We start from the raw sequence: 230,686 nt of genomic DNA, 5'->3' as shown, positions 1-230,686 counted from the left end.
TTCGAAGCCAGACGGCTGGTAAACTCGGCGGCGAAAGCCAGCGGCAGACGGGCGATGATACCGACCAGGATGATAAACGAAATACCGTTACCGATACCTTTGTCGGTGATCCGTTCGCCCAGCCACATGATAAACATACTACCGGCAGCAAGCACGATTGTAGAAGAAACTATAAACAACCAACCGGAGGGGAATAAGGCCGAACCCATCTGTACTTTCAGGTTCACCAAGTAGGCGGGACCTTGCAGGAGCAGAATGATAACGGTCAAATAGCGGGTGTATTGGTTAAGTTTCGTACGACCGCTCTCGCCTTCGCGTTGCAGCTTCTGGAACGAGGGCATCACCATACCCAGCAATTGAATCACAATCGAGGCGGTGATATAAGGCATAATTCCCAAGGCAAAAATCGAAGCGTTGGAGAATGCACCTCCCGAAAACATATCGAGCAACTGCATCAGACCCTTGCTCGTCTGGTTGCGCAAGGCATCCAGATTGGCAGGATCGATACCCGGAAGCACGACGTATGACCCCACGCGGTATACCAGCACCAGCAGGATAGTGGTGATGATACGTTTGCGGAGGTCTTCGATTTTCCAAATGTTTTTTATAGTTTCTATTGCTCTCATTGTATTAGAGTTTGACTACTGTTCCACCTGCGGCAACGATAGCAGCTTCGGCAGTTTTGGAGAATGCGTGAGCGCAAACTTCCAATTTGGCCGTAAGAGCACCTTTACCAAGAATTTTCACTAACTGATTCGAAGAAATAAATCCGGCAGCCACAAGTGTTTCGATGTCGATCTTCTCCAATTTCTGGCTATCGGCCAGCGATTGCAGAGCCTCGAGGTTGATGCCTTTGTATTCTACACGATTTATATTCTTGAAGCCAAATTTCGGAACACGGCGTTGGAGAGGCATCTGACCACCCTCGAAACCGATTTTGCGTTTGTAACCCGAACGCGACTTTGCTCCTTTATGACCTCTGGTAGAAGTTCCACCCAAACCCGAACCCGGTCCGCGACCGATTCTCTTTCTTGTTTTGGTTGACCCTTCGGCGGGTTTTAAATTACTCAAGTCCATATTGTTACTTTTTTTTAATCGATGGATAAAATTACTCAACTACTTTCACCAGGTGTTTTACCTTCTCTACCATACCCAGGATTTGGGGGGTAGCGTCGTGTTCTACGACATGGTTGAGTTTTCTCAAGCCCAGTGCATCAAGTGTCTTCTTCTGTACAGCGGGGCAGTTGATGCGGCTCTTTACTTGTTTGATCTTTATCTTTTCCATTGCTTCTCCTCCGTATTAACCTTTAAAGACTTTTTCTACAGAGATACCTCTGTTTTGAGCTACGGTAGCCGCATCTCTCAGTTCGCACAAGGCAGCAATCGTGGCTTTCACCAGGTTGTGGGGGTTGGACGAACCTTTCGATTTGGCCAGCACGTCGGTAATACCTACGCTCTCAAGCACGGCACGCATGGCACCACCGGCCTTTACTCCGGTACCCGGAGAAGCAGGTTTGATATATACGAGGGCACCGCCGAATTTGGCCAGCTGATCGTGGGGGATGGTACCTTTGAGAACCGGTACTTTCACCAGGTTCTTCTTGGCAGCTTCCACACCTTTGGCGATTGCGGTAGTTACCTCGCTCGCTTTACCCAGGCCCCAGCCTACGATACCGGCTTCGTTGCCCACTACGACAATAGCCGAGAAGCTGAACGTACGGCCACCTTTGGTTACTTTCGTTACACGGTTGATGGCAACCAGACGGTCTTTCAACTCGATGTCGTTTGTCGATTTTACTCTATTTATTTTTCCTGTCATGACGATTAAAATTTAAGGCCACCGTTGCGGGCAGCATCAGCTAATTCTTTTACTCTCCCATGATACAGGTAACCGTTGCGGTCAAATACAACCGTGGTAATACCGGCTTCCTGTGCTTTCTTGGCGATAGCTTCACCTACCTTGGCTGCCATCTCTTTTTTGGGAGCGGCTTCCATGCCTCTGGACGAGGCGGCGGCAAGAGTTCTGCCGGTGAGGTCATCGACCAATTGCACATATATTTGCTTATTGCTTCTAAACACCGTCATACGGGGACGCTCGGCCGTGCCGGAAACTTTACCGCGTATGCGGGTTTTGATTTTGAGTCTTCTTTCTATCTTCGTTGTCATGATAATACCTGTTTAATGATTATTTGGCACCTGCCGATTTACCCGATTTTCTACGGATTACCTCGCCAACGAACTTGATACCTTTACCCTTGTAAGGTTCGGGCTTGCGCAGCGAACGAATCTTGGCACATACCTGGCCGATCAGTTGCTTGTCGCACGATTCGAGAATAATCAACGGGTTTTTGTTTCTCTCCGATTTGGCTTCTACCTTGATTTCGGCAGGAAGTCTCAAGAAGATGGCGTGCGAGTAGCCCAGCGAGAGCTCGAGCACCTGGCCTTGGCTTTGGGCACGGTAGCCTACGCCCACCAGTTCCATCTCTTTCTTATACCCTTCGGAAACACCTACCACCATGTTGTGGATAAGAGCACGGTAGAGACCGTGGAGGGCACGGGTTTGTTTCTCATCATTAGGCCGGGTCACGTGGATAGCCCCGTCTACCATTTCAACTTTAATTTCGGGCGATACGGTCTGCGACAGCTCCCCTTTGGGTCCTTTTACCTTTACCTCATTTCCGGAGATAGTAACGGTAACTCCGGCGGGTACTACTATGGGCAATTTTCCTATTCTTGACATAATATATACCTCCTTTTAATTAGTAAATGTAACATAATACCTCACCGCCGATCTTCAGGTCGCTGGCCTCTTTGTTGGTCATCACGCCTTTCGAGGTGGAGAGAATTGCAATACCCAAACCGTTCAATACACGCGGCATGTCTTTGTAGCCGGTATAACGGCGCAAACCCGGACTCGATACACGAATCAGCTTTTGGATTGCGCTCACTTTGTTTACGGGGTCGTACTTCAAGGCAATCTTGATGGTGCCTCGGGGACCGTCTTCTACAAACTTGTAATTGAGAATGTAGCCTTTTTCAAAAAGGATTTTCGTGATTTCTTTTTTCAATCTCGAGGAAGGCACTTCAACTACTCTGTGATGAGCTTTGATGGCGTTTCTCAATCTTGTCAGATAATCTGCTATTGGATCTGTCATATAAAAATTTGTTTAAATTGATCCGGAGTCTCCGGACAATATTTAACACTAAAAATAATTACCAGCTTGCTTTCTTTACACCCGGGATAAGACCTGCCGAAGCCATTTCGCGGAATTGTATACGGGAAATTCCAAACTGACGGATGTATCCTTTGGGACGACCGGTGATCTTGCAACGGTTGTGCAGACGTACACGCGATGCGTTTTTCGGCAGCAGTTGAAGGGCCTCGTAATTGCCTTCTGCCTTGAGTTGTTTTTTCTTTTCGGCATATTTGGCAACCAGCTTGGCTCTCTTCACTTCACGAGCTTTCATCGATTCTTTTGCCATATCTTAGTCTTTTTTTGCGTTTTTAAAAGGTAAGCCAAATGCTTTGAGAAGAGCATACCCTTCCTCGTCGGTTTTGGCTGAGGTTACAAAGGTAATATTCATTCCCATAATTTTGGTAATACTATCGATATTTATTTCAGGGAAAATGATTTGCTCCTGAATTCCGAGGGTGTAGTTGCCTCGTCCATCGAGTTTGCTTTCGATACCTTTGAAGTCGCGGATACGGGGAAGAGACACGCGTACCAGACGCTCCAGGAACTCGTACATGCGCTCGTGACGGAGGGTTACCATCACACCGATGGGCATCTTCTTACGCAGCTTGAAATTCGAGATATCCTTGCGCGAGAGGGTTGCCACTGCTTTCTGACCGGTGATGGCCGTCAACTCGTTGATGGCGGTTTCGATGATTTTCTTGTCGGCCGTTGCTTCGCCAAGACCTTGATTGATCACGATCTTTTTCAAAACAGGCACCTGCATGATCGACGAGTAGTTGAACTCCTTCTGCAAGGCGGGCACGATTCTTTCAAGATATTCTTTCTTCAGATTTGCGGTGTTGTTCATTACTTAATCTCCTCTCCTGATTTTTTGGAATAACGTACTGAAACGCCTGCTTCATTTTTCTTCCGGCCGATACGGGTAGCTTTTCCGCTCTTCGGATCCAGAGGATTCAAGTTCGAAATATGAATAGGAGCTTCTTTCTTCACTATACCTCCCTGGGGGTTTTTGGCATTGGGTTTGGTACTCTTCGATACCATGTTGATACCTTCTACGATGGCACGTTGCTCTTTTACCAACACGCTCAGTACACGACCGGTCTTGCCTTTGTCTTCACCGGCGTTTACATAGACTGTATCTCCCTTTTTGATATGTAACTTGCTCATTTAATCTTTCGCTTTATTCGATTAAAGTACTTCGGGTGCCAACGACACGATTTTCATATTTACGGCACGCAGCTCACGGGCTACCGGGCCAAAGATACGGCTACCGCGCAACTCACCCGCATTGTTCAACAATACACAGGCATTGTCGTCGAAGCGGATATACGAGCCGTCTTGACGACGGATTTCCTTTTTCGTGCGCACGATAATGGCTTTCGATACGGCGCCTTTTTTCACATCGCTCGAGGGGATAGCGCTTTTGATCGCTACGACAATCACGTCGCCTACCGACGCATAGCGACGGCCGGTACCACCCAACACGCGAATACAAAGAGCTTCCTTAGCTCCGCTGTTATCAGCTACTGTAAGTCTTGATTCTTGTTGTATCATAATTACTTAGCTCTTTCGATGATTTCTACTACTCTCCATCTCTTTGTTTTGCTCAAAGGACGAGTCTCCATCAGCCGCACGGTATCACCGATGTTGCATTCGTTCTTCTCGTCATGAGCATGGTATTTCTTCGTCTTGTTCACGAATTTACCATAGATCGGGTGTTTCTCTTTCCATTTCACGGTCACGGTAACCGTCTTTTCCATCTTGTTGCTGGAAACCACACCGACTCTCTCTTTTCTTAAATTTCTACTTTCCATCTTAGATATGTGGCTGATTATTTTTTATTAAGTTCACGTTTGCGCAACTCGGTTTTCATGCGCGCAATCATCCTGCGTTCGTGAGTTATTTTAGCAGGACTGTCCAACGGCGAGATGCTGTGGTTGATCTCCATCTGGTTGAGTGCGGCTACGGCTGCATCCAATCTCTCTTGCAATTCCTTGGAGCCTAATTCTTTTACTTCTGCTTTTTTCATAACTTACACATTTTGACTGGCGTCGTAGTCACGACGAACAACGAACTTAGTAGTAATCGGGAGTTTCTGGGCACCCAGGCGCAGAGCCTCCTTGGCAATCTCATAAGGTACACCCTCTACCTCGATAATAACACGACCCGGCGTGATGGGGAATACGAATCCCTCGGGATTACCTTTACCTTTACCCATACGTACATCGGCCGGCTTCTTAGTAATAGGTTTATCGGGAAATATACGGATCCAAATCTGACCTTGACGTTGCATGTAACGTGTTACAGCAACACGAGCGGCCTCGATTTGACGACCTGTAATCCATTTCGTATCTAACGACTTGATGCCGAAAGAGCCGAAAGCCAGCTGGTTGCCTCTTTGGGCATTGCCCTTTTGGCGACCTTTTTGCTGTCTTCTGAATTTAGTTTTTTTCGGTTGTAACATAGTTCAATTTTCGTTTAGCGGTTAGTTTTGGGTTTTCTGAAGCCCTTTTTCGGTCCTCCGTTTCCACCACGTGCCTCTTTGGCGTTGTTGGTGAACGCGGGAGCCAGGTCTTTCTTTCCGTAGATTTCGCCACGGCAGATCCAAACCTTGATACCGATGATGCCTACTTTCGTAAGAGCTTCTACCAAGGCATAGTCAATATCGGCACGCAATGTGTGCAGGGGGGTTCTTCCCTCTTTGTACATTTCGGAACGAGCCATTTCGGCACCGTTCAAACGACCCGACACTTGTACTTTGATACCCTCGGCGCCCATGCGCATCGTCGAAGCGATGGCCATCTTCACGGCACGACGGTAAGCGATTTTGCCTTCGATCTGGCGAGCGATGTTGCTGGCCACGATTTCGGCGTCGAGTTCGGGGCGTTTTACCTCGTAGATATTGATCTGTACGTCCTTGTCGGTAATCTTCTTCAACTCTTCCTTGAGCTTGTCTACCTCTTGACCGCCTTTACCGATGATCAGACCCGGACGAGCCGTGCACACGGTAATAGTGATCAACTTCAACGTACGTTCTATAACTATGCGTGAAACGCTGGCTTTTGCAAGACGGGCATTCAAATACTTCCGGATCTTGCTGTCTTCCAACAACCTGTCACCATAGTTTTTACCGCCATACCAATTGGAATCCCAACCTCTGATGATTCCCAAACGGTTACTTATCGGATTTACTTTCTGTCCCATCCAGCAATTAGTTTTTGTTATTGTTTTTATTTATTGTATCGACAAACAATGTTACGTGATTCGAACGTTTGCGAATCCGGTAACCTCGTCCTTGCGGAGCCGGACGAAGACGCTTCAACATTGCTGCGCAATCTACATAGATTGTCGAGATGTACAGTTCTCCGCTTTCGGCCTTGCGCTCGTTCTTTTGCTCCCAGTTGGCAATGGCCGAACGCAACAGTTTTTCCAGTCTTTGCGAAGCTTCCTTGTTCGAGAACTTCAATACGCCCAAGGCTTTGAATACCTCCATACCTCTTACCATATCGGCTACCAAGCGCATTTTACGGGGAGAGGTAGGAACATTGTTCAACTTGGCGAAATATTGAGTTTTCAGAGCTTCCTTCCTTCTATTGGCTGATTCTCTTTTTCTTGCACCCATTTTTCAATTCTTTAATTGTATTAAAACTCGCATTCCCTCAGGCCTTATTTTTTCTTGTTACCTGCATGGCCGCGGAATGTACGCGTAGGAGCAAACTCGCCGAGCTTGTGGCCTACCATGTTTTCGGTAACGTATACGGGAATAAATTTATTACCATTGTGTACTGCAAAAGTATGCCCTACGAATTCGGGTGAAATCATAGATGCACGCGACCATGTTTTGATCACAGACTTTTTGCCTGATGCCTCCATGGCGGCAACTTTTTTATCCAGCTTCACACTGATATATGGGCCTTTTTTTAATGAACGACTCATGTTGTTGTCAATTTATCAGATTACTTTTTCCTTCTTTCAATTATATACTTCGAAGAGTGTTTCTTCGGAGCTCTGGTCTTCAAACCTTTTGCATACAAGCCTTTTCTCGATCTGGGGTGTCCACCTGATGCACGACCTTCACCACCACCCATCGGGTGATCTACAGGGTTCATCACGACACCACGGTTGCGAGGACGACGGCCCAACCAGCGCGAGCGTCCGGCTTTACCCGAGCGTTCGAGGGCGTGATCCGAGTTTCCTACGCTGCCGATCGTGGCTTTACAGGTTGCGAGGATTTTTCTGGTTTCTCCAGAAGGTAATTTGATAATTGCATAATCGCCTTCTCTCGAAGTCAACTGAGCAAACGTGCCGGCTGAGCGAACCAGGAAGGCTCCTTGACCCGGACGCAACTCGATGTTGTGAATAACAGTACCGATAGGTATGTTTTTCAAGGGCAACGCATTTCCTACCTCAGGAGCTGCATTTTCGCCAGACATCAAGGTTGCTCCAACTTCCAAGCCGTTGGGTGCAATAATGTAACGTTTTTCACCGTCTGCATAGAACAAGAGAGCGATACGGGCCGAACGGTTCGGGTCGTATTCGATCGTCTTTACAGTAGCGGGTACACCGTCTTTGTTTCTCTTGAAGTCGATCAATCTGTATTTTCTCTTGTGACCGCCGCCAATGTAGCGCATCGTCAGATGCCCTTCATTGTTACGACCACCCGATTTTCTGACACCTCTTACAAGAGATTTTTCTGGCGCGCTAGCAGTGATATTATCAAATGCACCAATAACTTTGTGTCTTTGCCCCGGTGTTGTGGGCTTTAATTTTCTTACTGCCATTGTTTAATTAGATATTGCTATAAAAATCAATAGTTTCTCCTTCTTTCAATGTAACCAAGGCTTTCTTATAAGCGGCCGTCTTACCCGAGATGAGACCGGTCTTGGTGTAGCGGCTTTTGTTTTTGCCACGATAGTTCATCGTGTTTACCGATACGACCGTCACGTTGTACATCGCTTCTACGGCTTTCTTGATTTGCAACTTGTCGGCCTTCGGGTCCACACGGAAACCATAGCGATTGTATTTCTCGCCCATGGCCGTCATTTTCTCTGTTACGATAGGTTTAATAATAATTCCCATATTTAAGCCTCCTTACATCAAAAGTTATTGATAGCGGCTACCGTGCTCTCCGTCAAAATCAAAGCCTTGTTGTCCAATACTTTGTAGGTGTTGAGCTCCGAAACCGTTACCACATTTGTTCCCGTAAGATTACGGGCCGACAAATATACGTTTTTATTTTGTTCCGATAAAACCAAAAGTGACTTTTTATCAGCAACTTGCAAATTTTTCAGCAAGTTTACGAATTCCTTGGTCTTGGGGGCATCGAAAGAGAAGTCCTCTACCACTACGATGGCATTCTCCTGAGCCTTGTAAGTCAATGCCGACTTGCGGGCGAGTTCTTTCACTTTCTTGTTCAGTTTGAAACGGTAGTCACGGGGTTTGGGACCGAATACACGACCACCACCGATCATAACCGGCGAGTTGATATCACCGCTACGAGCGCCGCCCGTTCCTTTTTGTCTTTTCAGTTTGCGGGTACTACCCGATACTTCGCTTCTTTCTTTGGATTTGTGAGTTCCTTGACGCAGGTTGGCCAAGTATTGTTTCACATCGAGATATACGGCGTGATCGTTGGGCTTGATTCCGAATACGGAGTCGTCCAGAACAACCTTCTTACCGGTGTCCTCACCTTTAATGTTATATACGCTCAGTTCCATTATTTCTCAATTATTACGATTGAACCTTTACTGCCCGGTACCGATCCTTTGATGAGCAAAAGATTGTGCTCGGGTATTACTTTTAACACTTGAAGGTTTTGCACGGTTACACGGCTGTTACCCATCTGGCCGGCCATACGAGTACCCTTGAACACACGGGCAGGATACGAACATGCACCGATAGAACCGGGGGCACGCAAGCGGTTGTGCTGACCGTGAGTGGTCTGGCCTACACCGCCGAAACCATGACGCTTAACTACACCTTGGAAACCTTTACCTTTTGATACGCCGATTACATCTACGTAATCCGCACCTTCAAACAAATCGACGGCAATCGTGTCGCCCAATTTGTATTCGGTATCGAATTTGAACTCGGCCAAGTGTCTCTTGGGCGTTACGCCTGCTTTCTTGAAATGGCCGGCTTCGGGCTTCGTAGTGTGTTTATCTTTCTTGTCGATAAAACCTACTTGTACTGCCTCGTAACCATCCTTTTCAACGGTTTTGATTTGCGTAACCACGCAAGGACCAACTTCGATAACAGTGCATGGTACATTTTTACCCTCGGCACTGAAAACGGATGTCATTCCGATTTTTTTTCCTAATAATCCTGGCATTTCTACTTAATTTTTGTTGAATCACACTTTAATTTCTACATCCACGCCGCTGGGCAACTCCAATTTCATCAAGGCGTCTACGGTCTTGGCCGTCGAGCTGTAGATGTCGATAAGACGCTTGAACGAAGACAACTCGAATTGCTCTCTCGATTTCTTGTTTACGAAAGTCGAGCGGTTTACCGTGAAGATACGTTTGTGAGTAGGAAGAGGAATAGGCCCGCTCACTACTGCGCCCGTAGCTTTCACCGTCTTTACGATTTTCTCGGCCGACTTGTCAACCAAGTTGTGGTCGTAAGACTTCAATTTAATTCTGATTTTTTGGCTCATATTGATATTTGATGGTTTAATTACAATAAATCTACTCTACCGTTTACTTCGGTCAACACATTCTTGGCAATCGACGAGCTTACCTCGGCATAGTGCGAGAACGACATCGTCGAGGTGGCACGACCCGAAGTGATGGTACGCAGGGCGGTTACATAACCGAACATCTCGGCCAGAGGTGCCGTTGCTTTCACGATACGGGCGCCCGAACGGCTCGACTCCATACCTTCGATTTGGCCACGACGTTTGTTCAAGTCGGAGATTACATCACCCATGCTCTCTTCGGGGGTTACTACCTCGATCTTCATGATAGGCTCGAGCAATACGGGTCCGGCTTTTTCGCAGGCTTTCTTGAAGGCCTGGATGGCACAGAGTTCGAACGACAACTGGTCAGAGTCTACGGGGTGGAACGAACCATCGAGTACGGTTACCTTCAGGCTGTCTACCGGGAAGCCGGCCAATACACCGTTCTTCATAGCCGTAGTGAAACCTTTCTGAATCGAGGGGATGAACTCTTTGGGGATGTTACCACCTTTTACTTCATCTACGAATTCGAGACCGGCCTCTTCGCGAGTCGAGGGCTCTACGCGTACGATGATGTCGGCAAATTTACCACGACCACCCGTCTGTTTCTTGAATACCTCGCGGAGCTCAACCGGTTTGGTGATAGCCTCTTTGTAGGTAACTTGGGGACGACCCTGGTTACATTCTACCTTGAACTCACGTTTCAGACGGTCGATAATGATCTCCAGGTGGAGCTCACCCATACCGCTGATAACCGTTTGTCCCGTCTCCTCGTTGGTAGCTACGGTAAAGGTAGGATCCTCTTCGGCCAGTTTCTGCAGACCGATACCCAGCTTGTCGAGGTCTTTCTGAGTCTTGGGCTCAACAGCGATACCGATCACAGGTGCGGGGAAGTCCATAGCCTCGAGTACGATAGGAGCGTCTTCGGCGCAGAGCGTATCGCCCGTGCGGATATCCTTGAAACCTACACCGGCACCTATATCGCCGCAGTCGATCGACTCTTTGGGGTTCTGTTTGTTCGAGTGCATTTGGAACAGACGCGATACACGCTCTTTCTTACCCGAACGGGAGTTGAGTACGTAAGAACCGGCAACGATTTCGCCCGAATATACACGGAAGAAGCAGAGACGGCCTACATAGGGGTCGGTTGCAATCTTGAAGGCCAATGCACACATAGGCTCAGAGAAGGAGGGGTGACGTACCACTTCTTTCTCGGGGTCGTTCATGTCGTGACCTACCACGGCCGGCGTATCTACCGGGCTGGGCAAGAATGCGCAAACGGCATCGAGCAGCGGTTGTACACCTTTGTTCTTGAACGACGAACCGCAAATCATAGGAACGATTTGCATGGCCAGCGTACCTTTGCGGATAGCGCGGACGATTTCGTCTTCGGTAATCGTCGAAGGATCGGCGAAGTATTTCTCCATCAGCTCGTCGTCACACTCGGCGATTTTCTCGAGCATCTTGTCTCTCCACTCGTCGCACTCGGCTTTCAAGCTGTCGGGAATTTCCTCCAGACTGTAGTCGGCACCCATCGTTTCGTCGTGCCAGTAGATGGCTTTCATGCGAATCAGGTCGACTACGCCTTTGAAAGTCTCCTCAGCACCGATAGGTACTTGGATGGGACAGGGGTTTGCACCCAGTACATCTTTCAGCTGGCGAACCACCTCAAAGAAGTTGGCACCCGAACGGTCCATCTTGTTTACATAACCGATACGCGGTACATTGTATTTATCGGCCTGGCGCCATACGGTTTCAGATTGGGGCTCAACACCACCTACTGCACAGAATGTAGCCACAGCACCGTCGAGCACACGCAACGAACGCTCTACCTCTACGGTAAAGTCGACGTGCCCCGGAGTATCAATCAGGTTGATTTTGTATTTCTCGCCTTTATAGTTCCAGAAAGCGGTAGTGGCGGCCGACGTAATCGTGATACCGCGCTCCTGCTCCTGCTCCATCCAGTCCATGGTAGCGGCACCGTCGTGCACCTCGCCGATTTTGTGCGTCAACCCCGTGTAGTACAGAATACGTTCCGAAGTCGTTGTCTTACCGGCATCGATGTGTGCCATAATACCAATATTTCTGGTATATTTCAAATGAGCGTCAGATTTTGCCATTTTCTTTATTCCTTATTTTATTCAATTAAAATCTAAAATGAGCGAATGCACGGTTGGCCTCGGCCATCTTGTGCATGTCTTCTTTACGTTTGAATGCACCACCCTGCTCGTTGAAAGCGTCGACAATTTCGGCAGCCAGTTTGTCGGCCATCGTTTTGCCACCTCTCTTACGAGAATAGATAATAAGATTTTTCATTGAAATAGATTCCTTACGATCGGGGCGGATTTCCGTAGGTACTTGGAAAGTAGCACCACCCACACGGCGAGACTTAACCTCTACTTGAGGTGTAATATTTTCCAGGGCTTTCTTCCAGATTTCGAGGGCCGATTTCTCCTCGTTGGGCAACTTCGATTTCGCAATCTCCAGTGCGCTGTAGAAAATAGAGTAGGCAGTATTTTTCTTGCCATCATACATCAAGTGGTTCACAAATTTCGAAACCCTTACATCATTGAATACGGGATCTGGTAATACAACCCGTTTCTTTGGTTTTGCTTTTCTCATTTTTTACAATAAATTGTCGTTCTTGTTTTTGGTTGCTGTTCTTTACATCTTCAACGAAATCCGCCGATTTCATTTACTCAACCCAATCAGCCTATCCAATAAACGCGAACCAGTGTTTGACACTAATTCTTTTTAATCTCTTTGCTGGCTTTTTCTCAAAGGTATCGATTATTTCTTACCTTTTGCGGCAGGTGCAGCTCCTGCTTTAGGTCTCTTGGCGCCATATTTCGAGCGACGTTGCGTGCGGCCACCTACACCGGCAGTATCCAACGTACCGCGTACGATGTGATAACGTACACCAGGGAGGTCTTTCACACGACCGCCACGAACGAGTACGATAGAGTGCTCTTGCAGGTTGTGGCCTTCACCCGGGATGTAAGAGTTCACCTCTTTACCGTTGGTTAAACGTACACGAGCAACTTTACGCATGGCAGAGTTAGGTTTCTTAGGAGTCGTCGTGTAAACTCTCACGCATACACCACGTCTTTGCGGACATGAATCCAATGCAGGAGATTTACTCTTGTCTTCCAATACAACCCGTCCTTTTCTTACTAATTGTTGAATCGTAGGCATTTCTTAGAACTTTTTTTAAAAATCTTTTTACTTATAATTTTCCTTCTTATTCTCTCTGTCCAAGACGCTAAAATTGGTCATAGCTTTCACATAATCAATCGATTATATAAACGCTTCGACCTTTTACAGCATCAAAAGTGGTGCAAAGATAAGCACTAAATCACTAAAAACCAAATATATTCGGATTATTTTTCACCATTTTATCGTCAAGTCACAAACGACCGACAACAGTGATTTATATTCCCGCCTGTTACTCGAATGTCTCGATTTCATCGAACCCGAGCCCCTTCATATCTTTCGGCGAGAGTAGCATATCTTCGGGCTTCACCGGCCACACCACACCCACATGCGGGTCGTTGTAGAGCAATGTAGCCTCATGCTCAGGGGCATACACATTGTCGACCTTGTAGCAGAACTGGGCTGTCTCGCTCAATACGGTAAAGCCGTGGGCAAATCCGCGCGGCACGAAGAGCTGGCGCTTGTTGTCGTCGGAGAGTTCTACCCCGATGTACTGGCCGAAGGTGGGCGACGAGCGGCGCAGGTCGACAATCACGTCATACACACGACCTTGAGTCACCCGCACCAGTTTGGCTTGCGAATATTCACCCTTTTGGAAATGGAGACCGCGCAACACACCGTAACTCGACCGCGACTCGTTATCCTGTATGAAATCGACCGGTCCTACATATTGGTCGAAAAGTTCCTTTTTGTAACTCTCCATAAAATAGCCCCGACTGTCGCCGAACACTTGCGGCTCGATGACGAAGGCTCCCTTTAACTTTTGCTCTATAAATTTCATCACGATTGATTTTGGATGCAAAGGTAGTGAAAGTCAAGAAAAAGAGTTACGACGGAGCCATTTATTTTTGCGCGCCTGCGGCGGTGCCAATCGCCTCTCCTGCCCGCCCGGCCATCGGTCAGCCCAGACTCTTCAGCTGCAGGCAGAGCGAAAGCAGTTTCCACACCTTCGCCGGGTCGGCAAAGAGTTCATCCTCTTCGTGTCGCCAGGCCCGTTCCAGACGAGTGTGGTCGAACCACTCCGATACCCGCCCGTAACGCAGGTCGAGCACTACCTCGTCGGCCCACCGCTTCATCTCGGCAGGCAGCATCGGCTCCTCCGCCTCGCTTTCTGGCGCCAGCCTCACCTCTCCCGAAAGCAAAGGGGTTACCACCTCGTGGTCGAACCACTGCCTGCGCGCCCGTCCCGAAGGGCTGTCGCCGGCCAAGGCAAAGGCTATCTCTATGAGATTGTGGTTCAAAAAGGCATTGCGTATCTGCACGCCATAATACATGCTCATCTTGTCGACACACCGCAACAGGTGGGGAATGCGCTCATAGCATAAGTCGCAAAACTTCAAATGGCTGTTTTCCGACTCGAACAGCCTCCGGTACCGAGGCTTGCGGGCCAGTTGCCGAAAGTCGGCCGACAATACCTCCGAGGGTACCAGCGACGTATATCGGTCGCCCGGCAGAACGGCATCGCCCAGAAAGTGGGCCAACCCCCAACCGCCACTGACCACCGCCAGCCCCCGCTTGCGCATCACCCGGAGAAAGGCCGACCGAGCCACCATCTCCATTCCGTCGACAGGTTCCTCTTGCCAACGGGACAGAAAATCGAGCTCCTTCAACAACATCGCAGGGGTAATGGAAACCTGTTCGAGCGGCACAGCTGTAGCCGACAGTTGCTCGGCCCCCCACAGCACTCCGCTCTGGTGCAACTTCCCGCGATAGGGCATGTAACTCTTCAGATAGCGAGGGGTCCCCGTCCCTTTCATCAAGGCTATAAAGAGGGCCGACTCCATGCCTCCATCGAGCGAAAGGCCCTTGGGCATCTCGCCCATGAGGCTATACCCTACACTGCGGCGCATCTGCTCTCGAAAGGCTTCGGCTCTACGTTCGGGCGATTCGTTGCGCCAGGCTTCGACCCGATTCTCCAATTCGTACCAACGCTTTTCGACCAGCGAATAACCGTTGTAGCGCAGCAAAAAACCGGCCGGCAACTGGTGCACCCCCTCCCAAAAGGTCTCATAGGGCGAACCATAAGTCGAGTAGGCCAGATAACCGGCCCACCGCTCGGCCGACAGCAGGGGCCTGACACCCCCGGCAAACAGGGCCCGCACCTCCGATGCAAAATAAAGATTTCCCCACCGGGTGGCATAGTAGAGCGGCTTGATGCCGAAACGGTCGCGACACAGCAACAACTCTTCGGAAAACCGATTGTAAACGACCAGGGCAAAATAGCCCTCGAAGCGATCGAAGCTGCTATCGCCCCAACGGTCGTAAGCCTTGGCCACCACCTCGCACATGCACCCGGTGGCAAAAGTGTAATAGTTGGCCAGTTGGTCACGCACCTCGGCGTAGTTGAATATCTCGCCGTCGAGCATCACCACCAGCCCCGTATCGGCATCTTCGTAAGGCTGACTCGGAGCCCGGGCCGGGTCGATGGTGTTCATGCGATTGTGCATCAATCCCACCCGGGCATCGACAAAGGTGGAGACCCACCCCACCGGCGTCTCGCGTCCCCGATGATTCTGGGCCTCCGACATGTGTCGCAATACCTGTTCCAACTGATCTACCTCTCCTACAATTCCCGACAAGCCACTCATATCCGTTCGCCTCCCTGCTCTCGTTTTATTCCTTGCCGGCCAGACCGGGGGCACACACCCGTTGAAACAGTTCGTCGAGGGTTCCCGTACTCGAGAAATCCTCGGGGGTCACCTCCACATGATACTCCTCCTCGAGCATCATGGCCAACGAGACTTCAAACAAAAAATTCCACTCCTTCAACCCTTTATAACGGGTATCCAACGTCAGCGTGTCCCGATTCGTCCGGTACAGCATACCGGCGACCAGTTGCACAAAGCGATTTTTCTCCATATCCTTCTTTTTTTCCATAAACGACCACACCGGTCCATTTGTTCAATCCATCATCCTCGAGGCAATACCTCGCCCCAGATTTTGATTTTCCATAAGATTTACATTACCTTTGGTCTATCAATCCATTATACACGATTATGAAAAATATCATTCTCTTCGACACACCCCAGCAGCATCTCGAGCTGCTGCCCCTGGCCTTCACCCGCCCCGTCGCCGACATACGCGTGGGTATCCTCACCCTGAGAGAAAAGTGGGAACGCCTGCTGCCCGGCAGCTACTCCTATATCACCCCCGAATATATGGCCGGGAAATATCCGGCCGTCATCGCCCCCGACAACCTCTTCATCGCCGGTCACCTCATCCCCGACGATACACTGGTTGCCCAGATAGACCGGTTGCAGCCGGGCGAGGCGCTGGTCGACCAGGATACGGTCATCGCCTTCCGGGGCAGCGAAACCGACTTCCGCGAAGGGCGTCACACCGCCACGCTCGCTTGCGAGCAAGAGCCCCGCTACATTCACCACCTCTACGACATCTTCCTGCTCAACGGCGAGTGTCTCGAGGCCGATTTCAAACTCATCACCCGCGGCCGCACCAGCCAGCCGCTCAGCCCGTCGAACCGCGTCATCGGCGACCCCTGCTTTGCCGACGGAACCCCCAAGATATTCATCGAGCCCGAAGCCAAGGCCGAGTGCGCCATCTTCAACGTGACCAACGGCCCCATCTACCTAGGTGCCGACAGCGAGGTGATGGAGGGCAGTTGCATACGGGCCCCCTTCGCCGCCTGCGAACATGTGTTTGTCAACATGGGTACCAAAATCTACGGAGCCACCACCCTGGGACCCTACTGCAAGGTGGGCGGCGAACTGAACAACGTGGTGATGTTCGGCTTCTCCAACAAGGCACACGACGGATTCCTGGGCAACGCCGTCATCGGCGAATGGTGCAACCTGGGCGCCGGCGCCGTAGCCTCGAACCTCAAGAACGATTACAGCGAAATAAAACTGTGGAACTACCCCACCCGCCGCTTCCTGCGCACCCACCTGCAATTCTGCGGCCTCATCATGGGCGACCACTCCAAGGCCGGCATCAACACCATGTTCAACACCGCTACGGTGATAGGCGTGGGAGTCAACATTCACGGTGCCGGGTTCCCCCGCAACTTCGTCGCCTCGTTCAGCGAGGGCGGCACGGCCGGCTTCACCGACGTGCAACTACCTAAATTCTACGCCATTGCCGAGAAAATGATGGCCCGTCGGGGACGCTCGCTCACCGAAGCCGACAAGACTATTTTCGAAGCTATCTACAATCAGGCCGAACAATTGAAGTAGTGCATAAAATAGAATTAAACTAAATTACAAAAAACAGCACCTCTACTGAACAAAATGTCACGAAAAGTAATATATTTGCAACAGAATCATCATACTTATGCAAAGAGTTACTTCAAAGATTGCTTTAGGGGTGCTGTTTTTTGCATCTTCACTTAGCAGCAAAGCCATACCGGCTTACCCCCACGTAGTCGAGTACATCCAACCCGACGGTACAGTGCTCACCATTTCGCTCACAGGCGACGAGCACGGACACTACTACCAGACCCTCGACCGTATCCCTGTCGGGAAAGGCGACGACGGCTTCTACCGATACCTCGACCTGAGGGGGAATACCCTCCGGCAAACTTTCATTGCTCGCAATCCACAGAATCGCACGCCTCGCGAAAAGGCGTTCGTCGACAGTCTTCGCACAAAAAGCTCATATCGCCAGGCTATACAGCAAAAACGCATCAACAGACGCCAACGTTTAGCCCGGGCATTCGACTTTCCCAACCGGGGCGAAGTGCGGGGCCTCATCATTTTGGCCCAATATGCCGACATAAAATTCTCGCCGGTGGGTACACGCGAGGCTTTCGAGGCCCAAATGAACCAAAAGGGCTATGCCGAAAACGGAGCCACCGGCAGCGCCCGCGACTACTTTATAGACCAGTCGAACGGTGTATTCATGCCCTCGTTCGATGTGGTAGGGCCGGTCACCCTCTCTCACGACATGAAATACTACGGAGAGAACGATTTTTACGGGAACGACCTCAACCTGGCGGCCATGATTACCGAGGCCTGTACCGAAGCTCACGAAAAATGCGATGTCAACTTTGCCGATTATGATTTCGACAACGACGGTACAGTCGACTTGGTATATGTCATCTATGCCGGACATGCCGAATCGAACGGAGCCGACGAGAACACCATTTGGCCCGCTGCCGGTACCCTCGACGAGTTTGGTCACTCCCTCACCCTCGACGGGAAAAAGATTTCGACCTTTGCCTGTTCCTCGGAACTAAGTGGAGAAACAGGCGAAATCCTGAGCGGAATAGGAACCTTCTGCCACGAATTTAGCCACTGTCTGGGACTCCCCGACATCTACAACACCGAGTATGGCGACACCTTCGGCATGGGAACCTGGAGCCTCATGGACATGGGCAGCTACAACAACGACAGCAAAACTCCCGTAGGCTACTCGGCTTTCGAACGATACAGCTGCGGCTGGCTCGACCTGCAAGAACTGCAAGAGCCACAAGCCCACATCGCCCTCCCGCCGCTCAACCGCTCGAATCGGGCCTGTCTCATGCGGTCGCCCCATAACGAAAACGAATTTTTCACCCTCGAAAACCGGCAACAGACAGGCTGGGACCGATATGCCGCCGGGCACGGACTCATGATTGTACACATCGACTATGACCCTGTGGCCTGGGATAACAACACCGTCAACAACACCGAAGGACACGAACGGGTGCAAATCGTACCGGCCGACGGCAATTTCACCAACCCGGAAGGCGACCTGTTCCCCGGCACAACCTACAATACCTATTTTACCGAAGACAGTAATCCCGCACCCGAATTGTATAGCGAAGGAGCTTTGAACAAACCGATTATCGACATTCGCGAATCGAACGACACCGTCTATTTCCATTTCATGATCGACCGACTGGCCACCCCCGACCAACTGGGCGTAACCGACGTGACCGACGACGGTTTCACGGCTACTTGGGGCGCAATCGACGGAGCCGATTCCTACACCGTAACTTTGTCCGAACAATACCCCCTGAATACCTTGCTGTTAGGCGAGTCGTTCTCGGGTTTCGCAAGCGGTACTTACTTGATGCCCGACACGACCGAAATTTCACAAAGCCTCGACTCCTACACACAACAACCGGGTTGGACCGGCGAGCGAATAGGCCAATGCGGCGGACGTTGCTGTATCAAAGCCAAGGGATACATGGTCTCGCCCCGGCTCGATTTCAGCGGCGACGGAACTTTCACTCTCGAATTTGAGGCCCAAACCACCCGCAGCTACTACGACGGGCTCGTTATCACACTTTGCGAAAACGCCGATTTCACAGGAGAAAAAATCATCTTCTCCCTGAAAAGCCCTACCTCAAAGACTCTCATCTCCCAAACTTTCAACACGTCAATCGACTCGGGATACCTCAAAATCGAGAGTCTCTCGAACCTCGCGTTGTCGAACCTCTCGCTCTATTCGGGCGAAAAATCGACAGCGCCCAAAAAACCGGTCGCCTCTCATGCAGAGCCTGCAATCATCACCGGGGTCACCGACAATCACTATTCGTTCACCGGGCTGAACCGACAGAGCAAATACCTCTTCAAGATACAAGCCCAAAACACCTACACCCGCTCCGACGAATCGATAAAATTCAAGGTAGGCAACACCTCCGCAATCGACAAGATCGAGACGTCGGGCATGCGCCATATCGCTACAAATCGGAATATACTGCATATATACGGTCAACCCGGCGACCCGGTAACCATCGTATCGATGACCGGACAAGTTCTCCTGAAACGGCAATTAACCGCCGATTCCCTCTCTCTCACGTTGCCGAGCGGTCTGTTCATCATACGTGTCGGCGACGAAACTTTCAAAGCAATCATATCACCTTTAACCCTTTAATCGGAAAAGCATGAAAAATTTACTACTTGTCGGAGCCTTGTGCTCCCTCACGCTGTTACCCTCGACAGCCGCACAATCTTTCGATGAAAACCCGGCTCAACGAAGAGTCGAAATAATTCAGACCGCTAGAAAGAGCATACGCTCCGAGGCCGCCAGAACTTTGAAAACCTATGAGCAAAACGGGCGTAAAATCGCAGTAAAAGAGACTCTCGACGGCAAACGCCGCTTCAAGGCCTTTGCCAATCGGAAAGAGAACCTGGCTCCTGTATATACCGCTCAAAAAGAGGCGATGCCGGCTGCCGACGAAGAATATACCTTGGCCGAAGGCTTTGAAGAATTTGCCAACCATATCGACGACCCCGATGCGCTCGAATGGCTGCCCGAAGGCTGGACCAGCATCAATACACACCCCAACTACGACGACCCCGATGCACTCTGGTACAGTTGGTACATCACCGAACCCAGCATCGCAAAAGGGCTTCCGCTGAACCCCGAAAGCCAATACATTGCCTATATCCAATACGATGAATACGAAGAGTCGGACGAGTGGCTTATCACCAAGCCCATCACCGTCAAAGAAGAAGACTATCTCTTCTTCGATTTGAGTTACCTCCCCTGCTACGTATTCTATAATTTCTATAACAAAGACGACGGTATCGCCGCCACCATGAAGATAAAAATCTCGGACAACGGCGGTGAATCATGGGATTTGCTGCTCGATGTGGCCGACCTGGAATATACCGACGAAGAACTGGAAATCTCCGATTTCCGCCGGTTCAGAATCGACATCAGCGATTATGCAGGGAAGACGGTATTAATCGCTTTCCAATACGAAGGAGTATACGGCGACTCGATGCAACTCGACGAAGTGTATGTACGCCCCATGCTGCCTACCGCCATCTACAACCGTCCGCAAGGAACGTTCCTCTCGGGTGTCAACTACAAGTGGGAAGCCTTCTCGACAACCTCGATTTTTGCACCCGCATTCAAAGATCTCGTGTGGAACAACTACTCCAACGAAGCCTTGTCGTATCAATGGGATTGCGACGGCGAAAACTACGACACCCCGACCTACACGGCCAACTATTCCATAGGCACACACTCGGTGCCCTCTCTCACCGCTACGTCCGGTTCGCGCCAAAGTTTCTACACCTGGAACGGCACTCTAACGGCAGGCCGGGCCATGACCATCGGCAATCTCGATGTCAATAACAACCGGCTCACCGTGCTCTCCTATAACGACGTGCCGGCTCCCCGAAACTACGTTTTCGGCAGTTGCGAACTCGATATGCGAGGTTACCACATCACCACCAAGGCCGTGATGAACATCTTTGAGAAACCTTGCTCCCCGATGCTCATCTCGGGTGTCGACCTCATTCTGGCCACCTTCGAGGCACCCGACGATGCCGAGTTCTTCCTGAGAGCCGTAGCTCTTACCGAAACAGGGGAGCTGGGCGACACACTGGCTATCGCTTCGCTCAAAGCCTCCGACGTAGAGGCTACCGAACTGGGTGGATACTATGGATATGGCATGCATTTCGAGTTTCTCAAAGAGGTGAACGGAACCCCCATGCCGCAACGGCTCCTCATCGACGAACCTATGGCCTATATTTTCGACGGATTTGACCGCGACGACGTAGTTGTCGGCGTGGTTTCGAACAGCGTCGAACAAACCTTCGACGCCGGTGCCTATGTATACCGTCTCCTTTCCAAAGAGGGTGAAGAGGATATGGTCGACATCTCCTCGATGGGCAGCTATTCTCTGGCCATGTCGCTGTGCAATGCCTCCATGTCGAGCCTCGGATGCGAAAGCCCCGTCGAGATTCCCGGAACGGCAGGCAGCTCGTCTGTCACGGTCTACTCGACCTTGTTCATGGCCGACGGTATCGACTGCACCGCAGCCGATTCGTGGCTCACACCGGGAACTCCGGTCGACGGTGCCTCAACCGAAATCTCGATACCCATTACATTCGAAGCTCTCCCCGAGGGAACCTCGCAACGCACGACAACGCTGACCGTAGAGACCCTCTATGCCGACCCGATTACCATCGAAATCATTCAGGACAAAAACGTTTCGGGTATCACCTCGGCCTCGATACTGAGCGGACTTTATGTAGCCAACACATCGGGCGAACTGGAATTTATCCACGCCCAAAATAGAACCGGCAAACTGGCTGTCTACAACATGCAGGGGATAAACCTGGTTACTGCCGACCTCTCGACAAGCGGAACGACCTCGCTCGACATCGACCTGGAGAGCGGCATCTACGTTGCCGTAGCCCAATATGCCGATGGCGGCTGCGAAAAGGCCAAATTCATCAAGCAATAACACTATCGGAAGCCTGGGAGAAAGAGAGCTCGGCAACGGGCCATCCTCCCAGGCTTTCTCATATCTTTACGGTCCGCACTCGAGGACCTTTGCACGACTCACGACAATCCCGGAAATTTTTCCCAATCGACAACCGCTATCCTCCCATACAGACCTATTTGACACGAAAGGGAAAAATATCTTGCCATAAGTTTCGATTTGTCAAAAGAATTTATTTATATTTGCAAATAACTAATGACAAAACCAAAATGATTATATAAGGGGACATATAAACAAGGGGACAACATTCAATAAGACATTTATAAAACAGCGTTAACTTTTTGTTTCTACAGATCTGAGAAATTCGGGCATACCGCAGAGAGAAAGTTCTGTGTACTTATTGCGCCCGTTCTGACTTAATATCGTGGTTTTTATACGATTTTCTAAGGTTTTAAAGAATGAAAAAGTTTGGGTCCGCGCTCTTTTATATTCGTCTGTAACACACACATAAACATTCCGATTTTGGGACCGGTCGGATTTTAATCAACATTTTATACTATGAAGTATTCAACATTTCGTATCGTGCTTCTCATGTGCATGGTATTCGCATTCGCCGCTTGCGAAGAAGATCAACCCACCAATGTCGATACCATATGGACAAGGGGACTGGTTAACTACGAAGAGGGCTTTGAATTTCTCAACAAAAACATTGCCATCACCTGGAACGAGGGGAAAATCGAAGGTGTAGCAGGCCGCATGACCACCTTCACCGACCTGGGAGTACAACGCACCGAGACAATCGACCTGAGTGCCTTCGGCGTACCCGAAGAGGGCGAGTCGTTCTGTGTTCCGGAACTGGGACACCTCTATTTCGTGCACCAGGCTTGGGAAAGCGAAACCCGCATTCAGAACCACTGCGGTTATTTCCGGGTAATCGAATTTTTGGGGAACCAGAAGGGTGTCGTCATCTTATCGTCGGAATATACCCCAGCCGGATGGAACTGGATAGGTCAATAACAAGCACAGAGGGGGCAAATTTAAATAAACGAACCTATCCTACAGCGAGGGCTGCCCTTTCTCGGGCAGCCCTCGTATTTTATTCTCTATCAATAAAATCGTCTTTTACCCCACGATGCGGGTACCCCCGTGAGGCTGCCCGATGGCATCGGCCCGGGTAATAATGACCTCGCGCACCCCGTGGCGAATGGCATCGAAGGCATTTTCGAGTTTGGGTATCATACCGCCCTGCACCACGCCTTCGGCCCGGTAGGTCTCGAACTGCTGTCGGGTCATCTCGGCAATTACGCTGTTGTCGTCGTTCTCATCGCGCAACACCCCCCGCTTTTCAAAACAATAGACCAGCGATACTTCGTAACGCGAAGCCAGAGCCTTGGCCGTCTCGCCAGCCATCGTGTCGGCGTTGGTATTGAGCATTGAGCCTCGCCCGTCGTGGGTAAGCGGAGCGATTACGGGCACGACACCCATCTCGATGAGTGCCGACAGGGCGGCAGCGTCGACGCGACGCACATCGCCCACGTAACCGTAGTCGACCTCGCCCACCGGACGTTTGTCCGACAGCAGGATATTCATGTCGGCCCCCGTCATGCCCAGCGCATTTACTCCCTGGGCCTGCAGGCCGGCCACGATATTCTTGTTCACCAGGCCGGCGTAGACCATGGTCACCACCTCGAGCATGGCCTTGTCGGTGATGCGACGACCGCCCACCATACGGCTCTCGATACCCAGCCGCGACGCCATGGCCGTGGCCGATCGGCCGCCTCCGTGCACCAGCACCTTGCGGCCGGGTATGGCGGCAAACGAGGCGAGCAGGCGACTCAACGTAGCCTGCTCCTCCACAATCTTACCGCCCACTTTTATCAGCGTGAGTTTCTCCATACCGGTTTATGCGTTGCTTTCGTCACCGCCGAACTCCATCAGATAGGCTTTGATAAAACCGTCGATCTTGCCGTCCATCACGCCTTGCACGTCGGAGGTCTGGTAGTTGGTGCGGTGGTCTTTCACCCGGCGGTCGTCAAACACATAGCTGCGTATCTGCGACCCCCACTCGATTTTCTTCTTGCCGGCCTCAATCTTGGCCTGCTCGGCCATACGGTGCTGCAACTCCTTGTCGTACAAGATAGAGCGCAACTGGCGCATGGCGTTCTCTCGGTTCTTGGGTTGGTCGCGGGTCTCGGTATTCTCGATCAGAATCTCCTCCTCTTCGCCCGTATAGGGATCTTTGAACTGGTAACGCAACCGCACGCCCGACTCCACCTTGTTCACATTCTGTCCACCGGCACCGCTCGAACGGAAAGTATCCCACGAGATGTTGGCGGGGTTGATGTTGATTTCGATGGTATCGTCGACCAGCGGTGTCACGAATACCGATGCAAACGAGGTCATGCGCTTGCCCTGAGCGTTGTAGGGCGATACCCGCACCAGACGGTGCACGCCGTTTTCGCTCTTCAGGTAACCGTAGACATAGTCGCCCTCGATCTGTATCGTCACCGACTTGATACCGGCCTCATCGCCCTCGAGAATATTGGAGATGGAGGTCTTGTAGTTGTGCTGTTCGCACCAGCGCAAGTACATGCGCATGAGCATCGAAGCCCAGTCTTGCGCCTCGGTACCACCGGCACCCGAGTTGATTTTCAATACCACGCCCAACTTGTCCTCTTCGCGACGCAGCATGTTGCGCAACTCGAGATTCTCAATCAGCGTCATCGTATGGTGATAAATCTCGTCGACCTCCTCTTCCGAAACGATACCCTCTTTTACAAAGTCGAAGGCCAGCTTCAACTCCTCGACCGATTTCTCGATTTCGGTATAGCTGTCTATCCAGAAGTGCAACGATTTTACCTTTTTCATCTGCGCTTCGGCCTTCTTCTGGTCTTCCCAGAAGTCGGGCACATGGGTGCGCAACTCCTCTTCTTCTACCTCGATTTTCTTCGAATCGATGTCAAAGATACCTCCTCAACGCCAACTTGCGTTCTTCTGTCTCTTTTAATTGTTCTTGTGTAATCATATCTTTATCACTTGTTTCTGTTATACGAAAAAAGGGTGTACAAAATTATACACCCTTGTGCTATTTACCAAATTTCGGTTTTCGTTTTTAGGCATACATCGCCTCTATCTCCTCCTTGTAGAGCAGGTTGATGACCGACCGGCGTATCTTGAGCGTGTTGGTCAACTCGCCTTTCTCCATGCTGAAGGCTCTCGGCAGCAGCGTGAAACGCTTGATTTGCTCGAAGCGGGCAAAGTTCTTTTGCAGCGCGTCGATACGCTCCGAGATAAGAGCATGAATCTTCTGGTTCTTCACCAGATCCTCGAGGGTGCGGTACTGTATGTGCTTCTGAGCGGCATACTCCTTCAGGGCCTCGAAGGCCGGGATAATGATGGCCGTCACATACTTGCGCTGGTCGCCGATGACGGCTACCTGATCGATATACTTGTCTTCGCCCAGGCGGGTCTCCAGAGCCTGCGGGGCAATGTATTTCCCGTTCGAAGTCTTGAAGAGGTCTTTCAAACGCTCGGTCAAGGCCAAAGCCCCTTCGTCGTTTATCTTGCCGGCATCGCCCGTGCGGAACCAGCCGTCCTCGGTAAAGACGCGGGCCGTCTCCTCGGGCTTGCGATAGTAGCCCTTCATCACGGTCTTGCCCTTCACCAGTATCTCGTTGTTCTCGCCCAACTTCACCTGAATATCGGGCATGAGCGAGCCTACGGTACCGAACTCGTAGCCGGTCAGGTCGAAGCAGCTCACCGTGGCCGTCGTCTCCGACAAACCATAGCCATAGACGATATTGATGCCGCAGATGTGCAGAAATTCGTTGATGGTATCGGAGAGCGGAGCCCCGGCGGTGGGGAAGATATTGCCGTTCTCCACCCCTACGGCCCGACGGATTTTCGAGAATACGAACTTGTCGTAGAATTTGTACTGACACTCGAGCCACAGCGGAACCCGTTTTCCTACACGCAGATACTCCACATTGCGACGGCGTCCGATGGCAAAAGCCCGCTCGGTGAGACGACGGGTCATCCCCTTCGTCTTCGACAGTTTGTCCTGGATGGCCGAGTAAACCTTCTCCCAGAAACGGGGCACGCTGCACATGATGGTGGGGCGCACCTCGCGAATGGTATTCTGTATATCCTTGGGGTCTACGTTGATGGCAATGCGCATGCCTACCGTCAGGCAGTAGTACGACCAAGCCCGCTCGAAGACGTGGGTCAACGGCAGGAAGCAGAGCGATACGTCGCTGTCGGAGCAAGTCACCAACCGTTGCAGGTGAATGCGCATGGCCTCGTCGTAGTTCGAGTGAGCCAGCATCACCCCTTTGGGCTCGCCGGTCGTACCCGAGGTGTAGATGAGCGTAGCCAAATCGTCGGGCGTACCGGCATTGCGACGGCGTTCTACCTCGGCTACCACATCGGCACCGGCCAGACGGCCCTGCTCCATGAGGTCATCGAAATAGATCGACGTATGGTCGTCGGCAGTCCGCTTGATGGCAGGGTCGAAAAGAATGAGTTTCTCGAGCGTAGGACACTCACGCAGGGCCACAATGGCATTGTCGTACTGCACCTGCCCGCCCACAAACAGAAAGCGCACCTCGGCTTCGTCGATGATGTACTTAATCTGGTCGAGCGAACTGGTGGGATAGAGCGGAACGACTACCGCACGGTTGTCGAATGCCGCAAAATCCACGATGAGACCTTCGGGTTTGTTTTGTGTATATGTCGAAATGTTTTCTTGCTCGCGAATACCTAAGAGAACCATAGCTTGCGCTATGTACGATACCTGTTCAGAGAAACGGTTCCAAGAGGTAGGAACCCATTGATTGTGCTCATAGTCCTTATGGCTGAACGCCTCACGGTTTCCGTATTTGGCAGCCTGTTTGCGAACCAAAGCGGTAAGTTGATTTACCATAAATTCAGTTATAAATCCGCTGCAAAGTTACGCATTATATTGACTCTATGACCATTTTAATAAGTTTTAAGCAGATTGGGCACTTTCATTTTGCCAACTCGACATAGCAAAAACGCAAGACTTCCTATCTATTTATCAACATTTCGGACGATTTATCCCCTCAAATTCAAATAGTTAATTACTGTTAATATTTTATCCCCGTTTTTTCGACCTTTCCCTACAATTTGTACAAGAAGTTACTGAAAGAGATAAAAATAAACTACTTTTGCATAAACTCGTAACCACCATGTATTCGAAAGACGAACTCTACTACATAGCCACCGACCTGCTGCACCGGCTCATTGCTACCCCTTCGGTCAGCCGGGAGGAGGGACAGGCAGCCCAACTCCTGTGCGAAACACTCGAAAAAAACCGATTCACCCCGCACCGCATCGGCAACAACGTATGGACCCTGGCCGGGGAGTACGACCCGGCGAAACCGACCCTCCTGCTCAACTCGCACATCGACACCGTGAAACCGGTGGCCAGTTGGAGCCGCAACCCTTTTGAACCTGCCGAAGAGGAAGGTCGCCTCTACGGTCTGGGCAGCAACGACGCCGGAGCCAGTCTGGTATCGCTGCTCGCCGCCTTCCTGTTCCTGGCCGACAGCGAGCAACCCTACAACCTGATTTTCCTGGCTTCGGCCGAAGAGGAGGTTTCGGGAGCAAACGGCATCGCCCGGGCCTTGCAGGAGCTGCCCCCTGTCGATCTGGCCATCGTGGGCGAACCTACGGCCATGCAACCGGCCATCTGCGAAAAGGGGCTGCTGGTGCTCGACTGTGCCACGCACGGGCGGTCGGGACACGCTGCCCGCGAAGAGGGAATCAACGCCCTCTACAAAGCCACCGAGGCTATCGAACGACTGCGGCGATTCGAGTTCCCCCTCGTCTCGGAGTGGCTGGGACGGACGAAACTCACCGTCACCCAGATAGAGGCCGGCACGCAGCACAACGTGGTGCCCGACCGCTGCAACTTCGTCATCGACCTGCGCACTACCGATTGCTACACCAACGCCCAGGCGGTCGAAATCCTGCGCGAGAACTTCCCCGACGTGACCTTCACCCCCCGCTCGCTGCGGCTCAACTCGTCGTCCATATCGCCACGACACCCCTTCGTGCGACGGTGCGTACTCACCGGACGCGAACCCTTCGGGTCGCCTACCCTCTCGGACCAGGCGCTCATGCCCTTCCCTTCGGTCAAGATAGGACCGGGCGAATCGTCGCGCTCCCACACGGCCGACGAGTATATCCACCTCGACGAGATACGCGAAGCCATCGAGCTCTACACTTGTCTGCTCGACAACCTGCAATTCGAAAAAAAATCAGTGTAACAGCCGTTCGGCCAGAATAGCCGAACCGCGCCCTCCCCACGACACATAACGATAGACCAGCGGCAGAAACCACCGCAAGGTGCTGTCGTCGCGAACCTGGTCGAGGGTCCAGTGATAAATTTCGGGCCCTCGCGGGCTCTTCTCGCGACGACACAGACCGGCCACCACCATCTGCTTGTAGAGCAAGAGCCGGTGCAGACGACGCTTGTCGGGATGGTTGCTCTGCTCCACATCGGCATGGGCATGGGCAATAGCCTGCAAAATATCGTCACTGTTGGGGGCATAGCGATAGCCGGTAATGCTGTCGGCATGCAGATAGACATGGACCAGCGGCGGCCGCTCGATCCACACCACCCGGTCAGTAGCGAGCAACAGACGCAGCCCCAGCTCCCAATCTTCCCAACGCATATACTCCTCGCGCCATCCGCCTACGGCCCGCACCAATGCCGTGCGCACCGCATAACGCTGTGTACCCAGCGTGCAATGAAACAGATGGGGCTCCACCCGATTGGAAAAGACCGCCTTGGCCCGATAGGGACTACCTGCCTCGGGCACCATCTCGACCGTACACCCCACGATGTCGACCTGCGGATGGCTGTCGAAAGCCTGCATATACCGGGCAATAGCCTCGGGCACGTAGGTATCGTCACTATCGAAGAACGAGACAAACTCCTCCCGCACGCACGACAACCCCCGGTTGCGGGCAGCCGAAGGGCCCCGCTTCGCCTCCTGGGTCACCGTCACTTCGAAGTTGTCGCTCTCGTAACGGGCTTTCAGCTCCCGGCACAGCGCCAGCGACCCGTCGATCGACCCGTTGTCGACCAGCACGACATGCAGGGGCCGGTAGGTCTGCGCCACAATCGAGGCAAACGTCCGCACCAACTCCTTCTCCCGATTGTAGACGGGCACTACTATGGCTATGCTTGTCGGTTTCATCGTTTTCAAAAATAGCGAAAGGTGAGCGCAGAGGCAAAGGAAAACTGCGTTTTCAACTTCGACCATCTCGAGCTGCATTCTCTCTTTGGCAAAGATAGAAAAAGAAATTTTTCCCCATCCCAATTATAAATTCTTTTCTTAAAATTGTCGCCGATACGGCAAAAACGGTGTAACTTTATCCTCCGGGAAAGTTGCAGCAATCGGGGCGATGCCGTTTGGCTTATTCTTTTTAAAAAACCACCGTCACCCCATTGATTCATAACGATGTAACCAACTTATACTCATCTGCCGCCATGACCGAAGAGACGCTGAAGAAACTGAAGATACTCACCGAATCGGCAAAATACGATGTATCGTGTTCGTCGAGCGGCACCGTACGGTCCAACACCCGGGGAGGGTTGGGCAATACGGTGGGCGGGATAGGTATATGCCACAGTTTTGCCGACGACGGTCGTTGCATCTCGCTGCTGAAAACGATGCTCACCAACTCGTGCATGTACGACTGTGCCTACTGCATCAACCGACGGAGCAACGATATTCCGCGGGCCACCTTTTCGGTGCGGGAGCTGGTGGAGCTCACCATCGAATTTTACCGGCGCAACTACATCGAGGGACTGTTCCTCAGCTCGGGCGTGGTGCGTAACCCCGACTACACCATGGAGCGTCTGGTAGCCGTCGTGAAAGACTTGCGCACCATCCACCGGTTCAACGGCTACATCCACTTGAAAAGCATTCCCGGAGCCAGCCGCGAACTGGTGAACGAGGCCGGCAAGTATGCCGACCGCATGAGCGTGAACATCGAGATTCCCAACGAATGCTCACTGAAACTGCTGGCTCCCGAAAAAGATTTCAAAAGCGTCTACGAGCCCATGGCCTACATCCAGCAACAGACCCTCGCCTCGAAAGAGGAGCGCAAACTCTTCAGGCACGCCCCTCGTTTCGTCCCGGCCGGGCAGAGCACGCAGATGATTGTGGGGGCTACCCCCGACCACGACCGCGACATTCTGCGACTGTCGTCGGCCCTCTACGCCCGCCCCACCATGCGACGGGTCTACTACTCGGGCTATATCCATGTCAACACCTACGACACCCGGCTCCCCATGCTGAAGCAGCCCCCTCTGGTACGCGAAAACCGACTCTACCAGGCCGACTGGCTCTTGCGCTTCTACCAGTTCAAGGTCGACGAGATTGTCGACGATGCCAACCCCGACCTCGACCTCGAGATTGACCCCAAGCTGGCGTGGGCCTTGCGCCACCCCGAAGTCTTCCCGGTCGACATCAACAAGGCTCCCTACGAACTCATCCTCCGGGTTCCCGGCATCGGGGTGAAATCGGCCACCCTCATCGTCAACTCCCGCCGCTTCAATCGCATCAACAGCTCGCATCTGAAGAAGATGGGGGTAGTGATGAAGAAAGCCAAATACTTCATCACCTGCGGCGAGCTGATGTCACCTACCGTCAACGAACTCCGCCCCGAGAACGTAAGGCGACTGCTCACCCCGTCGACCTCGAAGCGGCGAGACGACCACCAGTTGCAACTACCCCTGTTCCACGATTAACGATACTCCGCCGTGTCTCTGATTATCTTTCAATACGACCGCACGTTCGACGGCATGCTCACCGTCGTGTTCGACGCCTACGCCCGCCGTTCGTTCCCGCAGGCGATTCAGGGCACCGACGAGCCGCTCCCCCTCTTCTACGACGAGGTGCACCCGGTCATCACCGACGAAGCGAAGGCGGGCCGGGTGTGGAAGGCGCTCGAGAAGAAGCTGTCGAAGGATGCTCTCTCGTGCCTCACCGTAAGCTACCTCTCGGAGCTGCCCGAACTGGACCTGCACCTGTTTCGCTACATCTGCAAGAATATCGACAGCCCCGTAAGCCTCGAGAACAACCTGGCCGACGACGACATTCTGTTTGTCACCAACACCTTCCGCAAGGTGCTGTACGAGCGTCTGCGCATGATGCAGTTCATCCGCTTCCAGAAGGCGGCCGACGGCACCTACTTCGGCATCATGGAGCCGCAATACAACGTCTTGCCGCTGGCCATAGCCCACTTCAAGGACCGCTTTGCCGACCAACCCTTTGTCCTCTACGACAAGAGGCGCCACTACGGCTATTACTACGACCAGCACGAGGTCACCCAGGTGACCTTCGACGAGAGCCTGCCCCACTTCGTCACCGGCAAGCTGGACGAGTCGCTCATGGCCGACGACGAAAAACTGTTCCAGGAGCTGTGGCGCACCTACTTCAAGGCCGTCTGCATACGCGACCGGCTCAATCCCCGGAAACAGCGGAAAGACATGCCCGTGCGATACTGGAAATACCTCACCGAAAAAAACAAGTGACGGCCTCGCTCCTGCGTGCGACCTCCCGATAAAACAAGTGCAGCGGCAAACGAGAGCACAAGTCTCGGTTTGTCGCTGCACCACCTTTTTATCAATCATCACTAAAACAGCTCTATCGAAAGCGGGGGCACTCAAACAGGCTCCCCCTCAACCCTCTGCGGGTCTGTCACCGTCAGTTGCTGCCACCCCCCAAGGCGTTGTAGAGGGTGATGATGGACTGACAGTGGGTGAAACTGTCCGACACCAGGTTCAGCCGGGCATTCAGCAACGACTGTTGGGCCGTGAGCAGTTCGAGGTAAGTGGCATTGCCCGTTTTGTAGAGAGCTTCCGAAGTTTCGACCGTGCGCTCCAGTTCGCGGCACTGTTTCCGGTGAATCTCCAGATTGCGCTGGGCCGACTCGACGGCATAGAGCGCGTCGCTCACCTCCTGCCCGGCATCGAGCAGCGTCTGCTTGTAGTTGAGCAAGGCAATCTGCTCCTCGTCTTTCGATACCCGCAGGTTCGAAATCAGTTTTCCCCGGTTGAAAATCGGCTGGGTCAGCGAGGCCACGGCCGAGAGAATCCATCCGCCGGGATTGGTCACCACCTGTCCCAGCGCATTGGTCCACCCCGCACTGCCCGTGAGGGTGAGGTTGGGATAGAAGGCCGAGCGGGCCTGGTTGGTCGTGTAGTAGGCTCTGGCCAAGGTCATCTCGGCTTCACGCACATCGGGCCGTTTCGAGAGCAACCGCAACGGTACCCCCACGTTGAAAATCTCGGGGAACTGCTGCCCGGCCAACTGCCCCCGCTCGATGCTCCGGGGCGTCACCCCCAGCACGGTACAAAGGGCATTCTCGGCCTCGCGCTGCTGCCGCAGCAGGTCGTTGTGGGTAGCCTCCAGTTCATACAGGTTGGCCCGCGCCTGGGTGACAGCATTCTCGGTCTCCTCGCCCACCTTCAACAGCGACTCCATGATGCTCGCCGTCTCGGCCAGCGTGCTGCCGGCAGGGGTATCGAGGCTCACGAAGATGGAGCCGGTATCTTCCGAGGGCACCAGACTGGTCTTGGTCGTTGCCATCAGATAGAGCAGCAGCCCCACCGAGGCGGCAAACGAGGTCCACACCAGCCACTTGTGCTTGATAAAGAACTTGGCTCCCTCCTTATACTTGAACACGAGGCGTTTGAATATCGCATCGAAGGCCAGCCGGAACCGGGTCGAGAACTCGGGCTTCTTCCCGTCGACCAGAATCTCGTTGGGCCGCAACAGCAGCGCACAGAGTGCCGGCGACAGGGTGAGGGCGTTGATGGCCGAGATACCCACGGCTACCGCCATGGTGATACCGAACTGGGTGTAGAACACGCCCGAGGTACCCCCCATGAACGACACCGGCACAAACACCGCCATGAACACCAGCGTAGAGGTGACGATGGCCGACGAGATACCGCTCATGGCATCGATCGAGGCCTTGTAGGGCGAGCGATACCCCTCGTCGAACTTCACCTGCACCGCCTCGACTACGATGATGGCATCGTCGACTATCGTACCGATGGCCAGCACCAGGGCAAAGAGGGTGAGCAGGTTGATGCTGAACCCGGCCAGATAGAGCACGGCAAAGGTACCGATAAGCGACACGAAGATGCTGACGGTAGGGATAAGCGTCGACCGCGGGTTCTGCAGGAACACGTAAACCACCAGTACCACCAGCACGATGGCCTCGAGCAGCGTCTTGATTACCTCGTTGATCGAGGCGTCGAGGAAGTTCTTAGTACTCATCAGCTCCACAATCTCCATATCCTCGGGCAGGTTCTCCTGCAGTTCGTCGAGCAACTGGTCGATGTTGGTGATGATTTCGTTGGCATTCGTTCCGGCCGTCTGGTTAATCATACAGGTCGTACCCGGCGCACCGTTCATCCGGCCGGTGTAGGAGTAGCTCTGCGAGCCCAGCTCGACCGTGGCAATATCTTTCAACCGCAGCACCCGGCCGTCGTCGAAGGCCTTGATGACAATCTCCTCGAACTCCTGCTCCTTCTCGAGACGTCCGCGGTATTTGAGGGTATACTGATAGACATTCTTCGAATCTTCGCCGATAGCACCCGTCGAGGCCTCGATGTTCTGGCTCGCGAGGGCCGCCTCCACGTCGCTCGGCTCCAGCTCATACTGGGCCATCACGTCGGGCTTCAGCCAGATACGCATGGCATAGTCGCCACCCATCACATTCACCTCGCCTACGCCCGAGATACGTTGTATCTGCGGCTTGATATTGATGCTCAGGTAGTTGGTGAGAAACGCTTCGTCGTAGGTACCGTTGGGACTGTAGAGGCCGAAAATCTTCAGCATGCTGCTCTGCCGCTTCATGGTGGTTACGCCCACCTTGGTCACCTCGGCCGGCAGCAGCGAGGTGGCGGTAGAGACCTTGTTCTGCACGTTCACGGCCGCCATGTCGGGGTCGCTCCCCTGTTTGAAGTAGACCGTAATCTCGGCACTGCCCGTGTTGCTGGCGGTCGAGGTCATGTAGGTCATGTTCTCCACGCCGTTGATAGCCTCTTCGAGCGGCACGATTACACTCTTCTGCACCGCCTCGGCATTGGCGCCGCTATAGGTGGTCGATACCCGTATGGTAGGCGGGGCGATGTCGGGGTATTGCTCCACCGACAGGGCAAAGAGCCCGATCAATCCTGCTACGAGGATGACGACCGAAATCACCATCGACAAGATGGGCCGGTCTATGAAATATTGCAACTTCATGGTCAATCCTCCTCTTTAACCTCTTGTGCGGCGACCGCAGGGTCGACTACGGTACCCTCTTTCAACAGGCCCGCACCCTCCGATACAATCACGTCGCCCGATTGCAAACCGCTCTCCACGATATACTCGGTGCCGTCGTTTATCTCAAATACCTCGATGGGAGTCGATACCGCTTTCCCGTCGACCACCTTGTAGGCAAACACACGGTTCTGTATCTCGTAGGTTCCTCCCTGCGGTATGACGATACACTGCTTGCGATCGTAGGGCACGATTACATTGGCCGACCCGCCGCTCAACAGCCGTTTGTCCTTGTTGTCGAATACGGCCCGCAGGCTCATCGTGCCGGTGGTCTTGTCGATCATGCCGCTGATGACATCGACCCGACCCTTGGTCCCGTACACGGAGCCGTCGTTCAGCTCGAGCGACACCTCGGGGAAAGAGGCGAGGGCCTTGTCGAGCGACCCGTATTGCGCCGTGAGCGCGAGCACCTGTTTCTCGGTGAGGGAGAAATAGACATACATCTGCGAATTGTCCGATACCCGGATGAGCGGCTCGGTCATCGACGAGCTCACCAGTGCCCCGATACGAAACGAGGTCATGCCGGCATAGCCGTCGACCGGGCTCTTCACCTCGGTATACGAGAGGTTGTTCTGCGCATCGGTCAGTTCGGCCTGTGCCTGCTGCAAGGCAGCCTGTGCACTCTTGTACTCGTTCTGGGCCGTATGCAGTTCAAAGTCCGAAATCACCCGGTCGGCAAAGAGCAGCTTCTTCCCTTCCAGAGTCTGTTTGGCCGTAGCCTCGTTGGCCTCGGCCGTAGCCACTGCGGCGACCGCCTTCTGCAAAGCGGCTTTATAGGGCACCTGGTCGATAACAAAGAGCACCTCGCTCTTGCGCACATGGGCACCCTCCTCGACCAGCACCCGGGTGATGGTGCCCGATACCTGCGGGCGCACCTCCACATCTTGTTTTCCTTCTATCACAGCCGAGTATTTCACCGAGAGTTGTCGGTCTTCCGGCTTTACCGTCAGTAGCGGATAAGTATCGCCGCTACTCTGCATGCCGGCCTTTTGCTGACATCCCGCCAACATGCCGGCACAGCACAAACCCCATACTAAAAATCTTTTTACCTTCATTTTTTAGTTAATTTTGTTATTTCCCGGTGTAAAAATAGATGGTGTTGTCCGGCTACTGCTTAGACAATCGGCGCAAGGATTTGTCCAAATAGCACCCCATTAGAATTTATTAGGAAATCGTATGTCTATTTGACGTATAGAATTGTAATTTAGAGACATTTTGCCCTATTTTTGTAACGATTTAATATCGTATATATCAATCGCACCATGACTCAAAAAGAGTTATCCTCCCTCTTCCCGGAGAGTTGCCGGATAGGGAATCTGATTTTGCTTGTTTCTCCCGAACAGTTTTACAAATTGGAAGGTCTCACCATCACGGGCAACCGCATGTTTATGATGCTCTGCCAGGGAAGTATGAGCCTGACCCTCAACGACCGCCCCTACGAACTTGGAGCCCACTCCTATTTCGACATCATGGAGACCACCACGGCCCGCATCGACTCGACCTCGTCCGACCTGCGGGGATGGTGCCTCTTCATCTCGTTCGAGTTTGCCAGCGAATCGCTCAAGAATCTGCGCCCCGGCCCCCTGCACTACTCGCTCGAGCACCCCAACATACGCATCTGGCACTTCTCGCCGAGCGAAATCGACCGGCTCGAACTTCAGCTCAACCTTTTGAAAGAGACTATCGCCAACCCCTCGCACTACTACCGCCGCGAACTGGCCAGTGTCTACTTCAAGAGCTTCAGCCTCGAGCTGGGCAACTGCATGCTCTCGCACCAGGAGAACCCCAACGACATGCCGCCCTATGTGAGCAAGCGCGACTTTATCACCCTCAACTTCATGACGCTTGTCTCGAAACATTTTGCCGAGGAGCACCACATCGAGTTCTATGCCAACGCTCTCTGCATCTCGACCAAACACCTCACCCGGGTGGCGCGCGAAATGGTGGGGAAAACGCCTCATGCCGTCATCTGCGACGAAATTACGCACCAGGCCATGACCTTGCTCGAAGACGACCGCATCTCCATCGGGCAGATTGCCGAGCGGCTTCACTTCTCGGACCAGGCCTCCTTCTGCAAGTTTTTCAAGAAACAGAAACAGATTTCGCCCATGGCTTACCGCCGGCAGAACAAGACGGGCATCGAGTGACGGCTGACTACTTGCCGCCAAGACGAAGGAAAAGAGTGACTACCAATAAGCCTGTTCCCGGCACACGCCCTCCGGTCGATAGTTCGTTTTTCTGAAAAAAATCGTTACTTTTGTCTCGGGCCCGTACCGCGTGATATCCACGGACCCACAGGCTTATGAATCCGCTTATCTCTGTCATCATACCGGTCTACAATGCCGAGCAGTTTCTGCCGGCCTGCCTCGACAGCGTGCTGCACCAGGACTACCCGTCGTTCGAAATTCTGGTTATCGACGACGGCTCGACCGACGGCTCGGCAGCCCTCATCGACCGATATGCGGCCCGAGAGCCCCGCATCGTGGCCCTTCACCAGCGCAACGCCGGGGTATCGGCGGCCCGCAACCGGGGACTGACCGAGGCCCGGGGCGAATACATCGCCTTTGTCGATGCCGACGACCGTGTGACCCCCACCTATCTCTCCCACCTGCTCTCGACTCCAGCCGACCTGGTCATCGCAGGCATAACGCTGCTCCATGAGCCGTCGGGACGAACAGAGTCGCACGGGTTCGACCGCACCCGCTCGGCCCGGACCGACTGCGAACGGGGCCTCCTCTTTGCCGATGCCGAGATACACGACACCACCAAAGGGCCCTGCAACAAACTGTTCAGACGTGAGATTATCGAGCAGCACCACCTTCGTTTCGACCCTCGCTACTCCTATGGCGAAGACCACCTGTTTGTACTGGAATTTGTGAAGCACTGCCACTCGATAGCCCAAATCGCCCACACCGACTACCTCTATATTCACCGCCCCACGGCGGCATCGCTCACCCACCGGCTGCTCCCCTACAAGGCACTGTCGGCCTACGCCCGCGAGGCCTACGCTCTGCGGCAAGAGCTCATTGCCCGGCTCGGTATCGACAACCGGGAGTACGACCGCTACCTGCTGGAGGAGCGGGCGCACCTCATCTACCAGTCGATTTACGCCCTCTACTCGGCCGAGGGGCACTACCCCGCCGACGAACGGTGGGCCTTCATCGAGGAGGTCTACCGCTGCGACTACGACATGGTGACGACAGCTACCCGGCTGCCGCTGATATTCCAATTGATGAAAATCGCTTTACGCTGGAAAAGGCGGCCGTGGACCGACGGCACGCTGCTGCTCCTCTCGCGAGGGAAAGAGTGGATCAAGAAACATTTTTAAGAAACTTGTTGGAGAACATCCCTATCGGCATCGGGCCCAAAAGTCGAGAAAACGCCGGGCTACCACCTCGTCGCGATTGTGTTTCACCACAAACTCGCGGCTGCGACGCGCCTGCTCGGGCAGACGCTCGGGGTGAAGCACCAGCTCCTCGAGCTGTGCCTCCAGCTTTTCGTCGTCGGGGATGGCATTGACAATCGGGTGGTTCTCCTTCTCCCCGATAAAATCGTAATATTCGGGCTCGGCCCCGCTCACCACCACCAGCCCCTGGGCCATCGCCAGCAGCGCGTTAGTAGCCGGCGTGTAGCTGTACAGCTGGTCGAGCACCACATGCGACGACCGCATCAGCTCTACATATTCGCGATAGGGACGGTTCTCGACAAAGACCAGTTCGCACTTGTCGGGGTGACGCTCGGCCACCCTTCGGGCGGCAGCCCACATGCGGTCGGTACCCTTCTCGACCATGCGGTCGCGGTGTACCCCCAGAAAGAGCTTTACCCGCGAGGGAATCTCGTCGCCGTGGGCCATCGTGAACGAATCGGTATCGATGGGGATGCCGGCATAGGCCAACCGTGAGGGGTCGACCACCCGGCGGCACGACTCGTTGTATTCATACAGGGCACTCACCACCCCCCACACATGCTCATACACATAGCGGGTATAGTCGGTCAGTGCCGGAGCTTGCCAGCGCCGGAGCTCGTCGGGCTGGGCCAAGGCAAGCGGCGAGGGCCGGTCGCCTATCTGCCACTCGGTATACCGCAACGCGCCCGACAGACAAAAGTCGATGTAGTAGGTATCGGTGCCCATGGCGGTGAGATAAACCGCCCCGTTCCTGGCAAGCAGGCGGTCGAAGAGCTGGCGTAGCCGGCAAGGCTGCAAGGAGGCGAATCCGGGGGAATTGATTTGTACGATGTCATACCCCTCCAACCGCGACCGCAGCAGGGTATTCAGTTTGACCCACAACAACAGCCCGCCCACCTTGTTCCTGAACGGACGCGAGGTGTCGATGTCGCGGGCCGTATTCATCCAACGCGACCCGTCGGAGGCCACCGTCACTTCGTGCCCCATGCGCCGCAACGCCAGCGACAGGGCCCGGTGGTAATTGCTGTAATCGCCTGCCAACAATATCTTCATGCTTTCATACCCTCCTCGAAATACTATCTTCTTACTTGAAAAACGCCTGTTCGCCCCGCTTTATTGCATGGCACCTACAACAGCCTCCGTTTCAACTGCCAGCCGGCCAGAAGCACCCACATCGCCGTGGCTACCCAGGCACCGATCACCTGACCGCCCTGCCACAAAAGCAGCACGACGGCACACCCGGCCACACTCAGCCCCAACAGCCCGAATACCCGCAGGGGCACGCGCAACCCGTACTTGATACGGCACAGCAGATAGATGCCCGTCCCCGAACAGAGATAGGCCAGCAGATAGGCTACCCCCACCCCGGCCAGTCCCCACCGGGTATATCCCAACAGGTAGAGAACGAACATCAGCGAGTCGGCCAGCACTTCGGTAATGAGGTAGAGGCGACCTGCCCCCTTGGCCAGCAGCACAAAACTGACGCTCCACGAGAAGGCGCGGAACAGCATGCCCAGGGCCGCCCACGAGATGTACCCCCCGATTGCCAGGAAATCGGCCGTATATAATATATGTATAATCAGCGTTTGCAAAACGATAAAGAGCGAGATGAAGGGCACCAGTATCAGCAGCGAGGTCTCGACCTGCCGCGACACATGCTCCGAGAGCAGAGCCCGGTCTTCGCAAACGACCGAAAGCCGGGGGTAATACTCCATCGACATGGCCGTGAAGACCAGCCCCACATATTGCATCACCAGCGTGTAACCGGCCTGGTAGTACCCCACCTCGCCGGTGCCGCTGTGGCTGTTGAGCCAGGCCACGAACAGATAGGAGTAGAGCGTGGTGATGAAGCCGCTCACCGTCATGTAGATGCCCAGTGCGGCGATGCCCCGCCCCTGCCGATAAGTCTCGCGCCAGTCAATCGAAACCGGCTCGATTTTCATGCGACGGCCCAACAGCACCGTCACCAGAACGATGGCAAAGGTGTGGGCGATAATAGCGGGCACGATACCCGAGATGCCGTAGAAGTAGAACAACGGCAACGACAGCAGCAGTGCCAGCACCGACCCCAGCACCGAGCAACGGGCCAGCACCCGCAGGCGGTTCGAGGCCTGAATGATGGCCCGCTCACCCTCGGTAAGTGCGGTAAACAACAGCGTGCACGACAGGAAGACAAAACCCCAGATGTGTTGCGAGTCGCCAAAGGTGTAGCGACTCAGCACCGGGGCAAAGGTGAGCATAAGCACCGCCCCCAGCAGACCGGTGAACCACACCCAGCGGCGCACCACCTTCACCAGGCTGGCAAACCGGTTACGGTCGCCCGACTTGAAGGCCCTCGACAGGTCGCGCACCGAACTGGTGCCGATGCCCAGCCGGGTCAGGGCCGAAATCATGTCAACCGTGTTGCTATACAACCCGATGATGCCTACCCCCTCGGCACCCAGCCAGATGGCTACCAGTTTGGTCTTGATAATCGAACAGAGGATGGTGAACACCTGCGTCCCCCCGAAAAGGCCGGTAGCCTTCACGATGGTGCGGTATATCTTTTTGTCCTCCCCGCTGTTCATGGCTGGTTATAAAATTATCTCGTAAATGTTATAGGCGACGGCCCGGCATCCGAACCCCTCCTTCTGGGTGATGAGCCCCTCGTTGAGGTAGTGGCCCATATCCTCGGTCGACTGCCCGAAGTCGAACCACTTGCGGTCGGCAAACACCTCGCCGATGATTTTCCCATAAAGCAGGTCGAGAGCTCCCGAGCTCTTCCCCTCATGCGAAGCCGAGGTGTACTGGGCATGTGCCACGATACCTGTGTCGTAGATGACACTGCCGGCCAGCACCTCGTTGCCGCGCATCGTCACCAAGTGACGGATGCGGTCGGGGAAACGGCTGTGCAGCAATTCGATTTCGGCCAGCGAGTGGACCGGCTTCACGTGGAACCGCTCCTGCAGATTGGCCTCCAGAATGGCCCAGAAGGGGGCGAAGTCGGTCGTCTCGACCACCTGCAGTCCGGCCTGCTCAGCCTTCTTGATGCGGCTGCGGCGGTCGGCCCGGAAGCGCAGCGGACGATCCTGCTGCACGGTCGACGAGATGTTGCATCCCACCCACCGGGCATTGAGCCGGAAGAGGGCGTAGAGGTCGGCCTCCGACGGATAGCGGTGATAGATATGGGGCACGCATTTGTAGACCCACTTGACAAAACGCTCCTTGCGCAGGAAGTCGGCAATGAGCTGCATGATTTCGAGCACCTGCACCGTAGTGTTGCGGGTGGTCATGATGAGCCCGCCATAGGTGAGGCCGGCGTGCGAGTAGAGCACGTCGCCCTGGCGGTTGGCCGGCAACAGGGCCAGCAGTCTGTTATCGTCGTAGACCAGCAGCGAGTAGTCGCTGAAGCGGTCGGCATGATACTCCATGTACTCCCGCAGAAACAGGAAGGTCCCGTTCGACGACTCGTTGACAAAATCGTTCCAATCGCGGTGATAAGCCGCCGTATACCGGTGTATCTCCATGCCCATACCTTTTTCGTTTTTACAGATTAAGCCACGACTCGGGGTTCAGCTTCGTACGCTCTTTCCAGAGCTGGAAGGTGAGGATGGTGCGGTTGCCATCCTGCGAGTCGGAATAGATTTTACCCAGGTTCTGCCCGGTCTTCACCTTCTCGCCGGCCCGTACATAGACCTCGCTCAGGTTGGCGTAGATGGTCAGGTAGTTACCGTGCCGCACGATGATGGTACTGTTGTATCCCGGGGTAACGAAGATGCGCGATACCACCCCGTTGAAAACGGCCCGAGCCTTGGTACCCGGTGTAGTCTCGATGTCGATACCGCTGTTTTCGGTCTGCACGTAGCGCAGTTCGGGGTGCTGCTGACGACCGAAGTGGGCCACAATCTTGTAGCTGCCCGAGAGGGGGAAGGGCAGTTTGCCCTTGTTCTTCTCGAAGCTGCCCGAGAGGGCCAGCTCCTCCTTGGTCATCTTGTAGCCCTTGGTCGAACGCTTGGCAGTCGAGGTCTGCCCATCGGCCTTGTTGGCGCGGTCCGACGACTTGCGCTCCTCCTCGGCAATAAGCTGTTCGAGCTTGCGGTCGAGAGCCTCGGCCTGTTTCCGCTTGCGGTCTATCTCGCGTTTCAGCTGTTTCTCCTGTTTCTTGAGACCGGCAATCAGGTTGCGCTTGCTGCTCTCCTGCTTCTCCAGCACATTGGCTTCGGCGCTACGCTCCTTGAGTATGGCATTCTTCTCGGCCATGCTCTTGGCCAGCTCCTTCTGCAACTCCTCGAGCTGCTGCTTGCGCTCGGCTATTTCGGCGGCCTGCCGCTTGCGCCAGGCCGAATACTCCTTCAGATAGCGGGCCCGCCGATACGACTGGCTCAACGACGAGGCCGAGAAAATGAACATCAGTTCGTCATACTCCGACCGCCGGTGCCCCATGCGCTTCACGGCATTGGCATAGCTGCGCTTCTTGGCCGTCAAATCCTTCTGCAGCAGGTAGATGGTATCCTTGACCGCCCGCTGCTTGCGGTTGATGACGGCAATCTCCTTGTTGATTTTGGCAATCAGATTGCGTTGCTGCTTGATTTCGGCCGTGATGCTGTTCAACTCGTTGAGCGAACTCTTGGCGCTGCGCAGCGTCTTGTCGAGCTTTTTGTTGGTCTCGTTCAGCTCCTTCAACGTCTGCTCCCGATTGCGGCGCAGCTTCTCCATCTCGAGGGTCTGGGCGAAGAGAGTCGAAGCCCCCAACCCGATGATGCAACATAAGACTAACCACCTTTTCATATCGACAACTCCTTTAACAACTGCGTAGCCGAAACTCGCGTATACCTCGACAAGTCGAGCTTCTCGATGCTTACCTTCCCGTTCCAGGCAATCGACGAGGCGTCATAGCCCAAATTGAGCGACAACGGCAGACTCAACCCCGTGAGAGACAACTGCATGGTGGTGGGGAAGTTGTCGCTCGTCCCCTGCTTGACAAAGTCGGCATAGTGGCACACAATCGACTTGCTGCCATCGGCCGAACTCAACTGCGTCGAAAGCAGCTTCGTGCCGTTCAGGTCGAACCGATAGCCAAAACGGGTATCCTGACTGCGGGGTTGCAACGACCACCGCGACGACCCCGACTCGATGACCTCGAAGTCGTCGATGTGACAGGCCGACGAGCTACTGCCCAGCAGGAAGATGCGCCCCAGCAGGGCATCCTGAACCGTGGCCAGCGAGAGCTCCTGCGAGAGCCGCGCCCCTATCGAGGCCAGCGACTCGCCTACGTACCGGCGCTGCATCTTGTCGATGACAAAGAGGCTGTCGCGCGTCATGTAGAGCCGCGCCACCTCGATACCCAAAAAGACTCGCACCGAAATCTGCAACGACTCACCGCGCACCATGCGCACCTGCGTGTTCGTGCTCAGCGAGCCCCCTTTGCCCAGCCCCACATCGGCCGACCCCTTCGCCGAGAAGGTGGTCCACTCGGGATACGATGCCATGAGGGTCTCGAAATTGTTACGCACCTCTCGCGACACCGGCTGGTGGGTGGCCAGCTCTTTTCCCCCTTTACAGCCTGCCAGCATCGACAGCAACGCGATACAGACCGCTACGTATATAGGTTTCATTTCTCAATATATTTCTTTTGCTCGATTTTCTCTTTCAATACATCGGCCGACTCGCTCCCCAGGTCGAGGGCCTTTTGCCAATAGGTCACCGCCTCGTCCAGCTCGCCCAGCATGGCCAGTATGTCGCCGTAGTGTTCATACAGTTCGGCACTGGGTTCGGGGCTCTTGTCGATGGCATTCTTCATGTAGAGACGGGCCAGCGAGTAGTCGCCCTTCTTGAAAAATATCCACGCATAGGTATCGAGGTAGGTGGCGTTGTCGGGTTCGGCTTTCACCGTTTGGGCACTCATCCGTTCGGCCTTGTCGAGGTCGCGCCCTTCGACGGCCAGGAAATAGCTGTAATTGTTGAGCACCGGTATGTTCGAGGCGTTGTACGACAGCGCCAGGTCGTACATGGCATAGGCCTTCTCGCGGTCGCCCGACGAGTGATAGACATCGCCCATCTGCCCGTAGAAGAACGACTTCGTGCCGTTGTCGCCCTCGTCGACATAGGTGAGTCCCGTCTCGAGCATCTCGAGCGCCTCGGCATAGCTCTTCGTCTGCGTGCTGGCTACCGCCACATACATGTAAATATCCTTCTGGTCGGGCACATACTGTATGGCCCGCTTGCCCACCCGTATCACGTCGGCATACTTCTCCTGATAGAGATACAGCCCGATCAGCTGCAACCAGTTCTCGGGGTTGGAGGGGGCCAGGTCGGTAGCGATGGCATACTGCTCCTCGGCCCGTGTAAACTCCTTGCGGCTCGACAGGTACATGCCGAAGAGCCGGTGCACCGGCTCCTCCTGCGGATATTGCTCGAGCATCTCGGCAAAGAGCGAATCGACCCGATTCAGCTCCTGCTTCTTCTTCATCAGGTCCACGATGTAGGTGCTGAAGATGTTCAGCTTCGTATCCACGTCGATATGACGGTTTATCAAGGCATTCCGTATCTCGTTGTTGTAGGCGATGGAGTCGCCCTTCTTCTCGTAATAGCCGGCCTTCGACAGATAGACGTAGCCATTCTCGGGCTCCACCTCCAGAGCCCGGTCATACATGGCCAGGGCCGACGAGTCGCGCCCCGCCTCGAGGTAGATGTCGCCCAACAGCCGCATGTAGTCGGTATTCTGGGGAAAGGTGCGTTGCAGTTTCTCGGCCTCGGAGACCATCGCATCCATATCGCCCATGTGCTCGTAGAGCTTCAGCTTCTCGATGGTGATGGGGACCTTTATCCCCATCGACGACTCCAGACTGTCGTAGCAGGCTACAGCCGATTTCAGGTCGCCCTTGGCGGTATAGGCTTCGGCCAGGGCCGAATTTATCTCACCCTTGTCGGGATTCTGTTTGAGCAACCGCGACCAGATGCGAATCGCCTCGTCGTGCTGTCCGCTCTGTTGCGAAAAGTTGGCATAAACCACGTTGTACCAATAGTTTTCGGGGTGTTGCTCGGCGGCATAGCGCAGGTCGCCGCGAGCCTGGTCGTAGAGGCCCAGACGCAGGTAGTAGGGAGCCAGAAAGAAACGGGCAGCCGCACTGGCGGTATCGATTTCGGCGGCCCGGCTCATCAGGTCGAAAGCCGCATCGTCGTGGTCGAGAGCCTTCTGCCGCTCGGCCTCGAGGTAAAAGTATTCGAACTTCTGGCGCTCTTCGGCCGAGAGTTCACCCTCGCCGGCTCCGCTTCTGTGCAGGGCACAACCGGTCAGGGCAACACACCACGCTACGCACAGCAGCGCTATCGTTCCATATTTTCGCATGCTCATCATCCTCATCATAACTTCGTCCAGAGGCTTTTTATTTCACACCCGTATGACCGAATCCACCGGCTCCGCGCTCGGTCTCGTCGAGCGACTCGACCTCGTCCCACTCGACCCGGCAATACTCCTTCACCACCATCTGGCAGATGCGCTCGCCATCCTCAATGGTAAAGGGCTTGTCCGATACGTTGAGCACAATGATGCCCACCTCGCCCCGATAGTCGGCGTCGATGGTGCCCGGCGTGTTGGGTATGGTGATGCCATGCTTCAGCGCCAGCCCGCTGCGCGGCCGTATCTGCGCCTCATACCCCTCGGGCAGGGCGATATAGAGACCGGTGGGGATGAGCTTGCGCTCGAGGGGAGCCAGGGTGACCGGCTCGGACAGGTTGGCGCGAATATCCATACCGGCCGAAAACAGCGTGCTGTACGAGGGTAGCGCGTGATGCGACTTGTTGACTATCTTGACAGAGACCTTCATCGGAATATACGTTTATAAAGAATACTTATTTTCACTCTTTTAATCTGCGAAAATAACGAAATCCTATCAATAAAGCACCCTATTTTTTATATTTTAATGCGATACCCGTCCAAAGGGGGCCGAGTTTTTTGCCGCTTCGCAATATTTTATCTCTCTTTTTTACTACATTTGCACAGATTGTTGACAAGAATCCATAAACATGCAAGCCAAGGATACCCCCACCCAAATGCACTGGGACCGCCTCATCACCTCCAAACGCTTCGGCATGGAGAAATACCACGACGAGCGGCACCACACCCGCACCGACTTTCAGCGCGACTACGACCGCCTGGTCTTCTCGGCACCCTTCCGTCGCCTGCAGAACAAGACTCAGGTATTCCCGTTGCCGGGCAGCATATTCGTGCACAACCGGCTCACCCACAGCCTCGAAGTCTCGTGCGTAGGGCGCTCGCTGGGCAACAACGTGTCGTCTACGCTCTCCGAGAAATACAGCGGCGAGCCTTGGTGCCACAAGCTCAACCACCTGGGGGCCATCACCTCGGCGGCTTGTCTGGCCCACGACCTGGGCAATCCCCCCTTCGGCCACTCGGGCGAACGGGCCATTGCCACCTACTTCTCCGAGGGGAACGGGCAGGTGCTGAAACAGGAGTTGAAAAACGAGCACCACTGGCAAGACTTCACCCACTTCGAGGGGAATGCCAACGCCTTCCGCCTGCTCACCCACCAGTTCCACGGCCGGCGTCCCGGCGGCTTTGCCCTCACCTACTCGACTCTTGCCTCGATTGTGAAATATCCCTACTCGTCCATCCAGTCGACCAAGCGGGGCAAGTCGGGATTCTTCACCTCGGAGAAGGAAGATTTCCTGCGCATCGCCAACGACCTGGGCATGCTCCCCGAGGGCGACAGCGGCGAGCGTTACCATCGCCACCCGCTGGTCTATCTGGTCGAGGCGGCCGACGACATCTGCTACCAGATTATGGACATCGAGGATGCCCACAAGCTGAAGATTCTCACCACCGAAACGGTGAAGAGGCTCTTCCTCGACTTCTTCGACCCGAAGCGGCAACAGCACATTCTCGACGTGCTCAAGGTGGTGACCGACCTCAACGAGCAGATTGTCTACCTGCGCTCCTGCGTCATCGGCACCCTCATCGACGAATGCTCGGCCCTCTTCTGCCGCGAAGAGCAGGCGTTGCTCGAAGGACGGTTTACCGGGGCTTTGGTCGACCACATCTCCGACCGTCCCTGCCAGGCCTACCGCAACTGCGCCGCCACGGCGATGGAAAAGATTTACAAATCGTCCGACGTGCTCGACATCGAGCTGGCCGGTAACCGCATCATATCGGTGCTGCTCGACAAGTTTCTCGATGCCGTGCGATTCCCCGACAAGGCCTATTCGCGCCTGCTGCTCAACAAGGTACCCGAGCAATACGAGATGCACGCCCCCACGCTCTACGGCAAGGTACAGGCGGTCATCGACTACATATCGGGCATGACCGACGTCTATGCCCTCGACCTCTATCGCAAAATCAACGGCATGAGCCTCCCCTCGCTTTAAACACGAATACACGCATGAAAAGATTCTGCACGATACTCCTGCTCCTTCTCTTCGTCCCCCTGCTGCGGGCAGTCGAATATACCCCCGCCCAAGTGCCCAACGTGCACCAGACCGACGGCCGGCGGTTTGTAAGCAACCCCGACGGGATACTCTCGCCCGAGACCGTCGACACGCTCGACCGCACGCTCTTCGGCCTGCAAGAGGCCACCACCAGCGAGGTGGCCGTCGTGGCCCTGCAGTCGATCGGCCAGGCCGATACCGACCTCTTTGCCACCGAGCTCTTCACCCAGTGGGGCATCGGCAAAAAGAACGACAACGGCCTGCTCGTGCTGCTCGTGCTCGACCAGCGGCGCATCACCTTCCGCACCGGCTACGGGCTGGAGGGGGTTCTGCCCGATGCCATCTGCAAGCGCATCCAGTCGCGCTACATCCTGCCTCGCTTCAGGGAGGGCAACTACGACCAGGGCATGATCGACGGTATCACGGCCGTCTCCCGCATACTCACCGACCCCGCCGCGGCCGAGGAGATTACGGCAGCTCCCCAGGTTCAGGGGATAGAAATCGACTGGGGAAAGATATTCAACGGCTACATTACCATCTCGCTCATCGTCTCGCACATCCTGCTCTTCGCCATGCTGTGGATAGTGGCCCGCTATGCCCGCAAAGGACCCTACGAACAGTACAAGCGGCTGGTGGCCTTCCGCCCCTTCCTGCTTGTCGGCAGCTTCATCTTCCCCTTCTTCGTGTGGCTGCTCTACGGTGGGTTGAACCGCCGGCTCAAACGGCTGCGCAACAAACCCCGCAAGTGTGAATCGTGCGGCGGCACCATGCGCAAGCTGAACGAAGAGGAGGACAACCTCTACCTCACCCCGCAGGAGAATACCGAGGAGCAACTCAACTCGGTCGACTACGACGTGTGGCTCTGCGACCAGTGCGGCAACACCCTCGTCTATCCCTACGAAAACCAATTCACCCAATACCAGCGGTGCCCCTACTGCCACAGCCGGGCCTACAGCCTCGAAGGCGACCATATCCTGCGCCGGGCTACCGCCGTAAGCACCGGACTGGGCGAGAAGCGCTACATCTGTGCCCATTGCCACAAGATAGACCGCAAAGTCTACATCATCCCCGTCGTTGCAGCGGCCACCATCATCGGCGGTTCGGGCCGGGGCGGAGGATTCGGTGGAGGCGGTTTCGGCGGCGGATTCGGTGGAGGCTCCACCGGCGGCGGTGGTGCCTCGTCGGGCTGGTAGTGCTTCGGTCTCCTCACGCATCAGACAATCATCATTCATCACTTAAACATACCATGGACATGAAAAAATCGCATCTTCTGCTCACTGCGCTGGCCATAAGCTCGCTGACCGCCTGCAAGACGACGCCGCAAAGCCCCGTATCCCTGCAATGGGAGATGGGCGAGAACCAAGAGGAACCCGGATTCTACGGGAGCACCTTCACCCTCGTCAATTCCTCGGACAAGCCGCTCGAAACCGGATGGGAAATCTACTACACCCAACTCTCGCCCCGCCAGGTAAAGAACTACGAAAACTCACCGGTGACAATCGAGATGGTCAACCCCGGATACTACAAGATGACCCCTGCCGACTCGTGGCAACCGCTTGCCCCCGGCGACTCCATCGCCATACACTACCTCAACAGGGGTATCCTCACCCAAACCCAATTTACCCCCAAGTCGCCCTTCTTCGTGCAGAGCGACGACAAGCCGGTATCCATACCCCTCACCATCGCACCCTTCACCCGTGAAGCACAGTGGACCGTTCCCGACCGGGTAGCTCCCCCTTACCCCGACGGGGCTACCTGCTATGCCCAGAACGAAGCGCTCCAGACCGACTACACTCCGCAAACCTACGACATGCTGCCCTCGCTCAAAGAGGTGACCCCGCGCACGGGGGTGTCGGTTATCTCCGAGAACATCTCGCTCAGCGTCGAGGAGGGTTTTGCCAATGAAGCTCGCCTGCTGGTGCAGGAACTGGAAAAGATAGGTTACCACGTCACCGACAACGGGCAGACCGTCATCGCCCTCTGCCACTTCGCCAAAAACACCCAGGCCCGCAACGACGAGCACTACCGGCTCGATGTCCGCGACAACTACATCACCGTCAGCGGGGCTACGCCTCACGCCATCTTCAACGGCTCGCAGACCCTGCTCTCGCTGCTGAAGCGGCAGAACATCCCTGCCCGGCTCGACAACGTAGCCATCGACGACTACCCCGACCTGCTCTACCGCGGCATGATGCTCGACATCGCCCGCAACTTCACCCGCAAGGCCGACCTCTTCAGGCTGATTGACCTGCTGGCCTCGTACAAAATCAACACCTTCCACTTCCACTTCAGCGACGACGAAGCCTGGCGGCTCGAGATTCCCGGACTCGAAGAGCTCACCTCGGTAGGTTCGCGCCGGGGATTCACCCGCGACGAGAGCCAATGCCTCTACCCCAACTACTACGGAGGCTGGGACCCCGCCGATACCACCGCCACGGCCAATGGCTACTATACCCGACAGGATTTCATAGACCTACTCAAGTATGCCGCCCAACGCCACATCACCGTTATCCCCGAAATCGAGTCGCCGGGTCATGCCCGCGCAGCCATCGTTGCCATGCGAACCCGTTACAACAAACTGAAAGACAGCAATATGGAGAAAGCTCGCGAATATTTGCTCTCCGAAACGAACGACACCTCGAAATATGTTTCGGCCCAAGCCTATACCGACAACATCATGAACGTGTCGCTCCCCTCGGTCTACCGTTTCATGGAGAAGGTGAGCGACGAGATTATCGCCATGTACCGCGAAGCCGGTGTACCGCTGGCCGCTATTCACATCGGTGGCGACGAAGTACCCCACGGCTCGTGGGAAGGGTCGCCCTCTTGCCAGCGGTTTATGAAAGAGCAGGGTATGACCGACCCGCACCAACTGGCCGAACACTTCCTCGACCAGGTATCGGCCATGCTGGCCGGGAAAGGTGTAAAAGTATCGGGGTGGCAGGAGGTTGCCCTCAACCACTCACCCGAGCTGAACGCCCGAATCGCACCCCGCTTCGACGGTGTATACTGCTGGCGCACCACCGGACGCAGCGACATAATACCCTACACCGTGGCTAATGACGGATATGGCGTGATTCTCTGCAATGTCAGCAATTTCTACCTCGACTTGGCCTACAATTCCCACAAAGACGAGCCGGGACTCATCTGGGGTGGCTATGTCGACCAATTTGCCTCGTTCAACATGCTGCCTTACAACATCTATTGCTCGAACCGCACCGATATGGCCGGCGAGAAAAACAACCTTAAAACGGCAGCCCGGGGCAAAGTGCAACTCACTGCCCGGGCTCGCCCGCGCATCAAGGGTATACAGGCGCAGCTCTTTGCCGAGACACTGGGCAGTTTCGAACAGGCGCAATACTACATCTTCCCCAAGATTTTCGGCCTCGTAGAGCGCGGCTGGAATGCCACCCCCGACTGGTCGCCCACCCCGACCGACGACAAAGAGGCTCTTTATGAAGAGGCCCGTGCCATCTACAATGCCAAGATTGCGGCAGTCGAAATGCCTCGCCTCGCCCACGAAGGGGTCAACTTCCGCATCCCCCAACCCGGTGTGCAGATTGTCGACGGCAAGCTCTATGCCAACTCGCCCATCCCGCAAGCCGAGATACGCTACACCACCGACGGCAGCGAGCCTACGGCCGAGTCGCCCCGCTGGGAGGAACCCCTCGACTGCCAGGCTCAAGTTGTCAAGGCCCGACTCTTCTACCTGGGGAAAGAGAGTCTCACCTCTACCTTTGTCAACAACGACTGACCTCACGTCGACACCCCATAACAAGACAGCCGCACGGAGCACTCCATGCGGCTGTCGGTCATTTATAAACAATACAAATTTCAATACGGGCAGAGCCCTTTCTTGAAAACCACGGGGCCTGTTTATTGCTTGTGTGCCAGCAGATACTCGGCAATCTGCACGGCATTCAGGGCAGCACCCTTCTTAATCTGGTCGCTCACGGTCCAGAAGGTCAACCCGTTGGGGTTGGATATATCGCTGCGGATACGGCCTACATACACCGGATCGCACCCGGCCTTGAAGAGCGGCATGGGGTATACGCGATTCTCGGGATCGTCCTCGAGCACCACACCCGGGGCATGGGCAAAAGCCTCGCGGGCCTCGGCCACCGATACGGGACGCTCGGTCTCTACCCAGATGGCTTCGGAGTGAGCCCGCATCACCGGCACACGCACGCAGGTTGCGCTCACGGCTATATCGGAGTGCATAATCTTGCGCGTCTCGTTATACATCTTCATCTCCTCCTTGGTATAGAGGTTGTCGGTAAAGACATCGACCTGGGGAATGAGGTTGTAGGCCAGTTGGAAGAAGAATTTCTCGACCGTGGGTTGCTCGCCGGCCACGAGTTGCTCGAACTGTTTCTTCAGCTCGGCCATGGCCGATGCACCGGCACCGCTGGCAGCCTGATAGGTAGCCACATGCACCCGCTTGATGTGCGAGAGGGCCTCGATGGCATTCAGGGCCACAACCATCTGTATGGTGGTGCAGTTGGGGTTGGCGATAATTCCGCGGGGACGCACGAAAGCATCGTCGCCATTCACCTCGGGGACCACCAGAGGCACGTCGTCGTCCATGCGGAAAGCACTCGAGTTGTCAATCATGATGGCGCCGTAGCGGGTAATCGTCTCGGCAAACTCTTTCGAGGTACCGGCACCGGCCGAGGTGAAAGCAATATCCACGCCCTTGAAATCGTCATTGTGCTTCAGCTCCTTGACTACAACCTGTTTACCCCTGAAGGGATAAGCACGTCCTGCACTCCGAGAGGAACCGAACAACAACAGTTCGTCGATCGGGAAATTCCGCTCGTCCAAAACTCTTAGGAACTCTTGTCCGACAGCGCCACTGGCGCCCACAATAGCGACTTTCATCTTCTTTCTTTTGTAATTTTATACGTTAAAATCTCGTTTTTCCTTTTTCCCTAAAAAGAGATGCAAATATACAACTATTTAGGTAAAACCATATCAAAACGTAATAATTATATTCTTCTCACTGCATTTTAGATATTTGCGACACTTTTCAAACAGAAGGAAGCGTATGGCTTGCAAGAGCGAACTTTTATTTGTATTTTTGTTGCATATTTACAGTTTCAGCATCTCAAAATTACAGAGTCATGGGCAGCATTACTTCTCTACCGATTGAGAATCCGGTACTGATTTTCTTTATTGTATTGGTTATCATCCTGCTTGCGCCCATACTCCTCAACCGCATACGGGTTCCACACATCATCGGACTCATCATCGCCGGGGTTATCATCGGGCCCAACGGCCTCAACCTGTTGGCCCGCGACAGCAGTTTCGAGATATTCGGCAACGTAGGTATCCTCTACCTGATGTTTTTGGCCGGTCTCGAAATCGACATGAACGATTTCAAAAAGACCCGCAAAGACGGTATAATCTTCGGTCTCTACACCTTTCTCGTCCCCATGATTCTGGGTACGATTACCAGCTACTACACGCTGCATCTCGACCTCATGACCTCGATTTTACTGGCCAGCATGTATGCTTCGCACACACTCATCGCCTATCCCATCATCAGCCGGTACGGAATCTCGCGCAGCCGGGCCGTACCCGTGACGATTGCGGGCACGATTTTCACCGTATTGGGAGCACTCATCATTTTGGCGGTCATCTCGGGCATGGTGCGGGGCGACCTCACCGAGTTCTTCTGGCTCAGACTGTCGGTCAACATCGCCATCTACAGCGTGGCCATCCTCTACATCTACCCGCGGCTCACCCGCTGGTTCTTCAAGAACTACAACGACAACGTCACCCAGTTCATCTTCATTCTGGCGCTCGTCTTCCTTGCCTCGTACATGGCGCAGGTCATCGGGTTGGAGGCCATCTTGGGAGCTTTCTTTGCCGGCATCGTACTCAACCGGTTCATTCCCAATGTATCGCCGCTGATGAACCGGCTCGAATTTGTAGGCAACGCGCTATTCATTCCCTATTTCCTCATCGGGGTAGGTATGCTCATCGACTTGCGGGTTATCGTCAGCGGCACCGATACGCTCATCGTCGCCATCAACATGTCGGTTGTCGCCACCCTGTGCAAATGGATTGCCGCCTGGCTCACCCAAAAGAGTTGCCACATGACAAAGATAGACCGCAAACTCATCTTCGGGTTGAGTAACGCCCAAGCCGCTGCCACACTGGCCGCCGTGATTATCGGTCACGACATCGGGCTATTCAACGAAGAAATCCTCAACGGCACCATCGTGATGATTCTGGTTACCTGCATCATCAGTACGCTGGTCACCGAGAAAGCCGCCCGCCAAATGGTCGTCGACATGCAGAACAACGAACCGAAATCTTCCAAATCGCCCGTACAGAGCGAACAGATACTGATACCCATCGCCAACCCCAGCACCATCGAGAACCTCATCAACCTGGCCCTGCTGCTCAAGTCGCCCCAAAAGCGGACTCCCCTCTATGCCCTGCATGTGACCGACGACAGCAAGACGAGCAACTACCGCTCGCAGTCGATTCTCGAGTTTGCCGGTAAAGTAGCCTCATCGGCCGATACCAAACTGATTCCCATCGCCCGGTACGACATGAACATCACCAGCGGCATCATCCACACCATGAAGGAGCGGAACATTACCGAGGTCGTGCTGGGTCTGCACCACAAGGCCAATATCGTCGATACCTTCTTCGGTGCCAAAATCGAGTCGCTGCTCAAGAACACCAACAAGATGATTCTCATCTCGAAGTGTGTAAACCCCATCAACACCATTACCCGCATCGTCATCGCCGTACCTCGCAAGGCCGAATATGAAACGGGCTTTGCCCGATGGATAGACCGGATAGCCAACATGGCCAAACAGATAGGCTGCCGGGCCATCTTCTATGCCTATGCCGAGACTATCCCTTACCTGAAAGCCCGGTTGAGAGCCGGTCGATACAACATCCGCAACGAGTTTGAAGTGCTCGAGAGCTGGGACGATTTCATGCTCTTGGCCAATGTAGTGCTCGACGACGACCTTTTCATCGTCGTGAGCGCACGTCCCACTTCGGTCTCGTTCAATGCCGACGCCGACAACATTCCCTCGTTCCTTTCGAAATACTTCGTCGACAACAACCTTATCGTACTCTATCCCGAGCAGTTCGGTACCGCCGAGCCGGCCCCCGCTTCGTTCATGGAACCCATGTCGCACGACATGCTCAGCCACTCCGAAATTCTGGGTATCGAAAAGATTTTCCGACAACTCATCGCCTACAAAAAACGGTGGACCCACCGCAATCGCAAAAAGAAAATCGAATTGTAATACCGGCAAGGTTACCGCCCTACCATCCCTTGTGCCTGCACTCGCACCCGACAAAGAGCGGATGTGCCATTGGTTTTCGTCTCTACCGGATTGAAGTGTCGCAGCACGGCGTTCCAACGTCCCGGTATAGATACGCCGCGGGCTGCACCCGTTCCACTCCTCAAACGCATAGACAACTATTTGGGAACCACCCAACAAAAAAAGAGAGACTCGTAAGTCTCTCTTTTTTTATGCTACCATAAAATAACTTCTTTATTTTACTTGGTCGGCCAACTCGGCACCAGCTTTGAATTTAACCACTTTCTTGGCAGCGATAGTGATTTTTTCTTTAGTTGCCGGATTGATACCTGTGCGAGCAGCTTTCTCTGCAACGCCAAAAGTTCCAAAACCAATAAGAGCCACTTTGTCCCCTTTTACGAGTGATTCCGAAACTGCTTCTACAAAAGCGTCCAATGCCTTCTTTGCGTCAACTTTGCTCAAACCGGCTTTTTCGGCCATAGCATTGATAAGTTCAGTCTTGTTCATAACATGTATAATTAAAAGTTAAGTAATAATCTCCCTGAAGAGCAGCACGGCAAATGTAAATATTAAAATGATATAGTGCAAACAATAAAGTAAAAAAATATAATAAAAGTCGCTATTTTATAATATAACACACCCATATTTGAGTAAATCCTTGAAAAATCACTATTTTTGCTTGCAAAATCAGGGGATAATCTGTTTTATGTCTTAGACTACAAGGCAGTTACCCTCGTCAATAAAAGAACGATTATTTATGCAAAACAGATCTTTTTTGGGATCGATACCGCCCGTCACGCTCAATCTTATCATCATCAACTTCATTGTGTGGCTGGCTGCGTTGACCCTGCCCAAAATTGCCGGCATCGACTTGAATTATCTGCTGGGATTGCACTACATCGAAGCCGACGATTTCAACGTCATTCAGTTGGTCACCTACATGTTCCTTCACGACACGAACAGCTTCGACCACATCTTCTTCAACATGTTCTCGGTCTTCATGTTCGGCCGCACGCTCGAAGCGGTGTGGGGAGGCAAACGGTTCATCTTCTACTACCTCACTACCGGTATAGGGGCCGGCCTGATACAGGAGCTGGCCTGGTACTTCGAGCTTCACTCGGCCATCGACGCTACGGTAGCCCAGTTGGGCTGGGACCAAACCTCGATGCTGCTCAACCAGTTTGTTACCGTGGGAGCCTCGGGAGCCGCCTTCGGTATCCTGCTCGCCTTTGGCATGTTGTTCCCCAACGTGCCGCTCTTCATCCTGTTTATCCCCATACCCATCAAGGCTAAATATTTTGTTATCTTCTACGGCCTCCTCGAACTGATATTCGGTATCAGCGGCACCATGAGCGGTGTAGCTCACTTTGCCCACCTGGGAGGCATGCTCTTCGGATTCTTCCTCATACGCTATTGGAAAAAGAAAGGAATAGGCGGTGGCGGCTTCTATTATTGACAACCTCAAGCGGCAGTTCGGGCAAGGCTCGGTACTGCTGAAACTCATCTATATCAACGTAGCGGTGTTCCTGCTGCTACGCATCACGGGGGTTGTACTCCTGCTGTTCAACATCGACCTCTCGATTGTGCTCCCCTACATCGAGATGCCCTCCGATCCCTACGAGTTTATCACCCATCCGTGGACTCTGCTCACCTACATGTTCGTGCACTACGACGTGTGGCACATCCTCTTCAACATGCTGTGGCTCTACTGGTTCGGGCAGATATTCCTCACCGCCTTCGGCGAGAAGCAGATGGTGGGGCTCTACCTGTGGGGCGGCATTGCCGGCGGACTGCTCTACCTGCTCTCGTACAACCTCTTCCCCTATTTCGAGGGAAAGCAGGGGCTCATGTGCGGAGCCTCGGCCTCGATTATCGCCATCGTGGTGGCTACCGCCTTCCGCATGCCCGACTATAAAATCAACCTGCTCTTTCTCGGGGCTATCTCGCTGAAATACATTGCTATCGTCACCATCCTCATCGACCTGCTCAGCGTCACCTCGGCCAACGGCGGCGGACACATTGCCCACCTGGGCGGTGCCCTGCTGGGCTACTGGTTCATCGTGCGTTGGGAGAAGGGAAAAGACCTCACCGCTCCGCTCAACCGACTCATCGACCGCATCGTGACGGCTTGCAAGCCGCGGCCCCGTATCCGTGTGAAGCGCCCCTCGGCCCGCACCGCCTACCGCACCTCGTCACGACCCGAAACCGATATGGAATATCGGGCCTGCAAAAAACGGGAGAGCGACGAGATTGACGCCATTCTCGATAAAATCAAGAAATCGGGGTACACCTCACTGACGGCCGAAGAGAAAAAGCGGCTCTTCGAGGCCGGGAAAAAATAACCGGGATATGAAACATGTCGTCAAAATCATATTACTGATACTCAATACCCTGTGGGGATTACTCCTCATCATGGGAGCCTACTCGGCCTACTGTCCCACCCGCGTGGGCATTCTGCTCGAGCTGCTCTTTCCCCTCAACCTCTTCGTGTGCGTGGCCTTTCTCTTCGTATGGCTCGCCTATAACCCGCGCTATATCTGGGTACCCGTGGCGGCCCTGGTACTGGCCTGGGGAGGCATAGCCCGCTACTGCCCCATACACAAGCCCCAGCCGCCCGACAACAGCGCCCCGGGGTTCACGCTGATGACCTATAACGTCTATTTCCTGCTCGACTACGAGGGGAGCGATACACCCCAAAACCGCACCATCTCGTTCCTGCTGGCACAGGATGCCGACCTGGTGTGCCTGCAAGAGGCGCCCGAACTGGCCGACCCCAACCCCGGCCTGAAGGTTGCGCAGGCGCAAATCGACAGCATCCACGCACGCTATCCCTACCGGATACCCACGAGCCACGGCATGAACTTCCTCTCGAAATATCCGGCCCGCCTGCTCTTCGACACCGTCTACTCCGAATCGAGTGCCGTAGCGGCCTATCGGGTACAGATAGGCGAGCGCGAGGTTACCGTCGTCAACCAGCACATGGAGTCGATCGGGCTTACTCAAACCGACAAGGAGCTCTACCACGAGATTACCGCACACCCCAATACCGACTACCTCGACGAGGTGAAGAAGCATCTGCTCTCCAAACTTGTCAATGCGGCCCGGGCCCGCAACAAACAGGCCGACCTCACGGCCGAGAAAATCGAAGAGCTCGCCGGCAACGTAATCGTGTGCGGCGACTTCAACGACTCGCCCCTCTCCTATGCCGTGCGCCGGTTCCGCCGCATGGGATTCCGCAACGCCTACAACGAACTGGGTCTGGGGCCCGGTATCACCTACCACGCCAACCGGTTCTGGTTCCGCATCGACCACATTCTCTACAAGGGCAACATGGAGGCGCGTTGGCTCGAACGGCTGCGCTACAAGAGTTCCGACCACTACCCGCTCCTGGTACGATTTGCCTGGGAGCCCCCTGCCGAAATTCATTAACACAGTAATATTATACCACATGAAAAAACTTTTAGTCACATCGTTAACCGCTCTTATGATGATTTCCTGCAATCAAAAAGAGAATCCGCTTTTGGGCGAATTTAACACTCCGTTCGGCGTACCGCCGTTCGACCAGATCAAGACCGAGCACTACATGCCTGCTTTCGAAGAGGCTATCAAGCAACACGATGCCGAAATCGAAGCCATCGTCAACAACCCCGAGGCTCCTACCTTCAAGAATACCATCGAGCCTCTCGAATTCAGCGGCCTGCTGCTCACCCGGGTAAACCTCATCTTCAGCAGCCTCACCGAGGCCGATACCAACGACGAGCTCCAGGCAATCGCCAAGGAGATTTCGCCCCGACTCACCGAGCACTACGACAACATCTCACTCAACGACAAGCTGTTCCAGCGTGTCAAAGCGGTATATGACAACCGCGAAAACGAGGGTCTCGACGCCGAACAGATGAAAGTGCTCGAGAACCACTACAAAGATTTCGTACGGGCCGGCGCCCTCCTCTCCGAGGCGGCCAAGGATACCCTGCGCGAAATCAACAAGGAGCTGGCCATGCTCTCGATTCAGTATGGCGACAATGCCTTGGCCGAATCGAATGCCTTCCAGCTGGTAATCGACAACGAGGCCGACCTGGCCGGACTGCCCGAAGCCGTAGTGGCTGCCGCTGCCGACGAGGCTGCCGCCCGCAACCTGGCCGGCAAATGGGTATTTACCCTCGACGCTCCCAGCCGCATTCCCTTCCTCCAGTATGCCGACAACCGCGCCCTGCGCGAGAAGGTTTACAAGGCCTACATCAACAAGGGCGACAACGACAACGAGCACGACAACAAGGCTCTCGTATCGAAGATTGTCAACCTCCGCCTTAAAAAGGCCAATCTGCTGGGCTTCAAGACCTACGCCGACTTTGCCCTCGACGACCGCATGGCCAAGACCGACGAGAATGTGAACAACCTGCTCAACCGTGTGTGGGAATATGCCATCCCCCGGGCCAAGGAAGAGGTGGCCGACATGCAGAAGATTATCGATGCCGAAGGCGGCAACTTCAAACTGGCTCCCTGGGACTGGTGGTACTATGCCGAGAAGGTACGCAAGGCCAAATACGACCTCAACGAAGATGAGCTGAAACCCTACTTCAGCCTCGACAACGTGCGCGAAGGGGCCTTCATGGTGGCCAACAAGCTCTACGGCATCACCATCACCGAGCTGAAGGATGTACCCGTATATCACCCCGACGTGCGGGCCTTCGAAGTGAAGGATGCCGACGGTAAACACCTGGCCGTGTTCTATACCGACTACTTCCCCCGTCCCAGCAAACGGGCCGGTGCCTGGATGTACAACTTCCGCGAAGCCTATGTACAGGATGGCAACGAGGTACGTCCCATTGTCTACAACGTAGCCAACTTTACCAAACCTACCGGCGACACGCCTGCCCTGCTCACCATCGACGAGGTACAGACGCTCTTCCACGAGTTCGGCCACGCCCTGCACGGCATGCTCACCCGCTGCCACTACCCCTCGGTAAGCGGTACCAACGTAGCTCGCGACTTCGTGGAGCTGCCCTCGCAAATCAACGAGCACTGGGCTACTCATCCCGAAGTACTCAAACTCTACGCCAAACACTACAAGACGGGTGAGGTGATTCCCGACTCGCTCATCGAGAAGATGGAGGCCGCTTCGAAATTCAACCAGGGCTTCACCACCACCGAGCTCATTGCCGCTTCGATTCTCGACATGCGCTGGCACGAAATCAGCGAAGTCAAAGAGTACGACGTGCGCCAGTTCGAGAAAGAGGTAGCTCAATCTATCGGCCTCATCGACGAGATTACCTACCGCTATCGCAGCACCTACTTCTCGCACATCTTCACCAACGACTACTGTGCCGGCTATTACAGCTACACCTGGGCCGAGGTGCTCGATGCCGATGCCTTCGATGCCTTCATCGAACACGGTATCTTCGACCCGGCTACCGCCAAAGCCTTCCGCGAAAACATCCTCGAAAAGGGTGGCAGCGAAGACCCCATGAAACTCTACCGCCAATTCCGCGGTGCCGACCCCAACCCCGACGCACTGCTCCGTAACCGCGGTTTGAAATAATACACGAATAAGCACATTCGACCTGCAAGGGCTGCCTGGTAAAAACCGGGCAGCCCTTGCTATATTTGTCTTATTTGTACTATCTGTCCATAAGAAAGGATGCGGTTCGGCATGGTCAAATTTGAAAACAAGGTTTTCATTTGCCTCTGCTCTCACCTTTCACTATCTTTGTAGAAGATAAGATTCGGTTCTGCATAAAGTTCAAGTAAACTTGACTTTCTGCTCTCACCTTTCACTATCTTTGCACCGTTCAACCGCAAGAGATGGAAAAACCTGTACCCCAGATACACAAGAAGCGCATCGACAGCATCGACCTGCTCAAAGGTCTTGCTATCGTGGGTATCGTGTGGAAACACACCGTCCACCCCCATTGGTGCGACCTGATTCTCATCAGCGCCATCTTCTTCATCCTGTCGGGTACCTTTTTCAAGGACGAACCCTTCGTCCCCTTCCTGAAGAAGCGGGTGAGGACGATACTCGTTCCCTTTCTCGTCTTCTATCTCTTCTCTTTTCTCGCCCGGCTGCTCTTCCATGTAGCTCACCACCACACGCTGCACGGGTTCGACTGGAGTGCCGTGCTGCAACTCTTCACCATCGACAGCGGGTCGCTCTACCTCTCGGTCAATATTCCGTTGTGGTTCCTGGTCTGCCTCTTCGTGATGCAGCTTATCTTCTGGGTATTGAACCGACTCATTCCGCAGCGGCATCGCACCCTCTGGTTCCTGCTCGTAATAGCCGTCATCTACGCTGGCTACCCGGCTATCGAAGAGTGGCGCACCCTATTCATGGTCAACGTAGCTCTCGAGAGTCTGCCCTACTTCATCGCCGGCAACCTCTTCGGGCTGCCGCTGGCCCGATACCTGGCCCGCAGTTCACACCGATACCTCGTGGCACTCCTCGGGCTGGCACTGTTCATAGCCGTGCAATACCTGCCGGTCGAGTGGCCGGTACTCTCGCTGGTCAAGTTCTTTGCCCTCTTTGCGGCCCTCCTTGCCCTCCTCTCTTATGCCGAGGGCAACCGCTCGCCGTTGGCCCGTTTTGTGCGTACCTGCGGCGAATCGTCGCTGCTCATCATGGGCATCCACGTCATCCTGCTGGCACCCCTGCAACCGATAGCCTGTGCCATCACCGGCAAGCCCGACCTGCTGGCCGGAGCCATTGCCCTCGCCCTCACCCTGCTCGTCATCTACCTGCTCATTCCGGTAGTGAACAAGTATATCCCCTGGGCTGTGGGGAAGAGACGATAGTCCATCGTATCGTATGAGATAAAAACCAAGCGGAGCGGAAGAGTCAATGACTCATCCGCTCCGCTTGATTATGGTGTGGCTACCGATTACTCCCGAGGTTGGAGCAATCGGTTATACTCGGCATCGTCGTGGATAATCGCCATCGCCCTGACAAACGAGGGATTCTCGGGGTTCATAATGCGGAAATAGGCCGCCGTGTCGAACATGTCACGAGCGACGAGCGCCTTGACCTGCAAGGCTATGAGATTGCGCGACTTCCGGTACTGCTCCTCGTCATACTTCACCTTCTCGGCCTCGCCCATCTTCAGCAGGTCGGCAAGCATCTCGTCAGTCACCGTGAAGCCCTCGACAAACTGCTCCACATTCTTGTAACGGCTCGTCAGCTCCTTGCGGTGCTTGTCGAGGTAGTTGATAGGATACTGGTTCAATACCCCCTTGGCCAGCAGATCGCGGTGAAAATCGGTATAGATGGTAGTGTCGAGCGGCACAAATACATCGGGCATGATTCCCCCGCCACCGTAGACGATACGCTTGCTCTTCAAGGTCTGATATTGCAGCGAGTCGGGGAAATGAATACTGTCGGTATAGATGAGTTCGCCGTGGTTGAAACGGTCGAGCAACTCCCGCTCGTAGGCCTCGTGTCCCTTGTCGTAGGGTTTCTGGATGCTGCGCCCTGCCGGGGTATAGTAGCGGGCTACGGTCAGACGTATCATCGAACCGTCGGGGAAGGGAATAGGCCGTTGTACCAGACCCTTGCCGAAGGTGCGGCGACCGACAATCACGCCACGGTCCCAATCCTGCACGGCTCCCGACAGAATTTCGCTGGCCGAAGCCGAACTCTCATCGACCAGCAGCACCAGTTTCCCTTTCTGGAACAGCCCCTGTTTGGTGGCAAAGGCATCGTCGCGAGGCGAACGGCGCCCCTCGGTATAGACAATCGACTGCCCGTCGTCGAGAAACTCGTCGGCCATGCCGATAGCGCTCACCAGGTATCCGCCTCCGTTACCCTGAAGGTCGACAATAAGGTTTTTCATACCCTTCTTTTTCAATGCCTTGAGCGCATCGGAAAACTCCTTGTCGGTCGTGGCGGCAAAACGGCTCACCCTTATGTAGCCCGTCTCCTTGTCGGCCATATACGAGGCATCGATGCTGTAAATGGGTATCTTGTCGCGTACGATTCTGAACTCGATGGGCTCCTTCACCCCCTTGCGCAACACACTCACCCGCACCACCGTGCCGGCCTCGCCGCGCAAGCGTTTCATAATGTCGGTATTTTTCATCTTCACCCCGGCAATCACCGTGTCGTTGACCGAGACGATGCGGTCGCCCGCCAAGATGCCCACCTTCTCCGAGGGGCCCCCCACGATGGTCTGTATCACATACAGCGTGTCGCGGTTCATGTTGAACTGAATGCCGATGCCGCTGAAGTTGCCCTGCAACGGTTCGTTCATCTCCTTGGTCTCCTCGGCAGTCGTATAGGTCGAATGGGGGTCGAGTTTCTCGAGCATACCCCGTATGCCATCCTCGACCAACTTCGCTTCGTCGACCTCGTCGACATAGAGGTTGGTGATGGCAAAATCGGCCAGACTCAGTTTGCGCATGCCTTCACTCTGGCCCTGCGCCCGTACGGCTCCTGCGGTCACGGCCAGCAGGAGTATTGCAAAAAACAGTCTTTTCATCGTTTGTTGTCAAATTATACCAGTTTCAAACCCTTGGGTACAAACTCGTCTACACTGTGACCGAAGCGCAAGAGCTCGCGCACGATGGTGGAGCTGACGTGGGTCAGCTCGGGTTCGGTAAACAGAATGATGGTCTCTACGCCCGAGAGCTTGCGATTTACGTCGGCAATCGTCTTTTCATACTCAAAATCGTTGACCGACCGGATGCCCCGCAAGATAAACCGGGCATTCCACTCCCTGGCCAGGTCGATGGTGAGGCTGTCGTACGAGACAACCCGCACGCGGGGATTGTCGCGGAAGAAGTCGCGCAGCATGTCGAGCCGCTGCTCCACCGTAAAATAGGTGCGTTTCGAGTCGTTGATACCGATGGCAATCACCACTTCGTCGAGCAGTTCGAGCCCGCGGTTTACAATCGACATGTGGCCGATGGTAAAGGGGTCGAAAGTCCCGGGAAATACGGCGATTCGTTTAGACGAGGTTGGTGTCATCTTCTATAACCAGATTTTGTACAATAAAATTTTGTCGCTCCATGGTGTTCTTGCCCATGTAAAACTCGAGCAGGTCTTTCACCAGGTCTTCTTTTCGCAACGATACTTGGTCGAGGCGCATATCGGGGCCGATGAACTGGCGGAACTCCTCGGGCGAAATCTCGCCCAACCCTTTGAATCGAGTCACCTCGGGATTGGCCCCGCACTTCTCGATGGCAGCGATACGCTCTTCGTCGCTATAACAATAGTAGGTCTCCTTCTTGTTGCGCACCCTGAAGAGGGGGGTCTGCAAAATATAGACATGCCCCTTCTTGATCAGGTCGGGGAAGAACTGCAGGAGGAAGGTAATCATCAGCAGACGTATGTGCATGCCGTCGACATCGGCATCGGTAGCGATAATCACCTTGTTGTAGCGCAACCCCTCGATACCCTCCTCGATATTGAGAGCCGCCTGCAACAGGTTGAACTCCTCGTTTTCATACACCACCTTCTGGGTGAGGCCGTAGGTGTTGAGGGGCTTCCCCCGCAGCGAGAATACGGCCTGAGTCTCTACGTTGCGAATCTTGGTAATCGAGCCGCTGGCCGAGTCGCCCTCGGTAATGAATATGCAACTCTCGTCGCGCCGGTCGCCCTTCGCATCGTTGTAGTGTATGCGGCAGTCGCGCAACTTGCGGTTGTTGAGGCTCGCCTTCTTGGCCCGTTCGCGGGCCAGCTTCGTCACCCCGGCAATAGCCTTGCGCTCCTTCTCCGAGGCCAATATCTTTTTCAGCATCACCTCGGCCACATCGCCGTGCTTGTGCAGGTAGTTGTCCAGCTCCTTCTTCAGGAAGTCGCCGATAAACTTGGCCACCGTAGGTCCTTCGGGGCCCATGTCTTTCGAGCCCAGTTTGGTCTTGGTCTGCGACTCGAACACCGGCTCCTCTACCTTGATGCTGATGGCGGCCACCATACCGTTGCGAATGTCGGTATACTCGAAATTCTTGTTGTAAAACTCCTTGATGGTACGCGACACCGACTCTCTGAAGGCGGTCAAGTGGGTACCGCCCTGGGTGGTGTGCTGCCCGTTGACAAACGAGTAGTACTCTTCGCCATACTGGTTACCGTGGGTGATGACCACCTCGATGTCGGTCCCCGACAGGTGAATGATGGGATAGAGCGGATCGGTGGTCATGTTCTCGTTGAGCAGGTCGACCAGACCGTTGCGCGAGTGGTATCTACGCCCGTTCAGCAAGATGGTGAGCCCCGTGTTCAGGAACACATAGTTCTTGAGCAGCGGCACAATCAGCTCCTCGCGATAGGCATAGTTCTTGAATATGGTATTATCGGGGGCAAACTGCACCAGCGTGCCGTTGAGCTCGTCGGTAGGCGTGAGGCCGCTCTCCGAGATGACTTCGCCCCGGGCATAGCTCACCGAGTTGCTCATGCCGTCGCGATACGACTGGATGAAGAAACTCGACGACAAGGCATTCACCGCCTTGATACCCACGCCGTTCAACCCCACCGACTTCTTGAAGGCCTTGGAGTCGTATTTACCGCCGGTGTTCATTTTCGACGATACGTCGCGCACCTTGTCGAGAGGGATACCCCGGCCGTAGTCGCGCACCGAAACCACTTCGGGCGAAATCTCCACGACTATCTGTTTGCCAAAGCCCATCATATGCTCGTCGAGCGCATTGTCGAGCACCTCTTTCAGCAGCACATAGATGCCGTCGTCGGCGTGCGAGCCGTCGCCCAGCTTGCCGATATACATACCGGGACGGCGACGGATGTGCTCTTTCCAGTCGAGGGTCTTGATGGCGTCGGAGCCATATTCCAAGTCGATATTTACATGTGTATTTTCTTCCATAAAATTCTATCCTGCCGGCTCTGTACCGGCTTTCCACACAAAGATAACGCTAAAAAAAGAGTAAAAAAAGAATAACTCCCTTTTTACGACCTTTTTAAGAAATAAAACGGAGCCCGGCAGGGCGTAAACGCCTTGCCCGACTCCGTGAAAATTCGATTTCGCCCAACCCGGCTATTGCTGCTCGGCCAGCGCAAAGTCGAGCTGCTTGCGCTCGAGGTTGGCCCGAGCCACCTTGATGCGGATGGGATCGCCCAGCCGATAGATGCGGTGGGTACGGCGCCCCATGAGGCAGTAGTTCTTCTCGTCGAACTCGTAGTAATCGTCCTCGAGGTCGCGTATGGGTACCAGCCCCTCGCACTTGTTCTCGTTGATTTCGACATACAGTCCCCACTCGGTAATGCCCGAGATGACACCGTCGTACTCCTGTCCCAACCGCTCGCTCATGTACTCGACCTGCTTGTACTTGATCGAGGCACGCTCGGCACTGGCAGCGAGCTGTTCCATATCCGAAGCGTGTTCGCACTCATCCTCCAGCGCCTGCACATTCACGCTGCGGCCGCCGGCCATGTAGCGCTCGAGCAGCCGGTGTACCATCAGGTCGGGATACCGGCGTATGGGCGATGTAAAGTGGGTATAGTAGTCAAAAGCCAGTCCGTAGTGGCCGATATTGACTGTCGTATAGATGGCCTTGGCCATGGCCCGTATGGCAATGGTCTCTACCAGGTTCTCTTCGGGACGTCCCTGCACCTTGGCCAGCAGGCTGTTGATGCCTTTCGACAGGTCGCTCTTGCTGCCCTCGGTCTTGATTTTGTAGCCGAAGCGGGTGATGAAGGCAGCAAACGACGACATCTTGTCGGGGTCGGGCAGGTCGTGTACACGATAGACAAAGGCTTTGGGTTTGCGGCCATCCTTGGGCTTGCCCACAAACTCGGCCACCGTACGGTTGGCCAGCAACATGAACTCCTCGATGAGCTTGTTGGCCTCCTTCGATACCTTGAAGTAGACCCCTATGGGCTTGCCGTTCTCGTCGATGTCGAACTTCACCTCGTGACGGTCGAAGTTGATGGAGCCGTGCTCGAAACGCCGTTTGCGCAGTTTCTGAGCCAGGTCGTTCAACGTAAGTATCTCTTCCTTGTAATCACCCTCGCCGGTCTCGATGACGGCCTGTGCCTCTTCGTAGGCAAAGCGGCGGTTCGACCGAATGACGGTGCGGGCGATGTGCGACTTCTGTACCTCGGCCTCGTCGTTCAGCTCGAAGATGCACGAGAAGGTGAGCTTCTCTTCATCGGGGCGCAGCGAGCAGACGTCGTTGCACAACCGCTCGGGCAACATGGGTACCACACGGTCGACCAGATAGACCGACGTACCGCGGTGCTCGGCCTCCTTGTCGATGATGCTGCCGGGCTTCACATAGTAGCTCACATCGGCAATGTGCACGCCTACCTCCCAATGGCCGTTGTCGAGACGACGAATCGACAGGGCGTCGTCGAAGTCCTTGGCATCCTTGGGGTCGATGGTAAAGGTGGTCACCTCTCTGAAGTCCTCACGAGCGGCAATCTCCTCGGGCGTAATGGTGTCGGGTATCTTGTTGGCCGCCTTCTCCACAGCCTCGGGGTAGCGATAGGGCAACCCGAACTCGGCCAGGATAGCATGAATCTCGGTATTGTTCTCACCGGCCGGTCCCAGAATGTCGATAACCTCGCCATAGGGATTTCGTGCCCGGTCGGGCCACTCGGTGATGCGCACCACCGCCTTGTCGCCCGTCTTGCCCCCCTTGAGGGCATTCTTGGGAATGAATATGTCGTTGGCCAGCACCTTGTTGTCGGTAAGCAGGAAGGCAAAGTGCTTCTGCACCTCGAGTGTACCCACAAAGGTCTGCGGATTCTTTTCGATAATCTCGACCACTTCGCCCTCGGCATCGTGGCCCTTGCGCTTGGCATAGACCAGCACCCGCACCCGGTCGCCGTCCATGGCGTGCATCGAGTTGCGCTCGGCAATGAAAATCGACTCTTCGTCGTCGGTAATGACATGATTCTTACCGTTCGAACGACGTTCGAAACGGCCTACCACCTCGGTGCCCCGGCTGTTGGCCTTGTATTTGCCGGGCGAGACCTCGATCAGGAAGTTCTGCTCGGCCATGCCCTCGAGCAACTGGAACACCATCTGTTTCTGGGGCGTAGTCTTGGCCCCAACCCCATGAGCGACCTGTTTGTAATTAAACGCCCGCTTTCTGTCCTGATTGAAGAACTCGACCATCAAGGCCAGCATATCTTCCTTTTTGATTCGCTTGGAATCTTTTTTCTTCGTCTGTTTCATCTTATAGGGGTTTAATGTGGATATACAACAATCGTGAACGGCAGGAGTCGGATGGCGATAACGGCCTCACTCTCACGCAGGCCTTGCCGCCTCGTCTCCTATGACTATCCAAAGATAGCGAAAACGTCGGTAGAAACAAACTAAAACGGAACTTATTCTGGACTTTTGAGCGAAAAAACAGGTGTTATTTCACAACCGCCCGGCCACGTACCCCGCGGCACAGAGCGACACTCCCCCCGCTGTTGTTACATAAGCTCAAAAGACCTTGAGCAGCCCGAAGGCCATACCCAGATAGAGGAAGAGCGTGATGAACGACCAGGCGAAACGAGCCTTGACAAAAGGCTCGCCCGTCGACTTGCACCGCCTGGGATAGCGCAGAATACCCGCTACAGGTCCTACAAAACAGACGGCCATGGCCGCTTGCAACCAAGTGAGGTCGAAATAGACGCCGACCAAAAACAGCACAAAGATAAAAAAGGCTATCAGCTCCATGTAGCCGAGACTGTTCAACGCTTTCCGTTCCATAACACGACTCTCTTTTATTCTTCCCCGGCCCCGATGCAGCGCGGCATCGCCCGGGGAGTGTTACAACTCTATTTAAACCAAGTCAGCCCGATATTGAACAACCGGGCTGACTCGTATCTGGTTTCAGCAATTAAGCATCGATATTGGCATAGGTGGCATTCGACTCGATGAACTCGCGACGCGGACCTACATCCTCGCCCATCAGCATCGAGAAGATGCGGTCGGCCTCGGCGGCATTGTCGATAGTCACCTGCTTGAGGATACGGTTCTCGGGGTCCATGGTGGTCTCCCACAACTGGTGGGGGTTCATCTCACCCAAACCTTTGTAACGCTGCGTCTCCATCAACTGCTCGTTGCCGTCGCAGTATTTCACGCAGAACTGGTCTTTCTGCTGGTCGGTCCAGCAATACTCCTCGGCTTTGCCCCGCTTGCTCTTGCACTTGTAGAGCGGCGGCGTGGCCAGATAGACGTAGCCTTGCTCCAAGAGCGGACGCATGCGGCGGAAGAAGAAGGTGAGCAACAGGGTGGCAATGTGTGCGCCATCGACATCGGCATCGGTCATGATGATGATTTTGTGGTAGCGCAGCTTCTCGATGTTGGCCTGCTTCGAATCCTCGGCCGTACCGATGGTTACGCCCAGCGCCTTGAACATGTTGCTGATTTCCTGACTTTCGAATACCTTGTGGTCCATGGCCTTCTCGACATTCAGAATCTTACCGCGCAACGGCAGAATGGCCTGGAACATACGGTCGCGGCCCTGCTTGGCCGAACCACCGGCCGAGTCACCCTCGACGAGGAATATCTCACACTCCTCGGGGTTACGCGAAGAACAGTCGGCCAGCTTACCGGGCAGCCCGCCTCCCGAGAGGGGCGACTTGCGTTGTACCAGCTCACGAGCCTTGCGGGCGGCATGACGGGCCGTAGCAGCAATGATTACCTTCTCGACGATGGCCTTGGCCTGAGCAGGATGCTCTTCCAGATAGTTGGCCAGCGCCTCGCTCACGGCCGTATCGACAGCACCGATTACCTCGCTGTTACCCAGCTTGGTTTTGGTCTGACCCTCGAACTGAGGTTCCATCACCTTCACCGAGATAACGGCGGTAAGGCCTTCGCGGAAGTCGTCGCTGCTGATTTCGACCTTCACCTTGTCGAGCATCTTGGAATCCTCGGCATACTTTTTCAGCGTACGGGTCAAACCGCGGCGGAAACCGGTGAGGTGCGTACCGCCCTCGATGGTGTTGATATTGTTGACGTAGGAGTATACGTTCTCGTTGTAGGTGGTATTGTAGGTCATGGCCACTTCGACGGGGACACCCTGACGCTCGGTCGAGATGTGTATCACGTCGTCGATCAGGTGCTCCTTGTTGGAGTCGATGTAGCGCACAAACTCTTTCAAGCCCTCTTTCGAATAGAAAACATCTTTCCGGAACTCGCCGTTCTCGTTGACTGCCCGACGGTCGATCAGCGACAGCGTAATGCCGGCATTCAAGAAGGCCAGGTCGCGCAGGCGGTGTGCCAGAATATCGTAGTCGTAGACCGTAGTCGTGAAGATAGAGGCATCGGGGTGGAAGATAATCGTCGTACCCCGCTCGTCGGTTTCGCCAATCACCTCGACATCGTGCAGCGGTTTTCCACAGGCATACTCTTGCATATAGACCTTGCCGTCGCGGCGAATCTCGGCACGCAGATAGGTCGACAGGGCATTCACACACGAAACACCTACACCGTGCAGACCACCCGATACCTTGTAAGAACCCTTGTCGAATTTACCACCCGCATGAAGCACCGTGAGCACTACCTCGAGGGCCGACTTGTGTTCCTTCTCGTGCATGTCGACCGGGATACCACGACCGTTATCGACCACCTTTATCGAGTTATCTTCGTTGATATACACCTCGATGTGTGTAGCATAACCGGCCATAGCCTCGTCGATTGAGTTGTCGACTACCTCGTAGACCAGGTGATGCAAACCTTTGACGCCAATATCGCCAATATACATGGCCGGGCGCTTACGAACGGCCTCGAGCCCTTCGAGCACTTGAATACTATCGGCTGAATAAGTTTTGTTTTCTGTTCCTTCTGACATATTATCCGAATCTTTTTATTTGTATTGAGGTCTTTCCCTCCTCCGGTTTTCAGACCGGTACCTTACGGGAAAAACACCGTAGAAGCGGCTCGAAAAGCCGTCTCTCCACGAACAAACAAAAATAGAGAAAAAAGTTGGAATGACGAAATATCACGCCAAGAAATCGCACCCTTTCAGAGACAAACGCCACGGGTTTTACACATCGCCGGTCCTCCTCGACCGGCCGAATATAAAAAGAGTGCGGCAGCCGTTACTGTCGCACTCTTAAAGTAGCCCATAGGAGAATCGAACTCCTCTTTCAAGAATGAAAATCTTGCGTCCTAGCCGATAGACGAATGGGCCGTACCTATCACCGGCGGGGGTGTCCCTGCCGATTTTCAATCTCTACGAAATTACAATTTGTTGACGTGGAGAGCCAATTTCGATTTCAGGTTAGCGGCTTTGTTTTTGTGGATTACATTTTTCTTAGCCAGCTTGTCCAACATCGAGCTCACTTTTACATACAAAGCGGCGGCCTCTTCTTTTACAGTAGTAGCACGCAATTTACGAACGGCGTTACGAGCAGTTTTTGCGTAGTAACGGTTACGCAAATTTCTCACTTGTGTTTGTCTGATTCTTTTTTCCGACGATTTATGATTTGCCATCTCAATAGTCTCCTAATTATTTTATTTTTATATTCGTAGCCCATAGGAGAATCGAACTCCTCTTTCAAGAATGAAAATCTTGCGTCCTAGCCGATAGACGAATGGGCCCTTGATAAAAATGCGCCTTAGATGTAAAAAGTAAGGCGCCCTTTCCAAATGCGAGTGCAAATATAGAGCGGTTTTTTGAATTGGCAAAATTTTTCCCTAAAAATCTTTCATTTACCCCCTTTTACTACTCGATTTCGGGTCGCCCTCGCCCCTCGATATAACCCCTGTTCAACTCGATACGGGACGAGGGGACCTCTTGAAACCGATTATCGGGATATTGATTCACCGACTCAAAAACCTACCTGACGCTGTTGTTCGGCATTGTACCGGTCGCCCACGACGGGAATCTCGGCCACAGCCGCTTCGAGTGCCCGCCAGTCGGCTGCCGGCAACTCAAACGAGAGGGTTCGCAGGTTCTCCTCCAGATGCGACAGCTTCGTGGTGCCCGGGATAGGGACTATCCACGGGGCCTTTTGCAACAGCCAGCCCAGCGCCACCTGGGCCGAGGTCATACCCCGGGTGCGGCCGAACTCTTGCAGCACATTCACGATGCGCAGATTGGCTCTGATGGCTTCGGGCTGGAATCGTGGCAGCGTGGGACGGTTGTCGTTATTCGGGTCGAAGGCGGTATATTCGTTGATGCAACCACCCAGAAAGCCCCGGTTCAGCGGACTGTACGGCACAAAGCCGATGCCCAACTCCCGACAGGTGTCGAGTACGCCGTTCTCCTCGACAGCCCGGTGCATGAGGTGATATTCGCTCTGTATCGCCGTGAGCGGCTGCACGGCGTGAGCCTTGCGGATAGTCTCGGCACTCACCTCGCACAACCCCCAACAACGCACCTTGCCCTCGCGAATCAAATCGCCCAACGTGCCGGCTACCTCTTCGATGGGTACCTGCGGGTCGAATCGATGCTGGTAAAAGAGGGGGATGCAGTCGATGCGCAACCGACGCAGCGACTCCTCGCAATAACGACGAATCGTAGCCGGGCGGCTGTCTTGCCGACCGGTCGCTTTCCCGTCAATCACCTCGTGGCCGAACTTCGTCGTCACACAAATGCGGTCGCGAAAGGCGGCCAGCGCCTCGCCCGCCAACCGCTCATTGGTCAGCGGTCCGTAGATAATGGCCGTATCGAAGAGAGTTACCCCACGCTCCACAGCCTCATGCAGCAGAGCCATACACTCCCTTTTCCCGGGGTGCTGACTGCGATTATAGGTCATGCCCATCACCCCGAACCCGAGAGCCGATACCTCCAAGGCTGCCGCTCCGCTGCCCAATACCCGGCGGGTGGCAATCGTGGCTGCCTCCCCTACCGGTTGATCGGCCTGCGGTTTATCGACAGCCGGCGACTCCCCGGCCCAAACGCGTTCTATTCCCGAAGGCAGAGCCAGTGCGGCTCCGACCGCAGCCGCCCGCTTGAAAAAAGACCGGCGGCTTATTGCTCCTGTTCGATTCTCTTCTTTCATGTTTGCCTCTCTCAATGAATCGAAAATGCACCATCGACCAACAAAGCGTGGCCGTCTACAAAACTGGCATCGTCGGAGCACAGCCACAGCACAGCGTGGGCAATCTCGTCGGGACGCCCCATGCGGCCGGCCGGAATATCGCGCACCAGCTCTTGTTCCAAATCGGGATTTCGCCGAAGCAACTCTTCGGCCATCGGGGTTCGTATCACACCCGGGCACACGGCATTGATGCGTATTCCCTGGGCGGCATAGTCGATAGCGGCCGTACGTGTGAGACCGATGACCGCATGCTTGCAGGCTATGTAGGCAGCCTGCCCGGGGAAGCCCGTGACTCCGCCTTGCGACGAGGTGTTGACAATGGCACCACCGCCCTGCCTGAGCATCTGGCGTATCTCGTAACGCATGCAGTTCCATACCCCCTTCAGATCGACGGCCACCGTGCGGTCAAACTCCTCGTCGGTAATCTCGGCCATGGGCCGTTGCGGGGTCTGTATGCCGGCATTGTTGTGCGCGGCATCCAACCGGCCATAGGTGGCCACTATCCAACCTATCATCTCTTCTACAGCCTTCGTATCGGAGACATCACAGCGGTAGGGCACGGCCGCGTACCCCGCTTGCACCAGCCGGGCTGCCTGGTCTGTCGGCTCGTTAATATCGGCCATCACTACGGTAGCTCCAGCCCGGGCAAAAGCCTCGGCGCAAGCCAACCCTATACCGGTCGCTGCCCCGGTAACCAAAGCGACTTTTCCTTGCATAGTTTCCATACTTGTAGTTGATTGTTTATAAGGCAAAGATAAAGATTGAGCCTCGCAACGGGTTTGTTGCGGGGCTCAATCTACTTTACCCAGAAGCTCATTTTGCCGATGGCGGAACTCCGTAAACCTCTTTATAAGCTCGCGAGAAATGGGCCAGATTCTTGAACCCCACCTCGTAGCAAACATCGGTAATGCGATGGTGCCCGCTCTTGATCAGGTCGTGAGCGGCAGCCAGTCGCCGCCGGATAATCCACTTTTGGGGAGTAAGGTCGCTCACTTTGGCAAAATCGCGCTTGAACGTAGCGAGGCTACGCCCTGTATAACCGGCAATTTCGCTCAACGAAAGGTCGAACATGTAGTTCTCGTTGAGATAATCGAGAATATCGATCTTCCACGGCTCCACAAAATCGAACAACGAGGCGTACAGACTGCTGTCGGTATGCAACAACACATACACCCCTTCGACCATTTTCAGTTTCAGTATCTCCTCGGAGGGTTTCTCCCCCGATTCGAAATAGGGAATCACCGACTCGAACAACGAGCGCACATCGGCCCGGTCGCGTGGCAATATCCACAGACTCACTCTCTCCCGGCGACTCTCGGCAGGAATCTCCCTCGGGTCGAGCCGTTGCTGATAAAACTCCCGGAGAAATGCCTTCGAAAATTTCAAAGCAATCGAGTGATAAGGCTTGTCGCCTACAATGCGCTTTTGCAACCACATGCGGTTATCGCGCCGCATAAATGCACAATCGCCCGCACGCAGCACGGTACGTCGGCCCCGCTCCTCAATCTCCAGCTCACCCGAGCATAAATAGATGAGCGTATGATCTCGATTCTCGTGGGCACAACCCCGGTTATCGGTAAAATAACTCGCAATAAGCACATTCGAGTAATCAAAAACTTCCAACCGTTCCATACCTTTTTTTTACATGATAGTACAAATATAACCTCATATTCCAGAGCCCCCTTTGCTGTGAGGCTCTTTTATCATTTTCCCACTTAAAACTCTTGTTAAAACAGTCGCTTAGAGGCTCTTCCCTTTTGCTCAAAAAAAGTTATTTTTGCACTAAACTTATTACTCGAATGCTCGAAAAAACCTTAGGTATCGTTCTGCATATTATCCCCTACAACGACAAGGTAGCGGTGGCTCACCTCTACACCCGGGAATATGGACGCATGGCGTTCCTCTTCCCTCAGGGCAACGGCCGGAAAGCCCGCATGTACCGCCCGCTCTTCATGCCTTTCTCGATTCTCGAACTCGACATCGACCATCGCAACACCCGCGAGTTGCAAAAGATTGTCGAGGCCCGCACCATGCTCCCCCTGCAAAACATCTATACCGACCCGGTGAAGAATGCCGAGACGCTGTTCCTGGCCGAGATGCTGGGCCAGACCCTCAAGATGCCCGAGCCCAACCCGCAGCTCTTCGCCTTCATTGCCCAGGCTATCCAGGTGCTCAATCTCATCGACGAGGGCAAAGCCAACTTTCACCTCTGCTTCCTGCTGCAACTGTGCGGATTTCTCGGCTTCAGTCCCAACATGGAGAGCTACCACCCGGGCTACTACTTCGACATGCTCAACGGCATATTCACCCCCAGCCGCCCGCTACATGCCTATACGCTCGAGCCCCGCGAGGCCGAAATTTTCGCGCAGCTCACCCGCATGGACTTCAACAACCTGCGCTACTTCCGCTTCAACCGGGGCGAACGCAACGCCGTGCTCGACCGCATACTCACCTACTACCGCCTGCACCAGCCCGGCATCGACGAGCTGCACTCGCCCGAAATATTGAAAGCCCTCTTCGACTAATCGGCCCAAAGGGTTGACGGATATAAATTTTTATACTACTTTTGTCGGCTGAATGCCCTTGTAGTTCAACGGATAGAACGGAAGTTTCCTAAACTTTAAATCCGAGTTCGATTCTCGGCGGGGGTACAAAAGGGGCTGAACCGGATACACTTCTCGGTTCAGCCCCTTTTGTTGTGACTGCCAGCCCCGGCCCCTGCCACAGACAATGACTTGCCACCCAAGGTGACAAAAAAAAGGAATCCGAAAACTCGGATCCCTTTTTTCTTATGCTTAAGCGCCTGCTTTATTTGGCAGCGGCAGCCTCTTTGGCGGCCTTCTTGGCAATGCTGCGGCGTTGGATTTCGTAAGCGATGGGCGTAGCCACGAACAAGGTCGAGAACGTACCGATGATTACACCGAACAGCATGGCAAATGCAAAGCTACGAACCGACTCAGCACCCAACAAGAGGATACACAGCAGCACGATAATCGTACTTTGTCCCGTATTGATTGTACGAGGCAACGTACTGTTCAAGGCGCTATTAATCGACGTTACCAAATCGCGCTTGGGATAGAGCGTTTTTTCCTCGCGAATACGGTCGAAGATTACCACCGTATCGTTCACCGAGTAACCGATAACCGTCAATACCGCAGCGACAAAGTTCTGATCGATTTCCATCGAGAAGGGCAAAACTCCATAAAGCAGCGAGTACAAGCCCACTACCGAGAAAGTGGTAAAGGCTACCGAAACCAGCGTACCCGCACTGAACGCGATGTTGCGGAATCGGAGCAAGATATACAGAGCCATCGCAATCAACGAGAAAAAGACTGCCCAATAGGCTCCCACCTTAATATCGTCGGCAATAGTCGGGCCTACCTTCTGGCGGCTCTGAATCATATTCTTGGAAAACTCTTCATAGGTAGTATCGCCCAGCAGGCTCTTCATTCCCTCGTAGAGTTTTGTTTCGATTTCACGGTCAACCTCCTCGCCGTTATCGGCAATACGGTAATTGGTCGAGATACGCACTTGATTGCTGCTCGTGATGGTGATTACCGACAACGAATGTCCTTCGAACGAAGGCTCAAGCATATTTTCGATTTCGAGCGGGCTTACCGGTTGTTCAAATCGAACCACATAGTTACGGCCTCCCGAGAAATCGATACCTTGATTCATTCCACGAGTGAAGAACGAAACGACAAACACGGCTATTACGGCCAGAATGCAGATATAACCTATCTTGCGCAACCCTACGAAATTGATGTGGGTATCGGTGAGGAAATTACGCGAAATAGCCGTAGTGAAAGTCATATTATTGAATTTCCCGCGGTTCAGACCAGCCTCGAAAATGAGACGGGTGATAAAGATAGCCGTAAAGAACGAAGTAGCGATACCGATAATCAAGGTTGTGGCAAAGCCCAAGATGGGACCCGTTCCATAAATCAGCAGAATCACACCCGTGATGATAGAGGTCAAGTTCGAGTCGAAGATTGCCGAGAATGCATTCTTGTAACCATCGGCAACCGCCGATTTCATATTCTTACCCGCACGCAATTCTTCTTTGGTACGCTCGAAAATCAGCACGTTGGCATCGACCGCCATAGCCAAAGACAACACGATACCGGCAATACCCGAAAGGGTGAGCACGGCTTGCAGCGAGGCAAGAATACCCACAGTGAAGAAAAGGTTGCATATCACACCGAAGCTGGCAATAAGGCCCGGCGTCCAGCCGTACATGATAATCAAATAGGCCATCAGCAGCACCAAAGCGACCAAGAACGAAATCAATCCGTTTTGAATAGCCTCCTGGCCCAGCGAAGGACCGATGATGTCTTCTTGTACAATCGTTACAGAAGCTGCCATCTTACCCGATTTGAGCACATTGGCCAAGTCTTTGGCCTCTTCGGGCGAGAATCCGCCCGTAATCTCCGAGCTACCACCCGTGATGGCACCATGTACATTGGGGAACGAATATACTTGATTGTCGAGCACGATAGCGATGGCGTTGCCGATGTTGTCGCGGGTCAGTTTCTCCCACGTCTTGGCACCCTCGGCATTCATGGTCATGCTCACTACCGAGCCTTTAATCTTGTCGAAATCGTCGCGAGCATCGGTAATCACGTCGCCGCCCAGAGGAGCTTTTCCTCCTTTACCGGCTTTAAGGGCAACGAGTTCATACATGGTTTGTTTCTCGTCGATGGGTTTCACCGTCCAGCGCAGGATAAGGTCGCTGGGCAGGATGTCGCGGGCAATCTTGCTCGACAACATGCTGTTTACGGCAGCCGTATCGTTTTTGTTCACAATACCGATTACCGGCGAACCGCCGTAGGCTTGTGTATAGTTCATCAGCGAAAGCAACGGATTCTGTTTGCGGAAACGAGCCATCATTTCGGCATCCGACTCCTCTTTCTGCAGTTTGGCTTTCAGCGACTGAGCGGTGCTGTCGCCCGTAGCGGCAGCGGCAGTAGCCGTCGTGTCGGTTGCAGCCGGTGCAGGTTCGGTAACGGGAGCCTCGGCAGCTACCGAGTCGGTAGCCTGGCCGGCATTGGCAGCAGCCAGAGCGTTGTTTACAGCATCGAGTTTGGCAATGAGCTGGTCGAGCTTATAAGTTTCCCAAAACTCGAGGTTTGCGCTACCTTGCAACAGTTTTCTTACACGTTCGGGCTCTTTGATACCCGGCAATTCTATCGAGATAAGACCGTCTTTCTCCAACTTTTGGATATTGGGAGCAACCACACCGAAGCCGTCGATACGCGTGCGCAATACATTATACGAGTTGTCTACCGCACTGTTCAATTCGTTGCGCAAAACGGCTATTACCTCTTCGTTGGTCGACTTCGGCGTAATCTTGTCTTTCAACTGGAAGGTGCTGAAGATAGCCGAGAGGCGCACATTGGGATCGATTTTTCTGTATTCGTCGTAGAACGAAGCGATAAAATCGTTGTTCCCGGCTTGTGCAGCCTGTGCGGCAGCAATAGCCGCATTGAAATTGGGGTCGGGGTTGTTATTCGACAACGATTTGAGCACATCGGCCACCGAAATTTGCAGCATTACATTCATACCGCCTTTCAAGTCGAGGCCCAAACCTATTTCCATTTCACGGCATTGCTGATACGTATAATACCACCAATACACCTTTTCCGTAGAGATAGAGTCGATATAATGTTTATACTTCGCCTCATCGCCGGCGGCATACTCTTTCGCTTTGTTGTTGTAAACAGCGGTTACAACCGAAAACGAAATGTAGAACAAGCAGATAAGTGTAAGCAAAACCGCAATGACTCTAATAAATCCTTTGTTTTGCATGTGATTAGTACTTTATTTTTTGTTTTAATTGATTTTCGTATTTTTATCAAGGTGCAAAGATATATTATTTTTTCACAGATGCCCAAAATTATTCGATTTATTTATTATTAGCATCTTTGTCGCCTATTCATCACGACCGCCCCACTCATACGACAACTCCACTCCGACGGTTCTGAGCAAGCGCTCGATTATTAATATAACTAAAAGTTTGTATTTTTTAAACCTTCGTAGATATTACTATACTCTGTTTATAAATATTTTTATACATTCATCACTTAATCCCGAAAAAACAGAATCCAATACAGCTTTATAATACTCTCTAATAAAACCGTTTGTTCAATTTAATTATTTAACTTATGAAACACTCATGTTTACTTTTGACGGCTATGATGCTGTTGGCTTTTCCCAGCAGGGCTGATAATCTTGAGTCCGAAGAGAAAGCCGAAATCGTGCTATCCGTAACCAAGGAAGACATCATAGGGAACGGAACAGGTTACCAGATGTTGCTCGACGGCAGCCACTCGACGTACGGCGATATCATCTTGCCCAACCTGCAAATATTGGCAGGAGAGTATGGCGATATATCCTCAGAGATTTATGATTTATTTAATTACAAAATACCGGAAAATGCCGACGGAGCATTGTCCACATCGAATGTACTGCGGGGTACCCGGCAAAGCATTTTTGTGGAACCGGGTATATATGATTTCTGCATAACGAACCCGACCCCGGGCATGTGGGTGGCCATTGCCAATGGCAAGTTCGGGAGATTCGACAATTATGAGTTCCGTGCCGGATATACCTATCTGTTCGAAGTAAAACTGAACGGCTTGATCGACGTCGTCGAGCATCACCCCCATTTCGATTTGGCGGTAGACCAAATCAATGTTTCCGGCCTCTCGGGCAGCGAAGAGACCCTCTCCATGAGCTTGTCAAACACCGGTCAGCAAAGTATGGCCGAAGAAGTCAGTTTTTACTATTCAATCAATGATGGCAAAACCGTGACCGAGCAGTTCGACATCAATCTCCGGCCCGGCGAAAGCACAACATACAATTTCTCGACAAAATGCGATTTGTCTGCTTTGGGCACATACAAGATAAAGGCATGGATAGCTTGTGCTTCGGACTGTATCCATTACAACGACACTCTGGCTTCTGCTTTCGAGCACAAAGACATCATAGAATTGCCGTTTACCGACGGATTCAACTCTGAAAGCTCTTTCCAACGCTGGACCATATTGAACGTAAACAACGACGATAAGACATGGGAATACAACAACCTGCTCGACGATGCCAACGGTGGAACAGGTATCGCCCTTTATCTGTACTCCTGGGAAAACCCGGCTAACGATTACATGATTACTCCTCCGATACAAATCGAGCAAGGACAAATCAATGTCTCGTTCGATTACATGACATCGACTATTTCGGCCGAAAATTTCGAGTTGATGTACGGGACGAGCAGTGACCCGACGACCATGACAGTTATCGAACAGTACACCGACGTGAAAGTCGATACCTGGCAGAAGGCCTTCAATACAGTCGATATACCCGAGGATGGCACCTATTATTTCGCCCTCCATGCTTTCTCAGAGAAAAACAGATACCGCATTCAGATAGACAATTTCAGCATTGAACAAGGCGCTTTCAGCGGTCAACCCGATTTGACCCTCACAAACGTCATCTTACCCGTATCGGGTTGTGATTTGTCTGCGGAATCTCCAGTGAAATTCACCGTAAAGAACGAGGGCACCAATCAAACCGAAAAACTCTATTACAGCTACCAATTACGCGGGAACGATGGAGAAGGAGTTTGGGTGAACGAAGAACAAGACATCGTCTTGGACCCCAACGAGGAGACCGAAATCACATTCGCACAAACTGTCGACCTGTCGGCCCTTGGCTGGCATTACGTGGAAGTGCGGGTTTCGTATGACGGAGAAGAGTATGAATCTGCACAAGATTCGGTGCGCAATTTCGAGCCGATCACGTCCCTCCCGTTTGTTTCCGATTTTACGAGAAGCAGCGGCAATCATGGCGATTGGATATCCGGCGAAAAGGGAGGCTGGGCAGTCAACGTCATCTACGACGGCCATGGCTCGTACAACTGCGAGAAAGTGAACGTGCCGCTCATCTCTCGATGCCTGACATTGGACAAAGGCCAATACCGCATGATATTGGAATACTATATGGGCGGAAGCGCCGAAGAGGGCGACAGTGACGATTTCGATGTATTATTGGCTCAATCGGGAGAAGACATGGACAAGGCAAAAATCCTGAGATCTTTCACCAACGTCACTACAAAAGAAGGTCTCGACACGATACCATTCACCATCGAAGAATCCGGCCATTTTGTTCTCGCCGTGAAATCGACGAAACTCTCCTACCTGAATCTCACCAGCATACGGGTAGAGACAATGAAAGGGCACGACTTGGCTATCGAAACCTTCGCTCCGGACGTATACCACATGATGCCTGTGAACCAGTTCAACGCCCCGCGCGAATTTCAAGCGACAGTGCGCAACAAAGGGAACCTCGCATCAGAGAAATTTGACTTTGTGATAACCGTCGGCGATGAAGAGGTAGCAAGAAAAACCGTGGAAGAACCTGTACAACCCAACGCAATACTGAATATCACGACCAAAGCCACTATCGACAATGTGCCTGTGGGAACCGCAAAAATCACAGCATCGATAGACTATGCCGCCGATGAGAGCCCAAATGACAACATCGCATCGGTCGACGTTCTTGTTTCCGACTCGACCTTTGCCACGGATATCGAAGAGCACGAAATTTTCACCAACGGTGTGGCCGGTACCTCGGAGATGACATACGGCAATTTGTTCTATATCTCGCAAACCGACACCCTCACCTCGATTACCGTAGGATTGGGCGGGAAAGGCGTTGCCGACCATGAATGCGATTTCGAACTGAGCGTTTACAAAGAGAACGAGCTTCAAGTAGAACTGGTGAAAACGGTTTCTTGCCACATGAGCCTCGACAGGGTAGGAGAACCCTGCTCTTATCCTTTCCCCGCAACCGAACTGGAAGCCGGCAGTTATTATTTCGAAATCCACCAGCTGAATGGAGATGACCTCGTATATGTAGCTTTCGACAACGAGGAAACAGGATATTTCTACTACAACCACGAAGGCCTATTAATCAAAGTCGACGACTACGGCAACATTCATCTGCGCCCGAATTTCGGCGAGACACGACCCGTATCGGGAATCAACGAAATAGACGGCAAAGCAGCTGTTTATTGTGTATCCGAAGCCGGAGCGACAACAGTATTCTCGACCGAGATGATAGCCGAGGTTTCGGTTTACGACATCTCCGGCAGACTGCTTCATCACCGGAATGTGGGAGCGAACGAATATCGCATAGAGAATACCGGATTGGCCGAAGGCCTGAATGTGTGGGTTGTAAAGACCTCAAACGGCAAACAATATGAAATAAAGACCCTGCTGCGTAAATAAGGCTCCCGAAGATACCGGCGGCGCCCGGCAGTAAAACGCCTTATCCAAAACAAAGGGCTTAGCGAGTTGTATACTGCAACGAGAGAACTTTTAATCGTTCTTTTGTTGCAGTATTTTTTGTCGGGTAGGGCATGAGAGAAGATTGAAGCCGCCCTACTGATTTTCCACGGTGCCGGCACAACTCCGGGAAGACAAGAATACTTGTTTTTAGTTTTAGTCTCGGCTTTCACTATCTTTATCTATCTTTGCAACGAATAGATAGAATTATCCGGCAAAACAGAACAAAACTTGTTTTTGTTCTTATTTATAGTACCTTTACACTCAAAACCGTTGACAATGAATTTGAAACGACCTATTTCCCCCACGACCGCCTATCGGTTTGCCGCCGCTCTGGTGCTGGTGCTGTCGATATACTCCTGTGCCAATATGTCGAGACCCGGAGGAGGGCCCCGCGACGAGACCCCGCCGCTGTTCGTCAAGAGCACCCCGGCTCCCGGCGCGCTGAACGTGTCGAAACAGCGGGTCGAAATCGAATTCGACGAAATCATCCAGGTCGAAAGCCCGGGCGAAAAGGTGATTGTATCGCCCCCGCAAAAGGACATGCCCGAAATCCGGGCCCTGGGGCGCAAGGTGACCGTAGAGCTCAAAGACTCGTTGCTGCCCAACACCACCTATACCATCGACTTCTCAAACTCGATTGTCGACAACAACGAGAAGAACCCGCTCTACAGCTTTGCCTACTCCTTCTCGACAGGCCCCACCATCGACTCGCTGCAGGTGTCGGGCATCCTGCTCAATGCCAGCGACCTGGAGCCGGTGACCGGCATGCTGGTAGGATTGCACAGCAACCTCGACGACTCGGCCTTCCAGAAGCTGCCGCTGGAGCGAATCGCCAGTTCCGACGAACTGGGGCACTTCACCATACGCAACGTGGCCCCGGGCAAATATCGGCTCTTCGCCCTCAAGGACCTCAACCGCGACTACAAGTTCGACAACCCGTCGGAAGAGATTGCCTTCTTCGACTCCATCGTCGTGCCTACGGCCGATGTCAAGCTGCATGTCGATACCCTGTGGAAGGACAGTGTCACCATCGACACCATCATCGAGTACAACCACACCCACTTCTACCCCAACGACATTCTGCTCACCTCGTTCAACGAGGGGTTTCAATCGCAATACCTCGACAAGACCGAGCGCACCGACCGCCGCCGGCTCAATATCTACTTCAAGGCTCCGGCCGACTCGCTGCCCCGTCTGAAGCCGCTCAACTTCGAGAGCGACGACTGGGCCATTCTCGAGCGGTCGCCCCACAACGACAGCCTGCAATACTGGATTAAGGACTCGACCATCTACAACATGGATACCCTGCTCTTTGCCGCCGAGTACCTGCGCACCGACTCGCTCCGGGAACTGTCGCTCTACAACGACACGCTCAAGTTCACCATGAGGCGATACAAGAACACCAAGAAAAAAGAGAAGAAGAAAGAGGAGGGCGACTCGATCGAGGCTCCCAAAATCGAATTCCTGCAGATGAGCTCCAAGACGAGCGGCTCGCTCGACCTGTACCGCCCGCTGCGATTCTCCTTTGCCGAACCGCTGCAGAGTTACGACCGGGGCAAGATTCACCTCGAGCAGAAACGCGATACGCTGTGGATTCCCGTAGCCGACTCGCTTGTCACCTTCCAGCAGGACTCGATAGCCATACGCGACTATACCCTCTCCTACAAGTGGACGCCAGGCGAGGCTTACCGCGTGGTGATGGACTCGACCGCCTTCACCAATATCTACGGGCTTTTCACCGACGACTACACGCAAGAATTCAAGGTGAAGGCTCTCGAAGACTATGCCAACCTCTACCTTGCCATCACCGGAGTTACCGACTCGGCCATCGTCGAGATTCTCGACTCGGGCGACAAACCGGTGAGGTCGGCTCCTGTCGTCAACGGAGGGGCCGAATTCATGTACATGAACCCGGGCACCTACTATGCCCGACTCTACATCGACAGCAACGGGAACGGCAAATACGATACCGGCAACTATGCCGAGAAGCGACAGCCCGAAGAGGTGTCGTACTACCCCCAGGAGCTGGAACTGAAGGCCAACTGGGACATCGAACAGGAGTGGGACATATACGCCACCCCCGTCGACCGACAGAAGCCCGACAAAATCAAGAAAAACAAACCCAAGGAGAAGAAACGAAGTTACTGACCTGCTTAACTCTTACAAGGCCATGTGTACCCAGAGTCATACGTCTATCGTTGCAAAGGCACGCCTCGCCGTGCTGACACTCGCTCTCCTCGCCGGCAGCCTGCTGTCGGTCACGAGTTCCCAGGCACAAACCTTACCGGGAGTGCAACCCGAGAACCTCACTTACGACATCATCTACCAACTGGGGTTTCTCTGGAAACGGGCCGCCACGGCTACCTTGCAGCTGACCGTCCGCCCCAACAGCTACCACTCGGTGATGACGGCGCGCACGCTGCCTTTTGCCGACAACATCTTCCGGGTGCGCGACACCCTCGTAGCCGACATGCGCCGCAACAGCAACCTGCTGCCCATCTACTATGCCAAGCTCGCCGACGAGGGCGGTACCTACCGCAAAGACGAGGTGCACTACTCCCATACCGAATCGGCTACCACGGGGAAGATACGGCTCTACCGACCCAAGCGGAATGCCATCGAGGATTACACCCTCACCGAGCCGGGCATCGTCTACGACATGCTCAGCATCTTCTATGTGATTCGGGCCTTCGACTTCAGGGCCATGACCATGAACCAGCTCTACAAGACCAAAATCTTCTCGGGAAAAAGCCTCGAATACCTCGACATCGAGTATCTGGGACAGGAGATTCTCAAACAGAACAAAAAGGAGTACAGCACCTTCAAGGTGCGGTTCCGATTCTACGATACTTCGGGCAAAAAGACGAGCGACAACATCTCGGCCTGGATCAGCACCGACTCGCGGCGCATCCCCCTGAAGGTGGAGGGCAAACTGGCGCTGGGCTCGATGAAGGCGGTCTATACCGGCGATTGAGCCACGTGGCTCAACGCTGTGACAACGGACCCCGATAACCGGCCAGACTCTCGGCCAACCGCGCTGCCACCGCCTCGCGCAACGACTGCGGAGCCAACACCTCGGCTTGCCAGAAACTCAGGGCATAGAGCTCCTGCACCAGGTCGGGGGTAATCTTCAACCGGTAGCGGAAAACCGAATGGCTGTCGCCGCGCTCGCTCTCGACCTGGCTCTCGTGCAACGGCAGCGTGCGCAGGTAGTTGGCCTGGAGGGCCGAGACCCGCAACACCACCTCCTCGGCCGGCTGCTCGCCGTAAGTAATGCCGAAACAATCCTTGAAATAGTCGGCCGGCTCGAACCCCTCGGGATAGACAAAGGTGCGGTCGCTCAACTCGAGTGAGGTCACGCGGTCCAACGCATAGGTCTTGATTCTGCGCTCTCCTGCCGGGAGGCCCACCACATACCACCGCTGCCTGAAGAGCTTCACAAAGTAGGGGGCCACCAGCGTGCGCGACCCCGTAATCCGGCGGAACGAATGGTACGAGAGCCACACCATGCGGCTCTCCTTCATCGCCTCGAAGACCTGGCGCAGGAACTTCTGTCCCGAAGGGATATTCTCCAGCACGATGCGGTCGCGCAGCTCCTGACTCTCGTTGAGCAGGGTGTTGACCGAGAGGGTATTGAGCGCCCACACCCGGGCACCGTTACCCTCGAGGGCCTCGGGGTCTTCGATGTAGTATTCGTAGGTCGAGGGGTCGCACTCGATATTCACGTCGAACATCTCCTGTATCGCCTGCCGGTAATTCATAAAGGTACGCCGCGCCATCGGCTTCCCCTCGGAGTATTCGCTTCGCATCCACAACTCGTCGATCTCTCGACGGGTGAGGCGGCCGTAGCGTTGCAGCAGGTCGATAAGCCACACATATCGATTGAAAAGCTCCTTTGCCATACACGCTCTGTTTTATCTTTTCCAAAAATAAGCACACCTTTCGAAATTTACCTCATCTCTGCGGCAAATTGTGCGACACCCCGTCGGCCGGGCCTGCCACAGGGTACCTCGTATTCTCAAAAAGAGTGCTCAAAAAAAGACAAACGCTTTGCTCCCCGGTTGGGGACAAAGCGTTCGCTGCAATAGGATAAACCGCCTCTTATTTCGTCGATTTCTTGCGGACCGGTTTCTTCTTGGCCGGTGCCTTGTCGGCCTCCTCGATAATCTTCATGCAGTCGGCAAAAGAGAGCGAGGCGGGCTCGGTGCCCTTGGGCAGTTTGTAATTCTTTTTCTTGTAGGCGATGTAGGGGCCGAAGCGTCCGTTCAACAACTCGAGCTCGGGGTCTTCGTCGAACTTCTTGATGAAGCGCTGCTTCTCCTCCTCGCGCTTGTGCTCGATCAGGGCAATGGCCTCGTCGAGCGTCACGCCCTGCGGGGTGTACTCCTTGGGCAACGACACATACTTGCCGTCGTGCCGGATATAGGGACCGAAGCGACCGATACCTACCACCACCGTCTTGCCCTCGTAGTCGCCCAGCGTACGGGGCAGCTCGAAGAGTTTCAAGGCTTCGTCGAGGGTGATGGTGCTCATCGACTGACCCTTGAGCAGCGAGGCGAACAGGGGCTTCTCCTCGTCATCGGGGGTGCCTATCTGTACCAGCGGCCCGAAGCGGCCTATCTTCACCGACACGGGGCGGCCGCTCTTCGGGTCGGTACCCAGCACACGCTCGCCCACCTTGTGCTCCAGACGCAGCGCCATGGCACTCTCGACCACGGGGTGGAACAGTTTGTAGAAGTGGTCTATCTCGTCGCTCCACACGGTCTTGCCCTCGGCAATGTCGTCGAACTGTTGCTCGACGTTGGCCGTGAAATTATAGTTGAGAATCTCGGGGAAGTATTCGGTGAGGAAGTCGGTCACCACCACACCGATGTCGGTAGGCAACAACTTGCCCTTATCGGCGCCGGTAATCTCGCTCTTCTCGACCGCACGGATATTGCCCTTGCTCAGCGTAAGCAGGTGGTACTTGCGCTCGGTCCCTTTGCGGTCGCCCTTCTCGACATACTCGCGTTGCTGGATGGTCGAGATGGTGGGCGCATAGGTCGACGGACGGCCGATACCCAGCTCCTCGAGCTTGCGTACCAGACTGGCCTCGGTGTAGCGGGCGGGAGCCTGCGAGAATCGCTCGGTGGCGGTAGCGGTCGAGAGGGTCAGCGCCTCGCCTCGGGTCAGGGGGGGCAGCATCTTGTCGTTGCTCTCGGCATCGCCTTCGTCGTCGGTCGACTCCATGTACACCTTCAGGAAACCGTCGAATTTCAGCACCTCGCCTACGGCTACGAAATACTCCTTGCGCCCCGATATGGTGATGGTCGCCGTGGTCTTCTCCAGCTCGGCGTCGCTCATCTGCGAGGCGATGGTACGTTTCCAAATCAATTCGTACAACCGCTTCTCCTGCGACGACGAGTTGATTTCGCGGTGACTGATGTAGGTGGGGCGGATAGCCTCGTGAGCCTCCTGTGCCCCCTTGGTGTGGGTATGGTAGTTGCGGGTGTGGAGATATTTCTCACCCAGCGTTTTGATGATTTCGTCTTTGGTCGTATTGAGGGCGAGCGACGAGAGGTTGACCGAGTCGGTACGCATGTAGGTAATGTGTCCGGCCTCGTACAACCGCTGGGCCACCATCATGGTTTGGGCCACCGAGAATCCCAGTTTGCGGGCCGCCTCCTGTTGCAGAGTCGAGGTGGTAAAGGGGGCTGCGGGCGACTTGCGGGCGGGTTTCACCGTCACATCGCCAATCGAGAAAGCGGCCGTCTTGCAGGCCTCGAGCAGAGCCATCGCCTCGGCTTCGGTCTTGAGCCGCTGGTTCAACTCGGCCTTCAGCACCTCACCGCCGGGCAGGACAAACTCGCCCACTACCCGATAGGCAGCCTCGGGCTTGAAGGCGGCGATTTCGCGCTCGCGCTCCACAATCAGCCGCACGGCTACCGACTGCACCCGACCGGCCGAAAGTGCCGGTTTCACCTTTTTCCACAGCACCGGCGAGAGCTCGAAGCCCACGATGCGGTCGAGCACCCGGCGTGCCTGCTGGGCATCGACCCGGTGCATGTCTATATCGCGCGGATTGGCTATGGCATGCAGAATGGCATCTTTGGTAATCTCGTGAAACACGATACGCTTGGTCTTCTCGGGCTTCAGCTTCAGCACCTCGAACAGGTGCCAGGCAATAGCCTCTCCCTCGCGGTCCTCATCGGAAGCCAGCCACACCATATCGGCCTTGGCGGCCTCGGCCTTGAGGGTGTCGACCACCTGCTTCTTGTCGGCAGGTATCTCGTAAATAGGTTTATAATGGTCGTTAATATCTATGCTGAAATCTTTTTTCTTCAGATCCCGAATGTGACCATAGCTCGAGAGGACCTCGTAGTCCTTTCCCAGAAACTTCTCTATTGTTTTAGCCTTTGCCGGAGACTCTACTATTACCAAATTCTTCGCCATACACGCAACTTTCGTTCAAATTTTGCGCAAAAATAGGAAATCGAATTGTAAAACAGCCTTTTTTTCTACTTTTTTATTAAATAATGTATAGCCCGAGTATCGGAGACAAAGGTACCGCAGAGAGCGGGAATCAGAATTTGAAATCGACTCCGAACATGAAACTGATTCCCTGAGCCGGCATACCGTAGGCGATGTCGTATTTACGGTTCAACAGATTGTCGGTGAGACCATAAAGCGAGAACCAGGAGGTGAAGGCATACGAGGCTTTCACATGCACGAGGTGCATGTCGGGGATGGCGCCCAGCACGCCGTATTTGCGCACGGCGGCAAAGTCGTAACCCGCCTCGAGCGAGAGTTCAGCGAGCGGATTGTAACGCACATTCACCCCGCCTTGCCATTGCGGCCGATCATACGATACCACCTGACCGCCGCCCGTGGTGGTCCAGCGGCAATAGTCGACCCGGGCCGAAGCCTCCCACAGGGTACCGTAGCGATACGAGAGGTCGAGACCGGCTTTCCAGGCATAGGCATCGATACCCCAGAAGCGCGACACGCCGGTAAACTGGCCGTTCACGGTCTGTTCGGGCTCGAGGAAAAGAACATTCTTACCGATTTCGTAGCCGCCCGAAATACCTATCGAGAAGCCGCGCAGGGCGTTGACCCGCAGCCCCAGCCGGGCATCGAGCGGAGTATAGCTGTTGTCGACCACGGCCGAGGGATTGAAGTAGAGCGTACGGGCCGATACCCGATGCCAGGTATTCAGTTGCTTGCCTCCGGTGAGTAGGGTGTAGAACTGCAGGTCGGGCACGATGGTCCAGTCGAAACGCACATCGGGGGCAAAGCGGAAGATGGTGCCGTTGTTGAACGAGATGTCGGCCTTCACACCGGCCGAGAGCGACACCCGGTCGTTGTGCCAGCTGTACCGCGGATTGAGCGACAGCATGCCATAGCCCGATGCCGACGGCAACCGGTTGTAGCCCACATAGTCGAACACGCCGTCGAGTGCTATGTCGCTGCTGGGGTCGATGGGGGCCACGAGGGCGAAATCGGCAGCTACCACATTTTCGGCAGCCCCCTTGTCGCCTTGCAGATAGCCCCGCTGGTAGCCATACCGATAGTAGGCCAGCGATGCCGAGTAGCGCAGTTGGGCATCGGGGTTGCTGGAGGCGATGCGGCTCTTGAGGAAGAAGCGGTTTATCTCCTGCCCGGGCGAGGCGATGCCCTGCACACCGGGGAAACGCAGGCCGTAGTAGTTGAACGAGTCGTACCGATAGCCGCCCCGTATACCCAGGTCGAGCTTCTCGAACGAATGGCGATAGTCGGCCACCACCCGCTCTTCGAGCTGCCTCATCGTACGCGAGGTTTCATAGCCCGGCAGAGTCTGGTTGTAGTCTACCGAGCCGCAGGTCGAGCGGTGTTGCAGCCACACGCCCAACTGGTCTTTCTCGCTTTGCAGGATGCGGTAGCCGGCATTGCCCACCATGTTCCAGTAATTGCCCAGACCGAAATCGAAATAGCCGCGCTTCAGGTTTTCGCGGGCCGGGTCGCCGAAACCGCCGGCCGGCAACAACACGGCGCGGGCCTCGAGCGGGGCCGGTACCGTCCAGTCGCTGTACTGTATCGACTGCCGGGTGACCGTAGGCGCCTCGACCTCGGGGAGGGTGTTGATTTTCGAGGCATCGCGCACGATGGGCGTAAAGTCTTTCTCTATGGTTACTTCCCGACGCAGCGAGTCGGCCTGCTGTGCCGACAGGGCGAAGGGAATGATCAGTATCGTCAAAAAAGAAAACCGTTTCATAAGTTACATGTATTGAATCGTTCTACTCCGTTTTTCCCAATCGGGCCAGCCGCTCGTCGATACGGGCACTTATATCGTCGTCGCTCGCCGGATAGTTGTTGCGCAGGCTCTGCAGATACTGCCGGGCCTGGAAGGTCTCGCCCCGCTTCTCGTAGATGTCGGCCATGAGCAGGAAGCCCCGGGCCAGCCAGTAGCTGTGCGGGGTGCCCTTGTCGATAAAGGCGTTCAGGGTCTTCTCGGCATTGTTGAGGGCTTTGTTGTCGAACTGATATTGAGCCAACAGGTAGGCACTCTGTGCGCCATACTCCGACCGCGTATCCTGGGCCAGTTCCTGCCAGTCGGCGGCAGCCTTCTCGCCCTGCCCGCTGTGGGCACAGGCATCGGCCCGGGCAAAGAGTACCTCCTGCCGCAGGTCGGGCGACAGCTTGCTCTCGCCCAGCAGACCTTCGGCGGCAGCGAGTACCAGGTCGTACTGCTGCTTGTTGCGGGCTATGCGCAGCATGCCCAGCCAGGCCGCCTGCTTGTTCTCGGCCGTCGTGGCCTTCTTCTCAAGGGCCTTGAAACCTTCGAGAGCCTCGTCGTAACGGCCATTCAGATAGAGGATTTCGCACTTACGGGCCAACGACTCCTCGCCAAACTCGCCGTCGGGACTGTGGGTCACCACATAGTCGAACGAGGCGAGGGCCTTGTCATACTCCTTGGCGGCAAAGGCAGCCTGTGCCACATAGAAGTGGGCCGGCACCACAAAGGCCCCACCCGGGTAGTTGCGCAGATATTTCTCGAGCGAGGCCGCCCCCTTGCCCGTCATGTAGGTGCGCTCGGCAGCCATGTAGGAGAGCGAGTCGAGTTCGCCCACGGGTGCCTGTTCGGCCAGCCCCACGCGGTTGAGGTAAGTGGCATAGGCATCGACGGCATCTTTCTCGACATAGACCGACTTGAGGTCGGCCACGGCCACACGGGCCTCTTCGCTGGTAGGATAGCGCTCGATTACCTGCTGGTAGGCGGCTACCGACTCGTCGGTCTGGCCGTTGTTGAAGTAGACCATGCCCAGCTGCAGGCCGCCCTTACGGGCTATCGCGCTCTGGGGATAGTTGTCCATCAGCTGGCGGTAGCTGGCTATGGCCTCGTTGTTGCGGTTGAGTATCGTATAGGCTTGTCCCTTTTCGAACCAGGCATTGGCCAGATAACCCGAGCGGGGATACTGGGCGATGAGCTGGTCGAGCAGTTCGATTTTACGCTCCTGATTTTTCTGCAACCCGGCCATGAATGCCTTCTGGAAGAGGGCGTAATCGCCGCCGGCCGGATAGGTCTGCTGCGCCTGTGCGTAATATTGCTCGGCATCGGCATAGCGACGGGCGTAGTAGTAGCAGTCGCCGGTACGGGCATAGGCATCGGCCACCATGCGCTTGTCGGCCCCCGTCTGTGCCGAGAGGTAACGCGAGAAGCCGTCGAGCGCCTGCGCGAAGTTGTGTTGCTTGAACTGGCAATAGGCCCAGTCGTACCAGGCCAGGGCATACATCTCGCTGCGCTTGTCCTTGCAGGCCGAGAGGAATGCCGAGTAGTTGCGGGCCGCGGCACCGTATTGCTCCTGACGATACAGGCACTCGGCGAGCCAGAACGAAGCCTTGGCGCGGATGTCGGCATCGTAGTTGCCCACGCCGATAGCCTGGGTGAAAAGCTGCCGGGCCTCCTCGATGCGGGTATTGGCAAACGCCTCGGTACCCAACTGGAACAGGATGCGCTGCTTGGCGGCCAATATCTTGCTGTCGGGCCGCTGTATCTTCTCGATTGAAGCCAGGGCCGACCGGTAGTTGCGGGTAGTCATATAGACCTCGACCAGGTAGTCGTTGATGCGGTCGGCATAGCGCGACTCGGGGAACTCGTTGAGGAAACGCTCGAACACCCCCACCGAATTGTCGAAGGGCGAGGCCGACCGGTCGTAGAGACAGAGGGCGTAGTTGTAGAGAGCCGTCTCGCGCACCTGAGTGTCGTAGTTGCCCTGCGAGGCCATCTCGAAGGCCATGCGGGCGTTGTTCTTGTCGCCGGCCCGCAGGTAAGCCTGCCCGATGTAGAGGTAGGCATTTTGCGACAGGGCATCGTCGGTGGCGGTCACCCGTCCCAGATAGTTGATGGCCCGCACATCGTCGCCCTGACGATAGGCCATCACACCCATCGCATAGAGGGCCGAGCGTTGCGGCTGGCCAGTGCGTTGCAGATAGCGCTCGAGGTAGTCGGCGGCCAAGGTGTCGTTGCCTTCGTGGTAAGCACTCTCGCCCAACAGACGAAGCAACTCGGTATAGGCATCGGCATCGGTCGTGGTGTGCGAGAGCAACTCTTTACCCTCGCTCAACACCTGGGCAAAACGCTTCTGCTTGAAGTAGATTTGCAGCATGTGCAGCCGGGCCGAATAGCCGTATCGGGCATCGCCCGAGACCTTGGCAAAGTTGCTCAATGCCACCCGGTCGTCGCCCTCGTTCATCTGGATATAGGCCAGATAGAAGGTAGAGCCGGTTTTGAATTTATCTTTCCCGATGAGAATCTGAAAGAGCGGTTTGGCCGATGCGGGCTCGCCGGTCTTCAACAGCGAACAGGCGGTGCGGTAACCCCAGCGGTCCTCCTCGTCGCCGGTGAGCAGACTCACGTTGATCGAGCGGTAGGCCTTCAAGGCCCGGGCATACTCCTGCCGGTCGTAATAATAGTCGGCCAGAGCCAACCGCGCCTGCAGAGTGTGCGACGACTCGGGGTATTCGCGCAGGAAAGCCGTCAGCAGACTTACCGTCTGCGGCGAATGGTTGCGGGCCTCGGCCAGCGCGATATACCAGTCGGCCGTCTCGCGCAACTCGCGCGGCAGGTCGCCCTGGCGCGCCTCCTGCATCACATCGGAGCAACCCACGTAGTTCTTCTCTTCGAAGAGAGAGATACCCCTGTTTATCAAAGCCTTGTAATCGTCGTAGGCCGGCACGCCCTGTTTCGTGGCCGCGAGCTGTCCCACACAGGCCATTCCCAAGATTGCTGCAATCGCTCGTTTCCTGAACATAACTATTTCGATTTAAGTTCCGAACTATCTACCCATTTATACAATTTGTCCGACGGACGTATCTTCTCGTCGACCCGCATCGAGAAGCGGTCGCCCTTTACGGCGGTCTCGACCGGTTTCAGGTCGACCCGTATCTCCTCGACCTTGCGGAAGAGGGCTCCGGTCGTGGGCCCGGTGATGACCACCTCGTCGCCTACGCTCAGCGACCCGCTCTCGAGCAGAAACTCGGCCACCCCCAGGTTGGAGAAGTATTTCACCCCCTTGCCTATGTAGACCTTGCGCTTGGTGGCCGCCGACCCGTAGTTGTGGGTCCACTCGCCCAACCGCTGCCCCAGGTAATAACCGTTCCAGAAACCCCGATTGAAGACGGTGGCAAGCCGCTGGTCCCAACCGGCTATCTTCTCGTCGGTGAAGTCGCCGGCCAGACAGGCATCGATAGCCTCGTTGTAACACGAGACGACGGTACGCACATATTCGGGACCGCGGGCACGCCCCTCGATTTTGAACACCCGCACGCCGGCATCGATGAGTTTATTGAGGAAGTGTATGGTTTTCAAATCTTTCGGCGACATGATATAGGCGTTGTCCACCTCGAGCTCGTCGCCGGTCTCCTTGTCTCTTACCTCGTAGGAGCGGCGGCAAATCTGCATGCAGGCTCCCCGGTTGGCCGAGGCATTCATCTCGTGCAGGCTCAAATAGCACTTGCCCGAAACGGCCATGCACAGGGCCCCGTGGCAGAACATCTCGATACGCACCGGCTCGCCGCCCGGCCCCACGATGTGGTCGCGCTCGATGGCCTCGTGAATGCGGGTGACCTGCTCCAGATTCAACTCGCGGGCCAGCACCACCACGTCGGCAAAGCGGGCATAGAAACGCAGGGCCTCGGTATTCGAGATATTCAGCTGGGTCGACAGATGCACCTCGACCCCCACCTCGCGGGCATAGGTCATGGCGGCCACGTCGCTGGCGATAATGGCCGTGAGTCCCGCCTCCTTGGCCGCATCGACAATGCGGTGCAACAGGGCGATGTCTTCGTCGTAGATGACGGTATTGACCGTGAGGTAGCTCTTGATGCCGTGCTCGTTGCAGATGCGCACAATCTCGTGCAGGTCGTCGATGGTAAAGTTGTTGGACGAACGGGAGCGCATGTTCAGCCCCTCGATACCGAAGTAGATCGAGTCGGCCCCTCCCTGTATGGCGGCAGCCAGCGAGTCGTACGAACCCACGGGTGCCATAATTTCAAAATCGCTTCTCTTCATCATGAATCACTGTTATTTCCCGGTGATTATCTTTTTTATCTCATTCAGTTTGTTCAGGGCCTCGACCGGCGTGAGGTTGTTGATGTCGGTCCGCAGAATCTCGTCGCGCACCTGCGAGAGCACGGGGTCGTCGAGCTGGAAGAAACTCAGCTGCACGCCACCGCGCGACGAGGCAATCTCGGCCGTAGGTTTGGCCAGCCCCGTCTGCCGGTTCTCGTCCTCGAGCTGTTTCAATATCTGGTTAGCCCGCTTGACGATGCTCTGGGGCATGCCGGCCAGCTTGGCCACGTGGATACCGAAGCTGTGTTCGCTGCCGCCCCGCACCAGTTTGCGCAGGAATATCACCTTGTTGTCAATCTCCTTGACCGAGACGTTGTAGTTGACAATGCGCTTGTAGGTGCGTTCCATCTCGTTGAGCTCGTGGTAGTGAGTGGCGAATAGGGTCTTGGCCCGTGCCTTGGGATGCTCGTGTATGTGCTCGACGATGGCCCAGGCAATGGAGATGCCGTCGTAGGTACTGGTGCCGCGCCCCAACTCGTCGAAGAGCACGAGGCTGCGTTCCGACAGGTTGTTGAGGATGTCGGCCGCCTCGGTCATCTCGACCATGAAGGTCGACTCGCCCAGCGAGATGTTGTCCGAAGCCCCCACGCGAGTGAATATCTTGTCGACAATGCCTATGCTGGCCGCCTCGGCGGGGACGAAACTGCCTATCTGCGCCATCAGCACAATGAGGGCCGTCTGCCGCAACAGGGCCGACTTACCGGCCATGTTGGGACCGGTAATCATCATGATCTGCTGCTTGTCGTTGTCGAGCTCCACGCTGTTGCTAACGTAGCTCTCGCCCGGGGGCATCTGCTTCTCGATGACCGGGTGGCGCCCCTCCTTGATGTCGATGGTGAGCGAATCGTTAATCTCGGGGCGGATATAGCGGTTCTCGACGGCCGACTTCACAAACGACAGCAGGCAGTCGAGCCGGGCTATCAGATTCGAGTCGAGCTGGATGGCCGGGATGAACTCGGTGAGGGCCAGAATCAGGTCGTTGAACAGCTGGGCCTCCAGCGAGAGTATCTTCTCCTCGGCCCCGAGTATCTTCTCTTCATACTCCTTCAGCTCCTGGGTGATGTATCGCTCGGCATTCACCAGGGTCTGCTTGCGCACCCAGTCGGCCGGCACCTTGTCCTTGTGGGTATTGCGCACCTCGATGTAGTAACCGAACACGTTGTTGTAGCCCACCTTGAGGCTGGGGATACCCGTGCGGTCGCTCTCGCGCTGCTGCACGTGCAGCAGGTAATCCTTGCCCGAGGTAGAAATCTCGCGCAGGTCGTCGAGTTCGGCATTCACCCCCTTGCGGATGATGCCGCCGCGGTTGGAGACGTTGGGCGCATCGGGCACAATCTCCCGCTCGATGCGGTCGCGTATGCTCGCGCAGCAGTTGAGTTGCTCGCCTATGCGTTGCAGCACCGGCTCGTCGCTCTGCTCGCACACCGCCTTGATGGGCTCGATGGCCTGCAGGGCCACCTTGAGCTGCACCACCTCACGGGGCGAGATACGCCCCACGGCCACCTTCGAGATGAGCCGCTCCATGTCGCCGATGGTGTCGAGCTGCGGGTCGATAACCTCGCGAGCTTCGGGGTGACGGAAGAAGAACTCCACGCCGTTCAACCGGTCTTCGATAGGCTTCACATCCTTCAGAGGAAAGATAATCCATCGCCTGAGCATGCGGGCACCCATGGGGGTGACGGTGCGGTCGATGACGTCGAGCAGACTCTTGCCCCCCTCGTTCATGGGGGCGAGCAGTTCGAGGCTGCGCACCGTAAACTTGTCGAGGCGCACATAGCGCTCCTCCTCGATGCGGGAGAGCGAGGTGATGTGCGAAATATGGGTATGTTGGGTAATGTCGAGGTAGTGAAGCAGCGACCCGGCCGCAATGATGGCACAAGGCATGTTGTGCACGCCGAATCCCTTGAGGTTCTTGGTCTCGAAGTGGCGCAGCAGGCGGTCTTTGGCAGCATCTTCGGTATAGACCCAGTCGTCGAGTTCGAAGGTGAAGAAGCGGCTGCCGAAATGCTCTTCGAAGAGTTTACGCTTGGTGCGCTCGAACAGCACCTCCTTGGGGGCGAAGTTGCCCAGCAGTTTGTCTACATAGTCGTAATCGCCCTCGGCAGCCAGAAACTCGCCGGTCGAGATGTCGAGGAAAGCCACGCCCACCTTGTTGTTTTTCCCGAAGTGAACGCCGGCCAGGAAGTTATTCTCTTTATGGTCCAGTATATTGTCGTTGATCGACACACCCGGGGTCACCAGCTCGGTGATACCCCGCTTCACCAGCTTCTTGGCCAGCTTGGGGTCTTCCAGCTGTTCGCAGATAGCCACCCGCTTGCCGGCCCGCACCAGTTTGGGCAGATAGGTGTCGAGGGCATGATGCGGGAAGCCCGCCAGCTCGACATATTGCGCGGCACCGTTTGCCCGACGGGTAAGCGTAATTCCCAGAATCTCAGATGCCACGATGGCATCGTCCGAAAAGGTCTCATAGAAATCCCCTACTCTGAAAAGCAATATAGCATCGGGGTGCTGGGCTTTCATCTCGATATACTGCTTCATGAGCGGAGTTTCAACAATTTCCTTGGCCACGATTTATTCTTTTATCTTCTTGTTTCTATCCTGTTTAAGAGAAACAAAGATAACGGTTTCGGCCGAATTTGTGAAATTAAAAAAATGTAAACGCCGTTTTATTCCCTCCCGGAAACCCGACAACGGTGCAGCCGGGAGCTCCCGGCGCACCGCTATACCTTCAAAAATATCTGTTTGCGATACAGAAAATAGAGGAAGACCCAGCAACAGACCACATACCCCGTACGAAGGAACACCTCGCCCACCGGCTCTCCAGCATATTCGCCCGCCCAATGGGCCAGCCCGCCGAACAAGAAACGGTTCAGATGCGAGAAACCTATCATCGGCTGGGCCAGATAGATGGTGATGGAGTTGAGCCCTATCACCCGAAAGAAGAGAGTCCACGACCGCCAACCTCGCACGTCGACCACATAATAAAAGAGGGCAAACAACAAGAACGAGAGTCCGCCGGCAAAACAGGTAAACGAGCTGCTCCACAGAATTTTATTAATAGGGAATACCTCGTTCCACATCACGCCCAGGGCAACCAGTCCCACACCTGTTGCAGCCAGCCACAGGCTCTTCCGAGCCCCGCTCCCCAAACGGGCCGACCGTACCATCTCGCCGGCATACATACCCAACAGGGCCGTTACTATGGCAGGCAGGGTACTCAACAATCCCTCGGGGTCGAAACAGCCATCGTTCAACCGGCCCGGCAACAGAATGCGGTCTATGTATCCCGCCAGATTGCCTTCGGGCGAGAAAGGCGAGGCTCCCGGAGCATCGGGAGCCGGGACAAACGCCAGCAACAGCCAGTACACCACAAGAATAAACACGATGAGTCCATACTGCAACCGCTTCGGCAAGCGCATGTAAATCCAGGCCCCGACCATCCAGGCCACCCCTATGCGACCCAGTACACTGGCCACCCGCAAATCGGCAAAATCGAACTGCAACAGGCCGTTATAGACCATGCCCAACACCACGAGGGTCACCCCCCGTCGCAATACTCGCAGGCCGATGCGGCGGTCGGGCACCCCTCGGCTGCGCTGCTTGGCCAGAGAGAACGGGAAAGAGATACCGGCGATGAAGAGGAATAGAGGAAAAATCAGGTCGTGTTGTGTAAACCCATGCCAAGCCGTATGCGACATCTGCCCGGCAAGCCAGTCGCCCACGGCTGTCGGGTAACACCGGTTCAGGGCTACAACCAGCGGAGCAAACCCCATGATAAACAGCATGTCGAATCCCCGCAAGGTATCCAACGACAACAATCGTTCTTCTCTCTTCGTGTCCATATTCCTACTCTTTTTTATATGGTATACAGGCAACACTTCCGATTTGTCCAACCAAACAGGAGAAAAATGAAGCGGAGGGGCTACCCTCGCATGGGCCGGCCCCTCCGCCTTATGTCATCACGGTTTATCCGCTATCAGTTATACAATCCGAAGTTCTCGTGACCCGAGATAAACTCCATGCGGTTTTGTATCCACTCTTTCAATTTGTCGAGGTTTTCTCTAAAATGAAACGACCCCTCGGTTCGGCCCGGTTCGGCCGGCCATATCAACCCATTCTCTATGGCCGACGGCTCTATCGTGTCGGCATATTCATCGATATACTCCAACAGCAGAGGATAAAGCGAGGTCTTGAAATGGTCGAATTTCTCCTTATAGAGAGCACGAAACTCGGGAGTAGAACAGATTTTTTTCAAGAAATCGGCATGTTGCCCTTGTTGAAAAGGCTCCAGCAACGGCAAGGTAGGCTCCTGATTTTCCACCCCGTCGTTGTAGGTAAAGGCCCAGTCAAAGTCCCAAATGGGGCCGAAATGATAAACATCGTCGAGACTCGCCTTATACAAATAAAGGCTCTTCGGCCACACGGGCTCGCGATTGCCGCACACGTTATAGACTATCAGGTAGTTGACAAGCGACTCCATATCGAGACTGGTAGAGAGATCCTCGCCCATAAAAACCTTGCGCTCAAACTCGGTAAAATCATCGCCCCAGGTGGTCAACAGCGACTCGGGGGTCACCCCCTTCAACTCGGCAATTTCGCTCAGGTCGGGATCTTTCACCATCATGGGCAGGTTGTAGTAGCGCGACCAGAACTTGTAGTCCTCGTCAAAGTTGGTATCCATCTCAAACAAGATGCCAGTCTCTTCGTCGATATCGACACTCGCCCCCGTGATGCCAATCTTCTCGGTGATGAAGTATGCCCCCTTGAAGATACCGTTGAAATAGACCCGTATCGGCTGGCAATGGTTGGTATAGGGCATCTCGAGCAACTGGCCTATCTTCAAGGCGATGGCATTCCGCATGAGCGTACAGTCGATGTAGTTGGCAATCAAGGCATAGCTCTTGGCTTTGGCCAGACCGCAAATGGCAATCTTCTTGTCGAATTTCAACCGATAGGGTTTCTTCACATAGTTCCAGGTACTGTTGCCCCGCCCCTTGATCGAGACGGCCGTAGGTTCCAAATCGTCGACTACACCGTTGCCGTCGATACTGATCATGGCATCGAGGTAGAGCTCCTTGTCATAGAGTTCGCTCAAGTTGGGATAGTCGGGTATCGTGATGTATACGGTGGGGACATTCGTGCCCACGGCACAGCGGTCTATATCGGAGAGAGCTACCGACAAGCGGTTCTCTTTCGTGTTGACAATGAGACTGTCGAGCGAATCGTCGCTATCGGAGAGGCGATGTGTCATCTCGGTAATCTCCGTAGCCTTTACCGAATTGAAATCGACATCGTTGTGGTATATGTGAAGCCAGGGGTGAGCCTGTTGGCCGTATACCCAAAGCGGCAGCAACAGGAGAAGGAGGAATAGTTTTTTCATGTTTTTCTATTTGAACTACTGGTATGATATTCTTTTATTTATTACAACTCTCTATCGGAAGGATTACCCTCGTGGAGCGACGATAATCTTGCGCGACACCTGGCCATAGTTGACCACATAGACCCCACCGGGCAACCGGTCGAACGCCAGACGGAACTCGCCGTCGACCTGTGCGTCGGCCACCACGCGGCCGTTCAGGTCGTATACCCGCACTGTCGTTCCGGCGGGCAATCCGTTTATCTGCAACGACTCGGCTGTCACGACAAAGGTCTCGGCCGTGACCTCCTGAATACCCGAAATGGCCCGCTTGGTATAGCGAAAACCCGAAATATCGGCCAAGGCAAAACTGTTGTCGGTCTCTGCACTCTCAAAAACGAGGGCATCGTCGGCAAACCGCATCGTCAAATCGGGAGAGAGCACCACGCTCACCACCGTGTTGTCCTTGTACTCCACATCGATTACCTTTTTCAGGGTGTCGGAGTACAGCATAAAATTCAGGCATAAGAATATGCCCAACAAGCCTATTTTCTTCATTGCTAATGTTATGATGGTTATATTTTTCAGTTATCAGTTTAAGGATTCTCAATTGCATCATCTTCCCGCGAAGGACATCAAGGTCTCCTTTTCGCGGCAAAAATAGATATTTTTCTTAAATTGTCTTTATCCCTATCCCGGTTATCTGCTTCGCCGGCGAAAAAAACGCCCTTTACTCAACGGTCGCCCCAGTTCTCGCGGTCGAGGTTGCGGTAGTTCACCGCCTCGTTGATGTGCTGCACCTGCACCGTCTCGCATCCGTCGAGGTCGGCAATGGTGCGAGCTACCTTCAAGATACGATCGTAGGCTCGGGCCGAGAGGTGGAATCGCTCCATGGCATCCTTCAGCCGTTTGAGCCCGGCGGCATCGGGTGCGGCATAGCGGTTCAGCAGTCGGGGAGTCATCTGGGCGTTGCAGTAGATGCCGGGATACTCGGCAAAGCGGGCGGCCTGAACCTCCCGGGCGGCCACAACACGCCGACGTATCGCTTCGCTCGACTCGGCCGGACGGGTATCCGATATTTTTTCGAAGGGTACGGGCACAATCTCTACCTGTATGTCGATGCGGTCGAGCAGCGGACCCGATATTTTTCCCAAATAACGCTGTATGGCCCCCGGGTTGCAGATGCACTCCTTGTCGGGGTGGTTGTAATAGCCGCAAGGGCAGGGGTTCATCGAGGCTACCAGCATCACACTGGCCGGATATTCAATCGAATATTTGGCCCGGGCGATGGTGATTTTGCGGTCTTCGAGCGGTTGGCGCATCACCTCGAGTACCTGACGCGAAAACTCGGGCAGCTCGTCGAGAAAGAGCACCCCGTTGTGAGCCAGCGAGATCTCGCCCGGCTGGGGATAGGCACCGCCACCGACCAGCGCTACCGACGAGATGGTGTGGTGCGGAGCCCGGAAGGGGCGTTGCGACAGCAGTGAACTACCCCGCTCCATACGGCCGGCTACCGAGTGTATCTTGGTGGTCTCGAGGGCCTCTTGCAGGGTGAGCGGCGGGAGTATCGACGGCAACCGCTTGGCCATCATCGACTTGCCTGCCCCCGGCGGACCTATGAGTATGATGTTGTGCCCGCCCGCAGCAGCGACCTCGAAGGCACGCTTCACGCTCTCCTGCCCCTTCACGTCGCTGAAGTCGAGGTCGAAACGGGTACACTCCTTGAAAAATTCGGCCCGGGTGTCGATGACGGTCGGTTCCAACTCCACCTCTCCATCGAAGAAACGGATCACCTCGGTGAGGTTCTCCACCCCGTAGACCTCGAGGTTGTTCACCACGGCCGCTTCGCGCACATTGGCCTTGGGGATAATCAACCCCTTGAATCCCTCCTCGCGGGCCTTGATGGCGATAGGCAATGCCCCCTTGATGGGGAGAATGGAACCGTCGAGCGAGAGTTCGCCCATGAGCATGTAGTCGCCCAGGCGGTTGCTCTTCACCTTGCCGTCGCTGGCCAGGATGCCGATGGCCAGAGGCAGGTCGTAAGAGGCCCCCTCCTTGCGGATGTCGGCAGGCGACATGTTCACAATGACTTGTCGACGTGGAAATTTATAGCCGTTGTGCTCTACGGCCGAGACAATGCGTTCGTGGCTCTCCTTGACTGCCGCATCGGGCAGCCCCACCATGAGAAATCGAATCCCCTGCGAGCAGTTCACCTCGATGGTGACGACCAGGGCGTCGATGCCCTGCACGGCTGCTCCGAAAACTTTCACCAACATAGTAATAGATTTAAGCAGGTTATATACACCCGATTAGGGTTTAATCATCCGGTCGATGCAGGCCCGGGTCGAGTCGGGCGACAGACCTCGTGCCACCACCCGGCCCGTCGAATCGGCTACCAACAGATAGGGCAGGCGGTGTATGTCGAGCCACTTCACCCCGGCATAGAGGTAGCCCCCCTTGGCCCACAACCGGGTCCACTGCACGGTGTCGGGGGATACCGTCCGGCGCCATACGGCACTGTCGCGGTCGAGCGACACATCTATCACCTGCACGGCGGTATCGTAGCGGGCGGCCATATCGCCCAGGAAAGTTTCGTAGCCGCGGGTCCCGGCCGTCTCGGCTGCCCAGAAACAGAGCAGCGTGGCCCGGGCCTCCTGGGCATCGATTATCCACGAGGTATCGGCCACCGTGACCAGCGAGAGGTAGGGCAATACCGAATCGGCTTTCAACGTATTCTCAAACTCCCGATAGCGCACCAACGGAACTCCGGCCCCACCGGCCAGCACCCCGGGGTCGAGCAGGGCAATGAGCGAATCGCAACGGGCCTGATCGGCCTCGCCCAGCAGATAGTTGCTCAACAGGATGGCACTCACGGGCGAGTCGCGATGCTTGCCCACATAGTCGGCCACCACCCCCTGCAGCTCCCGGCACAACTGTTCGTACCGAGGGGTGCGCGAACCCGAAGCCGAGGCGTTACGCTCAGCCAGCCAGGTTTGCAACAGCTCCTTGTTCTCCTGGTTGAACTTGAACAGCTCCTTGTTCAGCGAACTGCCCTTTACCTTCAGGCCGAAGGGGTCTTGCCCGTCGCCCGAAAGCTCGATGCGGTCGCCGTTCTGCACATAAATCTGGGTAAACGGAGTCTTGTCGAAATAATAAAACTGAATGGGAATAAGCTCGGCCGACGAATTTTTAAAGGCGATATATCCGTTTTGCGGACGCAGGGTATCGACCACGATACCGCTCTCGGTGCTGTAAACCGCATAGACAGGCCGACCGCCCAGGTTGTTGAGGGTCCCCTCGACCGAAAACTCGTGACTTTTGCCTCCACAACCGCTCAACAGCAGCACACCCACACACAATATTGCGCCTATTTTGCTCATGTAAAACCTTTTTCTTTTCTTGCAAATGTACTCGATTTGCGGGAGAAGCCAAACTTTATCGGTCAAAACCCTCGACCGAGCCCGAACTTTCTGGAAAAAACGACAAAAAAGAACGACCTTTTTGACTATATATCTCCGAGAAGTTAGCCTATATTTGCACCTCCAAAAGGAGGTACGACGCAACACCATGTGAAAACCGCGTTTTCACTTGTAGCGGTTAATCCTTTTCCCTTTTGGTAGAATACAGGATACACCTTTTGGTATAAAAATCAAGCGAGCTTATTTTTATACTCCCGACTTTCTATATATTTGCAAAATATCTTATACCTTGTCTATGAAACGTTTTGCCATTCTCCTCCCCTTGCTCCTTCTGGCAGTCGTCGCCAATGCCCAGATACGCAACAATGTACCCAAGTACAATCCCGACAGCGTACGCGAAGAGCTGGACAAGCGCCCCTACTTCTCGCTTTTCAAAGACAACTATTTCATCGTGGGTTCTACTCTGGGCGGGAGACCCACCGGACAAAATTCGGATGTAAAATTTCAGTTGAGTATCAGCCAGCGACTCACCAAGAGCAAGCTACCCTTCGATACCTACCTCTTTATCACCTACACGCAAAAGGCTTTTTGGAACGTATTCCAAGAGTCGCTCCCTATGTATGACCTCAACTTCAATCCGGGCATAGGCCTCACGCACCCGGTCATCTACCACGACCGCTTCATCGGACAGGTCACGCTCCTCGTCGAGCATGAGTCGAACGGAAAAGACAGCATCTGGTCTCGCAGCTGGAACAAAATTTCGCTTATGGGTGCACTTGCCGTCGATCACAACGTAGAGCTGCAATTCAAAACCTGGATACCCATTATCGACAGCGGCAACAACCGCGACATACTCAAGTATTGCGGCATCTTCCAACTGGCCGGCAGCTACCTGAGCGACAACCGCCGATTCGGAGCCTCCATCATCCTCACCAAACGCAGCGGCTGGAACTTCAACTTCAACACCGTCGTCGAGTTGAGTGCCCGCCTCTTCCCCAACGAGAACCAGTATCTCTTCCTGCAATATTACAACGGCTACGGCGAGGGACTGCTCGACTACAACAAGTTCCACTCCCGGCTGCGTATCGGGTTCGTCATCAAACCCCAGAATTTCAGCAACTTCTAATCTCTCTTTCCCGATAAAATACTAAAGGCATCCCCCAACAGCCTCGCCGAATTACCCCTGTCGAAAACGAGCGAAGGGTGCACCCGTTCGAAAATCGCAGGCACACCCTTCGTATGGTTCCGTTTCGACCGGTCTATCGGTCAGTCGAGATTGAAGGCTTTCTTCACTACATCCACATAGTCGAGTTTCTCCCAGGTGAAGAGCTCTACCTCGCGCACCACCGGCTCGGTGTTGTAGTGCGACGTGAAGGTCTTGACCACCGTCTGCGGTTTACGGCCCATGTGGCCATAGGCTGCCGTCTCTTCATAGATGGGGTTACGCAGTTTCAACCGCTCCTCGATAGCCCGGGGACGCATGTCGAATATCTCGCCCACGCGACGGGCAATCTCGGCATCACTCATCGGCACATGCGATTTGCCGTAGGTATTCACATAGATACTTACCGGCTCGGCCACCCCGATGGCGTAGGATACCTGCACCAGAATCTCGTCAGATACACCGGCAGCCACCAGGTTCTTGGCTATATGCCGGGCGGCATAGGCTGCCGAACGGTCTACCTTCGAAGGGTCTTTGCCCGAGAAGGCGCCGCCGCCGTGACCACCCTTGCCGCCATAGGTGTCGACAATGATTTTACGACCCGTGAGACCGGTATCGCCGTGAGGACCGCCGATGACAAACTTGCCCGTGGGGTTCACCAGCAGCACCAGCTGGTCGTCGAAGAGTGCCCGTACCCGCTCGGGCAACTGGGCTATCACGCGGGGCAAAAGCACCGTCTTCACATCGTTATAAATGGTCTGCAACATCTCGCGGTCGGCAGCATCCTGTGCCTCTTTCGAGCCATCGACCGGCGTCACGAACTCGTCGTGCTGGGTCGAGATGACAATGGTGTGCACGCGCACCGGCTCATTCTTCTCGTTGTATTCGATAGTCACCTGCGACTTCGAGTCGGGACGCAGATACGATGTCACCCGCCCCTTGCGCAGATAGGTCATGGCCGAAGCCTCGCGGCGAATGGCGGCCAGCTCGATGAGCAACAGGTGCGACAGGTCGAGCGAGAGAGGCATGTAGTTGTCTGTCTCGTTGCAGGCATAACCAAACATCATGCCCTGGTCGCCGGCACCCTGCTCCATGGCATCGGCACGCTCCACGCCCCGGTTGATGTCGGCCGACTGTTCGTGAATGGCCGAAAAGATGCCACACGAGTCGGCATCGAATTTGTACGAGCTCTTATTATATCCAATCCGGTGAATTACCCGACGGGTCACCTCCATCAAATCGACATAAGCATTCGATTTAACCTCGCCCGCCAAAACGACCTGCCCGGTCGTCACAAGGGTTTCGCAAGCAACTTTCGAGTTCGGGTCATAGGCCAGGAACTCGTCAAGCAAAGCGTCCGAAATCTGATCGGCCACTTTATCGGGGTGTCCTTCCGACACCGATTCCGAGGTAAACAAATAGTTCATTTCTCTCTTGAATAAATAGTAAATACTTCTTTTTCAAGGAAGAACGACTGCAAAGCCCACGAAAGTAAACTGATTTTGATAAAGCCGGACGGGCCTCGGCGAGACCCCGTAACGCAGTTTTAGCATTTTTTTTCGTGGTTGCAAGCAGCCAAATCCTTCCACAGTTTTTTGTAATTGCGCGGCAAAGATAATATATGCCGCGAGCAATACCAAATTTTATCGCTCTTTTCGCAACGAATTTTCAATTTGCCACGACAGCTACCGCAGCAAATACGGCATTCTCTCCCTGGATGTTACCGCCCCTCCAGGCCGGCCAGTATCTCGGCAGCCGTCTTGCCCAGAACGGGGTGCATCCACTGCGGGGCAATCTCGGCGAGAGGCTCCATCACAAAGGTGCGCTTGTGCATGTAGGGGTGAGGAAGCACCAGCGCATAGGTGTCGAGCACCTGGCCGTCGTAGTCGAGCAGGTCGATGTCGATAAGCCGGTCGGCATAACTGCCGTCGCTCCGCCGATGGTCCTTGCTCCCCAACTCTCGCTCGATGGCCTGTACGGTCGAGAGCACCTCCTCGGGCAGCAAATCGGTATCGACAGCCATGGCCGCATTGCAAAAGGTATGTACCGACTGGTACCCCCACGGCTCTGTCTTGTAGAACGACGACACGGCTACAACCGTGCCTACCCGCTTGCCAATCCGGTCGATGGCTTTCCTGATGATTTGCTCCTTATTCCCCAGGTTCGAGCCTAAGCCCAAATATACTCGCTTCGCCATGATGTTTATCTCTTTTTTGCGCTACTAAGATAGCAAAAAGGGGCTTTTTTGCAAAAATCTTTGGTTTAAATTTTTGATGATTTTGAACATATCCGAGAGAGCGACAACTGTCGGGACGTTGTCCGATGTATCGACCATGACACCTCCATAAACAACAGAACATTGCCCCACCTACTGACACCTTATACACCTACCCGTGCACAGCTATCTTTATAAAAGATAGAGGGTTGTACCAAAAAAATTTTCCGATTTTGCTTGCAGGCTCTCACTCCATTCACTACCTTTGCCTCTGCACAGTCTCGCCACTGCAGGCGGCAGACTGTAAATTTTGATCATATACAACAAATGATTGTCAAAGAGATGTATCACGCAACAAGCTTTCGAGTCTGGTTCGCGCCGTAGGGCATGAACCCGACAAGATTGTACCCGCACTCGCAGGGAGCGGATTTGTTGCGTTCTTTGACGTAATCGGAAAAGTTACGTTCGTTTCGTCCTGGGAAACGAGCGTGGTTCAGTTGTCGTTTTCGCGTGAGGCGAAGAGGGCAGCGCACAATTCTTTTTTCTCATTTTTTCACCTTAAAATCATTTGTTGTTATGAATAATCCTCTGACTTTACGAATCATGCGTTCGCTCGACGATTCGCTCGAGGGACCCGAATATGCTATCAATCTGCTGATTGCCGAACTCTCGACCGACACTCTGCCCGACCCGGTGCAAGAGGTGTCGATTCGCATCTACTCTACCCGTTATCAACTGCTGGGTGCCGACGTGTGGCAAAAACCCAACGGCCGAAAGGCACCCCGCAAGATACGTTTCCAACTGGCCTCCAGCTCCTATTGGCTCGAAGATTGCTGCCACCTGTTTCTCTATTGCAACGGACTCCTGCGGGGCTACGCCTCGTTTGCGCTGTTCAGCGACTATGACAAGTGGGAAAACATCGCCCTCGAAGAGGCTGCCGACCACCCCGAAGCGCTCTTCTTCGTCGGCCACCTGTGCCACCAACCGTGGTGGAGCCGATTGGCTCAGGGGTCGATTTCGCCCACGGCCATTCGCAAACTCATCGACAGTCTGCTCTGGTACACCTCCGCTCCCTCCCCGAAGCGGCACTGGGTGGTATCGGGCGACGAGGCGCAGGCGGCTGCTTTTGCCACCAGCATTCTGGCGGCCAGCCTCACCGACAGCCATCCGAAGGCCTGTTGCCGGTTTGCCCTCAACGACCTGCTATCGGGCCGCTTGAGCTGGTCGTTGTTGCGAGACAACCTCGACGACAAAAAGACGGTCGTGGTGCAGGTCGATCGCATGGGGACCAGCACCTGTAACGAAAACATGCTCGACTTGCTGAGCGACTGGCTCAAGAGTGCCGATGCCCTGCCCTTCGTGTTCCACGGCTCGGAAAAGAACATCGACTTGCTGTTGCAGTATATCCCGGCTCTGGCCGACCTCTTCGACGAGCATACGACCTTTGCTCTGTCGGAGATGCCGGACAACTCGATATGGAACGACGACGAGGAGACAGAATTGCCGCTGCCCGAGGAGGCCGGCGTCTGCGACCTCAGACAGCCCTGCCCCGAAACGACCGACACCTCGTGCAATGCCACTCAGAAACTGGAAAGACTCATTGGCCTCTCTCAACTGAAGGCCGACATGCAGGATGCCTGCCTGGCGGCCCGGTTTGCCCGGGAGCGCCGCGAACTTGGCCTCGACCCCCACGAAGAGAATCGTCACCACATGCTGTTCTATGGCAACCCGGGGACCGGGAAGACTACGGTGGCCCGTCTGGTAGGCGAACTGTATCATCAAATGGGAGTGCTCTCGAAGGGGCACACGGTAGAGACCTGCCGCACCGACCTGGTGGGCGAATACATAGGTCACACCGAGAACCGCATGAAGGAGGTGCTGGAGCAGGCCCGAGGCGGGGTGCTCTTTATCGACGAGGCCTACACGCTGGTGGGCCGCAGCAAGGAGTCGAACGACTTCGGCAAGGAGGTGATTCACGCCCTGCTCCCCATCCTGTCGGAACCCGACCCCGACCTGATTGTGATTCTGGCCGGCTATGAAGAGAAGATGCAGACTCTGCTCCAGTCGAACCCGGGATTGAAGGATCGCTTCCCCCTGAAATTCTATTTCGAAGACTATACCAACGACGAACTCTACGCCATTGCCTGCCAGACGCTGCAAGACCGGGGATTTGTACTGACCCCTGCTGCCGAACAGCGGCTACGGGCGGCGATTGCCCGAGCTACCGCTCACCGCGACGCCCACTTCGGGAACGGCCGCTGGGTGCACAACCTGATAGAACAGGGCATTGTCAAAAGCATGGCTCGCCGCATCATGTCCATTCCCGGCCACGACCGTACCGACCGGGTGCTGCTCAGCACCGTAGAGGCGACCGACATCGACGAAGCCGAAGCGCGACTGGCCCTTCGCCCCGACTTGAGAGTTCCTCAGCCGGTACGTGTCGGATTCAGAGCCTGACCGTCCCGAAAACCCAACATTAAAAAACAAGAGGAGGCCGCCTCTCAACCGGGGGTGGCCTCCTTGGCAGCCAACGCCACCAAATTCGTTCGGTCTCGACAAGACCGGTTACAATTTCACTTTCTTGCTCTTGCCGTCGCTCTCGTTGTGCATGCGGTCTACAGCCGTCACCACATAGACATACTCGCGAGTACCCCGTTTATAGGGGAGCAGGCAGCGGGTATCTCGGGTCACCGTCACCAGATGAGAGGTATCGTAGAGGTTAATCTTCTCGCTCGGGGTAAAGCGATAGACACAGAAGTAAATCTGTTTCTGCATCTCGTCTTTGGTCTCCTTGCGTTTCCATTGCAGCTCGTAACCGTCGGGAGTCCACTTGGCCTTGAGCCCCTTCACCTCGGCCGGAGCCTTGCTGTCGATAAAGGTATAAGCCGGGATAAGGGCAGGTACGGCGTGGTAGTAGTTGCGCAAGTCGTCGGCTATACCCTTGTAATTCTCGAGCAACGAGTAGCCCGGCCAGAAACAGTTGCCCCCCACGTGGTCGAGGTAGCGGCTCAACTGCATCTTGTGGTTCAACTGTGTGTAGATGGGATTCACGTCGGTAGCATTCATGGTGCGCACCACATCCTGCCCGATATAGAGGTGCCGGCCGTTGGCATGGTTGTTCCACCAATAGATAAGCGTCTCGACACAAGCCGCCTTGTGACCAATCTCCCAATAGAGTTGCGGCAACATGTAGTCCACCCAACCGTTACGGGTCCACAGCAGCACATCGGCATAAAGCTGGTCGTAGTTCTGCAAGCCGTTGGTCGCACTGCCGTCGGGGTCGCTCTTCTGGTTACGGTAGATACCGAAGGGGCTGATACCGAAGCGCACCCAGGGTTTGCGCGTCTTGATAATCCCGCTCAACTCCTTGATGAGCAGGTTCACATTCTCGCGACGCCAGTCACCCCGCTCCATACCGTTACCATAGCGGGCGTAGCTGTTATCGTCGGGGAACTCGCTGCCGGCAATAGGATAGGGATAGAAATAGTCGTCCATGTGGATGGCATCGACATCGTAGCGAGTCACAATATCGTCGACCACCCGGCCGATAAACTCGCGGCACTCGGGCAATCCCGGGTCGAAATAGAGCTGTTTACCATATTGGACGAACCACTCGGGATGCTTGTAATAGATGTGCGACGGTGCCAGCGGCTCGGCTCCGACCGTCCCCACCCGGTAGGGATTGAGCCAGGCGTGCAACTCCATATTGCGGGCATGGCACTGGTCAATCAGATATTGCAGCGGGTCCCACATAGGGTTGGGAGCCACCCCTTGCTGCCCCGTGAGATATTTGCTCCACGGCTCCAACTGCGAGGGATAGAAGGCGTCGGCCGTAGGGCGCACCTGGAAAATCACCGCATTGATGCCGATGTGCTGGAGACTGTCCAACATTCCATTGAAATAGCGCTGCATGGAATCCCGGTCCATATCGCGGTAACGGCTCTGCCCCACCGTATGAATCCACGCTCCACGGAACTCCCGTTTCGGGTGCTCGTCGGCCCGTACCAGGCTGCCACCGAGGCAAACGAGCAACAGTAGCGATAAATAAATTTTAAGTTTCATTGTCTTGAATTTTGTTTTTGTGTCAAAGATAGTGCAAGCCGAGAGCAAAAACAAATTTATTTGTGCTTTGCCGAGGCGCAGCCTGTCTTCGGGTCCCAACGGAGCCAAAGAGGTGCAAGCCGAGAGCAAAAGCAAATTTATTTGTGCTTTGCCGAGTCGCAGCCTATCTTCGGGTCCCAACGGGGCTAAAGAGGTGCAAACCGAGGCGCAGACCACCAGAAGAAAGAGTCCGTAAAGAGCGTACGGTACAGATAAGAATCAGTACGATTTTACACCTTTTACAAACCTTGTGCCTGCTTTTTTGAAAAAATAAGAGTCGTTGTATTTGAGGCACAACGACTTCGTATTATATTTGCAACGTAATCTCACTAAAATACACAAGACCTATGAAGAAATTACTTATTATGGCCTGCATTGCCGCCGCTTCGATCATCGCTTTACCGGCTGTTGCTCAAAACACAACCGACAACAAAGCGAAAACCGAGTGCTGCAAAAAGGAATGCAATAAGAAAGAGTGCAAATGCACCGATTGCAAATGCAAAGAGTGTAAAGGGAATTGCCAAGCGTGCAAGTGCACCAACTGCACCGGCAAAGAGTGCAAAGCCAACTGCCAGAAAAAATGCCAGTCGAATGCCAACTGCGGCAAACAGGCTCCCTGCAACACAAACTGCAAAACGCCCTGTTGCAAACAGAATGCGAACTGTGGCAAGCAAGCTCCCTGCAAAACCAACTGCAAAAAAGCCAACACGCCCTGCTGCAAACAGGAGAACGCCAAGAAATAATTCGGCTCATCGAATAACAAGAACCGAGGGCTGTGCCGTTTTCCAATCGCGGTACAGCCCTTTTTGTCTCCACGAGGACAATCCACACGCAAGCAATTGCCCTCCGCAGGAAAAGAGCATCCCTTACCAATCGCGGCACAACCGTCTGTTCCCCGGTCAACCCACCCGCTCCACCATCGGGCTCCTGACACCCATAAGCCAACGAATGCAAAGAGGCCGGCACATCTATTAAATTATATTAAGAAGAGACCCTTCCTATTGGGACTCCACAAAAGATAGCTACCTTTGCATCGAATTTTTATACGCTTATTTGTATGATATTAGTACTGAACAAAGTTCGATTTTCCATCGTTCGAGGTAACGCATCGCCTACCTCGCCCACGGTGTATGTCCACTGGTTCAGCGGGTTCATTTGAGCCATTCCCCTTCTATAAAGGGAGTAGTGGCACCGCTATCGGCACAACTCCCGACCGGGGCAAGCACCTCGCCCCAGACTCAATCAAACTCTATATTACCATCATTGCAGCCAGGTAACCCTCGGCATATACGGCCGACGGAGAAGTGCTGCACAAAAGCGTGTACAACTATGTTTCGCATTCTCATCTTACTCGCCATAGGCATAGGCGTAGGGATGCTCCTGCGGGGACGCTCCTGCGTAAAGGCTACGAAATGGGGCATTCAGGCCACCGTATGCCTGCTGTTGTTTGTTTTCGGTATTTCGATAGGGTCTAACCGCGACCTCATCGACAACCTGTACCGATTTGGCTGGCAAGCTCTGGTCATTGCCTGCCTGGGCGTAGTCGGCAGCATCGTGGCTGCCCGGGCTGCCCAACGGATCTTCTTCAAGAAAGGAGGTAAACTATGAAAGAGAATCTGCTCATTCTGGGATGTTTCGTGGCCGGTATTGCGCTGGGACTTTCAAACCAGGCACCCGACTGGCTGCACGGGCACGACCTGCCTATGATTATCCTCTCGCTGCTCATCCTGCAAGTAGGCATCAGTCTGGGCAGTGCCACCGACTTGCGCCAGCTGGTCCGCTCGCTCAATCCTCGCATGTCGCTGCTGCCCCTCTTTACCATCGCCGGCACCCTGCTCTTCTCGGCCATAGGGGTATTGCTGCTGCACGGGCGTAACCTCAGCGACTGCCTGCTTGTGGGGAGCGGGTTCGGATACTACTCGCTCTCGTCGGTGCTGATTGCCGACCTCAAGAGTGCAACCCTCGGCGTGCAGGGCGCTACCGAACTGGCTACCGTGGCTCTGCTTGCCAACGTCATACGCGAAATGATTGCCCTCTTTGGCACTCCTACGTTGGCCCGCTGGGGCGGACGACTGGTGCCCATATCGGTGGCCGGCATCAACTCGATGGATGTGTGCCTGCCCATGATTGTGCGCAATACCACGCGAGGCGAAGAGCTCATACCCATCGCCGTTCTGCATGGTATCGTACTCGAGGTGAGCGTACCGATCCTCATCAATGCCTTTTGTTGAAACGGCCGGTCGCGACAACGATTTGGTCCTGCCCATACCCACTTGCTCACTGCGAACAGGTGGGGCTCTTTTATTCCCGGCACCGTCAAATGTCGAAAACTTCGTTTTCCATTTGCCTCTGCGCTCGTCTTTCACTATCTTTCCAGAAGAAAGGAGGCGGCTCGGCACTGTCAAATGTCGAAAACTTCGTTTTCCATTTGCCTCTGCGCTCGCCTTTCACTATCTTTGTACCCCATATATTTAATAAAGTAGAGAGATGAAAATAGAACAAATCATATCCGATGCCGCCGCCAAGGCCGTGAAAGCCTTGTATGGAGTCGACGCGGCCCCCGGGACGACCAATCCCCAGAAGACGAAAAAAGAGTTCGAAGGCAACCTTACCCTCGTGGTCTTCCCCTTCTTGAAGGCCTCGCACAAAGCTCCCGAAGCTACGGCTCAGGAGATTGGCGAATACCTGAAGGAGCATGAACCTGCCGTTGCCTCGTTCAACGTAATCAAAGGGTTCCTCAACCTGGTTATCGCTCCGGCGTTCTGGAGCGAGATGCTGCACCACATCGACGAGGAGGCTCAATTCGGTATCCGCCAGGCTGCCCCCGATGCTCCGCTCATCATGGTCGAATACTCTTCGCCCAACACCAACAAGCCGCTGCACTTAGGTCACGTACGTAACAACCTGCTGGGATACAGCCTCTCGAAAATTCTGCAAGCCAACGGCAACCGGGTGGTGAAGACCAACATCGTGAACGACCGGGGTATCCACATCTGCAAGTCGATGCTGGCCTGGGAGAAGTGGGGCAACGGCATCACGCCCGAAAAGGCCGGCAAGAAGGGCGACCACCTCATCGGCGACTTCTACGTGCTCTTCGACAAGCACTATAAGGAGGAGCTCAAAGAGCTCGAGGCCAAGGGCATGACGGCCGAAGAGGCCGAAGCCGCATCGCCCCTCATGCAGGAGGCTCGCGAGATGCTGCGCAAATGGGAGGCCGGCGACCCCGAAGTACGTCGGGTTTGGGAGATGATGAACAACTGGGTATATGCCGGATTCGACGAGACGTATCGCCGTCTGGGTGTAGACTTCGACAAGATCTATTACGAGTCGCAGACCTACCTCGAAGGGAAGGCCAAAGTGCTCGAAGGTCTCGAAAAGGGGCTCATGTTCCGCAAGGAGGACGGCTCGGTATGGGCCGACCTGACGAACGAGGGCCTGGACCAGAAACTGCTGTTGCGCAGCGACGGCACCTCGGTCTACATGACCCAGGACATCGGCACGGCCCAACAACGCTTCAGGGACTTCCCCATCGACAAGATGATTTATGTGGTGGGTAACGAACAAAACTACCACTTCCAGGTTCTCTCCATACTGCTCGACCGGCTCGGCTTCAAATGGGGCAAAGACCTGGTGCACTTCTCCTACGGCATGGTAGAGTTGCCCGAGGGCAAGATGAAGTCGCGCGAAGGTACGGTAGTCGATGCCGACGACCTGATGGACGAGATGATCGACACCGCCCGCGAGACCTCGGCCGAACTGGGCAAACTCGACGGCTGTACCCCCGAAGAGGCCGAAGAAATTTCGCGCATCGTAGGCCTGGGCGCCTTGAAATACTTTATCCTGAAGGTAGACCCCCGCAAGAACATGACTTTCAACCCCAAAGAGTCGATCGACTTCAACGGCAACACGGGGCCCTTCATCCAGTATACCCACGCCCGCATCTGCTCGGTGATGCGCAAGGCTGCCGAAGCCGGTATCGACTACCACAGCGTAGATACCAGCCACGTAGAGCCTACCGAGAAAGAGATTTCGCTCATCCAGCACCTGGCCGACTTCCCCTCGGTCGTAGCCGAGGCCGGTCGCATATATAGCCCCTCGCTCATTGCCAACTACGTGTACGACCTGGTCAAGGAGTACAACCAGTTCTACCACGACTACGCCATCCTGCGCGAGGAGGATGCCCAGGTACGGGCCTTCCGCCTGATGCTCTCGGCCAACGTGGCCAAGGTCATCAAGACCGGTATGGGTCTGCTCGGCATCGAGGTGCCCGACCGTATGTAAAGAACAACAACCTTTTAAAACCAGACAGATATGGAAAACTCGTATGATTCGTATAAATCGACAGCCACCTCATCGGTGCTGTCGACCGTGATGCGCAAAGTATATGTGCGCATGTTCCTGGCTCTCGTGGTGACTGCCTTCACGGCACTCTACGTAGCCTCGTCGCCCGCCTTGCTGACCACCATTCTGGGCAGCCGGGCCATCTTCTTCGGCCTGATGATTGCCGAGCTGGCTGTCGTGTTCGTCCTCTCGGGCATGCTCCACAAGCTCAGCACTGCTACGGCCACCCTGCTCTTCTACCTCTATGCCATACTCAACGGCGTGGTATTCTCGTCGATATTCGTGGTGTATGAGTTGGGCTCCATCGCCTACACCTTCTTCATCACGGCCGGTGTATTCGGTGCCATGAGCGTGTACGGCCTGGTGACCAAAAATGACATGACCCGATTCGGCAGCTACTGCGTGATGGCCCTCTTCGGCCTCATCATCGCCACGGTAGTGAACATCTTCGTAGCCAGCAGCACCCTCGACTGGATTATCAGCTTCGTGGGGGTAGCCCTCTTTATCGGCCTCACCGCCTGGGATACGCAGAAAATCAAAAACGCCGCCTACGAAGTAGAGTCCTCGCAAATGGGCAAACTGGCCACCATCGGAGCCCTGTCGCTCTACCTCGACTTTATCAACCTGTTCCTCTATCTGCTCCGCTTCTTCGGCCGCAGCAACGATTAAGGGAACAACCTGAACAAGCTATCTAAACAGACACGATATGACACAACCCTTTTTCATCTACAATACGCTCGACCGTAAAAAGGAGGAGTTCAAACCGCTGAACCCGCCCTATGTGGGCATGTATGTATGCGGTCCCACCGTCTACGGCGACGCGCACTTGGGACACGCCCGTCCCGCCATTACCTTCGATGTGCTGTTCCGTTACCTCAAGCATCTGGGGTATAAAGTGCGCTACGTGCGCAACATCACCGACGTGGGTCACCTCGAAAACGATGCCGACGAAGGCGAAGACAAAATCGCCAAGAAGGCCCGCCTCGAGTCGCTCGAGCCGATGGAGGTGGTACAATATTACCTCAACCGCTACCACAAGGCCATGGAGGCCCTCAACGTGCTGCCCCCCAGCATCGAGCCGCATGCCTCGGGACACATCATCGAACAAATCGAATACATCAAGAAGATTCTCGAGGCCGGCTACGCCTACGTGAGCAACGGCTCGGTCTACTTCGACGTGGTGAAATACAACAAAGACCACCACTACGGCAAACTGTCGGGCCGCAACATCGACGACCTGCTCAACACTACCCGCGAGCTCGACGGGCAGAGCGAGAAGCACAACAGCTTCGACTTCGCCCTCTGGAAAAAGGCAGCCCCCGAGCACATCATGCGCTGGCCTTCGCCCTGGAGCGACGGCTTCCCCGGCTGGCACCTCGAGTGCTCGACCATGAGCACCAAGTATCTGGGCGAGGAGTTCGACATCCACGGCGGCGGCATGGACCTGCTCTTCCCCCACCACGAGTGCGAGATTGCCCAATCGGTAGCCGCACAGGGTCACGAAACGGTGCACTACTGGATGCACAACAACATGATTACCATCAACGGGCAGAAGATGGGCAAGTCGCTGGGCAACTTCATCACCCTCGACGAGTTCTTCACCGGCAACCACAAGCTACTGCAACAGGCCTACTCGCCCATGACCATACGCTTCTTCATCCTGCAGGCCCACTACCGCAGCACCGTCGACTTCAGCAACGAGGCGCTGCAAGCCTCTGAAAAGGCTCTGCAACGCATGCTCGAGGGTTGGAACAACCTGGCCAAAATCACGCCGAGCGACACCTCGACGGTCGATGTCAAGGCTATCCGCGAGCACTGCTACGAGGCCATGAACGACGACCTGAGCACGCCTATCGTCATCTCGCACCTCTTCGAAGCGGTGAAGATCATCAACACGGCGCTGGCCGGCGAGGCCAAACTGACGGCCGACGACATCGCCCACCTGAAGGAGACCTTCTCGACCTTCCTCTTCGATATCATGGGTATCCGCGAAGAGGCCAAGGCTTCGGACGAAGGCAACGAGGCCTACCACAAAGCCGTAGACCTGCTGCTCGACGTACGCAAGGAGGCCAAGGCCCGCAAGGACTGGAGCACCTCGGACTACATCCGCGACAAGTTGACCGAAATCGGTTTCGAAATCAAAGATACCAAAGAGGGCGTGGAGTGGAAACTGAAATAACCGCACGCTCGACCGAACAAAATAATAACGCCCGGGGCCGTTGCCCCGGGCGTTATTTGTATAGCATCGTCGTGGAAGAGAGGCGCGGCACCGAAGCCGCTCCACCCCACGCGCCTATTTCTGCATTTCGGCCACGAACTCGTTGGCCTTGGCCACCGCCTTGGTGATGTGGTCGCAGATGTGGTCGTCGCCGATGAGGCGGTCGATATTGGCCTTTTTCAGCGTCTCGTGTACCTGGGGATTGACACCCGAGAGAATCACATGTATCTTCTCCTTCTGCGACGAGGTAATCAGAATCTCGAGGTTGTGCAGGGCCGTGGAGTCGATGAAGGGCACCTTGCGCATGCGGATGATGCGCACCAGCGGACGGTCGGCCATGCTGCGCATCAGCTCGTCGAACTTGGTGGCGATACCGAAGAAGAAGGGGCCTTCGATTTCGTACACCTCTACCCCCGGGGCCACCTTCAGCACCTCGTGCTGATTCGACTCGGTGCCGTGGGCAATGTCGAGCTCGTCGTGGAATACCGAGATTTTGGTCGTCTCGGTCATCCGGCGCAGGAAGAGCACTACGGCCAGCAACAGACCTATCTCGATGGCAATCGTCAGGTTGAAGATGACGGTGAGCAGGAAGGTGATGATGAGCACCGATACGTCCGACTTGGGGTTCTTCAGCAGCGAGCGCACCGTGCGCCAGCCGCTCATGTTATACGAAACCACAATCAGCACACCGGCCAGGCACGACATGGGCACCAGCCGGATAAGCGGCATGAGGAAGAGGAATATCAGCAGCAACACCACGGCGTGTATCATGCCGGCTACCGGGGTACGGCCGCCGTTGTTGATGTTGGTCATGGTGCGGGCAATGGCACCGGTCACGGGGATACCGCCGAAGAAGGGCACCACGATATTGGCAGCCCCCTGGGCTATCAGCTCGGTGTTCGAGTTGGTCTTGTCGCCGGTCACACCGTCGGCCACGGTAGCCGAGAGCAACGACTCGATAGCCCCCAGCACGGCGATGGTGAAGGCCGGAGAAAGGAGTTGGTTGATGGTATCCATGTTGATATTGAGCGACTGCGGCTCGGGCACTTCGCTGCTGATGTTGAAGCGGTCGCCAATCGTCTCGATACCCTCAATGCCCCAGACATTACGGAGGATATAGACCAGTACCGTCATCAGGATAATGGCCATGAGCGAACCCGGTATCTTGTTGGAGATACGCGGCGTATAGGCGATGATGAGGATACTGAGCACCCCGATGCCCAGCGACCAGAAGTTGGTGGTATCGATGTGCTGGAAGTAGGCAATCCACTTCGATATGAAGTCGGCCGGCACACTCTCCATCGTGAGCCCCAGCAGGTCCTTTATCTGTGTGGCAAAGATGGTGAGGGCGATACCGCTGGTGAATCCCACCACAATGGGATAAGGTATGAACTTGATGATGGTTCCCAACCGGAAGCAGCCCATGAGCACCAGAATCAAGCCCGCCATGAAGGTAGCGATGGCCAACCCCTCGAGACCGTAGGTCTGTATGATGCCGTAGACAATGACGATAAAGGCGCCGGTAGGTCCGCCTATCTGCACACTGTTACCGCCCAGAAACGAAACCAGGAAGCCACCGATGATGGCTGTAATAAGACCCTTTTCGGGCGACACCCCCGAGGCGATACCAAAAGCGATGGCCAATGGCAGTGCCACGATGCCCACGATGATACCGGCCATGAGGTCTTTCAGAAATCTCTCTTTGGAATAGCTGGCCAACGAAGCCACGAACTTCGGGTGAAAATCCAATCTGCTTTTCATCTTTCTTTACCTATATATAATACCTGTTATTATCCTCTTTTTCTCAACAGAGGTCACTCGATAGCAACACCGGCAAGCCCGGCAAAAGTGCGACTCAAGCGAACCGGCATTCGCGCCGGTTTGAAAAACAGCGGCAAAATTAACTCTTTTTTATGATTCGAACGGTATGTTTGTTGAAAAAAATTAAAATAGAAAAGGGGGCGATAACTCGCGGATGGTCGACCCGACGAGCCTTGCCCCCTGAAGGGAAAAGATAGTTACTACGCGATAAAATGCTTAATAGATAATGAGCAGACCCTTTTGAGCCGTACCTTCGAGGAGTACCAGATAGGTACCGGCCGTAAGAGTATCGGTCGAGAGGGTATCGCCCTCGGCCCGCAACGACTGGCTATCGACCAGCATACCGTTCACCGAATAGATGTCGAACCGACCGGTGCAACCGGCGTTGACCCGGCTGCCCTGCCTGACCGGATTGGGCGAAAACAACAGGTTGTCGACCTTGACCGAGGCAATGCCCGACGTGCTGTTGTCGACCAGCGAAAGAGTGTTGGTGCTCTGGGCCAGGTTGAGCAGAGGTACCTCGGCGCTCAACGGAGCATAAATCTCGAGGCTCGAGCGCAACATCTTGCCTTCGGCTACGGCGGCCAGCTCCTCGGCATTCATACCCGAGCGCCAGAAGAAGAGCTGACGGTACTGAGCCTCTGCGGGGGCTGCACTTCCACCCAAGGCAAAGCGTTTCACCACGAGCTTCTCGGCCAACTGTCCGGCATGGACACCGTCGACATAGAGCTGGGTCATACCCCAAGCATAGTAGTGGGTGAGCGAAACGGTGTGCCAGCTACCGGCCGTGAAGGCTACGGTCGAAACAATCTCCCCACCCAGCGGCGAGCGATAGACCAGGTTGCCGCTCTCGTCGACGACGAGGCGACCCATACCGCTTTCATTCTCGAACGAGGCCAGTGTACCGGCCGAAGCGGCATTCACCTCGAACGAGAGAGTAAAGGGGTGAACAATATTCTCGGGCATGAATTCGATATGCTGTGTAGAGGTAGCCGTACCCAGTTCAAAGGCCGTGCTCTCCTGGCGCTCCGGGGCCTCCTTGCCGGCATCGAGGGCATCGAAGAGCGAAGGTACGATGGCGTAGGAGAACTCGCGGTGACCGTCGGAGTTGGGGTGAGCGCCATCGCTCTCGATGGCTTTGACCCAGCGGCCCGAACCGTCGTCGACAGCACCCAGCATGTTGACCGAGGGAACCGTCCATTGCTGGATGGTGAGGTTGAGGTTTTTCAAAATCTCGTAGTCGTCGGCATTGAAACCGGCATTGGCATAGTTGTTGGCCATGACGGGAACGATGCCTACCGAATCGGCCTGATGGATGAGCTGCTTCATACCCTTCTCGTAGTTGATGGCCGCCTGTTGGGTAGGTGTACCGTCGTTGCGCTCGTTACCGAGCGAGAGGCCGTAGAAGACGTAGCGGCCGCAGTCGCGCAGCAAATCGCGCTCCCAACGGTCGAGCACCATCTGGGTCGTGTTGCCGCCTATCGAAATGTTGGACGAAATCCAATCCCGACCGATACCCTGTTGTGCCCGTTGTTCCAACAGGTCGGCATACATGTAGGCATAGCCATAGTTGTTGGTAGCACCGGTACCGTAGCATACCGACGAGCCCATGAACGAAATCTTATACTCGTCAATCTCCTTGCACGACTCGGGATAGGGCTTCTCGATGTCGGGACGCTCCATCGGTTCGTCGGTCTCGTGAATCTCTATCTTGTCGATATTGGGTCCACTGTTGCGGCACGACTCGGTAAACGAGATGGTGTTGAGCCCCTTGTCGAGCCAGACAAGTACCGAAGTTTCGGCTGTGGGCAGCTGGTCCCAGCCGCCTTGCGATTTGTTCACGTTGATGTAGATTTTGGCATAGTTGTTGGTCTGTATGTCGAGCGGACGACCCATCGGGTCGTTGGTGAATATCTTCAATTCGTAGGGACCCTCTTCGGGAATATCGATGCAGGTAAACTGCAGAGCCGAGTTGGTATCCTTGTTGAAGTCGCCCACGTAACGGTCGTTCGACATGCCTTCGAGCGTCTTCACCTTGAGGGTTCCCGACAGGTGGGCATACTCGGCCTCCAGCACGATAGGGAAACCCTCGTGAGGTACGGGCAGCGGAGTTTCGGTCGTTTCGAGAATCTCGAACTTGTCGAGGTTGGGACCACCCGACGTCGTGGGATAGGGTGTAATCTTGATGTTGTTCTTGCCGGCAGCCATATAGACGAGCACGCTCGTGGTCTCGGCCGGCGGCGTATCCCATTTGGCCGTACCCTTTACCGAACACTCTACCTCGGGGTAGTTGTTTACCTTGACGGTGAAGCGGCGCGTGCCGTTGCAGTTGAAATAGGTTTTGAACTCGTAGGTCCCGGCCTCATCCATCTCGACATCGTGAAAGAAAAGGTAGCTGCCGGGATCGTTGCCTCCGACATATTTGCCGCCCGAGAAGCCATCGACCGACTTGACTTTAGCCGGAGCATGAACCGAGTCGGCATTCTCGGCCTCCAAGACAACAATCTGATTTTGTGCGCACAAGCCAACAGCGGCACACAAAGAGAGGAGCAGAATCCCCGCTTTCTTCTTGAAGTACAAAAGGTTTTTCATATGGATATTATATTAAAGTTTCAAATACTATTTTTATGACACAAAAACACCTTCGAACCCTTATGCCCGAAGGCAAAAAATTCAATTTCCTCCACACCAATCCCCTCACCCCCTATCGGATACTCCCCCGATAAGCAACGATAGCCAGGTAGCCCCCGTGGGAAAAAAAACAGGGAAGGCGGTATGCTGTCATAAATTTGATTTATATTTGCGACCTATAAAAAGAAAATCCGCTCCACACACAAGAGCACAAAAAACAATATTTCATGACCAAACTATCACAAGAAAGCTCAACAAGCATAGGAAGGATTGGGCTTGCCGGTTTCTTCATCTCATTGGGTATCGTATTCGGCGACATCGGGACCTCTCCGCTCTATGTGATGAAGGCCATTATACACACGGGTGAAATCCTTAACGAAAATTACATACTGGGTGCCTTGTCGTGCATTATCTGGACACTCACCCTACAAACGACCATAAAATATGTGCTCATCGCTCTCCGAGCCGACAACAACGGCGAGGGCGGTATTCTGGCTCTTTATGCCCTTTTGCGCAAACATCGGCGAAAGTGGATTTATGCCATTGCCATCATCGGGGCAAGTACCTTGTTGGCCGACGGTATCATTACCCCCGCCATCACCGTGACAACAGCCATCGAAGGTCTGGAAGGCATCAGTCCCGACTTGCCGGTGATTCCCGTAATAATCGTCATTATCACCATTATCTTCTTTGTCCAGCAGTTCGGAACCGAATACATAGGCCGTTCATTCGGGACCTTCATGTTTCTTTGGTTCTTGCTGTTGGGGGGATTGGGCATCGTCGGGCTCATCTCTTATCCCCAGGTATTCAAGGCTTTCAATCCCTATTACGCCATTTGGTTGCTGACCGAGTCGCCCAGTTGGTTCTTGATTCTGGGAGCCGTATTCCTCTGTACTACGGGAGCCGAAGCTCTTTATTCCGATTTGGGACACTGCGGCCGGGGCAACATTACCGTCAGCTGGATTTTCGTGAAGGCGATGCTTATCCTCAACTATCTGGGGCAAGGCGCATGGGTGCTGACCCATCTCGACGAGGCGATGCAAGAGTGCAATCCGTTTTATGCCATCGTGCCCAACGGCATGCTGCTGCTTGCCATTTTCATGGCTACGGGAGCGGCAATCGTGGCCAGCCAGGCCCTTATCAGCGGTTCCTTCTCGATACTGAGCGAAGCCATGAACCTGAAATTCTGGCCCCGTATGCGCATCAAGCATCCCACCCACATCAAGGGACAACTGTATATACCCACCATCAACCTGTTCATGTACATAGGTGTAGTAATCACGGTGTTCCTGTTCCGCGACTCCTCGTACATGGAAGCGGCCTACGGCCTGGCGATTACAATCACCATGCTCATGACCACTCTGTTATTGGGCTTCTACCTGAGCATGCACGGGACTCCCCGTTGGGTAGTCTATCTGTTTTTAGGCGTTTATGGCGTAATCGAGGGGATATTCCTCCTGGCCAACCTCTCGAAGTTTGTCGCCGGCGGTTGGTTCACCTTGCTCATCGGCGGTGTGCTTTGCTTCATCATGTTTGTGTGGATAGGAGCACAAAGAATCCGGCGCAAGAACCTGTCAACCAAACGGTTGAGCGACTACTACAAAATCATTTCAGACATCAAGGCCGACGAGAGCATACCCAAGTATGCCTCCAACCTGGTTTATGTGAACCACGCACACAGCGAGGGCAATGTCGACGACAAAATACTCTACTCGATTATCAACAAGCAACCTAAGCGCGCCGACCATTACTGGCTGCTCAACCTGGAGTTTGTCGATACGCCCGACACGCTCGAATACAGTTTTACACCACTCATAAAAGGGACACTTTTCGGCATAACGATTCGCATCGGGTTCCGCATTGAGCCCCGTGTAAGCCTCTATCTGAGACAAATCGTGGAAGATCTGGTGGCCGAGGGTGAAATGGAATTGACCAGCACCTTCCCCTCTCTGCGCAAAAATGGCATACCGGGTGATTTCCGGTTTATCATTATCCACCACATCTACTATCCCGAGGACTCAAGCGACCGTAAGCAGAATTTGCTGATGAGCCTCTTCTCGGTCATTCGACGAATCGGTATCAACGAGCCGAGTTCATTGGGGTTGGACACGTCGACAGTTGTCGTGGAGCACGTACCCCTGATTATAGCCAACCGAGGTAAGCAGCTCGAACGGATCATACGGGTAGAACCTCACCAGGAAGAGGACTACTCATAACCGAGATAAACGACTACTCACTCTCGCATAACACACCGCCGGCAGAAAGAGAGCACACTCTTTCTGCCGGCGGTGTTATTGGATGGAACAATCGTTCAGATTTTCTTCGTGTAGGCCCGACGGCGTTTGTGCTGATGGCGTTCGAAGTATTGCCACTGCGACTGCACCTTCTCGTTCTCTTCGAGTTCGGGATTGCTCTCGGCATATTTGTAGCCGTTGCGGATAAAGACGGGAATGAGGTCGGAGAAGAGGAGCGCATTGACCCCTTTGCTCTGATAGTCGGGGCGCACGGCCACCAACAACAGGTCTACGACATCGTTCTTTCCTTTCAAAGCCTTGAGCAAAGGGACAAACCCGAAGGGGAAGAGGCGGCCTCTCGATTTCTGCAATGCTTTCGACAACGACGGCATAGCAATACCCACGGCCACGAGATCGTCGTGCTCATCGACAATAAGCGTCACATTCTCAAGGCGCAACACCGGGATATACATGTTGACGTAGTAATCGATCTGCCGTTGCGAGAGTGCCGAATAACCGTAGAGTTCGGCATAGGCATCGTTGATAAGGTCGAAAATCTTCTGTCCATATTTTCCCTTATGAATCTCCGACACCTTTTTGAACTTGAGGATACGCAGATTGTACTTGCGCTGCACGATGTCGCTGATGCGTTGGTGCTTCTCGGGCACACTCTCGGGCACCTTGATTTTATACTCGACCCAGTCGACGGCCTTCTCATATCCCATACCCTCGATGTGGTCGACATAGTAGGGATAGTTGTAAATCGAAGCCATGGTACCCAGCTGGTCATATCCCTCGACCAGCAGCCCTTCGGGGTCCATATCGGTAAACCCGAGGGGACCGTGAATTTCGTTCATTCCCTTGGAACGGGCCCAATTCTCCACGGCGTCGAAGAGCGCCTTGCTCACCTCGCGGTCGTCGATAAAATCGACAAAACCGAACCGAGCTGCCTTCTCGCCGGTCTTTTCGTTGACTTTGCGATTGATGATACCGGCTATACGTCCCACGGGCTTACCGTCGCGATAAGCCATGTAATAGACCGATTCGCAAAAGTCGAATGCCGGATTGCTTTTTGCACTCAACGTGCCCACCTCGTCCAGGACCAGTGAGGGCACATAATACTCGTTGCCCTCATACAAATCGATCGAGAACTTGACAAAATTCTTTAGAGCACGATTCCCGGCAATTTCCTTAATTGTGATTGACATGATGTTTATAATTTCAGCAATTTATTCCTATGCGCTTGCCTCCGCTTCTACTCCTTGATTCCGTAGGCAAGGTCGCCCGCATCGCCCAGCCCCGGCACTATGTAGGAGTGGTCGTCGAGCTGGTCGTCTATGGCTCCCACCCACAAGGTCGTGTCGTCGGGGAAATGTTGTTTCACATAATCGATGGCCTGCCGACTGGCAATGACCGAAGCCACATGCACGCTCTTGGGGGTACCTTTGGTAAGCAATGCCTTGTACGACAACTCCATGGAACCACCGGTAGCCAGCATGGGGTCGGTGATGACGAGTACCTTGCCATCGAGACGAGGAGAGGCAATATACTCGATGAAGATGTCGAAATTGAGTTTGTCCTTGTATTTACGATACGCCGATACAAAAGCATTTTCGGCATCGTCGAGACAACTGAGGAATCCCTGGTGGAACGGGAGACCGGCTCTCAAGATCGTAGCCAGCACCACCGTATCGTCGGGCAGATTGACCCGTGCGGTTCCCAGCGGGGTGGTTACCTCTTTTTCGGAGTAATGGAGGCGATGGCTTATTTCGTAAGCCATGATTTCGCCAATGCGCTCGAGATTCCGACGAAACCGTATCCGGTCATTCTGAATGTTCACATCCCGTAATTCGGCCATGAACCGGTTTACTACCGAGTTTTTCTCGGCAAAATTGATAACTTCCATACTTTTCTGTTTTTTGCCGAAGAGCAAAAGTACGTATAAATTTTGTTTTAGAAAATTATAAATTGTTTTTTCTCCTGTTTGCCCTAAAAAAAGCGCCTTTTTGCTATGCCGGCATAGCGATTCGGGGTATATTTGTAATAAATACAAACAATTAGCGAAAATTTTCTTTAATTACATCGCTACTTGTAGAATTTGTTTTTAATTTTGCAGTCGGTTTTCATGGACTAAGAATACAAATAAACATTTTATAAACCATTAAATTCAAGAACAATGGCAACATTAGATTTAAGCAAGTATGGTATTAAAGATGTAAAAGAGATTTTACACAATCCTTCTTACGAAGTGCTGTTTGAGGAAGAGACCAAAGCAGGCTTGGAAGGCTACGAAAAAGGTCAGGTAACTGAACTTGGTGCTGTGAATGTAATGACGGGTATCTATACCGGTCGTTCTCCCAAAGATAAATTCTTTGTAATGAATGAAGCCAGCAAGGACACCCTCTGGTGGACCAGCGACGAATATAAAAACGACAACAAACCTTGCTCCGAAGCTGCTTGGGCCGATTTGAAAGCCAAAGCCGTAAAAGAACTCTCGGGCAAGAGACTGTTCGTGATGGATACGTTCTGCGGTGCCAACCCCGCTACTCGTCTGAAAGTACGTTTCATCATGGAGGTTGCATGGCAAGCTCACTTCGTTAAGAACATGTTCATCCGTCCTACCGAAGAGGAACTGGCCAACTACGGCGAACCCGATTTCGTATCGTTCAACGCTGCCAAAGCCAAAGTTGACAACTACAAAGAACTGGGCTTGAACTCCGAAACCGCTACGGTATTCAACTTGAAGACCAACGAGCAAGTAATCTTGAACACCTGGTACGGTGGTGAGATGAAGAAAGGTATCTTCTCGATCATGAACTACCTGAACCCCCTGAGAGGCATGGCTTCGATGCACTGCTCGGCCAACACCGACAAAGAGGGCAAGAGCACCGCTATCTTCTTCGGTCTCTCCGGTACGGGTAAAACCACGCTGTCGACCGACCCGAAACGTCTGCTCATCGGTGATGACGAACACGGATGGGACAACGACGGTGTATTCAACTACGAAGGTGGTTGCTATGCCAAGGTTATCAACCTCGACAAAGAGAGCGAGCCCGATATCTACAACGCCATCAAACGTGACGCCCTCCTCGAGAACGTAACGGTTGACGCCAACGGTAAGATCGACTTCGCCGACAAGAGCGTAACGGAGAATACCCGTGTATCGTATCCTATCTACCACATCAACAACATCGTTAAACCGGTATCGAAAGGCCCGCACGCCAAACAGGTTATCTTCCTGTCGGCCGACGCATTCGGTGTATTGCCTCCCGTTTCTATCCTGAACGCCGAGCAAACGAAATACTACTTCCTCTCGGGCTTCACCGCCAAATTGGCCGGTACCGAGCGTGGTATCACCGAGCCGACTCCTACTTTCTCGGCTTGCTTCGGTGCTGCCTTCCTTTCGCTGCATCCTACCAAATATGCCGAAGAGCTGGTTAAGAAAATGGAAATGGTCGGTGCCAAGGCTTACCTCGTAAATACGGGTTGGAACGGTACAGGCAAACGTATCTCGATCCGCGATACTCGTGGTATCATCGACGCCATCCTCGACGGTTCTATCGACAAGGCTCCGACGAAAGTTATCCCCTACTTCGACTTCGTTGTTCCTACCGAATTGCCGGGTGTTGACAAGAACATCCTCGACCCGCGCGACACTTATGCCAACGCTGCCGAGTGGGATGAAAAAGCCAAAGACCTGGCAGGCCGCTTCATCAAGAACTTCGCTAAGTTCGAAGGCAACGCCGCTGGTAAGGCTCTGGTTGCTGCCGGCCCGAAACTCTAATCGAAAATCGATTAACTCCAATAAAAACCGAGGCTACTCCACACGGAGCAGCCTCGGTTGCTTTTTAAATACATCTGATTCAATACGGATTCCTCTTGCCGGCCCGGTAACGGCTCTCACACGAGTGCCGCTACAAACTCATAGATGAAGTAGCCGCAGAGCGATACCTTAATCACTACACCCAGCAGGAAACCCACAAAGGCTCCCAGCCCTGCCCTGAGGGCTTCGTGCGTGAGCTTGCCACCCAACAGTTCGCCTGCGATAGCCCCCACCAGAGGGCCCAGAATGATACCCCACGGCGGGAAGAAAAACATGCCTATCACCGTGCCGGCTATGCAGCCGCGATTGCCCCACTTGCTGCCACCCCCGTATTTGGTGCCGATGAGCGGGGTGAAGTAGTCGAGCACCTGCACCACAATGACCAGAATGGCCCACACAACCAGTTGCGTGACAGTAAACTGCACCCGCTCGGTAATGTGCAGCAACAACATACCCACATAGGCCAGCGGCGGCCCGGGCAGTGCGGGAAGAAAACAGCCGGCCAGCCCCACGAGCAGGCACAAGACTCCCAAAACAATCCATACAATATCCATATCGTTCTTTCGGTTTTAAGGGTTATGCTCGTCCCCTCCGTCCGGCAAATCGGGTAAGCGACCCAACCGTCGAGGCGGGGACTTTCACAAGCAAAGATAGCATAAATGGACGACGAAACAAATTCTACGAAACGGTATCTCCGCTCACATTCAAGCAATTCCGTCGGGAAAATGAAGCCGCGAACATTCATTTTACGGACGGGGATTCCGATTTTCTCCAAAAAAAGAGTATCTTCGTAAATTGATAAAATACAAAAAGAGAAGATACGATGAACGAAGAGTGGCTGTCGCGAACCCGCCTGCTGATGGGCGATGCCGCCATGGAGCGATTGCAACGCGCCCATGTGATGGTGGTGGGTGTTGGAGGCGTGGGTGCCTATGCAGCCGAGATGATTGCCCGGGCCGGCGTAGGCCGCATGACCATCGTCGACGGCGACACGGTGGCCGAGAGCAACCTGAACCGCCAGCTCGTAGCGCTGCACAGCACGCTGGGGCGACCCAAAACCGAGGTGATGGCCGAGCGTCTGCTCGACATCAACCCCGAGTTGCAGCTCACCGCCGAACAGCGATTCCTCGAAGCCGACGACATCCCGGCCCTGCTCGAGCGGGAACCGGTCGATTTCGTAGTCGATGCCATCGACACCCTGGCGCCCAAGATTGCCCTCATCACCTATTGCCTGCGTCACAAGGTGCGCATCGTCTCGTCGATGGGTGCAGGTGGCCGCAAAGACCCGTCGGCCATTCGCCTGGCCGACATCGCCGACACCTATCACTGTGGACTGGCCCGGGCCGTAAGGCTGCGGCTGCGCAAGGCAGGCATCACCAAGGGACTGAAAACGGTATTCTCGACCGAACAGGCCGACCCGCACGCCGTCATAGCCGTAGAGGGCGAGCGCAACAAGAAGTCGACCGTGGGCACCCTGTCGTATCTGCCGGCCCTGTTTGGCTGCCATCTGGCCAGCTACGTGATACGAAAACTTACGGAATCATGATAGAGATTAAAAACATACACAAGAGCTACGGCTCGCTCGAGGTGCTGAAGGGAATCGACGCCACCATCGAGCAGGGCGAAATTGTTGCCATCGTAGGAGCGAGCGGCGCCGGCAAGACCACGCTGCTGCAAATTGTCGGTACCCTCGACAAGCCCGATTGCGGCGAGATACGCTACGACGGCAAGCGGGTAGACAACCTGCCCGACCGCGAGATGGCCCGATTCCGGAACGGACACATCGGGTTTGTCTTCCAGTTTCACCAACTGTTGCCCGAGTTCTCGGCCCTCGAAAATGTGATGATACCCGCCCTCATCGGCGGACGCAACAGCTCGGAGGCGGAGCGGGAGGCCAAGCGGATACTCGACTTTCTGAGTCTGGGCGACCGGCTGGCACACAAACCGGCCCAACTCTCGGGCGGCGAGAAGCAGCGGGTGGCCGTGGCCCGGGCCCTCATCAACCGTCCCTCGGTAATTCTGGCCGACGAACCCTCGGGCAGCCTCGACTCGAAAAACAAAATCGAGCTGCACAAGCTCTTCTTCGACCTGCGCGACGAGTTCAAGCAGACCTTCGTCATCGTCACCCACGACGAGACACTGGCCCAAATGACCGACCGCATCCTCTTTATGAAAGACGGCTCTATCGTGGAACCGGCCGGGAAGGAGGAGGCCGAGGTATGAAACGACACGTCGCCCGTCGCTGGTGGCTGCTCGCCGTGCCGTTGCTGCTGTTGACGGCCTGCGAGAAGGAGGAGGATCTCTACGGCATCTTCTATGCCGACATCGTCACTTGCCACCGGGGCAACGAAGGGACCTACTTCACCTGCCAGGCCACCGACTCGTCCCCGATGGATACCCTCTGCCCCATCGGCGCGGTAGACGAGAGCCGCACGGCCGAAGGGGTGCGCGTGCTGCTGCAATACCGCCCCGTCGAGGAGTTGAGCACGACCCGCAAACGGATAGAGGTGCAGGCCCTCTCGGCCATCCACTTCGATACCCTGCGGCTGGTCTCGCACGAGCGGATGACCGAGTTGCCCGACGATACCCTCTACCTGCAAAGCATCTGGAAAACGGGCGATTTCCTCAACCTGCGCTACCGTATCGACTACCACAGCCAGCCGCACAGCATCATGCTCGTAGCCGACGAATCGACCCTCGAGGGCGATACCCTCAAGGTGGAGCTGCGCCACAGCCGCAACGACGACCCCGAGGGACACTGGAGCAACCTCTACTCGTCGTTCAACATCGAGGGGTATCGCAACCGCCCCTACACCACGCTGCAAGTATATGTGAACCAAGTAAATTTCAATTATAAATATTATTATTTCAAACTAAACTGACATCATGGAAGAGAAAAAAGAGATTCAAATAGAGTTATCGGCTGCCGTAGCCGAAGGTACCTACTCCAACCTGGCCATCATTTCGCACGCTCCGTCGGAGTTTGTCATCGACTTTATCCGGGTAACTCCGGGCGCTCCCAAAGCACCGGTGAAATCGCGCATCATCCTCACGGCCGAGCATGCCAAACGGCTGCTCTTCGCCCTGCAGGACAACATCCGCAAATATGAATCCCAGTTCGGTCCCATCCAGATGAACGACCCGCAACAACGGGGCGGAGGCATGCCTCCCTTCATGGCTCCCGGCGGCGAGGCTTAATCGACTTGCAGGCGGGCCGCTACCCGGTCTGCCTGCCTTTGTATCACCCTCTAAAAGACGACCACATGAACATCACCCTGCAACAATGGCTGGCGCGGCAGCCCTATACCCCCACCACTGACAGCGACCGCTACTACACGCGACTGGCCAACCGGCTGTACGACGAGATAAAACAATCGCCGCTGAAGACGCGCTGGAGCGACGGCGCGGTAAAATCAATCTGCTGCGACCTCGTGGGCTACTTTGCCGACATCCTGTCGGGCACCGGGCTGTGGGCGGCATTCGTGGCCCAGCACCAGGCTTTCTACGGGCGTACACTGCCCTTCTTTACCCCCGAAGCCTACTACGAAGGCGAGGTGAACCGCGACGACGTGCGGGTGCTGCTGTGGTATCTGTCGGCTGCCTACGGCAACGAACACGAGGTGCTGTCGCCTCTCGATGCCGACCTCATCGCCACGGCCGACCCCATCTACAATCTGCTTGAGAGCGAATACGAAACGGCACCCGACTCGCCGTTGCTGCAAGAGTTTTGCCAACCCGAACTGAACGATACCTCCGACCCCGAGGCGCGGTACCGCTTTGCCGAATGGCTCTTTTGGGAATCGTTCCTGCTGGGACCGTCGAACCGCTCACTGGCCCGCCAACTGCTGCACGAGGTGCACAGCAAACCGAATCACACCGACAAAGAGAAACTGAACCGACTCGAAAAACTGCGCCGCGAGTCGCTCTACACCCTGCCGGCCGGACCGCTGGCCCTCTTTGCTCACGAATGGGTGTCGCTGTTGTGGCAACACACCCTGCCCGAAGAGCTCGAAGAGCAGAAAGAGCTGCACCCCTATTACCAGCAGTTCACCCAATCGACGGGCGGCAGCCCCGTGAAGTATATCGGCTCGTATGCCGAGCTCGACCGCTTCCTCACCGAAGGGATGCAATGGGGCGAGACCGAAGGCGGACACCTGTCGCACCTGGCTCACAAAAAGAATTTCGTCCTCTACGTAACTCCCTATAAAGGGATGCTGGTGGCCTCGGATATTGCCCAATACATAGCCGACCCGGCCAACCCCTGGTACAACCCCGAGGAGGCTCGCAAAGGGGCCATATCGCTGCTCACCGTGCCGGGACGTTGCCCCGTAGACCTGCTGCTCTACCTCTGCTCGCACGGCTTGCTGCCCGATGCCTGCTTTGCCGACGGCAACCCGCAGCTCGTGGCCGATAATTGGGATTTCATAGCCCGCTGCCTCCTGCAAGATTACTACCGAGCCGTGTAAACACTGAATTGCCTCATTCTGTTTTCTGCCCCTGCGACAGGTGCAGAATGCGCTGGTTGCTGCTGCCCCTGAAGGGTAGCGTGGGATCGAAGAGCGACTGCACGAAGGGGCCGTCGACCAGCGTGTCGATATACTCGAGGCAAGGTCGCCGGGCCTCATCGTCCAACAGCACCTCGTAGGTATAGCCCGTATAACACCAGATATTCAATCCCGTCTCGGCCTTGAGGCGCCGCAACAGAGCCAGCAGGGCCGGCGGATTGTAAAAGGGGTCGCCCCCCGAGAGGGTAATGCCGTCGAGCAACGGATTGGACCTGATTTCGGCGATGATGCGATTGAGCAAAGCCTCGGTGAGCGGCTCGCCCGCCCGGGGATTCCAGCTGCCGGCATTGTGGCACCCCCGGCAATGGTGCGTACAGCCGGCCAGATAGATGGAATAGCGTACCCCGAAACCGTCGGAGATGGTCTCGGGGTAGACATTGATCAGGTGCAGTGTTTCCATTTACTTGTGTTTTACCCGGTCGCGCTCTTCGGCCTGCTTGGCCGAGTTCCACGACTCGAGGCTGCCGGTAAGGTAGCCGGTAATGCGACGCATGCGCGAGATGTTCTCGCTCTTGCACACCGGGCATTGCGTATAGATGACACCCCGGTAGCCGCACGCACGGCAGGTATCGACCGGGTGGTTTATCGAACCGTAACCGATGCCCTCGTCGTGCATCACCTTCACGATTTTCAAGATGACCGATACATTCTTCTTCGCCTCGCCGTCGAGCTCGACATAGGTGATGTGTCCGCCCCGCGTAATGGCGTGGAAGGGGGCCTCCTTACGAATCTTCTCGACGATGGTCACCGGCTCCTTCACGTCGATGTGGAACGAGTTGACGTAGTAGTCGCGGTCGGTCACGCCGGGGATAACCCCGTAGCGCTTGCGGTCCAGACGGGTGAAGCGACCCGAGAGACCCTCGGCCGGCGTGGCCAGTACCGAGTAGTTGAGCCCATAGCGGCTCTTGTACTCCTCGACCACGTTGTTCATCACCATCACGGCATCGTAGAGCGTCTGCCAGGCCTCCTCGTTGCGGGCATGCCCCTCGCCGTAGATGGCACACATGGCATTGTGGCCGCCGATAAAACCGATGCCCAGCGTACCGCTATTGATTACGTCGCCCACCTCATCGTCGGGATTCAGCCGTCCGCCACCCTTCCACACGTCGTTACCCATCATGAAAGGGAACTGACGGGCGAGAGCCTTGCGCTGGTATTCGTACCGCTCGTGCAACTGCTCGGCAATCATCGAGGCGGTGGTGCGCACCTTCTCGAGAAAGAGGATACGGGCCTCGCGGCGGATGGCGTGCTTGTCGCCGTCGGGGTGCAGCTCTTCGGCCTCGCGACGCGCCTCGATGGCCAGGCGCGGCATATTCATCGAGGTAAAGGAGAGGTTGCCCCGCCCCCACGAACTCTTCGCACCGTGCAGGTTTTCAAATACCCGGGTACGGCAACCCATCGTGGCCACCTCGTAGCGGAAGCGGTCGGGGTCGTCGGCCCGCCAAAGTTCGTTCCGGTTGTAGTCGGTATCGAGAAATACGAAATTGGGAAAGAGCGAAGTGGCCGTGGTCCGGCACGACTCGAGCAGCAGGTCGAAGTTGGGCGCCTTGAATGGGATACGTCCCGCCATCGCCCCCTCGAAGTCGGCCATCGCCGCAGCATAATCCTCGTCGCTGTACGATACCCCATTCTTCACCTTGAAAATCTGTATCGGGAAGACCGGCACCTCGCCGTGGCCCAACCCCTCGGTTGTAGCCGAGAGCAGCTCGCGTATGACCATGCGCCCCTCGGGCGAGGTATCGGTACCGTAGTTTATCGAACTGAAAACCACCTGGTTGCCACCCCGCGAGTGCATGGTGTTGAGGTTGTGCACCAACCCCTCCATGGCTTGGTGGGTATCCTTGCGGGTAGTCTCGTAGCTTTGTGTCCAGGCGGTGCGCAACTCATTGGCCGAGAGAGTCAGGCCCAGAGTCTGCAGGCGGTCGGCCAGTGCAGCCTGTTGCACCTCCGTATCGGCTATCGAGGCGACCGAGTCGGCTATCGCCTCTCGCAGCGACGGATGGTCGCTCTCGCCATGCAGGCGCAAGATGAAGTCGATGGCCGTCTCGAGATGTTTGCGGAAACTCTTCAGCACCCCCGGTGCCATGAAGTGGTCGAAAGCCGGGATGGCCTGCCCGCCGTGCTGCTCGTTCTGGTTGGTCTGGAACACGATAGTGGCCAGCGTGGCGTAGCTCTGTATCGACTGAGGCGTGCGCACGGTTCCGTTTTTGGTATGGAAACCGCGGTTGAAAATATCCTCCAGGTCGTACTGCACGCAGGTAGTCGTCTTGGTGGGATAGTAGTCGAGGTCGTGAATGTGAATGTCGCCCTCGCGGTGCGCCCGCCCGTAGCGCACCCCCACCAGATACTTGTAGGCGTAATCCTTGGTCACCTCCGAGGCGAAGGTCATCATCTGCCCGGCCGGCGTATGCGACGACATGTTGGCGTTGCTCAGGTTCACGTCGTTCTTCTCGACAGCCACGATGCCGTCCATCACCTGCTTCATCGAGGTGCGTTTCTCGCGCTCCTTGGTGCGCCACTCGCGATAGATGATGAAGCGCTTGGCCACCGAAGGGTTGCGCCGCATCAGATGGCGCTCGACCAGATCTTGAATCTCCTCGACCGAAATCTCGCTCTTGTCGATGGCGGCGGCCACCTCGCCGGCAATCTGTTTCACCGCAGTTTCGTCGTCGATACCATCGGCCCGATAGGCCTTGGCAATAGCCCGCTCGATTTTGGCAATCGAGAAACTCTCTTGGGCACCATCGCGCTTGGCAATGGTAATGCCTGCATAATCCATGTTGATAAGTTGTTTAGGGTTGGATACTGCGGACGTCTCCTCGAACGTCCTTTTGCTTCTCTCTCACTCCGGCAGGTCTTCTGGCTCTTCCCTGCCCCGATGACGCCTTCCCGACATTACAGAAACAGATTCTCGTCAGTGGCTCGTGTCACGGGACTTTCACAGGAATTACAGCAGCGGGACTGCTCGGGATTCTCACCCGATTCCCTTTTTATCGACACCATCGTACAACGGGGCCGAACCGGAATGCGGGTACAAAGTTACACAAATTCGCGATAACCAAACAACAAATTTCGAGACAAAAGTTTCCTTTTTCGGGAAACTTTTGAAAACCAGAATAGAAAAAAGTTTCCTGAAACCAGCAACGAATAGAGGCCTATACCAACTCCCATATGGAAACTATACTGCTATAAAACAGCAAAAAAGGCATCTATTCCATTGTTCAATCGGATATCCAATCGAACCAACCAAATTGTTATCTATTCCAGCAACATAATAAAAAAGGCGAGATAGTAATCTCTCTATAAGAGAGAGAACCTTGCCGCACCGTTTGTCCCCAAGGTGCAACAAGGTTCTCTGTATCTTCCGGGACAAGAGCGTCCCTGATATCTTACCAATTACAGAATGAGCATGGCGTCGCCATAGGCACCGAAACGATACCCCTCCTTGAGGGCAGCATCGTAGGCCTCGAGGACAATTTCATATCCGCCGAATGCCGCTACCATCATCAGCATGGTCGAAAGCGGCATGTGGAAGTTGGTCACCAGACTGGTGGCTACCGTAAAGTCGTAGGGCGGGAAGATGAACTTGTTGGTCCAGCCGTCGTAGGTCTTCATGTGGCCGCCGGTGCTGACCGCACTCTCGATACCCCGCATCACCGAGGTACCCACGGCGCACACCTTGTGGCCGCCATCCTTGGCGTGGTTGACGAGCTCGACGAGCTCGGGGGTCACAATCAGCTGCTCCGAGTCCATTTTGTGCTTGGTAAGGTCTTCGACATCGATTTCACGGAAGTTACCCAGGCCCGAATGGAGGGTGAGGAAGCCGTAGTCGATGCCCTTGATCTCCATGCGCTTCAACAGCTCACGGCTGAAGTGGAGCCCGGCAGCGGGAGTAACCACGGCCCCTTCGTGACGGGCAAAGATATTTTGATAGCGCTCGGCATCGAGCTCCTCGACCGGACGGGTGATATAGGCCGGCAAAGGCATCTCGCCCAGTTTGTAGAGGGCCTCTTTGAACTCGTCGTGCGAGCCGTCGTAGAGAAATCGCAACGTACGGCCGCGCGAGGTGGTATTGTCGATTACCTCGGCCACCATCGAGTCGTCGTCGCCGAAATAGAGTTTGTTGCCGATACGTATCTTACGGGCCGGCTCTACCAGAACGTCCCACAGGCGATTCTCTTCGTTGAGCTCGCGCAGAAGGAATACCTCGATTTTGGCACCGGTTTTTTCTTTATTGCCATAGAGGCGTGCAGGAAAGACTTTGGTGTCGTTGAATACAAACACATCTTTCTCTTCGAAATAGTCGATAATCTCTTTGAAGATGCGGTGTTCAATCTTTCCCGTTTTCCGGTCGATGACCATCAACCGGGACTCGTCCCGGTTTTTTGCCGGGTATTGAGCGATTTGCGCTTCGGGCAATTTAAATTTGAATTGGGACAGTTTCATATTTGTTCGTTATTACTTTCTTCGTTTTTATCTTCTTCGGAGGTTGTCAAGGGGGCCTCGTCAATCATCCGGGCCACCTCGTCGACCGACAGGCAATCGGCAAGCGTCACATCGCCTACCCGTGTACGCACGAGCCCCACCAGATGGGCACCACTGCCGAGGGCCACCCCGATGTCACGGGCCAAAGCCCGTATGTAAGTCCCTTTGCTGCAAACGACCCGTATCCGGATAATGGGCAATTCGCAGGAGAGCAGCTCGATTTCGTCGATCACCAGCTCCTTGGGTTTAAGCTCTACCTCCTGCCCCTTGCGCGCCATGTCGTAGGCACGGCGACCCTCGATTTTACAAGCCGAATAGGAGGGAGGCACCTGCATAATGGAACCGACAAAACGCGGTAATGTTCGCTCTACGCTCTCGCGGGTGATGTGCTCGTGCGGGTAGTGTGCATCGATTTCGGTCTCCAGATCGAACGAGGGGGTAGTCGCACCCAACTGCAAGGTGGCGATATACTCTTTGGTATGATACTGAAACTCCTCGATGCGTTTCGTGGCCCGCCCGGTGCAGACAATCATCACTCCCGTAGCCAGGGGGTCGAGTGTACCGGCATGACCCACTTTCAGTTTCTTCTGCTTGAGCCTGCGCAAGATTCGCAAACGGATTCGCTTGACGACATCGAACGAGGTCCAATGCAGCGGTTTGTCGATATATATGATTTCGCCTTCGTTAAAATCCATTACACATTACATAATCGTTAAGTTATGTCCCGTCAACAACATGACGAGAATCACACCACCCACTATTATACGATACCACCCGAAGGCCTTGAATCCATAGCGGGTAACGAAACCGATGAAAAACTTGATGGCCAGCAAGGCTACCACAAAGGCAACTACGTTGCCCAACAACAAAGTACCCATGTTGTTCATAATCAAATCGGCTCCTTCAGGTTCTGAAAACAGCTTCAGCATCTTGTATGCCATTGCCGCAAACATGGTGGGAACAGCCAGAAAGAACGAGAACTCGGCTGCCGCCTTGCGCGAAAGTTTCTGTGCCATACCGCCCACGATGGTCGCCATCGAACGCGATACACCCGGTATCATGGCGATACATTGGAACAATCCTATGTAAAATGCTCGTTTCTCGGTAAGCTCGGTGTTGTCGCTGCCCTTGTTGAATATCCGGTCGCAGAAGAGCATGAAGATACCGCCAATAACCAGCATGACGGCAACGACTACCACGTTTTCGAGCAGGGTATCAATCCAGTCGCCCAAGAGCAAACCGAATATGGCAGCGGGGATGAATGCCACCAGCAACTTCCAGTAAAAATCGTAGGTGTGCAGGAAACGCCGCAAGGCCGAGGGATTGCCCGGGAGCGGAGTGCGATTGAGCCGGAAAAACCGTTTCCAATAGAGACATACCACCGACAAGATAGCACCGAACTGTATAATGACCGTAAATGCCCTTACAAAGGGAGTACTTTCTACACCCAGAACACTCTGTGTAATAATCATGTGCCCCGTAGAGGAAACGGGTAAAAACTCGGTCAGTCCCTCTACAATGGCGATAATAATCGTTTCTAAAAAATCCACTTTCTTGAAAATTTAAACAGAAATATCAAACTGCCTTATTGTCTCTTTTTAGAGTTGTGCATGATTGCATAGACCATGAAGACAAACCCCACGAAGGCTATGCCGGGGGCCAGCACAATGCGACGAAAACTGAAGATGTCGGGGTTATATGCCTCGGGGGTAGTACCGGGCCCCAGCATCAGCAGGAAGCCGACTACAATCACGGCAAACGATATGGCAATGAGCTTAATATTGGCTTTTCCCAGAGCAAACGAGGCCTTTTGCTCCGTGTCGGAAAGCACCGGTGCCGATTTCTTTTCTTGAGATTTCATATGGTTATACTGTTTTTTTATCACACATAATACAAGTCGTCTCTATCCATGCGGATATAACGGTTCACGGCCCAATAGGCCGAGACGGCCGACAGGATAATACCCAGCACCAGCACGGTGAGGAATACCAGCAGCATCATGGGTACCGACACAAGTGTCGTGAAGTTTTCCATCTCGGACATGAGGTAATAGACACACCCCGAGAGGAGCAGCATGGCAATGACCGAGGCCACAATGCCGTTGATGACATTGGAGACAATAAATGGCCTCCGTATGAAGGCCGGGGTAGCACCTACCAGCTTCATCGTGTGAATGAGGAATCGCTTGGAGTAGGCACCCAACCGGATGGTATTGCTAATCAGGGCAAACGATATAATCATCAGCACAATGGCCAACGCCAGCAAGATGAGGCCGATGCGGCTCATGTTGTCGTTGACCGACTGAATGAGGTCTTTCTGATAGAGGATGTCGCTCACGATTACCTGGTCGCGAAGGCCTTTTTCAATAACGGCAAGACTGTCGGTATTGGCATAGTCCGCTTTGAGCTTGACCTCGATCGACGATTGCAAGGGATTGACCCCCAACACATCTTCGGGATTTTCGCCCAACTCGATCATCACCTCCTTCAGGGCATCCTCTTTCGAGATGTACTGGGCAGCCTTCACATAGTCGGCCCGCTCGAGCATGCGTTGCAACTGGTGCACCTGTTGTTCGCCGGCCGACTCGTTGAGGACAATCGAGAAGCCTATATTCTCCTTGACATGACGGGAGAGATTGTTGGCCAAAAAGCCCATCAAGACCATAATCCCCAAGATGAAAAGGACCAGCGACACGCTTAATGTCGAAGTCATTCGAGCATTCAGAAAAGAAATCCGTTTGCTGAAAGAAGCCTTGTTGTTCATATCTCTCTTTTTTACCAAATCAAGCCTTTTGTTCTGTGAGGATTTTACGCCTCTGTTAGACACCTATTTCGACGTTCCTACCCCTTTCTTTTAACGAACCAGAAAACAAAAGGATATTATTAGCCCAAATTTTATGCAAAATAAAGTCTATCTGGGCGAAATTGCTCTTTTTATTCACATATTTTAACATTTTCTATCGCAACTTATATTTTTCGAAATGGGCTGCCGTCTTGAACCGGAAGAGCAGGTATCCTATCGTGCAGAGCACACAAGCGGTAGCATAGACCGTAGCATAATTGGTGAGGTCGGCAATCTGTCCGCCGATAAGGACCCCCAGCCCTACCCCCAAGTCCCAGGCTGTGAGGTAGGTCGAGTTGGCTGTACCCCGCTGATTATTGGGAGCCAGATTGATAAACATCGTCTGATAAGCCGGACAGATGCAGCCGTAACCCAAACCCAGCACCACCGCCGCACCGTAGTAGCCCCACTCGTTACGCACCCCTACGAAGATGAGGTAACCGAGCAGCGACAGCAACATGCCCACGAAAATGTTGCGGGTAACGAAACCGCGATTGAGCCATTGCCCCGAGGCGAGCCTCGACAGGATAAGGCCGATAGCCAGCAGAATGAAGAAAAACCCGGCCCCCGACTCGATATCCAGCTCCTCCTTGCCATAGACAGCCAGATAGGTCGACAGCACCCCGTAGCTGAACGAATAGAAGATGAGCGTAACCGCTTCGGGCATACCCCTCAGCAGCAGAAACCGGTCGAGCGAGATGGGCGGCTTCTCGGGTACCGGGTCGCGCCGGTAGGGCATCTTGATGGTCGAAACGGCAATCAGTCCGATAGTAGCCGATACCATCGAGAGCAAAAAGATATAGTCGAAGTTGGCATAAGCATCGTGTATATAAAGTGAAAGTGTGGGTCCGACAGCCATGGCCAGATTGTTGCTCACCCCGTAGTAGCCTATGCCTTCGCCCCGTCGCGACGAGGGCATCACATCGATAGCCACCGTACTGTTCGAGACGGTGAGCAGACCGAATGCGACCCCGTGCCCGGCCCGAATGATGGCAAACAGGAGCAGCGTGCCGGCCAGCAGATAGCCGCCGAAGAAGAGCAAAAAGACAAAATAGCAGATGAGCAGCAGCGGCTTGCGGGGAAAGGTGTCGACCATATACCCGGCAAAGGGGCGTATCATCAGGGCAGTGATGGTATAAGACGAGAGTATGAAACCGGCCGTGGAACGGCTGGCGGCAAAGGCCTCGCTCAAATACATGGGCAATACCGGCAACAGCAGGTAGAAGGCAAAAAAGAGCAGGAAGTTCCCGGCCACCACCACACAGAAGCTGGGTGTCCACAGTTTATCTTTAACCACTTTTTCCATAAGACACTCGGGAGTTTAGTCCAACGCTTCGCCCAGCAGGGTAGCCGACGAGGCGTCGGTCACCCGTACCCGCACCAACTGGCCGATACGGTGGTTGCCCTTGTCGAAGACCACCACCTTGTTTTGCGAGGTGCGGCCGAAGAGCTGTTCGCGCGAACGCTTCGAGAAACCCTCGACCAGCACTTCGAACTCGTGGCCGATGTCGCGGCGGTTGCTCTCGAGCGAGAGCTCGTTCTGCAAGTCGATCATGCGTTGCAGGCGGGCAATCTTCACCTCCTCGGGTACATCGTCGGGCAGATGCTTCGAGGCATACGTACCGGGACGCTCGGAGTATTTGAAGAGGAACGACGAGTCGAATCCTACCTCGCGCATGAGCGAGAGGGTCTCTTCGAAATCCTCTTCGGTTTCGGAGTGGAAGCCGCTGAACATGTCGGTCGTGATGCCGCAATCGGGCAAGATGCGACGGATGGCGGCAATGCGGTCGAGATACCATTCGCGGGTATACTTGCGGTTCATCAGTTTCAGAATGCGGTTACTGCCCGACTGTACCGGCAGGTGTATGTGGTGGCACAGGTTGGGCCAGGCGGCGATGACGTGGAGGGTCTCGTCGCTCATGTCCTTGGGGTGCGACGTGGTGAAGCGTACCCGCATCTCGCCGGCAGCCTGGGCCACCAGAGCCAGCAGGGCGGGAAAATCGACCACCGTGCCGTCGGCCCGCTCGTAGCGATACGAGTTGACATTCTGCCCCAGCAGCGTCACCTCCTTGAAGCCCTTGGCCTTGAGGTCGGCCAGTTCGCCCAGAATGCTCTCGGGCTCACGGCTGCGCTCCCGCCCGCGGGTATAGGGTACAATACAATAGGAGCAAAAGTTGTTGCACCCCCGCATGATGGAGATAAAACCCGAAATGCGGTTCAACCCGATGCGCGAGGGAATCACCTCGCGATAGGTCTCGGTAGTCGAGAGCTCTACGTTCACCGCCTTCTCGCCATGTTCGGCAGCCCCTACCAGATTGGGCAAGTCGAGGTACGAATCGGGACCAGCCACCAAATCGACGCCGTTCTCGGCAATGAGTTGCTCGCGCACCCGCTCGGCCATGCAGCCCAACACCCCTACCACCAAATGCTTGTGATGCTTGCGCAACGACTGGAAGTAGGCCAGACGCGAGAGCACCTTCTGCTCGGCATTGTCGCGAATGGAGCAGGTATTGACGAAAATGGCATCGGCATCCTCGATATTATCGCACAAGGTGTAACCAGCCATCTGCATGATCGAAGCCACCACCTCGCTGTCGGCCACATTCATCTGGCAACCATAAGTTTCGATAAAGAGTTTCTTCTCTGCAACCGGCTGCCCAACGGGGGGTTCAGTCGCTTCCATATTTTTCATTCTATCCGTTTTATTCTTCATTCAATTTTAATTTATCAACAAAATCGACAAAAAAGTAATATTTTCTTTTCTAAAATTTGTTTTTTAAAAAATAATTATTTTCTTTGCAATCACATTACATGAAATTTTTTCATAGTTAAGGTTTAGGTTAAATCGGCTAAGAGTTGTTGAGAAACAGCTCTTAGTTATTTTATAGAGCTCCAAAATTTGGAAGATTCTCAATAAAACTCTATATTTGAGGACAAAAATAGTAAAAAGAGATGGATTTTTCAGAGATAATCGTCGCTATAATCATCGGGTTGGTCATTCTTGCCATCAATTCCGTTGGTTCCAAAAAGCAACAAAGCTCTAAAAATCAACCGGGAAGACAACCTGGTCGAACCATCTTTCCCGAAGCCTCCACTCAGGCCCCTCAGCGAGAAGAGCAGGAAGAGAGTCGAGATGCTTCCACACCACTTACCCTGGACGAAATTTTCGCAGAGCTGCGCCGAGCTCACGAAGAGGAGGAGCGAAAGGCTCACGAGGCCGATGAATATATCCCCCGAGCTCCCCGAAGAGCGCAGCCGCAACCGTCTCGCCGCCCTCAGGTGCAGCCCCTGGAGCGAAGAGAACCTCAAACCGAATGGCGACCACAGCCTCGACCTGCAGAACAGCCGGCTGCGACCGTCCCAAAACCCGAACCGGCAGCAACGATACTGACACCCGAGGAGGAGGGAAAATCGGCGCTCGCCCGTCCGCAAACATCTGCCCGACCCGTGACACAAACCGTACCGGTACAGGAATCCGAAGCAGAGACTGAATCAATAGATATAAGCGATATAGATTGGCGAAAAGCGGTCATCGCTGCAGAAATACTGAATAGAAAATACTGAAACCGAGAAACACCTTAACCTTGAAATATCTCAAAAACAACAAAATTTATCATAGATATGGCATTTAATTTTATTACCGCCGAAGAAGCGGCTCAATTCGTTCACCACAACGATAATGTAGGATTTAGTGGCTTTACTGCAGCAGGTACCCCCAAAGTAGTCCCTGTCGCCATCGCCCAACGGGCCGAGGCCGAACATGCAGCCGGACGCCCCTTCCAGATTGGCGTCTACACCGGTGCCTCGACCAGCGACTACGTAGACGGCGCCCTCACCCGTGCAAAAGCCATCAGAAGCCGTACACCCTACCAGTCGCACAAAGATACCCGTGCAGCCGTCAACTCCAACGAGATTGCCTACTTCGACATGCACCTCTCGCACCTGGCGCAAAACCTGCGTTACGGATTTCTGGGCAAGGTAAACGTGGCCATCGTCGAAGCTACCGAGGTAACCCCCAACGGAGAAATCCTGCTGGGCAACGGTGTGGGTGCTACTCCCACCTTCTGCGCGCTGGCCGATAAAATCATCATCGAACTGAACCACCACGACCCCAAAGAGCTGCGGGGCATGCACGACATTTACCAACCGCTCGACCCGCCCTACCGTCGCGAGATTCCCATCTACAAACCCAGCGACCGTATCGGTGCTCCTATCATTAAAGTAGACCCGAAGAAAATCGTGGGCATCGTCGAAAGCGACAAGCTCGACGGCGTGAAACCCTTCACCCCGGCCGACGAGACCACCATGAAGATCGGAAACAACGTGTGCGACTTCCTCGTAAGCCAGTTGAAAGCCGGCCTCATCCCGCCCCAATTCCTGCCGCTGCAATCGGGTGTAGGCAACATCGCCAACGCCGTGCTGGGCAGTCTGGGCTCCAACCCCGACATCCCCGCCTTCGAAATGTATACCGAGGTGATACAAGATGCCGTTATCGACCTGATGAAAGAGGGTAAATGCAAATTTGCCAGCTGCTGCTCCATGACGATAAGCGACGGCAAACAAGACGAGGTGTTCAGCAACATCGACTTCTTCCACGACAAAATCATCATGCGACCGGGCGAAATATCGAATCACCCCGAAATCGTACGCCGACTGGGCCTCATCACCATGAACACCGCCCTCGAGGCCGACATCTTCGGCAACGTGAACTCGACCCACGTAACCGGTACCAAGATGATGAACGGCATCGGCGGCTCGGCCGACTTCACCCGCAATGCCTACCTCTCGATATTCACCTGCCCCTCGATTGCCAAAGGTGGCAAAATCAGCGCCATCGTACCCATGGTTTCGCACCTCGACCACAGCGAACACTCGGTACAGGTGCTCATCACCGAGCAGGGCGTAGCCGACCTCCGCGGCAAATCGCCCATCCAACGCGCTCACACCATCATCGAGAACTGCGTTCACCCCATGTACAAAGAGCTGTTGTGGGACTACCTGAAACTGGGCAAAGGCCACACGCCTCACAACCTGAAGGCCGCCTTCGGATTCCACAACGAGTTCCTGAAATCGGGCGATATGGCTCTTACCAACTGGGCCGAATATGTATAATTAAACCGTCGAATGCGATTATAACCGATACCCTCGAGGCCACCCGCGCCTCGGGGGTATTGTGTTTATAACGCGAGAGCTGGAAACGATCTTTTTCGTCGCACCGATTCCGATTACTCGTCGGGCAACCGGATGGGCCGCCGACGGAACACCGTGTCGGAATTCCGGGCGAGCGGAGTCGTCAGCCGGTATTCCTGAGCGGCATCGTCATACTCGAGTATCACCAAGTCGCCATTCCGGGGCGAAGCCATCTCTTCAAACTCCTCGACCGTGAGGTGAAACCACCGCATCACAAAGAGGCGTATGGCCAGCGAGTGGGTGATGAGTACACAGTTGGGCGGGAAGTCGGGGCTGCGGAAATCGCGATGCAGCGACCCCAGCAGGTCGTTGATGCGGTCGTAGACATCGGTGCCGGCCTCGCCGCCCGGAAACCGGTAGTAAAACGTGCCGTAGCGGCGACGCTCCTCTTTCAACCGCTTCAGCTCGGCATAGGTGCGCAGGTAGCCCCACTCCTGCTCTCTGAGGCGGGGCTCCTCGTTGTAGTCGAACTGACGACGGGGAAAGGCCCGGGCCACCTGCTCAAAGGTAGAACGGGTGCGCCAGAAGGGCGACACATAGAAATAGAGCGGTTCGTCACCAACCAACGCCTTCAGGGCTTCACCTGCCTCACGAGCCTGCTCGAGACCTCGGGGAGTCAGCTCTATCGTGTAGTCGGGTTCGGTGGCAAACTGGCTTTCGTCGGTATTGGCATAGCATTCGCCATGACGTATCAGGATAATTCGGTGTGGTTTCATAGGTATATTTACATGAGGTATGTGTGTATGATCTTTGCAAACGAAGGGTCCCCGGTTCTTACAGTCCCCCCGGGGCATTGTGCAACAGTCCCCGAAACAAGTATTGCCTCTTGTTGTCTCTTCTTATTTAAAGAAAAGGGGCTGCATCACGCCGATACAGCCCCTCTATACAGGTTACGGATTATCGTATGGGATGATATTCTACAAAGGCTTCGATGGCCTCGTACGAAGCCAGACCGAGGCTGGCGTAGAGGTCGGCCGTAGCTTTGTTACGATCCTCGGCACGTTGCCAGAACAGACGCTCGTCGTCGCCCAGGAAGGGAGCGCTCTCCATCTGCGACTGGTGTTTGAGAATCGAGTTACGTTTCTGACGCAGCTCTTCGGGGCTCAGGGGCACAGCCATTTCGATGTGGTCGATTTCCCATTCGGCCCAGGCACCACGATACATCCAGATGCGGCAATCTTTCATCCACTCTTCGTCCTTGATTTCGTCGATAGCGGCCAGAACGGCATCGAGGCAAACCTTGTGAGTTCCGTGCGGGTCGGCCAAGTCGCCGGCTACGAAAATCTGGTGCGGTTTAACCGACTCAATCAGGTCTTTTACAATCTGAATATCGGCTTCGGTCAAATCGCCTTTCTTAATGGTACCCGTCTCGTAGAAGGGGAGGTTCAGGAAGTGAACATTCTCGGGCTTGATGCCGATGTATTTGCAGGCGGTACGAGCCTCGCCCCGACGAATCATTGTCTTGATAAAGCGAATATCGGGCGTATCGGACTCACCGTCTTTCTTCTGCTCGATGAATTTGTGGATTTCGCTGCTCTCTTTCAGAAGCTCGGGGGTATCGAACTTGAACTTCTTGGCGATGTTGTCGATAAGCATGATGTAACGCATCATATCTTCGTCGCCTACGGCAATGTTGCCCGAAGTCTCGTAAGCCACGTGTACATCGTGTTTCTGTACGGCAAGACGTTTGAGGGTACCACCCATCGAGATCACATCGTCGTCGGGGTGCGGGCTGAATACGATAACCCGTTTGGGATACGGAGTAGCACGCTCGGGACGGAAAGTGTCGTCGGCATTGGGTTTACCACCGGGCCAACCGGTAATGGTATGTTGCAGCGAGTTGAAGATGCGGATGTTTACGTTGTAGGCCGAACCGTAGAGGGCAACGAGTTCGCTCAAGCCGTTGTCGTTGTAGTCTTTGTCGGTCAGTTTCAAGATGGGTTTACCCGTCACCTTGCAGAGCCAAACAATGGCCCGACGGATGAGTTTCTCGTCCCATTCGCACGACGTTACGAGCCACGGACGGCTGATGCGCGTCAAAGCCTCGGCAGCCGAAAGGTCGAGCACCACTTTGGCACGACGATGGGTCTGCAGGAAGGAAGAGGGAATGAGGTCGGTCACTTCGCCCTCGATGGTGCGTTTCACGATGTTGGCGCGATTTTCACCCCAGGCCACGCAGATGATACGACGGGCCGACATGAGGTTCGAGATACCCAGCGTGATGGCACAGCGGGGAACATTCTCGTTCGAATTGAATTGCGACGAAGCCACGTGACGGGCATCGCTACCGAGCAACATGAGACGGCACGACGAGTTGAGCTGCGAACCCGGTTCGTTGAAGGCGAGATTACCCACGGCACCGATTTCGCACAGAGCCAGGTCTATACCGCCGCAGGCTTCGATCTCTTCCTCGTATTTCTTGCAGTATGCGAAGAGATCTTCTTTCGAAACCATCTTGCTGGGCGTATGGATATTCTCGGGGTCGATATTCACCTTGTCGAGCAAAAGCTCTTTCAAGAGGCTCATGGTACCGGGAGCACCTTCGGCCAAGGGATAGTATTCACCGATGTTGAACACGATTACATTCGAGAAGCTGATTTCTCCGGCCTGATACATGCGCACCAGTTCGGCATAGACCGAGTGAGTGGCTGCACCCGAACCCAAAGCGAGAACGCAATGGCGATGTTCGGCCTTGCATTTCTGAATCAACTCGGCAATGTCGTGAGCCACATATACCGAACCTTCGTCGGAACCTTCGAAGATTTTGGTATAGACCTTTTCTTCCCGCGTCAGAGCCGCGAGTTCCAACTCACCGTCAGGATCGTAATACCGTTTGGGTATACGGTCCAGTTTAATTTGAGAACTAAGATTTGTTTTCATCGCGATAGTATTTTTGAGTTACAAACTTAATGATTCCTTTACATTTTTTCCACACAAAAAAGGTGAAAAATGATGGAAGTATATTCGATTTTTAGAAAAATACACAAAATTTTCACCCGCCGGTCGATACTTGCCAAAAAATGATTACTTTTGGGGAAAGCTAAAATCCATAAAAATCTATAAAATCATGAGACTGATTATCGAACCAACCTATGATGCAGTTTCGCGTTGGGCCGCTAACTATGTGGCATCGTGCATCAATAAATTCAACCCTACCGAAGAGAAGCCTTTCGTACTGGGCCTCCCCACCGGCTCGTCGCCGCTGGGCATGTACAAACACCTCATCGAGTTGAACAAGAAAGGTATCGTGTCGTTCCGCAACGTCGTTACCTTCAACATGGACGAATATTGCAACCTGCCCGAAGATCACGAGCAGAGCTACCACACTTTCATGTGGAGCAACTTCTTCTCGCACATCGACATCCGTCCCGAGAACGTCAATATCCTCAACGGCAACGCTGCCAACCCCGAAGAGGAGTGTGCCCGCTACGAGGCTAAAATCGCCTCCTACGGCGGTATCGAACTCTTCCTGGGCGGCGTAGGCCCCGACGGCCACATCGCCTTCAACGAACCGGGTTCGTCGCTTACCTCGCGCACACGTGTGAAAACCCTGACGCAAGACACCATCATCGCCAACTCGCGCTTCTTCGGCGGCGATACCAACCTCGTGCCCAAAACGGCGCTCACCGTGGGTGTAGGCACCGTCATGGCTGCCCGCAACGTACTCATCATTGTCAACGGCCACAACAAGGCCCGTGCCTTGCAACAGGGCGTAGAGGGCGGCGTTTCGCAAATGTGGACCATCACGGCTCTGCAAATGCACCCCAAGAGCATCATCGTATGCGACGATGCCGCTACGGCCGAGCTGAAAGTGGGTACCTACAAATACTTCCTCGACATCGAGCACAACAACCTCGACCCCGACAGCTTGCTGAAGTAATCTCACTCGAAAGCCAAAATCTTTCGAACCGCATAGCGAGGGTTCCACACATCGGTGTGGGGCCCTCGTTTCTTTTTACCCTCACTCAAGGGATGTATTTCAAAAGGGAACAGGATAGAGCCGGCTATCGGTGTGAAGGGGGTACGATGGTATCGTTTTGTGCCGATTCGTCACGATTTACGGTTTTTCTTCCACACGGCAAAGTTGCGCATGAGCCCCGCATACTTGGCCCGGCGCACGGCCGAATGGCGGAATATGCGGTTGAAATCGTCGGGAGTCAACGCCTCGAAACGGGCGGCGTCGAGAGCGAGCAGTTCGTCCGAGGGGGCGAACTCGGGGTGCGTCGAAGGAGTAGCCGCCCGATTCCAGGGACAGCACTGCTGGCAGGTGTCGCAGCCATAGACCCGGTTGCCCATCCGGTCAGCCACCGCGGGCGGTATCTCGCCGCGGTTCTCGATGGTCTGGCACGAAATGCAGCGGCGGGCATCGACCTGCCCCGGCTCATCGAGCGCCCCCACAGGGCAATGCTCCCGGCAGAGCAAGCAGTCGCCGCAGCGGTTGGACAAGGGTTTGTCGGGGGGCAAGGCGAGTGTCGTAAGCAACTCGCCCAGAAAGAAGTAAGAGCCCTTACCGGGGATAATCAACTGGGCATTCCTGCCGATAAATCCCAGACCGGCCTGCACGGCCCAATAGCGTTCGCGCACAGGGGCGGTATCGCAACACACCCGCCCGGCATCGCCCGAGAGAGGGGCCACGAAAGCGGCGAGCTGCCGCAGCTTGTCGCGCATCACCTCGTGGTAATCGCGGCCATAGGCATAGTAGGCAAACTGAGGATGCTCCTGCGGCTGGAAACGGGCCGGATAGTAGTTGAGCGCCACGCATACGATGGTGCGGGCTCCCGGGTAGAGAAGGGCCGGATGATCGCGCAAGTCGAGGTAGTTGCCCAGATAGTCCATCTGGGCCTGCCTGCCCTCGTCCAGCCAACGGCGATAAGCCTCGCGGGCCCGGGGCTCTACCTCGTCGACCCGAGCGAAGCCACACGCATCGAAACCCAACCGAAGGGCTTCGCTACGAATCTGCTCTCGCCACTCAAAGGGTGCGGAAGATGAATCCATTTTCGCGCAGCCAGTTTATGGTTCGGGGCAAGGCATAGTGCAGGTTGCGCTCGGCCTTGATCGAGTCGTGAAACACAATGATGGAGCCGTTGCGGGCATAGCGCTTCACGTTGCCAAACACCTGTTCGCCTGTGAGCTTGTTGCTATAATCGCGAGTCACCACATCCCACATGATGATGCTGAAATCTTTTTTCAACAGGTTGGCCTGCCCGGGGAGCATGTGTCCGTGGGGCGGACGGAAGAGTTGGCTCTGAATCAGGTCGTGGGCATTGAGCACGTTGCGCACATATTTCTCGGGCGGGGTCGACATGCCCTGTATGTGATTCATCGTGTGGTTGCCCACCTGGTGCCCCCTGTGCCTCAACTCCTGGAAGAGGTTGGGATTGCGAGCCACATTTTCGCCCACACAAAAGAAAGTCGCCTTTACCGAATAGTAGTCGAGGACATCGAGCACCCACGGCGTAACCTGGGGAATAGGACCGTCGTCGAATGTCAGGTAGACGGTCTTCCGATCGCCCGGGATGCGCCAGATGGCCTCGGGGAACAGCATCCGATAAAAAAACGGGGGTTGCTCTATAAACATAAATGATATATCTAACGAAAAAAATCGGGAGAGAATCGGCGAAACAAGCTCCCCGACACTCTCCCGTAAAGGATTATATTCGATTACTCCCGAACGGCAAAACGCGATGCAATCTTGTTTTGCAAATCGGTAAGTCCGTAGGCTGTACTCAGCTCGTTGATGGCATGAACGATGTAGACATGCTTCTCGTAATCGTTGCGGATGGAGCGGAGCTGACCCGGAGTGAGGTCTTTGTACCAGTTGAGGTAGCCGGCCGAGTTTTCAAGAATCTCGTTGAGCAGAGCCTCGCCCTTGGCCGTTTCGCCCAGTTCGAGGTAGGACTGACCGAACGACAGCGACGTAAGGTCGTGAGTTACCTGCCAGCCCGGAATCTTCTCCATGATAAGGTTCAGAGCCGTCAGGGCCTTTTCGTTCTTGCCCTCCTTGATAAGCTGCTCTACCAGGTCGGCAAACATCATACGGATGGTATTGCACATGCGGCGCACGTTCTCGTCGAGATAGAGCGGATGCTCTTTCGTCACCTGGTCGATACCGCCCCAGCGGAAGCGGTTGACCATATTGTCGTACATCTTGTCGGTATTGATGTTGTTGTTGACCCCTTTCAAAGGTACCACCTGATAGGCCAGACCGGTACGCGAGAAGTAGTCCTCGAGACCCAGGTAGTAGCTGTTACCCACCGTCACGGCAAAATAGACGGGGCGTTTCCAGCCCTGCTCGGCATTGGTGTTGATGATGTCGAGCGAGGCGATTTCGCTCATGGTGAATCCCCGCTTGTTGGAGAAGTCGGGCACGATGCGCGAAACGATGCTGTCCTTCAATGCGGGAGCTACCGTACCCGAAGCCACCACGGCATTAGCATCGACCGGTATATAGAGCTGGTTGGTGGGCAGGTGGTTGAGGGCACCGTATCCCGGCACATCCTTGGTCCACGACTCATCGCTATAGAGATAGTCGAGTGCGTTGCGTACCGTAATCGAGTCGGCCAGACGGTTGATTACGTAGTTGTAGGAACGCACGTCATAGGCATACTTCGACTCGTCGGCCGAGATGGGCAGTGCTGCCGATTCGTAGGCCGGACGCTTCATCTGGTCGATGTACCAGTCGGTCTGCAGATACGAGAGGTTGCACACCCGCACATCGGTGCGATAGCCCTCGACCTCCTGTACATACCACAAGGGGAAGGTATCGTTATCGCCGTTGGTGAAGAGAATGGCGTTCTCGTCGACACTCGAGAGGTAGTTCATACCGAAGTCGCGGCAGACATAGCGGCCCGAACGGTCGTGGTCGTCCCACGTCTGGCTCACCATCTGCAAGGGCACACACAAGCACAGGAGCAAAGCCACCACGGCAGTCGCCGTCGACTTGGGCTGCTCGTCGGTCGTCTTGGCCAGGTAGTTGAGGCCACGCCAGATGGCGGCGACACCCAACCCGATCCAGATGGCAAACGCGTAGAACGAACCGGCATAGGCGTAGTCGCGCTCACGCGGCTGGTAAGGCGTCTGGTTGAGGTAGATGACAATGGCGATACCCGTCATGAAGAAGAGGAAGAAGGTGACCCAGAAGCTCTCGATACCCTTCTTGCCCGAGAAGGCCTGGAAGAAGAGACCGATGAGACCGAGCAACAACGGCATCATGTAGAAAACGTTGCGGCCGGCATTGTTCTTCAGGTCGTCGGGCAGGTTGGTCTGGTCGCCGGCAATGTGCTTGTCGATGAAGTTGAAGCCGCTTATCCAGTTACCGTTCTGCACTTCGCCGTGGCCCTGAATATCGTTCTGACGGCCGGCGAAGTTCCACATGAAATAACGCCAGTACATGTAGTTGAGCTGGTAGTCGAGGAAGAAGGCGAGGTTTTCGCCGAAGGTGGGCTTCATCACCGTCTTGGTACCGTCGGGAGTCTTCACCTGTACGGGGCGGCCCTTGAAGTTGGTCCACTCCTTATAAGCCGATATATGTTCGGCCTTGTCGCTGTACATGCGGGGGAAGAGCATGCACAACTCGGGTTCGTATTTGTAGTGTTCGTCGTGCCCGGTGATGATGTAGCGGTCGGGATCGTCGGGCGACGATTTCAGTTTCTTCTTCCAGATGGGTTTCCCCTGGGTCGACACGGCCGTACCGTTGGCATCGCGCAACACCTCGGCGGGGAAGGTCTGCCCGTAGAAGAGCGGACGGTCGCCATACTGCTCGCGGTTGAGGTAACCCGAGAGGCTGAAGATGTCTTCGGGCGAGTTCTGATCCATGGGCGTGTTGGCCGTCGAACGTATCATAATCAAGGCATACGACGAGTAACCGATGAAGATGACGAACAACGAGAGCAGAATCGTGTTCATGGTCACTACCGACGGACGCTTGCGCATGAAGAAGAGGTAGTAGGCCAGGGCCAGCGAGAGGATGATGCCAATCACATAACCGTCGCCGATGAAGGGGATACCTACCAGCACGATACTGATGAAGAACGAAATCTTCATCAACTTCTCGCTGCGCTGGGCGTAAGTCTCGTAGATGGCCCAAGCGATAACCCCTACAATCAGGAAGAAGTAGAATACCACACCGCTGTTGAAAGGCAGGTGGAAGACATTGACAAAGAGCAGTTCGACCCAGCTGGCCACCTCGACGAAACCGGGAACCAGTCCGTAGAGCAGCAGCACGATGAGCACAAACGAGAGCAACAGGGCAATGATGGAGCCCTTCAGGTTGGTATTCTTGAACTTGCGGTAGTAATAAACCAGCACGATGGCAGGGATACACAGCAAGTTGAGCAGGTGCACCGCAATCGACACGCCGATGATGTAGGCGATGAGTATGATGTAGCGGTTGGAGTGCGGCTCGTCGGCTACGCTCTCCCATTTGAGAATCAGCCAGAATACGAGTGCCGTACAGAAAGAGGAGTAGGCATAAACCTCGCCCTCTACGGCCGAGAACCAGAAGGTATCGGACCAGGCATAGGCCAGAGCACCTACCACGCCGCAACCCAGGATAGCAATCATCTGACCCATCGACATGGTCTCGACGGTCTCGCCCTCACGCAGCACAACCTTCTGTGCCAGACGGGTGATGGTCCAGAACAGCAGCAAGATGGTGGCGGCACTCAACAATCCCGACATGAGGTTGACCATGTAGGCTACCCCCGAGGGCGAAGAGGCAAAGTTGGCAAAGAAGCGGGCCGTCAACATGAAGATGGGGTTTCCCGGCGGGTGACCCACTTCCAGTTTATATCCCGAAGCTATAAATTCACCGCAGTCCCAAAAACTGGCGGTCGACTCCAAAGTCAGGATATAGGTAATCGCCGCAACGACGAAGACCACCCATCCCAACACATTGTTCAGTAATTTGTACCGTTTCATTATACTACTTTTGTCTTTATTTTCAGGCAGTTCTACAGACAAACGCCACACACGAAAACAACCCCGGGAAAGGCCGAAACCATTTTACCGAGGGAGCAAGAGGTGTCTATCTGTTTTCATATACCCGGCAAAGATAATGAAAGATTGTTAATCTCCCCTCATTATAAACTTTTTATAATAATTTATCGGCTATATTTCACAAAATCGCAGTTCGACAGCCCTACTTCGCCGGTTTCTTATTACTTTTACCCGCCAAACGAAATTGCATTATGAGTACCCGAATACTGATTACCGGCGCCGGTGGATTCATCGGCGGATTCATCGTAGAAGAGGCCCTCTCGCGGGGATACGAAACCTGGGCCGGGGTGCGCAAGACCACTTCGCGCGAACACCTCAAGAACCCGGCCATCCGTTTCATCGACTTCAACTACGGTAACCCCGACCTACTGGCCGACCAGTTGCGCGAGCACAAACGGGAATATGGCAAGTGGGACTACATCGTGCACAACCTGGGAGTGACCAAGTGCAAGAACCCCGACGACTTCGACCGCATCAACTACGGGTTTGTCAAGAATTTCACCGAGGCCCTCGTCGCTACCGACATGGTGCCCAGGCAGTTTATCCTCATGAGCAGCCTGGGAGCCTGGGGGTTGGGCGACGAAAAAGGCTTCACCCCCATACGCCCCACCGACACACCCCACCCCAATACCCGTTACGGACAGAGCAAGCTGAAGGCCGAGCGACACCTGCAATCGCTCGAGGGCTTCCCCTACGTGGTGATGCGCCCCACCGGAGTATACGGGCCCTACGAAAAAGATTACTACCTGATGATGAAGAGTATCAAGTGCGGATTCGACTTCATCGTAGGATACAAGCCGCAGCTCATCACCTTCATCTACGTGAAGGATCTGGTGCAGGCCATCTTCAAGGCCATCGACCGGGGCGTGACGCGCCGAGGCTATTTCCTCTCCGAGGGGAGGGCCTACACCTCGTCGCAATTCCGCCGGTACGTAGCCGCGGCATTGGGCAAGCGTTGGGTGATACCGGTGAAGATTCCCATCGCCGGACTCTGGATTGTCTCGGTCATTGCCGAAAAGGGTGCCGCTCTCCTGGGCAAGACCAGCACGCTGAACCGCGACAAGTTCCGCATCATGAAGCAACGCAACTGGATATGCGACATCAGCGATGCCCGCAACGAACTGGGGTTCGAACCACAATACAGCCTCGAGCGCGGGGTAAACGAGTGCGTGAAGTGGTATCGCGAGCACCATTGGCTGTAAGGTAGCCCGCTGTAGACACGCCGTCTTTCAAAAAAAAGCGTTACCTTTGCAGTGCGATTCAAGCTGGTGACAATGAAAAAGATAAAATCGGTGTGCGTCTACTGCGCATCCAGTTCCAAAATAAACCCCGATTACTTCGAGGCGGCCCGCGAAATCGGGCAACTCCTGGCCCAACGAGGCATGCGATGTGTATGCGGTGCCGGGAACCAAGGGCTCATGGGCACCCTGGCCGACAGCGTGTTGGCCCACGGTGGCGAGGTGCTGGGGGTGATTCCCCAGTTTATGATTGACGAGGGGTGGTGCCACCCGGGTCTGACCCAGACCGTAGTAACTGCCAACATGCACGAACGCAAGGAGCGCATGGCCCAAGAGGCCGATGCCGTCATTGCCCTGCCAGGCGGCTGCGGCACGTTGGAAGAGCTCTTCGAGATTATCACATGGAAACAACTGGGGCTCTTCCTCAACCCCATCGTGATACTTAATATCGACGGATATTACGACCCCCTCATCGCGATGCTGAACAAGGCTATCGACGAGAACTTCATGCGCCACGAACACGCCCGCCTGTGGCAAGTGGCCCAGACTCCTCAGGAGGCCATCGACGACATCTCAAACGCTCCGGCCTGGGACCCCAGTATCCGCAAAATAGCTGCCATCTAACCACCCGACCGCCATGCCTATCCCTGCTGCACCTCACTCCGCTATCGTAGCCGACACCCTGCACACGGCCGATACCACCGGCACCCGGCTGCCGGCGAGCCAGCCCGAAGTGTTCGTGCCGCAATACATCGGGGGCTTCGAGCGCAGTACTCCGCTCAAGGAGAGCGACCCCCTCAAGGACCTGCAAGAGACCATCATTGCCATACCCGAGGGGTTTTCTGCCGAGCGTATGCCCGATACCCCCACCAACAACTCGCTGCTGGTGAGCATTGTTGTAGTAGTTTTTCTGCTCTTTGCCTTCACTTTCAAAAAAGGGACCAAGTTCCTGGGCGAGATATTCAACAGCGTGCTCAATGTGAAAGACCGCCAGAACCTTTTCGACGACACCACCGTGCGGGAGACCCAGCTACGAGCCGTACTGCTGGGCATGACCTGCGTATCGGAGGGGTTCTGTCTGTTTCAACTGCTGGCCTCCACCCGACCCGACCTGTCGATATCGATCGGGGTGGGTGTCTGCTGCGGCAGCCTCATCGCCTGGGTCTACTATACGTTACAAAAATGGCTCTATCGCGGACTCGGACTCGTATTCTCCGACACGGCCCACACCCGCAAGTGGGTCGAGAGTTTCATCTCGATCAATGCTATCATCAGTATCCCCATCGCCGTGCCGGTACTCTTGTCGATATTTGTTCCGCAATGGGGAAAGGTGATGCTGGTCGTCGCAGGAGTTATCTATCTGGCATCCCGTATCTTATTTATTTATAAAGGGTTTAAGATTTTTTACCGCAATATATTAGATTTATTCTATTTTATTGTGTACTTTTGTGCCCTCGAAATCGCACCCCTATTTTGGGTATATAAATCAAGCATATTGATATATCATTTTGTCGAACTAAAAATACAGCAGCTTTGAAAATTAAGAAAATTCTTGTTTCTCAGCCTAAGCCGAGTTCCGAAAAATCGCCTTACTACGATATTGCCAAGCGATATGGCGTCAATATCGTATTTCGTCCCTTTATCAAAGTAGAGGGCCTGACCTCCAAAGAGTTCAGACAACAGAAGATTTCCATTCCGGAATATACCGCTGTCATTTTCACGGCCCGTACCGCCATCGACCACTTCTTCCGCTTGTGCGAAGAGTTGCGCGTCACGATACCCGAAACGATGAAATACTTCTGCACGACCGAAGCCATAGCCCTTTACCTGCAAAAATACATTGTCTATCGCAAGCGCAAGATATTCTTTGGCAACTCGGGCAAACTGGACGACCTGGTTCCATCGTTGCTGAAACATGCGGGAGAGAAATACCTCTTCCCGGTATCGGATGTACACAAAGAGCAAACCTCGGTGCTGGAAAAGCATAAAATCAACTACACGCGTGCCATCATGTACCGCACCGTGAGCAACGATTTTGAAGAGGGCGAACCGTTTGACTACGATATGCTCATCTTTTTCAGCCCGTCGGGCATCAAGTCGCTGCTCAAGAACTTCCCCGAATTCGAGCAGGGCGACATCAAGATCGGTACCTTCGGTCCCACGACGGCTCAAGCCGTACGCGATGCCGGCTTACGGCTCGATGTCGAAGCCCCCTCGCCCGGAGCACCATCGATGACCGCCGCTCTCGACCTTTTCCTGAAAGAACAAAGCAAAAAGAAATAAACTCTTTTTCAACAAGAACCAAACCTCATAATCGTCTTTCACCGAAAGGAGGCGCTTATGAGGTTTTATTTTCAAACACACGATGAACGAACACAGTCTGCCCAAAAGCGAAAAACTATGCAGCCGAACAGCTATCAACCGCCTGTTTGCCGAGGGTAGTGCCTTCATCGTATACCCGTTGCGCGTCGTCTACCGCATCGACGATGACTCCACGGCTCCGCCGCAATTCTTTGTCAACATACCCAAGCGCAAGTTCAAACGGGCCGTCAAGCGGGTCTATCTGCGCCGACGCATCCGCGAAGCCTATCGACTGCACAAGGAGATTCTGACCGAACCTTTGTTGCAACGCCACCAATCGATGCACGTAGCTTTTCTCTACCTCGACAAGGACCTGAACGATTTCCACACCATCGAACGCAAGATGATCGAGGCTCTGCAGCGCCTGGTGCAGAAAAGCGAACAGCAACCCACCCCTCCCGCCGTAGAGCCATGAAAAAGTTGCTGTCGACCCTGCTCGTGTGGCCCATCCGCTTCTACAAGGCGGCCATATCGCCCATGCTGCCGCCCTCGTGCCGCTATGTGCCCACCTGCTCGCAGTATGCCATCGACGCCATACAGATACACGGCCCCTTCAAAGGCTTGTGGCTGGCCACCCGTCGGCTGTTGAGCTGCCATCCCTGGGGAGGCAGCGGCTACGATCCGGTTCCCCCCAAGTTTCCGACCGACATCCACACCCATCACGACCGTTACGGGGCCATCATCAGCACCACTCCCGAGGAGTTTCGTCCCCAACCGGGCAAATACTATTCGGTAGGGCTGCACCCCTGGAGCCTGTCGGATACCTCGAAAGAGTCGATTGCCCGGCTCGAAGCCGCCGTACAACACGAACAGGTGGTGGCCGTAGGCGAAACAGGGCTCGACAAACTCAAAGGAGGCGTCAACTACGAAGAGCAGCTCATCTATTTTGAGAAACAGATACGTCTCTCGGAGCAGTGGCACAAGCCGCTGGTCATTCACGCCGTGAAGTCCTACGACGACATCATCCGCATACACAAAGCCAAACGCCCCGCACAACCGTGGATTATCCACGGCTTCAGAGGCAAGCCCGAAACGGCGGCACAGCTCCTCCGCGAGGGACTATTCCTCTCGTTCGGCGAGTATTACAATCACGAAACCCTGAAATCGGTACCCCTCGACCGACTCTTCCTCGAGACCGACGAAGGCAACATGACCATCGACAAACTGTATCGGAAAGCAGCCCACATACGCAACCAGTCGCCCCGACGGCTACACAAGGCTCTGGCCGGCAACATTGCCCGCATCTTCCCGTTGGAGCAACCGGCCCGACAATCGTCTCAACCCGAAAACATTATGGAATACGTTCGATCAACGAAGGGTGAACAAATGCCGTAGCCACGGCCATAACCCCCTCGATCGAAACTACTACCCGCCGGTCGCCCTTGACCCGCAGGAACACCCCCTCGACCCCGGCAAAGACACCGCCGGTAATACGCACCCGATCGCCCTCGCGCAACGAGACAACCTGCGAATCGAGATAAACCACCTGCTCGTCATAGGCTCCTGCCACGGCTATAAAGCTGGACATCTGCCGGTCGGGCACCACCAGAGGCTCGTGCTTCTCGCGATCCATGATATAGCGCAAAGGAACCTTGAGCGAAATCTCCTTCTTGATTTCGTCCATCTTCTCGCGATTCAACCGCACGAAAACCAAATTGTGAATGACGGGAACCAGCTTGCGCACCTTGCGCTCGCCCTTGATAAACTCCTTGTAGTGCATGGGGATAAACGACTCTATCCCATACTGGTCGAGATAACCTTTCAATGCCATCTCCCGGCTATAAGTCACCCGAATGGCAAACCATTTGAGATCGGTCTTGTTTATACCCATAACAGTATCTGAAGAAAATAGGTTTGCACAAAAATAATTTAAATACACGAGATTAACGAAAAAAAACAGAGATGGTTCTTATTTTTTGTTATTTCGAAATTAAAATTGTTTATTTCGATAAAGAGTCGTAATTTTGCAGCTACCGCAGAAACAAGGAGTTCGGTAAGTCTGCACAACCTGCCGCCCCCTATCACCCTGCGAGAAACAACGACCAAACATTTAATAAAGTTTTCATTCGATGAATTTTGTAGAAGAACTAAAATGGCGCGGAATGGTACACACCATGATGCCGGGTACAGAAGAACTCCTTGAAAAGGAAATGGTTACCGCCTACTTGGGTTTCGACCCCACGGCCGATTCGCTCCACATAGGCCACTTGTGCGGCGTGATGATGCTGCGACATTTCCAACGCTGCGGCCACAAACCGCTGGCCTTGGTCGGGGGTGCTACCGGTATGATTGGCGACCCCTCGGGCAAATCGCAAGAGCGCAACCTGCTCGACGAAGAGACCCTGCGCCACAACCAGGAGTGTATCAAAAAGCAGTTGAGCAAGTTCCTCGACTTCGAGTCGGATGCTCCCAACCACGCAGAACTGGTAAACAACTACGACTGGATGAAGGACTTCTCGTTCCTCGACTTCGCCCGCACCGTAGGTAAGCACATCACGGTCAACTACATGATGGCGAAAGACTCGGTTCAAAAACGACTCAACGGCGAGGCTCGCGACGGACTTTCGTTCACCGAGTTCACCTACCAACTGCTGCAAGGCTACGACTTCCTGCACCTCTACGAAACCAAGAACTGCAAGCTGCAACTGGGCGGTTCGGACCAATGGGGCAACATCACCACCGGTGCCGAACTGATACGCCGCACCAACGGCGGCGAGGTATTTGCCCTCACCTGCCCGCTGGTAACCAAGGCCGACGGTACGAAATTCGGCAAGACCGAGTCGGGCAACGTATGGCTCGATGCCCGCTACACCTCGCCCTACAAGTTCTACCAGTTCTGGCTGAACGTGAGCGACGAAGATGCCAAACGCTACATCAAGATATTTACCTCGATTTCGCGCGAAGAGATCGAAGCCCTCATCGCCGAGCACGACCAGGCTCCCCACCTGCGCGCCCTGCAGAAACGGCTGGCCCGCGAGGTTACCGTCATGGTACACTCGCAAGCCGACTACGACGCTGCTGTCGAGGCCTCGAACATCCTCTTCGGGAACTCCACCTCGGAGCAACTGCACAAACTCGACGAAGACACGCTGCTCGCCGTATTCGAGGGCGTGCCCCAGTTCGAAGTGTCGCGCGACGCTATCCTCGGCGGGGTACCCGCTATCGAACTGACCACCGAAATGGCTGCCGTATTCCCCTCGAAAGGCGAAATGCGGAAACTCACTCAGGGCGGTGGCGTCTCCATCAACAAAGAGAAACTCGCAGCCCCCGATACGAAAATCGACGGCAGCTATCTGCTCAACGACAAATACATCATCGTACAACGGGGTAAAAAGAATTATTACCTGCTTATCGCAAAATAATTCGACTAAAATTTGGCAAAGCCGTAAAAACACATTATCTTTGCCTCGCTTTTGAGGGTTAGACCTCAAAGCATAGAAGTTTGGCTTATGGTGTAATGGCAGCACAACAGGTTTTGGTTCTGTTTGTCTAGGTTCGAATCCTGGTAAGCCAACACAAGAACGAGCAACGGTACGCCGCTGCTCGTTTTTGCGTTTATACAGAGGTATTCCTCCATTCTGCCCCCACTTCCTGAAAAAGCCAGACTAACAGTTGTTTTCCTGTCCGCTTTACATTATCTTTGTGAAACAAGCATCCTCCCCCTTCAGACACAGATGAATATAAAATAAAAACAGCCCCCCGGCCTCCATGGGCCATCCAAACAAAAATAACCATATAAAAAAACAAGACCATGAAAAAACACAACTTACAAGAGTCAGTCCCTGCAAAGACCCCTCAACGGTCTGCCACGCAGAACCGCATCGGATTGCCAAATTTATACTCCACACGGCTATGGGCAATCTGCCTGATACTATTCGCCTCGTTCACAGCTCTGCCCTATTGCAACCAGGCCAAGGCGGCTACCACAGAAGAGGAAGATTCAGCCCTGCCAATCGTCGCCTGGTTCAACGAACGCGATACCATGACCTACTGGATAAGCGAAGGCTCCTGGAAATTTGAAGGGACCGACACGGTCAAGACCCTTGGAGCCAACACCAAAGTGATGATAACGGTTACCGACTCTACAAAAGAGGGGTATCAGATGGAATACAAGTTTCTGAAATTCAGCACAGACACGGATGCCGAATCCGAAATGCAGAACTTCATGCAGGAAACCGTCCAACGACTTCAAGACGAAATTGCGGGTACAACCATACGGTTCAGAACAGACGAGTTAGGAAAGATTACCCAATATGACAACCTGGAAGAGGTGGAGAAACAGGCCAAGCGTGTATTCGACGGAATCATCCAAGAATCTTCATGGATGGACAAACTGAATTCAACCGGCATAAAAGCCGACGAGCTATTCAGAAACATAGACCCCAGCAAGCTGGTACAAAGCTATACGGAAGAGTTGGAAATGCTTTTCCAATACCATGGATACCAGTTTCCCCTGAAAGAGACCACCCTGCACGAAGAGGCCACCGATACCAAGTACGAATCGGATACTTACCTGTCGGCAACCATCGACCCCGAAAGTTATGAATATGATATAATCATCGAAATCAACAATTACATACCCAGGAAAGATATCAAGCAACTGCTTGGTGGGTTCGTCGATATGCTTATGGACAAAGAGGACGCTACTACCGTGAAGGAAGATATGGATACCGGATTTGACGAGCAAGTGACCGAAGATGCCGTAAGCAAAGAATTTCTGCACATAAAATATTTCCCCGACGGATGGCCCCAGGAGGTCATCAGCCAGCAGAAAATAATTATCGGCAACAAAGGCAAAATGACGCAAAAGTACATTACATGGGATGAGCGCAGCGTGCGCAACTCTGACTGACACAGGAGACCAGTCTCCCCATGGTCCCGGCCGGACAAGCCTTCGAAATGCCAACCCTAAAAGTCGGTAGAGCCATTCGTGGCTTTCCCCCAAGAGCTTCGTGTCTGCAAGTATACACACAACAAGAGCGGGAACTCATCACAAGTCCCCACTCTCGCACAAGTTGAAAATGTTATGATTTATTTGACAAGCAGTCGATGGTTATATACCTTACCGCCCACTGTCACTTGCAGCAGATAGACACCTGCATCGAGCCCGTCGACCGAAAGGGTCTGTACGGGAGCCTCGGCTGCAAGCACCAAAGCACCACGCAAATCGTAGACAGCTACCTCAGACACACCGTCGGCCAGCGTGATATAATCTTGTGCCGGGTTGGGCCAGAAGAGTTTTTCAACAGCTACCCGCTCGATTGAAGTGGCTTTCTCTACCTCATAAGCACCGATTGAAGGAGCCGTTTCCGAACGGGCTTTACCGCGCTGATCGACCGTGGGAACACCCTCTACCACGATACCGGCACCGGCAGCAATACCCTCGGGCGAGATGGCTATCGTTTGGGTAGTTCCCTCGTTGAGAGCCGGAACGGGTTCGGCATCGGCAAACAGGGTCTGGTCGGTATATACCGTGTTGTCTACAAACCCATCGACCGTAACCGGAGACCCTTCGGCTATCGTACCGTAAATATTATGGCTTCCTGCCAGGGTACAATTATTGTAGGTATATATATCGCCGATACCGTTCACACCCCCGACAACAATATTATTGTACAGGTTGAAGCCTCCGTTCGATGCCGAGTGTATACCCGTGCCGTACAGGTTGTTTTGCAACTCATTCCCAACAAGAGTACTATTGTAAACATCGACAACGGCTGCCTGGCAGGCCAAGGCTCCGCCACCACCGGTACCACCTGCATTTTTATAGAATGTACAATTCGTGAAAACTCCACCGGGAACTTTCACAAGAATAGCTCCACCATGGGCCGTACATGTATTCTCTCCAAAATAGGAACCCGATACGTGGCAGCTATTGACATCGGCTGCCGAATACGACGCATACCAGGCACCGCCGGAACCACCACTGCCCGATACGGCATTGCCCTCGAAGGAACAATTCTCGACCGTAACATCGCCCATCCAGGTAAGCAAGGCACCACCGCCACCCTTGGAGGCCGTAGACTTGTTCTGGCTGAATGTAGTGTTTCTGATGGTCAAAACGCCGTTCGAGGAAATGTCTTTCTTCTGTGCGATTGCACCTCCATAACGGGTGGTTTGGTTCTGCGTAAACAGACAGTTGTCTATTTCGGCCGAAGCCCCGGCCCTTTGCAAATATATGGCACCACCATCACAGCTGGAACCCGTAACGGAATTGCCCGTGAAGGTACAGTCGCTGAAGTAGTTCGTGCTGCCCGAACAACCCACGGCACCACCGTTGGTCGTATTGGTATTGTTGGTAAAGGTACAGTCGGTGAAACGGGCCGTCACGCCGCTGTTGGTATAGACGGCACCACCGATTTTCGTAGCCGAGAGATTCTGGAACGTACAGTTTGTAAGGGTGATGTCGCCACAAGCCATGATACCGGGCGAATAGCCGTTTTTGGCTTTGTCGAAGAGCAGGTTCTCGCCGGTGAACGAACCGTTCTTACCCACGAGAATCGTTGCCGACCACGAGGCCATGGTTGTTTCGTCGTCGATCAGGGCCGTGCCGTCACCGCCATAGAGCGTACAGTTCTTGAGCGTGAGCGAAACCAGTTCGGCATCTTCGGCCGGCGCATAGAGGCCTATTTTGAAAATACGGTAGTTCGATACCCCCGGCTCGGCCACCGAGATGGTTTTGCCCTGGGCATCGATAGTCAGATTCTTGTCAATCTGTATCGTGGCCGGAATAGTCACCGTAGTTTCGTCGCCGATAGAAAATTCTATCTCCGATCCTCCCGGAGCATTGGCCACCACATAGGGAAGCGAGCCCTCTTCGCTGGCATCGCCCGAGGTCTTGGTCACCAAAAAAGTTTCGGCAAAAGCTGCGCTCGAGAACAAACAACATGCGCAACTCATCAAGAGTAGTTTGTTTTTCATAATAGCACTTTTTAAAAGGTGATAAGAAATGAAATAATTATTTTTTGCAAGTATAATAATTTTTTTATTTATGCACAAAAGATTTCGTTTAGTTTCTCTATAATTTCTATATTTTTCTATTTGAAATATAAAAGAAACTAAAAAGAAAAAGAAATGAAATATATACTACAAAAAAAAGGAGCGGCCCATGTGGGTCGCTCCCAAGTTTTGACGATAAAGCACTACCTGCAGTCTCTCAAGCGAGCTCTATCTACGGTTTCTTTTGTCGATTATTTACTATTGTTTTATTTCACATTCTTCATCACCTCGGCAACTTTCTCTTTCATGGCTTCGTCGCGCAGGTCGCGAGCAGCAATGGAACCGTCGGGGGCAAACAAGATGATATGGGGAATACCCTGAATGCCGTAGAGTTCGGTCGGTATCTGTTGGGCGTTGATGATTTGCGGCCAAACGATACCCAGCTCCTTGATGGCAGCCTGCGTATCTTCGGGTTTATCCCACACGGCTACACCCAGCACATCGAGACCCTTGGCGTGATATTTGTCGTAGAGCTCCTTGATGTTGGGAATCTCGCCCCGGCAGGGACCGCACCACGAAGCCCAGAAGTCGACCAGCACATACTTGCCCTTGCCCACATAGTCGGAGAGCGAAACCTTCGTGCCGTCGGGTTGCTCGATGGTGAAGTCGGTAAACATCTGACCCTCGGCTGTCTTTTTCCAGATTTCGAGACGTTGGTTCATCACCTTTACCAGAGGATCGGCCTTGAGGGTTTCGCCGGCCAGGTTGATGACCGAGTCGAGACGCTCGGGCGAAAGATCCCAGTTGAAGAGGGTCCATGCACCCACGGCGTTGTTGTTGTTACGGTCGAAGTAGTGCGAGAAGAGTTTGTCTATCTCGGGCATGATGAAGGTCAGCTGCACCTTGTCCCACTCGGCCGAAGCCTCTTCGTCGGACAAACCTTTTGCTATGATCTCTTGTTGTTTGGCTATGAAGATTTGGTTCAACGAATCGATGTCGTTCATAAACGAGGCAAACTCGTCGTTGAGCGGAGTACCCGATACCTTGTCGGTTTCGCCCAACTCTACGGCAATGTGACCGTTCTCGACGATAAATCCCATGCGGTAAAAAGAGGGTACTTGCAACATACCCACGAAAGCGGTATCGGCCTTGCCCTTGAACTGGAACTTGTTATCGGCAATCACCGCGCTGTCGAGCACATCGCGCGAAGCCATATCGGTCAGGTAAACCATGTCGCCGTTCAGGGTAGAGTCGGCCACTGTTCCGTCGATGGTATACGACGAAGGATTGGAGTTGCAGGAAACAACCGTTGCGGCAGCAGCAGCCACCAGAAAGAAAAGATTTCTATTTTTCATATACGTTATAAATTGATAGCGAGGCAAAGATAGAGATATTTCGATAAAAACGGGAAGTTTTACGTTCTTTATCATTTAAAAAGAGTGAAGCCAAAGGACTATACATTAAAGAAATATTTCCTTATTATCTTGTATATTCCGCATACTTCAGTTACTTTTGCATGGTGCAAGGTTGCATAATCTTTATTTACAACAAATAATAACTTAAATTCAAATCCTATGTGGTTAAGTAACTCGTCCATAGGACGAAAAGTAGTCATGAGTGTGACAGGACTCTTTCTCGTCCTATTTTTAACGTTTCACATGTGTATGAACTTAGTGGCGTTAATCAGCCCTGCCGGCTACAATGCCGTATGCCAATTCCTGGGAGCTAACTGGTATGCCCTGATTGGTACGGTCATTATCGCCGCCGGAGCCGTGATTCACATCATCTATGCCTTCTGGCTGACGATTCAAAACCGGAGAGCCCGCGGTAACGACCGCTATCTGGTGAACGTACGTCCGAAAAGCGTAGAGTGGGCTTCGCAAAACATGCTCGTACTGGGTATCATCGTGGTACTGGGTCTGGCTTTGCACCTCTTCAACTTCTGGTACAAGATGCAGCTCAACGAGGTTATCGGTCACCTGCCCGAAGTCAATCCTCACGACGGTATCGCCCTGATTCGCGAAACCTTCAGCTGCCCGGTTTATGTAGTTATTTACCTCATCTGGTTCGTAGCTTTGTGGTTCCACCTCACCCACGGATTCTGGAGCGCCATCCAAACGCTGGGTATCAACAACCACGTATGGTTCAACCGTTGGAAATGTATCTCCAACATTTTCACTACCATTATCTGCTTGGGCTTTGTTGCCGTTGCCATCTCGTTCTACATCATGAGCCTGACCGGCTGCGGAACTTGCACCCTTTAATAAACCAACCTATTCATTTCACAGAAAAAAAATTGTTATGGCTACAATAGATTCTAAAATACCCGAAGGCCCCTTGGCTGAAAAGTGGACCAATTATAAAGCACACCAAAAATTGGTGAACCCGGCCAATAAACGTCGTCTCGACATCATCGTCGTTGGTACGGGTCTTGCCGGCGGTTCGGCTGCCGCTACGCTGGGCGAGCTGGGATTCAACGTGCTGAACTTCTGTATTCAGGATTCGCCCCGCCGCGCTCACTCTATCGCCGCACAAGGCGGTATCAATGCTGCTAAAAACTATCAGAACGACGGCGACTCGGTATACCGCCTCTTCTACGATACGATCAAGGGTGGTGACTACCGTGCCCGCGAAGCCAACGTATACCGTCTGGCCGAAGTGTCGAACAACATCATCGACCAATGCGTGGCTCAAGGCGTACCTTTCGCCCGCGAATACGGCGGCCAGTTGGCCAACCGTTCGTTCGGTGGTGCCCAGGTATCGCGTACTTTCTATGCCAAGGGTCAAACGGGACAACAGCTGCTGCTGGGTGCATACGCATCGCTCAACCGCCAGGTAAAGAAAGGTACGGTAAAACAGTATACCCGCTACGAGATGCTCGACCTCGTCATCATCGACGGCCGTGCCCGCGGTATCATTGCCCGTAACCTGGTAACCGGCGACATCGAGCGCTTTGCCGCTCACGCCGTAGTTATCGCTACCGGTGGATACGGTAACGTATACTTCCTTTCGACCAACGCCATGGCATCGAACGGCTCGGTTGCCGTACAATGCTACCACAAAGGTGCCTACTTTGCCAACCCGGCCTATGCGCAGATTCACCCCACCTGTATCCCCGTACACGGTGAATTCCAGTCGAAACTGACGCTGATGTCGGAGTCGCTGCGTAACGACGGCCGCATCTGGGTTCCCAAGAAAAAAGAGGATGCCGCTGCCATCCGCGCCGGCAAACTGAAACCGACCGATATCAAGGAAGAAGACCGCGACTACTACCTGGAGCGTCGTTACCCGGCATTCGGTAACCTCGTGCCCCGCGACGTGGCTTCGCGTGCCGCCAAAGAGCGTTGCGACGCCGGCTACGGTGTAAGCCCCTCGGGGTATGCCGTATACCTCGACTTCAAAGAGAGTATCGAGCGTCTGGGTAAACAGGCCATCCAAGGTCTCGACCACCACGAAATCGAAAAACTGGGTGGCGAAGCCGCTGCTATCCAAATCAAGGGTAAAGAGGCTGTGGCCAGCCGCTACGGCAACCTGTTCCAGATGTACGAGAAGATCGTAGACCAGAACCCCTACGAAACGCCTATGATGATCTATCCCGCTTCGCACTACACGATGGGCGGTATCTGGGTAGACTACGAACTGATGACCTCTATCCCCGGTCTGTTCGCTATCGGCGAGGCCAACTTCTCGGACCACGGTGCCAACCGTCTGGGTGCATCGGCCCTGATGCAAGGTTTGGCCGACGGTTACTTCGTACTTCCCTACACGATTCAAAACTACCTGTCGGACCAGATTCAGGTACCCCGCTTCTCGACCGACCTGCCCGAGTTTGTAGAGGCCGAAAAGGCTGTCAAAGCCCGTATCGCCCGCTTGATGAACATCAAGGGTAAACGCTCGGTTGACTCTATCCACAAAGAACTGGGCCACATCATGGTCGAGTATGTAGGTATGGGCCGTAACAAAGCCGGACTCGAAACCGCACTCAAGAAAATCGACGAGGTGAAGAAAGAATTCTACACCAACGTACGTATCCCGGGCGAAGCCAATACGCTGAACGTAGAGCTCGAAAAAGCTCTGCGCGTAGAGGACTTCCTCGAAATAGGCAAGTTGATGGCTCTCGACGCTCTCAACCGCGAAGAGTCTTGTGGTGGCCACTTCCGTGAAGAGTATCAAACCGAAGACGGAGAGGCTAAACGTGACGACGAACACTTTATGTATGTAAGCTGCTGGAAATACCAAGGCGAAGATAAGAAGCCCGAACTATTGAAGGAAGAACTGAAATACGAGGCTATCAAGGTTCAACAACGTAACTACAAGAAATAATTTGTCTAATCGCCGTTTAATTCCGGTATAACACGATAAAGTTATGGAAAAAACAATCAATATAACACTGAAGATTTGGCGCCAAAAAGGGCCCAAAGAAAAAGGTAGATTTGAGGAATATAAACTCAACGGTGTATCTACCGACAGCTCTTTCCTCGAAATGCTCGACTTGCTCAACGAGCAACTCATCAACGAGGGTAAAGAGCCCGTAGTTTTCGACCACGACTGCCGCGAAGGTATCTGCGGTATGTGTTCGCTCTATATCAACGGACACCCCCACGGCCCCGACACCAGCGTGACGACCTGCCAGTTGCACATGCGCAAGTTCAACGATGGCGATGTAATCACGGTTGAACCGTGGCGTTCGGCCGGATTCCCCGTAATCCGCGACTTGATGGTAGACCGTCGTGCCTTCGACAAAATACAGCAAGCCGGTGGTTATATCTCCATCAACACGGGTGGTGCTCAAGATGCCAACGCTATACCCATCTCGAAAGAGGCTGCCGACGAGGCTATGGACTCGGCTACCTGTATCGGTTGCGGTGCTTGTGTAGCTGCTTGTAAAAACGGCTCGGCCATGCTCTTCGTTTCGGCCAAAGTAAGCCAATATGCCCTGCTGCCGCAAGGCCGCGTAGAGGCTGCCGCTCGTGCCCGTGCCATGGTAGCCAAGATGGACGAACTGGGATTCGGTAACTGCACCAACACCGGTGCCTGCGCTGCCGAGTGCCCCAAGAACATCTCGCTCACCAACATCGCCCGCTTGAACCGCGAGTTCATCTGCGCCAAACTGAAAGACTAATCACCTCTTTCATACGTCAAAAAACAATCCCGGGAAGGCCTTCCCGGGATTGTTTTTTTATAGAACACCACCCCATCGCGACTCATCGCATCGAACTAGGACCGAAAATCGAGAACAAATAGAGTTTCGAGATAACGAATTATTCGTATCTTTGGACTGCGTATTTGTGTTTTGGCTATGAGACGAGGTTTTCTATTCGTCATATTCGTATTGTTATGGATAGGGTTGGGCTCGTGCAGCCGCTACCATTCCGGAAGGGCCGAATCGCTCTATCAGCAAGCCCTGGAGATGGAAGAGCTCCACATCCCCGACTCGGCCATCGTACTCTATCGTCAAGCTCTGAAACAGTTGAACGGAACCGAAAACGCCGAGTTGGAAGCGTCGATATACAACCGGCTGGGCGACCTTCTGCTCGACCACAATATCTACGAAACGGCCTGGGACACCTACACACAGGCTCTGAAAGTATCGCAAAACCTGCCCGACAAAAGCAATCTGTCGCACGCTTACCGGGGTATGGGCAAGTATCACTACCTCTACAAAGACCCCGACAGCGCTCTGTTCTACTTCGAAAAACCTCTCGCCTTCCTCGACCAGATAGCCGACCGAGAGGAACGCTCGTCGGTCTACAACAACCTGTCCAGCGCATACAAACAGCACAACGACCTGGCCCGGGCCCTGCAATGCAATGCAGCAGCGTTGTCACTGACCCGCAACAAGGTGAAACGGCTGCGCAATTATGCCGTGAGGGGACAGCTTTTTGCCTTGCAAATGCAATACGACTCGGCTCTCTTTTATCTCGAACAGGCCAGCCGTAGCGACGATATGTCGGTAAGGGCATCGGCCTACTTCAAACTGGCCGACCTACCCGACGAAGCCGGTATAGCCGACTCGTTGCGATACCGGTATCTGCAAGAGGCTTACCGACTCTCCGACTCGATCGAAAACATGGCTATAGCCCACCAGATAGATCGCCAGGAGCATATACGCATTACTACCGATCTGCAGGAACAGAGCCACACACGCCTGATTGTAGCCATAACGATATGTGTGGTAGCCTTGCTGTTGATTTCGGTAGCCGTATTCATGTTCTATCGCCGGCATCTCAAACGCCGCAACGAGCAACTCTTCGCCCATAAATGGGAGAAACAGGAGGCCCGGGCTCAGGAAAACGAGAGCCGCGAACTGCAAATGATAGAGATTATCCGCAAGGCCGGCGAACGCTGCAGCCGCGATTTCAAGGCAAGCAGCACCTATAACGAGTGGTACAAGCGAATCACCCGAGGCAAAGAGTCGCTCAGCTACGACGAACAAAAGCAGTTTCAGGAGATTGTCGTGAAAGAGTTCGACCCCTACCTGCAACAGCTCTCGAGCGTAGTACCGTTGACGGGAAACGACGCTTTTCTCTGTGCCCTTATCCAACTGGGATTCTCGACACGCGAATGCGCCGCATGCCGGGGAATCAGCAACGAAACCATCCGCTCGCAACGCACCCGACTGCGGAAAAAAATACCCCAAAACTTTTCAAAACAGGGTCTGGGCACGGTCATTTTGGGCGAATAAAATCTTTCAAAAAGTTAAATTGCAACGCTTCATTTTATAACTATTTGATTATCAAATATCATTTCCAATTAAATAGCAACACCCTGCGTATTGCTATTCTCTTATTTTTTTCTCATTTTTGTATTAAACAATTTTCATTTCGACAGATATATCCTTTGCAAAAGACCAAAATAAAGCAAATCGTATGAAAAAATTTACAAGTTTCCTATTTTCGTTGTGCCTCGTTCTGGGAGTTTCAGAGGCATGGGGTGAAATAAAAATCACCACCTCGCTCGAACTGGGCAGTGAGTTTACCTTCTACCCCTCGCCGGTAGCCTCGGACGGTAAAGTGATTGTCGACTGGGGCGACGGTGTTCAAAAAGAGTATACCGTAGACGGTATGTGGACCCGCAGCGTGAGCGACACTCAAGTGGGCGACACGATACGGATACTCTCGTCCATGCGTTCGTTCGACTGCTCCGAAGCACATGTAACTTCGCTTTCGATTGTCAACGAACCCGAGTTGACCACACTCGACTGCTACCGCAACGAGATAGAACGCACCAATCTCGATATTTCGGGTGCCCCCAACCTCGAAACCCTTAACTGCTACAACAACCCCAAACTGATGTTCCTGAACCTGTCGGAACACAAAAAACTGAGAAACCTCGACTGCCGCTACGATAAAACCGATGCGTCGAACCCCGACGACCGGGGTGGCATCACAACCATCATATTGCCCAGCGAAGGCAGTGCTCTGGAGTCGATTACGGCCTACAACAACGACCTGAGCGCCATAGACCTGTCGGGTTGCCCCAATCTCTACTCCATCAACCTGGAGGGGAATGCTCTGGCAGAGATAGACGTTACCAAACTGGCCGAACTGCAACAGCTCGACATTCGCTACAATTACATCCAGTCAATCGACCTGACCCAAAATGCCAAACTCGAAAAGCTCTTCTGCAACGACAACTATCTGACCGAACTGAATGTATTTGCCAATACCGCCCTGATGGACCTGGTATGCAGCAACAACCAGTTGACCCGGCTCGACCTGACAGGAAACAGCAAAATCACCAACCTCTCGTGCGATGGCAACCAACTGACCAAACTGAACGTGTCGAACATGTCCAACCTGCTTTCGCTCAAGTGTGGCGACAATCTGCTTACCGAAATAGACTTGAGCCAAAACACTCACCTGACAAGATTCTGGGGCCCCAACAACCTCTTTACCTACCTTGACTTTTACTATAACCAGGGCATCAATACCATCGATATTCGCAACAACAAGGGTATGACTCCCTGCAGCCTCAACTACATGTATCAGACTCTCTCGGGTCTGGAGAGTGCAAGCCCCTACCCCAACCTGCTGCTCGAAGGCAGCAATGCCGAGACCAGCGACACCTACATCGCTACCGAATCGAAATGGACAGTCGACGTTACAGGCGACGGCAGTGCTACCTGCGGCACGGTGACGGCTACAATCGTACCCTCCGAATTGGGAACCTTCACCCTCTCGCAACCCGACCTGGTAACACACGAACTGCACGCAGTCGAAAACAACCAGCTCGAATCGGGTGTACCTACCTACATCACCGCCTCGCCTGCCGAAGGTTATCAGGTGCGCTACTACGAGGTGAACGGCCAACGCATCAACAGCAATATTTTTGCTGCTTCGGAGAATGTAACCGTATCGGCCGTATTCATCCCCATCGCTGCCAACAACTACATTGCCATGGAGGTAGAGAACAACGTGCCTTTCTCGTTCGGAATAAGCGGAATTGACCCTGAAACCGAAGTTGAAATCGACTGGGGCAACGGCGAAATCGAGACCATGACCATCGACAACGAATCAATTGTGAGACTCGACGGCAACTCCAAGGGTACGACTATCCGTATCAGCGGCTTGATCGACTATTTCGATTGCTCCGAAAACAACCTGATTTCGCTCGACGTAACCCACAACGCTACGCTGGCTACCCTCGACTGCTATTGGACGGGTATTACCTCGCTCGACCTGTCGAAGAACCCCGAATTGGGCAAACTCGACTGCTCTTACAACGAAATAGGTACCCTCGACCTGTCGAAGAATACGAAACTCTTCTCGCTTACCTGCTACAACTGCGAATTGACATCCATCGACTTGTCGAACAATACCGAACTCGAAGAGGCTGTGATACGCAACAACTCGCTCTCGAGCGTGACTCTGACCAACAACACCAAACTGATGTTGCTTGACGTACAGAACAACTCGCAACTGAGCTCTATCGACGTGAGCATGCTCTCCAACCTGCAGGAACTGCAATGCAGCAACATGGGCCTGACTTCGCTCGACGTAACCCACAACACGCAACTGGTGCGACTCACCTGCTCGAACAACCAGCTTACGACCCTCGACTTGTCGAAAAATACCGAGCTCGAACGCCTCTTCTGCGACGGCAACCAACTCGAACCCATCGACCTGTCGAACAACACGAAACTGAACTACATCGAGTGCTCGGGCAACGGTATGACGGCTTGCGAGCTCAACGACCTGTTCTATCACCTGCCCGTTTGTGCCACGACTCCTACCAACGTCAACCTCTTTATCGCCGGTATCAGCAATGAAAACGAAGCCGAAACCAGCGAAACCTCCATCGCTACGAAGAAGGGTTGGAAAGTCTCTATCGATGGCGACGGCAGCGGCTGCAACGAGGCCTACATCACCATCGAACCCTCGGAGAACGGTTCACTGGAACTGCGCAACGAGAATAACGAGGTAGTAAACTCGGGCGACAAGGTGGCCAAGAACAGCACGGTTACCATCACGGCTCTCCCCGACGAAGGTTACTTGCTGAGAAACGTGAAGGTAAACGGCGTGAGCGTAAGCGGTTCGTCGTTTGTCGTGAAGATGGCTTCGGTAGTAACGGCCGAATTTGCCGACGAATCGGCTATCGACGAAACCGAGACTGCAGGGGTTAAAGTATGGAGCCTGCCCGGTATACTCCGAATCGTAGCCGACGATGCCGCCGTACAGGTATATACCACAAGCGGCAGCCTCGTATGGGAAGGCCGGGTAATCAACGAAAGAGACCTAAACCTTAACCAAGGTATCTACATAGTAAAAGTTCATAACACTCTTTCGACACAAAGTAAAAAGGTAATTGTGAAATAACACATCACCCTTTTACCTCACAAGAAAACCCGATGCAGATAAACTGCATCGGGTTTTCTTGTATTATCGACAGCCTATGTTCATATCATGTGAACAGCCATCAGGCCGATACCGAAACCTCCAGCCCCAGCTCCCTCACCCGGGCGGCTATCTGCTCCAACTCCTCGCGAGAGACCTTTTCGAGCGATTCCTCGGGGGTTTTACGGTCGATGGTATAAATCATCACCGAACGAGGCGAAATGTACTGCAGCGCCTCCAACCACGGCGAGAGCTCCTCTTCTACGGTATTGTCGATGCGCTGTCCGTTGTGCCAGCCACGCAGGAACATGGTCTGCACGATTACATTGCCCGAAAAGCGTTTCAAGTCGCATACCACACGGTTCACGTCGAAGTGGGGATCGTTGGGATTGTCGATCAGGGCCACCGTCTCGGGACGGAGCGAATCGAGTTTGAGTATGTTGTTGTCTACCCGGTTCAAGGCTCTGAATACCGATTCGGTGTGAATGCGGGTCGCATTGGAGAGCACGCTTATCTTGGCCTCGGGATAGTAGTGATCGCGCAAATAGAGCGTAGTATCTATAATCTTTTCGAACTGCGGGTGCAACGTAGGCTCGCCATTGCCGGCAAAGGTAATGACATCGAGTTTTTCGCCTGCCTCGTGCATGGCTTGTAAACGGGTTTTCAACACCTCTTCTACCTGGTCGGCCGAGGGTAACCCGCTCTTGCCCACTCCCTGGGCATTGTAGCCGCACTCACAATAGACACAGTCGAACGAGCACAACTTGCCATCGGTCGGCAACAGATTCACACCCAGCGATATGCCCAGACGACGGCTGTGCACGGGTCCGTAAATGATTTCATGAAATAACACTGTCTGCATAGCAATACTCTTTTTACTTTACAAAGGTAGAATTTATCTACTATCCAACCATAGATTTTTGTAAAATCTATATACTCCTTTTCAAGTTATACACAAGTTGTGAATAAACTATATCTATTTATATGTCAATTATATATAAGAATAATAAACAAGGATGTCAACGATTTATCAACTTATGAAAAAACAATCGGGAGACAAAAGTCTGAAAACAGCCATACCAACAGCTTATCCACGGGTTTTCAACCACCGAAATACAAAAAATACTCACGTTATAAACAATTTGTAAAATTCTATTTATTAAACTATTAACCATAAATAAACAATCATATCCACAAGATATGGACAATCTGTACACATACACTATCAACACCGGTTAATATTATAATTATTGCAAAAAAATAGTCATCGAAAAATCGAAAGATTTACATTTGTACCCGATGAAAAGAGGATGGTCCATATTGTTTCTTTTTCTCTTTCTGATGGTTCCGAGCCTTCAGGCACAGATCTTTCAGGAGGAACATCCGGCTTATAAACATTTTTATCGGGTAGTTATCGACAACGATACGGTAGCGTTGATAGGACTACGCACCTTCTATGTATTTCCCCCCGAAAAATTCAAAAACAAAAAGGAGGAGAAATTTTACTGGAAAACCGTACGCGATGTGAAAAAGACCCTACCCTATGCCAAACTCATCTACAATATCTTCATAGAGACCTATGAATATATGGAGACTCTCCCCGATGACGAGGCACGCGAGCAGCACATGAAACGTATGGAGAAAGAGGTTTTCCAACAATATAAACCGGTGTTGAAAAAGTTTACCCTGTCGCAGGGTAAGATGCTTATCAAGCTGATAAACAGAGAGTGCAACCAATCGTCCTACGAGTTGATAAAGGCTTTTCTGGGGAGCTTCAGAGCCAACTTCTGGCAATTTTTCGGCAAGATGTTCGGCGCCTCGCTCAAGACCGACTGGCAACCCGAAGGTAAAGACAAGACCATCGAGCGCATCTGCATTCTGGTAGAACAGGGTTCGCTATAACCCCAGTTGTTTGAAGAAATCCCAAATGACCAGACCGGCCGTAACCGACACGTTCAACGAATGTTTGGTACCAAATTGCGGTATCTCTATACTGCCCGTACACTTGTCGACAACCGACTGCTGTACCCCCTTTACTTCGTTGCCCAACACTACGGCATATCGTTTGTTCTTGTCCAACTCGATGTCGGTGAGGCTTATACTCCCCTCCACCTGTTCGATGGCATAGACCTCGTAACCGGCCGCCAACAACTTATCAACAACCGTGCAGGTATCTTGCTCATAAATCCAGTCTACACTATCCTCGGCCCCCAGTGCCGTCTTGTGTATGTCGGTGTGCGGCGGTGTAGCGGTGATTCCGCAAAGGTAGATGCAGGCTACCTTGAAGGCATCGGCCGTACGGAATACCGATCCGATGTTGTTGAGACTGCGCACATTGTCCAACACAACCACTAACGGTATCTTTTCGAGATGTTTAAACTCCTCTTGCGAAACCCTGTGCAGGTCGAAAATACTCTTTTTCTTCATAAAGGACTCTCTTTACAAGTGTCGACAAAGATAATACATACACCCGACAAAGACAATTTCTTTCATCCGTCCCCTACCCTGTAAACAGCGTCGTTAATAACCGTGTGTACAAGTGTGGATAAGGCGTTATAAAATGGGGACATAAAAAGCGGTACAAAATTTTGAAATCAGAAAATTACCTCTATACGACACCTCCCCGTAAAAATGCAAATAATATATGCACCAGTTGTGAGTTGAAATATCCACCTCAAAATATCTATTTATCAATCATGCAAATAGAATAAAGTTATTAACTTTGCAGTTTGTAAACAGGGCGTTGATAAGGAATTTAATAGGCTCATTATAACAGGATAATGACGTTGACAAGACACGGATAACGTAAACCCCGAAGGTTGATAAGATAAAAAGCAACTATTTTAACAAGAAGTTATCCTTACTGTCAACAGCCTATTATCATCAACAATAAGAATTTTAAATTAAAAAATAAAAAAGGAATAATATATATGTTCGATGTAAATATCTCCAAAGGTTATGTGGATATGCCTGTTCCCGAAGGCGTGGATATGGTAGCCGAGATCGAGAAAATGAAGCGTGAGAAGAATGCCGTCGTGCTGGCTCACTACTACCAGTCGGGCGATATACAGGATATTGCCGACTATGTGGGCGACTCGCTGGCGCTGGCCCAATGGGCCGCCAAGACCGATGCGTCGATACTGGTGCTTTGCGGCGTGCACTTCATGGGCGAGACAGCCAAGATACTCTGCCCCGACAAAAAGGTGCTCATCCCCGACCTGAATGCCGGTTGTTCGCTGGCCGACAGTTGCCCGGCCGATGCCTTTGCCGAGTTTGTAAAACAGCATCCCGGCTACAAGGTGATTTCGTATGTGAACACCTCGGCCGCCGTAAAGGCACACACCGACGTGGTGGTGACTTCGTCGAACGCCAAACAGATAGTAGAGAGCTTCCCGGCCGACGAGAAGATTATCTTCGGTCCCGACAAAAATCTGGGAAACTATATCAACAGCGTCACGGGTCGGAACATGTTGCTGTGGGACGGTGCCTGCCACGTGCACTCGCAATTCTCGCTCGAGAAAATCGTAGCGTTGAAAAAGGAGTATCCCGATGCCCTGCTGCTGGCCCACCCCGAATGCAAACGCGACATTCTGCTTGTGGCCGACAAGGTGGGTTCGACGGCCGCCTTGTTGCGCTTTGCTACCCAGTCGGACTGCAAACGCTTTATCGTAGCTACCGAGTCGGGTATCCTGCACGAGATGAAGAAGAGCAACCCCGGCAAGGAGTTCATTCCGGCCCCTCCCGACGATGCCAGTACCTGCGGCTGCAGCGAGTGCAACTTCATGCGGTTGAACACGATGAAGAAACTGTACAATACCCTCAAGTACGAGTTGCCCGAAATCACGGTCGACGAAGCCATAGCCCGGGAGGCCATCAAACCCATACGCCGTATGCTCGACATATCGGCTTCACTGGGAATTTAAGAGAAGAGTAACTAAAAAAATATCACCTATCACATATTGTTCATCATGGAATACAATTTCAAAGAAATAGAGAAAAAGTGGCAGAAGTACTGGAAAGAGCATCACATCTACCAGGTTACCGAAAACAAGGAGAAACCCAAATACTACGTATTGGACATGTTCCCCTATCCTTCGGGTGCAGGTCTGCACGTAGGTCACCCGCTGGGATATATTGCTTCTGACATCTATTCCCGTTACAAACGGCTGAAAGGTTTCAACGTGCTCCACCCCATGGGTTACGATGCTTATGGACTTCCGGCCGAACAGTATGCGATACAGACCGGACAACATCCGGCCATTACGACCGAGAAGAATATAAATCGCTATCGTGAGCAGTTGGACAAGATTGGTTTCTGCTACGACTGGAGCCGCGAGATTCGCACCTGCGATCCCGAGTATTACAAGTGGACCCAGTGGGCCTTCATACAGATGTTCAACAGCTACTACGACAACGACAGGCAACAGGCCCGTTCGATTGAAGAGCTGGTAAAACATTTCGAGACGAAAGGTACCGAAGGGTTGAATGCGGCCTGCAGCGAAGAGCTTTCGTTCACAGCCGACGAGTGGAAAGCCAAGAGCGAGAAGGAGCAGCAGGAGACGCTGATGAACTACCGCATTGCTTACCTGGGCGACACGATGGTAAACTGGTGTCCGAAACTGGGTACGGTGCTGGCCAACGACGAGGTGAGCGAAGGAGTATCGATACGGGGTGGCTATCCCGTAGAGCAGAAGGTGATGCGCCAATGGTGCCTCCGGGTATCGGCTTATGCCCAACGTCTGCTCGACGGACTCGACAAACTCGACTGGACCGACTCGCTGAAAGAGACGCAGAAGAACTGGATAGGCCGTTCGGAGGGTGCCGAGATGCAGTTCAAGGTAGTAGACTCGGACGTAGAGTTTACCATCTTCACGACGCGTGCCGATACGGTATTCGGGGTTACCTTCATGGTACTGGCTCCCGAAAGCGAGTATGTGCAACAGGTGGTAACTCCCGAGCAGAAAGAGGCTGTCAACAAATACCTCGAGAGCATCAAACACCGCACCGAACGCGAGCGTCTGATGGACCGCAGCGTGACGGGTGTGTTTACGGGTGCCTATGCCATCAACCCGTTGAACAACAAACATATTCCTATCTACGTGAGCGACTATGTATTGGCCGGTTACGGTACGGGTGCCATCATGGCGGTACCGGCTCACGATAGCCGCGACTACGCCTTTGCCAAGCATTTCGACCTGCCTATCATTCCCTTGATCGAGGGGTGCGACGTGTCGGAAGAGAGTTTCGATGCCAAGGAGGGCAAGATGATAAACTCGTGTGGCAACGGTCTCGACCTGAACGGCATGGAGGTAAAGGATGCCATTGCCGCTACCAAGAAATTCATTAAAGAGAAAGGCATAGGCCGTGTAAAGGTGAACTACCGTTTACGCGATGCCATCTTCAGCCGCCAGCGTTACTGGGGTGAACCCTTCCCGGTATATTACAAGGAGGGCATGCCCTATATGCTCGACGAGAGCAAGCTGCCGTTGAAACTCCCCGAGGTGGATAAGTTCCTGCCTACCGAGACGGGTGAACCCCCGCTGGGTCGAGCCAAGAACTGGGAGACCGAAGACCACTATCCGCTGGAGTTGTGCACGATGCCCGGTTTTGCCGGCTCGTCGGCCTACTATCTGCGCTATATGGACCCCCACAACGACAGGGCGCTGGTATCGAAAGAGAATAACGAGTATTGGCGCAATGTCGACCTCTACATAGGTGGTACCGAGCACGCTACGGGTCACCTTATTTACAGCCGTTTCTGGAACAAGTTCCTGTTCGACAAAGGGATGATTTGCGAGGATGAGCCTTTCAAGAAACTTATCAACCAGGGTATGATACAGGGGCGTTCCAACTTTGTATACCGTATAAAGGACACCAATACGTTCGTTACGCTCAACAAACGCAAGGAGTACGACACGACGCCCATTCACGTCGATGTAAACATCGTGAGCAACGATGTACTCGACATAGAGGCATTCAAGAAATGGCGTCCCGAGTTTGCTACGGCCGAGTTTATCTTGGAAGACGACGGCCGCTACATCTGCGGTTGGGCCGTAGAGAAGATGTCTAAGTCGATGTTCAACGTCGTCAATCCCGACGATATTGTCGAGAAATATGGAGCCGATACGTTGCGTCTGTACGAAATGTTCCTGGGCCCCATCGAGCAGAGCAAGCCGTGGGATACCAACGGCATAGACGGTGTACACCGCTTCTTGAAAAAACTGTGGAACCTTTTCTATCAGGGCGACAAGCTGGCCGTGCAGGATGCCGAGCCTACGAAAGAGGAGTTGAAATCGGTACACAAGCTCATCAAGAAGATTTCGTGGGACGTGGAGAACTTCTCGTACAACACCTCGATCAGTGCCTTTATGATTTGTGTAAACGAACTGACGGCGCTGAAATCGCGCAATAAGCAGATGCTCGAAAAGGTGATTATTCTGTTGGCACCTTTTGCCCCGCACATCAGCGAAGAGTTGTGGCACGAGCTGGGTCACGACCAGACGGTATGCGATGCCGAGTGGCCCGTGTGGAACGAAGAGTATCTGAAGGAAGATGTGGTGACGTATGCCGTCTCGTTCAACGGCAAGGCCCGTTTCAGCCTCGAGATAAAGTCCGGTACACCGCGCGAAGAGATAGAGCAGATTGTTCTCAACCACGAATCGTCGGCCCGATGGCTCGAGGGTAAGACCCCCAAGAAGATTATCGTGGTGCCCAATAAGATTGTCAATATTGTGATATAATGAAATACCTGATCCATGCTTGCCATGAGTGGTGGGCATGGATATTTTTTTGATATACAAGAATATAATAAGAAGGAGTAAACAGTTTAGAAACAAAGAGTAATATGCGATTGCCTTTTAACAGTGTATTGTATGCCGTAAAAGACTATATGGTCATCATATTCGGCTTGTTGCTGTATGCGCTGGGTTGGGTTGGATTTTTGCTGCCCAACGAAATTACTACCGGCGGTGTGACCGGTATTGCAGCCTTAATCTATTATGGAACGAAGATACCGGTATCGGTGTCGTATTTTACCATCAACGTGGTTCTGTTGTTGGCAGCTATCAAGGTATTGGGACTTAAGTTTTTTGTACGCACGATTTTCAGTGTGTTCATGTGTTCGTTCTTTCTGGGAATACTGCCCGAGTTCATACCTCACTCTCTGGTCGAGGAGCAGCCCTTCATGTCGGCCATCATCGGTGGTATTTTGTGCGGTTTGGGAGTAGGTCTGGTATTTGTATCGAACGGCAGTACGGGCGGAACCGATATTATCGCCGCCATCGTCAACAAGTACAAAAACATCTCGTTTGCCAAGATGATGATGTATATCGACTTCCTGATCATTGCCAGCTCGTACGTGCTGTTCCACAGCATAGAGAAGATGATTTTCGGTTATGTGGTGATGGGTGTGATGAGCTACACGATGGATATGGTTATCAACGGCAAGCGCCAGTCGGTACAGATACTGATTTTGTCGGACAAGTACGAAGAGATAGCTACGCATGTCAACCAGGATATACATCGGGGTGTAACCGTGCTTGATGGCATGGGATGGTACTCCAAACAGCCCAAGAAGGTGCTGATGATTCTGGCCAAACGTAACGAGTCGGTGAAGATATTCCGGTTGATCAAGTCGATAGACCCCAAGGCCTTCATTTCGCAATCGAATGTCGTAGGTGTTTACGGCGAGGGATTCGACAAGATAAAGACTTGATTCAGGAAATATACAACATATCGGGAAAACAGGGAGAGACAGATATTCTCCCAACCGATAGGTATCTAAAATAAAAAGAGATATTTATCGTTATAGATAAACAGAGGAGGGCAGTTGAATTTTTCGAAGCAGAAATTTGGCTGCATTCTTATTTTTACAAAAAAGGTTTTGATTATGAAACTGGTTTTTGCCACGAATAATAAACACAAGTTGGAAGAAATCTCGGCTATTGTCGGTGATAAGATAGAGATTCTCAGCTTGAACGACATAGGCTGTCACGACGACATACCCGAAACAGCCGATACGTTTGAAGGAAACGCCTTGCAAAAGGCCCGTTATGTGAAGGAGAAATATGGTTACGACTGCTTTGCCGACGATACCGGTTTGCAGGTAGTAGCACTCAACGGCGAGCCCGGTGTATACTCGGCCCGGTATGCCGGCGAGCCTGCCGACTCGGAGAAAAATATAGACAAACTGCTGGCCAATCTGGAAAACCGGATGGATAGAAGAGCCAGTTTCATTACCTGCATAGCCTTGATTCTGGGGGGTGAGGAACATCTGTTCTATGGCGAGATAGATGGAAGTATCATCGACGAACGCAGGGGTTCGTCGGGGTTTGGATACGATTCGGTATTTGTACCCGAAGGTCATGACGAAACCTTTGCCCAGATGGGTGAAGAACAGAAAAACAAGATTAGTCATCGGGCTCGGGCCGTGAAGAGGTTGTCGGAATTTTTGAATACATTATAATCGTTTGATATGTCAAGGAGAATATCGGCTTTAATAGGTTTCATCGTATTGTCGTTTGCGTTTTTGACGCGGGCGCAGTTGGCCGTAGGCAATTGGCAAATCTACTCGTCGATGGGCGATCCCGTGAAGGTGATAGATACCGGCGACCGGGTCTATTACGTGTCGGGCATTTCGCTCTTCTGTTTCGACAAGGAGACCGAGGAGATAGAGTCCTACAACAAGAACAACCTGTTGAACGATATAGATGTGGCAAATATCTATTACAACTACGATAAGAACTATCTGGTGGTGGTATATGCCAACTCGAATATCGATATTCTCTACGACAACGGCAAGGTGTACAATATTCCCGATATCAAGAATGCCATTATGACCTCGTCGAAGGCTGTCAACGACGTAAAGTTTTACGGCAACCGCATCTATCTGGCCACCGACTTCGGTATCGTTGTACTCAACGACGAGAAGTATGAGGTGAGCGAGTCGTACAACTACGGGGAGAAGATAAATCTGATAGAAGTATGTGACAAATACTGGTTTATCGCTTATGACGCCGGCATCTTTTACCTGGATAAGGATAGTGTGCTTAAGTACAATTTGACTCAATGGAACACTCTTTATGCGTCAACAGTAGAGACATCGGCCATGATGCAGATGAATGATGAGTATTTGCTTTTCATTCAAAATGGAACAATTTATACCTACAAAATATCAGATTTGACGACTCTCTTACATACATTGTCGATAGGTGCTAAATATTTACAAAAATATTATGAGACCTGTATGGTATCCAATGATAGCTATGTATTTTTTGTAAGTACGAGCAATTTGGATAACGGCATTCAATATGATCAATCCTATATTTTTTATGATAAGTCAAAGTATCTGACCGATGTAGTGACCTCTTCGTATGAAAAGGATAAGTCGATATGGGCCTTGGGTGAATATGGATTGTGCCACTTCAAGATGGAAAATGACCAGGTGACCATGTTGAAAGAGCCTTTTATGCCCAATGTGTCGAATGTAGCCGATCCCTGGAACCTGGTTATAAACGACAACAAGTTGTATGTGAGCAACTCGGGGCCTCGTCGGGGAACCGAAGACCAGTATGCGAAGACTCGCATGAGCGTGTTGGATCAAAACAATTGGACCGCCATCGATTTTGGTGAATTACCACTGGTCAATGACAAGCATGCCGCTACGTTATACTCGAGCTACAACATGGCATTCGATCCCGATGATCCCAATACTTTCTACATAGGTACCTGGTTCGAGGGCATATACAAGTTTACGAACTTCGAGTGTGTAGGCCATTATACGACCGAAAACTCTCCGTTTACGAAGTATATGGATTGGGCATTGAGTGTGCCTGTGGTAACCTTTGACAAGGAGGGTAACTTGTGGGTGGCTCATACCGGCGATGTAGGTGTGTGCATGCTGCCCAAATCGAAACTGTCAATCAGTACCGACCAACTCAAGGTGAGTGATTGGTATCAGTTCAAGTATTCCGATATTGTGAATAACAAATATGCCAAGTTGCTTATACCCGAGCAGTCTACTCCCAAGTGGGTTATCTATGGCGATTGGCCGGGTTGGGTTTTTGCTTTCGACGATAAGGGTACCTACAATACAACAGCCGATGACCGGACTCGAAAGTTGGTTTCGTTTATCGACCAGGACAACAAGACCTTTACCCCCAACTACTACAATTGCATTGCCGAGGATCATAACGGCCAGATTTGGATAGGGACTTCGTCGGGACCTATCGTCATTACGAATCCCGACAATGTCTTTAGCGACAGTTTTCGTTGTACCCGCATCAAGATAGCCCGTAACGACGGTACCGACAATGCCGACTATCTGTTGCAGAATATCAACATTACCGATATTTTCGTCGACGGTGCCAACCGCAAGTGGATAGGTACCCGCGAGTCGGGGCTCTATGTGGTGAGTGCCGATGGGTCGGAGGTGCTCGAGCACTTTACAACCGAGAACAGCAAGCTGCCGTCGGACTTTGTGACCGAGGTAGTGGTCGACCCGGTGACCGGTATCGCCTATGTGGGGACGACCAGCGGTCTGGCCGCCTATCGTTCCGATGCCGTACAGGGCAACGAAGATTACAGCAGTGTCTATGCTTTTCCCAACCCGGTACGGCCCGATTACGAGGGGTGGATTTCGGTAACGGGATTGATGGACAACAGTCTGGTGAAGATAACCGACACGGCCGGAAACCTCTTTTTCCAAGGGTATTCCAACGGTGGACAAATTTCGTGGGACGGTCGCGACCGCAACGGCAAGCGGGTGAAAACCGGCGTCTATCTGGTCTTTGCCTCGTCGAGTGCGAGCGGCAGTCAGTCGGGAGTGGTTACCAAAATATTGGTTGTCAACTAAACAAAGAGAGATTATGCACCCGCTTCATCTGTTTCAATATTGTCCCCGGTGCGGTTCGCACCGGTTTGTAGAGAACAACGCTTCGTCGAAGCGTTGCGAAGATTGCGGCTTTGTCTACTACATCAATCCCAAAGCGGCAGTTGCAGCCTTTGTGATGGACAATCGGTCGCGGCTGTTGGTTTGCCGTCGGGCCTTTGAGCCGTCGAAGGGGATGCTTGATTTGCCGGGTGGATTTACCGAGTGCGGCGAGACGGTCGAGGAGGCTGTGGCCCGGGAGCTTTCGGAGGAGATAGGGTGGCACCCCGACCAGATGCGTTACATGTACTCTTTTCCCAACATTTACCGTTATTCGGGTTTCGACGTGCATACGATGGATCTCTTCTTTCTGTGCAAATACAAGGGCGATTCGGGGGCACTGGCCGCACACGACGATGTGGAGTCGTGTTTCTGGCTTTCGCGCGACGAGATTCACCCCGACCGATTTGCCTTCCAGTCGGTACGCCGGGCCATCACGCTCTTATTGAACGACGACGCCTGTTGGCAAGTCGATTAAAACAGATTGGGAAACCACTCTTTCAAGTAGTTTACCCCGATAATCACGAGGTAGTAACGCGAAAATTTGCCGGCCATCATCGAGAGCAGGGTGCCTATGGGGTTGGCCCGCATCAGTCCGAGGGCCACAATCATGATGTCGCCTATGACCGGTATAAAGACAAAGAACCCGAATAGCGAACCTTTGCCCTGGAGGAAATGTTGCATCTTGGCCAGTTTCTCTTCAGGCATCTTCAGGTAGGTGTGTATCCACTCGGTTTTTCCCAGGTAGCCTATGTAGTAGCAAGTGACTCCGCCCAACCAATTGCCCAGCGTGGCCGAAATGACACATCCCCACGGGTCGTATCCGGCGACCAGCAGGACTCCCAGAACCACTTCGGAACTGAATGGTATGATGCTGCCGGCCAGGAAGGCGGCAATAAAGAGTCCTAAATATCCCCATTCGCTTAGGCTGGCAATAAATTCCATATAAACAGAGCTATGTAAAGGGTGAGTATAAGGTAAAACAGAATTACGCCCGGTTTGCGGTTGCCGTTGTTGGTAAAGAAGAAGGCCGCCTGCATGGAGACTGCCGCATTGAGCACGGGCAGATAATAGGCGTAATGCGTGTAATCGAGTATGAGCAGGAGTGCCGTATAAACCGAAAGCAGGTTTACAAAGCCATTATAGGCCCGTATTTGGCGTTTCTCGTTGAAAGAGGTATAGAGCATGGTCGTACCTGAGAAAAGTCCCAGAAGAGCCGTTAAAACGATAATCCAGAATTGCGGATGGTCATAAGGCAGACTTGCGGGCAGGGTAGGGGTAAAGTCGGGCAGCAGCAACGTCAGTTGCGAGAAGGGTATCAGGTCTATGCCCACAATAAACCAGAAGGGGGTGATGAACCCGATGAGGGCTCCCGACAGCGACTTTACCGACAGGTATCTGATTTGCGAAAAACCTATGAGAAAGAGTGGTACAAAGTAGGCGAACCGGGTACAGAAGAGGGTACCCAATGCCAGGGCTCCGAAGATGAGAAAAGCGGGTTGTGCTCTGTCGGATTGGTAGGATTGGAAAAAGAGAACGAGCAGCAAGAGCAATATCACGGTCGTGACCGTTCCGTCGCCCAACAGGGAGAGGGCGGGGGAGGCGAGCTCGAGCAACAGGAAGAAGAGAAAGGGCAGCAGGGTATGCTTCTGAATAAGGGAGAAGCGGTTGTTGATACGCAGCAGCAAGACTCCGCACAACAGGACGAGCAGGCAGTTTACGACCCGGTTGAGCAGCGCAGGGGCAAGCCATTGTCCGGCTCCGGGCCAGAGCAATCCGCCGTGCGATTCGACCATCGGTAGTGTAGTCAACCGCCCGGTAAGATAAACACCGGTCAGGTAGAGGATAATCCACCAGACCGATGTGTATTTACCGCTTATGAATAGCTTCAGATTCATGATTTCAGAGGTCTGCTCCTATGTCGGAACGGAAATATTTCCCTTCGAAGGAGACCGCTTGGGCACTCTTGAACGAGTTGGCGAGAGCCTCCTCCTTGGTAGCCCCGTAAGAGCTGAGGGCGATGACACGTCCGCCGTTGGTTACAATCTTGCCCTCTTTGAAGGCTGTACCGGCATGGAAGGGGATACTGTCGGTCACCCGGTCGAGACCCGTAATCTCCTTGCCTTTCTCGTAGTGTCCGGGATAGCCGCCCGATACCAGCATGACAGTAACGGCACAGCGAGGATCCTCGACGAGCTCCCGGTCGCACAGATTGCCCTGAGCCACCCCTTCGAGCAGGTCTACCAGGTCGGACTGGATGCGCAGCATCACCACTTCGGTTTCGGGGTCGCCCATACGCACGTTGTACTCGATGACCATGGGTTCGCCGCCTACGTTGATGAGGCCCAGGAAGATGAAACCCTTGTAGGTGATTTTCTCCTCTTTCAGCCCCTCGATGGTGGGTTTCACGATGCGCTCTTCGACCTTTTTCATAAAGTCGGCATTGGCAAAAGGTACGGGCGAAACGGCACCCATACCGCCGGTGTTGAGGCCGGTATCGCCTTCGCCTATGCGTTTGTAGTCTTTGGCTACGGGCAGTATGCGGTAGTCGTTGCCGTCGGTGAGTACGAATACCGAGCACTCGATACCCGAGAGAAACTCTTCGATAACCACGGTTTTGCTGGCACTGCCAAACATCCCGTCGAGCATCTGTTTCAGTTCCTCCTTGGCCTCTTGCAGGTTGTCGATGATGAGCACGCCCTTACCGGCTGCCAGACCGTCGGCCTTGAGTACGTAGGGGGCCTTGAGCGTCTCGAGGAAAGCGTATGCAGCTTCGATGTTTTCGCTCGTGAAGCTCTGATAGCGGGCGGTAGGGATGTGGTGGCGCATCATGAAGCCCTTGGCAAACTCCTTGCTGCCCTCGAGGCGGGCACCCTCTTTCGACGGGCCGATGACGGGGATATGTTTCAGTTCGTCGTGTGCGACGAAATAGTCGTATATACCTTTTACCAACGGGTCTTCGGGGCCTACCACCACCATATCGATGTGGTTTTCCACGGCAAAACGGCCGAGGGCGTCGAAGTCGGTGGCCGATATTTCTACGTTGGTGCCGATAGCGGCGGTCCCGGCATTACCGGGAGCGATGAAGAGGCGGTCGGTTTTGGGACTCTGTTTCAGTTTCCAGGCCAAGGCGCATTCGCGGCCGCCCGAACCTAAGAGCAATATGTTCATGATAGTCGTTATTTAGGGTTTATTTTGAGGTGTCGGTTTCGTCGGTGCGAGGTTTCGTATCCTCGTCGTTGGGTTTGATCGAGGGGCGCTTGAAGGTGACGAATTTCTGGAAAGCCTCGTCGCCGTGCAGCCGCTTGGGTCGTTCGCCTTCGGGTTTGAACCGGTCGCGGTCGCGATGCTCGAAGGGTTTCCCTTGGGGGCGTGCCGGGCGGAAGGGACGTTCCGGACGTTCGCCTCGCTCACCGCGTTCAAATCGTTCGCTTCGTTCGGGGCGTTCGTCGCGGTGGCCGTAGCTCTTTCGCCGGCCGAAGGTCGACTGGTCGCGCGGCCCCGAGCGGCGGGGCGAGTCGTGGCGCTTGTCGAGGTTGTGACCTTCGCCTTTGAACTCCTTGTAGCGGCCGTCGAAAATCTCGTATTTGCGGTATTCGCATTCGAGGGCCCCGTTCATCAGCTCTATCTTCACCGAAGGTTTCAGACCGATGCGGTCGAAACACTCTTTGTGGTAGCTGATAATCCAGGCATCGTACCCCTTGAATACATGTTTCAGCCGGTTGCCTATCGACTCGTAGAGACCCAGCAGGTCGCTCGACGAGATGCGCTCGCCGTAGGGCGGGTTGGTGATGAGGATTCCCTCGGGCGACGGGGCTGTTTCGTACCGTTGTATAGACATGATTTTGAGGTCGATGTATTTGGCTACGCCGGCACTTTTTATGTTTTGGGTAGCGATGTCGATGGCCCGCGGCGAGATGTCGCTGCCGTATATGCGGTGGGTAAATTCGCGTTCGTGGCTGTCGTCGTTGTAGAGCGATTCGAAGAGTTCTTCGTCGAAATCTTTCCACCGCTCAAAGGCGAAGTTCTTGCGGAAGATGCCGGGATAGGTGTTGGTGGCGATGAGGGCGGCTTCGATGAGGATGGTACCCGAGCCGCACATGGGGTCGATGAGGTCTTTCTCGCCGTGCCAACCGGTCTTGAGAATCATGCCGGCAGCCAGTACCTCGTTGATGGGAGCCTCGGTTTGTCCCACGCGGTAACCACGCTTGTGGAGCGACTCGCCCGAACTGTCGAGCGAGAGGGTGCAGCTCATGTGCGAGATGTGCAGGTTGAGCACCACCTCGGCCCCGTTGAGGCGTACCGAGGGGCGTTTGCCGTTCTTCTCCATGAAGTAGTCGGCAATGGCATCTTTGGCGCGGTAGGTGACGAATTTGGAGTGTCTGAAACTGTCGGAGTTGGTGACGGAGTCGATCGAGAAGGTGGTCTCGGGCGAGAGCAGTGTCTCCCAGGGGAAAGCCTTCATCTTTTCGTAGACTTCGTCGGGGTCCGAGGCTTCGAACTTATAGATGGGTTTGAGTATTCTCAGAGCCGTGCGGCAGGCCAGATTGGCTTTGTAGAGCAGGGTTTTGTCTCCTGTGAAAGAGACCATTCTCCGGCCCGTTTCCACGTTTTCGCCGCCGAGCTGTCTGATCTCTTCGGCCAGGACATCTTCGAGCCCCTGGAAAGTTTTTGCTACGATTTCAAATTTTTCGGTATTCACGACGCGTGTATATTGTTTGGTTTTTTACTGTTTTGCTTTGGCCTGTACGAGGCGTTCGCCGGGGGCCACATTCTCGGTCACCCAGATGTTACCGCCTATGACAGCCCCCTTGCCGATGGTGATTCGGCCCAGAATGGTGGCGTTGGAGTAGATGATTACATCGTCTTCGATGATGGGGTGGCGGGCGATTCCCTTGATGGGATTGTTGTTCTCGTCGAGCGGGAAGCTGCGGGCACCCAGCGTGACACCCTGGTAGAGTTTCACCCGGTTGCCGATAATCGAGGTGGCTCCGATGACGACACCCGTGCCGTGGTCGATGGCAAAGTATTCGCCTATGGTGGCGGCGGGGTGTATGTCGATACCCGTCTCGGAGTGAGCCATCTCGGTGATGATGCGGGGTATGAGGGGGACTCCCAGTTCGAGCAGTTTGTGGGCGATGCGATAGTTGGCGATGGCCCGTATGGCCGGGTAGCAGAGGATGACCTCGGCCTTGCTCTGTGCGGCCGGGTCGCCGTTGTACATGGCGGTGACGTCGGTCGAGAGTATGCGCCGCATCTCGGGCAGATAGGATATGAAGTTGACCGCCTTCTGTTCGGCTACCCCTTCGAGTTGTTTCGGGTCGTAATGGATAAGGGGGTCGTCGGTCACAAACAGGAGTCCGGCCGAGATTTGACTCACCAGCAGGTCGAACAGTTTTTCGGTGTTGATTCCGGTGTGGTAGAGCAGGTTTTTGTCGCTCACATCGGGCGAACCGTAGAAACCGGGGAAGATGAGCGAGCGACAGAGCGCGATGATTTCTTGCAGTTGTTGTCCCGAGGGGAGCATCTCTCCCTTGCAACTCTGGTGGTGCAACTCTTCGAGCGAAAGGAAATCGGACAGTTTCTTGACCGTCTCTTTCAGATTTTCGGCATATTTATAGCTGCTCATGTACAATGTTAACTATTTGATGGAGCCAAGATAGCGCTGTCGGCAGATTGAGGTTCGCACAAGAATATCGCACTGGAGAGCAGCCTATTTTGTATTTGGGAGCAAAGATAAGAAATATAGCCGATAAAGAACTCTTAAAGGGGCAATTCTTATGATTCTTTGAGGATAAGAATCGACTCGGGTCCCATATTCATCAAGAGGTCGAGTATGCTCAGGTCGGGCAGGAAACCATATTTGGGGGCAAACACCTGGTAGTAGGGTTTGAGGTGCATCGAGGGGATAGTCTCGGCAATATTTCGTTTGGGGTGTATGGCTTCGCGCAGGTCTGCTTCGCCAGGGGCGGGTTGGGCATACTGGTCGGTGTATTCAACGTGCGGTTCCAAGCCGATGAGTTCGCAGAGGGTCTGTCGGATGGCTTCGTTGAAGTCGAGCAGAAAGGTGTATCGCTTCTCGAAGAAGGGGCGAATATCGTCCTGGTAATACTCGAAGAAGGGCGACGAGCCGTAGGCCGAGGCGATGGCGTTCCAGTGCAGGTGACGCCACTCCCCGTGGTCGGAGATGCGGATGTCGCGGGTGGGGCACTTGAGGGTATCGGGCTTGACTACCGGCACCGAGAGCGACAGCATACCGTTGGCACCGGCTATGTGGCATCGGTTGCGGTAGGTCTGCTTGGTGTAGTTGCACCACTGTTCAATCACGATGCGGTCGTAGGCAAGCAGGGCCATGTAGTACGACACCGGGGCAAAGTAGGCGGTAGAGAGGTAGGCGGTGGTCATAGCGGTCGGGTGAAGAAACGGTCGGTACGGAACGATTGCCAGAAGGGCTTTTCGGGGTCGCGCGAGTAGCCTATCCACAGCCCTTTGCCCATGAGCAGGGAGTGGGGCAGGGGGCCGAAGGTGCGCGAGTCGGCCATGCCGGCGCGGTTGTCGCCGATGACCCAATAGTAGTCTTGCGAGAGCCGGCACTGGGTGACAATCCGGTCGCCGTGGTAGATTTTGCCCTCTCGACAGGTCACGGGACAGTTTTCGTATTGGGTGAGGAGGTAGGCCAGCATCTCGGCATTCTGCGGGGTGACTCGTATGTTTTTCCCTTTTCGGGGGAGTGTGATTTCGTAGCTGTCGCGGTTGAGGAATACGGGATAGAGCAGCGAATCGGGCGCAAGCTGCTTGCGTACCTTGTCGTAGTCGTAGCGCGAGAGGAAGAGCAGCCGGTCACTGCCCACCTTTCCCTGCTCGACAAATTGCGCCTTGTTTTGGCGCAAGGTGCGGTTCACGTCGTTGCGCATCGAGTCGGGCGAGAGGTAAGCCTCGAGAATGAGCGGGGGTTGGGCTACCGCCTTACGGTTGATAAACAGGAGGTTGCCGGTGCTGCGAATGGTGTCGCCGGGCAGACCTATGCAGCGGGCCATGGCCACCTCGTCACTGGCACTCTGCGGCTGGTGTAGCGAGGGCAGTGTGAAGACCAGCAGGTCGCGGCGCGCAGGGGTGCGATGGCCCCAGCGGAACGACCACTTGTCGACCCACAGGCGGTCACCCGGCAAGAGGCTGTTCTCCATCTGGCCGGGCGGTACGCGGTAGGGTTCGACCACGAAAAAGCGGACAGACCATACAATCGCGATAATGACAATTACCGTGACCAGAATCGTGCGTATAGTCTCTCGTTTCATCATCTGTTAGTTGACCAGGCTGTCGACCGACCGGAACATGCGGTTGAAGCGAATCTTACCGTCGAAGAGTCCTTTGTCCTTGTCGAGCGAGAGGAATACAAACATGGGTTTGCCCACGATGTGGTCTTCGGGTACGAAGCCCCAGTAGCGGCTGTCGGCCGACTTGTCGCGGTTGTCGCCCAGCATCATGTAGTAGTCCATCTTGAAGGTGTAGGAGTCGGTCTCCTGCCCGTTGATATAGATTTTGCCATCCTTCACTTGCAGGTCGTTGTGCTCGTAGGCGGTGATGGGTCGCTCGTAGATGGGCAGGTTTTCGAGGGTGAGCTTGAGGGTGGCTCCCTTCTTGGGAATCCACACGGGGCCGTAGTCCGAGCGGGTCCAGGTGTTCGAGGTCACCAGCGGGTAGGTCTGTCCGCCCAGGAATCCGGGTTCTTCGACTATCTGCTCGATAGAGGGGTCCTTGCGCATCTGGGCAATCATGGCCTGCGTGAGGGGGAGTTCATAGACGGGGTTCATGCTGCCGTCGGGGTTGGGGGTGATGCCCCAACTGGCCAGGTTTTTGCGGGCGTTTTCACTCGAGATGTCGAGGGGGATGCGGTCGTCGACACTGATGCCCCACTTCTCGAAATCGCTGTTGGCCAGGTAGCGGCCGTTGGTTTTCACCAGGTAGTTGAGCTGCATGTGTTTGGGGCGCGGCTGCTTGACGCCGTCGATGTAGATGTCGTTCTTCACGATGCTGAAGGTATCGCCGGGCAATCCCACGCAGCGCTTCACATAGTTCTCGCGACGGTCTACGGGACGGTAGATGATGTCGCCATAGAGTGCCTTGTTGCGGTTCACCGCTTCGCGTCCGTCGTAGAAACAGAGGGTGTAGTAGTCGGGGTTGGGCTGTTTGGTAGCCACGGTATCGCCGGCCGGGAAGTTGAAGACCACGATGTCGTTGCGCTCTACCTTACCGAAACCCTTGAGCCGGTGGTAGTCCCACTGGGGCCACTCGATATACGATTTCGTATTGAGTATGGGCAGGGTGTGCTGGGCCAAGGGGAAGTGTAGCGGGGTGTTGGGTACCCGCGGACCGTAGCTCATCTTGCTCACCAGCAGATAGTCGCCCACCAGCATCGACTTCTCGAGCGACGAGGAGGGTATCTGGTAGTTCTGGAAGATGAAGATGAAGATGAAGTAGACCAGCACCAGGGCGTAGACAATGGCATCGACCCACTCCATGACGGTGCGCACGGCGCGGTTTTTGCTCGTCTTCCACCAGCCCCAGGGGATATACTGGGTGAGGTAGATGTCGATGAGGAGCAGGAGGCCGAACAGCACGTAGTAGTTGTTGAGCCAGATGGTCCAGCCGATGTAGATGAGGGCTACGATCGAGAATCGTATCCAGCGGGTCTTTTTGACCCGTTTCAGCCGTTCGGCGAGGCTGTATTTCGAAGCGGTGTTTTGATCCATGACAGGGGATTATTTGAGGAACGAGAAGAGGTCTTGCATGGTGAGGAAACCTTTCTTGCCCACCGTAAACTCGGCGGCAACGACGGCTCCCAGGGCAAATCCTTTGCGGCTCTTGGCCTCGTGAGAGATGCGGATGGTATCGACCTCGCTGTCGTAGGTGATGATATGGGTGCCGGGCACCTCGCCTTCGCGACGGGCTACGACGGGAATGGCGTCGGCCGGGGCAGGCTGGGCCTCGGTCCACGAATGCTTCGAGTCGAGTTGGCCGATAATATCTTCGGCCAGCGTGATGGCGGTGCCGCTGGGGTGGTCGAGCTTGTGCACGTGGTGAATCTCTTCGAGGCTCACTTCGTATTGCGGGAAGTGGTTCATGATGCCGGCCAGGTATTTGTTCACGGCAAAGAAGATGTTCACGCCCAGGCTGAAGTTGGAGGCGTAGAAAAAGGTCTGACCCTTCTCGCAGGCCTCTTTCACTTCGGGCAGATGCTCGAGCCAGCCCGTCGTACCCGATACCACGGGAACACCGGCGGCAAAGGCCCGGCGGTAGTTGCCCAGTGCCACGGTGGGAGCGGTGAACTCGATGGCCACGTCGGCACTCTTGAACTGGGGTGAATCAAAATCGTCCTGGTTGTCTTTATCGATGCGACACACAATTTCGTGTCCGCGAGACAGAGCTATCTCTTCGATGGCATGTCCCATTTTTCCGTATCCAATAAGCGCTATTTTCATATCGAACTTCTGTTACAAAACATCTCGGTTTATACCGGTTTATTCAATAAGGTTCATTTAATTTGCATATATGCAGAGACAAAGATAGTAAAAGATAGAGAATGGTGAGCGCCGAGGCGAATAAAAACACCGTTTTCGGGAGTTATCTCTGTCGTTTTCTCCCTTTTTCCCGGGTAGGGGAATGGACGGAAAAGATGAAAAACACGCAAACAGCTTGCTCGTATGGAAAAACTCATGCAATATGTGTGGCAGCACCGGCTCTTCGACCCGTCGCGACTGACGACGGTCGACGGCCGCAAGGTGCGGGTAATCGACGTGGGGCGGTTGAATACCGACTCGGGCCCCGATTTTTTCAATGCCAAAATCGGGATAGACGGTTACGTCTGGGCCGGTAACGTGGAAATTCACCGGCGGGCTTCGGACTGGCGGCGGCACAACCATCACCTCGACCCGGCCTACGACTCGGTGGTGCTGCATGTGGTCGAGGTGGCCGATACCCCGGTCTACCGCACCGACGGTGAGGAGATTCCCACGCTGGTGCTGTCGTGTTCGCCCACGTTCCGGGCCGATTACGAATCGCTGGTGACCCATTCGCCCAGCCAGTCGTGTGCCCGGTACATCGGCGATTTCGACCCGGTGCTGCTGGCCGACTGGATTTCGTCGCTGGCCGTGGAGCGGTTACAGGCCAAGGCGCAGCGTCTGCACGACTGGCTCGAGCTCTATCGGGGCAGTTGGGAAGAGGTGTGCTATGTGGCGGTGTCGCGCAGCCTGGGATTCGGCATCAACGGCGACGCCTTCGAGCGGTTGGCCCGCAGTCTGCCGCTGCGTTTCATGCAGAAGCATGCCGACTCGCTGGCACAGGTCGAGGCCTTCCTCTTCGGGCAGGCGGGACTGTTGGTAGAGGGGGAGCATGCGGGCGACGACTACTATACACGGTTGACGGGCGAGTATGCCTTTTTGCGAAACAAGTTCGGGCTCACGCCCATCAATCCCGACAGCTGGAAGTTCTTCAGGCTGCGGCCGGCCAACTTTCCCCACCGGCGCATTGCCATGCTGGCCCAGTATATACACCGGGGATTCAACCTCTTTTCGCGCATCTGCGAGGCCGACAGCGACGAGGCGCTGCGGGCTATCTTCAAGGTCGAGCTGTCGGGTTATTGGACTACACACTACCTCTTCGGGCATGCCTCGCCCGAGTCGAGTGCGGTGCTGGGCGAGAGTGCGATCGACATCGTGCTCATCAACGCCGTGGCCCCGCTGCTCTATGCCTGTGGGGTATCGACCGGTAACGAGGCGATGACCGACCGGGCCCTGGCGTTGCTCGAGTCGTTGCGTCCCGAGAAGAACTCGATTGTGCGCCGTTTCGCCTCAATGGGGGTGGGGGTCAACAGTGCGCTCGAGAGCCAGGCCGTGATACAGCTGAACAACGAATATTGCCAGGCACACAAGTGTCTCTATTGCCGCATCGGGCACAAGTTGCTCGCCCGCTCGGCCATGAAGCCGTAGGCGAGGGGGACTCGGGTAACGGCTTGAGGGGCTACAAAAAAGAGACCCGTGGCGGCGACGGGGAGTCGCAAACCACGGGCTGGGTCGTATGAAAAGATAGATAGTTTTGTTCAATAGTTTTCGCGGGCGGGCTCGAAGAAGGCGCGCGGTTCGAGACAGGCCGGGCATCGGGCGGGGGCCACGGTACCTTCGTAGATGTAGCCGCAGTTGCGGCATTGCCAGCGAATAGGAGTCTCGCGTTTGAAGAGGGTGTCGTCGTGGAGCCGTTCGAGCAGTTTGCGGTAGCGCCACTCGTGGAAGTTCTCGACCTGGGCGACCATCTTGAAGGCCGTGGCCACATCCTTGAATCCTTCGTCGGCAGCTACCTGTCCGAAGTTGTTGTAGAGGTCGCTCCATTCGAGGCGTTCACCTTCGGCAGCCTCGAGCAGATTTTCGGCCGTGGTGCCTACGCGTCCGGCCGGATACTCGGCGGTGATGGAGACCATGCCCCCTTGCAGGAAATTGAAGAAGCGGGTGGCGTGGGCCAGCTCCTGTTCGGCCGTTTCGGCAAAGACGGCTCTGATTTGTTCATATCCTTCCTCCTGCGCCTTCCGGGCAAAGAGGGTGTAGCGGTTACGGGCCTGCGACTCGCCGGCAAAGGCTTTGAGCAGGTTCTGTTCGGTCTGGGTTCCTTGAATCGATTTCATCATGGCAGATTGCTTTTTGTATGGTAAGAACAACCGGGGAGAGAAATGGTTCGGGAAAGTAGGGGTAGAGTTGGCTATAAATTTGTTTCGGGGGTGTGTGGAAATGAAAAAGAGTTCGTCCCCAACCGGGGGCGAACTCTTTTCTCAGGAGGGAATATCTGCTTTATTTCTTCTGATTGACAGGAATATAGGGAGTATTTGTATTCTGGAACAGGAAGGCGTAGCAGTCGGTAGCCTCGTCGATACGTTTCGAGGTAGGCTTGCCGGCACCGTGCCCGGCGTTGGTTTCGATGCGTATGAGTATGGGGGCGTTGCCCGACTGGGCATATTGCATCTGAGCCGCAAACTTGAACGAGTGGGCCGGCACTACCCGGTCGTCGTGGTCGGCCGTGGTGATGAGGGTGGCGGGGTACTTCTCGCCCTTCTTGATGTTGTGCAGCGGCGAATATTTGTAGAGGTATTCAAACTGCTCCTGGTTGTCGCTCGAGCCATACTCGACTACCCAACCCCAACCGATGGTGAACTTGTGGTAGCGGAGCATGTCCATAACGCCCACGCTGGGCAGACACACGGCAAAGAGGTCGGGCCGCTGAACCTCGCAGGCACCTACCAGCAGACCGCCGTTCGAGCCGCCGGCAATGGCCAGTTTTTTCGACGAGGTGTATCGGTTGTCTATCAGGTATTGGGCTGCCGAGATGAAGTCGTCGAATACGTTCTGCTTGTTCTCGAGCATGCCGGCCCGGTGCCATTTCTCGCCATATTCGAGTCCGCCGCGCAGCGTGACGAAGACATACACGCCGCCCTGCTCCATGAACATGATCGACGAAGGGCTGAAAGAGGGGGTGAGGTTAATCTGGAAACCGCCGTAACCGTAGAGGTAGCAGGGGTTGTTGCCGTTGAGCTTCATCCCTTTCTTGTGCGAGACAAACATGGGCACGCGTGTGCCGTCCTTGCTGGTGAAGAATATCTGTTCGGTGGTGAAGTCGTCGGGGTTGAAGGCCACTTCGGGACGGAAGTAGAGGGTAGACTTGCCGCTCTCGAGATTGAACGAGTAGATGGTGGCCGGGGCCGTGAAGGTGGTAATCGAGTAGTAGAGTTCGGTATCCTCCTTTTCGCCGTTGAAGCCTTCGACTGTGCCTATACCCGGCAGTTCTATTTCGCGGATGAGCTTGCCGTCCAGACCGTATTGATAGGCCTTGTTTTGCGCATCCTCGAGGTAGATGGCCATCAGGCAGCCACCGGCCGAGCTGACACTCTCGAGCAGATTCTCCTTTTCGGCGATGACTACCTGGCGTTTTGTGGGGTCGTTGAGGTCGATTTTGATGAGGTGGTAGTTCTCGGCCCCTTCGTTGCTCATGACGTAGAGCTGGTCGTCCTGGCACTCGACGGGGCTGTAATCGTAGTCGAAGCCCTTGAGCAGAACCTGGAAGGAGGAGTCGCCCTTGCGTTTGTAGAGAATCTCGCTACCCGATGTACCCTCGGACGAAAGGACGAATACCCAGCGGCTGTCGTCGCTCTCCCAGGCCGAGAAGTATCGCAGCGGATGCTGGGGGTCGGTATAGACGAGGCGGTCGGCGCTTTGGGGAGTGCCTACTTGGTGATAATAGACCTTTTGATATTCGTTCTTGGAGGTAAACACGCCCTCTTTGGGTTCGTCGTATCGGCTGTAATAGAAGCCTTTGCTGTCGGGGCTCCAGGTGGCTCCCGAGAATTTGGCCCACTCGATGCAGTCGTCGAGCAGACGTTTACCCTCGGTCTCCATGACGTGTATCTCGACCCAGTCCGAGCCCGATGCAGCCGTAGCGAAGGCAAAGTATTTGCCGTCTTTCGAGAACGAGGTGGAAGCCAAGGCTACCGTTCCGTCGTCGGAGAGTTGGTTGGGGTCGAGGAATACCTCGGCTTCGGCTTCGGGGTTGGCCTGCCGGTAGATGATGTCTTGATTTTGCAAACCGTCGTTGCGCGAGAAGTAAAGCCAGTCGCCCTTTTTCGTGGGGGCACTCTCTTTGGGGTAGTTCCACAGCTCGGTCAGTCGCTCTTTGATGGCCTGGCGGAAGGGAATCTTCGACAGGTAGTCGAAGGTCACTTCGTTTTCGGCTTTTACCCAGGCGGCCGTCGCTTCGGAGCGGTCGTCCTCGAGCCAGCGGTACGGGTCGGCCACCTCGGTGCCGAAGTAGTTGTCGGTCACGTTGCCGCGCTCGGTTTCGGGGTAGGGCAGATGTTCTATTTTCTTCACTTGATTACAATTTGAAAAGGTTGTCATCGCTATTGTCGCTATGGCAACGGGGATGATACGATTTTTCATAACAATATATTGGTTTTTTAGTTCTATTTTTCCCGGGCGGCATGGTGCATGCTATCGACAACAAGGGGCTGTGGGAAAAACGAATCATTTCTACACAGCCCCGTTGATATAAGCAATGCGGTACTACGCGTGGGTCGACAGTCGTGTTTTCGACCGGTTACTTGTGCGGTGTGGTGTCGGGGTGCGGGTAGTCGATGGTGTAGTGCAACCCTCGGCTCTCCTTGCGGTCCATGGCCTGACGCATCACCAGATAACCGGTGTTGATCATGTTGCGCAGCTCGCAAATCTCTTTCGAAGCCTTGCTGCGCTTGAAGAGGCTTTCGGTCTCTTCGTAGAGGATGTCGAGACGGTCCCAGGCCCGTTTGAGGCGCAGGTTGGAGCGGACGATACCTACATAGGTACTCATGATCTGGCCCACCTCCTTGACACTTTGGGTGATGAGCACCATCTCTTCGGGCTCTACGGTCCCCTCGTCGTTCCACTCGGGGATATTCTCTTGGTAGGAGTAGTTGTCGATGACCTTGAGGCTGTGTTTGGCAGCCGCATCGGCGTAGACTACGGCCTCGATGAGCGAGTTGGATGCCAGCCGGTTACCGCCGTGCAGGCCGGTGCAGGAGCACTCGCCCACGGCATAGAGGCGGTTGATCGACGAGCGGGCGTCGAGGTCGACCTTGATACCGCCGCACAGGTAGTGGGCGGCCGGGGCTACGGGTATGTAGTCGCGGGTGATGTCGATGCCCAGGCTCTTGCACTTCTCGTAGATGTTGGGGAAGTGTTTCTTGGTCTCTTCGGGGTCTTTGTGAGTGACGTCGAGGTAGACGTGGTCGTCGCCCCGGTTTTTCATCTCGTTGTCGATGGCCCGGGCCACAATATCGCGGGGAGCCAGCGACAGGCGCGGGTCGTACTTCTGCATGAACTCCTTACCGTCGAGCGTACGCAACACGGCACCGTAGCCGCGCATGGCCTCGGTGATGAGGAACGAGGGGCGGTCGCCGGGATGGTAGAGAGCCGTGGGGTGGAACTGGATAAACTCCATGTCCTTGACGGTACCTTTGGCCCGGTATACCATGGCGATTCCGTCGCCGGTAGCCACGAGCGGGTTGGTGGTGGTTTGGTAGATGGCACCCACGCCGCCGGTGGCCATGAGGGTCACTTTGGAAAGGAAGGTCTCTACCTTGCCGGTATTGAGGTCGAGTACATAGGCACCGTAGCACTCGATGTCGGGCGTCTGTCGGGTGACGGTAACTCCCAGATGGTGCTGGGTGATGATTTCGATGGCGAAATGTTTCTCAAAGATGGTGATGTTGGGGTGTTGTCTGACGGCCTTGATGAGGCTGTCCTGGATTTCGGCACCGGTGTTGTCCTTGTGATGGAGGATGCGGAACTCGGAGTGACCGCCTTCGCGGTGCAGGTCGAATTCGCCTTTTTCGTTTTTATCGAAGTCTACACCCCATTTGATGAGCTCCTTGATTTGTGAGGGTGCCTCGCGCACGACCTTCTCGACAGCGGCGCGGTCGCTGAGCCAGTCGCCGGCTATCATGGTGTCTTCGATATGTTTTTCGAAGTTGTCGGCCAATGTGTTTGTTACCGAAGCTACGCCTCCTTGAGCGAAATAGGTGTTGGCCTCTTCCAATTCGGTTTTGCAAATGAGGGCTACTTTTCCTTTGTGAGCCACTTTGAGGGCAAAACTCATTCCGGCAATACCGGAACCGATGACTAAAAAGTCGAATTTGTGTACCATCTCTCTTTCTTTTTGCGGGAAATACGGGGGATATACCGTATTTTTATTTGCACAAAGATAAAAATAATTGCAACAAAATGTACCTTTGTGCCCGGATTCTGTGTAGAATAGTTGTCGCCGGGCAAAGTCGCTTGTCGAGATAGATGAAAAAAACAGGAAATGGCAATAGGGGAAACGTATCTCTATAATGTTTTAAAAATGAGAAATTTATTTTGCCTGTTCGAGAAATGGAAGAAAAACCTAAAATTTTTTGAGAGGCATGCAGCAAAATAGGTGTAGAATACATCTATTCTTATGTAAACCGTAAATTGAGATTTAAGGATGATTATAGGATTCGATGCAAAAAGGGCTAACGCCAATTTTACCGGATTGGGCAATTACAGCCGATTCATGGTAGATACGATGGCTACGTACGGCAACGAGCACAAGTACCGTATGTATATACCCAAAAGATGCAAGAATGCCTCGTATGATTCCCTGTTGAAGCACAAGAATGTGGCTTCGATTTTGCCCCGCACTTTCTTGATGAAAAGTTGCAAGGCCTTGTGGCGTACCTTCTTTATCAAACGGGGGTTACTGCAAGACGGTGTACAGCTGTATCATGGATTGAGCAACGAACTTCCCATGGGGCTCCATCGCACGGGTATTCGCAGTGTGGTGACCATTCACGATCTGATATTCCTGCGCTATCCCCAATATTATCACTGGTTGGATAGAAAAATCTATAACTACAAGTTCAGGTATGCGTGCCGCAAGGCCAACCGCATTGTGGCGGTGAGCGAGTGTACCAAGCGCGACATCGTGAAGTTTTACGGCATCTCGCCCGACAAGATCGATGTGGTTTATCAGGGTTGCGACCCTGTTTTTGCCAAGCCGGTAGCAGCCGGTGAGAAGGAGCGTGTGCGTCAGGCCTACGGGCTGCCCGACCACTTTATCTTGAGTGTGGGCACTATCGAGGAGCGTAAAAACCTGCTGCTGGCCGTGAAGGCTATCGAGCGGTTGGGCGATGTGCATCTGGTGGCCGTGGGCAAATGCACCCCTTACGCCGAGAAGGTGAAGGCCTATGTCGAGGCTCATGGGTTGAGCAATCGGGTACACATTATTCATAATCTGAAGTTCGGCGATCTGCCCGTACTGTATCATCTGGCTACGGCGTTTGTCTATCCGTCGCGGTTCGAAGGGTTCGGCATTCCCATTGTCGAGGCTCTCTCGGCCGGTGTGCCGGTAATAGCCGCCACGGGGTCGTGCCTCGAAGAGGCCGGCGGACCTCACTCGATTTATGTAGGTCCCGACGATGTGGCCGGTATGACCGATGCCATGAAGCGGGTGATGAGCGACGAGAAACTGCGCCACGAAATGATCGAGCAGGGCAAGGCGTATGTCGTGCGGTTCGACCCGAAACGGTTGGCCGACGAGATGAATGCCGTGTATCTGAAATGTTTCGACGACAATGCTTCGGGCGAGGAACGTTTTGTGCAGACTTCGTCGAACATGCGGAAGAAAATATCGCGATACCTTCCTTTCCTGTAAGCGAGGGGAGGGTTAGAGACGGTGCGATTAGCCGTGTCTAAGTGTTTGGATATGTTGTTCCCAAAAGGGCAACATATTTTTTTTGCTCCAGCCGTGACACCCGAAGGGCAACCGGTGGCCGTTGAGTTCGTAGCAGACGGCCGGGTTCTTGTCGAACGAGAATTGGAGCGCCTCTTGCCAGTGGGGTATCTTCAGCCGCTCTTGGTCGCGGTTGGCTTCGAGACTCCAGAAAATATCTTCGTTGTAGAAATCGACCCCGGGATGGCTCAAATAACGGGCTACTTGCGGTTCCATGTCGCGAGCGGTGCGGGCAAAGAGGGCGATGCGCCGCAACGACAGGCCGCCGTTGCCCACCCGATAGTAGAGCTGGCTGTAGTCCGAAGCCCCCGACACCCGGTTGAGAGCCCGTTTCAGGCGATTGAAGAGGCGATAGTAGAGCCGGCCGTATTTGGGTTTGGGTATCCAGGGAGCCCCTATATAGTCGTAGCCGCGGGCACACCAGTCGTCGAGGTTGTCGGCGAAGACCCAGGCATCGGGCTGATAGATGAGCATGTATTCCCACTGCTCGAAAGCCTCGTAGAACTCGGGCGACATCATGAGTCGGTTGTAGGCGGCGATGCCCAGGAAACAGGTATCGGGGAAGTCGACGACGTAGTCGGTCCGATAGCGGTCGGCGAGGGGTGTCAAATCGAGCGACTGGGGTTTCACGAAACATATATCGTGTGTGGCGAGCACCCGGAAACACTGGTCTAAAGCCGCCAGTTCGAGGTCGGATAATCGTGTTGTGTAGATGGGAATGACGATGATTACCGAGGGCTTGTTCATGACTTTGCAGGATTGATGATAGCAGTAAAATCTTGGGCGAATGAATGGACCGAGAAGCGGTTCTCGACCGAATCCAGTGCATTCTGTTTCAAGGTAGAGAGGTCTTGCCGGCGTAGCAAGATGATTTTGCGGGCCAGGTCATGGGCATCGTCGCGGTTGTAGAGAAAACCGTTGTATCCCTCCCGAATCAGTTCCCGGCCGAAAGGTTTGTCGGGAACAACGACGGGCAGCCCGCATTTGAGTCCCTCAACGATTACCCGGCCGAAACATTCAAAACCCGAGCATACCAGGGCGGCGTCGGCCTGTATGAGGTAGTCGTGGGGGTGAATGGTGTGCTCGACAATCGAGACATTCGATTCCAGTTTGTAGGCAATGACGCTTTCCTTGATTTCCTGAGCATATCGGCTGTGGTTGCCGCCGATGAGCAGCAGGTGTGTGTCGGGGTACTCTTTCACGACCTCGCGAAAGGCCTCGATGGCGATATGTTGTCCCTTGTTGGGCTCGAAATTGGCCAGCATGCCTATGGTGAAGGGCTGGTCGACCCGGGGACGTGCGGGGGGCACGATGTCGACCGACTGGTACACGACCTCTATTTTCCCGGCTTCGGGGAAATGGGCTTTGTAATATTCGCCTACGAAATCGGAGGGGACGATGATTTTCTGCGACAGGGCACCGACTTGTTTGAGGCTTTTCCCTTCGTTGAAAAGGTAGACCAGATTGCGTGCCAACGGGGGAATTTCGTGTATGAACCAATAGTGTGTGATGTTCTCTTCCCGTGCTGCCCAGGCACCGATGGGGGTCGCCAGGGTGTTGGTGATAGCTATGTCGGGGGCGACGGTGCGGAGGTAATTGCGGGTTTGGCGTATGGCATTACGCTTCTGTATGTTGAAGAGAAGCCGCTTGCGCCAGCCGTTCTTTTTGGGACGAACCAGCCACCAGGGTTGTCGTATGAAGGCATACCCCGACAGGTAGGGACGAGACATTTCCCATAATTCGTCTTGTCCCGGGAAGACCACATAGATTTCCCACGACTCGTGGGCTTGCTTTATTCCTTTGATGAGGTCGAGCAAGCAGCGTTCGGCGCCGCCGTTGGCGCGTTTTCCATGCGAAAAGAAGAGAATCTTCATGGTTTGTGTCTATTTTATTTTCCGGGTGAAGAGATAATACCGAGCCATCAGCTTGCCCCAAAATTCGCTGCGGGCATAGGCTTTCAGCAGTTTGCGATAATGGCGGGCGGGGCGCTGGTGCAGCAGCCCCGGGAATTGTTTCTCGATTTCCATGGCTCGCAGGGCCAGGCGTCGGGCCTCGCCGAACCAGCGTTTGCTCAACAACAGGACGATGGCTCCCAATTCGACATTGGCAAGAGCTTTTTCTACTTGTCGATAGGTAGGCTTGTCGGCATAGAAACGCCGTTGCAGTTGAGGATACAGTTCGATGTCACGAGCCTTTTTTTCGGAGAACCCGCTCAGGGTGGCCGAGCCGCTGTGAATGACATAGTGCAACAGCGGGTGTGACTCGAGTACCACGATTTTGCGGGCAAAGTAGGTCAGTTGCGAGGCCAGATAGGCGTCCTCGCCATAGCTCAATCCTTTTTCGACATGTACCCCGGCGTATAGCGACCGCTTGTGCAGGAACGACCACACGGCCCAATAGTTGCGGCAAAAGGCCAGGGAGTAGAAAAACGATACCGAATCGTAGGTTCCCGGTGTAGGGTTGGAGGCTTTCTTGCGGTTTTCACTTTCGAGCCAAAAGGGGAGTACTACCATATCGGCCTGTTCGTCGACAGCTTTCCGGTAGAGCAGTTCGATGGCATCGGGTTCGAGGAAGTCGTCGCCATCGAGATATTGTATGTATTCTCCCCGGGCAGCCTCCACACCGTGTTTGCGGGCATAGGCTACTCCCTCGTTGGGTCGGTCGATGATTACGATGCGGGGGTCTTGTCGGGCAAACCGGGCGACAATCTGGGGCGAGTCGTCGGTACTGCCGTCGTTGACAACAACGATTTCCAGGTCGGTAAAAGTTTGACCGACAACCGACTGCAAACAGGTTTCGAGCTGTTTGCCCACGTTGTAAACCGGAATGACGACAGAGACTCGGGGTGCCATTACTTGATTTTCTTTTTGCAAATATAATACTGGGCATACAATCTTCCTAATATCGGGCTATGGGCATAGAGGGTGAAGAGCTTGCGGAAGGCCCGTATCTGGGGTATGCTTTTGAGGTCGGGGTACTGCCGCAAGATGGCGAGCGACTCCCGGCTCAACCGGTGGGCATCTTTGAACCATCGCTTGCTCAACAGGGTGTTATAGGCCTGTATGCGGATAGCCCCGAGCTCTTTTTGCAGCAAGTTGTATTCGGGTTTATCTTTGAAAAAGTCGTTTACCAGGTCGGGATAGAGCAATATATCCCGGGCTTTTTGCTCGCTGAACCTGCTGTTGGTGATGGAGCTATTCCGTATGATATAGTGCATGAGAGGCTTGCCTTTGATGACAGCTATACGTGAGGAGTAGTAGGTTAATTGTGTGGTGAGGTAAACATCTTCGCCGTAGCTTAGCCCTTTGCAAAAGGTGACATGGTCATACAGGTTGCGCTTGTGCAGGTAGCTGAATACCGACCAATGGGCTCGGGTGAAAGCAATTTCGGAGAAGTATTCCAGTCCGGTGTAGCTTTCGCGACCCGGCACGAGCGAGTGCTGCGACTGGCCGGTCTCGGGATAGTCGATTACGAAAGGCGCTATAGTCATGTCGGCATCAGTTTCCCGGGCTTGGGCATATATCAGCTCGATAGCATCGGGTTCGAGGTAATCGTCGCCGTCGAGGTGGTAGATATAGGTGCCCCGGGCAGCCTCTACACCCGATTTGCGGGCATAGGCGAGCCCTTCGTTCGACTTGTCGATGACCACGATGCGTGAATCCTGTCGGGCAAATCGGGCAATGATCTGGGGCGAGTCGTCGGTACTGCCGTCGTTGACGACAACGATTTCCAGGTCGGTAAAGGTTTGCTCCACGACCGAGGAGAGGCATTTTTCGAGGTATTTGCCTACGTTGTAAACGGGAATGATGACCGATACTTGGGGTGTCATGCTCTTGTCGTTTTTTCTTTTTTGTAAAAGTAGTGATTATACGGCAATAGGCTCGTGGGTTGGCAAAGAGATTTTTATTTGCGGGCTTCGCGACGGATAAGTTCGCGGGTGTTGCGTATGAAGTCGGGCACGTTGTGTACCTGTTTTACATATTCATACCCGGCAATCGAGAGAGCCTGCCGCTTCTCTTCGTTCTCCATGAGGGAGCGAATGGCCTCGACGAAAAGGTCGATTTTGTCGAATCCGTCGCCCAGCACGGGGCCGGTATAGACCCCGAATTTCTCGGTGAGCTCCTCGGGATTCTGGCAGCTCACCAGCAGGGTTCCGCAGGCGAGTGCTTCGAGGAAGGTCACGGGCAGAGCTTCGTGTATGGAGGTGTTGACAAGAATTTTGGCTTCTTTGATATAGTTGAATTTTTCTTCTCCCTCGACATGTCCCGTGAAATGCAGGTTTTTGATTCCCGACCGGTATTGCGCCATGACCGAGTCGTTCTGTGCTTTTTCGCGGAAGGATTGCCCCAGCATGTAGAACTCGTACTCGGGCATGCGTTTGGCTATCTCGCAGAAGAGCCAGCCTCGCTTTACCGACTCGATGCGGCCGATGAAGATGATGTGGTTTTTCTTGGGGAAATTCTTCACGTCGAATTGTGGGTCGATATCTACCGGGTTGGGCAGATAGGCGATGGGGGTCTCGGGCGAGAGTCGGTAGAGGCAACGTGCCTTCTCGATGAGGAACCGGCCCTGGGTAACGAAGGTGACACGCCCCTCGGTGTAGAGGCGGTGTACGAGTTCGTAGACCTCGGTGTTCCAGTAGCACGACTCGGGGAAAAGTTTGACGGTTTGTATTTCGAGCCAGTCCTTCCAGGGCCTCGGGTCTTGTACCCACAAAAGCAGCCGCTTGTTGGGGTTGGGTTCGTATTTGAGGAACGAGCTGGTGAGCTCGATGGAGAAGTAGAGGTCGTAGTTCTTTCTCTTCAGCCAGGCAGCGGCATATTTCCGTCCGGGCAGCACATATACGTCGACGTTGTCTACCCGGGTTTTGGTCGCTTTTTTCTTTTTCCGCTGGTAGTCGAGCCGTAGCAATACGTCGATTTGTATATCGTCGCAAGGTATATATTTGGCTATATAGTGTCGTGCCAGAAAACCGTATCCGCCGAATGCCGTTCCGGCACCGCCGAAAAACTCGTCGATGAGCAGGGCCACGCGTATGGGGCGAGACGACTCTTTCGGTTTGCGGGAAAAGAGGTGGGTCAGTCGTTTCAACATGGAGTCTTTTTTTAGCGTATCGTTATAAGGTGTTTTTTTCAGATAGTCGAAATACAGGTGTTTCAAGGGGTTGGCACAGACCTCGCCGCACCAGGGCTTGCGTTCGCCGGTATAGTGAATGATGGTGGCTTCGGCCCGTTGGTCGGGGTGTTTGAAGGCGTTTTCGGTCGTGAAGTTGAACTTCTCGGGCAGTGCTTTGATTTTGCCCCGGCACACGAGATTGATGATGTCCTGGTCTTGGAATTTTATTTTGTAGGGCGGTTGTGCCGTAGCCTGTGACAAGAGTAGGCCGGTGTGTTCCGCTCTCATTTTTTTCAAGTTGAGCAGGAGTACTCCGGCGTTGATATAGAGCTCGTCGAGCGACATGCCTATCTCGGGTTTGTAGTAGATGTTCTCAATCCACAAATCGGGGACCCCGGCACAGATATAGTCGGTTATATCGGTCTGCCACAAGGCTTTGAGCGGGCCGTTTACCACCAGGTCGCAGTCGAGATAGAGGGCTTTGTCGAGTTGGGGAAACCACTCGGCGATGGCATACCGGTAGTAGGTTTGCAGGGTGATGTACCCGATGTTGAGGTTGAAGTTGCGGAAGTCGGTATCGTCGACGATGTGGAAATGTATCGTGTGGTGGCTGTATCGTTGCCCGAGCGACGAGAGTTTCTGCCGGTTCTCGGGCGAGATATAGTCCGAGAGGAGGTAGATGTCGAAGAAGTCGTCGGGGTTGTTCTCCAGGAGGGAAACTATTGTCGTGCAACAGTGCCGACAGTAGGTGTCGTTCAAGGCGAAAAACAGGTGAATGTGTTCCATTTCGGGGTGACTTGGTTATTTTTTTCGATATAAAACGGCGATTGGTCGAAATAATATGTAAGAAAAAAATCGCTGCTTTATCTTTGACAAAGATAATATTTATAAATGTGCCTGTAAAGAAAGACCCGAAAAATTAGGCTGTTGAGAGTCTGTTTTCATGGGTTTCGCGGCTGAGGTGTTTTACTGACGAGGAGCCGAGACGGTTTGGTTTTGTAATCGAGAGGAGGATTGTTTGGCATGATTTCCATGATAGTTTGTTCGGTCGACCCGGCGAAACTGGAAAAGTTTTGCGAGAATGTGCTCATGACGATAGGTCTTCCCTGCGAGTTTATCTTTTATGATAATCGGGAGACGGGTTACAGCATTACCCATGTGTACAACCTTTGTGCCGAGAAGGCAAAAGGGGAGTATCTCTGCTTTGCACATGAGGATATTTTTTTCAGGACACCCAACTGGGGCGAACGCATCGTGTCGCTGCTGCAGAAACCAACGACCGGGGTCGTGGGCTTTGCCGGTTCGATGGCCAAATTGGCTACCTGTTCGGGGTGGGGCTCGCTGAAGCAATACACGCGCTACAACTATATTCAGCACTTCAAGGATGGATCGATCAAGTATTTCATCACCAACCCCGACAAGGTGTCGGCTTCGCCGGTGATTGTGCTCGATGGCATGTGTCTGTTCATGCGTCGGAATGTGTGGGCCGAGTTTCGGTTCGACGAGGATACCTTCCGCGGATTCCATCTGTACGATCTGGATATTTCGATGGCCGTGGGTCAGAAGTATACCAACTATGTGACGAACGATATATTGCTGGAACACTTTTCGGAGGGCTCGTACAACCAGGCTTGGCTCGACGATACGGCCAAATTTCACAAGAAATGGGCCGACCGTTTGCCCTTCTACCTCAAGAAACCCAACTCGCTGGTAGCCTATTTCAGAGAGATAAAGATGTCGTTTCGCTTTATCAGAATGTTGATGAAGAAACGGGTGGGGAGTTGGGATTTTATCGAGACTTGCTGTCACGAGCATTTCAAGCGCTACTACTGGCATATCAGTTCGCTCAAACTGCTGCAACGCCTTTACAAGTACAAACGTCAGTGGCGTCGCGAGGGCAGACTTTGAATCATATTTCTATTTTTGCATGTAATGTTTGCGTTCCTCGGGTGTGAATCGCTCGATGGCATAGCGTAGCATGGTGCGCGGCATCTGTCGGTAACGGGTGTCGAGGAATCGGCACAGGCGGGCTTTGTCTTTCTTGCCGACCTCGCGCAACATCCAACCCGTAGCTTTGCGTATGAGGTCGTGCTCGTGGTGGAGCAGCAGGTCGGCCAGAGCCAGGGTATCGTCGAGGTGACCGCGGCGAATCCATTGCCAGGTGGCGACGATGGCGATACGCTGTTCCCAAAGCTGTGGGCTTTGAGCCAGACGGTAGAGCGGGGCATGGTCGCGGTGTTCGAGATAGCCCCCTACGATTTGCGAGGCCGAGAGGTCTACCAGGTCCCAGTTGTTGATACAAGCGGTGTGGGCCAGATAGGTGTTGTACAGGGCCGTGCGTTGGGCTTTGTCGGCTTTCTTGAACTGCTCGACCATGCAGAGGAGAGCTGCCATGCGCAACTCGTGCACAGGACTATGCAGCAGAGTGGTGAGTTCGGCAAGTGGAGTGTCGAGGTATTGCTTGGCGATACTTCGTGTGACAGGAACGGGCACCCCGATGAAAATATCGTTTTCGCTATATTCTCCCTTTCCGGTTTTGAAGAATCCCGAGAGAACTTTTGCTTTTGCCGGATTGGCTGCTGCCCGGATGGCTTTCTCGATATCTTGAGCTGTGTGCATGGTGATGTGTCGTTTGGAACAAAGGTAGTGAATTTTTCGACTGGTCGATTGCGGAGGTTTGTTGCTTTTTAAAACAGTTGTCGATGACAATATTTCAAATTGTTAAAATAGAGGCTCCTGGCTGAAAAAATGACGCATAGGTAATCGAAAGAAAGAAAATATTCGATTCTCCAGAAGATAAAAATTAGATAATTGTTTGATTTGTAGTAATATATGTGCATTTTGGAACGTGCGGAAAAAAACGCGAAATAGAACGGTGTCGGCTGGCCTGTTGTTGCCCTCTCTCTTTTTAAGCCTCGAGCGAGTGTGCGACTCTCTAAAATGACTGTTTTCTGAGAAAACAGGATGCGGCTCGGCAAAGTCAAATATTGAAAACTTGGTTTTCCATTTGCCTCTGCTCTCAGCTTTCACTATCTTTGAAGAAGATAGGATACGGTTCGGCATAAAAAATATCTGAAACAAGTTTCGATATTTTATTCTGCGCTCACCTTTCACTATCTTTGTCCCAAGAAACGAAAAACATTCAAAAACAGTCGTATGGTTCTTAATTACATCTGGATTGCATTTTTTGTCATTGCCTTTGTGGTGGCGGTGGTACAGACTGTAGTGTATGGCAATACGGCCATTTGGACCGACATAATGAATGCTTCGTTTTCTTCGGCCCGTACCGCCTTCGATATTTCGTTGGGGTTGACGGGTGTTCTCACCTTGTGGCTCGGTTTGATGAAAATCGGCGAACGGGGTGGTATGGTGGCCGTGCTGTCGCGCCTGATTAGTCCGCTCTTTACCCGCCTGTTTCCGGGGGTACCCAAGGGGCATCCGGCTTTGGGTTCGATGTTTATGAATGTGTCGGCCAATATGCTGGGACTCGACAATGCCGCTACTCCGCTGGGGTTGAAGGCGATGAAGGAGTTGCAGGAACTGAACCCCAAAAAAGACACGGCCACCGATGCGATGCTGATGTTTCTGGTGCTGAATGCCTCGGGGCTTACCTTGATACCCATCGGGGTGATGACCTATCGGGCTCAGATGGGGGCGGCCAATCCGTCGGACGTTTTCCTGCCTATTCTCATCGCCACCTTTATGGCTACCTTTGTAGGGCTTTTGGCCTTGTGTATCAAGCAGCGTATCAATATATTCGACCGGGTAATCGTGCTGTGGGGGCTCGGGCTCACCGCCTTTGTGGGTGGGGTCTTCTACTACTTTTCGTCGTTGCCCGAAGATAAGATTTCTACCTACTCGGCTTTTGCTGCCAACAGCATTCTGTTTACCATTATCGTGGTCTTTATCGTCTCGGGTCTGGTGAAGCGTATCAACGTCTACGACGCCTTTATCGAAGGGGCCAAAGAGGGCTTTAAGACGGCGGTGATGATTATTCCCTACCTGGTGGCTATCCTGGTGGCCATCGGGATATTCCGGGCCTCGGGAGCCATGGATTATATCGTCGAGGGCTTTGCCGCCTTCTTCGGGTGGCTGGGCATCGATACCGAGTTTGTGGGCGCGCTGCCTACGGCGCTGATGAAGTCGTTGAGCGGTAGTGGTTCGCGAGGCATGATGGTCGATGCCATGTCTACCTACGGAGTCGATTCGTTTGTGGGTCGGGTGGCCTGTACCGTACAGGGTTCGACCGATACCACCTTCTACATATTGGCCGTATACTTCGGTAGCGTAGGGGTGCGCAAAACCCGCTATGCCGTGGGGTATGCCCTGCTGGCCGATGTGATAGGGGCCATTTCGGCCATTACGGTCTCTTATTTCTTCTTCAAATAGAAAGGAACGGAATAAATGTGTATCTTTGACCGTATGCTGCGAAATGCGGCCTGTGTGGCGATGGAAACAATCTGGAGCAGGGTAGAACGGTCTGACCTTTTCAGGAGGTTGTGAATACCTCTCCTGCACGAATATACTTGCTTCTCCCCCGGGTTTGCACTATCTTTGCGGTGACAATAAGAATATAAAAAAGTACGAGTTATGGCTGTGAGTTATTTTGCCGAAGATGTCAAGATGCCGGCGATAAAAAAGAGAGAAACGACCGATTGGATTCGTCGGGTCGCTTCGGGGTACGGGAAAAAATGCGGCGATATAGCCTATATTTTTTGCTCCGACGAGAAGATTCTCGAGGTGAACAAGGCCTATTTGCAGCATGACTATTATACCGATGTCATCACCTTCGACTATACCGAGGGCGATAAGATAAGCGGCGATATTTTCATCAGTGTGGATACGGTCCGTTCCAATGCCGAACAGTTTGGGACCGACTACGACGAGGAGCTCCATCGCATCATCATACACGGTATTCTGCACTTGTGCGGAATCAACGATAAAGGACCGGGTGAGCGCGAAGCGATGACCCGTTGTGAAGACGAGGCTCTGAAACTGAGATAATCGAGAAACAGATATGACCAGGGGGGTGGGGAAGCGTTCGCTTTTTCTCCCCATAGGTCATGGAGAAATACAATACAATGGATTTTAATTACGATGTAATCGTGGTGGGTGCCGGTCATGCCGGTTGCGAAGCGGCATGCGCTTCGGCCAATCTGGGTTCGAAGACCTTGCTTATCACAATGGATATGAACAAGATAGCTCAGATGAGCTGCAATCCGGCCGTGGGTGGAATTGCCAAGGGTCAGATTGTTCGCGAAATCGATGCTTTAGGTGGTTTCATGGGTATTGTGACCGACGAGACGGCCATCCAGTTCCGGATGTTGAACCGCTCGAAAGGGCCTGCCATGTGGAGCCCCCGTTCGCAGAGCGACCGCGCCAAGTTCATCACGACCTGGCGTTCGATTCTCGAGAATACAGACAACTTGTATATGTGGCAAGATTCTGTAAATCAGATTCTTGTAAAAGACGGAAGGGTAACGGGCGTAGTTACGGCCATGAATGTAACCTTTACCGCCAAATGCGTGGTGCTCACGACCGGTACCTTTATGAACGGTCTGATGCACATCGGCCGCACCAAGTTGCGTGGCGGTCGTATTTCGGAGCCGGCTTCGTACGGAATCACCGAGCAATTGGTCGAACTGGGCTTTACGGCCGGCCGTATGAAAACGGGTACTCCGGTGCGTATCGACGGCCGCAGCATCCACTTCGAAGAGGCGGCCGAGCAGCGGGGCGAGAACGATTTCCATAAATTCTCGTTCCTCGATTTTCAGCCCCGTCCGTTGAAACAGCGCAGTTGCTGGACCATCTATACCAACGAGCACGTGCACGATATTCTTCGTGCCGGGTTGCCCGATTCGCCCCTTTACAACGGGCAAATCCAGAGTATCGGGCCCCGTTATTGCCCCAGTATCGAGACCAAAATCGTGACTTTCCCCGATAAAACGGAGCACCAGCTCTTTCTCGAACCCGAGGGCGAGACGACGCAGGAGTATTACCTCAACGGCTTCTCTTCGTCGCTTCCGCTCGATGTGCAGGTGCGGGCTTTGCAGGCGATTCCGGCGTTGCGCGACGTGCGCATTTATCGACCGGGATATGCCATCGAATACGACTATTTCGACCCCACCCAGCTGAACCATAACCTCGAGACCAAGCAGATTGCCAACCTCTTTTTTGCCGGTCAGATAAACGGAACGACCGGTTACGAAGAGGCCGGAGGGCAGGGGCTTATTGCCGGTATAAACGCTCACATCAACTGTCACGGCGGTACACCTTTCACGCTGGGTCGCGACGAGGCTTATATCGGTGTGCTCATCGACGACCTGGTGACCAAGGGTGTCGACGAGCCCTATCGTATGTTTACGTCGCGGGCCGAATACCGTATCTTGCTGCGTCAGGACGATGCCGACATGCGGTTGACCGAGCGCTCTTATCGGTTGGGGTTGGCCAAGTCTGACCGCTACGATTTGTTGCGGGAGAAGCGGGATAGGATAGACCATTTAATCCATTTTGCCGAACATTATTCGATAAAACCGGCCTATATCAACGCCGGGCTGGAGGCTTTGGGTACTACGCCGCTGAAACAGGGAGTGCGGTTGATTGACTTGGTTTTACGTCCGCAGCTCGATTTGGCACAGCTCTCGCAACTGGTTCCGGCTTTGAAACGGGAGTTGGATTCAATCAAAAACCGACGCGACGAAATTGTAGAAGCTGCCGAGATAAAGATGAAGTATCAGGGCTATATCGATCGCGAAAAGATGATTGCCGAGAAGATAGCCCGACTTGAACATATTCGCATAAAAGGACGATTCAAGTATAGCGAGATACATGCGCTGTCGACCGAAGCCCGTCAGAAACTGGAACGAATCGACCCCGAAACCATCGCACAGGCTTCGCGTATACCAGGCATCTCGCCGAGCGATATAAACATCTTGTTGCTGCTGTGCGGACGTTGATGTTTCACGTGAAACAAAATCGGGCAAAGCCTTATTACAAAAGGGAAGGACAAACAAAATAACAAGAATAAAAAATGAGTTTAGAGATTATTAAAAGCAAGATTCGCGACGTGGTCGATTTCCCGCAAAAGGGAATTGTATTTAGAGATTTGACAACGGTATTCAAAGAGCCCGACTGCTTGAAAGAGTTGTCGGATATGCTCACCCGTATGTATGCCGAGAAGGGGATAACCAAAGTGGTGGGTATAGAGTCGCGTGGTTTTATCATGGGACCTATTGTGGCTACCCGCATCGGGGCCGGATTTGTGCCCATGCGTAAACCGGGCAAGCTGCCCGCCGAGACCTGGCAGGAGAGTTATACCAAGGAGTATGGGGTAGATGTAATCGAGATTCACAAGGATGCCCTTTGCGAAAACGACGTGGTCCTGTTGCACGACGATTTGCTGGCAACGGGTGGAACCATGCTGGCTGCCTATAAGCTGGTGAAACGGTTTAATCCGAAAAAAATCTATGTCAATTTCCTGGTCGAACTGGAGTTCTTGAAGGGCCGCGAGGCTTTCCCCGACGATGTCGAGGTAGAGGCTCTTATCAAATATTGATACGGATTGATCGAGAAAAACGAAAATATTAAGAACAAACTTGCCCTCTTGCCCGATACACCTGGCGTGTATCAGTATTTCGACAAGACGGGCAAGATTATCTATGTGGGGAAGGCGAAGAACCTGAAGCGTCGGGTCTCTTCGTACTTCAACAAGGTGCACGATTCGGCCAAGACGAATATGCTGGTGAAGAATATCTATGACTTGCAGTATATCGTCGTGAAGACCGAAGAGGATGCTCTGCATCTCGAAAACAGTCTGATCAAGGAGTACAAGCCGCGTTACAATGTCTTGCTCAAGGACGATAAAACTTACCCGTGGATTTGCTTGCGGAACGAGCATTTTCCACGGGTATTTCTTACCCGTAGGGTGAATAAGGATGGCTCGAAATATTATGGCCCGTATGCCAACGTGCATTTGGCCAAGACGGTGCTGGCGTTGATACGCGAGCTCTATCCGATACGCACCTGCAACTATGCGCTTACCCCCGAAAACATCGCAAAAAAACGGTTCCGGGTCTGTCTGCAATACCACATCAAAAACTGTAAAGGGTGTTGCGAGGGGAAGATTTCGGAACAGGAGTACGACGGTTATATCGAGCAGGTGCGCCAGATTCTCAACGGCGATATTCACCAGTTGAGTCGTCACCTGTTGGAGGAGATGCAGAGCCTGTCGGCCGAGCTTCGTTTCGAGGAGGCGCAGGCGATTAAGGAGAAGTACGATTTAATCGAGAAATATAAGGCCAAGTCGGTTATCGTAAATCCGTCGTTGCACGAGATCGATGTCTTTTCTTACGATGAAGACGAGGGGGTAGCTTTCGTCAACTATATGCACGTGCGGGGTGGGTCGATTGTACAAAGTATCACCATCGAGTATAAGAAAAAACTCGATGAATCGGCTCCCGAAATTCTGTCGCTGGGTATTGCCGAGCTGAGGTCGCGGTTTGGCAGTAAGGCCCGGGAGGCTCTGGTTCCCTTCCTGCCCGAGTCGAGTTTCGACGATGTGGAATTTGTGGTTCCGCAACGGGGTGATAAGAAGAAATTGCTGGCGGTCTCGGAGCAGAACGTGAAGCAGTACAAGATAGACCGGCTGAAGCAAAACGAAAAGCTGAATCCCGAGCAGCGGGTGATGCGGGTGCTCTCGCGCATACAGCAAGATTTTCGTTTGCCCGAACTGCCGTGGCATATGGAGTGTTTCGATAACTCCAATATCCAAGGCACCAATCCGGTGGCTTCGTGCGTGGTCTTCAAGAAGGGGAAACCCTCGAAAAAAGATTACCGACATTTCGATATTAAGACCGTGGTGGGTCCCGACGACTTTGCTTCGATGCGCGAAATTATCTATCGTCGTTATCGTCGGTTGCTCGACGAAGGGGAGGAGCTGCCCCAGTTGATCATAGTCGATGGCGGCAAGGGGCAGTTGAGTGCTGCACTGGAGTCGCTCGAGGCGTTGGGCCTGCGGGGCAAGGTGCCCATCGTGGGTATTGCCAAGCGGTTGGAAGAAATCTATTTTCCCGGTGATTCGCTGCCGCTCTATATCGACAAAAATTCGGAGTCGCTGCGGGTGATTCAGCACATGCGCGACGAGGCTCACCGGTTCGGTATAACCTTCCACCGCAACAAGCGGAGCAAGGGGCAGGTGAAGTCGGCTCTCGATTCCATTGCCGGAATAGGGCCAAAAACCCGCGATGCGCTGTTGACGCACTTCAAGAGTGTGAAGCGCATCAAAGAGGCGTCGGAGGCCGATTTGGCCTCGGTGGTGGGCGAGGCCAAGGCCCGCATCATCAAAGAACATCTGGTTTGATTTTTATATAGTTGATTATCAGTATTATAAATATACCATACAAAGGCAATTCCGTTTAATTGGGAAGCGATAGCTTATCGCTGACCTGAGGGAGACGGATGAAATAAAATTTGTTTCTGTTGTCGTTTGTATTATCTTTGTGCTTTACGCAGAGGGGAGTATGAACTGCGCCGGTCGGTTAAGATCGGGTGGGGGATAGGCTCGACATCTGCACCGATAAAAATGGAGAGTTTCACATGAGAGTAGTTGTTCAACGGGTAAAGCGGGCTTCGGTAACGATAGGCGGTGAGTTGCATTCGTCAATCGGTCGGGGGCTCTTGATTTTGCTGGGCGTGGAAGAGAGCGACGAGCTTTCGGAGCTTGAATGGCTGGTTAAGAAGTGTGCCAACCTGCGCATTTTCGACGATGAAAACGGGGTGATGAACCGCTCGTTGCTCGATGTGGGCGGCGAGGCCATGGTGGTGAGCCAGTTTACGCTGCTGGCCTCGACCAAGAAGGGGAACCGCCCGTCGTACATACGCGCTGCGGGTCACGAGGTGGCTGTGCCTATGTACGAGGCCTTCTGCCGGCGTTTCTCCGAGGAGGTGGGCCGACAGGTCGCCACGGGTGTTTTCGGCGCTGACATGCAGGTAGAATTGATAAATGACGGCCCGGTGACCATTTGCATGGATACCAAAAACAAAGAGTAAGGAAATATGACAATCAAAGAGGCACAAGAACAGGTAGACGCCTGGATCAAGAGTGTGGGGGTGCGGTACTTCAGCGAGCTGACCAATATGGCCATCCTGACCGAAGAGGTGGGCGAGGTGGCCCGTATCATTTCGCGCCGCTACGGCGACCAGTCGTTCAAGCCGGGCGAAGAGGCGCAGAGCGACCTGTCGGACGAGTTGTGCGACGTCTTCTGGGTGCTGCTCTGCCTGGCCAACCAGACGGGCGTGGACCTGACCGCTGCATTCGAAAAGAATATCGAGAAGAAAACCAATCGAGATAAAACAAGACATATCAATAATCCTAAACTGACCAAACATGGAGAATAAACTGGACAAATATGAAGAAATGTTGAGTCGGTACAACACCGATTTGGACGATGCCCAAGTAGCGGCTGCCGTAGAGAAAATCGTTCGCGACAATCTGGCCGCAAACAGTACACCCGATGTGTACAAGTTTTTGTTCCACTGCATCGACCTGACGTCGCTGCATACCGAGGATAACACCGAGTCGATTACGCGCATGACCAAGCGGGTGAACGATTTTGAAGAGGAGCATCCCGAGATGGACAACGTGGCTGCCATTTGTGTCTATCCCAACTTTGCCGGAACCGTTCGCGCCAACCTCGACGTGTCGGCCGTGAATATTGCTGCCGTATCGGGCGGTTTCCCCTCGTCGCAGACCTTTACCGAGGTGAAGGTAGCCGAGACGGCTCTGGCCGTTGCCGACGGGGCCGACGAGATTGATATTGTAATCAACGTAGGCAACTTCCTGGCCGGGAATTACGAAGAGATGTGCCAGGAGATCGAGGAGCTGAAACACGCCTGCAAGGAGTCGCATCTGAAGGTTATCCTCGAATCGGGTGCCTTGAAGACGGCTTCGAATATCAAGAAGGCCTCGCTGCTGTCCATCTATTCGGGTGCCGATTTCATCAAGACATCGACCGGTAAAACCGAGCCCGCCGCTACGCTCGAGGCTGCCTATGTGATGTGCCAGGCCATCAAGGAGTACTACGAGCAGACGGGAACCATGATTGGTTTCAAACCGGCCGGAGGCATCTCTACGACGGTCGACGCCGTGAAATATTATTGCGTGGTAAAAGAGGTGCTGGGCGAGCAATGGCTCAACAACGAGCACTTCAGAATCGGTGCCAGCCGGTTGGCCAACAACCTGCTCTCCGACATTTGGGGCGTCCCCACCAAATTCTTTTAATCGAGATCGTTTGGTGTACGCCAAATAACAGGAAGAGCCGGAGGAAAACCTCCGGCTCTTCCTGTATCGTGTCGACGCTGTACGACGGTTTAGATGTAGGTATCGTCGAAAGCCATCTTGGCGTCGGTTACAAACTGTTTAATTTTCTGCTCCTCGCTCTTGGGGCAAATGAGCAGCACGTTGTCGGCCTCGGCAATGATGTAGTCCTTCAGCCCCTCGACAACCACCAGCTTGTCGCCCTTCACGGCAATGACGTTGTTTGTGGTGTTGTAGAGCAGGGTCTTGCATCCCTGGGCCACGTTGCCGTCTTTGTTTTTGGGCGAGTGGTCATACAGGGCGCTCCACGAACCCAGGTCGCTCCAGCCGAAGTCGGCACAGAGAACGAATACGTTCGAGGCCTTCTCCATCACACCAAAGTCGATCGAAATGTTGGGACAAGCCGCAAAATTCTCGTCGATAAACTGTTTCTCGGCCGGCGTATTGAATACCTCGTTATGCTCTTCGAACCGGTTGGAAATATCGGGCAGGAATCTCTGGAAGGCGTTGATAATCGTCTGTACATTCCAGATAAATATACCCGAGTTCCAGAAGAATTCGCCGCTCTCGACAAACATCTTGGCAAACTCGAGGTTGGGTTTCTCGGTAAAGGTCTTTACCGTTTTGATGTCACCTTCGGCATCCTCGCCAATCTGTATGTAGCCATATCCCGTTTCGGGTCGGTTGGGCTTGATACCCAGTGTGAGCAGAGCCGGATATTTAGCTACGAATTCGAGACCCTGATTTACGCAGCGGGCAAACTCATCCTCCTTGAGAATGAGGTGATCGGAGGGAGCCACCACGATGTTGGCCTTGGGGTTGATTGCCCGGATATGATACGAGGCCCAGGCAATACAAGGAGCCGTGTTGCGGCGAGCCGGCTCCAAAAGAATATTCTCGGCCGGCAGGTCGGGGAGCTGTTCCTTGATCAGGTCGACATAGATTTCGTTGGTGACGATGAAGATGTGATCCTTGGGTATGATTTTGGCGAAACGGTCGAAACTCATTTGGAGCAACGAACGCCCAATTCCGAAGAAATCGAGAAATTGTTTCGGTCTGTTGTTTCGGCTGAACGGCCAAAAGCGGCTTCCCACGCCGCCTCCCATAATTACGCAATATCTATTTTCCATGGGCGAGCCATTTTTTTATGTTAATTATTCCGCTAATGTAATTATTTTTTATTAGAAAGATGTATCAATCAACTTTTTTTGAAAAAAAACACAGATTATTTGGCGCATTCAAAATCTATCCTTACCTTTGCCACGTCTTTTCTGCCCAGATGGCGGAATCGGTAGACGCGCTGGTCTCAAACACCAGTGGATTAACCTCCATGCCGGTTCGATCCCGGCTCTGGGTACAAGATCGAAGAGGCTGTAACCGCAGGGTTGCAGCCTCTTTTCTTTGTTGGATTCTATCTTTTTCTCCGGCCTAATGGCCTAGTCGACAAAATTCTCCCCTCCCTCAGAACGACCGCAGCCAGTCGGCCAGGGCGTTGTGCACCTCATGCTTGAATCGGAACGTCTCCTGGTAGCCCCAGCCGTGGCCGCCGGTGGGATAGATGTGCAGCGACACGGGCACGTGGTGACGGTGCAGGGCGGTGTAGTAGCGCAGGCTGTTCTCGACGGGTACCACATTGTCGTCGTCGGAGAGGGCGATAAAGGGATCAACGTAAAAACCTGAGGGATTTATAAGATTAAGCATAAATTTTAGCTAGTCTGAACAAGAAGAACGCTTTATCCTTTACTCCTCTGAACTGCGAACGGAAGCTCTTTATTTTGGCATTGAAGGATTCAGAAGCCGCGTTTGTGGAACGCCTCTCAAAGAAGTTAATGATTTCCAGATAATGTGTCTGTATGGATCTTGCCACTCTGCCAAAAGCCAGGAAGCCCGATTTGTCCACCTCGTCATACCATCTGGCAAGTCTTGTCAATGCGGTATCCTTATGCTTGCACTGGTGATATATCAGCCCGAGTCTCATGGAAAGATAGTAGGCCTTCTTTATCTCGGGATATTCTCTGAAGAGGATTTTGGCTCGTACACGCTGTGATTCGGTCCATAAAGATTCCTTCTTATAGAGAAGATAGATGCTTCTTGCCAGCAGCTGCTTTCTCGAATCCCCGTTCTCGAATACCGGAGCATGATAGATTTTCCCGCAAGCTTTGGCATGTGCTATCTGTATGGATTCCTCATCCAGGGCTTCCCAGCGTGCCTTCACTCTCATTTCCTGAACCGCTTCATAAGCCAGTTTCTGGACATGGAAGCGGTCTGTGACACGGCGTGCGGCAGGGAAGCAGATTCGTGCCGTCTGCTCCATGTTCGGAGCCATATCGAGGGTTATCTCCCTGACCTGAAACCGCCTGCGTCTGGAGAGCTTCAGCAGGACGGATGTGACGATCCTTACATCGGTACCCTTTATGATGGCAATGATACTTCCCAATCCTCCTCTTCTCTCCTTGTTTATCAGGATTGTGTAGAGTTCTCCCTGTGAAAGGTTGACCTCATCAATTCCCACATACGGACCGATATTCTTCTCGAAAAGAATCCATTCTTCGGCATGGGGGAGCTGGTCCCAGCTCTTGTAACCGCTCAAGTGGTTGCGGTACTGACGCTCCAGAAGATCTCCGTCCACGCCGAAGAGGAATCCCAAAAGCTTGCAGCTTACCGGAAGTGTATCAATATAGTTCTTTTAAAAAAGACGCAAATTCTTGCGTCATACGGCTCCCTTCTGCAATCAGCTTCCAGTTGCGGCTTACATAACGGCCTTCTTCCTTCACAATCCATCTGCGCCGGCGGATATTCAGGAAAAGTTTCTTGCCACGAACCGGAAAGTCCTGAACCACTACAGGATCATAAAATCCCTTGCTTTCCACTTTCATTTTTGAATGTTCTTCAGGGACTTCGTTTTTCTCTTCCAGATATATTACTATTTCCGTATTGCTTTCCTTTACATCCGAGATGATAAAATAATCCAATGTCCCTTCGGGAAGAAGGAGACGATAGCCGTTGCTTTCCATATCTGTTGCTGATTCATTGTTCGCAAAGATACGATTTTATACGGTTTACTCCTCAGGTTTTTACGTTGATCCCGATAAAGGCCCGAGGCGTCTCGGCATCGACCTGGAGCTCGTTGGAGTAACAGTCGACAAGTTGTGGGTCGGGATTCTGTCCGATGAGGTTGTCGCGAGACCCCCGGTGGGTGATGGTCGTATCCATGGAGATGACGGGGTAGAAGAGTATCTGGAAGGCCGGTTTCAGCTCTTGCGGGTAGTGTGTGGCCAGGGTCGAGGCCAGGTGCCCGCCGGCCGAGAAGCCCATCACCCCGATGTCGTCGGGGTCGATGCCCCACTCCCGGGCATGGGCCTTGACGGTGCGCATGGCTTCGCACAGGTCGGCCAGAGGTACCCGGTGGTTGCCGTGCGGCATGCGGTATTTCAGCACAACGAGGGCGATGCCCTGGTGGGTAAAGTAGGAGGCATAGTCGTAGCCTTCGTGGCCGTAGGCCAGGGTGTAGTAGCCCCCTCCGGGGCAGATGACCACGGCACGTCCCGTGCGTCGGCCTTCGGGAAGAAATACCCGTATCGAGGGCTGGAATATCTGTTGGTTTTCGTCGCAGGGTTTTCCCTCGTCGGCATTCCTTTCGGTGGCGCCGTTGGGCCACAGGGCGATGTCGATGGGCGTTTGGGTTTGGCCGTATGAGGCGGTGGCGAAGAGGGTAGCAACAAGCAGGAGTGTGATGAGCCGGTTGAGTTTCATGGGTCTGGTTTTTGCGTGTATGTGTCGTGTGCAGGTGCTGCACAAGTTAACGGCTGCAAAGATAATCGGATAGGCCGGATGGTGGAGTGGCTCGAGAAAAAATATGTGTCGTGTGGAGAATTTCGTGACGAAACAATTTGTACTTTTTGTACTTTTGCGCCCAAAATAGTGGGAAATGAAAGATAAATTGAAGGGCCATTCGGCCATGTTTACGGCGAACTTCCTGTGGGGAATCATGTCGCCTATTTCTAAATCGATTTTTTTAACGGGTGTCATATCGGCTTTTTCGTTGACCAACATGCGTATGGTGGGGGCGGCTGCCTTCTTCTGGATAGCCTCCCTGTTCATGCCTCGCGAGTCGGTGACCAAGCGCGATTTACTGTTACTGTTTGCGGCCTCCCTGTTTGGAATTACTCTGAATCAGGGATTTTTTGTGGTGGGACTCTCCTATACGACGCCTATCGATGCGTCGGTGGTAGCCTCGCTGACGCCTATCATTACGATGATTCTGGCTGCTTTCATTCAGAAGGAGCCGATGACGGGCAAGAAGGTAATCGGTGTATTCATGGGTCTCACGGGGGCTCTGATTCTGATTCTGGATGGCGCCGGCAGTGCGTCGGGCGGCAGCCTGTCGGACGGCCGGGTGATGGGCGACCTCTTCTGCCTCATTGCCGAGGTGAGCTTCGCCATTTACTACGTGGCATTCAAGGGGCTTATCAGCCGCTATACGCCTGTTACCTTGATGAAGTGGATGTTTCTGTTTGCGACCATCTGCTGTCTGCCTATCGGCGGGTCGGAGGTGATGCGCATTCCCTTTGCCCAGCTCGACAGCACCATTTACCTCGACTTGTTCTTTGTCATATTCGGGGCCACCTTCCTGTCGTACATGCTGGTTTCGGTGGGGCAGAAGCGGTTGCGCCCGACGATTGTGAGCATGTACAACTACACGCAGCCTATCGTGGCCTCGTTGCTGGCCATCTGGTGGGGCATGGACAGCTTCGACGTGATGAAGGGCTTTGCCATTCTGCTGGTATTCCTGGGCGTATATGTGGTAACGACCAGTAAGTCGAAGGCTCAACTCGATGCCGAGCTGGCTGAGAAAGCGGTTCGTGAAGAGGCGGCTGCCAGCGGTGGAGATGCTGTGGATAAGCAAAAGTAGGACTTTAAAAGAGTATATACATATAAGCCGTGAGAGTGAGTCTCTTACGGCTTATGTTTTATCTGTAAACTATCTGTATTTTATCTGTAACGGAGCGGGTTTAGAGATAGTCGTCGTAGAGGAAACGGGCCACGCCGTCGTGATTGTTGTCGGGGATGATGGCGGTGGCCTGCCGTTTCACCTCGTCCATGGCGTTCTCGGGAGCATATCGCCGGTCGGCCATGCGGAAGAGGGGCAGGTCGTTGAGGTTGTCGCCGAAGGCCACCACCTCCCAGGGGTTGAGGTGGTCGACAATCTGCTGGGCGGTCGATGCCTTGGAGACCCCCTGCGGGTAGATTTCGAGGTTGCCGTAGCTGGGGTCTACGATGTCGCGGTAGCAGAAGATGCTGCATTGTCCGGCCCGGCCTATCTCGGCGGCTGCGGTCTCGAGTCGGTCGAACCGGTCGATGACCAGGATGAAGAGCGGCGGCCGGTCGAGCAGCGGCTCGGCGTAGCGGTCGACGGGTACGAAATCCTTGTAGGGTGTATTCTCGCGCTGACGTTTGAATTCGCGCTGCATCTCGTTGGACAGCGGTTTGTGGAAGACGTGCAGCTTGTTGTTGTCGATGCGATAGACAAAGGGCACCAGGTCGCGCTTCTCGAGCAGGTCGATGTAGTTGAGGGCCGAGTTGTCGGTGAATCCGTTGGCCCGGATGTAGCGTTTGCGACGGATGTCGTAGAGTACGGCCCCGTTCATGAGCACGGCCGGAATATCGAGGTCGAGCTGTTGCAGCAACGGGACTACCGTAGCCGGCGTGCGGGCCGTAGCCACGGTGAATCGCATGCCCTTGTGCAGCAGGTCGTTGATAATCTGGGTAGAGCGGGGCGAAACCACGGAGTTGCCGTTGAGCAGAGTCCCGTCCAGGTCGGTGATGTAGAGCGTTTGGGTTTTCATCGTCGTGCAGGTATATCGGTCACAGCGGGGTGACGGTTGTTGAACAGGGGGTGACGGGGGAGGGGATTACACCGTCCACCCGTCGGGAATACCGGTCAGAACCACTTGATTTTCCGGAAGATAATGAATGCCAGGGCCGACAACAGTATCGAGAAGAAGACGATCAGCGAGAAGGCGTGCGGTATCTGCTCGATGTGAATGTCGACGTTCATGCCGTAGAAGCTGGCGATGAGCGTGGGCACCATGAGCACAATCGAGAGGCTGGTCATGCGTTTCATGATGGTGTTCACGTTGTTCGAGATGATGGAGGCAAAGGCATCCATCGTGCCGGTGAGGATGTCGCTGTAAATATTCACCATGTTGTGGGCCTGCCGCAGCTCGATCATCACGTCGTCGAGCAGTTCGGGGTTCTGGTAGTCCTTTTCGTGGAAAATCTTGGGCAGTTTGCTGATCATCATTTCGTTGCCTCGAATCGAGGTGTTGAAGTAGACGAGGCACTTCTGCAGGTTCATCAGTCGCAGCAGGTCTTCGTTGCGGATGCTCCGTTGCAGCTCCTTTTCGGCCGAGCTCACCTCGTTGTAAATCTGTTTCAGGTACTTGAGGTACCACACGGCCGACGAGTAGATGAGCCGCAGAATGAACTCGTATTTGTTGGGCACCGCAATCTCCTTGCGGCGGGTATGCTCGATGAAATCGGGAATCATGTCGGTCGAGCGGTAGCAGACCGAAACGAGAATCTCGTTGTTGGTGATGATGCCGATGGGCACGGTGGTGTAGGAGATGGTGCTGTTGCGTTCGACAATAGGTATACGCAGGATGGTCAACAGCCAGTTGCCTTCGTTGTCGATACGCGGCCGTTCGTCGGTATCGGCGATGTCGTGTAAAAACGAGGCGGGTACCTTCAAATCGTTTTTCAGGAAATCGAAATCGTCTTGCGTGGGGCACTCTACGTTTACCCAGCAGTTGGGCAGCCAATTGGGTTTCTCTACGAAACCGGCTTCACAAAAGAGATATTTTCTCATCGCGTTGCTCCTTTCTTGTTTTGTATCCCAAGAGGAGCCCGCAAAATTTGACCTTCAAACCTTACTTGCTCTCCAGGGAGAGGTGAATACTATTGTTCGCTCGCGGGTTTGAATCGTCCATAATTCATTGTTTTTGGGGTGAAAAAAAGAGTTCGTCTTGTGAACGAACTCTCCGGAAGCTCTTCAGGTTGGACTTGAACCAACGACCCTCTGATTAACAGTCAGATGCTCTAACCGACTGAGCTACTGAAGAATAGGTGTTTCAAAATGTTTGGCTCTTCAGGTTGGACTTGAACCAACGACCCTCTGATTAACAGTCAGATGCTCTAACCGACTGAGCTACTGAAGAAGATGTCATTCCTTAAAAATGCGATGCAAAAGTAATGGGTTATTTCCAATTATGCAATATATTTGCAAAAAAAATTTTTCCGCAAATGAGGATAGTAGGATTGGGAAACGCACTGACCGATGTGCTGGCACGTTTGCATTCCGACTCGTGTTTCGAGGAGATGGGCCTTTTGAAAGGGGGTATGCAACTGATTGACGAGGAGCGTCTGTTGAAAATCATGGCGGTCTTCGAAGGGCTGGAAACCACGTTGGCTTCGGGTGGCTCGGCTGCCAATGCCGTATCGGGTGTGACCCGTATGGGTGTGTCGGGTGGTTTCATCGGCAAGATTGGGCGCGATGCCTATGGGCGTTTCTTCCGTGAAGATATGGAGCGTAACGGGGTGAAAACTTCGTTGATTGAGAGTGACCAGGCTTCGGGGTGTGCCATGACCCTGATTACCCCCGACGGCGAACGTACGTTCGGTACGTTTCTGGGTGCCGCCTCTACGCTGAGTGCCGACGAGCTTACCCCCGAGATGTTTGCCGGGTACGACCTGCTTCACATCGAGGGCTATCTGGTACAGGACGAAGCCCTCATTCTGCGGGCCGTGCAACTGGCCAAGGAGCTGGGGTTGCAGGTCTCGTTCGATATGGCGAGCTACAATGTCGTGAAAGAGAATTACGCCATCATCCGTACTTTGGTCGAGAACTATGTCGACATCCTTTTTGCCAACGAAGAGGAGGCCATGGCCTATACGGGCGAGGAGCCGCGGCAAGCTGTCGAGACACTGGCCCGCTGCTGCAGGATTGCGGTGGTCAAGTGCGGTGCGCAGGGGTCGTTCGTTGGTTGCGGCGATAGCATTGTCGAGGTACCGGCTACGCCCGAGGTACGCATCGATTCTACCGGGGCCGGCGATCTCTATGCTTCGGGTTTCCTCTACGGCCTGTCGCAACACTGCTCGCTGCATGTTTGCGGCGAGATAGGTTCGTTGTTGGCCGGCCGGGTCATCAAGGTAATCGGTACCAAGATGAGCGATGAGATATGGGATGAAATAAAGTTAAAAGTGGCCGCCTTGATTGCCGGGGACCGGTCGCATTGACTATCTTCGTAAAGCTAAGACAAAACAGAGAGTGATGAGAAAAATACATTTGGTTTTAGGAATCGCCTGTGCGCTGACCCTCGTGGCAGGGAGCGTGAGTGCGGCACCGGCCGGAAAATCGGATCGGAGGGATTTCGAAGTTTCGCGTAATCTCGATATATTCAATGCACTGTTCAAGGAGTTGAACCTCTTTTATGTCGATACCATCAATGCCGAAAAGGCGATTGGCGACGGGGTGAATGCCATGTTGGGCCGGCTCGACCCCTATACCGAATATATCCCCGAGAAGGAGAAGGACGATTTCTTCTTCTCTACCACCGGCGAGTATGCCGGCATAGGTTCGCTCATTATGGAGCGCGACAAGGCGGTCTACATATCGGAACCCTACGAAGGGATGCCTGCCCAATTGGCCGGTCTGCGCCCGGGCGACAAGATTGTGATGATCAACAACGATTCGGTGGCCGGTTGGAGCAGCTCGAAGGTGAGCGAACGGCTGAAAGGTCCGGCCAATACCAAGTTGAAGGTGACCGTAGAGCGGCCGGGTGTCGAGGGGCTTCTCTCCTTCGACCTGACCCGCAAAAAGATACAGATGCCCGCCGTACCCTACTACGATGTGGTATGCGACAGTGTGGGCTACATCTACCTGAGCAGTTTTACCGACTCGGCCGCCGATGAGGTGAAACGGGCTCTGCAAGAGCTGAAGCGTCGGGGCATCACCTCGCTGGTGCTCGACCTGCGAGGCAACGGCGGCGGTATACTCGAGCAGGCCGTGCAGATTGTCAACCTGTTTGTTCCCAAAGGGGTAGAGGTGCTCTCGACCCGGGGACGCAACAAGAAGATGGACAAGATCTACAAGACCACCCAAGAGCCGGTCGATGAAAAGATACCGCTGGCCGTACTGATCGATGGCGGTACCGCCTCGTCGTCGGAGATTGTAGCCGGTTCGCTGCAAGACCTCGACCGGGCCGTAATCGTGGGCTCGCGTTCGTATGGCAAAGGGCTGGTACAGTCTACCCGTCCATTGCCCTATAATGGCATGCTCAAGGTGACGATTGCCCGCTACTATATCCCCAGCGGCCGCCTTATCCAGGCTATCGACTACTCGCACCGCAACCCCGACGGCAGCGTGGCCCGTATCCCCGACAGTCTCACGCACGAGTTCAAGACGGCTCACGGCCGCATTGTGCGCGACGGTGGCGGCATCAAGCCCGATGTAGAGACTTCGGTCGAGCGTCGGGGCAACATCGGCTACTACCTGATGCGCGATTTCTATTTCTTCGACTTTGCCAACCAATACGCCGCTCGTCACGATACGATTGCCCCCGCCAAGGAGTTCGTATTGCCCGACTCGGTCTATAACGAGTTTAAGGCCTTCGTGAAGTCGAAGAACTTCAAATACGACAAGCAGAGCGAACGCATCCTCTCTGACTTGAAGGAGGTGGCCAAGTTCGAGGGCTACTTCGATGAGAAGACCCAGAAGCAGTTCGAGGCGCTGGAAGCCAGTCTGAATCACGACCTGGACCGCGACCTGGAGACTTTCCGCGACGAGATAAGCCAGTTGCTCTCGATTGAAATCGTGAAGCGATATTACCACCAGAAGGGCGAAATCATCGAGTCGATCAAGGACGACAAGGATTTGACCGAGGCCTGCTCGATTGTGAACGACAAGACCCGCTATGGCCAGATTTTGAACCTCACCGGGAAGCACTGATAGTTTCCGGACCTATACATCGGATACAACAAAGGCGATGAAATCGAATTTCATCGCCTTTGTTGTATGTAGATAATCAACGCAGCTTACACGTTGAAGCGGAAGTGCATGATGTCGCCGTCCTGCACCACATAATCCTTGCCTTCGATATACATCTTTCCAGCCTCTTTGCAGGCGTTTTCCGACCCGAGGGTGATGTAGTCGTCATACTTGATGACTTCGGCGCGGATAAAGCCCTTCTCGAAGTCGGTGTGGATGATGCCGGCACACTGCGGAGCCTTGCTCCCCTTCAGGTAGGTCCAGGCACGCACCTCTTGCGGTCCGGCGGTGAAGTAGGTCTCGAGGTTGAGCAGGCTGTAGGCGGCGCGGATGAGGCGCGATACGCCCGACTCCTTGAGGCCGATTTCGTTGAGGAACATCTGCCGCTCTTCGTAGGTTTCGAACTCGGCAATCTCCGATTCGGTCTTGGCGGCCACAATCAGTATCTGGGCATGCTCGTCCTTGACGGCTTCGCGTACCATATCGACATATTTGTTGCCCGATACGGCGCTGGCGTCGTCGACGTTGCAGATGTACATTACCGGCTTGTTGGTGAGCAGGAAGAGGTCGTGGGCAATCTTCTGCTCGTCTTTGGTCTCGAAGGTGACCGTGCGGGCCGGTTTGCCCTGCTCGAGAGCCTCTTTGTAGCGGCTCAGCACTTCGTAGGCGATTTTGGCCGCCTTGTCTCCGCCGGTCTGTGCCTGTTTCTGTACCTTGGCAATGCGCGATTCGATGGTCTCCAGGTCCTTGAGTTGCAGCTCAAAGTCGATAATTTCCTTGTCTCTTACGGGGTTTACCGAGCCGTCGACGTGTGTGATGTTGTCGTCGTCGAAGCAGCGGAGCACGTGCAGAATGGCATCGGTCTCGCGAATGTTGGCGAGGAACTTGTTACCCAGACCCTCACCTTTACTGGCCCCTTTCACCAGGCCGGCGATGTCGACAATCTCGACCGTCGTGGGGACGATGCGCTGGGGATGAACCAGTTCGGCCAGTTTGTTCAACCGCTCGTCAGGAACGGTAATCACTCCCACATTGGGCTCGATGGTGCAGAACGGAAAGTTTGCCGATTGCGCTTTGGCATTGGACAAACAGTTGAAAAGAGTCGATTTGCCCACGTTGGGCAGCCCGACTATACCACATTGTAAACTCATGCTCTTGTATTGTTTTGTTTTATATTCCCAAAAAATATCGCTACAACGGGTGGCGGCTGTTGCAAGTAGTTGGTTTTGAATGCTTAGCAAAGTGAACGCCCGGTTCTGGGCTTTCGACCTGTCGCCTCCTGTTTGTGCAGGCCCTGCAAAGATAGTGAAAGGCGAGAGCAAAGACAAACGGGAAAACTTGTTTTTCAAGTTTGGCTATGTCGAGTCGCATCCTATCTTCTACAAAGATAAGGAATCTTTTGCTTATTTCTCTCTTCCCTCGTGTGGGAGAAGGGATGGCAGAGCAGAGTGTGTAAATGTATTTTAAATGTTATTTGTTTTATTTTAGCAAAACAGAGTGAATGAATCTCTCGCTTTCGGTGTATTTTTGTCCTGCACACCAATCTGCTGAAAATAACATGAAAAAACATCTGCTCCTCATCCTGTTGGCTACGGTTTTCTTATTCTCGGCCGTGGCCGAATC

General features: G+C 53.8%; 192 protein-coding genes, 7 tRNA genes, 2 pseudogenes and 1 riboswitch (2 of these 202 only partly in view). Of the genes and pseudogenes, 79 read left to right on the top strand and 122 right to left on the bottom strand.

The annotated features are described in order from the left end of the window. The 28 genes from secY to B5F38_RS03920 all read right to left on the bottom strand — a co-directional run. Nucleotides 1-626, bottom strand: the 5' portion of a protein-coding gene (gene secY, locus B5F38_RS04055) for a preprotein translocase subunit SecY (RefSeq protein ID WP_087408030.1). It extends 697 nt beyond the left edge of the window; only the first 626 of its 1,323 coding nucleotides appear in the window; its start codon is at nucleotides 624-626; the stop codon falls past the left edge of the window. Between the two features lie 4 nt (nucleotides 627-630). Beyond that, nucleotides 631-1,077, bottom strand: a complete 447-nt coding sequence (gene rplO, locus B5F38_RS04050; protein WP_087408029.1) for a 50S ribosomal protein L15 — start codon at nucleotides 1,075-1,077, stop codon at nucleotides 631-633. A gap of 31 nt (nucleotides 1,078-1,108) precedes the next feature. Beyond that, nucleotides 1,109-1,285, bottom strand: coding sequence for a 50S ribosomal protein L30 (gene rpmD, locus B5F38_RS04045; protein ID WP_025278752.1), 177 nt, complete (start codon nucleotides 1,283-1,285; stop codon nucleotides 1,109-1,111). Nucleotides 1,286-1,300: 15 nt separating this feature from the next. Then, entirely contained in the window at nucleotides 1,301-1,819 is a 519-nt protein-coding gene (rpsE, locus tag B5F38_RS04040) for a 30S ribosomal protein S5 (RefSeq protein ID WP_025278751.1), read from the bottom strand. A gap of 5 nt (nucleotides 1,820-1,824) precedes the next feature. After that, entirely contained in the window at nucleotides 1,825-2,166 is a 342-nt protein-coding gene (rplR, locus tag B5F38_RS04035; protein WP_087408028.1) for a 50S ribosomal protein L18, read from the bottom strand. A gap of 19 nt (nucleotides 2,167-2,185) precedes the next feature. Next, nucleotides 2,186-2,740, bottom strand: a complete 555-nt coding sequence (rplF, locus tag B5F38_RS04030) for a 50S ribosomal protein L6 (protein ID WP_025278749.1) — start codon at nucleotides 2,738-2,740, stop codon at nucleotides 2,186-2,188. 19 nt (nucleotides 2,741-2,759) lie between these two features. Beyond that, the gene (gene rpsH / locus B5F38_RS04025; protein WP_087408027.1) at nucleotides 2,760-3,155 is read right to left on the bottom strand and encodes a 30S ribosomal protein S8; all 396 of its coding nucleotides are present in this window, start codon (nucleotides 3,153-3,155) and stop codon (nucleotides 2,760-2,762) included. 58 nt (nucleotides 3,156-3,213) lie between these two features. Further along, the gene (gene rpsN / locus B5F38_RS04020; protein WP_008862846.1) at nucleotides 3,214-3,483 is read right to left on the bottom strand and encodes a 30S ribosomal protein S14; all 270 of its coding nucleotides are present in this window, start codon (nucleotides 3,481-3,483) and stop codon (nucleotides 3,214-3,216) included. A gap of 3 nt (nucleotides 3,484-3,486) precedes the next feature. Next, the gene (gene rplE, locus B5F38_RS04015; protein ID WP_025278747.1) at nucleotides 3,487-4,044 is read right to left on the bottom strand and encodes a 50S ribosomal protein L5; all 558 of its coding nucleotides are present in this window, start codon (nucleotides 4,042-4,044) and stop codon (nucleotides 3,487-3,489) included. Further along, nucleotides 4,044-4,364 carry a 50S ribosomal protein L24 gene (rplX, locus tag B5F38_RS04010; protein WP_025278746.1) on the bottom strand — a complete coding sequence of 107 codons (321 nt, stop codon included), beginning with the start codon at nucleotides 4,362-4,364 and terminating at the stop codon, nucleotides 4,044-4,046. The genes rplE and rplX overlap by 1 nt, the downstream gene beginning before the upstream one ends. A 21-nt stretch (nucleotides 4,365-4,385) precedes the next feature. Further along, entirely contained in the window at nucleotides 4,386-4,751 is a 366-nt protein-coding gene (rplN, locus tag B5F38_RS04005; RefSeq protein ID WP_008862849.1) for a 50S ribosomal protein L14, read from the bottom strand. Nucleotides 4,752-4,753: 2 nt separating this feature from the next. Beyond that, complete coding sequence (gene rpsQ, locus B5F38_RS04000) at nucleotides 4,754-5,011, bottom strand: 30S ribosomal protein S17 (RefSeq protein ID WP_087408026.1); 258 nt, start codon at nucleotides 5,009-5,011, stop codon at nucleotides 4,754-4,756. Between the two features lie 17 nt (nucleotides 5,012-5,028). After that, on the bottom strand, nucleotides 5,029-5,226 hold the full coding sequence (gene rpmC, locus B5F38_RS03995; protein ID WP_087408025.1) for a 50S ribosomal protein L29: 198 nt from the start codon (nucleotides 5,224-5,226) through the stop codon (nucleotides 5,029-5,031). 3 nt (nucleotides 5,227-5,229) lie between these two features. After that, a complete protein-coding gene (gene rplP, locus B5F38_RS03990) occupies nucleotides 5,230-5,661 on the bottom strand; it encodes a 50S ribosomal protein L16 (protein ID WP_087408024.1) in 432 nt (143 codons plus the stop codon). Between the two features lie 14 nt (nucleotides 5,662-5,675). Beyond that, nucleotides 5,676-6,401, bottom strand: coding sequence for a 30S ribosomal protein S3 (gene rpsC / locus B5F38_RS03985; protein ID WP_087408023.1), 726 nt, complete (start codon nucleotides 6,399-6,401; stop codon nucleotides 5,676-5,678). A 7-nt stretch (nucleotides 6,402-6,408) separates the two neighbouring features. Beyond that, the gene (gene rplV, locus B5F38_RS03980) at nucleotides 6,409-6,819 is read right to left on the bottom strand and encodes a 50S ribosomal protein L22 (RefSeq protein WP_087408022.1); all 411 of its coding nucleotides are present in this window, start codon (nucleotides 6,817-6,819) and stop codon (nucleotides 6,409-6,411) included. Between the two features lie 44 nt (nucleotides 6,820-6,863). After that, the gene (gene rpsS, locus B5F38_RS03975; protein ID WP_025278741.1) at nucleotides 6,864-7,133 is read right to left on the bottom strand and encodes a 30S ribosomal protein S19; all 270 of its coding nucleotides are present in this window, start codon (nucleotides 7,131-7,133) and stop codon (nucleotides 6,864-6,866) included. A gap of 20 nt (nucleotides 7,134-7,153) precedes the next feature. After that, nucleotides 7,154-7,978, bottom strand: coding sequence for a 50S ribosomal protein L2 (rplB, locus tag B5F38_RS03970; protein ID WP_087408021.1), 825 nt, complete (start codon nucleotides 7,976-7,978; stop codon nucleotides 7,154-7,156). Between the two features lie 7 nt (nucleotides 7,979-7,985). Next, nucleotides 7,986-8,276, bottom strand: coding sequence for a 50S ribosomal protein L23 (gene rplW, locus B5F38_RS03965; RefSeq protein WP_087408020.1), 291 nt, complete (start codon nucleotides 8,274-8,276; stop codon nucleotides 7,986-7,988). Nucleotides 8,277-8,293: 17 nt separating this feature from the next. Then, nucleotides 8,294-8,914: a 50S ribosomal protein L4 gene (gene rplD, locus B5F38_RS03960; protein ID WP_087408019.1), complete on the bottom strand. Its 621-nt coding sequence runs from the start codon at nucleotides 8,912-8,914 to the stop codon at nucleotides 8,294-8,296. Continuing rightward, nucleotides 8,914-9,528 (bottom strand): 50S ribosomal protein L3, encoded by a 615-nt coding sequence (rplC, locus tag B5F38_RS03955; protein ID WP_025278737.1) that lies wholly within the window; start codon nucleotides 9,526-9,528, stop codon nucleotides 8,914-8,916. The genes rplD and rplC overlap by 1 nt, the downstream gene beginning before the upstream one ends. Before the next feature lie 21 nt (nucleotides 9,529-9,549). After that, nucleotides 9,550-9,855: a 30S ribosomal protein S10 gene (gene rpsJ / locus B5F38_RS03950; protein WP_008862860.1), complete on the bottom strand. Its 306-nt coding sequence runs from the start codon at nucleotides 9,853-9,855 to the stop codon at nucleotides 9,550-9,552. A gap of 20 nt (nucleotides 9,856-9,875) precedes the next feature. Then, entirely contained in the window at nucleotides 9,876-11,996 is a 2,121-nt protein-coding gene (fusA, locus tag B5F38_RS03945) for an elongation factor G (RefSeq protein WP_087408018.1), read from the bottom strand. A gap of 25 nt (nucleotides 11,997-12,021) precedes the next feature. Then, nucleotides 12,022-12,498: a 30S ribosomal protein S7 gene (gene rpsG / locus B5F38_RS03940; RefSeq protein WP_087408017.1), complete on the bottom strand. Its 477-nt coding sequence runs from the start codon at nucleotides 12,496-12,498 to the stop codon at nucleotides 12,022-12,024. 168 nt (nucleotides 12,499-12,666) lie between these two features. After that, nucleotides 12,667-13,071: a 30S ribosomal protein S12 gene (gene rpsL, locus B5F38_RS03935; protein ID WP_008862863.1), complete on the bottom strand. Its 405-nt coding sequence runs from the start codon at nucleotides 13,069-13,071 to the stop codon at nucleotides 12,667-12,669. A 250-nt stretch (nucleotides 13,072-13,321) separates the two neighbouring features. Beyond that, complete coding sequence (gene rfbC, locus B5F38_RS03930) at nucleotides 13,322-13,870, bottom strand: dTDP-4-dehydrorhamnose 3,5-epimerase (RefSeq protein ID WP_087408016.1); 549 nt, start codon at nucleotides 13,868-13,870, stop codon at nucleotides 13,322-13,324. 118 nt (nucleotides 13,871-13,988) lie between these two features. Then, on the bottom strand, nucleotides 13,989-15,677 hold the full coding sequence (locus tag B5F38_RS03925) for an asparagine synthase-related protein (protein ID WP_087408015.1): 1,689 nt from the start codon (nucleotides 15,675-15,677) through the stop codon (nucleotides 13,989-13,991). 25 nt (nucleotides 15,678-15,702) lie between these two features. Continuing rightward, nucleotides 15,703-15,948: a hypothetical protein gene (locus B5F38_RS03920; protein WP_087408014.1), complete on the bottom strand. Its 246-nt coding sequence runs from the start codon at nucleotides 15,946-15,948 to the stop codon at nucleotides 15,703-15,705. A 137-nt stretch (nucleotides 15,949-16,085) separates the two neighbouring features. Between B5F38_RS03920 and B5F38_RS03915 the strand changes: the two genes are divergently transcribed. From B5F38_RS03915 to B5F38_RS03900, 4 genes are all read left to right on the top strand, one after another. Further along, the gene (locus tag B5F38_RS03915) at nucleotides 16,086-17,279 is read left to right on the top strand and encodes a putative sugar nucleotidyl transferase (RefSeq protein WP_087408013.1); all 1,194 of its coding nucleotides are present in this window, start codon (nucleotides 16,086-16,088) and stop codon (nucleotides 17,277-17,279) included. Nucleotides 17,280-17,376: 97 nt separating this feature from the next. Next, nucleotides 17,377-19,905 (top strand): M6 family metalloprotease domain-containing protein, encoded by a 2,529-nt coding sequence (locus B5F38_RS03910; protein WP_087408012.1) that lies wholly within the window; start codon nucleotides 17,377-17,379, stop codon nucleotides 19,903-19,905. Between the two features lie 10 nt (nucleotides 19,906-19,915). Further along, nucleotides 19,916-22,234 carry a choice-of-anchor J domain-containing protein gene (locus B5F38_RS03905; RefSeq protein ID WP_143240898.1) on the top strand — a complete coding sequence of 773 codons (2,319 nt, stop codon included), beginning with the start codon at nucleotides 19,916-19,918 and terminating at the stop codon, nucleotides 22,232-22,234. A 537-nt stretch (nucleotides 22,235-22,771) separates the two neighbouring features. Next, nucleotides 22,772-23,230, top strand: coding sequence for a hypothetical protein (locus tag B5F38_RS03900; protein ID WP_143240897.1), 459 nt, complete (start codon nucleotides 22,772-22,774; stop codon nucleotides 23,228-23,230). A gap of 105 nt (nucleotides 23,231-23,335) precedes the next feature. On the opposite strand, the gene argB is transcribed toward B5F38_RS03900, so the two are convergent. From argB to B5F38_RS03885, 3 genes are all read right to left on the bottom strand, one after another. Continuing rightward, entirely contained in the window at nucleotides 23,336-24,109 is a 774-nt protein-coding gene (argB, locus tag B5F38_RS03895; RefSeq protein ID WP_087408009.1) for an acetylglutamate kinase, read from the bottom strand. A 6-nt stretch (nucleotides 24,110-24,115) separates the two neighbouring features. Continuing rightward, a protein-coding gene (prfB, locus tag B5F38_RS03890; protein WP_143240896.1) for a peptide chain release factor 2 occupies nucleotides 24,116-25,238 on the bottom strand; the annotation gives its coding sequence in 2 pieces (ribosomal slippage) (nucleotides 24,116-25,174 and nucleotides 25,176-25,238; 1,122 coding nt in all). A gap of 87 nt (nucleotides 25,239-25,325) precedes the next feature. Further along, nucleotides 25,326-27,134, bottom strand: coding sequence for a long-chain fatty acid--CoA ligase (locus B5F38_RS03885; protein WP_087408008.1), 1,809 nt, complete (start codon nucleotides 27,132-27,134; stop codon nucleotides 25,326-25,328). A 286-nt stretch (nucleotides 27,135-27,420) separates the two neighbouring features. On the opposite strand from B5F38_RS03885, the gene B5F38_RS03880 reads away from it, so the two are divergent. Next, nucleotides 27,421-28,503, top strand: a complete 1,083-nt coding sequence (locus B5F38_RS03880) for a M20 family metallo-hydrolase (protein WP_087408007.1) — start codon at nucleotides 27,421-27,423, stop codon at nucleotides 28,501-28,503. Here the strand turns inward: B5F38_RS03880 and B5F38_RS03875 are convergent. Next, nucleotides 28,495-29,439 (bottom strand): glycosyltransferase family A protein, encoded by a 945-nt coding sequence (locus B5F38_RS03875; RefSeq protein ID WP_158096838.1) that lies wholly within the window; start codon nucleotides 29,437-29,439, stop codon nucleotides 28,495-28,497. The two genes, B5F38_RS03880 and B5F38_RS03875, sit on opposite strands and share 9 nt — an antisense overlap. Nucleotides 29,440-29,732: 293 nt before the next feature. On the opposite strand from B5F38_RS03875, the gene B5F38_RS03870 reads away from it, so the two are divergent. Together B5F38_RS03870 and B5F38_RS03865 are read left to right on the top strand one after the other, a co-directional pair. After that, nucleotides 29,733-30,998, top strand: a complete 1,266-nt coding sequence (locus B5F38_RS03870) for a putative DNA modification/repair radical SAM protein (RefSeq protein ID WP_087408049.1) — start codon at nucleotides 29,733-29,735, stop codon at nucleotides 30,996-30,998. 18 nt (nucleotides 30,999-31,016) lie between these two features. Next, the gene (locus B5F38_RS03865) at nucleotides 31,017-31,784 is read left to right on the top strand and encodes a TIGR03915 family putative DNA repair protein (RefSeq protein ID WP_087408048.1); all 768 of its coding nucleotides are present in this window, start codon (nucleotides 31,017-31,019) and stop codon (nucleotides 31,782-31,784) included. A 250-nt stretch (nucleotides 31,785-32,034) separates the two neighbouring features. On the opposite strand, the pseudogene B5F38_RS03860 reads toward B5F38_RS03865, so the two are convergent. Further along, a pseudogene (locus B5F38_RS03860) lies at nucleotides 32,035-34,509 on the bottom strand (efflux RND transporter permease subunit); the annotation flags it as partial. Between the two features lie 2 nt (nucleotides 34,510-34,511). Then, nucleotides 34,512-35,642: an efflux RND transporter periplasmic adaptor subunit gene (locus B5F38_RS03855; RefSeq protein ID WP_087408005.1), complete on the bottom strand. Its 1,131-nt coding sequence runs from the start codon at nucleotides 35,640-35,642 to the stop codon at nucleotides 34,512-34,514. A gap of 207 nt (nucleotides 35,643-35,849) precedes the next feature. Here B5F38_RS03855 and B5F38_RS03850 point away from each other — a divergent pair, with 207 nt between their 5' ends. Next, a complete protein-coding gene (locus B5F38_RS03850; protein ID WP_087408004.1) occupies nucleotides 35,850-36,734 on the top strand; it encodes an AraC family transcriptional regulator in 885 nt (294 codons plus the stop codon). A 155-nt stretch (nucleotides 36,735-36,889) separates the two neighbouring features. Then, nucleotides 36,890-37,915, top strand: a complete 1,026-nt coding sequence (locus tag B5F38_RS03845; RefSeq protein WP_087408003.1) for a glycosyltransferase — start codon at nucleotides 36,890-36,892, stop codon at nucleotides 37,913-37,915. Between the two features lie 21 nt (nucleotides 37,916-37,936). On the opposite strand, the gene B5F38_RS03840 is transcribed toward B5F38_RS03845, so the two are convergent. The 7 genes from B5F38_RS03840 to dut all read right to left on the bottom strand — a co-directional run bounded on the left by B5F38_RS03840 (nucleotide 37,937) and on the right by dut (nucleotide 45,798). Continuing rightward, entirely contained in the window at nucleotides 37,937-39,046 is a 1,110-nt protein-coding gene (locus B5F38_RS03840; RefSeq protein ID WP_087408002.1) for a hypothetical protein, read from the bottom strand. A gap of 74 nt (nucleotides 39,047-39,120) precedes the next feature. Continuing rightward, complete coding sequence (locus B5F38_RS03835) at nucleotides 39,121-40,560, bottom strand: oligosaccharide flippase family protein (RefSeq protein WP_087408001.1); 1,440 nt, start codon at nucleotides 40,558-40,560, stop codon at nucleotides 39,121-39,123. 6 nt (nucleotides 40,561-40,566) lie between these two features. After that, complete coding sequence (locus B5F38_RS03830; RefSeq protein WP_087408047.1) at nucleotides 40,567-41,499, bottom strand: GNAT family N-acetyltransferase; 933 nt, start codon at nucleotides 41,497-41,499, stop codon at nucleotides 40,567-40,569. A gap of 19 nt (nucleotides 41,500-41,518) precedes the next feature. Beyond that, a complete protein-coding gene (locus tag B5F38_RS03825; RefSeq protein ID WP_087408000.1) occupies nucleotides 41,519-42,760 on the bottom strand; it encodes a peptidoglycan DD-metalloendopeptidase family protein in 1,242 nt (413 codons plus the stop codon). After that, nucleotides 42,757-43,587, bottom strand: coding sequence for a DUF4292 domain-containing protein (locus B5F38_RS03820; RefSeq protein WP_087407999.1), 831 nt, complete (start codon nucleotides 43,585-43,587; stop codon nucleotides 42,757-42,759). The genes B5F38_RS03825 and B5F38_RS03820 overlap by 4 nt, the downstream gene beginning before the upstream one ends. Next, nucleotides 43,584-45,338, bottom strand: a complete 1,755-nt coding sequence (locus tag B5F38_RS03815; protein WP_087407998.1) for a tetratricopeptide repeat protein — start codon at nucleotides 45,336-45,338, stop codon at nucleotides 43,584-43,586. Before B5F38_RS03815 ends, B5F38_RS03820 begins: the two co-directional genes overlap by 4 nt. A 19-nt stretch (nucleotides 45,339-45,357) precedes the next feature. Beyond that, a complete protein-coding gene (gene dut / locus B5F38_RS03810; RefSeq protein ID WP_087407997.1) occupies nucleotides 45,358-45,798 on the bottom strand; it encodes a dUTP diphosphatase in 441 nt (146 codons plus the stop codon). Nucleotides 45,799-46,024: 226 nt separating this feature from the next. Here dut and dgt point away from each other — a divergent pair, with 226 nt between their 5' ends. The 3 genes from dgt to B5F38_RS03795 are packed head-to-tail and all read left to right on the top strand — an operon-like array spanning nucleotide 46,025 to nucleotide 51,170. Further along, nucleotides 46,025-47,356 (top strand): dGTP triphosphohydrolase, encoded by a 1,332-nt coding sequence (dgt, locus tag B5F38_RS03805; RefSeq protein ID WP_087408046.1) that lies wholly within the window; start codon nucleotides 46,025-46,027, stop codon nucleotides 47,354-47,356. 14 nt (nucleotides 47,357-47,370) lie between these two features. Further along, nucleotides 47,371-48,609: a TPM domain-containing protein gene (locus tag B5F38_RS03800; protein ID WP_087407996.1), complete on the top strand. Its 1,239-nt coding sequence runs from the start codon at nucleotides 47,371-47,373 to the stop codon at nucleotides 48,607-48,609. 59 nt (nucleotides 48,610-48,668) lie between these two features. Further along, nucleotides 48,669-51,170 carry a family 20 glycosylhydrolase gene (locus B5F38_RS03795; protein ID WP_087408045.1) on the top strand — a complete coding sequence of 834 codons (2,502 nt, stop codon included), beginning with the start codon at nucleotides 48,669-48,671 and terminating at the stop codon, nucleotides 51,168-51,170. A gap of 122 nt (nucleotides 51,171-51,292) precedes the next feature. On the opposite strand, the gene B5F38_RS03790 is transcribed toward B5F38_RS03795, so the two are convergent. Beyond that, entirely contained in the window at nucleotides 51,293-52,297 is a 1,005-nt protein-coding gene (locus B5F38_RS03790; protein ID WP_087407995.1) for an aspartate-semialdehyde dehydrogenase, read from the bottom strand. Nucleotides 52,298-52,539: 242 nt separating this feature from the next. On the opposite strand from B5F38_RS03790, the gene B5F38_RS03785 reads away from it, so the two are divergent. Next, complete coding sequence (locus B5F38_RS03785; RefSeq protein ID WP_087407994.1) at nucleotides 52,540-54,693, top strand: cation:proton antiporter; 2,154 nt, start codon at nucleotides 52,540-52,542, stop codon at nucleotides 54,691-54,693. A 252-nt stretch (nucleotides 54,694-54,945) separates the two neighbouring features. Here the strand turns inward: B5F38_RS03785 and B5F38_RS03780 are convergent, their stop codons facing one another. After that, nucleotides 54,946-55,218 (bottom strand): HU family DNA-binding protein, encoded by a 273-nt coding sequence (locus tag B5F38_RS03780; protein ID WP_087407993.1) that lies wholly within the window; start codon nucleotides 55,216-55,218, stop codon nucleotides 54,946-54,948. A 250-nt stretch (nucleotides 55,219-55,468) separates the two neighbouring features. Between B5F38_RS03780 and B5F38_RS03775 the strand changes: the two genes are divergently transcribed. The 5 genes from B5F38_RS03775 (at nucleotide 55,469) to B5F38_RS03755 (ending at nucleotide 61,497) form a co-directional block, all read left to right on the top strand. Beyond that, nucleotides 55,469-56,167: a rhomboid family intramembrane serine protease gene (locus B5F38_RS03775; RefSeq protein WP_087407992.1), complete on the top strand. Its 699-nt coding sequence runs from the start codon at nucleotides 55,469-55,471 to the stop codon at nucleotides 56,165-56,167. After that, entirely contained in the window at nucleotides 56,148-57,053 is a 906-nt protein-coding gene (locus B5F38_RS03770) for a rhomboid family intramembrane serine protease (protein WP_087407991.1), read from the top strand. Before B5F38_RS03775 ends, B5F38_RS03770 begins: the two co-directional genes overlap by 20 nt. 7 nt (nucleotides 57,054-57,060) lie before the next feature. Beyond that, complete coding sequence (locus tag B5F38_RS03765; RefSeq protein ID WP_087407990.1) at nucleotides 57,061-58,140, top strand: endonuclease/exonuclease/phosphatase family protein; 1,080 nt, start codon at nucleotides 57,061-57,063, stop codon at nucleotides 58,138-58,140. A gap of 19 nt (nucleotides 58,141-58,159) precedes the next feature. Further along, nucleotides 58,160-60,250 carry a M3 family metallopeptidase gene (locus B5F38_RS03760; RefSeq protein ID WP_087407989.1) on the top strand — a complete coding sequence of 697 codons (2,091 nt, stop codon included), beginning with the start codon at nucleotides 58,160-58,162 and terminating at the stop codon, nucleotides 60,248-60,250. Between the two features lie 263 nt (nucleotides 60,251-60,513). Then, the gene (locus B5F38_RS03755; protein WP_087407988.1) at nucleotides 60,514-61,497 is read left to right on the top strand and encodes an acyltransferase; all 984 of its coding nucleotides are present in this window, start codon (nucleotides 60,514-60,516) and stop codon (nucleotides 61,495-61,497) included. Between the two features lie 86 nt (nucleotides 61,498-61,583). On the opposite strand, the gene B5F38_RS03750 is transcribed toward B5F38_RS03755, so the two are convergent. The 12 genes from B5F38_RS03750 to B5F38_RS03695 all read right to left on the bottom strand — a co-directional run bounded on the left by B5F38_RS03750 (nucleotide 61,584) and on the right by B5F38_RS03695 (nucleotide 74,266). After that, nucleotides 61,584-63,176, bottom strand: coding sequence for a S41 family peptidase (locus B5F38_RS03750; protein ID WP_087407987.1), 1,593 nt, complete (start codon nucleotides 63,174-63,176; stop codon nucleotides 61,584-61,586). Between the two features lie 14 nt (nucleotides 63,177-63,190). Beyond that, the gene (coaD, locus tag B5F38_RS03745) at nucleotides 63,191-63,664 is read right to left on the bottom strand and encodes a pantetheine-phosphate adenylyltransferase (RefSeq protein ID WP_087407986.1); all 474 of its coding nucleotides are present in this window, start codon (nucleotides 63,662-63,664) and stop codon (nucleotides 63,191-63,193) included. Beyond that, the gene (locus B5F38_RS03740) at nucleotides 63,645-65,510 is read right to left on the bottom strand and encodes a DNA topoisomerase IV subunit B (protein ID WP_087407985.1); all 1,866 of its coding nucleotides are present in this window, start codon (nucleotides 65,508-65,510) and stop codon (nucleotides 63,645-63,647) included. The genes coaD and B5F38_RS03740 overlap by 20 nt, the downstream gene beginning before the upstream one ends. 171 nt (nucleotides 65,511-65,681) lie before the next feature. Then, nucleotides 65,682-67,826: a ribonuclease R gene (gene rnr / locus B5F38_RS03735; RefSeq protein WP_087407984.1), complete on the bottom strand. Its 2,145-nt coding sequence runs from the start codon at nucleotides 67,824-67,826 to the stop codon at nucleotides 65,682-65,684. Between the two features lie 255 nt (nucleotides 67,827-68,081). Beyond that, on the bottom strand, nucleotides 68,082-68,351 hold the full coding sequence (locus B5F38_RS03730) for a hypothetical protein (RefSeq protein ID WP_087407983.1): 270 nt from the start codon (nucleotides 68,349-68,351) through the stop codon (nucleotides 68,082-68,084). A 130-nt stretch (nucleotides 68,352-68,481) separates the two neighbouring features. After that, nucleotides 68,482-70,437, bottom strand: coding sequence for a DNA topoisomerase (ATP-hydrolyzing) subunit B (gene gyrB, locus B5F38_RS03725; RefSeq protein WP_087407982.1), 1,956 nt, complete (start codon nucleotides 70,435-70,437; stop codon nucleotides 68,482-68,484). A gap of 270 nt (nucleotides 70,438-70,707) precedes the next feature. Continuing rightward, nucleotides 70,708-70,779, bottom strand: a tRNA-Glu gene (locus tag B5F38_RS03720). 50 nt (nucleotides 70,780-70,829) lie between these two features. Next, nucleotides 70,830-71,081, bottom strand: a complete 252-nt coding sequence (rpsT, locus tag B5F38_RS03715) for a 30S ribosomal protein S20 (RefSeq protein WP_008862907.1) — start codon at nucleotides 71,079-71,081, stop codon at nucleotides 70,830-70,832. A 36-nt stretch (nucleotides 71,082-71,117) separates the two neighbouring features. Then, nucleotides 71,118-71,189: transfer RNA gene (locus tag B5F38_RS03710), tRNA-Glu, on the bottom strand. A gap of 230 nt (nucleotides 71,190-71,419) precedes the next feature. Then, nucleotides 71,420-72,595, bottom strand: a complete 1,176-nt coding sequence (locus B5F38_RS03705; RefSeq protein WP_087407981.1) for an aldo/keto reductase — start codon at nucleotides 72,593-72,595, stop codon at nucleotides 71,420-71,422. A gap of 11 nt (nucleotides 72,596-72,606) precedes the next feature. Continuing rightward, nucleotides 72,607-73,359 (bottom strand): SDR family oxidoreductase, encoded by a 753-nt coding sequence (locus B5F38_RS03700; protein WP_087407980.1) that lies wholly within the window; start codon nucleotides 73,357-73,359, stop codon nucleotides 72,607-72,609. A gap of 88 nt (nucleotides 73,360-73,447) precedes the next feature. Continuing rightward, complete coding sequence (locus tag B5F38_RS03695; RefSeq protein ID WP_087407979.1) at nucleotides 73,448-74,266, bottom strand: AraC family transcriptional regulator; 819 nt, start codon at nucleotides 74,264-74,266, stop codon at nucleotides 73,448-73,450. A gap of 167 nt (nucleotides 74,267-74,433) precedes the next feature. On the opposite strand from B5F38_RS03695, the gene B5F38_RS03690 reads away from it, so the two are divergent. Continuing rightward, the gene (locus B5F38_RS03690) at nucleotides 74,434-75,159 is read left to right on the top strand and encodes a DNA repair protein RecO C-terminal domain-containing protein (protein ID WP_087407978.1); all 726 of its coding nucleotides are present in this window, start codon (nucleotides 74,434-74,436) and stop codon (nucleotides 75,157-75,159) included. A 54-nt stretch (nucleotides 75,160-75,213) separates the two neighbouring features. Continuing rightward, nucleotides 75,214-75,285: transfer RNA gene (locus B5F38_RS03685), tRNA-Arg, on the top strand. 157 nt (nucleotides 75,286-75,442) lie between these two features. Here the strand turns inward: B5F38_RS03685 and secDF are convergent. Then, a complete protein-coding gene (secDF, locus tag B5F38_RS03680) occupies nucleotides 75,443-78,442 on the bottom strand; it encodes a protein translocase subunit SecDF (RefSeq protein ID WP_087407977.1) in 3,000 nt (999 codons plus the stop codon). 356 nt (nucleotides 78,443-78,798) lie between these two features. Here secDF and B5F38_RS03675 point away from each other — a divergent pair, with 356 nt between their 5' ends. The 3 genes from B5F38_RS03675 (at nucleotide 78,799) to B5F38_RS03665 (ending at nucleotide 84,955) form a co-directional block, all read left to right on the top strand. Then, nucleotides 78,799-81,921, top strand: coding sequence for a DUF2436 domain-containing protein (locus B5F38_RS03675; protein WP_087407976.1), 3,123 nt, complete (start codon nucleotides 78,799-78,801; stop codon nucleotides 81,919-81,921). Nucleotides 81,922-82,257: 336 nt separating this feature from the next. Next, entirely contained in the window at nucleotides 82,258-84,129 is a 1,872-nt protein-coding gene (locus tag B5F38_RS03670) for an Ig-like domain-containing domain (protein ID WP_087407975.1), read from the top strand. A gap of 22 nt (nucleotides 84,130-84,151) precedes the next feature. Continuing rightward, a complete protein-coding gene (locus B5F38_RS03665; RefSeq protein ID WP_087407974.1) occupies nucleotides 84,152-84,955 on the top strand; it encodes a DUF3108 domain-containing protein in 804 nt (267 codons plus the stop codon). Nucleotides 84,956-84,965: 10 nt separating this feature from the next. On the opposite strand, the gene B5F38_RS03660 is transcribed toward B5F38_RS03665, so the two are convergent. The 11 genes from B5F38_RS03660 to B5F38_RS03610 all read right to left on the bottom strand — a co-directional run bounded on the left by B5F38_RS03660 (nucleotide 84,966) and on the right by B5F38_RS03610 (nucleotide 103,303). After that, a complete protein-coding gene (locus tag B5F38_RS03660; protein ID WP_087407973.1) occupies nucleotides 84,966-85,883 on the bottom strand; it encodes a WYL domain-containing protein in 918 nt (305 codons plus the stop codon). 199 nt (nucleotides 85,884-86,082) lie between these two features. Further along, a complete protein-coding gene (gene topA / locus B5F38_RS03655) occupies nucleotides 86,083-88,413 on the bottom strand; it encodes a type I DNA topoisomerase (protein ID WP_087407972.1) in 2,331 nt (776 codons plus the stop codon). Nucleotides 88,414-88,543: 130 nt separating this feature from the next. After that, nucleotides 88,544-90,211, bottom strand: coding sequence for a TonB-dependent receptor (locus tag B5F38_RS03650; protein ID WP_087407971.1), 1,668 nt, complete (start codon nucleotides 90,209-90,211; stop codon nucleotides 88,544-88,546). A 22-nt stretch (nucleotides 90,212-90,233) separates the two neighbouring features. Next, nucleotides 90,234-93,248 (bottom strand): tetratricopeptide repeat protein, encoded by a 3,015-nt coding sequence (locus B5F38_RS03645; RefSeq protein ID WP_087407970.1) that lies wholly within the window; start codon nucleotides 93,246-93,248, stop codon nucleotides 90,234-90,236. 2 nt (nucleotides 93,249-93,250) lie between these two features. After that, entirely contained in the window at nucleotides 93,251-94,507 is a 1,257-nt protein-coding gene (locus tag B5F38_RS03640) for a peptidase U32 family protein (protein ID WP_162611669.1), read from the bottom strand. Nucleotides 94,508-94,519: 12 nt separating this feature from the next. After that, nucleotides 94,520-97,135 carry a DNA mismatch repair protein MutS gene (mutS, locus tag B5F38_RS03635; RefSeq protein ID WP_087407968.1) on the bottom strand — a complete coding sequence of 872 codons (2,616 nt, stop codon included), beginning with the start codon at nucleotides 97,133-97,135 and terminating at the stop codon, nucleotides 94,520-94,522. 152 nt (nucleotides 97,136-97,287) lie between these two features. Beyond that, entirely contained in the window at nucleotides 97,288-98,409 is a 1,122-nt protein-coding gene (locus tag B5F38_RS03630; RefSeq protein WP_087407967.1) for a DUF5009 domain-containing protein, read from the bottom strand. 134 nt (nucleotides 98,410-98,543) lie between these two features. Further along, nucleotides 98,544-99,947 (bottom strand): CotH kinase family protein, encoded by a 1,404-nt coding sequence (locus tag B5F38_RS03625; protein WP_087407966.1) that lies wholly within the window; start codon nucleotides 99,945-99,947, stop codon nucleotides 98,544-98,546. 63 nt (nucleotides 99,948-100,010) lie between these two features. Next, entirely contained in the window at nucleotides 100,011-100,481 is a 471-nt protein-coding gene (locus B5F38_RS03620; protein WP_087407965.1) for a T9SS type A sorting domain-containing protein, read from the bottom strand. 176 nt (nucleotides 100,482-100,657) lie between these two features. Then, on the bottom strand, nucleotides 100,658-102,199 hold the full coding sequence (locus tag B5F38_RS03615) for a YifB family Mg chelatase-like AAA ATPase (RefSeq protein ID WP_087407964.1): 1,542 nt from the start codon (nucleotides 102,197-102,199) through the stop codon (nucleotides 100,658-100,660). A gap of 33 nt (nucleotides 102,200-102,232) precedes the next feature. Continuing rightward, entirely contained in the window at nucleotides 102,233-103,303 is a 1,071-nt protein-coding gene (locus tag B5F38_RS03610; RefSeq protein ID WP_158096836.1) for a DUF4369 domain-containing protein, read from the bottom strand. Nucleotides 103,304-103,637: 334 nt separating this feature from the next. Between B5F38_RS03610 and B5F38_RS03605 the strand changes: the two genes are divergently transcribed. Next, the gene (locus tag B5F38_RS03605) at nucleotides 103,638-104,468 is read left to right on the top strand and encodes a phospholipase A (RefSeq protein WP_087407962.1); all 831 of its coding nucleotides are present in this window, start codon (nucleotides 103,638-103,640) and stop codon (nucleotides 104,466-104,468) included. A 140-nt stretch (nucleotides 104,469-104,608) separates the two neighbouring features. On the opposite strand, the gene metK is transcribed toward B5F38_RS03605, so the two are convergent. Further along, on the bottom strand, nucleotides 104,609-105,931 hold the full coding sequence (metK, locus tag B5F38_RS03600) for a methionine adenosyltransferase (protein ID WP_087407961.1): 1,323 nt from the start codon (nucleotides 105,929-105,931) through the stop codon (nucleotides 104,609-104,611). A 293-nt stretch (nucleotides 105,932-106,224) separates the two neighbouring features. Beyond that, on the bottom strand, nucleotides 106,225-106,701 hold the full coding sequence (gene folK / locus B5F38_RS03590) for a 2-amino-4-hydroxy-6-hydroxymethyldihydropteridine diphosphokinase (protein ID WP_087407959.1): 477 nt from the start codon (nucleotides 106,699-106,701) through the stop codon (nucleotides 106,225-106,227). Nucleotides 106,702-107,295: 594 nt separating this feature from the next. Between folK and B5F38_RS03585 the strand changes: the two genes are divergently transcribed. Then, on the top strand, nucleotides 107,296-109,176 hold the full coding sequence (locus B5F38_RS03585; RefSeq protein ID WP_087407958.1) for an AAA family ATPase: 1,881 nt from the start codon (nucleotides 107,296-107,298) through the stop codon (nucleotides 109,174-109,176). A gap of 108 nt (nucleotides 109,177-109,284) precedes the next feature. Here the strand turns inward: B5F38_RS03585 and B5F38_RS03580 are convergent, their stop codons facing one another. Next, the gene (locus B5F38_RS03580; protein ID WP_087407957.1) at nucleotides 109,285-110,781 is read right to left on the bottom strand and encodes a family 10 glycosylhydrolase; all 1,497 of its coding nucleotides are present in this window, start codon (nucleotides 110,779-110,781) and stop codon (nucleotides 109,285-109,287) included. A 386-nt stretch (nucleotides 110,782-111,167) separates the two neighbouring features. Between B5F38_RS03580 and B5F38_RS03570 the strand changes: the two genes are divergently transcribed. The 6 genes from B5F38_RS03570 to cysS all read left to right on the top strand — a co-directional run bounded on the left by B5F38_RS03570 (nucleotide 111,168) and on the right by cysS (nucleotide 117,340). Continuing rightward, nucleotides 111,168-111,563, top strand: a complete 396-nt coding sequence (locus tag B5F38_RS03570) for a hypothetical protein (RefSeq protein WP_143240895.1) — start codon at nucleotides 111,168-111,170, stop codon at nucleotides 111,561-111,563. A gap of 586 nt (nucleotides 111,564-112,149) precedes the next feature. Then, nucleotides 112,150-112,428, top strand: a complete 279-nt coding sequence (locus B5F38_RS03565; protein WP_087407954.1) for a LysO family transporter — start codon at nucleotides 112,150-112,152, stop codon at nucleotides 112,426-112,428. Next, complete coding sequence (locus tag B5F38_RS03560; protein WP_087407953.1) at nucleotides 112,425-113,051, top strand: lysine exporter LysO family protein; 627 nt, start codon at nucleotides 112,425-112,427, stop codon at nucleotides 113,049-113,051. Before B5F38_RS03565 ends, B5F38_RS03560 begins: the two co-directional genes overlap by 4 nt. A 256-nt stretch (nucleotides 113,052-113,307) precedes the next feature. Continuing rightward, nucleotides 113,308-115,101 (top strand): arginine--tRNA ligase, encoded by a 1,794-nt coding sequence (gene argS, locus B5F38_RS03555; protein WP_087407952.1) that lies wholly within the window; start codon nucleotides 113,308-113,310, stop codon nucleotides 115,099-115,101. Between the two features lie 30 nt (nucleotides 115,102-115,131). After that, a complete protein-coding gene (locus B5F38_RS03550; protein WP_087407951.1) occupies nucleotides 115,132-115,830 on the top strand; it encodes a Bax inhibitor-1/YccA family protein in 699 nt (232 codons plus the stop codon). A 37-nt stretch (nucleotides 115,831-115,867) separates the two neighbouring features. After that, entirely contained in the window at nucleotides 115,868-117,340 is a 1,473-nt protein-coding gene (gene cysS, locus B5F38_RS03545) for a cysteine--tRNA ligase (protein WP_087407950.1), read from the top strand. Between the two features lie 114 nt (nucleotides 117,341-117,454). On the opposite strand, the gene sulP is transcribed toward cysS, so the two are convergent. Further along, entirely contained in the window at nucleotides 117,455-119,140 is a 1,686-nt protein-coding gene (sulP, locus tag B5F38_RS03540; protein WP_087407949.1) for a sulfate permease, read from the bottom strand. Between the two features lie 276 nt (nucleotides 119,141-119,416). Next, nucleotides 119,417-121,792: a GDSL-type esterase/lipase family protein gene (locus tag B5F38_RS03535; protein ID WP_087407948.1), complete on the bottom strand. Its 2,376-nt coding sequence runs from the start codon at nucleotides 121,790-121,792 to the stop codon at nucleotides 119,417-119,419. A gap of 266 nt (nucleotides 121,793-122,058) precedes the next feature. Between B5F38_RS03535 and B5F38_RS03530 the strand changes: the two genes are divergently transcribed. Next, a complete protein-coding gene (locus B5F38_RS03530; protein ID WP_087407947.1) occupies nucleotides 122,059-124,047 on the top strand; it encodes a KUP/HAK/KT family potassium transporter in 1,989 nt (662 codons plus the stop codon). 95 nt (nucleotides 124,048-124,142) lie between these two features. On the opposite strand, the gene B5F38_RS03525 is transcribed toward B5F38_RS03530, so the two are convergent. Beyond that, nucleotides 124,143-125,273, bottom strand: a complete 1,131-nt coding sequence (locus tag B5F38_RS03525) for an N-acetyltransferase (RefSeq protein ID WP_087407946.1) — start codon at nucleotides 125,271-125,273, stop codon at nucleotides 124,143-124,145. A 47-nt stretch (nucleotides 125,274-125,320) separates the two neighbouring features. Beyond that, nucleotides 125,321-125,971, bottom strand: a complete 651-nt coding sequence (upp, locus tag B5F38_RS03520; protein WP_087408044.1) for a uracil phosphoribosyltransferase — start codon at nucleotides 125,969-125,971, stop codon at nucleotides 125,321-125,323. A gap of 270 nt (nucleotides 125,972-126,241) precedes the next feature. Here upp and pckA point away from each other — a divergent pair, with 270 nt between their 5' ends. Continuing rightward, complete coding sequence (gene pckA, locus B5F38_RS03515; protein ID WP_087407945.1) at nucleotides 126,242-127,849, top strand: phosphoenolpyruvate carboxykinase (ATP); 1,608 nt, start codon at nucleotides 126,242-126,244, stop codon at nucleotides 127,847-127,849. A gap of 116 nt (nucleotides 127,850-127,965) precedes the next feature. On the opposite strand, the gene B5F38_RS03510 is transcribed toward pckA, so the two are convergent. Next, a complete protein-coding gene (locus B5F38_RS03510; RefSeq protein ID WP_087407944.1) occupies nucleotides 127,966-128,442 on the bottom strand; it encodes a DUF456 domain-containing protein in 477 nt (158 codons plus the stop codon). Nucleotides 128,443-128,711: 269 nt separating this feature from the next. Between B5F38_RS03510 and B5F38_RS03505 the strand changes: the two genes are divergently transcribed. From B5F38_RS03505 to B5F38_RS03485, 5 genes are all read left to right on the top strand, one after another. Next, nucleotides 128,712-129,434, top strand: coding sequence for a tRNA threonylcarbamoyladenosine dehydratase (locus B5F38_RS03505; RefSeq protein ID WP_087407943.1), 723 nt, complete (start codon nucleotides 128,712-128,714; stop codon nucleotides 129,432-129,434). After that, nucleotides 129,431-130,111 (top strand): ABC transporter ATP-binding protein, encoded by a 681-nt coding sequence (locus B5F38_RS03500; RefSeq protein WP_087407942.1) that lies wholly within the window; start codon nucleotides 129,431-129,433, stop codon nucleotides 130,109-130,111. Before B5F38_RS03505 ends, B5F38_RS03500 begins: the two co-directional genes overlap by 4 nt. Continuing rightward, nucleotides 130,108-130,770 (top strand): NigD-like protein, encoded by a 663-nt coding sequence (locus B5F38_RS03495; protein ID WP_087407941.1) that lies wholly within the window; start codon nucleotides 130,108-130,110, stop codon nucleotides 130,768-130,770. The genes B5F38_RS03500 and B5F38_RS03495 overlap by 4 nt, the downstream gene beginning before the upstream one ends. 4 nt (nucleotides 130,771-130,774) lie before the next feature. Continuing rightward, nucleotides 130,775-131,086, top strand: a complete 312-nt coding sequence (locus B5F38_RS03490; RefSeq protein ID WP_087407940.1) for a DUF3467 domain-containing protein — start codon at nucleotides 130,775-130,777, stop codon at nucleotides 131,084-131,086. A gap of 65 nt (nucleotides 131,087-131,151) precedes the next feature. Further along, nucleotides 131,152-132,354, top strand: a complete 1,203-nt coding sequence (locus B5F38_RS03485; protein ID WP_087407939.1) for a DUF3843 family protein — start codon at nucleotides 131,152-131,154, stop codon at nucleotides 132,352-132,354. Between the two features lie 13 nt (nucleotides 132,355-132,367). Here the strand turns inward: B5F38_RS03485 and nrdG are convergent, their stop codons facing one another. From nrdG to miaB, 9 genes are all read right to left on the bottom strand, one after another. Then, nucleotides 132,368-132,853: an anaerobic ribonucleoside-triphosphate reductase activating protein gene (gene nrdG / locus B5F38_RS03480; protein WP_087407938.1), complete on the bottom strand. Its 486-nt coding sequence runs from the start codon at nucleotides 132,851-132,853 to the stop codon at nucleotides 132,368-132,370. Beyond that, a complete protein-coding gene (locus tag B5F38_RS03475) occupies nucleotides 132,854-135,232 on the bottom strand; it encodes an anaerobic ribonucleoside triphosphate reductase (protein WP_087407937.1) in 2,379 nt (792 codons plus the stop codon). 52 nt (nucleotides 135,233-135,284) lie between these two features. Further along, nucleotides 135,285-135,493: riboswitch (cobalamin riboswitch) on the bottom strand. Between the two features lie 356 nt (nucleotides 135,494-135,849). After that, nucleotides 135,850-136,899 carry a tRNA preQ1(34) S-adenosylmethionine ribosyltransferase-isomerase QueA gene (queA, locus tag B5F38_RS03470; protein WP_087407936.1) on the bottom strand — a complete coding sequence of 350 codons (1,050 nt, stop codon included), beginning with the start codon at nucleotides 136,897-136,899 and terminating at the stop codon, nucleotides 135,850-135,852. Continuing rightward, nucleotides 136,896-137,633: a tRNA pseudouridine(55) synthase TruB gene (truB, locus tag B5F38_RS03465; RefSeq protein ID WP_087407935.1), complete on the bottom strand. Its 738-nt coding sequence runs from the start codon at nucleotides 137,631-137,633 to the stop codon at nucleotides 136,896-136,898. Before truB ends, queA begins: the two co-directional genes overlap by 4 nt. Nucleotides 137,634-137,639: 6 nt before the next feature. After that, entirely contained in the window at nucleotides 137,640-138,488 is an 849-nt protein-coding gene (locus B5F38_RS03460; protein WP_087407934.1) for an undecaprenyl-diphosphate phosphatase, read from the bottom strand. Nucleotides 138,489-138,523: 35 nt separating this feature from the next. Beyond that, nucleotides 138,524-138,799: a DUF3098 domain-containing protein gene (locus B5F38_RS03455; RefSeq protein WP_087407933.1), complete on the bottom strand. Its 276-nt coding sequence runs from the start codon at nucleotides 138,797-138,799 to the stop codon at nucleotides 138,524-138,526. A 20-nt stretch (nucleotides 138,800-138,819) separates the two neighbouring features. Further along, a complete protein-coding gene (locus B5F38_RS03450; RefSeq protein WP_241147797.1) occupies nucleotides 138,820-139,650 on the bottom strand; it encodes a permease-like cell division protein FtsX in 831 nt (276 codons plus the stop codon). Nucleotides 139,651-139,894: 244 nt separating this feature from the next. Beyond that, entirely contained in the window at nucleotides 139,895-141,085 is a 1,191-nt protein-coding gene (locus tag B5F38_RS03445; protein WP_087407931.1) for an MFS transporter, read from the bottom strand. A 15-nt stretch (nucleotides 141,086-141,100) separates the two neighbouring features. Then, a complete protein-coding gene (gene miaB / locus B5F38_RS03440) occupies nucleotides 141,101-142,462 on the bottom strand; it encodes a tRNA (N6-isopentenyl adenosine(37)-C2)-methylthiotransferase MiaB (protein ID WP_241147796.1) in 1,362 nt (453 codons plus the stop codon). 537 nt (nucleotides 142,463-142,999) lie between these two features. On the opposite strand from miaB, the gene B5F38_RS14320 reads away from it, so the two are divergent. Continuing rightward, complete coding sequence (locus B5F38_RS14320) at nucleotides 143,000-143,170, top strand: hypothetical protein (RefSeq protein WP_158096835.1); 171 nt, start codon at nucleotides 143,000-143,002, stop codon at nucleotides 143,168-143,170. Between the two features lie 230 nt (nucleotides 143,171-143,400). Continuing rightward, on the top strand, nucleotides 143,401-144,891 hold the full coding sequence (locus tag B5F38_RS03430; RefSeq protein ID WP_087407928.1) for an acetyl-CoA hydrolase/transferase family protein: 1,491 nt from the start codon (nucleotides 143,401-143,403) through the stop codon (nucleotides 144,889-144,891). A gap of 113 nt (nucleotides 144,892-145,004) precedes the next feature. Here the strand turns inward: B5F38_RS03430 and B5F38_RS03425 are convergent, their stop codons facing one another. After that, nucleotides 145,005-145,685, bottom strand: coding sequence for a phosphoglycerate mutase family protein (locus B5F38_RS03425; protein ID WP_087407927.1), 681 nt, complete (start codon nucleotides 145,683-145,685; stop codon nucleotides 145,005-145,007). Between the two features lie 181 nt (nucleotides 145,686-145,866). After that, nucleotides 145,867-147,849 carry a glucosamine-6-phosphate deaminase gene (locus B5F38_RS03420; RefSeq protein WP_087407926.1) on the bottom strand — a complete coding sequence of 661 codons (1,983 nt, stop codon included), beginning with the start codon at nucleotides 147,847-147,849 and terminating at the stop codon, nucleotides 145,867-145,869. Nucleotides 147,850-148,036: 187 nt separating this feature from the next. On the opposite strand from B5F38_RS03420, the gene nagB reads away from it, so the two are divergent. Continuing rightward, nucleotides 148,037-148,849, top strand: a complete 813-nt coding sequence (nagB, locus tag B5F38_RS03415) for a glucosamine-6-phosphate deaminase (protein WP_087407925.1) — start codon at nucleotides 148,037-148,039, stop codon at nucleotides 148,847-148,849. A gap of 170 nt (nucleotides 148,850-149,019) precedes the next feature. On the opposite strand, the gene queG is transcribed toward nagB, so the two are convergent. From queG to B5F38_RS03400, 3 genes are all read right to left on the bottom strand, one after another. Beyond that, complete coding sequence (queG, locus tag B5F38_RS03410) at nucleotides 149,020-149,964, bottom strand: tRNA epoxyqueuosine(34) reductase QueG (RefSeq protein ID WP_087407924.1); 945 nt, start codon at nucleotides 149,962-149,964, stop codon at nucleotides 149,020-149,022. Then, nucleotides 149,939-150,547 carry a polysaccharide deacetylase family protein gene (locus tag B5F38_RS03405; protein WP_087407923.1) on the bottom strand — a complete coding sequence of 203 codons (609 nt, stop codon included), beginning with the start codon at nucleotides 150,545-150,547 and terminating at the stop codon, nucleotides 149,939-149,941. The genes queG and B5F38_RS03405 overlap by 26 nt, the downstream gene beginning before the upstream one ends. Before the next feature lie 83 nt (nucleotides 150,548-150,630). Next, the gene (locus tag B5F38_RS03400) at nucleotides 150,631-153,888 is read right to left on the bottom strand and encodes a DUF2723 domain-containing protein (RefSeq protein ID WP_087407922.1); all 3,258 of its coding nucleotides are present in this window, start codon (nucleotides 153,886-153,888) and stop codon (nucleotides 150,631-150,633) included. 269 nt (nucleotides 153,889-154,157) lie between these two features. On the opposite strand from B5F38_RS03400, the gene B5F38_RS03395 reads away from it, so the two are divergent. The 7 genes and pseudogenes from B5F38_RS03395 (at nucleotide 154,158) to B5F38_RS03370 (ending at nucleotide 158,900) form a co-directional block, all read left to right on the top strand. Then, entirely contained in the window at nucleotides 154,158-155,168 is a 1,011-nt protein-coding gene (locus tag B5F38_RS03395; RefSeq protein WP_087407921.1) for an NAD(P)-dependent oxidoreductase, read from the top strand. 72 nt (nucleotides 155,169-155,240) lie between these two features. Further along, nucleotides 155,241-155,828 (top strand): TIGR00730 family Rossman fold protein, encoded by a 588-nt coding sequence (locus B5F38_RS03390; protein ID WP_087407920.1) that lies wholly within the window; start codon nucleotides 155,241-155,243, stop codon nucleotides 155,826-155,828. Between the two features lie 13 nt (nucleotides 155,829-155,841). Further along, nucleotides 155,842-156,741 (top strand): DUF4271 domain-containing protein, encoded by a 900-nt coding sequence (locus B5F38_RS03385; protein WP_087407919.1) that lies wholly within the window; start codon nucleotides 155,842-155,844, stop codon nucleotides 156,739-156,741. Next, on the top strand, nucleotides 156,738-157,487 hold the full coding sequence (locus tag B5F38_RS03380; RefSeq protein ID WP_087407918.1) for a uroporphyrinogen-III synthase: 750 nt from the start codon (nucleotides 156,738-156,740) through the stop codon (nucleotides 157,485-157,487). Before B5F38_RS03385 ends, B5F38_RS03380 begins: the two co-directional genes overlap by 4 nt. 82 nt (nucleotides 157,488-157,569) lie before the next feature. Beyond that, nucleotides 157,570-157,980 carry a ribonuclease P protein component gene (locus B5F38_RS03375; protein WP_087407917.1) on the top strand — a complete coding sequence of 137 codons (411 nt, stop codon included), beginning with the start codon at nucleotides 157,570-157,572 and terminating at the stop codon, nucleotides 157,978-157,980. Beyond that, nucleotides 157,977-158,195, top strand: a pseudogene (gene yidD, locus B5F38_RS14580) (membrane protein insertion efficiency factor YidD); the annotation flags it as partial. The gene B5F38_RS03375 and the pseudogene yidD, both read left to right, overlap by 4 nt. 18 nt (nucleotides 158,196-158,213) lie before the next feature. Beyond that, entirely contained in the window at nucleotides 158,214-158,900 is a 687-nt protein-coding gene (locus B5F38_RS03370) for a TatD family hydrolase (protein WP_343210771.1), read from the top strand. On the opposite strand, the gene B5F38_RS03365 is transcribed toward B5F38_RS03370, so the two are convergent. Beyond that, entirely contained in the window at nucleotides 158,857-159,396 is a 540-nt protein-coding gene (locus B5F38_RS03365; RefSeq protein ID WP_087407915.1) for a UpxY family transcription antiterminator, read from the bottom strand. The two genes, B5F38_RS03370 and B5F38_RS03365, sit on opposite strands and share 44 nt — an antisense overlap. Nucleotides 159,397-159,634: 238 nt before the next feature. On the opposite strand from B5F38_RS03365, the gene tyrS reads away from it, so the two are divergent. The 3 genes from tyrS to B5F38_RS03350 all read left to right on the top strand — a co-directional run bounded on the left by tyrS (nucleotide 159,635) and on the right by B5F38_RS03350 (nucleotide 162,417). Next, a complete protein-coding gene (gene tyrS / locus B5F38_RS03360) occupies nucleotides 159,635-160,927 on the top strand; it encodes a tyrosine--tRNA ligase (protein WP_087407914.1) in 1,293 nt (430 codons plus the stop codon). An 81-nt stretch (nucleotides 160,928-161,008) separates the two neighbouring features. Next, nucleotides 161,009-161,079 (top strand) — tRNA-Gln (locus tag B5F38_RS03355). 237 nt (nucleotides 161,080-161,316) lie between these two features. Beyond that, nucleotides 161,317-162,417 carry a hypothetical protein gene (locus tag B5F38_RS03350; RefSeq protein ID WP_087407913.1) on the top strand — a complete coding sequence of 367 codons (1,101 nt, stop codon included), beginning with the start codon at nucleotides 161,317-161,319 and terminating at the stop codon, nucleotides 162,415-162,417. A 179-nt stretch (nucleotides 162,418-162,596) separates the two neighbouring features. Here the strand turns inward: B5F38_RS03350 and B5F38_RS03345 are convergent, their stop codons facing one another. Together B5F38_RS03345 and B5F38_RS03340 are read right to left on the bottom strand one after the other, a co-directional pair. Continuing rightward, nucleotides 162,597-164,486, bottom strand: coding sequence for a T9SS type A sorting domain-containing protein (locus B5F38_RS03345; protein WP_087407912.1), 1,890 nt, complete (start codon nucleotides 164,484-164,486; stop codon nucleotides 162,597-162,599). A 284-nt stretch (nucleotides 164,487-164,770) separates the two neighbouring features. Further along, nucleotides 164,771-165,859, bottom strand: a complete 1,089-nt coding sequence (locus tag B5F38_RS03340) for a TlpA disulfide reductase family protein (RefSeq protein WP_158096834.1) — start codon at nucleotides 165,857-165,859, stop codon at nucleotides 164,771-164,773. Nucleotides 165,860-166,078: 219 nt separating this feature from the next. Here B5F38_RS03340 and B5F38_RS03335 point away from each other — a divergent pair, with 219 nt between their 5' ends. The 5 genes from B5F38_RS03335 (at nucleotide 166,079) to B5F38_RS03315 (ending at nucleotide 174,322) form a co-directional block, all read left to right on the top strand. Further along, nucleotides 166,079-166,768 (top strand): succinate dehydrogenase/fumarate reductase cytochrome b subunit, encoded by a 690-nt coding sequence (locus B5F38_RS03335; RefSeq protein ID WP_087407910.1) that lies wholly within the window; start codon nucleotides 166,079-166,081, stop codon nucleotides 166,766-166,768. A 37-nt stretch (nucleotides 166,769-166,805) separates the two neighbouring features. After that, the gene (locus B5F38_RS03330) at nucleotides 166,806-168,827 is read left to right on the top strand and encodes a fumarate reductase/succinate dehydrogenase flavoprotein subunit (protein WP_087407909.1); all 2,022 of its coding nucleotides are present in this window, start codon (nucleotides 166,806-166,808) and stop codon (nucleotides 168,825-168,827) included. A gap of 43 nt (nucleotides 168,828-168,870) precedes the next feature. Beyond that, nucleotides 168,871-169,626, top strand: a complete 756-nt coding sequence (locus tag B5F38_RS03325) for a succinate dehydrogenase/fumarate reductase iron-sulfur subunit (protein WP_087407908.1) — start codon at nucleotides 168,871-168,873, stop codon at nucleotides 169,624-169,626. A 177-nt stretch (nucleotides 169,627-169,803) separates the two neighbouring features. Further along, nucleotides 169,804-171,189 carry a hypothetical protein gene (locus B5F38_RS03320; protein WP_143240894.1) on the top strand — a complete coding sequence of 462 codons (1,386 nt, stop codon included), beginning with the start codon at nucleotides 169,804-169,806 and terminating at the stop codon, nucleotides 171,187-171,189. Between the two features lie 184 nt (nucleotides 171,190-171,373). Beyond that, entirely contained in the window at nucleotides 171,374-174,322 is a 2,949-nt protein-coding gene (locus tag B5F38_RS03315) for a T9SS type A sorting domain-containing protein (RefSeq protein WP_143240893.1), read from the top strand. A 100-nt stretch (nucleotides 174,323-174,422) separates the two neighbouring features. On the opposite strand, the gene B5F38_RS03310 is transcribed toward B5F38_RS03315, so the two are convergent. Beyond that, the gene (locus B5F38_RS03310) at nucleotides 174,423-175,202 is read right to left on the bottom strand and encodes a radical SAM protein (protein WP_087407905.1); all 780 of its coding nucleotides are present in this window, start codon (nucleotides 175,200-175,202) and stop codon (nucleotides 174,423-174,425) included. Between the two features lie 437 nt (nucleotides 175,203-175,639). Between B5F38_RS03310 and B5F38_RS03305 the strand changes: the two genes are divergently transcribed. Next, entirely contained in the window at nucleotides 175,640-176,242 is a 603-nt protein-coding gene (locus tag B5F38_RS03305) for a DUF4294 domain-containing protein (protein WP_087407904.1), read from the top strand. On the opposite strand, the gene B5F38_RS03300 is transcribed toward B5F38_RS03305, so the two are convergent. Beyond that, the gene (locus tag B5F38_RS03300) at nucleotides 176,237-176,767 is read right to left on the bottom strand and encodes an RNA methyltransferase (protein ID WP_087407903.1); all 531 of its coding nucleotides are present in this window, start codon (nucleotides 176,765-176,767) and stop codon (nucleotides 176,237-176,239) included. The two genes, B5F38_RS03305 and B5F38_RS03300, sit on opposite strands and share 6 nt — an antisense overlap. Before the next feature lie 503 nt (nucleotides 176,768-177,270). On the opposite strand from B5F38_RS03300, the gene nadA reads away from it, so the two are divergent. The 6 genes from nadA (at nucleotide 177,271) to B5F38_RS03270 (ending at nucleotide 185,745) form a co-directional block, all read left to right on the top strand. Next, the gene (gene nadA, locus B5F38_RS03295; RefSeq protein ID WP_087407902.1) at nucleotides 177,271-178,263 is read left to right on the top strand and encodes a quinolinate synthase NadA; all 993 of its coding nucleotides are present in this window, start codon (nucleotides 177,271-177,273) and stop codon (nucleotides 178,261-178,263) included. 45 nt (nucleotides 178,264-178,308) lie between these two features. Beyond that, nucleotides 178,309-181,080 carry a leucine--tRNA ligase gene (leuS, locus tag B5F38_RS03290; protein WP_087408043.1) on the top strand — a complete coding sequence of 924 codons (2,772 nt, stop codon included), beginning with the start codon at nucleotides 178,309-178,311 and terminating at the stop codon, nucleotides 181,078-181,080. 104 nt (nucleotides 181,081-181,184) lie between these two features. After that, complete coding sequence (locus tag B5F38_RS03285) at nucleotides 181,185-182,054, top strand: YitT family protein (RefSeq protein ID WP_087407901.1); 870 nt, start codon at nucleotides 181,185-181,187, stop codon at nucleotides 182,052-182,054. A gap of 174 nt (nucleotides 182,055-182,228) precedes the next feature. Further along, the gene (locus B5F38_RS03280) at nucleotides 182,229-182,804 is read left to right on the top strand and encodes a non-canonical purine NTP diphosphatase (RefSeq protein WP_087407900.1); all 576 of its coding nucleotides are present in this window, start codon (nucleotides 182,229-182,231) and stop codon (nucleotides 182,802-182,804) included. 9 nt (nucleotides 182,805-182,813) lie between these two features. Then, on the top strand, nucleotides 182,814-185,192 hold the full coding sequence (locus tag B5F38_RS03275; protein ID WP_087407899.1) for a two-component regulator propeller domain-containing protein: 2,379 nt from the start codon (nucleotides 182,814-182,816) through the stop codon (nucleotides 185,190-185,192). Nucleotides 185,193-185,205: 13 nt separating this feature from the next. Further along, a complete protein-coding gene (locus B5F38_RS03270) occupies nucleotides 185,206-185,745 on the top strand; it encodes an NUDIX domain-containing protein (protein WP_087407898.1) in 540 nt (179 codons plus the stop codon). Here the strand turns inward: B5F38_RS03270 and B5F38_RS03265 are convergent. The 9 genes from B5F38_RS03265 to B5F38_RS03225 form a co-directional block, all read right to left on the bottom strand. Then, nucleotides 185,742-186,212: a VTT domain-containing protein gene (locus B5F38_RS03265; protein WP_087407897.1), complete on the bottom strand. Its 471-nt coding sequence runs from the start codon at nucleotides 186,210-186,212 to the stop codon at nucleotides 185,742-185,744. The genes B5F38_RS03270 and B5F38_RS03265 overlap by 4 nt on opposite strands. Next, entirely contained in the window at nucleotides 186,191-187,165 is a 975-nt protein-coding gene (locus tag B5F38_RS03260; protein WP_087407896.1) for a hypothetical protein, read from the bottom strand. The genes B5F38_RS03265 and B5F38_RS03260 overlap by 22 nt, the downstream gene beginning before the upstream one ends. Nucleotides 187,166-187,169: 4 nt before the next feature. Further along, nucleotides 187,170-188,438, bottom strand: coding sequence for a phosphoribosylamine--glycine ligase (gene purD, locus B5F38_RS03255; protein WP_087407895.1), 1,269 nt, complete (start codon nucleotides 188,436-188,438; stop codon nucleotides 187,170-187,172). A gap of 19 nt (nucleotides 188,439-188,457) precedes the next feature. Then, nucleotides 188,458-189,969 carry a THUMP domain-containing protein gene (locus B5F38_RS03250; protein ID WP_087407894.1) on the bottom strand — a complete coding sequence of 504 codons (1,512 nt, stop codon included), beginning with the start codon at nucleotides 189,967-189,969 and terminating at the stop codon, nucleotides 188,458-188,460. 24 nt (nucleotides 189,970-189,993) lie between these two features. Beyond that, nucleotides 189,994-190,896: a serine O-acetyltransferase EpsC gene (epsC, locus tag B5F38_RS03245; protein WP_087407893.1), complete on the bottom strand. Its 903-nt coding sequence runs from the start codon at nucleotides 190,894-190,896 to the stop codon at nucleotides 189,994-189,996. Between the two features lie 149 nt (nucleotides 190,897-191,045). After that, nucleotides 191,046-191,672 carry a WbqC family protein gene (locus B5F38_RS03240; protein WP_087407892.1) on the bottom strand — a complete coding sequence of 209 codons (627 nt, stop codon included), beginning with the start codon at nucleotides 191,670-191,672 and terminating at the stop codon, nucleotides 191,046-191,048. Continuing rightward, complete coding sequence (gene lepB, locus B5F38_RS03235) at nucleotides 191,669-192,562, bottom strand: signal peptidase I (protein ID WP_158096833.1); 894 nt, start codon at nucleotides 192,560-192,562, stop codon at nucleotides 191,669-191,671. The genes B5F38_RS03240 and lepB overlap by 4 nt, the downstream gene beginning before the upstream one ends. A 6-nt stretch (nucleotides 192,563-192,568) precedes the next feature. Next, nucleotides 192,569-193,975, bottom strand: a complete 1,407-nt coding sequence (locus B5F38_RS03230) for a S26 family signal peptidase (RefSeq protein ID WP_087408042.1) — start codon at nucleotides 193,973-193,975, stop codon at nucleotides 192,569-192,571. A gap of 51 nt (nucleotides 193,976-194,026) precedes the next feature. Continuing rightward, complete coding sequence (locus B5F38_RS03225) at nucleotides 194,027-194,746, bottom strand: dihydrodipicolinate reductase C-terminal domain-containing protein (RefSeq protein ID WP_087407890.1); 720 nt, start codon at nucleotides 194,744-194,746, stop codon at nucleotides 194,027-194,029. A gap of 222 nt (nucleotides 194,747-194,968) precedes the next feature. On the opposite strand from B5F38_RS03225, the gene B5F38_RS03220 reads away from it, so the two are divergent. Beyond that, on the top strand, nucleotides 194,969-196,252 hold the full coding sequence (locus tag B5F38_RS03220; protein WP_087407889.1) for a DUF2851 family protein: 1,284 nt from the start codon (nucleotides 194,969-194,971) through the stop codon (nucleotides 196,250-196,252). 110 nt (nucleotides 196,253-196,362) lie between these two features. Here B5F38_RS03220 and rbr read toward each other — a convergent pair whose 3' ends face one another. From rbr to nadB, 3 genes are all read right to left on the bottom strand, one after another. Further along, nucleotides 196,363-196,941, bottom strand: coding sequence for a rubrerythrin (rbr, locus tag B5F38_RS03215; RefSeq protein ID WP_087407888.1), 579 nt, complete (start codon nucleotides 196,939-196,941; stop codon nucleotides 196,363-196,365). 160 nt (nucleotides 196,942-197,101) lie between these two features. Beyond that, nucleotides 197,102-199,240 (bottom strand): prolyl oligopeptidase family serine peptidase, encoded by a 2,139-nt coding sequence (locus B5F38_RS03210; protein ID WP_087407887.1) that lies wholly within the window; start codon nucleotides 199,238-199,240, stop codon nucleotides 197,102-197,104. Between the two features lie 157 nt (nucleotides 199,241-199,397). After that, the gene (nadB, locus tag B5F38_RS03205) at nucleotides 199,398-200,981 is read right to left on the bottom strand and encodes an L-aspartate oxidase (protein WP_087407886.1); all 1,584 of its coding nucleotides are present in this window, start codon (nucleotides 200,979-200,981) and stop codon (nucleotides 199,398-199,400) included. A gap of 321 nt (nucleotides 200,982-201,302) precedes the next feature. Here nadB and B5F38_RS03200 point away from each other — a divergent pair, with 321 nt between their 5' ends. Further along, complete coding sequence (locus tag B5F38_RS03200; RefSeq protein WP_087407885.1) at nucleotides 201,303-202,511, top strand: glycosyltransferase family 1 protein; 1,209 nt, start codon at nucleotides 201,303-201,305, stop codon at nucleotides 202,509-202,511. 27 nt (nucleotides 202,512-202,538) lie between these two features. On the opposite strand, the gene B5F38_RS03195 is transcribed toward B5F38_RS03200, so the two are convergent. From B5F38_RS03195 to B5F38_RS03175, 5 genes are all read right to left on the bottom strand, one after another. Beyond that, nucleotides 202,539-203,336 (bottom strand): DUF5672 family protein, encoded by a 798-nt coding sequence (locus B5F38_RS03195; RefSeq protein ID WP_087407884.1) that lies wholly within the window; start codon nucleotides 203,334-203,336, stop codon nucleotides 202,539-202,541. After that, nucleotides 203,333-204,463 carry a glycosyltransferase family 4 protein gene (locus tag B5F38_RS03190; protein ID WP_087407883.1) on the bottom strand — a complete coding sequence of 377 codons (1,131 nt, stop codon included), beginning with the start codon at nucleotides 204,461-204,463 and terminating at the stop codon, nucleotides 203,333-203,335. The genes B5F38_RS03195 and B5F38_RS03190 overlap by 4 nt, the downstream gene beginning before the upstream one ends. 9 nt (nucleotides 204,464-204,472) lie before the next feature. Continuing rightward, entirely contained in the window at nucleotides 204,473-205,441 is a 969-nt protein-coding gene (locus tag B5F38_RS03185) for a glycosyltransferase family 2 protein (RefSeq protein ID WP_087407882.1), read from the bottom strand. Continuing rightward, a complete protein-coding gene (locus B5F38_RS03180; RefSeq protein WP_087407881.1) occupies nucleotides 205,441-206,418 on the bottom strand; it encodes a glycosyltransferase family 2 protein in 978 nt (325 codons plus the stop codon). The genes B5F38_RS03185 and B5F38_RS03180 overlap by 1 nt, the downstream gene beginning before the upstream one ends. A gap of 74 nt (nucleotides 206,419-206,492) precedes the next feature. Continuing rightward, a complete protein-coding gene (locus B5F38_RS03175) occupies nucleotides 206,493-208,490 on the bottom strand; it encodes a glycosyltransferase (protein WP_087407880.1) in 1,998 nt (665 codons plus the stop codon). Nucleotides 208,491-208,727: 237 nt separating this feature from the next. Here B5F38_RS03175 and B5F38_RS03170 point away from each other — a divergent pair, with 237 nt between their 5' ends. Beyond that, nucleotides 208,728-209,612: a glycosyltransferase gene (locus B5F38_RS03170; RefSeq protein ID WP_087407879.1), complete on the top strand. Its 885-nt coding sequence runs from the start codon at nucleotides 208,728-208,730 to the stop codon at nucleotides 209,610-209,612. A gap of 9 nt (nucleotides 209,613-209,621) precedes the next feature. Here B5F38_RS03170 and B5F38_RS03165 read toward each other — a convergent pair whose 3' ends face one another. Then, entirely contained in the window at nucleotides 209,622-210,323 is a 702-nt protein-coding gene (locus tag B5F38_RS03165; RefSeq protein WP_087407878.1) for a DNA alkylation repair protein, read from the bottom strand. Between the two features lie 537 nt (nucleotides 210,324-210,860). Here B5F38_RS03165 and B5F38_RS03155 point away from each other — a divergent pair. The 8 genes from B5F38_RS03155 (at nucleotide 210,861) to deoC (ending at nucleotide 218,982) form a co-directional block, all read left to right on the top strand. Beyond that, nucleotides 210,861-212,093, top strand: coding sequence for a spore maturation protein (locus tag B5F38_RS03155; protein WP_087407876.1), 1,233 nt, complete (start codon nucleotides 210,861-210,863; stop codon nucleotides 212,091-212,093). A gap of 201 nt (nucleotides 212,094-212,294) precedes the next feature. Next, nucleotides 212,295-212,708, top strand: coding sequence for an rRNA maturation RNase YbeY (gene ybeY, locus B5F38_RS03150; protein WP_087407875.1), 414 nt, complete (start codon nucleotides 212,295-212,297; stop codon nucleotides 212,706-212,708). 77 nt (nucleotides 212,709-212,785) lie between these two features. Beyond that, complete coding sequence (gene mnmG, locus B5F38_RS03145) at nucleotides 212,786-214,660, top strand: tRNA uridine-5-carboxymethylaminomethyl(34) synthesis enzyme MnmG (RefSeq protein ID WP_087407874.1); 1,875 nt, start codon at nucleotides 212,786-212,788, stop codon at nucleotides 214,658-214,660. 74 nt (nucleotides 214,661-214,734) lie between these two features. Further along, on the top strand, nucleotides 214,735-215,259 hold the full coding sequence (locus B5F38_RS03140; protein ID WP_087407873.1) for an adenine phosphoribosyltransferase: 525 nt from the start codon (nucleotides 214,735-214,737) through the stop codon (nucleotides 215,257-215,259). Nucleotides 215,260-215,265: 6 nt separating this feature from the next. After that, entirely contained in the window at nucleotides 215,266-217,062 is a 1,797-nt protein-coding gene (gene uvrC / locus B5F38_RS03135) for an excinuclease ABC subunit UvrC (protein WP_087407872.1), read from the top strand. A gap of 236 nt (nucleotides 217,063-217,298) precedes the next feature. Further along, nucleotides 217,299-217,751 carry a D-aminoacyl-tRNA deacylase gene (dtd, locus tag B5F38_RS03130; RefSeq protein ID WP_087407871.1) on the top strand — a complete coding sequence of 151 codons (453 nt, stop codon included), beginning with the start codon at nucleotides 217,299-217,301 and terminating at the stop codon, nucleotides 217,749-217,751. Between the two features lie 6 nt (nucleotides 217,752-217,757). After that, nucleotides 217,758-218,099, top strand: coding sequence for a nucleotide pyrophosphohydrolase (locus tag B5F38_RS03125; protein ID WP_087407870.1), 342 nt, complete (start codon nucleotides 217,758-217,760; stop codon nucleotides 218,097-218,099). Further along, nucleotides 218,089-218,982 carry a deoxyribose-phosphate aldolase gene (deoC, locus tag B5F38_RS03120; protein ID WP_087407869.1) on the top strand — a complete coding sequence of 298 codons (894 nt, stop codon included), beginning with the start codon at nucleotides 218,089-218,091 and terminating at the stop codon, nucleotides 218,980-218,982. The genes B5F38_RS03125 and deoC overlap by 11 nt, the downstream gene beginning before the upstream one ends. A gap of 89 nt (nucleotides 218,983-219,071) precedes the next feature. On the opposite strand, the gene B5F38_RS03115 is transcribed toward deoC, so the two are convergent. After that, nucleotides 219,072-220,148 carry a mannose-1-phosphate guanylyltransferase gene (locus B5F38_RS03115; RefSeq protein ID WP_087407868.1) on the bottom strand — a complete coding sequence of 359 codons (1,077 nt, stop codon included), beginning with the start codon at nucleotides 220,146-220,148 and terminating at the stop codon, nucleotides 219,072-219,074. Between the two features lie 143 nt (nucleotides 220,149-220,291). Here B5F38_RS03115 and B5F38_RS03110 point away from each other — a divergent pair. Next, a tRNA-Leu gene (locus B5F38_RS03110) sits at nucleotides 220,292-220,375 on the top strand. 104 nt (nucleotides 220,376-220,479) lie between these two features. Here B5F38_RS03110 and B5F38_RS03105 read toward each other — a convergent pair. Genes B5F38_RS03105 through B5F38_RS03090 form a run of 4 tightly spaced genes read right to left on the bottom strand, consistent with a single transcriptional unit; the run spans nucleotide 220,480 to nucleotide 222,771 of the window. Continuing rightward, a complete protein-coding gene (locus B5F38_RS03105; protein WP_087407867.1) occupies nucleotides 220,480-220,719 on the bottom strand; it encodes a prolyl oligopeptidase family serine peptidase in 240 nt (79 codons plus the stop codon). Continuing rightward, entirely contained in the window at nucleotides 220,712-221,632 is a 921-nt protein-coding gene (locus B5F38_RS03100; RefSeq protein WP_206422469.1) for a transposase, read from the bottom strand. Before B5F38_RS03100 ends, B5F38_RS03105 begins: the two co-directional genes overlap by 8 nt. 58 nt (nucleotides 221,633-221,690) lie before the next feature. Beyond that, the gene (locus B5F38_RS03095) at nucleotides 221,691-222,032 is read right to left on the bottom strand and encodes a hypothetical protein (RefSeq protein ID WP_087407866.1); all 342 of its coding nucleotides are present in this window, start codon (nucleotides 222,030-222,032) and stop codon (nucleotides 221,691-221,693) included. Between the two features lie 52 nt (nucleotides 222,033-222,084). After that, nucleotides 222,085-222,771 carry an alpha/beta hydrolase gene (locus B5F38_RS03090; protein WP_087407865.1) on the bottom strand — a complete coding sequence of 229 codons (687 nt, stop codon included), beginning with the start codon at nucleotides 222,769-222,771 and terminating at the stop codon, nucleotides 222,085-222,087. Nucleotides 222,772-222,946: 175 nt separating this feature from the next. Between B5F38_RS03090 and B5F38_RS03085 the strand changes: the two genes are divergently transcribed. After that, nucleotides 222,947-223,930: a DMT family transporter gene (locus B5F38_RS03085; protein ID WP_087407864.1), complete on the top strand. Its 984-nt coding sequence runs from the start codon at nucleotides 222,947-222,949 to the stop codon at nucleotides 223,928-223,930. A 100-nt stretch (nucleotides 223,931-224,030) separates the two neighbouring features. Here the strand turns inward: B5F38_RS03085 and B5F38_RS03080 are convergent, their stop codons facing one another. The 4 genes from B5F38_RS03080 to B5F38_RS03065 form a co-directional block, all read right to left on the bottom strand. Further along, nucleotides 224,031-224,864, bottom strand: a complete 834-nt coding sequence (locus B5F38_RS03080; RefSeq protein ID WP_087407863.1) for an HAD family hydrolase — start codon at nucleotides 224,862-224,864, stop codon at nucleotides 224,031-224,033. Between the two features lie 95 nt (nucleotides 224,865-224,959). Next, entirely contained in the window at nucleotides 224,960-225,886 is a 927-nt protein-coding gene (locus B5F38_RS03075; protein WP_087407862.1) for a magnesium transporter CorA family protein, read from the bottom strand. A 179-nt stretch (nucleotides 225,887-226,065) separates the two neighbouring features. Further along, nucleotides 226,066-226,139: transfer RNA gene (locus B5F38_RS03070), tRNA-Asn, on the bottom strand. A 19-nt stretch (nucleotides 226,140-226,158) separates the two neighbouring features. Next, a tRNA-Asn gene (locus tag B5F38_RS03065) sits at nucleotides 226,159-226,235 on the bottom strand. An 85-nt stretch (nucleotides 226,236-226,320) separates the two neighbouring features. Between B5F38_RS03065 and B5F38_RS03060 the strand changes: the two genes are divergently transcribed. Both B5F38_RS03060 and B5F38_RS03055 read left to right on the top strand, forming a co-directional pair. Beyond that, a complete protein-coding gene (locus B5F38_RS03060; RefSeq protein ID WP_241147795.1) occupies nucleotides 226,321-227,313 on the top strand; it encodes an adenosine kinase in 993 nt (330 codons plus the stop codon). 34 nt (nucleotides 227,314-227,347) lie between these two features. After that, the gene (locus B5F38_RS03055; RefSeq protein WP_087407860.1) at nucleotides 227,348-229,024 is read left to right on the top strand and encodes a S41 family peptidase; all 1,677 of its coding nucleotides are present in this window, start codon (nucleotides 227,348-227,350) and stop codon (nucleotides 229,022-229,024) included. Between the two features lie 86 nt (nucleotides 229,025-229,110). On the opposite strand, the gene ychF is transcribed toward B5F38_RS03055, so the two are convergent. Next, nucleotides 229,111-230,214 carry a redox-regulated ATPase YchF gene (gene ychF / locus B5F38_RS03050; protein WP_087407859.1) on the bottom strand — a complete coding sequence of 368 codons (1,104 nt, stop codon included), beginning with the start codon at nucleotides 230,212-230,214 and terminating at the stop codon, nucleotides 229,111-229,113. 407 nt (nucleotides 230,215-230,621) lie between these two features. Here ychF and B5F38_RS03045 point away from each other — a divergent pair, with 407 nt between their 5' ends. Then, nucleotides 230,622-230,686, top strand: partial view of a family 10 glycosylhydrolase gene (locus B5F38_RS03045; protein ID WP_158096832.1) — the start only. 1,717 nt of this gene lie beyond the right edge of the window; the window shows 65 of its 1,782 coding nt (coding positions 1-65); its start codon is at nucleotides 230,622-230,624; its stop codon lies off the right edge, out of view.

This window comes from Barnesiella sp. An22, from assembly GCF_002159975.1.
In the GTDB taxonomy this organism is placed as follows: Bacteria; Bacteroidota; Bacteroidia; order Bacteroidales; family Barnesiellaceae; genus Barnesiella; species Barnesiella merdigallinarum.
This window is presented reverse-complemented; position numbering and strand designations above follow the sequence as displayed.

Excerpts from the sequence above, each read along its gene's own strand:
- B5F38_RS03605 (WP_087407962.1), top strand. The coding sequence starts at position 103,638 with ATGAAACGTTTTGCCATTCTCCTCCCCTTGCTCCTTCTGGCAGTCGTC.
- rplC (WP_025278737.1), bottom strand. The coding sequence starts at position 9,528 with ATGCCAGGATTATTAGGAAAAAAAATCGGAATGACATCCGTTTTCAGT.
- B5F38_RS03610 (WP_158096836.1), bottom strand. The coding sequence starts at position 103,303 with ATGAGCAAAATAGGCGCAATATTGTGTGTGGGTGTGCTGCTGTTGAGC.
- rplN (WP_008862849.1), bottom strand. The coding sequence starts at position 4,751 with ATGATACAACAAGAATCAAGACTTACAGTAGCTGATAACAGCGGAGCT.
- B5F38_RS03850 (WP_087408004.1), top strand. The coding sequence starts at position 35,850 with ATGACTCAAAAAGAGTTATCCTCCCTCTTCCCGGAGAGTTGCCGGATA.
- B5F38_RS03885 (WP_087408008.1), bottom strand. The coding sequence starts at position 27,134 with ATGGTAAATCAACTTACCGCTTTGGTTCGCAAACAGGCTGCCAAATAC.
- dgt (WP_087408046.1), top strand. The coding sequence starts at position 46,025 with ATGCACTGGGACCGCCTCATCACCTCCAAACGCTTCGGCATGGAGAAA.
- metK (WP_087407961.1), bottom strand. The coding sequence starts at position 105,931 with ATGAACTATTTGTTTACCTCGGAATCGGTGTCGGAAGGACACCCCGAT.
- B5F38_RS03180 (WP_087407881.1), bottom strand. The coding sequence starts at position 206,418 with ATGACACCCCAAGTATCGGTCATCATTCCCGTTTACAACGTAGGCAAA.
- B5F38_RS03630 (WP_087407967.1), bottom strand. The coding sequence starts at position 98,409 with ATGGACACGAAGAGAGAAGAACGATTGTTGTCGTTGGATACCTTGCGG.
- rplB (WP_087408021.1), bottom strand. The coding sequence starts at position 7,978 with ATGGCAGTAAGAAAATTAAAGCCCACAACACCGGGGCAAAGACACAAA.
- folK (WP_087407959.1), bottom strand. The coding sequence starts at position 106,701 with ATGGCGAAGCGAGTATATTTGGGCTTAGGCTCGAACCTGGGGAATAAG.
- B5F38_RS03580 (WP_087407957.1), bottom strand. The coding sequence starts at position 110,781 with ATGAAACTTAAAATTTATTTATCGCTACTGTTGCTCGTTTGCCTCGGT.
- B5F38_RS03640 (WP_162611669.1), bottom strand. The coding sequence starts at position 94,507 with ATGAAGAGAAGCGATTTTGAAATTATGGCACCCGTGGGTTCGTACGAC.
- B5F38_RS03075 (WP_087407862.1), bottom strand. The coding sequence starts at position 225,886 with ATGAGAAAATATCTCTTTTGTGAAGCCGGTTTCGTAGAGAAACCCAAT.
- B5F38_RS03535 (WP_087407948.1), bottom strand. The coding sequence starts at position 121,792 with ATGAAAAACCTTTTGTACTTCAAGAAGAAAGCGGGGATTCTGCTCCTC.
- B5F38_RS03785 (WP_087407994.1), top strand. The coding sequence starts at position 52,540 with ATGGGCAGCATTACTTCTCTACCGATTGAGAATCCGGTACTGATTTTC.
- cysS (WP_087407950.1), top strand. The coding sequence starts at position 115,868 with ATGACACAACCCTTTTTCATCTACAATACGCTCGACCGTAAAAAGGAG.
- B5F38_RS03760 (WP_087407989.1), top strand. The coding sequence starts at position 58,160 with ATGAAAAAACTTTTAGTCACATCGTTAACCGCTCTTATGATGATTTCC.
- B5F38_RS03625 (WP_087407966.1), bottom strand. The coding sequence starts at position 99,947 with ATGAAAAAACTATTCCTCCTTCTCCTGTTGCTGCCGCTTTGGGTATAC.
- ybeY (WP_087407875.1), top strand. The coding sequence starts at position 212,295 with ATGGCTGTGAGTTATTTTGCCGAAGATGTCAAGATGCCGGCGATAAAA.
- B5F38_RS03195 (WP_087407884.1), bottom strand. The coding sequence starts at position 203,336 with ATGAACAAGCCCTCGGTAATCATCGTCATTCCCATCTACACAACACGA.
- B5F38_RS03275 (WP_087407899.1), top strand. The coding sequence starts at position 182,814 with ATGTCAAGGAGAATATCGGCTTTAATAGGTTTCATCGTATTGTCGTTT.
- secDF (WP_087407977.1), bottom strand. The coding sequence starts at position 78,442 with ATGCAAAACAAAGGATTTATTAGAGTCATTGCGGTTTTGCTTACACTT.
- B5F38_RS03450 (WP_241147797.1), bottom strand. The coding sequence starts at position 139,650 with ATGACTTCGACATTAAGCGTGTCGCTGGTCCTTTTCATCTTGGGGATT.
- pckA (WP_087407945.1), top strand. The coding sequence starts at position 126,242 with ATGGCAACATTAGATTTAAGCAAGTATGGTATTAAAGATGTAAAAGAG.
- B5F38_RS03285 (WP_087407901.1), top strand. The coding sequence starts at position 181,185 with ATGCGATTGCCTTTTAACAGTGTATTGTATGCCGTAAAAGACTATATG.
- ychF (WP_087407859.1), bottom strand. The coding sequence starts at position 230,214 with ATGAGTTTACAATGTGGTATAGTCGGGCTGCCCAACGTGGGCAAATCG.
- upp (WP_087408044.1), bottom strand. The coding sequence starts at position 125,971 with ATGGAAGTTATCAATTTTGCCGAGAAAAACTCGGTAGTAAACCGGTTC.
- B5F38_RS03495 (WP_087407941.1), top strand. The coding sequence starts at position 130,108 with ATGAAACGACACGTCGCCCGTCGCTGGTGGCTGCTCGCCGTGCCGTTG.
- purD (WP_087407895.1), bottom strand. The coding sequence starts at position 188,438 with ATGAACATATTGCTCTTAGGTTCGGGCGGCCGCGAATGCGCCTTGGCC.
- tyrS (WP_087407914.1), top strand. The coding sequence starts at position 159,635 with ATGAATTTTGTAGAAGAACTAAAATGGCGCGGAATGGTACACACCATG.
- topA (WP_087407972.1), bottom strand. The coding sequence starts at position 88,413 with ATGGCGAAGAATTTGGTAATAGTAGAGTCTCCGGCAAAGGCTAAAACA.
- B5F38_RS03660 (WP_087407973.1), bottom strand. The coding sequence starts at position 85,883 with ATGGCAAAGGAGCTTTTCAATCGATATGTGTGGCTTATCGACCTGCTG.
- dut (WP_087407997.1), bottom strand. The coding sequence starts at position 45,798 with ATGAAGGTCTCTGTCAAGATAGTCAACAAGTCGCATCACGCGCTACCC.
- B5F38_RS03845 (WP_087408003.1), top strand. The coding sequence starts at position 36,890 with ATGAATCCGCTTATCTCTGTCATCATACCGGTCTACAATGCCGAGCAG.
- B5F38_RS03300 (WP_087407903.1), bottom strand. The coding sequence starts at position 176,767 with ATGAAGAAAAAGAGTATTTTCGACCTGCACAGGGTTTCGCAAGAGGAG.
- B5F38_RS03320 (WP_143240894.1), top strand. The coding sequence starts at position 169,804 with ATGAGACGAGGTTTTCTATTCGTCATATTCGTATTGTTATGGATAGGG.
- B5F38_RS03455 (WP_087407933.1), bottom strand. The coding sequence starts at position 138,799 with ATGAAATCTCAAGAAAAGAAATCGGCACCGGTGCTTTCCGACACGGAG.
- B5F38_RS03780 (WP_087407993.1), bottom strand. The coding sequence starts at position 55,218 with ATGAACAAGACTGAACTTATCAATGCTATGGCCGAAAAAGCCGGTTTG.
- B5F38_RS03525 (WP_087407946.1), bottom strand. The coding sequence starts at position 125,273 with ATGTCAATCACAATTAAGGAAATTGCCGGGAATCGTGCTCTAAAGAAT.
- nadA (WP_087407902.1), top strand. The coding sequence starts at position 177,271 with ATGTTCGATGTAAATATCTCCAAAGGTTATGTGGATATGCCTGTTCCC.
- leuS (WP_087408043.1), top strand. The coding sequence starts at position 178,309 with ATGGAATACAATTTCAAAGAAATAGAGAAAAAGTGGCAGAAGTACTGG.
- B5F38_RS03925 (WP_087408015.1), bottom strand. The coding sequence starts at position 15,677 with ATGAGTGGCTTGTCGGGAATTGTAGGAGAGGTAGATCAGTTGGAACAG.
- B5F38_RS03915 (WP_087408013.1), top strand. The coding sequence starts at position 16,086 with ATGAAAAATATCATTCTCTTCGACACACCCCAGCAGCATCTCGAGCTG.
- B5F38_RS03155 (WP_087407876.1), top strand. The coding sequence starts at position 210,861 with ATGGTTCTTAATTACATCTGGATTGCATTTTTTGTCATTGCCTTTGTG.
- rpsT (WP_008862907.1), bottom strand. The coding sequence starts at position 71,081 with ATGGCAAATCATAAATCGTCGGAAAAAAGAATCAGACAAACACAAGTG.
- B5F38_RS03800 (WP_087407996.1), top strand. The coding sequence starts at position 47,371 with ATGAAAAGATTCTGCACGATACTCCTGCTCCTTCTCTTCGTCCCCCTG.
- rpsS (WP_025278741.1), bottom strand. The coding sequence starts at position 7,133 with ATGAGTCGTTCATTAAAAAAAGGCCCATATATCAGTGTGAAGCTGGAT.
- rplW (WP_087408020.1), bottom strand. The coding sequence starts at position 8,276 with ATGGGAATTATTATTAAACCTATCGTAACAGAGAAAATGACGGCCATG.
- gyrB (WP_087407982.1), bottom strand. The coding sequence starts at position 70,437 with ATGTCAGAAGGAACAGAAAACAAAACTTATTCAGCCGATAGTATTCAA.
- B5F38_RS03775 (WP_087407992.1), top strand. The coding sequence starts at position 55,469 with ATGCAAAACAGATCTTTTTTGGGATCGATACCGCCCGTCACGCTCAAT.
- B5F38_RS03475 (WP_087407937.1), bottom strand. The coding sequence starts at position 135,232 with ATGGATTATGCAGGCATTACCATTGCCAAGCGCGATGGTGCCCAAGAG.
- epsC (WP_087407893.1), bottom strand. The coding sequence starts at position 190,896 with ATGAGCAGCTATAAATATGCCGAAAATCTGAAAGAGACGGTCAAGAAA.
- B5F38_RS03665 (WP_087407974.1), top strand. The coding sequence starts at position 84,152 with ATGTGTACCCAGAGTCATACGTCTATCGTTGCAAAGGCACGCCTCGCC.
- B5F38_RS03115 (WP_087407868.1), bottom strand. The coding sequence starts at position 220,148 with ATGGAAAATAGATATTGCGTAATTATGGGAGGCGGCGTGGGAAGCCGC.
- B5F38_RS03795 (WP_087408045.1), top strand. The coding sequence starts at position 48,669 with ATGAAAAAATCGCATCTTCTGCTCACTGCGCTGGCCATAAGCTCGCTG.
- B5F38_RS03085 (WP_087407864.1), top strand. The coding sequence starts at position 222,947 with ATGAAAGATAAATTGAAGGGCCATTCGGCCATGTTTACGGCGAACTTC.
- B5F38_RS03505 (WP_087407943.1), top strand. The coding sequence starts at position 128,712 with ATGAACGAAGAGTGGCTGTCGCGAACCCGCCTGCTGATGGGCGATGCC.
- B5F38_RS03560 (WP_087407953.1), top strand. The coding sequence starts at position 112,425 with ATGAAAGAGAATCTGCTCATTCTGGGATGTTTCGTGGCCGGTATTGCG.
- B5F38_RS03365 (WP_087407915.1), bottom strand. The coding sequence starts at position 159,396 with ATGGGTATAAACAAGACCGATCTCAAATGGTTTGCCATTCGGGTGACT.
- B5F38_RS03185 (WP_087407882.1), bottom strand. The coding sequence starts at position 205,441 with ATGGCACCCCGAGTCTCTGTCGTCATTCCGGTTTACAACGTGGGCAAA.
- rpsG (WP_087408017.1), bottom strand. The coding sequence starts at position 12,498 with ATGAGAAAAGCAAAACCAAAGAAACGGGTTGTATTACCAGATCCCGTA.
- rpsJ (WP_008862860.1), bottom strand. The coding sequence starts at position 9,855 with ATGAGCCAAAAAATCAGAATTAAATTGAAGTCTTACGACCACAACTTG.
- argB (WP_087408009.1), bottom strand. The coding sequence starts at position 24,109 with ATGGAGAAACTCACGCTGATAAAAGTGGGCGGTAAGATTGTGGAGGAG.
- rnr (WP_087407984.1), bottom strand. The coding sequence starts at position 67,826 with ATGAAACAGACGAAGAAAAAAGATTCCAAGCGAATCAAAAAGGAAGAT.
- B5F38_RS03385 (WP_087407919.1), top strand. The coding sequence starts at position 155,842 with ATGCCTATCCCTGCTGCACCTCACTCCGCTATCGTAGCCGACACCCTG.
- B5F38_RS03690 (WP_087407978.1), top strand. The coding sequence starts at position 74,434 with ATGCTCGAAAAAACCTTAGGTATCGTTCTGCATATTATCCCCTACAAC.
- B5F38_RS03875 (WP_158096838.1), bottom strand. The coding sequence starts at position 29,439 with ATGAAACCGACAAGCATAGCCATAGTAGTGCCCGTCTACAATCGGGAG.
- B5F38_RS03345 (WP_087407912.1), bottom strand. The coding sequence starts at position 164,486 with ATGAAAAACAAACTACTCTTGATGAGTTGCGCATGTTGTTTGTTCTCG.
- B5F38_RS03900 (WP_143240897.1), top strand. The coding sequence starts at position 22,772 with ATGAAGTATTCAACATTTCGTATCGTGCTTCTCATGTGCATGGTATTC.
- B5F38_RS03305 (WP_087407904.1), top strand. The coding sequence starts at position 175,640 with ATGAAAAGAGGATGGTCCATATTGTTTCTTTTTCTCTTTCTGATGGTT.
- nadB (WP_087407886.1), bottom strand. The coding sequence starts at position 200,981 with ATGGTACACAAATTCGACTTTTTAGTCATCGGTTCCGGTATTGCCGGA.
- mnmG (WP_087407874.1), top strand. The coding sequence starts at position 212,786 with ATGGATTTTAATTACGATGTAATCGTGGTGGGTGCCGGTCATGCCGGT.
- queA (WP_087407936.1), bottom strand. The coding sequence starts at position 136,899 with ATGAAACTGTCCCAATTCAAATTTAAATTGCCCGAAGCGCAAATCGCT.
- rpsE (WP_025278751.1), bottom strand. The coding sequence starts at position 1,819 with ATGACAGGAAAAATAAATAGAGTAAAATCGACAAACGACATCGAGTTG.
- B5F38_RS03390 (WP_087407920.1), top strand. The coding sequence starts at position 155,241 with ATGAAAAAGATAAAATCGGTGTGCGTCTACTGCGCATCCAGTTCCAAA.
- B5F38_RS03405 (WP_087407923.1), bottom strand. The coding sequence starts at position 150,547 with ATGTTTATAGAGCAACCCCCGTTTTTTTATCGGATGCTGTTCCCCGAG.
- B5F38_RS03765 (WP_087407990.1), top strand. The coding sequence starts at position 57,061 with ATGAAACATGTCGTCAAAATCATATTACTGATACTCAATACCCTGTGG.
- B5F38_RS03170 (WP_087407879.1), top strand. The coding sequence starts at position 208,728 with ATGATTTCCATGATAGTTTGTTCGGTCGACCCGGCGAAACTGGAAAAG.
- deoC (WP_087407869.1), top strand. The coding sequence starts at position 218,089 with ATGGAGAATAAACTGGACAAATATGAAGAAATGTTGAGTCGGTACAAC.
- B5F38_RS03340 (WP_158096834.1), bottom strand. The coding sequence starts at position 165,859 with ATGAAAAATAGAAATCTTTTCTTTCTGGTGGCTGCTGCTGCCGCAACG.
- argS (WP_087407952.1), top strand. The coding sequence starts at position 113,308 with ATGAAAATAGAACAAATCATATCCGATGCCGCCGCCAAGGCCGTGAAA.
- nrdG (WP_087407938.1), bottom strand. The coding sequence starts at position 132,853 with ATGGAAACACTGCACCTGATCAATGTCTACCCCGAGACCATCTCCGAC.
- truB (WP_087407935.1), bottom strand. The coding sequence starts at position 137,633 with ATGGATTTTAACGAAGGCGAAATCATATATATCGACAAACCGCTGCAT.
- B5F38_RS03820 (WP_087407999.1), bottom strand. The coding sequence starts at position 43,587 with ATGAAACCTATATACGTAGCGGTCTGTATCGCGTTGCTGTCGATGCTG.
- B5F38_RS03080 (WP_087407863.1), bottom strand. The coding sequence starts at position 224,864 with ATGAAAACCCAAACGCTCTACATCACCGACCTGGACGGGACTCTGCTC.
- B5F38_RS03880 (WP_087408007.1), top strand. The coding sequence starts at position 27,421 with ATGTATTCGAAAGACGAACTCTACTACATAGCCACCGACCTGCTGCAC.
- B5F38_RS03420 (WP_087407926.1), bottom strand. The coding sequence starts at position 147,849 with ATGAAAACAAATCTTAGTTCTCAAATTAAACTGGACCGTATACCCAAA.
- B5F38_RS03090 (WP_087407865.1), bottom strand. The coding sequence starts at position 222,771 with ATGAAACTCAACCGGCTCATCACACTCCTGCTTGTTGCTACCCTCTTC.
- rplD (WP_087408019.1), bottom strand. The coding sequence starts at position 8,914 with ATGGAACTGAGCGTATATAACATTAAAGGTGAGGACACCGGTAAGAAG.
- B5F38_RS03830 (WP_087408047.1), bottom strand. The coding sequence starts at position 41,499 with ATGGAGATACACCGGTATACGGCGGCTTATCACCGCGATTGGAACGAT.
- B5F38_RS03910 (WP_087408012.1), top strand. The coding sequence starts at position 17,377 with ATGCAAAGAGTTACTTCAAAGATTGCTTTAGGGGTGCTGTTTTTTGCA.
- B5F38_RS03175 (WP_087407880.1), bottom strand. The coding sequence starts at position 208,490 with ATGGAACACATTCACCTGTTTTTCGCCTTGAACGACACCTACTGTCGG.
- rpmC (WP_087408025.1), bottom strand. The coding sequence starts at position 5,226 with ATGAAAAAAGCAGAAGTAAAAGAATTAGGCTCCAAGGAATTGCAAGAG.
- B5F38_RS03310 (WP_087407905.1), bottom strand. The coding sequence starts at position 175,202 with ATGCAGACAGTGTTATTTCATGAAATCATTTACGGACCCGTGCACAGC.
- B5F38_RS03500 (WP_087407942.1), top strand. The coding sequence starts at position 129,431 with ATGATAGAGATTAAAAACATACACAAGAGCTACGGCTCGCTCGAGGTG.
- rplP (WP_087408024.1), bottom strand. The coding sequence starts at position 5,661 with ATGTTACAACCGAAAAAAACTAAATTCAGAAGACAGCAAAAAGGTCGC.
- rplX (WP_025278746.1), bottom strand. The coding sequence starts at position 4,364 with ATGAGCAAGTTACATATCAAAAAGGGAGATACAGTCTATGTAAACGCC.
- B5F38_RS03270 (WP_087407898.1), top strand. The coding sequence starts at position 185,206 with ATGCACCCGCTTCATCTGTTTCAATATTGTCCCCGGTGCGGTTCGCAC.
- B5F38_RS03705 (WP_087407981.1), bottom strand. The coding sequence starts at position 72,595 with ATGAAAGAAGAGAATCGAACAGGAGCAATAAGCCGCCGGTCTTTTTTC.
- B5F38_RS03570 (WP_143240895.1), top strand. The coding sequence starts at position 111,168 with ATGAAGAAATTACTTATTATGGCCTGCATTGCCGCCGCTTCGATCATC.
- B5F38_RS03730 (WP_087407983.1), bottom strand. The coding sequence starts at position 68,351 with ATGGAACGGAAAGCGTTGAACAGTCTCGGCTACATGGAGCTGATAGCC.
- B5F38_RS03840 (WP_087408002.1), bottom strand. The coding sequence starts at position 39,046 with ATGAAGATATTGTTGGCAGGCGATTACAGCAATTACCACCGGGCCCTG.
- B5F38_RS03375 (WP_087407917.1), top strand. The coding sequence starts at position 157,570 with ATGAACGAACACAGTCTGCCCAAAAGCGAAAAACTATGCAGCCGAACA.
- B5F38_RS03200 (WP_087407885.1), top strand. The coding sequence starts at position 201,303 with ATGATTATAGGATTCGATGCAAAAAGGGCTAACGCCAATTTTACCGGA.
- B5F38_RS03645 (WP_087407970.1), bottom strand. The coding sequence starts at position 93,248 with ATGTTCAGGAAACGAGCGATTGCAGCAATCTTGGGAATGGCCTGTGTG.
- rplE (WP_025278747.1), bottom strand. The coding sequence starts at position 4,044 with ATGAACAACACCGCAAATCTGAAGAAAGAATATCTTGAAAGAATCGTG.
- B5F38_RS03240 (WP_087407892.1), bottom strand. The coding sequence starts at position 191,672 with ATGACCACCGCCTACCTCTCTACCGCCTACTTTGCCCCGGTGTCGTAC.
- B5F38_RS03565 (WP_087407954.1), top strand. The coding sequence starts at position 112,150 with ATGTTTCGCATTCTCATCTTACTCGCCATAGGCATAGGCGTAGGGATG.
- B5F38_RS03210 (WP_087407887.1), bottom strand. The coding sequence starts at position 199,240 with ATGAAAAATCGTATCATCCCCGTTGCCATAGCGACAATAGCGATGACA.
- B5F38_RS03510 (WP_087407944.1), bottom strand. The coding sequence starts at position 128,442 with ATGGATATTGTATGGATTGTTTTGGGAGTCTTGTGCCTGCTCGTGGGG.
- B5F38_RS03225 (WP_087407890.1), bottom strand. The coding sequence starts at position 194,746 with ATGAAAATAGCGCTTATTGGATACGGAAAAATGGGACATGCCATCGAA.
- B5F38_RS03395 (WP_087407921.1), top strand. The coding sequence starts at position 154,158 with ATGAGTACCCGAATACTGATTACCGGCGCCGGTGGATTCATCGGCGGA.
- B5F38_RS03675 (WP_087407976.1), top strand. The coding sequence starts at position 78,799 with ATGAAACACTCATGTTTACTTTTGACGGCTATGATGCTGTTGGCTTTT.
- B5F38_RS03620 (WP_087407965.1), bottom strand. The coding sequence starts at position 100,481 with ATGAAGAAAATAGGCTTGTTGGGCATATTCTTATGCCTGAATTTTATG.
- rpsL (WP_008862863.1), bottom strand. The coding sequence starts at position 13,071 with ATGCCTACGATTCAACAATTAGTAAGAAAAGGACGGGTTGTATTGGAA.
- lepB (WP_158096833.1), bottom strand. The coding sequence starts at position 192,562 with ATGAAACGAGAGACTATACGCACGATTCTGGTCACGGTAATTGTCATT.
- rpmD (WP_025278752.1), bottom strand. The coding sequence starts at position 1,285 with ATGGAAAAGATAAAGATCAAACAAGTAAAGAGCCGCATCAACTGCCCC.
- B5F38_RS03695 (WP_087407979.1), bottom strand. The coding sequence starts at position 74,266 with ATGGAACGGTTGGAAGTTTTTGATTACTCGAATGTGCTTATTGCGAGT.
- B5F38_RS03650 (WP_087407971.1), bottom strand. The coding sequence starts at position 90,211 with ATGAAACGGTTTTCTTTTTTGACGATACTGATCATTCCCTTCGCCCTG.
- B5F38_RS03855 (WP_087408005.1), bottom strand. The coding sequence starts at position 35,642 with ATGAAGGTAAAAAGATTTTTAGTATGGGGTTTGTGCTGTGCCGGCATG.
- B5F38_RS14320 (WP_158096835.1), top strand. The coding sequence starts at position 143,000 with ATGAATATATCCCCCGAGCTCCCCGAAGAGCGCAGCCGCAACCGTCTC.
- rplF (WP_025278749.1), bottom strand. The coding sequence starts at position 2,740 with ATGTCAAGAATAGGAAAATTGCCCATAGTAGTACCCGCCGGAGTTACC.
- B5F38_RS03485 (WP_087407939.1), top strand. The coding sequence starts at position 131,152 with ATGAACATCACCCTGCAACAATGGCTGGCGCGGCAGCCCTATACCCCC.
- sulP (WP_087407949.1), bottom strand. The coding sequence starts at position 119,140 with ATGAAAAGCAGATTGGATTTTCACCCGAAGTTCGTGGCTTCGTTGGCC.
- B5F38_RS03550 (WP_087407951.1), top strand. The coding sequence starts at position 115,132 with ATGGAAAACTCGTATGATTCGTATAAATCGACAGCCACCTCATCGGTG.
- B5F38_RS03220 (WP_087407889.1), top strand. The coding sequence starts at position 194,969 with ATGGAAAAACTCATGCAATATGTGTGGCAGCACCGGCTCTTCGACCCG.
- B5F38_RS03190 (WP_087407883.1), bottom strand. The coding sequence starts at position 204,463 with ATGAAGATTCTCTTCTTTTCGCATGGAAAACGCGCCAACGGCGGCGCC.
- B5F38_RS03445 (WP_087407931.1), bottom strand. The coding sequence starts at position 141,085 with ATGGAAAAAGTGGTTAAAGATAAACTGTGGACACCCAGCTTCTGTGTG.
- B5F38_RS03260 (WP_087407896.1), bottom strand. The coding sequence starts at position 187,165 with ATGAATCTGAAGCTATTCATAAGCGGTAAATACACATCGGTCTGGTGG.
- B5F38_RS03490 (WP_087407940.1), top strand. The coding sequence starts at position 130,775 with ATGGAAGAGAAAAAAGAGATTCAAATAGAGTTATCGGCTGCCGTAGCC.
- B5F38_RS03165 (WP_087407878.1), bottom strand. The coding sequence starts at position 210,323 with ATGCACACAGCTCAAGATATCGAGAAAGCCATCCGGGCAGCAGCCAAT.
- B5F38_RS03790 (WP_087407995.1), bottom strand. The coding sequence starts at position 52,297 with ATGAAAGTCGCTATTGTGGGCGCCAGTGGCGCTGTCGGACAAGAGTTC.
- B5F38_RS03280 (WP_087407900.1), top strand. The coding sequence starts at position 182,229 with ATGAAACTGGTTTTTGCCACGAATAATAAACACAAGTTGGAAGAAATC.
- B5F38_RS03740 (WP_087407985.1), bottom strand. The coding sequence starts at position 65,510 with ATGGAAGAAAATACACATGTAAATATCGACTTGGAATATGGCTCCGAC.
- B5F38_RS03140 (WP_087407873.1), top strand. The coding sequence starts at position 214,735 with ATGAGTTTAGAGATTATTAAAAGCAAGATTCGCGACGTGGTCGATTTC.
- rplO (WP_087408029.1), bottom strand. The coding sequence starts at position 1,077 with ATGGACTTGAGTAATTTAAAACCCGCCGAAGGGTCAACCAAAACAAGA.
- B5F38_RS03430 (WP_087407928.1), top strand. The coding sequence starts at position 143,401 with ATGGCATTTAATTTTATTACCGCCGAAGAAGCGGCTCAATTCGTTCAC.
- rpsN (WP_008862846.1), bottom strand. The coding sequence starts at position 3,483 with ATGGCAAAAGAATCGATGAAAGCTCGTGAAGTGAAGAGAGCCAAGCTG.
- nagB (WP_087407925.1), top strand. The coding sequence starts at position 148,037 with ATGAGACTGATTATCGAACCAACCTATGATGCAGTTTCGCGTTGGGCC.
- B5F38_RS03265 (WP_087407897.1), bottom strand. The coding sequence starts at position 186,212 with ATGGAATTTATTGCCAGCCTAAGCGAATGGGGATATTTAGGACTCTTT.
- rplV (WP_087408022.1), bottom strand. The coding sequence starts at position 6,819 with ATGGGTGCAAGAAAAAGAGAATCAGCCAATAGAAGGAAGGAAGCTCTG.
- rfbC (WP_087408016.1), bottom strand. The coding sequence starts at position 13,870 with ATGAAATTTATAGAGCAAAAGTTAAAGGGAGCCTTCGTCATCGAGCCG.
- rplR (WP_087408028.1), bottom strand. The coding sequence starts at position 2,166 with ATGACAACGAAGATAGAAAGAAGACTCAAAATCAAAACCCGCATACGC.
- dtd (WP_087407871.1), top strand. The coding sequence starts at position 217,299 with ATGAGAGTAGTTGTTCAACGGGTAAAGCGGGCTTCGGTAACGATAGGC.
- B5F38_RS03350 (WP_087407913.1), top strand. The coding sequence starts at position 161,317 with ATGAAAAAACACAACTTACAAGAGTCAGTCCCTGCAAAGACCCCTCAA.
- B5F38_RS03815 (WP_087407998.1), bottom strand. The coding sequence starts at position 45,338 with ATGATGAGGATGATGAGCATGCGAAAATATGGAACGATAGCGCTGCTG.
- B5F38_RS03530 (WP_087407947.1), top strand. The coding sequence starts at position 122,059 with ATGACCAAACTATCACAAGAAAGCTCAACAAGCATAGGAAGGATTGGG.
- B5F38_RS03835 (WP_087408001.1), bottom strand. The coding sequence starts at position 40,560 with ATGAACAGCGGGGAGGACAAAAAGATATACCGCACCATCGTGAAGGCT.
- rpsC (WP_087408023.1), bottom strand. The coding sequence starts at position 6,401 with ATGGGACAGAAAGTAAATCCGATAAGTAACCGTTTGGGAATCATCAGA.
- B5F38_RS03055 (WP_087407860.1), top strand. The coding sequence starts at position 227,348 with ATGAGAAAAATACATTTGGTTTTAGGAATCGCCTGTGCGCTGACCCTC.
- B5F38_RS03825 (WP_087408000.1), bottom strand. The coding sequence starts at position 42,760 with ATGAAAAGGTGGTTAGTCTTATGTTGCATCATCGGGTTGGGGGCTTCG.
- B5F38_RS03060 (WP_241147795.1), top strand. The coding sequence starts at position 226,321 with ATGAGGATAGTAGGATTGGGAAACGCACTGACCGATGTGCTGGCACGT.
- B5F38_RS03615 (WP_087407964.1), bottom strand. The coding sequence starts at position 102,199 with ATGTTGGTGAAAGTTTTCGGAGCAGCCGTGCAGGGCATCGACGCCCTG.
- B5F38_RS03920 (WP_087408014.1), bottom strand. The coding sequence starts at position 15,948 with ATGGAGAAAAATCGCTTTGTGCAACTGGTCGCCGGTATGCTGTACCGG.
- queG (WP_087407924.1), bottom strand. The coding sequence starts at position 149,964 with ATGGATTCATCTTCCGCACCCTTTGAGTGGCGAGAGCAGATTCGTAGC.
- B5F38_RS03125 (WP_087407870.1), top strand. The coding sequence starts at position 217,758 with ATGACAATCAAAGAGGCACAAGAACAGGTAGACGCCTGGATCAAGAGT.
- B5F38_RS03335 (WP_087407910.1), top strand. The coding sequence starts at position 166,079 with ATGTGGTTAAGTAACTCGTCCATAGGACGAAAAGTAGTCATGAGTGTG.
- B5F38_RS03755 (WP_087407988.1), top strand. The coding sequence starts at position 60,514 with ATGGAAAAACCTGTACCCCAGATACACAAGAAGCGCATCGACAGCATC.
- coaD (WP_087407986.1), bottom strand. The coding sequence starts at position 63,664 with ATGACACCAACCTCGTCTAAACGAATCGCCGTATTTCCCGGGACTTTC.
- B5F38_RS03585 (WP_087407958.1), top strand. The coding sequence starts at position 107,296 with ATGAATAATCCTCTGACTTTACGAATCATGCGTTCGCTCGACGATTCG.
- B5F38_RS03105 (WP_087407867.1), bottom strand. The coding sequence starts at position 220,719 with ATGCTTAATCTTATAAATCCCTCAGGTTTTTACGTTGATCCCTTTATC.
- B5F38_RS03750 (WP_087407987.1), bottom strand. The coding sequence starts at position 63,176 with ATGAAAAGACTGTTTTTTGCAATACTCCTGCTGGCCGTGACCGCAGGA.
- B5F38_RS03700 (WP_087407980.1), bottom strand. The coding sequence starts at position 73,359 with ATGGAAACTATGCAAGGAAAAGTCGCTTTGGTTACCGGGGCAGCGACC.
- B5F38_RS03325 (WP_087407908.1), top strand. The coding sequence starts at position 168,871 with ATGGAAAAAACAATCAATATAACACTGAAGATTTGGCGCCAAAAAGGG.
- fusA (WP_087408018.1), bottom strand. The coding sequence starts at position 11,996 with ATGGCAAAATCTGACGCTCATTTGAAATATACCAGAAATATTGGTATT.
- rpsH (WP_087408027.1), bottom strand. The coding sequence starts at position 3,155 with ATGACAGATCCAATAGCAGATTATCTGACAAGATTGAGAAACGCCATC.
- B5F38_RS03870 (WP_087408049.1), top strand. The coding sequence starts at position 29,733 with ATGACCGAAGAGACGCTGAAGAAACTGAAGATACTCACCGAATCGGCA.
- rbr (WP_087407888.1), bottom strand. The coding sequence starts at position 196,941 with ATGATGAAATCGATTCAAGGAACCCAGACCGAACAGAACCTGCTCAAA.
- B5F38_RS03330 (WP_087407909.1), top strand. The coding sequence starts at position 166,806 with ATGGCTACAATAGATTCTAAAATACCCGAAGGCCCCTTGGCTGAAAAG.
- rpsQ (WP_087408026.1), bottom strand. The coding sequence starts at position 5,011 with ATGGAAAGTAGAAATTTAAGAAAAGAGAGAGTCGGTGTGGTTTCCAGC.
- B5F38_RS03670 (WP_087407975.1), top strand. The coding sequence starts at position 82,258 with ATGAATTTGAAACGACCTATTTCCCCCACGACCGCCTATCGGTTTGCC.
- B5F38_RS03315 (WP_143240893.1), top strand. The coding sequence starts at position 171,374 with ATGAAAAAATTTACAAGTTTCCTATTTTCGTTGTGCCTCGTTCTGGGA.
- B5F38_RS03905 (WP_143240898.1), top strand. The coding sequence starts at position 19,916 with ATGAAAAATTTACTACTTGTCGGAGCCTTGTGCTCCCTCACGCTGTTA.
- B5F38_RS03095 (WP_087407866.1), bottom strand. The coding sequence starts at position 222,032 with ATGGAAAGCAACGGCTATCGTCTCCTTCTTCCCGAAGGGACATTGGAT.
- B5F38_RS03400 (WP_087407922.1), bottom strand. The coding sequence starts at position 153,888 with ATGAAACGGTACAAATTACTGAACAATGTGTTGGGATGGGTGGTCTTC.
- B5F38_RS03425 (WP_087407927.1), bottom strand. The coding sequence starts at position 145,685 with ATGAAACCACACCGAATTATCCTGATACGTCATGGCGAATGCTATGCC.
- miaB (WP_241147796.1), bottom strand. The coding sequence starts at position 142,462 with ATGGAAGCGACTGAACCCCCCGTTGGGCAGCCGGTTGCAGAGAAGAAA.